Annotated in this window: 187 protein-coding genes, 1 pseudogene and 1 riboswitch (1 of these 189 cut by a window edge); of the genes and pseudogenes, 103 read left to right on the forward strand and 85 right to left on the reverse strand. The window is 73.0% G+C overall.

Features of this window, described 5'->3' with window-relative positions; translation table 11 throughout:
• On the forward strand, nucleotides 1-841 hold an 841-nt coding region (locus OO63_RS01585), incomplete at its 5' end, for a nucleotide disphospho-sugar-binding domain-containing protein (protein ID WP_030361745.1).
• A gap of 473 nt (nucleotides 842-1,314) precedes the next feature.
• Here the strand turns inward: OO63_RS01585 and OO63_RS41225 are convergent.
• Nucleotides 1,315-4,158 carry a class III lanthionine synthetase LanKC N-terminal domain-containing protein gene (locus OO63_RS41225; RefSeq protein WP_051810425.1) on the reverse strand — a complete coding sequence of 948 codons (2,844 nt, stop codon included), beginning with the start codon at nucleotides 4,156-4,158 and terminating at the stop codon, nucleotides 1,315-1,317.
• A 193-nt stretch (nucleotides 4,159-4,351) separates the two neighbouring features.
• Nucleotides 4,352-5,047, reverse strand: a complete 696-nt coding sequence (locus tag OO63_RS41945; RefSeq protein WP_030361744.1) for a GNAT family N-acetyltransferase — start codon at nucleotides 5,045-5,047, stop codon at nucleotides 4,352-4,354.
• A gap of 229 nt (nucleotides 5,048-5,276) precedes the next feature.
• Here OO63_RS41945 and OO63_RS01600 point away from each other — a divergent pair, with 229 nt between their 5' ends.
• Nucleotides 5,277-6,056: a TylF/MycF family methyltransferase gene (locus OO63_RS01600; protein WP_234311357.1), complete on the forward strand. Its 780-nt coding sequence runs from the start codon at nucleotides 5,277-5,279 to the stop codon at nucleotides 6,054-6,056.
• A 20-nt stretch (nucleotides 6,057-6,076) separates the two neighbouring features.
• Here the strand turns inward: OO63_RS01600 and OO63_RS01605 are convergent, their stop codons facing one another.
• The 5 genes from OO63_RS01605 to OO63_RS01625 are packed head-to-tail and all read right to left on the reverse strand — an operon-like array spanning nucleotide 6,077 to nucleotide 12,683.
• Nucleotides 6,077-7,846, reverse strand: a complete 1,770-nt coding sequence (locus OO63_RS01605; RefSeq protein WP_051810426.1) for a fatty acyl-AMP ligase — start codon at nucleotides 7,844-7,846, stop codon at nucleotides 6,077-6,079.
• Nucleotides 7,843-9,729, reverse strand: a complete 1,887-nt coding sequence (locus OO63_RS01610) for an ABC transporter transmembrane domain-containing protein (protein WP_078618760.1) — start codon at nucleotides 9,727-9,729, stop codon at nucleotides 7,843-7,845. The genes OO63_RS01605 and OO63_RS01610 overlap by 4 nt, the downstream gene beginning before the upstream one ends.
• Nucleotides 9,710-11,245: an aromatic amino acid ammonia-lyase gene (locus OO63_RS01615; protein WP_033263697.1), complete on the reverse strand. Its 1,536-nt coding sequence runs from the start codon at nucleotides 11,243-11,245 to the stop codon at nucleotides 9,710-9,712. The genes OO63_RS01610 and OO63_RS01615 overlap by 20 nt, the downstream gene beginning before the upstream one ends.
• On the reverse strand, nucleotides 11,242-12,402 hold the full coding sequence (locus OO63_RS01620; protein ID WP_030361739.1) for a class I adenylate-forming enzyme family protein: 1,161 nt from the start codon (nucleotides 12,400-12,402) through the stop codon (nucleotides 11,242-11,244). The genes OO63_RS01615 and OO63_RS01620 overlap by 4 nt, the downstream gene beginning before the upstream one ends.
• A 17-nt stretch (nucleotides 12,403-12,419) precedes the next feature.
• A complete protein-coding gene (locus OO63_RS01625; protein WP_078618763.1) occupies nucleotides 12,420-12,683 on the reverse strand; it encodes an acyl carrier protein in 264 nt (87 codons plus the stop codon).
• A gap of 754 nt (nucleotides 12,684-13,437) precedes the next feature.
• On the opposite strand from OO63_RS01625, the gene OO63_RS01630 reads away from it, so the two are divergent.
• From OO63_RS01630 to OO63_RS01655, 6 genes are all read left to right on the forward strand, one after another.
• Nucleotides 13,438-14,175 carry an LmbU family transcriptional regulator gene (locus OO63_RS01630; protein WP_234311356.1) on the forward strand — a complete coding sequence of 246 codons (738 nt, stop codon included), beginning with the start codon at nucleotides 13,438-13,440 and terminating at the stop codon, nucleotides 14,173-14,175.
• 40 nt (nucleotides 14,176-14,215) lie between these two features.
• Complete coding sequence (locus tag OO63_RS01635) at nucleotides 14,216-15,325, forward strand: DegT/DnrJ/EryC1/StrS family aminotransferase (protein ID WP_030361736.1); 1,110 nt, start codon at nucleotides 14,216-14,218, stop codon at nucleotides 15,323-15,325.
• 137 nt (nucleotides 15,326-15,462) lie between these two features.
• Complete coding sequence (locus OO63_RS46515; protein WP_033263714.1) at nucleotides 15,463-16,821, forward strand: NDP-hexose 2,3-dehydratase family protein; 1,359 nt, start codon at nucleotides 15,463-15,465, stop codon at nucleotides 16,819-16,821.
• Between the two features lie 53 nt (nucleotides 16,822-16,874).
• Entirely contained in the window at nucleotides 16,875-17,522 is a 648-nt protein-coding gene (locus tag OO63_RS01645) for a dTDP-4-dehydrorhamnose 3,5-epimerase family protein (protein ID WP_051810429.1), read from the forward strand.
• Nucleotides 17,523-17,700: 178 nt separating this feature from the next.
• Entirely contained in the window at nucleotides 17,701-18,990 is a 1,290-nt protein-coding gene (locus OO63_RS01650) for an NAD-dependent epimerase/dehydratase family protein (protein ID WP_106983470.1), read from the forward strand.
• Nucleotides 18,991-19,187: 197 nt separating this feature from the next.
• Nucleotides 19,188-19,433 (forward strand): chaplin, encoded by a 246-nt coding sequence (locus tag OO63_RS01655; protein ID WP_030361733.1) that lies wholly within the window; start codon nucleotides 19,188-19,190, stop codon nucleotides 19,431-19,433.
• A gap of 92 nt (nucleotides 19,434-19,525) precedes the next feature.
• Here the strand turns inward: OO63_RS01655 and fabG are convergent, their stop codons facing one another.
• Together fabG and OO63_RS01665 are read right to left on the reverse strand one after the other, a co-directional pair.
• Nucleotides 19,526-20,230, reverse strand: a complete 705-nt coding sequence (fabG, locus tag OO63_RS01660) for a 3-oxoacyl-ACP reductase FabG (protein WP_030361732.1) — start codon at nucleotides 20,228-20,230, stop codon at nucleotides 19,526-19,528.
• Between the two features lie 50 nt (nucleotides 20,231-20,280).
• Nucleotides 20,281-21,084 carry a TetR/AcrR family transcriptional regulator gene (locus OO63_RS01665; protein WP_033263698.1) on the reverse strand — a complete coding sequence of 268 codons (804 nt, stop codon included), beginning with the start codon at nucleotides 21,082-21,084 and terminating at the stop codon, nucleotides 20,281-20,283.
• Between the two features lie 148 nt (nucleotides 21,085-21,232).
• On the opposite strand from OO63_RS01665, the gene OO63_RS01670 reads away from it, so the two are divergent.
• Both OO63_RS01670 and OO63_RS01675 read left to right on the forward strand, forming a co-directional pair.
• Entirely contained in the window at nucleotides 21,233-23,002 is a 1,770-nt protein-coding gene (locus OO63_RS01670) for an MFS transporter (protein ID WP_037631099.1), read from the forward strand.
• Between the two features lie 237 nt (nucleotides 23,003-23,239).
• Nucleotides 23,240-23,611, forward strand: coding sequence for an STAS domain-containing protein (locus OO63_RS01675; protein WP_051810430.1), 372 nt, complete (start codon nucleotides 23,240-23,242; stop codon nucleotides 23,609-23,611).
• 65 nt (nucleotides 23,612-23,676) lie between these two features.
• Here the strand turns inward: OO63_RS01675 and OO63_RS01680 are convergent, their stop codons facing one another.
• Nucleotides 23,677-24,072, reverse strand: coding sequence for a DUF5997 family protein (locus OO63_RS01680; protein WP_030361728.1), 396 nt, complete (start codon nucleotides 24,070-24,072; stop codon nucleotides 23,677-23,679).
• A gap of 58 nt (nucleotides 24,073-24,130) precedes the next feature.
• Between OO63_RS01680 and OO63_RS01685 the strand changes: the two genes are divergently transcribed.
• Nucleotides 24,131-24,982: a LysR substrate-binding domain-containing protein gene (locus OO63_RS01685; protein WP_030361727.1), complete on the forward strand. Its 852-nt coding sequence runs from the start codon at nucleotides 24,131-24,133 to the stop codon at nucleotides 24,980-24,982.
• 181 nt (nucleotides 24,983-25,163) lie between these two features.
• Nucleotides 25,164-26,573 (forward strand): M20/M25/M40 family metallo-hydrolase, encoded by a 1,410-nt coding sequence (locus OO63_RS01690; protein WP_030361726.1) that lies wholly within the window; start codon nucleotides 25,164-25,166, stop codon nucleotides 26,571-26,573.
• Here OO63_RS01690 and OO63_RS01695 read toward each other — a convergent pair.
• A complete protein-coding gene (locus OO63_RS01695; protein WP_063750343.1) occupies nucleotides 26,471-27,415 on the reverse strand; it encodes a helix-turn-helix transcriptional regulator in 945 nt (314 codons plus the stop codon). The genes OO63_RS01690 and OO63_RS01695 overlap by 103 nt on opposite strands.
• Before the next feature lie 315 nt (nucleotides 27,416-27,730).
• Here OO63_RS01695 and OO63_RS01700 point away from each other — a divergent pair, with 315 nt between their 5' ends.
• Nucleotides 27,731-28,519, forward strand: a complete 789-nt coding sequence (locus OO63_RS01700; RefSeq protein WP_030361724.1) for an SDR family oxidoreductase — start codon at nucleotides 27,731-27,733, stop codon at nucleotides 28,517-28,519.
• 61 nt (nucleotides 28,520-28,580) lie between these two features.
• Here OO63_RS01700 and OO63_RS01705 read toward each other — a convergent pair whose 3' ends face one another.
• Nucleotides 28,581-29,837 carry an MFS transporter gene (locus OO63_RS01705; RefSeq protein ID WP_169786591.1) on the reverse strand — a complete coding sequence of 419 codons (1,257 nt, stop codon included), beginning with the start codon at nucleotides 29,835-29,837 and terminating at the stop codon, nucleotides 28,581-28,583.
• 455 nt (nucleotides 29,838-30,292) lie between these two features.
• Here OO63_RS01705 and OO63_RS01710 point away from each other — a divergent pair, with 455 nt between their 5' ends.
• The 11 genes from OO63_RS01710 to OO63_RS01760 all read left to right on the forward strand — a co-directional run bounded on the left by OO63_RS01710 (nucleotide 30,293) and on the right by OO63_RS01760 (nucleotide 47,593).
• The gene (locus OO63_RS01710; protein WP_267885487.1) at nucleotides 30,293-31,624 is read left to right on the forward strand and encodes a condensation domain-containing protein; all 1,332 of its coding nucleotides are present in this window, start codon (nucleotides 30,293-30,295) and stop codon (nucleotides 31,622-31,624) included.
• Nucleotides 31,625-31,886: 262 nt separating this feature from the next.
• On the forward strand, nucleotides 31,887-32,840 hold the full coding sequence (locus OO63_RS01715; protein WP_051810431.1) for a fatty acid desaturase family protein: 954 nt from the start codon (nucleotides 31,887-31,889) through the stop codon (nucleotides 32,838-32,840).
• A gap of 43 nt (nucleotides 32,841-32,883) precedes the next feature.
• Nucleotides 32,884-33,540, forward strand: coding sequence for a GNAT family N-acetyltransferase (locus tag OO63_RS01720; protein ID WP_030361721.1), 657 nt, complete (start codon nucleotides 32,884-32,886; stop codon nucleotides 33,538-33,540).
• Nucleotides 33,512-35,266, forward strand: a complete 1,755-nt coding sequence (locus OO63_RS41955) for an aspartate aminotransferase family protein (RefSeq protein ID WP_051810432.1) — start codon at nucleotides 33,512-33,514, stop codon at nucleotides 35,264-35,266. Before OO63_RS01720 ends, OO63_RS41955 begins: the two co-directional genes overlap by 29 nt.
• Before the next feature lie 2 nt (nucleotides 35,267-35,268).
• The gene (locus OO63_RS01730) at nucleotides 35,269-36,765 is read left to right on the forward strand and encodes an AMP-binding protein (protein WP_030361719.1); all 1,497 of its coding nucleotides are present in this window, start codon (nucleotides 35,269-35,271) and stop codon (nucleotides 36,763-36,765) included.
• Nucleotides 36,765-37,814 carry an amidohydrolase family protein gene (locus OO63_RS01735; protein WP_051810433.1) on the forward strand — a complete coding sequence of 350 codons (1,050 nt, stop codon included), beginning with the start codon at nucleotides 36,765-36,767 and terminating at the stop codon, nucleotides 37,812-37,814. The genes OO63_RS01730 and OO63_RS01735 overlap by 1 nt, the downstream gene beginning before the upstream one ends.
• Nucleotides 37,811-38,059 (forward strand): hypothetical protein, encoded by a 249-nt coding sequence (locus OO63_RS01740; RefSeq protein ID WP_030361717.1) that lies wholly within the window; start codon nucleotides 37,811-37,813, stop codon nucleotides 38,057-38,059. The genes OO63_RS01735 and OO63_RS01740 overlap by 4 nt, the downstream gene beginning before the upstream one ends.
• Nucleotides 38,056-38,994, forward strand: coding sequence for an amidohydrolase family protein (locus OO63_RS01745; RefSeq protein WP_051810434.1), 939 nt, complete (start codon nucleotides 38,056-38,058; stop codon nucleotides 38,992-38,994). Before OO63_RS01740 ends, OO63_RS01745 begins: the two co-directional genes overlap by 4 nt.
• A 175-nt stretch (nucleotides 38,995-39,169) precedes the next feature.
• Nucleotides 39,170-45,610, forward strand: coding sequence for a non-ribosomal peptide synthetase (locus OO63_RS46240; RefSeq protein ID WP_051810435.1), 6,441 nt, complete (start codon nucleotides 39,170-39,172; stop codon nucleotides 45,608-45,610).
• Complete coding sequence (locus OO63_RS01755) at nucleotides 45,607-46,626, forward strand: thiamine pyrophosphate-dependent dehydrogenase E1 component subunit alpha (RefSeq protein ID WP_234311355.1); 1,020 nt, start codon at nucleotides 45,607-45,609, stop codon at nucleotides 46,624-46,626. The genes OO63_RS46240 and OO63_RS01755 overlap by 4 nt, the downstream gene beginning before the upstream one ends.
• Nucleotides 46,619-47,593 (forward strand): alpha-ketoacid dehydrogenase subunit beta, encoded by a 975-nt coding sequence (locus OO63_RS01760; RefSeq protein WP_030361713.1) that lies wholly within the window; start codon nucleotides 46,619-46,621, stop codon nucleotides 47,591-47,593. The genes OO63_RS01755 and OO63_RS01760 overlap by 8 nt, the downstream gene beginning before the upstream one ends.
• Before the next feature lie 58 nt (nucleotides 47,594-47,651).
• Here OO63_RS01760 and OO63_RS01765 read toward each other — a convergent pair whose 3' ends face one another.
• Nucleotides 47,652-48,236, reverse strand: a complete 585-nt coding sequence (locus tag OO63_RS01765; RefSeq protein WP_030361712.1) for a TetR/AcrR family transcriptional regulator — start codon at nucleotides 48,234-48,236, stop codon at nucleotides 47,652-47,654.
• Between the two features lie 389 nt (nucleotides 48,237-48,625).
• Between OO63_RS01765 and OO63_RS01770 the strand changes: the two genes are divergently transcribed.
• The 4 genes from OO63_RS01770 to OO63_RS01785 are packed head-to-tail and all read left to right on the forward strand — an operon-like array spanning nucleotide 48,626 to nucleotide 53,466.
• Nucleotides 48,626-49,207, forward strand: coding sequence for a (2Fe-2S)-binding protein (locus OO63_RS01770; protein ID WP_030361711.1), 582 nt, complete (start codon nucleotides 48,626-48,628; stop codon nucleotides 49,205-49,207).
• Complete coding sequence (locus OO63_RS01775) at nucleotides 49,204-50,205, forward strand: FAD binding domain-containing protein (RefSeq protein ID WP_030361710.1); 1,002 nt, start codon at nucleotides 49,204-49,206, stop codon at nucleotides 50,203-50,205. Before OO63_RS01770 ends, OO63_RS01775 begins: the two co-directional genes overlap by 4 nt.
• The gene (locus tag OO63_RS01780) at nucleotides 50,202-52,349 is read left to right on the forward strand and encodes a xanthine dehydrogenase family protein molybdopterin-binding subunit (RefSeq protein WP_030361709.1); all 2,148 of its coding nucleotides are present in this window, start codon (nucleotides 50,202-50,204) and stop codon (nucleotides 52,347-52,349) included. The genes OO63_RS01775 and OO63_RS01780 overlap by 4 nt, the downstream gene beginning before the upstream one ends.
• Nucleotides 52,342-53,466 carry an XdhC family protein gene (locus tag OO63_RS01785; RefSeq protein ID WP_030361708.1) on the forward strand — a complete coding sequence of 375 codons (1,125 nt, stop codon included), beginning with the start codon at nucleotides 52,342-52,344 and terminating at the stop codon, nucleotides 53,464-53,466. The genes OO63_RS01780 and OO63_RS01785 overlap by 8 nt, the downstream gene beginning before the upstream one ends.
• Nucleotides 53,467-53,510: 44 nt before the next feature.
• On the opposite strand, the gene OO63_RS01790 is transcribed toward OO63_RS01785, so the two are convergent.
• Nucleotides 53,511-56,048 (reverse strand): polysaccharide lyase family 8 super-sandwich domain-containing protein, encoded by a 2,538-nt coding sequence (locus OO63_RS01790; RefSeq protein WP_030361707.1) that lies wholly within the window; start codon nucleotides 56,046-56,048, stop codon nucleotides 53,511-53,513.
• 296 nt (nucleotides 56,049-56,344) lie between these two features.
• Between OO63_RS01790 and OO63_RS01795 the strand changes: the two genes are divergently transcribed.
• On the forward strand, nucleotides 56,345-59,359 hold the full coding sequence (locus tag OO63_RS01795; RefSeq protein WP_051810436.1) for an NACHT domain-containing protein: 3,015 nt from the start codon (nucleotides 56,345-56,347) through the stop codon (nucleotides 59,357-59,359).
• A 111-nt stretch (nucleotides 59,360-59,470) separates the two neighbouring features.
• On the opposite strand, the gene OO63_RS01800 is transcribed toward OO63_RS01795, so the two are convergent.
• The 8 genes from OO63_RS01800 to OO63_RS01835 form a co-directional block, all read right to left on the reverse strand.
• A complete protein-coding gene (locus tag OO63_RS01800; RefSeq protein ID WP_030361705.1) occupies nucleotides 59,471-60,241 on the reverse strand; it encodes an amino acid ABC transporter ATP-binding protein in 771 nt (256 codons plus the stop codon).
• Nucleotides 60,238-60,552, reverse strand: coding sequence for a hypothetical protein (locus tag OO63_RS46520; RefSeq protein WP_030361704.1), 315 nt, complete (start codon nucleotides 60,550-60,552; stop codon nucleotides 60,238-60,240). The genes OO63_RS01800 and OO63_RS46520 overlap by 4 nt, the downstream gene beginning before the upstream one ends.
• Entirely contained in the window at nucleotides 60,549-61,052 is a 504-nt protein-coding gene (locus OO63_RS01810) for a GNAT family N-acetyltransferase (RefSeq protein ID WP_030361703.1), read from the reverse strand. Before OO63_RS01810 ends, OO63_RS46520 begins: the two co-directional genes overlap by 4 nt.
• Nucleotides 61,049-62,200 (reverse strand): LLM class flavin-dependent oxidoreductase, encoded by a 1,152-nt coding sequence (locus OO63_RS01815; RefSeq protein ID WP_030361702.1) that lies wholly within the window; start codon nucleotides 62,198-62,200, stop codon nucleotides 61,049-61,051. The genes OO63_RS01810 and OO63_RS01815 overlap by 4 nt, the downstream gene beginning before the upstream one ends.
• A 356-nt stretch (nucleotides 62,201-62,556) precedes the next feature.
• Nucleotides 62,557-63,264 carry a response regulator gene (locus OO63_RS01820; RefSeq protein WP_030361701.1) on the reverse strand — a complete coding sequence of 236 codons (708 nt, stop codon included), beginning with the start codon at nucleotides 63,262-63,264 and terminating at the stop codon, nucleotides 62,557-62,559.
• A complete protein-coding gene (locus OO63_RS01825; RefSeq protein ID WP_051810437.1) occupies nucleotides 63,261-64,490 on the reverse strand; it encodes a sensor histidine kinase in 1,230 nt (409 codons plus the stop codon). Before OO63_RS01825 ends, OO63_RS01820 begins: the two co-directional genes overlap by 4 nt.
• 145 nt (nucleotides 64,491-64,635) lie before the next feature.
• Nucleotides 64,636-66,840, reverse strand: coding sequence for an MMPL family transporter (locus OO63_RS01830; protein ID WP_030361699.1), 2,205 nt, complete (start codon nucleotides 66,838-66,840; stop codon nucleotides 64,636-64,638).
• A 267-nt stretch (nucleotides 66,841-67,107) separates the two neighbouring features.
• On the reverse strand, nucleotides 67,108-68,355 hold the full coding sequence (locus OO63_RS01835; protein WP_234311354.1) for an FAD-dependent monooxygenase: 1,248 nt from the start codon (nucleotides 68,353-68,355) through the stop codon (nucleotides 67,108-67,110).
• A gap of 79 nt (nucleotides 68,356-68,434) precedes the next feature.
• On the opposite strand from OO63_RS01835, the gene OO63_RS01840 reads away from it, so the two are divergent.
• Nucleotides 68,435-69,028: a TetR/AcrR family transcriptional regulator C-terminal domain-containing protein gene (locus tag OO63_RS01840; RefSeq protein WP_051810438.1), complete on the forward strand. Its 594-nt coding sequence runs from the start codon at nucleotides 68,435-68,437 to the stop codon at nucleotides 69,026-69,028.
• Nucleotides 69,029-69,221: 193 nt separating this feature from the next.
• On the opposite strand, the gene OO63_RS01845 is transcribed toward OO63_RS01840, so the two are convergent.
• Nucleotides 69,222-70,292 (reverse strand): chitinase, encoded by a 1,071-nt coding sequence (locus tag OO63_RS01845; RefSeq protein ID WP_030361696.1) that lies wholly within the window; start codon nucleotides 70,290-70,292, stop codon nucleotides 69,222-69,224.
• Nucleotides 70,293-70,367: 75 nt separating this feature from the next.
• The gene (locus OO63_RS01850; RefSeq protein ID WP_033263699.1) at nucleotides 70,368-71,300 is read right to left on the reverse strand and encodes an MBL fold metallo-hydrolase; all 933 of its coding nucleotides are present in this window, start codon (nucleotides 71,298-71,300) and stop codon (nucleotides 70,368-70,370) included.
• A 316-nt stretch (nucleotides 71,301-71,616) separates the two neighbouring features.
• Here OO63_RS01850 and OO63_RS47675 point away from each other — a divergent pair, with 316 nt between their 5' ends.
• The 11 genes from OO63_RS47675 (at nucleotide 71,617) to OO63_RS01905 (ending at nucleotide 84,383) form a co-directional block, all read left to right on the forward strand.
• Nucleotides 71,617-71,748 carry a hypothetical protein gene (locus OO63_RS47675; protein ID WP_397622171.1) on the forward strand — a complete coding sequence of 44 codons (132 nt, stop codon included), beginning with the start codon at nucleotides 71,617-71,619 and terminating at the stop codon, nucleotides 71,746-71,748.
• A complete protein-coding gene (locus OO63_RS01860) occupies nucleotides 71,735-73,237 on the forward strand; it encodes an Asp-tRNA(Asn)/Glu-tRNA(Gln) amidotransferase GatCAB subunit A (RefSeq protein ID WP_078618776.1) in 1,503 nt (500 codons plus the stop codon). The genes OO63_RS47675 and OO63_RS01860 overlap by 14 nt, the downstream gene beginning before the upstream one ends.
• 15 nt (nucleotides 73,238-73,252) lie before the next feature.
• Nucleotides 73,253-73,825 (forward strand): TetR/AcrR family transcriptional regulator, encoded by a 573-nt coding sequence (locus OO63_RS01865; RefSeq protein WP_030361692.1) that lies wholly within the window; start codon nucleotides 73,253-73,255, stop codon nucleotides 73,823-73,825.
• Between the two features lie 244 nt (nucleotides 73,826-74,069).
• A complete protein-coding gene (tsaD, locus tag OO63_RS01870) occupies nucleotides 74,070-75,134 on the forward strand; it encodes a tRNA (adenosine(37)-N6)-threonylcarbamoyltransferase complex transferase subunit TsaD (RefSeq protein ID WP_030361691.1) in 1,065 nt (354 codons plus the stop codon).
• Complete coding sequence (locus OO63_RS01875; protein WP_030361690.1) at nucleotides 75,134-75,709, forward strand: GNAT family N-acetyltransferase; 576 nt, start codon at nucleotides 75,134-75,136, stop codon at nucleotides 75,707-75,709. The genes tsaD and OO63_RS01875 overlap by 1 nt, the downstream gene beginning before the upstream one ends.
• A gap of 53 nt (nucleotides 75,710-75,762) precedes the next feature.
• On the forward strand, nucleotides 75,763-78,423 hold the full coding sequence (gene alaS, locus OO63_RS01880) for an alanine--tRNA ligase (RefSeq protein WP_030361689.1): 2,661 nt from the start codon (nucleotides 75,763-75,765) through the stop codon (nucleotides 78,421-78,423).
• Nucleotides 78,424-78,506: 83 nt separating this feature from the next.
• Nucleotides 78,507-78,684, forward strand: a riboswitch (cobalamin riboswitch).
• A gap of 213 nt (nucleotides 78,685-78,897) precedes the next feature.
• On the forward strand, nucleotides 78,898-80,397 hold the full coding sequence (locus OO63_RS01885; protein WP_030361688.1) for a CoA-acylating methylmalonate-semialdehyde dehydrogenase: 1,500 nt from the start codon (nucleotides 78,898-78,900) through the stop codon (nucleotides 80,395-80,397).
• Between the two features lie 5 nt (nucleotides 80,398-80,402).
• A complete protein-coding gene (locus OO63_RS01890; RefSeq protein WP_030361687.1) occupies nucleotides 80,403-81,551 on the forward strand; it encodes an acyl-CoA dehydrogenase family protein in 1,149 nt (382 codons plus the stop codon).
• The gene (locus OO63_RS01895) at nucleotides 81,548-82,645 is read left to right on the forward strand and encodes an enoyl-CoA hydratase/isomerase family protein (protein WP_030361686.1); all 1,098 of its coding nucleotides are present in this window, start codon (nucleotides 81,548-81,550) and stop codon (nucleotides 82,643-82,645) included. The genes OO63_RS01890 and OO63_RS01895 overlap by 4 nt, the downstream gene beginning before the upstream one ends.
• The gene (gene mmsB, locus OO63_RS01900; protein WP_030361685.1) at nucleotides 82,642-83,571 is read left to right on the forward strand and encodes a 3-hydroxyisobutyrate dehydrogenase; all 930 of its coding nucleotides are present in this window, start codon (nucleotides 82,642-82,644) and stop codon (nucleotides 83,569-83,571) included. Before OO63_RS01895 ends, mmsB (OO63_RS01900) begins: the two co-directional genes overlap by 4 nt.
• Entirely contained in the window at nucleotides 83,568-84,383 is an 816-nt protein-coding gene (locus OO63_RS01905) for an enoyl-CoA hydratase (RefSeq protein ID WP_030361684.1), read from the forward strand. The genes mmsB (OO63_RS01900) and OO63_RS01905 overlap by 4 nt, the downstream gene beginning before the upstream one ends.
• A 66-nt stretch (nucleotides 84,384-84,449) precedes the next feature.
• Here the strand turns inward: OO63_RS01905 and OO63_RS01910 are convergent, their stop codons facing one another.
• Nucleotides 84,450-87,458, reverse strand: coding sequence for a protein kinase domain-containing protein (locus OO63_RS01910; RefSeq protein ID WP_031192208.1), 3,009 nt, complete (start codon nucleotides 87,456-87,458; stop codon nucleotides 84,450-84,452).
• A gap of 260 nt (nucleotides 87,459-87,718) precedes the next feature.
• Between OO63_RS01910 and OO63_RS01915 the strand changes: the two genes are divergently transcribed.
• Nucleotides 87,719-90,454 (forward strand): discoidin domain-containing protein, encoded by a 2,736-nt coding sequence (locus OO63_RS01915; protein WP_030356971.1) that lies wholly within the window; start codon nucleotides 87,719-87,721, stop codon nucleotides 90,452-90,454.
• 166 nt (nucleotides 90,455-90,620) lie between these two features.
• Nucleotides 90,621-90,839 carry a hypothetical protein gene (locus OO63_RS01920; RefSeq protein WP_030356970.1) on the forward strand — a complete coding sequence of 73 codons (219 nt, stop codon included), beginning with the start codon at nucleotides 90,621-90,623 and terminating at the stop codon, nucleotides 90,837-90,839.
• Between the two features lie 33 nt (nucleotides 90,840-90,872).
• Here the strand turns inward: OO63_RS01920 and OO63_RS01925 are convergent, their stop codons facing one another.
• The 4 genes from OO63_RS01925 to OO63_RS01940 form a co-directional block, all read right to left on the reverse strand.
• Nucleotides 90,873-91,256 (reverse strand): hypothetical protein, encoded by a 384-nt coding sequence (locus tag OO63_RS01925; RefSeq protein ID WP_030356969.1) that lies wholly within the window; start codon nucleotides 91,254-91,256, stop codon nucleotides 90,873-90,875.
• A 58-nt stretch (nucleotides 91,257-91,314) separates the two neighbouring features.
• The gene (locus OO63_RS01930) at nucleotides 91,315-91,563 is read right to left on the reverse strand and encodes a hypothetical protein (protein ID WP_030356968.1); all 249 of its coding nucleotides are present in this window, start codon (nucleotides 91,561-91,563) and stop codon (nucleotides 91,315-91,317) included.
• Nucleotides 91,564-91,783: 220 nt separating this feature from the next.
• The gene (locus OO63_RS01935) at nucleotides 91,784-92,488 is read right to left on the reverse strand and encodes an HAD family hydrolase (protein WP_030356967.1); all 705 of its coding nucleotides are present in this window, start codon (nucleotides 92,486-92,488) and stop codon (nucleotides 91,784-91,786) included.
• Nucleotides 92,489-92,527: 39 nt separating this feature from the next.
• Nucleotides 92,528-93,007 carry an Lrp/AsnC family transcriptional regulator gene (locus OO63_RS01940; protein ID WP_030356966.1) on the reverse strand — a complete coding sequence of 160 codons (480 nt, stop codon included), beginning with the start codon at nucleotides 93,005-93,007 and terminating at the stop codon, nucleotides 92,528-92,530.
• A 246-nt stretch (nucleotides 93,008-93,253) separates the two neighbouring features.
• Here OO63_RS01940 and OO63_RS01945 point away from each other — a divergent pair, with 246 nt between their 5' ends.
• The 3 genes from OO63_RS01945 to OO63_RS01955 all read left to right on the forward strand — a co-directional run bounded on the left by OO63_RS01945 (nucleotide 93,254) and on the right by OO63_RS01955 (nucleotide 96,951).
• A complete protein-coding gene (locus OO63_RS01945; RefSeq protein WP_030356965.1) occupies nucleotides 93,254-93,949 on the forward strand; it encodes a L,D-transpeptidase family protein in 696 nt (231 codons plus the stop codon).
• Nucleotides 93,950-94,260: 311 nt separating this feature from the next.
• Nucleotides 94,261-95,769 carry an FUSC family protein gene (locus OO63_RS01950; protein ID WP_030356964.1) on the forward strand — a complete coding sequence of 503 codons (1,509 nt, stop codon included), beginning with the start codon at nucleotides 94,261-94,263 and terminating at the stop codon, nucleotides 95,767-95,769.
• Nucleotides 95,770-95,859: 90 nt separating this feature from the next.
• Nucleotides 95,860-96,951, forward strand: coding sequence for a lactonase family protein (locus tag OO63_RS01955; protein ID WP_051810440.1), 1,092 nt, complete (start codon nucleotides 95,860-95,862; stop codon nucleotides 96,949-96,951).
• A gap of 135 nt (nucleotides 96,952-97,086) precedes the next feature.
• Here the strand turns inward: OO63_RS01955 and OO63_RS01960 are convergent, their stop codons facing one another.
• From OO63_RS01960 to OO63_RS02000, 9 genes are all read right to left on the reverse strand, one after another.
• Nucleotides 97,087-98,031, reverse strand: a complete 945-nt coding sequence (locus OO63_RS01960) for a sirohydrochlorin chelatase (RefSeq protein ID WP_078618778.1) — start codon at nucleotides 98,029-98,031, stop codon at nucleotides 97,087-97,089.
• 322 nt (nucleotides 98,032-98,353) lie between these two features.
• The gene (locus tag OO63_RS01965) at nucleotides 98,354-99,328 is read right to left on the reverse strand and encodes an N-acetylglucosamine kinase (protein WP_030356961.1); all 975 of its coding nucleotides are present in this window, start codon (nucleotides 99,326-99,328) and stop codon (nucleotides 98,354-98,356) included.
• Nucleotides 99,325-100,002, reverse strand: coding sequence for a uracil-DNA glycosylase (locus tag OO63_RS01970; protein WP_030356960.1), 678 nt, complete (start codon nucleotides 100,000-100,002; stop codon nucleotides 99,325-99,327). Before OO63_RS01970 ends, OO63_RS01965 begins: the two co-directional genes overlap by 4 nt.
• Before the next feature lie 149 nt (nucleotides 100,003-100,151).
• The gene (locus OO63_RS01975) at nucleotides 100,152-101,237 is read right to left on the reverse strand and encodes a WD40/YVTN/BNR-like repeat-containing protein (RefSeq protein ID WP_030356959.1); all 1,086 of its coding nucleotides are present in this window, start codon (nucleotides 101,235-101,237) and stop codon (nucleotides 100,152-100,154) included.
• A gap of 165 nt (nucleotides 101,238-101,402) precedes the next feature.
• Entirely contained in the window at nucleotides 101,403-102,344 is a 942-nt protein-coding gene (gene mmuM / locus OO63_RS01980) for a homocysteine S-methyltransferase (protein WP_030356958.1), read from the reverse strand.
• Nucleotides 102,341-104,494 carry an ABC transporter ATP-binding protein gene (locus OO63_RS01985; protein WP_051810441.1) on the reverse strand — a complete coding sequence of 718 codons (2,154 nt, stop codon included), beginning with the start codon at nucleotides 104,492-104,494 and terminating at the stop codon, nucleotides 102,341-102,343. The genes mmuM and OO63_RS01985 overlap by 4 nt, the downstream gene beginning before the upstream one ends.
• Before the next feature lie 14 nt (nucleotides 104,495-104,508).
• Nucleotides 104,509-105,414 (reverse strand): ABC transporter permease, encoded by a 906-nt coding sequence (locus OO63_RS01990; protein ID WP_030356956.1) that lies wholly within the window; start codon nucleotides 105,412-105,414, stop codon nucleotides 104,509-104,511.
• Nucleotides 105,411-106,361: an ABC transporter permease gene (locus OO63_RS01995; RefSeq protein ID WP_030356955.1), complete on the reverse strand. Its 951-nt coding sequence runs from the start codon at nucleotides 106,359-106,361 to the stop codon at nucleotides 105,411-105,413. Before OO63_RS01995 ends, OO63_RS01990 begins: the two co-directional genes overlap by 4 nt.
• A complete protein-coding gene (locus OO63_RS02000) occupies nucleotides 106,358-108,196 on the reverse strand; it encodes a peptide ABC transporter substrate-binding protein (protein ID WP_030356954.1) in 1,839 nt (612 codons plus the stop codon). Before OO63_RS02000 ends, OO63_RS01995 begins: the two co-directional genes overlap by 4 nt.
• Before the next feature lie 226 nt (nucleotides 108,197-108,422).
• Between OO63_RS02000 and OO63_RS02005 the strand changes: the two genes are divergently transcribed.
• The 8 genes from OO63_RS02005 to OO63_RS02040 all read left to right on the forward strand — a co-directional run bounded on the left by OO63_RS02005 (nucleotide 108,423) and on the right by OO63_RS02040 (nucleotide 118,204).
• Nucleotides 108,423-109,679: an ROK family transcriptional regulator gene (locus tag OO63_RS02005; RefSeq protein WP_234311055.1), complete on the forward strand. Its 1,257-nt coding sequence runs from the start codon at nucleotides 108,423-108,425 to the stop codon at nucleotides 109,677-109,679.
• Entirely contained in the window at nucleotides 109,676-111,310 is a 1,635-nt protein-coding gene (locus OO63_RS02010) for a M81 family metallopeptidase (RefSeq protein ID WP_030356952.1), read from the forward strand. Before OO63_RS02005 ends, OO63_RS02010 begins: the two co-directional genes overlap by 4 nt.
• A 31-nt stretch (nucleotides 111,311-111,341) precedes the next feature.
• Nucleotides 111,342-112,160, forward strand: a complete 819-nt coding sequence (locus OO63_RS02015) for a transporter substrate-binding domain-containing protein (RefSeq protein ID WP_030356951.1) — start codon at nucleotides 111,342-111,344, stop codon at nucleotides 112,158-112,160.
• Between the two features lie 68 nt (nucleotides 112,161-112,228).
• The gene (locus OO63_RS41960) at nucleotides 112,229-112,789 is read left to right on the forward strand and encodes a hypothetical protein (protein WP_158798883.1); all 561 of its coding nucleotides are present in this window, start codon (nucleotides 112,229-112,231) and stop codon (nucleotides 112,787-112,789) included.
• A gap of 142 nt (nucleotides 112,790-112,931) precedes the next feature.
• On the forward strand, nucleotides 112,932-114,095 hold the full coding sequence (locus OO63_RS02025) for a serine hydrolase domain-containing protein (protein ID WP_030356949.1): 1,164 nt from the start codon (nucleotides 112,932-112,934) through the stop codon (nucleotides 114,093-114,095).
• Nucleotides 114,096-114,225: 130 nt separating this feature from the next.
• The gene (locus OO63_RS02030) at nucleotides 114,226-115,728 is read left to right on the forward strand and encodes a hypothetical protein (protein ID WP_030356948.1); all 1,503 of its coding nucleotides are present in this window, start codon (nucleotides 114,226-114,228) and stop codon (nucleotides 115,726-115,728) included.
• Between the two features lie 69 nt (nucleotides 115,729-115,797).
• A complete protein-coding gene (locus tag OO63_RS02035) occupies nucleotides 115,798-116,856 on the forward strand; it encodes a caspase family protein (protein ID WP_030356947.1) in 1,059 nt (352 codons plus the stop codon).
• On the forward strand, nucleotides 116,843-118,204 hold the full coding sequence (locus tag OO63_RS02040) for a hypothetical protein (protein WP_157853926.1): 1,362 nt from the start codon (nucleotides 116,843-116,845) through the stop codon (nucleotides 118,202-118,204). Before OO63_RS02035 ends, OO63_RS02040 begins: the two co-directional genes overlap by 14 nt.
• Before the next feature lie 365 nt (nucleotides 118,205-118,569).
• On the opposite strand, the gene OO63_RS02045 is transcribed toward OO63_RS02040, so the two are convergent.
• The 3 genes from OO63_RS02045 to OO63_RS02055 form a co-directional block, all read right to left on the reverse strand.
• Entirely contained in the window at nucleotides 118,570-119,541 is a 972-nt protein-coding gene (locus tag OO63_RS02045) for an AfsR/SARP family transcriptional regulator (protein WP_051810443.1), read from the reverse strand.
• A 211-nt stretch (nucleotides 119,542-119,752) separates the two neighbouring features.
• On the reverse strand, nucleotides 119,753-122,593 hold the full coding sequence (locus tag OO63_RS02050) for a helix-turn-helix transcriptional regulator (RefSeq protein ID WP_051810444.1): 2,841 nt from the start codon (nucleotides 122,591-122,593) through the stop codon (nucleotides 119,753-119,755).
• Nucleotides 122,594-122,773: 180 nt separating this feature from the next.
• Nucleotides 122,774-123,007, reverse strand: coding sequence for a hypothetical protein (locus OO63_RS02055; protein WP_030356944.1), 234 nt, complete (start codon nucleotides 123,005-123,007; stop codon nucleotides 122,774-122,776).
• 414 nt (nucleotides 123,008-123,421) lie between these two features.
• On the opposite strand from OO63_RS02055, the gene OO63_RS02060 reads away from it, so the two are divergent.
• Nucleotides 123,422-126,649, forward strand: a complete 3,228-nt coding sequence (locus OO63_RS02060; RefSeq protein WP_030356943.1) for an amidohydrolase family protein — start codon at nucleotides 123,422-123,424, stop codon at nucleotides 126,647-126,649.
• A 104-nt stretch (nucleotides 126,650-126,753) separates the two neighbouring features.
• Here OO63_RS02060 and OO63_RS02065 read toward each other — a convergent pair whose 3' ends face one another.
• A complete protein-coding gene (locus tag OO63_RS02065; protein WP_030356942.1) occupies nucleotides 126,754-127,836 on the reverse strand; it encodes an NADH:flavin oxidoreductase/NADH oxidase in 1,083 nt (360 codons plus the stop codon).
• Between the two features lie 199 nt (nucleotides 127,837-128,035).
• On the opposite strand from OO63_RS02065, the gene OO63_RS02070 reads away from it, so the two are divergent.
• Nucleotides 128,036-128,389, forward strand: a complete 354-nt coding sequence (locus OO63_RS02070) for an ArsR/SmtB family transcription factor (protein ID WP_030356941.1) — start codon at nucleotides 128,036-128,038, stop codon at nucleotides 128,387-128,389.
• Between the two features lie 53 nt (nucleotides 128,390-128,442).
• Here the strand turns inward: OO63_RS02070 and OO63_RS02075 are convergent, their stop codons facing one another.
• Nucleotides 128,443-129,822, reverse strand: a complete 1,380-nt coding sequence (locus tag OO63_RS02075) for an FAD-dependent oxidoreductase (protein ID WP_033263701.1) — start codon at nucleotides 129,820-129,822, stop codon at nucleotides 128,443-128,445.
• 777 nt (nucleotides 129,823-130,599) lie between these two features.
• On the opposite strand from OO63_RS02075, the gene OO63_RS41965 reads away from it, so the two are divergent.
• The gene (locus OO63_RS41965; protein ID WP_157853927.1) at nucleotides 130,600-131,139 is read left to right on the forward strand and encodes a DUF6214 family protein; all 540 of its coding nucleotides are present in this window, start codon (nucleotides 130,600-130,602) and stop codon (nucleotides 131,137-131,139) included.
• A 55-nt stretch (nucleotides 131,140-131,194) separates the two neighbouring features.
• Here OO63_RS41965 and OO63_RS02085 read toward each other — a convergent pair whose 3' ends face one another.
• Nucleotides 131,195-131,950, reverse strand: a complete 756-nt coding sequence (locus OO63_RS02085) for a DUF305 domain-containing protein (RefSeq protein ID WP_106983282.1) — start codon at nucleotides 131,948-131,950, stop codon at nucleotides 131,195-131,197.
• A 156-nt stretch (nucleotides 131,951-132,106) separates the two neighbouring features.
• Between OO63_RS02085 and OO63_RS02090 the strand changes: the two genes are divergently transcribed.
• A complete protein-coding gene (locus tag OO63_RS02090; RefSeq protein ID WP_030356937.1) occupies nucleotides 132,107-133,618 on the forward strand; it encodes an LVIVD repeat-containing protein in 1,512 nt (503 codons plus the stop codon).
• 114 nt (nucleotides 133,619-133,732) lie between these two features.
• Here OO63_RS02090 and OO63_RS02095 read toward each other — a convergent pair whose 3' ends face one another.
• Nucleotides 133,733-134,026, reverse strand: coding sequence for a DUF1330 domain-containing protein (locus tag OO63_RS02095; protein WP_030356936.1), 294 nt, complete (start codon nucleotides 134,024-134,026; stop codon nucleotides 133,733-133,735).
• 122 nt (nucleotides 134,027-134,148) lie between these two features.
• Here OO63_RS02095 and OO63_RS02100 point away from each other — a divergent pair, with 122 nt between their 5' ends.
• Nucleotides 134,149-135,159, forward strand: a complete 1,011-nt coding sequence (locus OO63_RS02100; RefSeq protein WP_030356935.1) for a GlxA family transcriptional regulator — start codon at nucleotides 134,149-134,151, stop codon at nucleotides 135,157-135,159.
• 125 nt (nucleotides 135,160-135,284) lie between these two features.
• On the opposite strand, the gene OO63_RS02105 is transcribed toward OO63_RS02100, so the two are convergent.
• Complete coding sequence (locus OO63_RS02105) at nucleotides 135,285-138,074, reverse strand: hypothetical protein (RefSeq protein ID WP_030356934.1); 2,790 nt, start codon at nucleotides 138,072-138,074, stop codon at nucleotides 135,285-135,287.
• Nucleotides 138,075-138,195: 121 nt separating this feature from the next.
• Between OO63_RS02105 and OO63_RS41970 the strand changes: the two genes are divergently transcribed.
• Both OO63_RS41970 and OO63_RS02115 read left to right on the forward strand, forming a co-directional pair.
• Entirely contained in the window at nucleotides 138,196-140,382 is a 2,187-nt protein-coding gene (locus tag OO63_RS41970) for a sensor histidine kinase (RefSeq protein ID WP_051834855.1), read from the forward strand.
• A complete protein-coding gene (locus tag OO63_RS02115; protein ID WP_030356932.1) occupies nucleotides 140,379-141,056 on the forward strand; it encodes a response regulator in 678 nt (225 codons plus the stop codon). Before OO63_RS41970 ends, OO63_RS02115 begins: the two co-directional genes overlap by 4 nt.
• A 185-nt stretch (nucleotides 141,057-141,241) precedes the next feature.
• Here OO63_RS02115 and OO63_RS02120 read toward each other — a convergent pair whose 3' ends face one another.
• Both OO63_RS02120 and OO63_RS02125 read right to left on the reverse strand, forming a co-directional pair.
• Nucleotides 141,242-142,807 (reverse strand): alkaline phosphatase D family protein, encoded by a 1,566-nt coding sequence (locus tag OO63_RS02120; RefSeq protein ID WP_030356931.1) that lies wholly within the window; start codon nucleotides 142,805-142,807, stop codon nucleotides 141,242-141,244.
• Nucleotides 142,807-143,382: a hypothetical protein gene (locus OO63_RS02125; protein ID WP_030356930.1), complete on the reverse strand. Its 576-nt coding sequence runs from the start codon at nucleotides 143,380-143,382 to the stop codon at nucleotides 142,807-142,809. Before OO63_RS02125 ends, OO63_RS02120 begins: the two co-directional genes overlap by 1 nt.
• A 191-nt stretch (nucleotides 143,383-143,573) precedes the next feature.
• Between OO63_RS02125 and OO63_RS02130 the strand changes: the two genes are divergently transcribed.
• From OO63_RS02130 to OO63_RS02145, 4 genes are all read left to right on the forward strand, one after another.
• Entirely contained in the window at nucleotides 143,574-144,368 is a 795-nt protein-coding gene (locus tag OO63_RS02130; RefSeq protein ID WP_030356929.1) for an SAM-dependent methyltransferase, read from the forward strand.
• Between the two features lie 228 nt (nucleotides 144,369-144,596).
• On the forward strand, nucleotides 144,597-146,492 hold the full coding sequence (locus tag OO63_RS02135; RefSeq protein ID WP_030356928.1) for a protein-arginine deiminase domain-containing protein: 1,896 nt from the start codon (nucleotides 144,597-144,599) through the stop codon (nucleotides 146,490-146,492).
• Nucleotides 146,493-146,679: 187 nt separating this feature from the next.
• The gene (locus OO63_RS02140; protein WP_030356927.1) at nucleotides 146,680-147,327 is read left to right on the forward strand and encodes an ATP-dependent Clp protease proteolytic subunit; all 648 of its coding nucleotides are present in this window, start codon (nucleotides 146,680-146,682) and stop codon (nucleotides 147,325-147,327) included.
• Nucleotides 147,328-147,371: 44 nt separating this feature from the next.
• A complete protein-coding gene (locus OO63_RS02145) occupies nucleotides 147,372-147,977 on the forward strand; it encodes a ClpP family protease (RefSeq protein WP_030356926.1) in 606 nt (201 codons plus the stop codon).
• On the opposite strand, the gene OO63_RS02150 is transcribed toward OO63_RS02145, so the two are convergent.
• Nucleotides 147,949-148,815, reverse strand: coding sequence for an NUDIX hydrolase (locus OO63_RS02150; RefSeq protein ID WP_051810447.1), 867 nt, complete (start codon nucleotides 148,813-148,815; stop codon nucleotides 147,949-147,951). The two genes, OO63_RS02145 and OO63_RS02150, sit on opposite strands and share 29 nt — an antisense overlap.
• Nucleotides 148,816-148,821: 6 nt before the next feature.
• Nucleotides 148,822-149,346, reverse strand: coding sequence for a helix-turn-helix domain-containing protein (locus OO63_RS02155; protein ID WP_397622180.1), 525 nt, complete (start codon nucleotides 149,344-149,346; stop codon nucleotides 148,822-148,824).
• A gap of 494 nt (nucleotides 149,347-149,840) precedes the next feature.
• Here OO63_RS02155 and OO63_RS02160 point away from each other — a divergent pair, with 494 nt between their 5' ends.
• Both OO63_RS02160 and secD read left to right on the forward strand, forming a co-directional pair.
• Complete coding sequence (locus OO63_RS02160; protein WP_030356923.1) at nucleotides 149,841-150,272, forward strand: hypothetical protein; 432 nt, start codon at nucleotides 149,841-149,843, stop codon at nucleotides 150,270-150,272.
• Between the two features lie 250 nt (nucleotides 150,273-150,522).
• Complete coding sequence (gene secD, locus OO63_RS02165) at nucleotides 150,523-152,886, forward strand: protein translocase subunit SecD (RefSeq protein ID WP_030356922.1); 2,364 nt, start codon at nucleotides 150,523-150,525, stop codon at nucleotides 152,884-152,886.
• 150 nt (nucleotides 152,887-153,036) lie between these two features.
• Here the strand turns inward: secD and OO63_RS02170 are convergent, their stop codons facing one another.
• Entirely contained in the window at nucleotides 153,037-153,936 is a 900-nt protein-coding gene (locus OO63_RS02170; RefSeq protein ID WP_030356921.1) for an endonuclease/exonuclease/phosphatase family protein, read from the reverse strand.
• Nucleotides 153,937-154,166: 230 nt separating this feature from the next.
• Here OO63_RS02170 and OO63_RS02175 point away from each other — a divergent pair, with 230 nt between their 5' ends.
• Nucleotides 154,167-155,174, forward strand: coding sequence for an ArsR/SmtB family transcription factor (locus OO63_RS02175; RefSeq protein ID WP_051810448.1), 1,008 nt, complete (start codon nucleotides 154,167-154,169; stop codon nucleotides 155,172-155,174).
• A 124-nt stretch (nucleotides 155,175-155,298) separates the two neighbouring features.
• Here OO63_RS02175 and OO63_RS02180 read toward each other — a convergent pair whose 3' ends face one another.
• Nucleotides 155,299-156,630, reverse strand: coding sequence for a M64 family metallopeptidase (locus OO63_RS02180; protein WP_030356919.1), 1,332 nt, complete (start codon nucleotides 156,628-156,630; stop codon nucleotides 155,299-155,301).
• Between the two features lie 309 nt (nucleotides 156,631-156,939).
• Here OO63_RS02180 and OO63_RS02185 point away from each other — a divergent pair, with 309 nt between their 5' ends.
• Complete coding sequence (locus OO63_RS02185; protein WP_030356918.1) at nucleotides 156,940-158,322, forward strand: helix-turn-helix domain-containing protein; 1,383 nt, start codon at nucleotides 156,940-156,942, stop codon at nucleotides 158,320-158,322.
• 12 nt (nucleotides 158,323-158,334) lie between these two features.
• On the opposite strand, the gene OO63_RS02190 is transcribed toward OO63_RS02185, so the two are convergent.
• From OO63_RS02190 to OO63_RS02200, 3 genes are all read right to left on the reverse strand, one after another.
• Nucleotides 158,335-158,628, reverse strand: a complete 294-nt coding sequence (locus OO63_RS02190) for a hypothetical protein (protein WP_087887074.1) — start codon at nucleotides 158,626-158,628, stop codon at nucleotides 158,335-158,337.
• Between the two features lie 53 nt (nucleotides 158,629-158,681).
• Complete coding sequence (locus OO63_RS02195; RefSeq protein WP_030356916.1) at nucleotides 158,682-159,482, reverse strand: SAM-dependent methyltransferase; 801 nt, start codon at nucleotides 159,480-159,482, stop codon at nucleotides 158,682-158,684.
• Between the two features lie 142 nt (nucleotides 159,483-159,624).
• Nucleotides 159,625-160,473: a GntR family transcriptional regulator gene (locus tag OO63_RS02200; RefSeq protein ID WP_030356915.1), complete on the reverse strand. Its 849-nt coding sequence runs from the start codon at nucleotides 160,471-160,473 to the stop codon at nucleotides 159,625-159,627.
• Nucleotides 160,474-160,895: 422 nt separating this feature from the next.
• Here OO63_RS02200 and OO63_RS02205 point away from each other — a divergent pair.
• Nucleotides 160,896-161,699, forward strand: a pseudogene (locus OO63_RS02205) (glycoside hydrolase family 16 protein); the annotation flags it as partial.
• Between the two features lie 314 nt (nucleotides 161,700-162,013).
• A complete protein-coding gene (locus tag OO63_RS02210; RefSeq protein WP_030356913.1) occupies nucleotides 162,014-163,042 on the forward strand; it encodes a cation diffusion facilitator family transporter in 1,029 nt (342 codons plus the stop codon).
• 23 nt (nucleotides 163,043-163,065) lie between these two features.
• Here OO63_RS02210 and OO63_RS02215 read toward each other — a convergent pair whose 3' ends face one another.
• Together OO63_RS02215 and OO63_RS02220 are read right to left on the reverse strand one after the other, a co-directional pair.
• Nucleotides 163,066-163,689 carry a histidine phosphatase family protein gene (locus OO63_RS02215; protein ID WP_030356912.1) on the reverse strand — a complete coding sequence of 208 codons (624 nt, stop codon included), beginning with the start codon at nucleotides 163,687-163,689 and terminating at the stop codon, nucleotides 163,066-163,068.
• A 44-nt stretch (nucleotides 163,690-163,733) separates the two neighbouring features.
• Nucleotides 163,734-164,390, reverse strand: coding sequence for a LysE family transporter (locus OO63_RS02220; protein ID WP_033263702.1), 657 nt, complete (start codon nucleotides 164,388-164,390; stop codon nucleotides 163,734-163,736).
• Between the two features lie 449 nt (nucleotides 164,391-164,839).
• On the opposite strand from OO63_RS02220, the gene OO63_RS02225 reads away from it, so the two are divergent.
• The 7 genes from OO63_RS02225 to OO63_RS02255 all read left to right on the forward strand — a co-directional run bounded on the left by OO63_RS02225 (nucleotide 164,840) and on the right by OO63_RS02255 (nucleotide 175,017).
• A complete protein-coding gene (locus OO63_RS02225) occupies nucleotides 164,840-166,192 on the forward strand; it encodes an ABC transporter substrate-binding protein (RefSeq protein WP_030356910.1) in 1,353 nt (450 codons plus the stop codon).
• Nucleotides 166,189-167,169, forward strand: coding sequence for a carbohydrate ABC transporter permease (locus tag OO63_RS02230; RefSeq protein WP_030356909.1), 981 nt, complete (start codon nucleotides 166,189-166,191; stop codon nucleotides 167,167-167,169). The genes OO63_RS02225 and OO63_RS02230 overlap by 4 nt, the downstream gene beginning before the upstream one ends.
• Before the next feature lie 13 nt (nucleotides 167,170-167,182).
• Nucleotides 167,183-167,995 (forward strand): carbohydrate ABC transporter permease, encoded by an 813-nt coding sequence (locus OO63_RS02235; RefSeq protein ID WP_030356908.1) that lies wholly within the window; start codon nucleotides 167,183-167,185, stop codon nucleotides 167,993-167,995.
• A gap of 53 nt (nucleotides 167,996-168,048) precedes the next feature.
• The gene (locus tag OO63_RS02240) at nucleotides 168,049-171,231 is read left to right on the forward strand and encodes a glycoside hydrolase family 38 N-terminal domain-containing protein (protein WP_030356907.1); all 3,183 of its coding nucleotides are present in this window, start codon (nucleotides 168,049-168,051) and stop codon (nucleotides 171,229-171,231) included.
• A 74-nt stretch (nucleotides 171,232-171,305) separates the two neighbouring features.
• Nucleotides 171,306-173,048 (forward strand): class I mannose-6-phosphate isomerase, encoded by a 1,743-nt coding sequence (locus OO63_RS02245; RefSeq protein ID WP_030356906.1) that lies wholly within the window; start codon nucleotides 171,306-171,308, stop codon nucleotides 173,046-173,048.
• The gene (locus OO63_RS02250; protein WP_078618782.1) at nucleotides 173,048-174,076 is read left to right on the forward strand and encodes an ROK family protein; all 1,029 of its coding nucleotides are present in this window, start codon (nucleotides 173,048-173,050) and stop codon (nucleotides 174,074-174,076) included. The genes OO63_RS02245 and OO63_RS02250 overlap by 1 nt, the downstream gene beginning before the upstream one ends.
• A complete protein-coding gene (locus tag OO63_RS02255; protein ID WP_030356904.1) occupies nucleotides 173,995-175,017 on the forward strand; it encodes a LacI family DNA-binding transcriptional regulator in 1,023 nt (340 codons plus the stop codon). The genes OO63_RS02250 and OO63_RS02255 overlap by 82 nt, the downstream gene beginning before the upstream one ends.
• Nucleotides 175,018-175,074: 57 nt before the next feature.
• Here OO63_RS02255 and OO63_RS02260 read toward each other — a convergent pair whose 3' ends face one another.
• Nucleotides 175,075-175,767, reverse strand: a complete 693-nt coding sequence (locus OO63_RS02260) for a B3/B4 domain-containing protein (RefSeq protein WP_030356903.1) — start codon at nucleotides 175,765-175,767, stop codon at nucleotides 175,075-175,077.
• Between the two features lie 87 nt (nucleotides 175,768-175,854).
• The gene (locus OO63_RS02265) at nucleotides 175,855-176,454 is read right to left on the reverse strand and encodes a LysE family translocator (protein WP_030356902.1); all 600 of its coding nucleotides are present in this window, start codon (nucleotides 176,452-176,454) and stop codon (nucleotides 175,855-175,857) included.
• Nucleotides 176,455-176,482: 28 nt separating this feature from the next.
• Here OO63_RS02265 and pdxR point away from each other — a divergent pair, with 28 nt between their 5' ends.
• The gene (gene pdxR, locus OO63_RS02270) at nucleotides 176,483-178,102 is read left to right on the forward strand and encodes a MocR-like pyridoxine biosynthesis transcription factor PdxR (protein WP_030356901.1); all 1,620 of its coding nucleotides are present in this window, start codon (nucleotides 176,483-176,485) and stop codon (nucleotides 178,100-178,102) included.
• A gap of 141 nt (nucleotides 178,103-178,243) precedes the next feature.
• A complete protein-coding gene (locus OO63_RS02275; protein ID WP_030356900.1) occupies nucleotides 178,244-178,900 on the forward strand; it encodes a GntR family transcriptional regulator in 657 nt (218 codons plus the stop codon).
• A gap of 2 nt (nucleotides 178,901-178,902) precedes the next feature.
• On the opposite strand, the gene OO63_RS02280 is transcribed toward OO63_RS02275, so the two are convergent.
• A complete protein-coding gene (locus OO63_RS02280) occupies nucleotides 178,903-179,388 on the reverse strand; it encodes a MarR family winged helix-turn-helix transcriptional regulator (RefSeq protein ID WP_030356899.1) in 486 nt (161 codons plus the stop codon).
• Nucleotides 179,389-179,496: 108 nt separating this feature from the next.
• Between OO63_RS02280 and OO63_RS02285 the strand changes: the two genes are divergently transcribed.
• Complete coding sequence (locus tag OO63_RS02285; RefSeq protein WP_051810477.1) at nucleotides 179,497-180,285, forward strand: dienelactone hydrolase family protein; 789 nt, start codon at nucleotides 179,497-179,499, stop codon at nucleotides 180,283-180,285.
• Here OO63_RS02285 and mmsB (OO63_RS02290) read toward each other — a convergent pair.
• The 6 genes from mmsB (OO63_RS02290) to OO63_RS02315 all read right to left on the reverse strand — a co-directional run bounded on the left by mmsB (OO63_RS02290) (nucleotide 180,282) and on the right by OO63_RS02315 (nucleotide 187,638).
• A complete protein-coding gene (mmsB, locus tag OO63_RS02290) occupies nucleotides 180,282-181,511 on the reverse strand; it encodes a multiple monosaccharide ABC transporter permease (RefSeq protein WP_030356897.1) in 1,230 nt (409 codons plus the stop codon). The two genes, OO63_RS02285 and mmsB (OO63_RS02290), sit on opposite strands and share 4 nt — an antisense overlap.
• A gap of 8 nt (nucleotides 181,512-181,519) precedes the next feature.
• Entirely contained in the window at nucleotides 181,520-183,124 is a 1,605-nt protein-coding gene (gene mmsA / locus OO63_RS02295; protein ID WP_428835921.1) for a multiple monosaccharide ABC transporter ATP-binding protein, read from the reverse strand.
• Nucleotides 183,121-184,224, reverse strand: a complete 1,104-nt coding sequence (gene chvE, locus OO63_RS02300; RefSeq protein WP_030356895.1) for a multiple monosaccharide ABC transporter substrate-binding protein — start codon at nucleotides 184,222-184,224, stop codon at nucleotides 183,121-183,123. The genes mmsA and chvE overlap by 4 nt, the downstream gene beginning before the upstream one ends.
• 3 nt (nucleotides 184,225-184,227) lie before the next feature.
• On the reverse strand, nucleotides 184,228-185,196 hold the full coding sequence (locus OO63_RS02305) for a hypothetical protein (RefSeq protein WP_030356894.1): 969 nt from the start codon (nucleotides 185,194-185,196) through the stop codon (nucleotides 184,228-184,230).
• A 205-nt stretch (nucleotides 185,197-185,401) separates the two neighbouring features.
• Entirely contained in the window at nucleotides 185,402-186,394 is a 993-nt protein-coding gene (locus OO63_RS02310; protein ID WP_030356893.1) for a zinc-dependent alcohol dehydrogenase, read from the reverse strand.
• 89 nt (nucleotides 186,395-186,483) lie between these two features.
• Entirely contained in the window at nucleotides 186,484-187,638 is a 1,155-nt protein-coding gene (locus OO63_RS02315; RefSeq protein ID WP_030356892.1) for a mandelate racemase/muconate lactonizing enzyme family protein, read from the reverse strand.
• A 217-nt stretch (nucleotides 187,639-187,855) separates the two neighbouring features.
• On the opposite strand from OO63_RS02315, the gene OO63_RS02320 reads away from it, so the two are divergent.
• Complete coding sequence (locus OO63_RS02320; RefSeq protein WP_030356891.1) at nucleotides 187,856-188,632, forward strand: IclR family transcriptional regulator; 777 nt, start codon at nucleotides 187,856-187,858, stop codon at nucleotides 188,630-188,632.
• Between the two features lie 15 nt (nucleotides 188,633-188,647).
• Here the strand turns inward: OO63_RS02320 and OO63_RS02325 are convergent, their stop codons facing one another.
• On the reverse strand, nucleotides 188,648-189,079 hold the full coding sequence (locus OO63_RS02325) for a MarR family winged helix-turn-helix transcriptional regulator (protein WP_030356890.1): 432 nt from the start codon (nucleotides 189,077-189,079) through the stop codon (nucleotides 188,648-188,650).
• Nucleotides 189,080-189,193: 114 nt separating this feature from the next.
• Between OO63_RS02325 and OO63_RS02330 the strand changes: the two genes are divergently transcribed.
• Nucleotides 189,194-190,681, forward strand: a complete 1,488-nt coding sequence (locus tag OO63_RS02330) for an MFS transporter (RefSeq protein WP_030356889.1) — start codon at nucleotides 189,194-189,196, stop codon at nucleotides 190,679-190,681.
• Between the two features lie 43 nt (nucleotides 190,682-190,724).
• Here OO63_RS02330 and OO63_RS02335 read toward each other — a convergent pair whose 3' ends face one another.
• Nucleotides 190,725-191,612, reverse strand: a complete 888-nt coding sequence (locus OO63_RS02335) for an NAD(P)-dependent oxidoreductase (protein WP_030356888.1) — start codon at nucleotides 191,610-191,612, stop codon at nucleotides 190,725-190,727.
• 208 nt (nucleotides 191,613-191,820) lie between these two features.
• Between OO63_RS02335 and OO63_RS02340 the strand changes: the two genes are divergently transcribed.
• Entirely contained in the window at nucleotides 191,821-192,381 is a 561-nt protein-coding gene (locus OO63_RS02340; RefSeq protein WP_030356887.1) for a TetR/AcrR family transcriptional regulator, read from the forward strand.
• Between the two features lie 50 nt (nucleotides 192,382-192,431).
• Here OO63_RS02340 and OO63_RS02345 read toward each other — a convergent pair whose 3' ends face one another.
• Complete coding sequence (locus OO63_RS02345; protein ID WP_030356886.1) at nucleotides 192,432-193,652, reverse strand: MAB_1171c family putative transporter; 1,221 nt, start codon at nucleotides 193,650-193,652, stop codon at nucleotides 192,432-192,434.
• On the reverse strand, nucleotides 193,652-194,284 hold the full coding sequence (locus tag OO63_RS02350) for a hypothetical protein (protein WP_030356885.1): 633 nt from the start codon (nucleotides 194,282-194,284) through the stop codon (nucleotides 193,652-193,654). Before OO63_RS02350 ends, OO63_RS02345 begins: the two co-directional genes overlap by 1 nt.
• A gap of 451 nt (nucleotides 194,285-194,735) precedes the next feature.
• On the opposite strand from OO63_RS02350, the gene OO63_RS02355 reads away from it, so the two are divergent.
• The 4 genes from OO63_RS02355 (at nucleotide 194,736) to OO63_RS02370 (ending at nucleotide 198,863) form a co-directional block, all read left to right on the forward strand.
• Nucleotides 194,736-195,419 (forward strand): helix-turn-helix domain-containing protein, encoded by a 684-nt coding sequence (locus OO63_RS02355; protein WP_030356884.1) that lies wholly within the window; start codon nucleotides 194,736-194,738, stop codon nucleotides 195,417-195,419.
• A gap of 683 nt (nucleotides 195,420-196,102) precedes the next feature.
• Nucleotides 196,103-196,555: an NUDIX domain-containing protein gene (locus OO63_RS02360; protein WP_030356883.1), complete on the forward strand. Its 453-nt coding sequence runs from the start codon at nucleotides 196,103-196,105 to the stop codon at nucleotides 196,553-196,555.
• Between the two features lie 416 nt (nucleotides 196,556-196,971).
• Nucleotides 196,972-197,943 (forward strand): helix-turn-helix transcriptional regulator, encoded by a 972-nt coding sequence (locus tag OO63_RS02365; protein WP_030356882.1) that lies wholly within the window; start codon nucleotides 196,972-196,974, stop codon nucleotides 197,941-197,943.
• 38 nt (nucleotides 197,944-197,981) lie between these two features.
• Nucleotides 197,982-198,863 (forward strand): dioxygenase family protein, encoded by an 882-nt coding sequence (locus OO63_RS02370; protein ID WP_078618787.1) that lies wholly within the window; start codon nucleotides 197,982-197,984, stop codon nucleotides 198,861-198,863.
• A gap of 102 nt (nucleotides 198,864-198,965) precedes the next feature.
• On the opposite strand, the gene OO63_RS02375 is transcribed toward OO63_RS02370, so the two are convergent.
• Complete coding sequence (locus OO63_RS02375; protein ID WP_030356880.1) at nucleotides 198,966-199,940, reverse strand: MsnO8 family LLM class oxidoreductase; 975 nt, start codon at nucleotides 199,938-199,940, stop codon at nucleotides 198,966-198,968.
• 236 nt (nucleotides 199,941-200,176) lie between these two features.
• Here OO63_RS02375 and OO63_RS02380 point away from each other — a divergent pair, with 236 nt between their 5' ends.
• Nucleotides 200,177-201,082 carry a glycoside hydrolase family 16 protein gene (locus OO63_RS02380; RefSeq protein WP_030356879.1) on the forward strand — a complete coding sequence of 302 codons (906 nt, stop codon included), beginning with the start codon at nucleotides 200,177-200,179 and terminating at the stop codon, nucleotides 201,080-201,082.
• Between the two features lie 66 nt (nucleotides 201,083-201,148).
• On the opposite strand, the gene OO63_RS02385 is transcribed toward OO63_RS02380, so the two are convergent.
• Together OO63_RS02385 and OO63_RS46530 are read right to left on the reverse strand one after the other, a co-directional pair.
• Entirely contained in the window at nucleotides 201,149-201,376 is a 228-nt protein-coding gene (locus OO63_RS02385) for a hypothetical protein (protein ID WP_030356878.1), read from the reverse strand.
• A 540-nt stretch (nucleotides 201,377-201,916) separates the two neighbouring features.
• A complete protein-coding gene (locus OO63_RS46530; RefSeq protein ID WP_063750345.1) occupies nucleotides 201,917-202,345 on the reverse strand; it encodes a luciferase domain-containing protein in 429 nt (142 codons plus the stop codon).
• Between the two features lie 396 nt (nucleotides 202,346-202,741).
• Between OO63_RS46530 and OO63_RS02395 the strand changes: the two genes are divergently transcribed.
• Nucleotides 202,742-204,205: a PepSY-associated TM helix domain-containing protein gene (locus OO63_RS02395; protein ID WP_030356876.1), complete on the forward strand. Its 1,464-nt coding sequence runs from the start codon at nucleotides 202,742-202,744 to the stop codon at nucleotides 204,203-204,205.
• A gap of 85 nt (nucleotides 204,206-204,290) precedes the next feature.
• On the opposite strand, the gene OO63_RS02400 is transcribed toward OO63_RS02395, so the two are convergent.
• Nucleotides 204,291-205,037 carry a chitinase gene (locus tag OO63_RS02400; protein WP_030356875.1) on the reverse strand — a complete coding sequence of 249 codons (747 nt, stop codon included), beginning with the start codon at nucleotides 205,035-205,037 and terminating at the stop codon, nucleotides 204,291-204,293.
• Nucleotides 205,038-205,453: 416 nt separating this feature from the next.
• Complete coding sequence (locus OO63_RS02405; protein ID WP_030356874.1) at nucleotides 205,454-206,215, reverse strand: hypothetical protein; 762 nt, start codon at nucleotides 206,213-206,215, stop codon at nucleotides 205,454-205,456.
• A 459-nt stretch (nucleotides 206,216-206,674) separates the two neighbouring features.
• On the opposite strand from OO63_RS02405, the gene OO63_RS02410 reads away from it, so the two are divergent.
• The 7 genes from OO63_RS02410 to OO63_RS02440 all read left to right on the forward strand — a co-directional run bounded on the left by OO63_RS02410 (nucleotide 206,675) and on the right by OO63_RS02440 (nucleotide 213,949).
• On the forward strand, nucleotides 206,675-208,297 hold the full coding sequence (locus OO63_RS02410; protein WP_199819446.1) for a PP2C family protein-serine/threonine phosphatase: 1,623 nt from the start codon (nucleotides 206,675-206,677) through the stop codon (nucleotides 208,295-208,297).
• A 224-nt stretch (nucleotides 208,298-208,521) separates the two neighbouring features.
• Nucleotides 208,522-208,992 (forward strand): hypothetical protein, encoded by a 471-nt coding sequence (locus OO63_RS02415; protein ID WP_030356872.1) that lies wholly within the window; start codon nucleotides 208,522-208,524, stop codon nucleotides 208,990-208,992.
• Nucleotides 208,993-209,123: 131 nt separating this feature from the next.
• Nucleotides 209,124-209,474 (forward strand): STAS domain-containing protein, encoded by a 351-nt coding sequence (locus OO63_RS02420; protein ID WP_033263704.1) that lies wholly within the window; start codon nucleotides 209,124-209,126, stop codon nucleotides 209,472-209,474.
• Entirely contained in the window at nucleotides 209,471-209,962 is a 492-nt protein-coding gene (locus OO63_RS41975; protein ID WP_087888055.1) for an ATP-binding protein, read from the forward strand. Before OO63_RS02420 ends, OO63_RS41975 begins: the two co-directional genes overlap by 4 nt.
• Before the next feature lie 136 nt (nucleotides 209,963-210,098).
• Nucleotides 210,099-211,223: a cobalamin B12-binding domain-containing protein gene (locus OO63_RS02430; RefSeq protein ID WP_030356869.1), complete on the forward strand. Its 1,125-nt coding sequence runs from the start codon at nucleotides 210,099-210,101 to the stop codon at nucleotides 211,221-211,223.
• Nucleotides 211,224-211,464: 241 nt separating this feature from the next.
• Entirely contained in the window at nucleotides 211,465-212,937 is a 1,473-nt protein-coding gene (locus OO63_RS02435) for a hypothetical protein (protein WP_033263705.1), read from the forward strand.
• A 133-nt stretch (nucleotides 212,938-213,070) separates the two neighbouring features.
• Complete coding sequence (locus tag OO63_RS02440) at nucleotides 213,071-213,949, forward strand: RNA polymerase sigma factor SigF (protein WP_051810450.1); 879 nt, start codon at nucleotides 213,071-213,073, stop codon at nucleotides 213,947-213,949.
• 188 nt (nucleotides 213,950-214,137) lie between these two features.
• Here OO63_RS02440 and OO63_RS02445 read toward each other — a convergent pair whose 3' ends face one another.
• From OO63_RS02445 to OO63_RS02455, 3 genes are all read right to left on the reverse strand, one after another.
• Nucleotides 214,138-214,593 carry a VOC family protein gene (locus tag OO63_RS02445; RefSeq protein ID WP_030356866.1) on the reverse strand — a complete coding sequence of 152 codons (456 nt, stop codon included), beginning with the start codon at nucleotides 214,591-214,593 and terminating at the stop codon, nucleotides 214,138-214,140.
• A 31-nt stretch (nucleotides 214,594-214,624) separates the two neighbouring features.
• Nucleotides 214,625-215,038, reverse strand: a complete 414-nt coding sequence (locus tag OO63_RS02450; RefSeq protein ID WP_125262656.1) for an ATP-binding protein — start codon at nucleotides 215,036-215,038, stop codon at nucleotides 214,625-214,627.
• A gap of 155 nt (nucleotides 215,039-215,193) precedes the next feature.
• A complete protein-coding gene (locus OO63_RS02455; protein WP_234311052.1) occupies nucleotides 215,194-215,685 on the reverse strand; it encodes a MarR family winged helix-turn-helix transcriptional regulator in 492 nt (163 codons plus the stop codon).
• Nucleotides 215,686-215,808: 123 nt separating this feature from the next.
• Here OO63_RS02455 and gap point away from each other — a divergent pair, with 123 nt between their 5' ends.
• The gene (gene gap, locus OO63_RS02460) at nucleotides 215,809-216,813 is read left to right on the forward strand and encodes a type I glyceraldehyde-3-phosphate dehydrogenase (RefSeq protein ID WP_030356863.1); all 1,005 of its coding nucleotides are present in this window, start codon (nucleotides 215,809-215,811) and stop codon (nucleotides 216,811-216,813) included.
• Nucleotides 216,814-216,906: 93 nt separating this feature from the next.
• Here gap and OO63_RS02465 read toward each other — a convergent pair whose 3' ends face one another.
• Both OO63_RS02465 and OO63_RS45255 read right to left on the reverse strand, forming a co-directional pair.
• Nucleotides 216,907-217,434: a hypothetical protein gene (locus tag OO63_RS02465; protein WP_051810452.1), complete on the reverse strand. Its 528-nt coding sequence runs from the start codon at nucleotides 217,432-217,434 to the stop codon at nucleotides 216,907-216,909.
• 218 nt (nucleotides 217,435-217,652) lie between these two features.
• Nucleotides 217,653-218,651, reverse strand: a complete 999-nt coding sequence (locus OO63_RS45255) for a CAP domain-containing protein (RefSeq protein WP_051810453.1) — start codon at nucleotides 218,649-218,651, stop codon at nucleotides 217,653-217,655.
• A gap of 478 nt (nucleotides 218,652-219,129) precedes the next feature.
• On the opposite strand from OO63_RS45255, the gene OO63_RS02475 reads away from it, so the two are divergent.
• Both OO63_RS02475 and OO63_RS02480 read left to right on the forward strand, forming a co-directional pair.
• A complete protein-coding gene (locus OO63_RS02475) occupies nucleotides 219,130-220,539 on the forward strand; it encodes a S41 family peptidase (RefSeq protein ID WP_234311051.1) in 1,410 nt (469 codons plus the stop codon).
• A gap of 407 nt (nucleotides 220,540-220,946) precedes the next feature.
• The gene (locus OO63_RS02480; RefSeq protein ID WP_030356859.1) at nucleotides 220,947-221,465 is read left to right on the forward strand and encodes a GNAT family N-acetyltransferase; all 519 of its coding nucleotides are present in this window, start codon (nucleotides 220,947-220,949) and stop codon (nucleotides 221,463-221,465) included.
• Between the two features lie 117 nt (nucleotides 221,466-221,582).
• On the opposite strand, the gene OO63_RS02485 is transcribed toward OO63_RS02480, so the two are convergent.
• Nucleotides 221,583-223,145, reverse strand: coding sequence for an MFS transporter (locus OO63_RS02485; RefSeq protein ID WP_199819445.1), 1,563 nt, complete (start codon nucleotides 223,143-223,145; stop codon nucleotides 221,583-221,585).
• Here OO63_RS02485 and OO63_RS45850 point away from each other — a divergent pair.
• The 3 genes from OO63_RS45850 (at nucleotide 223,138) to OO63_RS02500 (ending at nucleotide 227,566) form a co-directional block, all read left to right on the forward strand.
• Nucleotides 223,138-223,398: a hypothetical protein gene (locus tag OO63_RS45850; RefSeq protein ID WP_169786590.1), complete on the forward strand. Its 261-nt coding sequence runs from the start codon at nucleotides 223,138-223,140 to the stop codon at nucleotides 223,396-223,398. The two genes, OO63_RS02485 and OO63_RS45850, sit on opposite strands and share 8 nt — an antisense overlap.
• 114 nt (nucleotides 223,399-223,512) lie before the next feature.
• Nucleotides 223,513-226,920, forward strand: a complete 3,408-nt coding sequence (locus OO63_RS02495; RefSeq protein WP_051810455.1) for an AfsR/SARP family transcriptional regulator — start codon at nucleotides 223,513-223,515, stop codon at nucleotides 226,918-226,920.
• A 106-nt stretch (nucleotides 226,921-227,026) separates the two neighbouring features.
• Nucleotides 227,027-227,566, forward strand: a complete 540-nt coding sequence (locus OO63_RS02500; protein ID WP_030356856.1) for a calcium-binding protein — start codon at nucleotides 227,027-227,029, stop codon at nucleotides 227,564-227,566.
• A gap of 55 nt (nucleotides 227,567-227,621) precedes the next feature.
• Here the strand turns inward: OO63_RS02500 and OO63_RS02505 are convergent, their stop codons facing one another.
• The 4 genes in view from OO63_RS02505 to OO63_RS02520 are tightly spaced (at most 18 nt apart) and all read right to left on the reverse strand, a layout consistent with a single transcriptional unit that may run on beyond the window.
• Nucleotides 227,622-228,860 carry an MFS transporter gene (locus OO63_RS02505; RefSeq protein ID WP_030356855.1) on the reverse strand — a complete coding sequence of 413 codons (1,239 nt, stop codon included), beginning with the start codon at nucleotides 228,858-228,860 and terminating at the stop codon, nucleotides 227,622-227,624.
• Between the two features lie 8 nt (nucleotides 228,861-228,868).
• Nucleotides 228,869-229,432, reverse strand: coding sequence for a GNAT family N-acetyltransferase (locus OO63_RS02510; protein WP_030356854.1), 564 nt, complete (start codon nucleotides 229,430-229,432; stop codon nucleotides 228,869-228,871).
• The gene (locus OO63_RS02515) at nucleotides 229,429-230,643 is read right to left on the reverse strand and encodes a type III PLP-dependent enzyme (protein WP_030356853.1); all 1,215 of its coding nucleotides are present in this window, start codon (nucleotides 230,641-230,643) and stop codon (nucleotides 229,429-229,431) included. The genes OO63_RS02510 and OO63_RS02515 overlap by 4 nt, the downstream gene beginning before the upstream one ends.
• An 18-nt stretch (nucleotides 230,644-230,661) precedes the next feature.
• A protein-coding gene (locus tag OO63_RS02520) for a DUF6271 family protein (protein ID WP_030356852.1) crosses the window boundary here: on the reverse strand, nucleotides 230,662-230,686 show its 3' portion. 1,286 nt of this gene lie beyond the right edge of the window; the window shows 25 of its 1,311 coding nt (coding positions 1,287-1,311); the start codon falls outside the window, past its right edge; the stop codon is at nucleotides 230,662-230,664.

Genomic DNA, 230,686 nt, shown 5'->3' on the forward strand with positions numbered 1-230,686 from the left:
TGCGGCGCATGGGCGGTTGACGTGGGGGGTGGATTTCTTCGGGCGGGTGCGGGAGCAGTTCGTCCGCCTCGCGGGCGAGGCGGGGGAGCCGGTGGGCGGCGCGGGGGATCCGCTCGGCGCCTGGCTCGGGGCCCTCGCGGGGCGGTACGGAGTGGAGTTCGACGAGGAGTTGACGACAGGTCAGTTCACCGTGGACCAGCTGCCCGAGGCGTTCCGCCTGGAGACCGGCATCGAATATCTGCCGATGCGGTTCGGCGTCTACAACGGGGTGTCGGTGGTGCCGCGGTGGTTGTGGGAGGTGCCGGTGCGGCCTCGGGTGGGGTTCACGCTGGGGTTGAGTGCGGTGGAGCGGCTTGCCGGGTACGCGGTGTCGGTGGTGGAGATCCTCAAGGCCCTGGCCGCCCTCGACGTGGAGGTGGTCGCCGCGCTGCCGGGCGCGGCGGAGATCCGCGAGGAACTGGGCGCGGTGGGGGACCGGGTGCGGGTGGAGGAGTTCGTGCCGTTGGCAGCCCTTGCTCCCACCTGTGCGGTGATGGTTCATCACGGCGGGTTCGGCACGATCGGTACGACCTCGCTGCACGCCGTCCCCCAACTCGCCGTCGCCGAGGAGATCGACGCCCCGATCCTCGCCAGGGGCCTGGCCGCGTACGGCGCCGGAGTCGACCTCCCGGTGGCGGAGGCGACCGGCGAACGCGTCGCCCACGAAGTGCGGCGGCTGCTCACGGAATCCTCCTTCACCGAAGGGGCACGGCGGCTGCGCGCCGACATGAGGGCCATGCCGAGCGCCGCCGACGTCGTCCCCGAACTGGTCCGGATCGCCGAACGGCACCGGGGCCGCTGAGCACCGGACGCGCGGGACGACGCCAGAGCCACGCGTGCGGACGGACAGAGACGTGGCGAAGAGAGTGAGTGGGGGGTCCCTGGGCTCAGGGACCCCCCACCGCCGGCTCAGTCGGCCCGGCTGGCGGCCGCGGTGGACTGCCGCTGCGGCCCTCTCGCTCTCATCGCCTCGTCAGCGGGTCAGCAGTCCACACTGCCGGTGCTGCCGAGCAGCTCGTCGTCGAGGGTCGACGTCTCCAGCTCCTGAAGCTCCAGAACGTTCATGCGATGTCACCTCCTCCCCAGCGCTCGCTGCGGTACCGGCGGCGGTCGGCCGCCGAAGTCAGTGGTGCGACGCGGTCGGCGGTCGCCGTGGACCGCCGCTGCGGTTCTCTCGTCGTGCTGTGACAGCGGGTCAGCAGTCCACGCTGCCGGTGCTGCCGAGCAGCTCGTCGTCGAGGGTCGACGTCTCCAGCTCCTGAAGCTCCAGAACGTTCATGCGGTGTCACCTCCAACCGGCCGATCGCAGGGCATCCGGCGGCGGTCGTCCGCCGGGAGTCCGTGGTCAGCCCCGGCCGCCGCCCGCCCGGCGCGGCCCAGGAACGGCAGCGGGGGTGGCCCGCCGCCCGTGACGTACGACAGGGCCGCGAGGACGCCCGCGTTGCCCGTCGCCAGGTCCATGGAGAGACGCAGGCCGCTGTGGCCAGGGAACGCCACCTCGCCGCGGTGGGCGAGGGCGTGCCAGTGGAGGCTGCCGAGGTGCTCGGCCACCGGGTCCACGCCGCCCTCGGCGCCCTCGGAGGCGATGTCCGGCAGGTGCCGCCGCAGCGCGTGCGCCGCCGTGAGGAGCCCGGCCCGCCCGATGAACAGCTGGCTCTCGACCGTGAGCGGTGAGCGCGCGGCGAGCGCGAGCGCGGGCAGCGTCTCGGCGATGCGCGGGTCGTCCGTGTGGTCGGTGAGCAGGTCGGCGACGAGGCCGATGCCGACCGACCCGGTCTCCAGGTACGGCAGGGAGCGGAAGCCGCCGTCGACGTGCAGCACGCCTTCCTCGCGCAGGACGCACAGGTCCAGGTCCCGGTGCACGGCCCGCACCGCGTGCCGCAGATACGCGTCCTCGCCCGTGGCCTCGTACATCCGCAGCAGGAACAGGCCGACGCCGGACCAGCCGCGCAGCAGCCCGCCGTGGGTGCCGGGCTCGCCCCGGGCGCGGTCGATGCCGTGCGGGCGGACGTCGTCCAGCGCGTCGACGGCGCGCGCGGCCAGCTCCCGGGCCTCCTTGAGCCAGGCGTGCCCCGTGTCGTCGCCGACGAAGTGCAGCAGGTTGAGGCCGACGCCCGCGAGGCCGCCGTACAGGCTGACGTCGGTCATCTCCTCGACACCGGCGCGGGCACGGTCGATGAGCTCCCGGGCGGCGGCGTGGTGGCCGAGGTGGTCCAGGACGTGGGCGACGCCGTGCGCGCCGTCGTGGAAGCCGGGCTGGACATGGTCGGCGCGTGCCGCCCGCAGCAGCCAGTCCTCGTAGGCGGGTTCGCGCTCCCCGCCCGCCACGGACAGCGCCCACAGGACCCCCGCGGCGCCGTGCGCGAAGCCGCCGGGGGCCTCGTTGAACTGCCGGGGGTCGCCGGGGAAGAGCCGGTCGTCGCGGTCCGGGGTCGCGGACGCGTGCAAGGCGCGGGCCAGGGAGGCGCGGACGGCCGCCCAGTCCACGGGCGAGGTGTCGAGGCGTACGTCGGTGACGGCACCGACCGGCGATGAGGTGCTGGGGCGTGCGGCCTGTCCCGTGGCGGCCCGTGGCTGCTCGGCGGGTTGCCGGGACTGCGTGTCGGGTGCCTCGGCCAGGTCCGCTGCGAGCGTCGCGGCGACGTCATCCGGCAGGCCGAAGCGCTGAGCCGCCGCGGCCGCGAGGCGCGCGCCCTTCTCCGGGCAGACGCCGAGCGACGTGACGAGCGGCAGGTACAGCCACAGCCGCAGCACCGCCAGGGCGTGTTCGTCGACTGCCGTGCCGGTCTTGCGGCGGGCGGCGAAGCCGGGGTACCCGAGCGTCGGGCGGGTGTTCTCGGACGTGGGGAAGGCCATCTCGAAGTCGACGAGGCGGACCTGCGGGGCCGCGTCGCGCGGTGCCGGGCCCCCGCCGGGAGTCGGACTACCGTTGGGTGTGGGGCTTCCGTCGGCTGTCGCTCGCTCGCCGGGCACGGTGTCCTCTCCGGGACTGAACGCGTCCTCCGCGACCAGCACGTTCCCCGGGTGCAGATCCCCGAAGACGATCCCCTCGGCGTGCACGCGCCGGACCAGGGCGGCCACCTCGGCGTGCAGGGCCTCCGCGCGCCGGGCGTAGTCGCGCAGCCCGCCGGGCGTGCACGCGTTCCAGTTGACCAGCGGGTGGTGGCGCACCATCCAGCGCTGCAGCGGGATGCCGTCCAGGTGCTCCATGGCGAGCATGGAGTGGCCGCCGAAGTCGAACAGCTCGTACGCACGCGGCACGCCGGGGACGTCGGCTAGCCGGTCGAGGACGCGCTTCTCGTGCGCGAGCCGCGCCGTGGCGTCGAGGCCCGCGCCGTCCCTGCCGGTGTGCGGCCGGGCCTCCTTGAGGACCACGGGACTGTCGTCGTCCCGGCGCGTCGCGGCGTACACACCCCCTGCGTTGGAGAAGTGCAGGGCCTCCTTGACCCGGTAGCCGAACGCGCCGCTCGCGGCGGTGCGCCGCTCGATGTGCGGGCGCAGGACGTCTGGGACCGGCACGCCCTCGGGCAGCGCGAACGTGGGCCGCCTGAGGTCGGGCACGAGGCGTCCGTCGGCGTCGGTGAGGGCGAGGACGTGCGCGCCGTCGTCGGTCCAGCACCACCGTTCGCGGAAGGCGCCGTAGCGGAAGTGCACGGGGCCCTCGCCCCAGCGGCAGTCGGTGAGGATGTACGGTCCGTCGCTGCCCGCGAGGCGTTCGTCAAGATCGCGTGCGCAGTCCGCGAACTCCGCCTCGTCGCGCGGGTAGACGGCGATGAACTTGCCGCCGGCCGGGCGGGGCGCGTACTTGGAGTTCATGGCGTCGAGCAGGGACCGGCTGCGCAGGTGTTTGAAGGACACGCGGGCCCGCAGACAGTGGTCGGCGACGATCTCGAGGACCTGCTGGGCGTTGTCGTGGGTCGCGGAGACGTGGATCTTCCAGCCCTGGTCCACGGTGTGGGGACGCTGGGGCTGGTACATGTCCCAGATGCGGGCGGCCCGGTGCCGCCAGCCGTCGGGCAGCGGGGTGAACCGCGACGGCGCCAGGTGCTCCTCGGTGGCGGCCCGCGCCGGGGTCTCGAAGAACACCGGGTCCACCAGTGTGTAGATCGACCAGTCCACTGACACGAGGCACCTCCAGCGGAATTCCTGGAATGGGTCGGCCGTGCGTTCGACGGCCGTCGTGGTGATCGCCTCGTGGAGGTTTCGATCGCTAGTCGCTAGTCAGTAGTTGGTGGGGAGTGCGGGGAAAAGAGTGTGGCGAAGAAGAAGTGGTGAATCGGGTACGGGGGAAAGGCCGACGCGCGCGTCGCGGCTATCGCGTGAACGGGCTCAGCGCGGTGTCCGGGCCCCGTCCGAGATATGCGGCGAGTGTCCGGCGGGCAGCCGCCTTCGGTTCGCTCGCCGTGTCGAACCAGGCGTCCTGGCCGGGCTTCTGCTCCCATTCCCCTCTGACGAACAGTGCTTCGTATTCATGGCGGAGCATGGACCACATGGCCACGTCGTGATATTCGCCTTTGAAGAACTTGCGTTCCCTGAGGACTCCTTCGAGGACGAAGAACCGGGTGCGCATCACCATCTGAAGCATCGGTTCGTTGAACAGGCCCACCCAGAACTGGAGTCGGTGCGCGCCCAGGTCCTCGAAGATGTGCTCCACGACGAGGCCGAAGCCCTCGGCGCCATAGCCCCGCGACCACAGGTCGCTGCTGCCGATGGCGCCGCTGATCTCGAAGGTCGTGTCCCGTTGGCCGCCGACGCGGTGGAACTTCACCATGCCCACGCGCTCCCCGTCCAGGGACCGCATCGTGCAGAAGCGCGAGCCCGACGCGGCGTCGGCGCGCAGCGTGTCCACCGTGACCCGCTCGGACACGTCGCCGGTGAGGGCGGCGACATCCCCGTCGGGGCTGAGCCATTTCGCGAATTGGCCGTAGTCGTCGGCGGTCGCATATCCGAGCTCGACGCGGCGTCCGACGCGAATGGCCTCGCTGGTCTTCGGCGTCTCGATGGTCATGAACTCCTGCTTTCCCGGTGAGTGCGGCCATCGTTGCCCGGGGCCGGTCCCGCGTCAACCATTCACGCGGATTCCGCTTCCACCCCCCGCGGTGCAGGCGCAGTTCATGAGTGGTCGCTCTGTATTCCGTCTCGCCGGCGGGACACACTGGTGCCACACTTCTGTGGAATCTCGGCCCGGGAGCGACAAGCCGGAAGCGACACGTTGGCAGCGACAAGGGGGAACGCCTGTGCTCACACATTCCCGCGACCTGTATCTGGATCTGATGAAGAAGGTCGTCACCAACACCATCTACCAGGACAGCGCGCACGGCTGGGTGCGGAACAAGGATTTCGACGCCGGCCTTCCGAGCATCGAATACGACGACGAACTCCGCGCCGGTGGCCGGGACATCCCACGCGTCGCGCACACGATGATCGGCGGCAAACGCCTCGACAACGTGCACGCGTGCGTCGAACAGGTCCTCTCCGACGACATCCCCGGCGACCTCATCGAGACGGGGGTCTGGCGGGGCGGCGCCACGATCTTCATGCGCGCGGTGCTCAAGGCGTACGACATCAAGGACCGCACGGTGTGGGTCGCCGACTCCTTCGAGGGCATCCCGAAGGGCGACCCGGTGCGGTACCCGGGCGACGACCTGGCGCCGCTGTACCGCTTCAACGATGTCTTCGGTGTCTCGCAGGCGACCGTGGAGGAGAACTTCCGCCGCTACGGACTCCTCGACGACCAAGTGCGCTTCCTGCCCGGCTACTTCCGCGACACGCTGCCCGACGCCCCGGTGGAGAGCCTGGCCGTGCTCCGCATGGACGGCGACCTGTTCGAGTCCACGATGGACGCGCTGGTGCACCTCTACCCCAAGCTGTCCGTCGGCGGCTATGTGATCGTCGACGACTACCGCGCCCTGCCCCCGTGCCGGGTCGCCGTCTACCAGTACCGCAGGGAGCACGGCATCACCGACCCCATCGAGGAGATCGACGGGGTCGGTGTGTTCTGGCGACGTACACGCTGACGGGGGGAGGGGGCCGCCCGTCAGGTCGGGCGCGGCGGGGGCGCGTAGGCTCCCGCCGCGTACCGCTGACGGCACAGGCCCCGCTGGATCTTGCCGCTGGTGGTGCGCGGCAGCGTCCCCCTGCGGACCACCACCGTGGCGTGGACCGCGAGCCCGTGCTGGCGGCTCACTGTCTGCCGGATGCGTTCCGTCAGGGCGTCGCGGTCGGGCTCGGGCAGGGCCGTCATCGCCGCGTCGGCCTCCATCAGGACGATGAGCCGCTCCGTCGGGTCGCCCTCGACGCCGATCGCCGTCGCCGCCACCGGCGCCACCGACTCGACGGTGGCCTCGATGTCCTCCGGGTAGTGGTTGCGGCCCCGCACGATGATGACGTCGTCCATGCGGCCGACCACATAGAGCCCGCCGTCGTGCACAAAGCCCCAGTCGCCCGTCCGCAGCCACCCGTCGGCGTACACGCGCGCCGTCCGCTCCGGCGCCCGCCAGTACCCGTCCGTGCGATTGGGGCCGCCCACCCAGACCTCGCCGACCCGGCCCGTGGTCTCCTGGCCGGTCGCCGGGTCCGCGATCCGCACCCGCACCCCGGGCACCGGCGTGCCGTTGCTCACCAGGTGCACCGAGTCCGGCCCGTCCGGAACCGGCCGCACCTCGCCCGCCGTGAGGGCCGCGCGGTCGAAGTGGGCGCCGACCGCTCCGGTCCCGTTGGGCGTCATCGTCACGGACAGCGTGGCCTCCGCGAGGCCGTAGCACGGCACCGGCGACCGGGGGTCGAGGCCCGCGTCGGCGAACGCCGCCACGAACGCCGCCACCGACCGCGCGTGCACGGGCTCCCCGCCGATGGCGAGCGCCCGCAGACCGCTGAGGTCCAGCGACGCCACCTCCTCGGCGGTGACGCGCCGCACGCAGTGGGTCAGGCCGAAGTTGGGCGTGACCGTCCAGTCGGCGCGGTAGTCCGACAGGGCGCGCAGCCAGCGGTAGGGGCGGTGCAGGAAGCCCATCGGGCTGAGGTGCACCATGTGCATCCCGGCGCTCAGCGGGCTCGCGATGGCGCAGACGAGCCCCATGTCGTGGAACAGCGGCACCCAGGACACGGCCGTCGTCGCCGGCATGAAGCGCGAACGCATTTGGTACGCCGCCGCCGACAGGTTCGCGTGGGTGACCCGCACCCCCGCGGGCGCCCCCGTGGAGCCCGACGTGTACTGCAGGTACGCCACGTCGTCGGGAGCCGCGGGCGGGCGCCGCCACTTCGACGCCCGGTGCACGGGCACCTCGTCGACGTGCAGCACGGGCCCCTGCTGCCACCCCGTGCTGCTGAGCGCGGTGCGCACCGCGGGCCGCACCTGCGATGTCGTCAGGACACAGCCCGGCGTGCTGTCCCGAAGGACCGAACGCAGCCGCGTCTGGCTGCGGAACAGCTCCGGCGCGTACAGGGGCACTGCGATCACGCCCGCGTACAGACAGCCGAGGAAGGCGACCACGTAGTGCTCGTCGTGCGGGCACAGGATCGCGACCCGGGCCCGGGGCGGACACGCCGCCTGGAGCTCGGCCGCGACGGCCCGGGCCCGCTCGTCGAGTTCGCGGTACGTCAGCGTGACGACGGTGTCCGTGCGCCGGGCCCCGCCCCGCACCCGGCGGTCGCCGAGCACGGTCACGGCGGGCGCGTCGCCGCGCTCGGCCGCCAGGCGGCGCACCGTGTCGGCCAGATACTCCAGGCCGACCGGCTCCGGCCCGAGCGTCGACAGGGTGAAGCCCGTGATCGGCGTGTGCGCGGTACGGGGTGCCTCGGTGCTCATGGGCGCTCTCCCAGGGTGTCGCCGATACGGGCGGCGGACGCTTCGAGCTCGCTGACGGGCAGCAGCATCTGCGTCGCGGCGAGCTCGCGGTACAGCGCGTCCTCGCTCAGCAGCTCCTCGTGCGTGCCGACGGCCCGGATGCGGCCGCCGTCCATCACGACGATCCGGTCGGCCATGCTCACGGTGGACAGGCGGTGCGCGACCACCACGACGGTGGTCTCGGCCGTGATGCCGGTGATGACCTCCCGCAGGGCGTTCTCGTTGCGGGCGTCGAGCTGCGAGGTGACCTCGTCGAGCAGCAGCAGCCGCGGCCGGCGCAGCAGCGCGCGGGCCACGGCGACCCGCTGGCGCTCACCGCCGGACAGCTTGGTGCCGCGGTGGCCGACCTCGGTGTCGAGGCCGTGCGGGAGGCGCGCGACGAGCTCGCCGAGGCGGGCCTGGTCGACGACGCGGCGCAGCTCGTCCTCCTCGACGTACGGCATCCCGATGCACAGGTTGTCGCGGATCGTCCCGGCGAGCACGGGGGCGTCCTGCTCCACGTAGCCGATGGCGGCGCGCAGCTCGCCGAGGTCGAGTTCGTGGACGTCACGGCCGTCCAGGCGCACGGTGCCGCTCTGCGGCTCGTAGAACCGCTCGATCAGCGAGAACACCGTGGACTTGCCCGCACCGGAGGGACCCACGAACGCGGTCATCCCGGCCGCGGGGATCTCGAAGCTGACGCCGTGGTGCACCACGGGCCCGTCGCCGGGGTAGCGGAAGACGACGTCGTGGAACGAGAGCGACGCGGGCGCGGGCGCGCGGCCCGAGGGCGCCGGGGCCGGGCGCGGCGCGCTCTCCGGCTCGGTGCGCAGCCGCAGCAGCTCGCTGACGCGGGACATCGCCGCGGCCACCACGTTGAACCGGATCATCGCGGTGACCAGCGCGCCAAGGGGCGGCACCAGGTAGAAGAGATAGAGCAGGAACGCGATCAGGCTGCCGAGGCTCATCGCGCCGGACGCCACCCGGGCGCCGCCGACGCCGAGGACGGCGAGGAACGCCACCTGGATCGTCACGGTGATGAACGCGCCGACGAGCGAGTCGAGCCGGGCCACCTTCAGGCTGTGCCGCCAGGCACGGCGCGCGCCGCGCTCGGCGATCTCGGCCTCGCTGTTCTCCGCGCCGGACGCCTTGATGGTGCGGAAGGTGCCGAGCGCCCGCTCCAGGGCGGTGCTCAGCTCGGCCACGCCCTCCTGGGCGCGGCGCGCGGCGCTCTCCAGCTGCGGCAGGCCGGTGGCGACGAGGATGCCGCCGAGCAGCACCACGGCCAGCGTGGTGAGCAGCAGCACCCAGTCCATGACGCCCATCAGGACGAGGATCGCGACGAGCATCACCGAGCCGTTGACGGTCTCCACGATCGCGGTCGTGACGGCGCTGCGCATCAGCGTGGTGTCGGCCGTGGCCCGCGACATCAGGTCGCCCGGCGGGATCTTGTCCGTCTCGGAGACCCGCAGCCACAGCACCCGCCGGATCACCTCGCGGCGGGTGCTGAGGACGACGGACTCGGAGACCCGCATCAGGATGAACGTGCCGATCGCGCCGACCACCGCCGACACCAGCACGAGAGCCGTCAGCGCGATCAGCGCGGCCATGACGGGGGAGCGCGACTCCAGGTTCTCCACCACGGACTTGGCGATCACGGGCTGGATCAGGCCGGAGAAGCCGCCGAGCAGCGAAAGGCCGCCGCCGAGCAGGATGAGCCTGCGCTGGGGCCGCAGATAGCGGAGCATGTCCCGCCACGCGTCGGGGCGCAGAATGGCCGGACGGCCGGACTCCGCGCGCTCCTCGGGCTCCCGCTCGTGCGGCGGGTCGGTCTCGCGCGCGGTGTCAGGCGCCGTACCCAGCATCTGCGCTCTCCTCCTCGCGTTCGATGAGCTCCGTCGCGAGGCGCGCGAGGACGTCGCGGGCACCGCGCACCTCGGGCGCGAGCGGCCGGTCGGCTGCCAACGCGGGCGAGACGCGGTCCAGTTCGGCCCATACGCCCGGGGATTCCTCGCTCTTCCCGGTCAGCGCCGCGTACTGCGTCACCGCGACGGCGAGCGAGCCCACGACCAGCCACGCCTGCTCGACGGCGTCGCTCACGGCGTTCGCGCCGTTCAGGGCCATCGGCACATGGTCCTGGTTGAGGCCGTTGCTGGGCAGCGCCGTCAGGCCCGCGGGGTAGACGAGCTGACGGATACGGGAGACGAACGAGGTGGCGCTCAGCTGCACCCCGGCGAGCCCGCTGCCGCGCCCCGGCACCGGGGTGAGCATGGGCGGCTTGCCGCCGTTGGTCTCCGGCAGGCACAGCAGGGCGAGTTGGCGCTCGGCGAGGAACGCGATCTGCTGGAGGCACAGGCCGATCTGGTCGGACGCGAGGCCCACCGGCATGGCGTGGAAGTTGCCCGCGTGCAGGAACTCGCCTTCGTAGTAGACCGGGTTGTCCGTACAGCCCACCGCCTCGCGGACCAGGATGTCCTCGAGGACGGACAGCTGGTCGACGACCGCGCCGATCACCTGCGGCGCGCAGCGCAGGCTGTACGGCTCCTGCAACGGGCGCGCCGGATCGCGGCGGTGGTCCGGCGGCAGGTCCTCCCTGATCCACCGGGCGGCGACCAACTGCCCCGCCTGGCCCCGCGCGTGACCGACTCCGGGGTGGTACGCCTGCGGGCTCGCGCCGAGCAGCGTCACGGCGCGCGCGGTGAGCGCGGCGACCGCGCGGGACAGGCGCAGCACCTCCCGGTGGTTGAGCAGGGTGACGGCGAGGCTCACGCTGGTGCCGTTGACGAACGAAAGGGCCTGCCGGGCCCGCCAGGTCACCGGGCGCGCGCCGAGCGCGGCCAGGGCCTCGGCCGACGGCCGCACCCGCCATTGCCCCGAGCCGTCGCGCAGCCACGCCTCGCCCTCCCCCGCAAGGGCGAGCGCCGCGTGCGCGAGGGGCTGCAGGTCACCGCTCGCGCTGACCGTGCCGTCGCGCGGGATCACCGGAGTGAAGCCCTGGTTCCACAACTCGGCGACCCGGTCCCAGAATTCGGGCGACACCGCCGAGTGGCCGAGCCGCATGCTGTTGAGCCGGATCCACAGCACCAGGCGACACACCTCGGGGGACAGCGGCTGCCCCTGCCCGCTGCCGAGGTGCGCGATGAGCCCGCTGCCCTGGTCGGTGTCGGACGTGGCGGCCGCGTACTCGACCAGCGGGCCGAAGCCCCGCGTGACCCCGTACACCTGCTCCTGGTCGGCGAGGGCGCGGGCGAGCCGGTCGACTCCGGCCCGCATCCGCTCGGCCTCCAGCGCGCTGCACGGGCGCACCCGGGCGTCGGGGCGGGCCTGGCGCACGATGTCCGCCAGGCGTTCCTTGGGCGACTCGGCTACGTCTGTGATCATGTCGCGGCTCCTGCGTCAGCGGGGCGGGTGGGGTGGATCCGGCGCGGCAGGCCGGCCGGGGAGCGGTCGATGCGGTCGACGACGTGCACGTGGCGGGGCTGGACGGTGAGGTCGTGGCCCGCGATGAGCGCGCGCACCCGGGCCCGGTCGAGTGGGCGGCCGGGCGGCGGTACGACGTACAGCTCCAGGTGCTCGCCGCTGAGTTCGTCGGCGACGGGCAGGCAGGCCAGGTCCGCGCAGTCGACGACCGCGCGCAGCGCACGCTCGACGGCGCCGAGGCTCACCCGACGCCCGTTGATCTTCACGAGGCCGCCGCGCCGGCCACTGAAGCGGAACCGGCGTGCCCCACAGGGCCGTACGAGGTCGTCGGTCTGCCAGGTGGGGAGCGGGGCGAGGCCGGGGCGGGCGGCGAGACGGGGGCTGCGGACCGTCAGGGGGACGTCCGCGTCGGCGTCCGGGGTGCCGACGCCGTCGTCGGGGGCGTGGGGGTCGTCAGGGTCGGGGACGAACTCCACGTCGTCGAACAGGTCCCAGGGCGGGTCGTCGGGACCCCACTCCCGCCACGCGATGCCGCCCGTCTCCGTGGACCCGAACACCTCCCGCACCGACACCCGCCCGGGGCCCGCCTCCTGGACGAAGTCCTGCGCGGCCGACGGCAGCATCGCAGTGCTGTGGAGCACGGCGACGTGCTCGCGGGCCTCGATCCACGCGCGCTTGCGGCGCAGTGCCGAGAACGACCAGGGCACCGCGACGACCGCCCACCGGCCCACGGGGGACGGGGGCAGCGCGCCGAAGAAGTGCGGGCGGTACCAGACGGGGAGGCGGAGTCTGGCCGGGACGAGCAGGGTCGCGAGCGCCCCGTACACATGCCGGGGCGGCGCGAACGACAGGACGGCTTCCGGGCGTTCGGGCCCAAGGAGCGCGGCCAGCATGCCCGCCTCCTCCCACAGCTGGTCGCGGGTGCGCCGCCAGCACTCGCTGGGGCCGGTCGAGCCGGACGTGTGGAAGTCCAGGGTCGGGGGCAGTGTCCGGCGCACCAGATCCCCGGCGTCCTCGCCGAGCAGGTCCCAACGGACCAGCCAGGGGCGCTCGTTGACGCCGGGAGCGGCGGGGCCCGCGGTCAGGAGTGCGTGCGGGGTCAGCTCGGGATGGCTCACCAGGTCACCTCGTGTCGTCACTGACTGTGTTCAACCCGTTCCCGCACCAGGTCGACGAGATCCTGCACCGTGGTGATCGTGGCCAGCTCCTCGTCGGGTATCTCATCACCCGCCTGCCGCTGGAGCGTGAAAGCGATCTCCACCATGGAGAGGGAATCGATCCCGAGATCGTCCACCAAGGACTTACCGGGCTCCACCTCTTCGGCCGGAATTCCGGCTACTTCTTCCACCGCTTCGGCGACGAATCGAAGTGCGGCGCTCTGGTTCATGAGTGCGTCCATGGCTATCTCCTATTTCATCGATGCGGGAACGGTCAATGCACTCCTGTCCCGATCTCATTGGAAAATGTCGGGAAACGGCTCGTCGTGCCCGGTCAGAAGTGTCGTGGCGGAAATAGCGGCGGGTTGTTGTCCACTTGTGGTCCAGGGGCGTGCGCCGGTAAGAACACGGGAGTTGTGGGGTCATGACGGCGGCATCACCACGCGTCCGCGCCGTGCCTCCCGCCGACCGTCCCGCCGGCGGGACGCCGTGCCGCGTCCCGGACCGACCCTGCCCACCGCCGCCGGGACCGGCCCCCCGACGCCCGGCCCCGCGCATCCGGAAGCGGCCTGCCCGCGCGGTCCGGCCGCTTCCGGGCCGACCACCCGCGTTGCGAAAAGCGCAGGCGCTCCCGGACCCGCCGCATGACACGGCGGCGCGCCGAAACCACGGGAATCAGACGGCGCCGGAAGGCGATCAACCGCATGCTCCGGTGCGGGATCACCATCGGCCCATCCGGAACAACCGGCCATTCATTCCCCTGGACACCGCGCCGTGACCTGCCGCAGACTGCCGGAGTCTCGGGACGACTCGAGGCAGGTGAGAGTACAGCACGCTCACACGGAGGATGTCTTGCCAAGCAAGAGGCACGGGGGAATACCTCCCGGCGTGAGGCCGCTACCGCACTCGATTCCTACGGCGATTCCCAACCAGATTTCCCATCAGATTCCCAGAACCATTGCGGGAGGGCTGCCCAGAGACCACAATCCATCGAACGTGCAGGACCGTAAATACGGATCGCAGTTGCATGTGAACGCGTCCGTGGTCGCCCGGCGCACCTCGCTCGACCTGCCGGTCGACCTCCCGCTGGACCGCTGGCGCAGCCTCGGCACGCACATCGCCGTCATCGCGGAATCGTCCAGCTGGTGGCTGGGGGACTGGCTCATCTACGGCCAGGCCCACTACCCGGACCGCTACAAGATCGCCCTCGCCGACACGTCCCTGAGCTACCAGACGCTGCGGAACTACGCCTGGGTCGCGGGCCGGTTCGGCGTGGCACGACGGCGCGGCCGACTCAGTTTCCAGCACCACGCCGAGGTGGCGGGTCTGGAGGAGCGGGCCCAGGACCACTGGCTCGAACAGGCCGAACGGCACGGCTGGTCCCGCAACGAACTGCGCCGCCACATCAGGGAGAGCCTGCGCGCACCCGAAAGCAGACCGTCGGCGGAGGCGACGACGCGGCCGGGACAGAGCGAGAAGCAGGCAGCCATCCGCTTCAAGATCACGACAGAGCGGCGCATCCGCTGGCAGAAGGCCGCGGCCAACCAGGGCCAGGCGCTCGCCGAGTGGATCGTCGCCGTACTCGACCGCTGCGCGCCCGCGACGGTGCGCCCCGCCGACGGCGCCACCGCCGACCTCCCGCACCACCCGGTCCTCGCCGGGCGCGCGCTGGAGGAGTGCGGCGCCGCCCGCGCGCGGTGCGGGCCACTGGAGCCCGCGGCGCCGCAGCCGTAGCGCGACCAGCCGACCCCGAGCGAACCGAGGACCAGTGACCATGGGCATCAAGGTCTGGAACTACCTTGCGGAGTACGACGCCGAGCGCGCCGACATCCTCGACGCCGTCGACACCGTCTTCCGCTCCGGACAGCTGATCCTCGGTCAGCGCGTCGGGGACTTCGAGCACGCGTTCGCGGACTACCACGGAGTACCGCACTGCGCCGGTGTCGACAACGGCACCAACGCTCTCGTCCTCGCGCTGCGCGCGCTCGGGGTCGGCCGCGGCGACGAGGTGATCACCGTCGCCAACACGGCGGCGCCCACTGTCGTCGCCATCGACGCCGTGGGCGCGACGCCCGTGTTCGTCGATGTGCACCCCGAGACGTATCTGATGGACGTGGACCGCGTACCGGACGTCATCACCGAGCGCACCAAGTGCCTCCTTCCGGTGCACCTCTACGGCCAGTGCGTCGACCTGGCGGCGCTGACCGAGCACGCGGCCGCGTACGGGCTCGCCGTCCTGGAGGACTGCGCGCAGGCGCACGGCGCCCGGCGGCACGGCAAGCTCGCGGGAACGACCGGGGACGCCGCCGCGTTCTCCTTCTACCCGACCAAGGTCCTCGGCGCCTACGGCGACGCCGGGGCCGTCATCACCTCCACGCCCGCCGTCGACGCGGCGCTGCGCAGGCTGCGCTACTACGGCATGGAGGACCGCTACTTCGTCGAGGCCACCCCCGGCCACAACAGCCGCCTCGACGAGGTCCACGCCGAGATCCTGCGCCGCAAGCTGTCCCGGCTCGACGACTACCTGGCCGCGCGCCGCGCGATCGCCGCCCGCTACGCCGAAGGCCTGGCCGGCACGGACCTCGTGCTGCCCGCCCTGGCCGAAGGCAACGACCACGTGTACTACCTGTACGTCGTGCGCCACCCCCAGCGCGAGCGGATCATCGCCGAGCTGGCCGCGCGGGACATCACGCTCAACGTCAGCTACCGCTGGCCCGTCCACACGATGAAGGGCTTCGCCCACCTCGGCCATCGCCGGGGCGACCTGCCCGTCACCGAGCAGGCCGCCGACGAGATCTTCTCGCTGCCCATGTACCCGTCGCTGACCAAGGCCGAGCAGGACCTGGTCGTGGAGGCGCTGCGGGACGTGCTCGCCGCGCTCTAGCGGTCCGGATCTCCGGCCCATCCGGATCTCCGGCCCATCCGGATCTCCGGCATATCCGGATCTCCAGCCCGTCCGGATCTCCAGCCGTCCGAAGCCGTCCGAAGCCGTCCGAAGCCGCCCATGGGGGAGGTGCCGTCATCGTCACGTCACGTCAGGCCGCCGCGCGGACCGTCGCGGTCGACCCGGCTGCCCAACTGGCGGACCTGGACGCCGCGTTCGCCGCATGGTGGGCCGAACGGCGCGGCGCGGCCCGGCTGTCCGTCGTCCCCGTCCCCTTCCGAGAGCTGCCGCAGTGGTCGTTCACGCGGGACGGCGACCTCGTGCACGACAGCGGCCGCTTCTTCACGGTCTCCGGGATGCGCGTGCGCGGCCCCGAGGGTCCGGGCCGCGACCAGCCGGTGATCGTACAGCCGGAGATCGGCGTGCTCGGCCTGCTGATCAAGGACCTGGACGGCGAACCGCACGTGCTGCTCCAGGCCAAGGCCGAGCCGGGCAACATCGATGGCATCCAGCTCTCGCCCACCGTCCAGGCGACCCGCAGCAACTACACCCGGGTGCACCGGGGCGGCGCGACCCGCCACCTGGAGCACTTCACCGGACCCGGGCGCGGCCGTGTCCTCGTCGACTCCCTCCAGTCCGAACAGGGCGCGTGGTTCTGGCGCAAGCACAACCGGAACATGGTCGTGGAGCCGGTCGGGGAGGTCGCCGAGCACCCCGACTTCCGCTGGATCGCGCTGCGTACGGTGCGGCGGCTGCTGCGCGTGGACCATCTGGTGAACATGGACACGCGTTCCGTACTGGGGTGTCTGCCCCCGGGACCTGTGCCCGCCGGACCTGTTCCTCCCCCTGGCTCCGCGCCCGCCGCGCCCGCGCTCACCAGCTGGCTCATCGACGCCAAGCAGCACTGCCTCTTGGACGCCCGGCCCATCCCGCTAGCGGACGTCGGCGGCTGGACGCGTACGGAGACGGAGATCGCCGACGTCCACGAGCGGTCGTTCCGCATCATCGCGGTCCGGGTCGAGGCGGGCACCCGCGAGGTACGGCAGTGGGCGCAGCCGCTGCTCGCACCCCGGCGGCCGGGCCTCGCGGTGTTCCTGTGCCGCCGCACCGGGGGAGTGCCGCGGGTCCTGGTCAGGGCGCGCACCGAGCCGGGCCTCGGCGACTTCGTCGAGCTGGGCCCCACCGTCCAGTGGTCCGACGGCACCGGTCCCGCCGTGCCGGAGGAGGCAGGGCCGTTCGACGGCTCGGCACTGACCGACGATCCGGCGTGCGTACGGTTCGACGCGGAGCTGTCCGAGGAGGGCGGCCGCTTCCACCGGGCGGCGACGCGCTACCGGATCATCGAGGCGGATTCGGGGCTGTCGGCCGATGGCTCCCAACTCCCCGACGACTACCGCTGGCTGACGCCTCATCAACTCCACGCGCTGGTCGCTCGCGGCCACCACGTCAACGTCCAGGCACGCAGCCTCCTCGCCTGCCTGGCGTCCCTCCCGTGAACACCCTGTGCCCCCGCGGAACCTCGCGAACCCCGTCGAAAGGATAAGGTGCCGTGCGGACAAGCGAGTTGGGCGTACGCGGCGCGTACGCGTTCACCCCCACCGTCTTCCCCGACGAACGCGGCCTGTTCGTCGCTCCCTACCAGCGGCCCGCGTACACCCACGCCGTCGGCGGCCCGCTGTTCCCCGTGGCGCAGACCGGTCACAGCCGCTCCCGACGCGGGGTCGTCCGCGGCGTCCACTACACCCGCACCCCGCCCGGCATGGCCACGTACGTGCACTGCGCCCGTGGCAGCGCGCTCGACCTGGTCGTCGACCTGCGTGTCGGCTCGCCCACGTTCGGCCGCTGGGACTGCCTGGTCCTGGATGCGGAGACGTTCCGTGCCGTGCACCTGCCGGTCGGCGTGGGCCACGCCTTCCAGGCCCTCGAGGACGACACGGTGATGGAGTACCTGCTCTCCGGCGGCTACGCGGCCGACGACGAGAAGGTGGTCTCGGTGACCGACCCCGCCCTCGCCCTGCCCCTCCGCGATGACCTGCCACGCCTCCTGTCCCCCCGCGACCAGACCGCCCCCACCCTCGCGGCGGCCCGACGAGCGGGCCTGCTGCCGGACTACGACACGTGCCTGCGCCTCGACGCCCGCCTGCGGGAGGCGGCGCTCGCGGGGGTGGGGGCGCGTGAGGGGGAGCGCCATGGGTGAGGGGGCTGGCGGGGGCGCCTTGGGCGGGGGCTGGGGTGGTGGTGCGTCCGGCCGCACTGGAGGCTTCGGTGGGACCAGTGCTTCCGGTGGTACGAGCAGTGAGCTCGGCGGCGCTGGTGGAGCTGGTGCATCCTGCGGGGTCGGCGTCGGTGGGGCCGTCGCGATTGGGGCTGGCGGGTTGCCCGGTGAGACGGTCACGGGCGGGTCCGGCGGCACCGGCACGGGCGGGTCCGCCGGGACCGGCACCGGCACTCGAAGTTCTACTGGCACCGGTCCCGGCACTCGAAGCTCTGCCGGGACCGGCACCGGCACTCGGTGCTCCGCCGGGACCGGCACCGGAACCGGCAGCTCCGCCGACACCGGCACCTCCTGGGGTCTCGTCCGCGACCGCGCGTCCGATGGCGCGGCCCCGCCCCGCGTCGCCGTCCTCGGCGCCTCCGGCTTCCTCGGCTCCGCCGTCGCCGCGATGCTCGCGCGCCGGCACCTGCGCCTGCGCCTGGTGGCCCGGCGCCCCAGCGCGGTCCCGGCCGGTGCGGTGGCCGACGTCGAGGTGTGCGAAGCCGATCTCACCGACACCGCGAGCCTGGCCGCCGTCGTCGGTGACGTCGACGCGATCGTCCACCTGGTGTGCCACCGGTCCGGCGCGCGCGCCTGGCGCACCGACGACGACCCGCTGGGGGAGTGGGTGAACGTCGGCATGGTGCACGCACTCGTCGACATCCTGCGCGCGGCCCCAGGAACGCGGCGACCGGCGTGCGTCTTCGCCGGGTCGGCGAGCCAGGTGGGGCTGACCGCGCGGGACCGCGTCGACGGCACCGAGGAGGACCACCCGGCCAGCGGCTACGACCGCCACAAGTCCCTGGCCGAACGCGCGCTCCTCGATGCCACCCGCGAGGGCGTGCTGCGCGCGGTGTCCCTGAGGCTGCCGACGGTCTACGGCGAGAGCCGCACGCCGACCGCCGCCGACGGTGGCGTGGTGACGGCCATGGCCCGGCGCGCCCTGGCCGGGGAGCCCTTGACGGTGTGGCGGGACGGCACGATCGGCCGGGACCTGCTGCACGTGGACGACGCGGCCCGCGCCCTCGTGACCGGCCTGGACCGCGTCGGCGAACTCGCCGGACGGCACTGGGTGGTGGGAACCGGCCGCATGACCACGCTCGGCGACCTCTTCCGCACGGTCGCCCGACTCACCGCCGACACCACCGGCCGCCCCCCGGTCCCGGTCGTCACGGTCGAGCCCCCGGACCACGCGACCCCGGTCGACTTCCACAGCTTCACCGTCGACGCGACCGCCTTCCACCGGGCCACCGCCTGGGCGCCTCGGGTACCGCTGCATGTGGGGTTGTCCCGGACGGTGTCCGCGTTGGCGCGGGGCGGAGGGACGGGGGAGGACGGGCCGAGCCTGCTGAGCGGGGCCGACGGGGCCGAGAGCCGGGGCGGGTCGGACAAGGCGGGCAGGTCGGGCTGAGCGGTCCGGCGGGTCGCACGGCCAGATCGACGACCGGAGCGCAACGGACGGCACCCTGCGGCCGCGCCGCCTGCGACTCCGGTCCGGTCGACGCCTCGTCAGACGTCGCTCATTCCATCGGGCTACCAGGACTTTCTCCCCCACCGCAGCGCGGTGAGGCTCGGGGAGAACGTTTCCTTCGCACCAGGAGGTACCCCATGCGCACTCGCGTGCTCCTCGCCTCGGCCGCGTTTGCCGTGACCACTCTGTTCGGCGGCGCCGCATCGGCCGCGGCCGATGCGGATCCAAACGGTACGGTGGAGAACTCGCCCGGCGTACTCAGCGGCAATCTCGTCCAGGTGCCGGTCGACATCCCGGTGAATCTCTGCGGCAACACGGTGAACGTCGTGGGCGTGCTCAACCCGGCCACGGGCAACGGGTGCGTGGACGGCTCCGGACACTGACGGGCCCTGGCCGGACGCTCTCCTGCCCTGCCCTGCCGGGCGGGGGCGCGGGGCAGAGGTGGGCAGGGGGCGGTCGAGTCCAGGACGCCCCCTCAGTGCCCCATCCCCAACCCCCCGTCCACCGGCACCACGGCCCCCGTGATGTACCCGGCGTCCGGCCCCGCGAGGAACGCCACCACCGACGCCACCTCGTCCACCGTGCCGACGCGGCCCAGCGGCACGCCCTCCGTCATGGCGGTGAGCCGGGCCTCGGGCAGGGACGCCGTCATGTCGGTGTCGATGAGGCCGGCCGCGACGACGTTCACCGTGATGTTCCGGGGCGCGAGCTCCCTGGCGAGGGAGCGGCCGAAGCCGATGAGGCCCGCCTTGGAGGCGGCGTAGTTGGTCTGGCCCGCCGTGCCGAGCAGTGCGGAGACCGAGGAGATCAGGACGACGCGGCCCCGGCGCGCCCTCATCATGGGGCGGACGGCGCGCTTGGCGACGCGATAGGCCCCGCCCAGGTTCGTGTCGAGCACGGCGGCGAAGTCGTCCTCGGCCATCACCGCGAGCAGCCGGTCACGGGTGATGCCCGCGTTCGCGACGAGGACCTCCACCGCGCCCTGCTCCGCCTCGACCTCCTTGAACGCGCGGTCCACCTGCTCCGGGTCCGTCACATCGCACCGCACCCCGAACAGCCCCTCGGGCGGCGGGCCCGAGCGGAACGTGACCGCCACCCGGTCGCCGCCCGCGGCAAGACGGCGGGCGACCGCGAGCCCGATCCCCCGGTTGCCTCCCGTGACCAGAACCGAACGTTCCATCGCTTCCTCCCCCGTATCGCGTGGACTTGCCCTGTCCGGCCCGCCGCGGCCTACGCCGAGCGGCGGAGCACCAACTGCTCGATCCCGTCCAGGAGCCGCTCGAGGCCGAACTCGAACGGAGCTCCGGAGTACGGCGTGCCGCCCGCCGCCAGCGCCCGGCTCAGGGCCGGATAGTCGTCGAAGTCCACGAGCCGCCCGAGGACCTGGTCGCGCTCCCGCGTGTCCTCGGACTCGGACTCGGCCGCGGCCTCGGTGGCGGCCTCGGTGGCGGTGCCGGACGCAGCGGTCGGTCCGGCGCCGGACGCAGGGCGATCGGCCCCCGGCCTCCGCAGCCGCCCGAGGCCCCGCACATACGCGTCCACCGTCTCGATCGCCGACAGCTTCTCCGGCTCGCTGAGCCCCGTGCCGTCGAAGATCCGCAGCGCCGAGTCGAGCCAGCGCAGCATGTTCGGGCCCGGCACCTGCTCGGCCGTGCCCAGCTCGAGGACCCAGGGGTGGCGGCGGATCTCCCGCCAGTCGTCGTGCGCGAGAGCCGTGAGCTTGGCGCGCCAGTCGCCGGGCCACTCGTGCGGCAGGGTCCGGCCGATCGCCACGGCGTCGAGCATCAGGGCCTCCAGCTCGGCCCGCCCCGGAACGTACGTGTACAGCGAGGCGACGCCGACGCCGAGCCGCGCGGCGACGCGGCGCAGCGACATGGCGGCGGGGCCCTCCCGCTCGGCCACCTCGATCGCGGCCTCGACGATGCGGTCCAGGGTCAGCCCGCGCGCCGGTCCGCGGGAGCCGCGCGTGTCGCGCCCCCAGAGCAGCGCGAGCGCGCGCTCCAGCGGGGTCGATGCGGTCAGCGGATCCGTCACCGTGCGGCACCCTCCGGCTCGGACGCCGCCACGAGCGGCGCACCTTTTGCGATCACCACGAAACTCAGTATACCGTTCGGAGTTAACCGAACAGTGCTCGGAGATGCGGCAGAGTCAGGCTGCGTCGGTCGGAGGTTGGGGCGGAGACATGATCGGAGACATTCCCGCGGCGGCCACGAAGAGCCCGCGGGCGCCCCGGCGGCGCGAGGAGCGGACGCTGCACGCCGCCGCGTTCACCAACGGCCCGAACGAGCTCTTCGACTTCATCCTGCCCCTCTGGGCGGGCGCGGCCCTCGGCCTGAGCGCCACCGAGGTCGGCATCCTGATGGCCGTCGAGATGGCCCTCTCCGTGATCGCCCGGCCGATCGCCGGCGTGCTGTCCGACCTCTTCGAGCGCCGGTACGTCGCCGCGACGGGCGCGGTCCTGTACGCGGCCTCCGCCGCCGGCTACGCCCTCGCGCAGAACGCGGCCGCCGCCTATGCCGCCGCGGCGGTCGGCGGAGTGGGCGGCGCCCTGCTGTGGGTCGCCGTCCGCGCCATCATCAGCGAACGCCTCGCGGAGGACTCCGCGGTCTTCCCACGGCTCCTCGCCTCGCAGGAGACCGGCTCCTGGGTGGCCTTCGTCGCGGGCATGGTGCTGATCGGCGAGATCGGTTTCGACGGGGTCTTCTGGGCCTGCGCGGGGGCCTGTCTGCTCGCCGCCGCGCTGCTGCTCTCCGCGCCCCGCAGGCAGGATCCGGCGGCCGTGCGGGGCGGGGGAGCGGGCGGTGCTCCGGGGACGACCGGGCCGCAGGGCGCGGCGGCCCCGGAGGGGGCGAAGGGCGCGGCGGGCTCGGCCATCGCCGGGCTCGGTGCCGTCGGGCGCAGGCTCCGCCCCATGCTGCTCGCGGTGGTCGTGACGATGACGGCCGAGGCGGCGATCTCGCTGCTGCTCCTGATGCACCTCCAGCGCGAGTTCGACCTCGAGGTGATCCAGGTCGCCTACGTCTTCCTGCCTGGCGCCATCGCCATGAGCGTCGCCGCCGAGCGCCTGCACAGCTATGTGGTCCGCTTCGGCCGCACCCGCATCCTGATGTGCGCGTCGTTCGCCAGCGCCGCCTTCGCGGCCGGACTCGCCTGGGCGCCGAACCCCGTCGTCATCGCCGCGCTGTGGATCCTCAGCGGGCTCGCCTGGGCCGCGGTCATCCCCATCCAGCAGGCCGTCATCGCGGAGGCGTCGGGCGAGCACACGGGCCGGGGCATGGGCGTGTACGAGTCCGCCAACCTGCTCGGCGCGCTGATCGGCGCCCTCACCGCGGGCATGCTGTACGACGGCGCCGACTGGACCGTCGCCTGCCTCAGCGCGGCCGCCCTGATCCTGGCCGGAGCCGTCGTCGTACCGCGCGCGGTACGGAGCCTGGGCGTCGCCGACGTACCCCCGCCGCCGCCCGCGCCGGAAGCCGAAGCCGGGCGCGCGCCCGAGACCGGACCCGAGCCCGAGACCGGACCCGAGCCGGAGACCGCGTCCGCGCCGGAGGCGCGAGCGAGGCCCGGGGCGGGCCCGGCCGACGGCACGACGCCGCACCCGAAGAGCTCCCTCACCAAGGACTCCGCCGCGAAGAGCTCCGCCGCGAAGAGTGCGCCCGCGAAGGAGGAGCCGCCGAGGACCCGGGAGCAGCTGCTGCGGGAACTGGGGCGGCACGCGGCCGTGTTCACCGTCGTGCAGGTGCTCCTGATGCTCGTGGGGCTCTCGTGGCTGCGCGATCTGGTCACCCAGGACACCGTCGACGTGCTGCTCCACGGCGGCGGCCAGGAGTCGGGCTTCGCCCGGGTCGTCGAGGACGGCGGCAAGATCTGGGTGTTCGTCCTCGTCGGGCACGCGCTGTGGACCGGTGCGAAATGCCTGGCCATGGCGGTGGGCCGGGGCGGACGCGACTGACCGCGCGGCTCTCGCCCGCACCGCCGGTGCCGGGTGCGGGCATCGGCACGTGTCAGCGGTAATCAGCCAACTCTTGTTTAATGCAGGGCAGTTGCATTATTCTCCGCCCGTCGGGTATGCCAAGGGCAAGAACGTGCCACCCCTGTCCCCGGTGGCGACAGCTCATCGCTCAGACCCCGCCGGTGGATCGCGAAGACTCACCCCGGAGCCGCACTCACGGTGCCATGAGGGGGAACGATGCTCAAGGACCACGCCGAGTTCGGCCTCCGCGCCGAGGTCCGGCAGGAGCGGCTGGTCGTCGTGTTCTGGGGTGAGCTGGACATCCTCGCGGACGAGGTTCTCGCCGCCCCGCTCACGCGACTGGCACGGGAGAACCGCCGTGACCTGGTCCTTGACCTGCGGGCGGTGTCGTTCCTCGACTGCGGGGGGCTGACGCTGCTGTGCCGCGCTCGGGACGGGGCACAGCGGCGTCAGGCGGGGGTCGTCCTTGTCGTCGACAACCCGTTCTTCCGCAAGATCCTTCGGCTGGCCGGACTCGCCGACACGTTCGAGATCACCGGGGATCTGGAGAGCGCGCTCACCGCGGGCGCGGAAGGTTCACCGGTGTGACGCCGGGCCTGGTTCCCACGGCCCGGCCCCGGGCTCTTGGCCCGCGGACCGGCTGAGCTCGCGGCTCAGCCCTGGCCCTTCTCGCCGTTCTCGCGCTGCTTCTCCTTCAGACGCGCCGCTTCCTTGCGGACGTCGGCCTGCGTGCCGCGCTCCCGGCGCAGCCAGTCGGGGTTCTCCGTCTTGAGGGCGTCGATCTGCTCCGTGGTGAGCGCTTCGGTGACGCCGCCGCGGGCGAGGCCCGAGATGGAGACGCCGAGCTTCGCCGCGACCACCGGACGCGGGTGCGGGCCGGTGCGGCGGAGGTCCTGCAGCCACTGGGGCGGGTCGGCCTGCAGTGCGTTGAGCTCGGCCCGCGAGATCACGCCCTCCTGGAACTCGGCGGGGGTGGCCTCGAGGTACACACCCAGCTTCTTCGCCGCGGTCGCGGGCTTCATCGTCTGGGTGCTCTGGTGCGACGTCATGGTCACCAGGGTATCGAGCGCCTGAGCGACCTCTGACCACGCCGGGTAGCCTGGCGGGGTGACAGGCTCGGAAGTAACCCCTTCGTTCCGGCTCGCCTATGTCCCGGGGGTGACACCCACAAAGTGGGTGCGTGTCTGGAACGAGCGGCTGCCCGACGTCCCCTTGACCCTCGTGCCCGTGGCGCCCGCCGACGCCGACGCGACGCTGCGGGACGGCACCGCCGACGCCGGCCTGGTGCGGCTGCCCGTCGACCGGACGGTCCTCAGCGCCATCCCCCTCTACACGGAGACGACCGTGGTCGTCGTCCCCAAGGACCACGTCGTGACGGCCGCCGACGAGGTGGGCACCGAGGACCTGGCCGACGAGATCGTGCTGCACCCCGAGGACGACACCCTCGACTGGCAGGGCCTGCCCGGCCGCCCCGCGCTGGAGCGCCCCGCCACCACGGCCGACGCGATCGAACTGGTCGCGGCGGGCATCGGCGTGCTCCTCGTACCGCAGTCGCTCGCCCGCCTGCACCACCGCAAGGACCTCACCTACCGGCCGGTCACCGACGCGCCCCAGTCCAGCGTCGTCCTGTCGTGGCCGGAGGACGCCACCACCGACCTGGTGGAGGAGTTCATCGGCATCATCCGCGGCAGGACCGTCAACAGCACCCGTGGCCGCCGGGCCCCGGCCGCGCAGGCGAAGGCCCAGAGCGCGGAGAAGGACGGCGCGCGCCGCAAGAGCGGGACGGGCAGGGCCGGGGGCAAGCAGGGATCCGGTACGTCGACGGCGGGCAAGGGCGCGGCGCGCAAGGCGTCGGCGGGCAAGCCCACCGGGGGCAAGGCCACCGCGGGCAAAAACCCGCGGCGCGGCACCGGCGGCTCCCAGGGCGCGAAGCGCGGGAAGCCCCGCCGCCGCTCGTAGCGGTCGCCCGCGGGGCTGCGTGGCCGTCCGGCCCCGGACCGCCCACGGAGCCGTACCCAACCCGCGTACGCGCCCTGACCGCACCCCCGTACGCGCCATAGTCGCCCCGGACCGCCCCACCCGTCCCCGTCCGTCCCCACGCCCCCTTGCGGCCCTTTGTGGTGTCCATGACTATGGCCGCATGGCGGAGCAGAGCGGCACGTCCCGGCGCAGTGTTCTCGCGGTGGCCGCGGCCGCCACCACGGCCGGCGCCGTCGGCCTTCAGGCGGGCCCCGCGGCGGCGCGCGACGGCGACGGACGGAGCCGTACCGCGCAGGAGCCGTCGCGTGAACTCAGGGCGCTGCTGCGGGAGATCGACCACCGCCGCATCGAGGCGACCGTGCGGCGGCTCGCCGCGTTCGGCACCCGGCACACGCTCTCCGCGCAGGACGACCCCGAGCGCGGCATCGGCGCGGCACGGGACTGGATCCTCGCCGAGATGCGGCGCCACGCGGGTGCGGCGGGCGGCCGGATGCGCGTGGAGCTCCAGTCGTACGTCCAGGAGCCGGGCCCGCGCATCCCGGAGCCGACGCGCATCACCAACGTCGTGGCCACGCTGCGCGGTTCGGCGTCACCGGACCGGCTGTACGTCGTGTCGGGGCACTACGACTCGCGGGCGAGCGACGTCATGGACTTCACCAGCGACGCGCCCGGCGCCGACGACGACGCCTCCGGGGTCGCGGTGGTGATGGAGCTGGCGCGGGTCATGGCGCGCCGGAGGCTCGGCGCGACCGTCGTGTTCGCGGCCGTCGCGGGCGAGGAGCAGGGCCTGTTCGGCGCGGCGCACATGGCGGAGCAGTACAAGCTCCGGAAGGCCGACGTGCAGGGGATGTTCACCAACGACATCGTCGGCAGCCCCACCGCCGACGACGGCACCCGCGACCCGCGCACGATCCGCCTCTTCGCGGAGGGTGTGCCCTCGTCCGAGACCCCCGAGGAGGCCGCGGTGCGGCGCTCGGTGGGCGGCGAGAACGACTCGCCCTCGCGCCAACTCGCCCGCTTCGTACGCGACGTCGCCGACAACGACGCGACCGGCATGAAGGTCCGCGTCGTCTACCGCCGCGACCGCTATCTGCGCGGCGGCGACCACATCCCCTTCCTCGAACGCGCCTACCCCGCGGTCCGGTTCACCGAGCCCGCCGAGGACTACGCCCACCAGCACCAGGACGTCCGCGTGGAGGACGGCAAGCAGTACGGGGACCTGCCGGAGTTCTGCGACTTCCCCTACATCGCGCGCGTCGCCCGCGTGAACGCCGCCGCCCTGTGGAGCCTCGCCCAGGCCCCCGGCACCCCGCGCGGCGCGAAGATCCTCACCGCCGCGCTCACCAACGACACCGAACTCGTGTGGGAGCGGGGCCCGGAGAAGGACCTCGCGAGGTACGAGGTCGTCTGGCGCGAGACGACCGCGTCCGACTGGACCCATGTGATCGACGTCGGCGACGCCACCCGTCACACGGTCGACCTGTCCAAGGACAACGTCTTCTTCGGCGTCCGCGCGGTCGGCCGCTCCGGCCTGCGCAGCCCCGTGGCGTTCCCCTCGCCGCAGCGCTGATCCCTGCCGCGCGCGGAGAGCAGGGCGAGCGCGGCGCGGGACGGTGTGCCCTCGTCGGCCGCGTACGTGACCAGCGCCTGGTCGGGCGCGTCGGGTAGGCGCAGCGTCTCGCGGCGCAGGGTCAGCTCACCGGCCGCCGGGTGGCGCAGCCGCTCCACGCCGTGGGAGTGCTCGCGCACCAGCTGCTCGGCCCACAGCGCGCTGAACTCGTCGCTGCGCACGGAGAGTTCGCCGAGCAGGTCGCAGAGGCGGTCGTCGCACGGGTGGCGGCCCAGGTCCATGCGCAGCGCGGCGACGGTGTCGCGGGCGGTCTCCTGCCACGCCTCCTGGTCCGGGTAGCGGCTCCGCACGCCCGGGTCGAGGAAGTGCAGCCACGCCACGTTGCGCTGCTCGGCGGGCAGCGCGTCGAAGTCGGTGAACAGCGCGCGGGCCGGGCCGTTCGAGCCGAGGATGTCCAGGCGCCGGCCGACGACGTACGCGGGCACGCCGTCGAGTGCGCCGAGCAGCACCTTGACGCCCGCCCTGACCGGCTGCGGGGCGGGCGGTGTGGACGCGGGGTGGCGCAGGGCGCGGGTGAGGTGGCCCAGGTGCGCGCGCTCGGCGTCGTCGAGCCGCAGGGCCCGGGCGACCGCGTCGAGGACAGCGTCGGAGACGTTGTGGGTCCTGCCCTGTTCGAGCCGTACGTAGTAGTCGACGCTGACCCCGGCGAGCTCCGCCAACTCCTCGCGGCGCAGGCCCGGCACCCGCCGCCGTCCGCCGAACGGCCGCGCCCCGGCGTCCTCCGGCCGCAGCCGGGCGCGGCGGGAGCGGAGGAAGGCGGCGAGTTCGGTGCGGAAGTCCATGGATCAATTGTCCGGCACGGGGTTGCTCCGCCCGGAGCCAGGGTTCCCCGCCCCGGGGCGCCGCCGGACGGGACAGGGCAAGGCACGGGAGAGCAGGGCAAGGCACGGGAGCGCAGGGCAGGGGAGAGCAGGGCAACGCACGGGAGGGCACGGCAGGGGAGGGCCGGTACCGCACCGCGAAGGTGGTTCTGCCAGACCCAGGGTCGAGCCGGGCCCTGGGTAGGCAGCTGGATCTCCCGCAGGGTTGTTCCCGAGGCCGTACCCCGCGGCCACCGCGGCAACGCGGTCCACCCCCGCACACGCCGGGAGACCACCATGACCCTCACCACCGCCCAGGCCACGTCCCTCGCCCGCCCCCTCACCGGCCGGGTGGCCGTCGTGACCGGTGCCTCCAGCGGCATCGGCGAGGCCACCGCGCAGGTGCTCGCCGCCCAGGGCGCGCGGGTCGCCCTGCTGGCGCGGCGCGGCGAGCGGCTCGCCGCACATGTGGCACGGATCGAGGAGGCGGGCGGCAGCGCGCTAGCCCTCCCGACGGATGTGACCGACCCGGCGTCCCTGGCGGCGGCCGCCGCCGACGTCCGCTCCCGGCTCGGCCGCGTCGACCTCCTCGTCAACAACGCGGGCCTCGCCCTGCCCGACCAGCTCGACGGGTCCACGGGGAACTGGCAGCGCATGATCGACGTGAACGTCACCGGGGCCTTCGCCGTCGTCGAGACGTTCGTCCCCGACCTGCTCGCCGCCGCCGCCGAACGGGGCCACGCCGACCTCGTCAACATCTCCTCCGCCGCCGCCCAGAGCGTCCTGCCGGGCTTCGCCGGATACGCCGCCGGCAAGGCCGCGTTCAGCCACCTCTCCCGCAATCTGCGCGCCCGCCTGAACCCCGCCGATGTACGCGTCACGAACATCGAACCCGGCACCGTCGACACCGAACTCCGCGACCACATCGACGACCCCGCGATCAGCGCCGCCGTCCAGGACGCCGTCGGGTCCATCGAGGGCATCCCCTCCGGGACCGACGTCGCCGAGCTCATCGCCTTCGCCGTCGGCCGCCCCCGCCACGTGAACCTGCCGCACCTGTCCGTGTTGCCGACGCGCGAGGTCTAGGGCCTGTCCGACGGGTTGGCGCGGGGCCCGGACCTCGCCGGGTCGGGCCCCGCGCGCCGGATCAGCGCTCGGAGTAGACGTCCTCGTCGGCCGGGGCCGTGCGCGGGGCGTCCGACCACGCCTTCGTGCGGCCCACGGACAGGAACTGTTCCTCCAGGAGCAGGACCAGGGCGGCCACCGTCATCAGGCCGCCCACCAGGAACGTGCCGCGCACGCCGATGACCGGCAGGAGCAGGCCGCCGGCCAGGGCGCCCGCGGCCACGCCGGTGTTGAACGCGGCGCCGTTCGCCGCGATGGCGGTCTCCGTGCGGCCGGGCGCGAAGTGCATGACCTGGCTCTGGGTGGCCATGAAGACCGGCCCGAGGGAGGCGCCGAGGAGCACCATCATGATCACGGCGACGGTCTTCGAGCCGCCCGCCGCGTACAGGCCGAGGAGCCCCACCGCCTGCGTGGTCACCGGGATGGTGAGCGTGGCGCGGGGGAAGCGGTCCAGGAGGCGGCCGTAGACCGTGACGGACACGATGCCGGTCACACCGAGGACGAGCAGCAGTGTGCTGACCCTGGACTCGGTGAACCCGCTCTCGTCCACGAGGAACTTCGAGATGTACGTGTAGCCCGCGAAGACGCCCGTGACCGTCAGGCCGGTCACGGCGAGGACGACGGCGAAGCGGCGGGTGTCGGGGGCGACGCCGCGCACCGCGTGGCTCTCCTCCGGGGGCGTGGACGGCAGGGCCGTCAGGATGAGGACGAGCGGCGGGATGGCGAGCGCGCCGACCACCAGGAACGGCACCTGCCAACTGGTGTGCTGGCCGAGCCAGGTGCCGCCGGGCACCCCGAGGACGAGGGCCGCCGAACCGCCCACCGACAGCGCGCCGATGACCCGGCCGCGCACGTGCGGCGGGAAGAGCCCGACCGCGACCGGCCCCATCACCGCCCAGAACAGTGCCTGCGCCACCGCCGTCACCAACCGGCAGACCAGCAGCACCCAGTACGAGGAGACCACCGCCGCGACCACGCTCGCCAGGAAGAGCCCGGCGAGCAGGAGGCACAGCACCAGACGGCGCGGCACGGACCGGGTGAGCTGGGCGATCGGCACGGAGACGACGGCGACGGTCAGGCCGTACCCCGACACCAGGAGTCCGACGGCGGCCAGGGAGACGTCCATGTCCTCCGACATCAGCTTCAGGACGCCGATGGGCAGGTTCTCGGTCGTGTTGAAGGCGAACGCGCCCAGCATGAGCGCGGCCACCACGGCCACGCCGCGTCGGTTCCCGGCCCAGCCGGTGCCGGGTGGGGTAGCTGTTCGGTCCGTCGCCATCCATCCTCCACGTTCACGGTGCGTACACGAGCGTTCGAAACTGCCGGTTCTTGCTTCAACGGGCTGTAGGCAAAGGGAGTTTCCGGGGGGCGCCCCGATGATCGTGGAGGCAGCCGCAGTCCTGCGTAAACCCTGGTCGTCAAGGTGTGGCTCATATGCGTCGAGTTGGCCGAGTCCAATAGTCGTCGCTTTGCGTGATTACGGCTTCGGTAACAGAGCCGGTGGCCATTGCATTCAGTGACATTGGCACATGCCCCCTGATTGGGTATGGACGTTCGATCAAGTGACGGGTAGGCTACCGTTCGTTGTCCTGGGCCCCCACCGATCCCCCCACCACTTCCCGGACTTCGAAACTGTTCCCCACCAATGGGTACGCGCGACCGATACATGGTGTCCGTGACGTCTGTGCGATGTGGCGTCGATTTAAGCAAGTGTCCTCTTGAGGAGGGTGAACGTTGCTTAATCGCGAGAGAACAGAACGACCGCTCCTTGCTCCGCAGTTGCGCACATGGATGGCTCAAGCGGAAGATCTTGCCAACCCTGTCTACTGTATTTGCGACTATCTCGACATTCGCGGGCGCATTGCTCCGGAACTGATGGTGCTGGCACATGAACAGGTCGAGCGCGAGGCCGATGCATTGCGTCTCGTGATTGTCCCGACAGGCGGCGAAGAAGGCGGATATCACCAATTCCTGAGAGCCGATCCCGCCCCGCTCGACGTCATCGACGTGAGCACCGGGTCCGACCCGGAGGCGGCGGCCAGGGAATGGATGGAGAAGGACGCCCAAAGGCCCGTCGACCCACAGCTGCTGTGCCGCGCGGCGCTCCTGAAAATCGCCGACGACCACTTTGTCCTGTACCGACGCGTGCATCACGCGGTCGTCGACGGATACAGCCTCGCGCTCATCTTCAATCGCACCGCCGCGGTCTACACGGCACTCGCGGGCGGGCTTCCCGCCGACGAGGGAGCGTTCCCCGCGTTCACGCGCCTCACGGACGCCGAGGCCGGCTACCGCGAGAGCAAGAGCTTCGCCCGCGACCGCGCCCACTGGCTGGACAGGACGGCCGACCGCCCCGCCCCGGTCAGCCTCTCCGGTCGCAGCGGCCCGCTCGCCGTCGGCCGCCGCCGCACCGCCGAACTCACCCCGGACCGGGTCGGCCGCCTCGAAGCCGCCGCCGACCGACTCGGCGTGACCTGGTCGGACCTCGCCGTCAGCACCATCACCGCGTACCTGGCCCTCGCCACCGGCGCCCGTGAACTCCAGCTCGGACTGCCCACCGGCGGACGCCTGAGCCCCCAGGTGCGCAACGTTCCCGGCATGACGATGAACATCCTGCCGCTGCGCCTCGACGCCGACGCGGCCCTGCCCCTGCGCGAGTTCGCCCGGCGCGTGTCGCGGGAGGTGCGGCAGGTCCTGCTGCACTCCCGCTACCCCACCGCGGAGATCTCCCGGGAAGCCGTCGCACGGGGCGGCGGGGCACGGCTGTGGGGGCCGATGGTCAACGTCATGAAATTCGACTACAGACTGGATTTCGCGGGAGCCACCGCGTCGATGCGCACCATGTCGATTCCCCTCACGATCGACATGACCGTGTACTTCTTCCAGACCGCGGCCGACGGAACGACGGAAGTCATTCTCGACGTCCACCCCGAACTCTTCAGCCCGCGGGAAACGGACACGCACATGGACGGAATCCTGGCCCTGCTCGACGCGATCGAGAAGGCCGATCCGCATACCCCCGTGCGCGACCTGACCAACGCACCGGTGCCCGAGGTGGCCGGCTGACCGCCGCACCCTGAACGGAGCGGCACCCCCAGCGGCATCCACCGAGCGGCATTCGGCCCGTCCAGATGCCGTCGCGATGCCGCGCCGTACCACGCCCGGAAACACGGGCGGACCCCTACGGGCAGCGCATGTCCAGCACGCCCCGTTATCGAACTGGCCCCGTCCGGTCGCCGCACGACGGTCAGTCGCGCCGTCATGCCGGAAACCGCGCGCGGGGACGCACAGCCACCGGGAAAGCTACTGGGAAATCGAGGGAACAACGATGGATCTGACAGCGGGTGACGCCGTCGACCCGGCCACGCGGAATCCCCAGGAGGCCACCGAACTCAGAGCATCCCTGAAACACCTGCGCACCGAACCCCGAGGCTGGGTGTTCTCCCTCAAATTCGCCCTCTGCGTGGCGCTGACCGTCCTCGGCGTGGTGATCGTGCTGCAGCCGGTCCTGTGGTGCCGCGTCGTCGGAGTCGTCCTCATCGGCTGCATGCTCGCGCACGCCGCGGAACTCCAGCACGAGACGCTGCACAATCTCGCGTACCGAAGTCGAAAAGCGAACACCGTCACCGGAATCATCCTCGGACTTCCGATGCTGATCTCGTTCGCCGCGTACAAGGCGGCGCACATGCGCCACCATCGCGATCTCGGCACACCGGAGAACCGTGAGTTCTTCGACTACGGCGATCAGTACGGGTCCAAGGAACGCTCCAGGTTCGGCACGTTCGTCGACTGGACCGTGCGTTTCACGATGGTCCACCACTACGCGCTGTTCGTGGTGAATCTCGGGCGGTCCCTGCTTGGCCGGGAATTCGAGGGCGAGAGCGTCCGCGTATCACGCAGGATACGCCGGGACCACTTCCTTGCCCTCGGCGCGCTCCTGGCCTTCACAGGCCTTTCCCTGGCGCTGGGTTCGGCGGTCGTGCTGTGGGTATGGCTGATCCCGCTGGTGCTGGTGGCGGGGCCCGTGCACGCCTTCATCGAACTGCCCGAGCACTTCGGCTGCGAGGTCCTGAACCGCGATCCGTTCGCCAATACGAGGACGATCCGCTCCAATCGCGTCCTGACGTGGTTCACGAACGGCAACAATTACCACGTCGAGCACCATCTGATGCCGAATCTCCCGCTGGAGCGACTTCCCGACCTGCACGGCGAGGTGAAGGACCGCATTCGCTATTTCAACCGCGGCTATATCGAGTACTTCGGAAAGCTGCTCCGCAAGTGAGCCACCGGGCGAGCCAACGCAACACGGGTGAGAGGAGCAGTGGATGAACGTGACCTTCAAAGTGGCGCGCACCGAGGCCGACATGGCCGACGTGCTGCGACTCCGGGACGCCGTCTACGTCGGGGACCAGGGCCGACTCGCCGACGCGGCCGACACCGCCGCGACCTTCGACCGGTTCGACGCCCACGCCGAATACATCCTGGGATACGTCGAGGGCCAGGCCGCGGGCACCGTCAAGGTCGTGCCGGACTCCGCCGCCGGACTGCCGTGCGACGACACCGTGGACATCTCGGCGCTGCGCGTCGGCAACAGGCTCGTGGAATTCGGGCACTTGATGACGCTGCCGTCGATGCGCCACCGCGAGATCGGCATGGCGCTCATGCGCGAAGCCGTGATCCACAGCGCCAGGAAACACGACATGACGCACATCCTCGGCGACTTCTTCGTGGACGACTCCGAAGGGCTGCGGGGCTTCTACAAGGAAATCGGCTTCTTCGCCCTGCACGAACCCTATGAGGACACCCGGTTCAAGGGCGCCCCGCTCAGCCTCGTCGCGGCGCTCGACGTCACCGAGGCGGTCAGCAGGGCACGCACACCGGAAGGCCGGAAGAGCCGACTGCTCCAGTACTTCTTCGGCGACTACGACAGCTATGTGAGCGAGGAGGTGACGGATGCGGACACGGCGCCAGCGGCTGGCTGAGACCAAAGCCGCCCACAACCACCCGGCCTACGCGAAAATGGCGTTCGTCATGGGCTGCGGAGTCCAGGGCAAAGGGACGGGAAGCCGCGTTCTGGACGACGACGGGGGAACGCCCTATCTCGCCCTCTTCGACCAGTACGGCAACCAGTCCTTCGGCTACTCCCACCCGCGCATCGTCGCCGCCGTGCGCGACCAGCTCGACACCGGCGTCCTGAACAGCACGAAGATCATGTTCGAGGAGGTGCAGATCCGGCTCTCCGAGCGCCTCGCGGAGGCCACCGGACAGCTCCTGCCCTACTCGTACCTGGCCAACGGCGGCGGCGAGACCATCGACAACGCCCTCAAGCTGGCCCGCGCCGCGACCGGCCGCCCCGGCGTCATCAGCGCCCGCGGCTGCTTCCACGGCAAGACCTTCGCCACGCTCAGCGCCTCCGACCGCCCCGAACACCGGGAGCTGCTCGGCCCGTTCATGCCGCACTTCCGCCAGGTCGGCTTCGGTGACCTGGACGAGCTCGCCGCGGCGCTCGACGACACCGTCGCCGCCGTCCTCCTGGAGCCCGTCCAGGCCGAGGCCGGAGTGATCGTGCCGCCGCCCGGATACCTCCAGGAGGTGCGCAGGCTCTGCACACAGGCCGGGGCGCTGCTCGTCCTGGACGAGATGCAGACGGCGTTCGGCCGCTGCGGCACGTTCTTCGCGTACGAGCAGTTCGGCGTCACCCCCGACCTGGTGTGCGTGGGCAAGGCGTTCGGCGGCGGCCTGCTTCCGCTGTCGGCCGTGCTCGGCACCAAGGAGGTGTGGGAGGTCCTGCGGGTCCTGCCCTCGACCTTCGGGTCCAGCCTGGGTGGCAATCCGCTGTCGTGCCGCGTCGGCCTGGAGTCCATCGCCATCGCCTCCGAGGAGGCGTTCCTGACCGGCGTCAAGGAACGCGCCCGCACCATCGACGAACGCCTGAACGCCGCCGCCGAGCGCCATCCCGGCATCGTCACCGAACACCGCGGCCTCGGCATGATGCACGGCCTGGAGTTCACCGACGGCGCGACGGCGGGACTCGTCCTCGGCCGGCTCCTCGAAGAGGGCGTGACGTCCACGTACTCCCTCTACCACCCGAACGTCCTGCGGGTGCAGCCGCCCATGGTGATCTCCGAGGACGACCTCGACCACGGCCTGTCCGTGCTCGAAGGGATCCTGGCGGAGGCCGACGCCCACCGGAGCGGCACCGCGGCCGGCGGCCCCCAGGCGGCCGAACTCTCCCCGGTGACACGGACCGTACGGCTGCCGCACCCGCCCGGGCGCGTCCTGGACCTCCTGCACGCCCGCCCCCGCGTGCTCGACCCGTTCGCCGCCGACACCGGCCGCAGGGCGGGCGAGGGCCCTGTCGCGGAGTTCGCCGGGCGGCTCGGGGACGACGCCGTGGTCTGGGCGGACCACACCCGACTCCGCGCCGACGGCGTGCTGCTCCGCGCCGAGCCGGACTGGCTGTGGCACACCCTCGAACGCCGGGTGACCGTCACGGACGACGACGGCGGCAGCCGAGTCGACGTCCACGTGGCCTGGGACACCGACAGCGGAGCGTACGAGGACATGCTGGGCGGCCGGATCGGCTTCCTGGCGGGCACGAGGCTGGACGAGCTGATCACCGCGCTGACAACGGAACTCGACGCACAGGCGCACGCACCCGGCGAGGCGCAACCGACCACCCCAGGAAGGAAGTCGGCCGACACGTGAGCATGAACCTCGCGGGCCTCTTGGACCGCTCCACCCACCACACCACCGCCCGCGTCGTCGACATCGACATCGCCGGCAAGCGGCGCGAGCTGACCCAGAGCGAGCTGACCGCGCTCGCCCGCACCCGGGCCGACCAGCTCACGGCGGCCGGCGTGCGCCCCGGCCACGTGATCGGCATCCGCGCGGGCAACAGCATCGACTGGCTCGCCTGGGACCTGGCCGCCCTCGCCACCGGCGCGCGGCTCAAGGCGTTCGGCGACACCACCGAGATCGACGACCCGCGCGCGTTTATCGCCGAGCACCGCCTCGCCCTGCTCATCGCGGACGAGCCCGTGCCCGCCGACACGCCTGCCGTCGTCCGCCCCGGCGGCGCCCCCGCGCCGGGCTCGGCGGCCCCCGACGCCGTGGTCATCGACGTCGACGACATCCACAGCCTGGTCTACTCCTCGGGCACCTCCGGGCGGCTCAAGGGCGTGGAGATCAGCGCCAAGGGCACCGAGTACGTCATCAACCGCTTCATCGACGCCTTCGGCATGACCGGGCGCGACCGGCACCTGATCTTCCTTCCGCTGGCCAACAACCAGCAGCGCCTTTCGGTCTACCTCTGCCTGTGGCTGGGCGCCGACCTCGTGCTCGCGCCCTACCAGCGGGTCTTCCAGGCCGTCCGCAAGGAGGGCCCGACCTTTCTGATCGGGCCGCCGGTCTTCTACGACACCGCGCTCCAGCTGTACACGAAGTCCGGCGGCGACGCCTCGCTCGGCGACTTCCTGGGCGGCCGCATCCGCTTCATGATCACCGGCATGGCGCCGATCCGGCGCGAGACCCTGGACGGGTACTGGAGCCGCGACGTGCCGCTCCTGGAGGCCTACGGCCTGACCGAGACCGGCATGGTCGCCTGGAACACCCCCGACCGCCACCGCGTCGGCACCGTCGGGCAGTTGATGGACCCGGAGTCCGTGACGTTCCTCGACGACGGCGAGGTGATCATCACCCGGGACGCGCCGCTCGGGCGCGGCTACTTCGACACCGACGGCGACCCGTCCGCCGAGGGCATCTTCCGGGCCGACGGCTCCATCCTCACCGGCGACTACGGCCGCCTGGACGAGGACGGGTTCCTCACCCTGATCGGGCGCAAGAAGGACGTCATCGTGCTCGGCAGCGGGCGCAAGGTGCACCCCGCCGAGATCGAGTCGGCCTTCGCGGACGTCGAGGGCGTGGCCGAGATCGTCGTCGTACCGACACCGCAGTCCAACCGGCTCGGCGCCCTGCTCACCCTGTCGGACCCCGCCGACACCGGGCTGCGCGCCCGCATCCAGAAGCGGATCGAAGAGGTCAACGCGGGTCTCGACGCCCACGAGCGGGTGATGTCCCTGGTCTTCTCGGACACGCCGCTGCGGGCCGACCCGACCTTCATGACGGCCAACATGAAGCTCAGCCGGGCGCGCGCGGCCGAGCACTTCGCCGAACGCCTCGCGGGCGGCGCCGGAGCGGGGGCCTGATGGCGCCGCCGACCGCGGACGGCCCCGGGCCGGGCCCCGGCGGCCCCGCCGGGCACCGGATCGTCGACGCGCAGGTCCAGCTCGGCAGCCAACTCGCCATCCCGCGGGCGTTCCTGGAGTACCAGGCGGCCAACGCGCACCACCGCATGACCGCGTACGGCCACAGCGTGCGGCCCGAGCGGATGCTGGACCGGGTCCTCTCGGTGCACCAGGACGACGACGCGGACCGGCTCGTCGCCGAGCTGGACGAGGCCGGCGTCGACGAGGCCTTCCTCGTGGTCCCCGACTACTCGCACGTGGCCCGGTGCGCCCTGAACCAGGCCGAGCTCGCCGGTCATCTGGACCGGGTGAACCGGCGTCATCCGGGGCGGTTCCGGGTCTTCTGGGGCGTCGACCCGCGCGGCGGCAAGGACGGCGTCGACCTGTTCGAGCGGTGCGTCGGCGACTACGGCTTCGCCGGGCTCAAGCTGTACCCGCTGTGCGGCTACTCGCCGAGCGACCGCCGTCTGTACCCGTACTTCGAGCTGTGCGAGGAGCGCGGCCTGCCCGTGCTCAGCCACACGGGTCCCGGCTGGGGCCAGCTCGACTTCGAGTACGGGATGCCGCTGCTGGTCGACGAGGCCGCACGGGACTTCCCCCGGGTGAACTTCATCCTGGGGCACGGTGGGGTCACGCACGTCGACGAGTCGACCTATCTGTGCGCCCACCGGCCCAATGTGCACCTGGACATCAGCCAGTTCCACTCCGTCCTCGCGGCGGACGGGTGGCAGGCCCATCTGAACCGGCTGTTCCGCCTCGGCATCAGCCACAAGATCCTCTTCGGCACCTGCTGGCCGTCGTACCGGCTCTCCGAGTCGCTGCCCGGCCTGGTCGCCGCCTTCGCCAAGGGGCAGCCCGCGGTGGCGGGGATCAAGGAGGCCGACCGAAGAATGATCATGGGCGGAAACAGCCTGCGCCTGGTCGGGGCCGCACGGACCGAAAGCAAGGCCGCCCTCGGCGGCGAAAGCACCACGACGGACACCAACACGGACCGAGGAGGCCGGGCATGAGCGCGGACACGGCGGAGCTGGAGAAACTGCTGGTCGAGTGGGTGGAGCGGTGGATCGAGGGGGAGTCCGACATGGCGATCGGCGCCAGGACCAACCTCAGCCACACCGGTCTGCTCGACTCCATGGCCATCGTCGGCCTCATCTCGTACCTGGAGGAACAGGCGGACACCGAGTTCGACTTCGCCACCTACGACCCGATGAAGGGCGTCAGCATCCAGGGCCTCATCAAGCACTGCGTCGGATGACCGGGGTCTTCGACGGCCACTGCCACGTGGCGTCGAGCCGCTTCATCCCGCGGGCCTTCGTCGAGGACGTGGCGAGCAACGTCCAGTGCAGGCTCGGCTCGATGGGCGTCGCCCCGAGACCGGGGCGCGTCGCCGACGGGCTCGCCGCGCAGCACGAGGACCACCTCGCCGACGGGCTCGTCGCGGAGATGGACGCAGCCGGGGTCGAGCGCGCCGTGCTGCTCGTGCCCGACTTCGGCCTGCGGATGGCGGGGACGGCCGAGCCCGAGGAGGCGGCGCGGCTGCACCACGAGATCCGGCTGCGCCACCCGGGCCGCTTCTGGGTCTACATCGGCGTGGACCCCCGGCGCGGGCCCGCGGGCGTGGCCGCCTTCGAGGCCATGGTCGACGCCTACGGCCTCGACGGGGTGAAGCTGTACCCGCCGTGCGGCTACTCGCCGTCGGACCCGGGCCTGTACCCGTACTACGAGATCTGCGCGGCCCGGGCCCTGCCGGTGTTCGTGCACACCGGGCCCACCGCCCGCAGCCTCGACTACGGACCGGCGCACCCGATGCGGATCGACCGGGCGGCCAGGGACTTCCCGACCGTCCCGTTCGTCCTCGGCCACGGCGGCCTCACCCACGTCGAGACCTGCGCCTACCTCGCGGCGTACCGGCCCAACGTGTACGTGGACACCGGCGGGTTCGCGAGCGGCCCGAGCCTGCCGCACTGGCCCGGGCACCTCAACGAGTTGTTCCGGCTCGGCGTCAACCACAAGATCATCTTCGGCACGGACTGGCCGCTCGGTCGTCTGAACGGCGGTCTGAAGGGGCTGATCAGCGAGGTCGTCGACGGCCCGACCGTGTTCGCCGGGGTGTCGAGGACGGACCGGAACCTGCTGCTGCGCGAGAACCTGCTGCGCGTCCTGGCGCCGGGGAGCCGTCCGGCGGGCTGAGGCGCCGGGGCATCGGCGGACGGGCCGGGTGCGGGCCGGACGGCCCCGGCGAGCGGGCCGGATGCGGACCCGACGGCACCGGCGAGCGGGCGGGGCCCGCGGCACACACACGGCACGAGCACGGTCACGAACGGCACAACGCGACAGCGTCGGCGAGCGACCAAGGGGCTTGGCAATGGCAATTACCGGATCGGACAGTGCGTACACCGGCGCGGACCGTGCCCTCACCGGATCGGACCGCGCCCTCGCCGAGGCGGACCGCGGCCCCACCGACCACCGCGGCACGCGCCCAGGACCACCCCCGGGCGCCCCCGCGCCGGGCCAGGCCGCCGCCCTCACGGACCTGTTCGAGGCGCGGGTGATCCGCCACCCCGACCGCGTCGCCCTCACCCTGGGCGACGACCACCTCGACTACGCCACCCTCAACGCCCGCGCCAACCGCCTCGCGCACGCCCTGCTGGCCCGCGGCGCAGGACCCGAACGCCTCGTCGCGCTCGCCCTGCCGCGCTCGGTGGACGCCGTCGTCGCGATCCTCGCCGTCCTGAAGTCGGGCGCCGGCTATCTCCCGCTCGACCTGGACCACCCGCCGGATCGCGTCGAGGGGACCCTGGCCGACGCCCGCCCCGTGCTGCTCCTCAGCCAGGACCCGATGGACGTCCGCGCCGAGATCCCCCGGCTCGTGCTCTCGGCCCGCGGCACCGTCGAGGAACTCGCCGTACGGCCCGACACCGACCCCACCGAAAGCGACCGCCTCGGGCCCGTCACACCCGCGACCACCGCGTACGTGATCTACACCTCCGGGTCCACCGGGCGCCCCAAAGGCGTGGTCGTCTCGCACGACAACGTCGTGCGCCTGTTCACCGAGACGGCCGCCGACTTCCGGTTCGACGAGCACGACGTGTGGAGCCTGTTCCACTCCTACGCCTTCGACGTGTCGGTGTGGGAGATCTGGGGCGCCCTGCTGCACGGCGGCCGCCTCGTGGTCGTGCCGTACGAGACGAGCCGGGCGCCGGAGCGCTTCCGCGCGCTGCTCGCCGCCGAGCGCGTCACCGTCCTCAGCCAGACGCCCTCCGCCTTCCACCCGCTGATGGAGGCCGACCGCGAGGGCGCCGCGCACGGCGGCGAACTCGCCCTGCGCCTGGTGGTGTTCGCGGGCGAGGCCCTCGACTTCGGCAAGCTGGCGCCCTGGTACGCCCGCCACCGGGACGACGCCCCCGTGCTCGTGAACATGTACGGCATCACCGAGACGACCGTCCACACCACCCTCACGCGGCTCACCGCCGCCGACGCCGCCCCGCACGCCCCGAGCCGCGTCGGCGCCGGCATCCGGGACCTGTCCCTGTACGTCCTCGACGAGACCCTGCGGCCGTGCGCGCCGGGCGTGGCGGGGGAGTTGTACGTCGCCGGGCCCGGCGTCACCCGCGGCTATCTGGGCCGTCCGGGCCTGACGGCGGGGCGCTTCCTCGCCGACCCGTTCGGCCCGCCCGGCGGCCGGATGTACCGCAGCGGGGACGTGGTGCGGAGCGACGAGCACGGCGTCCTTGAGTTCGTCGGCCGCGCCGACCAGCAGATCAAGATCAGGGGCTTCCGGATCGAACCCGGCGAGATCGAGGCCGCACTCGGCGCGCACCCCGCCGCCCGGCAGGCCGCCGTCGTCGCCCGCGAGGACCGACCGGGCGACCGGCGCCTGGTCGCCTACGTCGTACCGGAGTTCCGCCAGGAGCCCGACGCGGCCACGGCCGACGGCACCGCGGCCCGGCAAGTGGGCGACTGGGAGAAAGTGTTCGACGCCCAGTACGCCGGGGCCGGGGTCGGGGCCGGAGCCGCGCGTCCCGCGCTCGGCGAGAACTTCGCCAGCTGGTTCGACAGCTACACCGACCGACGGCCCATCGCGCCGGACCACATGCGCGAGTGGCGCGACACCACCGTCCGCCGCATCCGGGAACTGCGCCCGCGCCGCGTCCTGGAGATCGGCGTCGGCACCGGCCTGCTCCTCTCCCGGCTCGCACCGGACTGCGCGGAGTACGTCGGCACGGACGTGTCGGCGCGCGCGATCGACGAGCTGACCCGCGAGGTCGCCGCCCGCCCCGGGCTCGCCGGCCGGGTACGGCTGCGGCACCAGGCCGCGCACGACTTCAGCGGCCTGCCCCGCGGCCACTTCGACACCGTCGTCATCAACTCCGTGCTCCAGTACTTCCCCAGCGCGGGCTACCTCCTCGACGTCCTCGCCAAGGCCCTGGAGCACACCGCCCCCGGCGGCGCCGTCTTCGTCGGTGACGTCCGCGACCTGCGGGCCCTGCGCTCCTTCGGCACCGCCGTGCAACTGCGCCGTGCCGCCCCCGACGCCGAGCGCGCCGACGTGCGGCACGCCGTCGAGCGGGCCCTGGTGCGCGAGGAGGAACTGCTGCTCGCGCCCGACTTCTTCCACGCCTTCGCGGCCCGCGAGGAATCCGTCGGCGCGGTGGACATCCAGGTGCGCCGCGGCACCCGGCACAACGAGATGACCCGGTACCGCTACGACGTCGTCCTGCACCGGACGCCCGCGGCGACGGCACCCGGCAGCGGGACCCGGCTCGGCTTCGGCGACACCCTCGCCGAAGGTCCGGACGCCGAAGCGATCGGCGCGCACCTGGAACGGCACGCCCCCGAGCGGCTGCGCGTCCTCGGCGTCCCCAACCGCCGCACCGCCCAGGAGACCGCAGCGGCCCGCGCCTTCGACAACGGCGCCGCCGTCGCCGACGCCCACCGCCTCCTCGCCCAGGAGCCCCACGGCGTCGACCCCGAGGAGCTGTACCTGCTCGGGGAGCGCCTTGGCTACCGCGTCGCGGTCACTTTGGCGGCGACGGCGGTGGACGCGGTGGACGCGGTGTTCGTGCGGCGCGGGGACAGCGACGGCGCCGTCCTGGAGGCGTACGAGCCCGACGGCACCCCCGGCGACCCGCTGGCGTACGCCACCAGCCCGGTGGCCGCACGCCGCGGCGGCCAGCTCACCGCCGCCCTGCGCGAGCACCTGCGGGAGCGGCTGCCCGACTACATGCTGCCGTCGGCCCTCGTGCTCCTCGAACGGCTGCCGCTGACCGTCAACGGCAAGCTGGACCGCGCGGCGCTGCCCGCGCCCGTCGTCGAGGCACAGTCGGCGCGGGCCGCGCGCACCGAGCGCGAGGAGGTGCTGTGCGCCCTGTTCGCGGAGATCCTCGGCGTCGAGGGCATCGGCATCGACGACGACTTCTTCGCGCTCGGCGGGCATTCGCTGCTCGCCACCCGCCTGACCGCCCGGGTACGGACCCGCCTCGGCGCCGAACTGACCATCCGCGCCCTCTTCGAGCACCCCACGGTCGCCGGACTCGCCGCGCACCTGGACGCGCTCGGGACACCTGGAACCTCCGACACCGCCGGTGCCCCCGACGCCCGCCCCGTCCTGCGCCCGGCCGAGCGCCCCGACCCGCTCCCGCTGTCCTTCGCCCAGCGCCGCCTGTGGTTCCTGCACCGCCTCGAAGGCATGAGCCGCGCCTACAACGTCCCCTGGACCCTGCGGTTCAGCGGCGACCTGGACATCCCCGCGCTGCGCGCCGCCGTCGCCGACCTCGTCGCCCGGCACGAGTCCCTGCGCACCGTCTTCCCCGAGCACGACGGCGAGCCCCGCCAGCACATCCTGCCGCCGGAGCGCGCCCGGCCGCCCCTGCCGGTGACCCGCACGACCGAGGCGGAGCTGCCGGGCGCCCTGGCCACGGCGAGCGGCCACCACTTCGACCTTGCGGCCGACATCCCCGTGCGCACCCACCTCTTCCAGGTCGGCGCGCGCGAGCACGTGCTGCTGCTCCTGGTGCACCACATCGCCTGCGACGGCTGGTCGTTCGCGCCGCTGACGGAGGATCTGACGGCGGCGTACGAGGCGCGCCGCGTGGCGTCCGCCGAGGGACACGGCCACGACAGTCCGGCCCTCGCCCCCGCCGTCCAGTACGCCGACTACGGCCTCTGGCAGCGCGACCTCCTCGGCGATCCCGACGACCCGGCGAGCCCTCTGGCCCACCAACTCGCCTACTGGCGGCGCCAGCTCGCCGACCTGCCCGAGCAGGTCGACCTGCCCTTCGCGCGCCCGCGCCCCGCCACCCCCGGCTACGGCGGCGAGACGCTCTCCGTCGCCTGGGACGCCGAGTTGCACCGGCGGCTGTCCGCGCTCGCCCAGGAGACCGGGACCAGCCTGTTCATGGTGCTCCAGGCCGGGCTCGCGGCGCTGCTCACCCGGCTCGGCGCCGGGACCGACATCCCCGTCGGCTCACCGATCGCGGGCCGCACCGACCAGAGCCTCGACCGCTCCGTCGGCTTCTTCGTCAACACCCTCGTCATCCGCAACGACACCTCGGGCAACCCCGCCTTCCGTGACCTGCTCCACCGCGTCCGGGACGTGTCCCTGAGCGCGTACGAGCACCAGGACGTGCCCTTCGAGTACCTGGTCGACGACCTCAACCCGCCGCGCGCCATCGGCAGGCACCCGCTGTTCCAGGTGTCCCTGGTGGTGCAGAACGCCCCGGCGCCGCGCCTCGACGTCCCCGGCCTGGAGATCGCCACCGACCTCCTGCACCCGGGCTCGGCCCGCTTCGACCTCCTCCTCAACATCGAGGAACGCTTCACCGAGGACGGCAGCCCCGCGGGTCTGACCGGGTTCTTCGAGTACAGCACCGACCTGTTCGACCCCGGGGGCGTGGACGCCGTCGCGACCCGTCTCGCCCGGCTCCTGCACGCGGCCGCCGACGACCCGCACCTGCCGATCGGCCGCCTCGACCTGCTCAGCGCCAAGGAGCGGCGGCTCCTCCTGGAGGAGTGGAACGACACCGCACGGCCCGTCCCGCCGCTCACGGCGGTCGACCTCTTCGAGCAGCAGGTGACGCGCACCCCGGACGCCCCGGCCGTCGTCTTCGGCGAAGAGCGGCTCACGTACGCGGAGTTGAACACGCGCGCCAACCGGCTCGCGCACCGGCTCATCGCCGAGGGCACCGGGCCCGAGCAGATCGTGGCCCTCGCCCTGCCCCGCTCCGCAGAGCTGATCGTCGCCCTCGTCGCCGTCCTGAAGACCGGCGCCGCCTATCTGCCGGTCGACCCGCGTCACCCCGCCGACCGCATCGCCTTCATGCTCCAGGACGCCGCGCCCGCCTGCGTCGTCACCGCCCCCGACGTGGGCTGCGCGCTTCCCGCGGACGTGCCCCGCGTGCACGTGGACGTGGACACAGACACCGACGTGCCCGCCACGGACCCGCGCGACAGCGACAGGACGGGCCCCCTCACCCCCGCCAACGGCGCCTACGTCCTCTACACGTCCGGGTCCACCGGCCGCCCCAAGGGAGTGCTCGTCCCGCACGCCAACGTCGTGGACCTGGTGCTGTGGGGCCGCGAGGCCCTGGGCACCGAACGTCTCGCCCACGCCCTGGCCGCCACGCCGCTGACCTTCGACGTCTCCGTCTTCGAGATCTTCGGACCGCTGCTCTCCGGCGGCGTCATCGAGGTCGTCGCCGACGTCCTCTCCCTCGGCGAGCGCGCGGGCGGGCGGTGGCACGGCACCCTCGTCTGCGCCGTCCCCTCGGCCCTCGAAGAGCTCCTGAGCCACCACGACGTGGACCTGGGCGCGGACGTGGTGGCCCTCGGCGGCGAGGCCCTGCCCGCGCACACCCTGGCGGAGATCCGGACCGCCGTGCCGGGCGCGCGGATCGTCAACGTCTACGGCCCGACCGAGGCCACCGTCTACACCACCGCGTGGTTCTCCGACGCCGACCCGGCCGACCCGGAGGCACCACCCATCGGCCGCCCCGTCCGCAACACCCGCACCTACGTCCTCGACGCGCACCTCCAGCTCGTACCGACCGGCGTGACAGGCGAGTTGTACGTCGCCGGGGCCGGGCTCGCCCGCGGCTATCTGCACCGGCCCGGGCTCACCGCCGAGCGGTTCGTGCCCGACCCCTTCGGTGGGCCGGGGGAGCGGATGTACCGCACCGGCGACCTCGCCCGGCGCCGCGCCGACGGGAACCTGGAGTACCTGGGGCGCGCCGACCACCAGGTGAAGATCCGCGGCTTCCGGATCGAGCCGGGCGAGGTCGAGTCCGCCCTGGTGGCCCACCCCGGCATCGCGCGGGCCGCGGTCGTCGTGCGCGAGGACCGGCCGGGGGACCGGCGCCTGGTCGCGTACTGCGTGCCGGACGGAGCCGGGCAACGCGTCCCGGAAGGCACCGAGTTGCGGGACCGGCTCGCGCGGACCCTGCCCGAGTACATGGTGCCCTCCGTCTTCGTGCCGGTGCCGCGGCTGCCGCTCAGCCCCAACGGCAAGCTGGACCGGCGTGCCCTGCCCGCCCCGGACGAGGGGGCCGGGCGGCCGGCCGGGCGGGGGCCGCGTACCGCGACCGAGTCGGCGCTGTGCGCGCTGTTCGCCGACGCCCTCGGCGTACCGGACGTCGGCGTCGACGACAACTTCTTCGACCTCGGCGGGCACTCCCTGCTCGCCGTGAAGCTCGTGTCCCGCATCCGCGCCGCGCTGGACACGCCCCTCGGGATCCGCGCGGTCTTCGAGGCACCCACCGTCGCCGCGCTCGCCCTCAGGGTGAGCCACCACGGAGTTGAAGGGAAGTGAGTGACAGCATGCCGAAACCCTCGGCGGACACCGGCGGGTCCCGTCCGGACGCGGTGGCGCTCTACCGCACGATGCGAATGATCCGCCGCTTCGAGGAACGCTGCATCGCGCTGGTGAAGGCGGGCGAGATCGTCGGCGGCATCCACCCCTACATCGGCCAGGAGGCCGTGGCCGCCGGGGTGTGCGCGGCACTGCGCCCCGACGACGTCATCACCAGCACCCACCGGGGCCACGGCCACGTCCTGGCCAAGGGCGCCGACCTGAACCGCATGACGGCCGAGCTGATGGGCCGTACGACGGGCCTGAACAAGGGGCGCGGCGGCTCCATGCACGCCGCTGACGTCGGCCTCGGCATCCTCGGCGCGAACGGCATCGTCGGCGCGGGCGCCCCGATCGCGACGGGTGCCGCGTGGGCGGCGGCGCGCGCGGGCGCCGACCGGGTCGCCGTCAGCTTCTTCGGCGACGGAGCGGTCAGCCAAGGGGTCGTCCTGGAGTCCCTGAACCTGGCGTCGCTGTGGCGGCTCCCGGTCCTGTTCGTGTGCGAGAACAACGGCTACTCCTCGACGGCCACCGTGGCGGACATGGTCGCGGGCACGATCGTGGGGCGCGCCGTCGCCTTCGGGATTCCCGCCGAGACGGTCGACGGCATGGACGCCGAGGCCGTGGCGGCCGTCGCGCGGAAGCACGCCGAGCGGGCCAGGGCGGGCGGGGGACCGGCGTTCCTGGAGTGCGCCACCTATCGGTTCGACGCCCACCACACCTGGGAGCACCGGTCGTTCGTGCGCTACCGCACCCCGGAGCAGGTCGACGAGGGGCGCCGCCGCGACCCCGTGCGGATCCAGGGCGAGCGGATCCCCGATGCCGAGCGCGCCCGCGTCGACGACGAGGTGGAGGCCGCACTCGAAGAGGCGGTGCGGTTCGCGCTCGACAGCCCGAAGCCGGACCCGGCCGACGCACTCGACCATCTGTACGCGACGGGCCTGCGGCCCCGGGCGGGAGTGAGCACCCATGCCTAAGCTCGGCTATCTGACCGCGCTCACCCGTGCCCTGGGTGACGAGCTGGAGCGGGACCCCGGCGTCTGCGTGTTCGGCGAGGACATCCGGGTGGGCGTCGCCAACGTCACCAAGGGCCTTGTGCAGCGCTTCGGCCCGGAGCGGATCGTCGACACCCCGCTGTCGGAGCAGGCGTTCACCAGCTTCGCCACCGGCGCGGCCCTGTCCGGGCACCGTCCCGTCATCGAGTTCCAGATCCCGTCGCTGATGTTCCTGGTCTTCGAGCAGATCGCCAACCAGGCGCACAAGTTCTCGCTCATGACGGGCGGCCAGGTGAAGGTGCCGGTCACCTATCTGGTGCCAGGATCCGGCTCCCGCACCGGCTGGGCGGGCCAGCACTCCGACCAGCCGTACAGCCTGTTCGCGCACGTGGGCCTGAAGACCGTGGTGCCGTCGGGCCCCGCGGACGCCTATGGCCTGATGGTGTCGGCGATCCGTGACGACGATCCGGTCGTGGTGCTCACTCCGGCGGCCTCGTCGATGACCTTCGAGAGCGTGAACCTCGCCGAGCTCGCGCCCCTGCCGCTCGGTGTGGGCCATGTGGTGCGGCCGGGGGCGGACGTCACGGTGGTCGCGGTCGGCCAGTTCGTGGGGCAGGCCGTGGAGGTGGCGGAGGAACTGGCCGACGAGGTGTCGGTGGAGGTGTTCGACCCGCGCACGGTGTACCCGTTCGACTGGCAGGGCCTGGCCGCGTCCGTACGGCGCACGGGCCGCCTCGTCGTCATCGACGACTCCAACCGCTTCTGCGGGCTCGGCGCCGAGGTCGTCGCCGTGGCCGCCGAGGAGATGCGCCTGCTCGCACCGCCGCGCCGGATCACACGGCCCGACGGCGCCGTGCTGCCGTTCGCCCTGGAGCTGGACCGCGCGGCCCAGCCGCACCGCGACCAGCTGGTGACGGCCATTCAGCAGGTGTGCAAGGAGGGGCGCTAGCGGGGGACAGGGAGGCCGACGGCCTGAGGGCGGGCGGGCGCAGGCCGGTGGGGAGCCGCTAGCGTTCCCCGCCCGGTGCGCCCGCCCGCAGGCCGTCCATGACGAGGTCGAGCAGGCGCCCGGCCCGCCGCTGCCACTCCTGGTGCGGGTCGATCTGCCACAGCCCGGCGATGGCGAGCAGGAAGTCGTCGGGGGTGACGCCCGAACGGATCGTGCCCGCTTCCTCGTTGGCGTCGAGCAGGAGCGTGATGGCCGCCGTCAGCGGGCCGTGCGCCACGCTGATCAGGGTGCCGTGGCTGGTGGTCGCCACCCGCATCGCGTCGGCGAGGCCCACCTTGGTCATCGCGTACCGGGCGAGGTGGTCCATCCACTCCCGCAGCGCGCACTCCGGCGTCCTGGTCTCCAGGAGGCGGGCCGCCGCGTCGGCCACCTGCCGTACCTCGTTCCGGTAGACCTCCAGGACGAGTGCCTCGCGGCTCGGGAAATGGCGGTAGAACGTCCCCTGTCCGACGCCGGCCTTCTTGGCGATCGCGCTCAGCGGGGCGTCGCCGGACCGCGTCAGCTCCTCGAGCGCGACGGCCAGAATGCGCTCGCGGTTGCGCTGCGCGTCCGAGCGCAGGGGTGTCTCGCGCTTCTCCCGCACTCGTCGTCCTCCAGTCGGTCGGGGGCGCGCGTCCCGCGCCGGGCAAGGAACGGCCTTGCTAAGCGGACAGGTGTCCGCTAAATTTCCCGGGGTAACGGACAGCTGTCCGTTTGAGTCCACTCCACCATAGCGTCAGGTGTGGCCGGATGCAGACGGCCGGTGACACCTGCCCCCGTCAGCGCTCGGAATCCGTACCAGGACGCCTGCCCTGAAGACCTGAGGAGACGCCGCAGCACGCGGCGCCCACCCCTCCGTCTCAGCCCGGCCGCCTCCCTACGCCCACGTCAGTTTCCGGACACCGCTCACCCCCGAAGCTCCCCTTCCCGCGCCGGCCCAGCACTCCGGCGTCCCTCGCGCACCGCACCAGCAATCGCGAAAGAAGGCCGACCATGGCTCCACCGACGCCCGGCGCCACCACGACGTCCAGCGGCATCACCCTGAACGTCAACGGCGAGAAGCACACCCTTCCCGTCGACCACCGCACCACCCTGCTCGACGCGCTGCGCGAGCGCCTCGACCTGACCGGCACCAAGAAGGGCTGCGACCAGGGCCAGTGCGGTGCCTGCACGGTCCTCGTCGACGGCCGCCGCAGCCTGTCCTGTCTGCAGCTCGCGGTCGCCGCCGACGGCCGCGAGATCACCACCATCGAGGGCGTCGCCGACGGCGACCGGCTGCACCCGGTCCAGCAGGCCTTCCTCGACCTCGACGGCTACCAGTGCGGCTACTGCACACCGGGCCAGATCTGCTCCGCCATCGCGGTCATCGAGGAGCACGCGGCGGGCTGGCCGAGCGCCGCCACCGCCGACGTCGGGGCCGAGGCGGCGCCGCCGCTCGACCCGGACGAGATCCGCGAACGCATGAGCGGCAACCTCTGCCGCTGCGGCGCGTACGTGTCCATCGTGCGGGCGGTCGCCCGCGCCGCCGAGGAGATGCAGGCTGACGACGCGGCGGTCAAGGAGGCGGCGGCATGAGGGAGTTCGGATACGAGCGCGCCCACGACGTCGCCGGAGCGGTCGCCCTGCTCGGCGCCGACCCCGAGGCCCGCTACCTGGGCGGTGGTACCAACCTCGTCGACCTGATGAAGTCCGGCGTCGAACGCCCCGCGCTCCTCGTCGACGTACGCGAACTGCCCCTCGACGGCATCGAGGTGACCGCCGACGGCGGCCTGCGCGTCGGCGCGACCGTCACCAACAGCGACCTCGCCGCACACCCCGAGGTCCGCCGCCGCTACCCCGCGCTCACCCAGGCCGTCCTCGCGGGCGCCTCCGGGCAGCTGCGCAACATGGCCACCGTCGGCGGGAACCTGCTCCAGCGCACCCGCTGCGGCTACTTCACCGACACGGCCAGGTCCTGCAACAAGCGTGTGCCCGGCAGCGGTTGCTCCGCCCACGACGGCGAGCACCACAACCACGCGATCCTCGGCGCCTCCGCTCACTGCGTCGCCACCCACCCCTCCGACATGGCGGTGGCCCTCGCGGCCTTCGACGCGGTCATCTCGTACGAGACCGCCGACGGACCCGGCGAGACGCCCCTCGCGGACTTCTACCTGCCCGTCGGCGACACCCCGCACCGCGAGACCGCGCTGCCGCCCGGCGCCCTGATCACCGGCATCACCCTGCCGCCCGCCCCTGTCGCCGCCCACTCGCGCTACCGCAAGGTCCGCGAGCGCGCCTCGTACGCCTTCGCGATCGGCTCGATCGCCGCCGCGCTCGATGTCGAGGACGGCGTCGTACGCGACGTGCGGCTCGCCTATGGGGCGGTCGCGTCGCGGCCGTGGCGCGCGCGGGCGGCCGAGGCTGCCCTCACCGGCGGACCGGCCACCGCCACCGCCTTCGCGGCCGCCGCGGACGCCGAACTGGCCGCCGCCGAGCCCCTGTCCGACAACGGCTACAAGGTGCCGCTCCTGCGCAACCTCACCGTGGCCCTGCTGAGCGAGCTGACCGAAGCGACCGAGGGGGCCGCCCGATGACCACCGCCACCGGAACGACCCGGGGCAAGGGCGCCGTCGGCGCCGCGCGCACCCGCATCGAGGGCCTCGCCAAGGTCACCGGGGAGGCCCGCTACTCGGGCGAGGTGCCCTACGCCGAACTCGCCCACGGCTGGATCGTCGTGTCCACCGTCGCCCGCGGCCGCGTCCGCTCCGTCGGCGAGGAAGCCGTCCTGCGGATGCCCGGCGTGCTCGCCGTCCTCCACCACGGCAACGCGCCCCGGCTGAAGGAGAACTTCGTCGGACAGTTCGGGCCCGACCCCGCCGCCGAGATCCTCCAGAGGGACCGGGTGCCGCACATCGGCTGGCCGGTGGCGTTCGTCGTCGCCGAGACCTCCGAACAGGCCAGGGAGGCCGCCGAGGCGCTGGTCGTCGAGTACGACACCGAGCCGCACGACGTCGACTTCCACGCCGACCACCCCGCGCGCTACACGCCGGAGGCCAGCGCCATGGGCCCCGCGGTCACCGAGAAGGGCGACCTGGACGCCGAACTCGCCGCGTCCGCCGTGCTCGTGGACGAGCGCTACAGCACCCCCGAACAGCACCACAACGCCATGGAGCCGCACGCGGCGATGGCCCGCTGGGACAACGGCCGCCTGGAGATCGTCGACTCCAGCCAGGGCACGTTCGCGACGGCGGGCGAGATCGCCGCGCTGTTCCAGCTCGACCCGGCGTCGGTGCGGGTGCGCTCCGAGCACATCGGCGGCGGCTTCGGCTCCAAGGCCATGGCCCGCGCCCACAACGTGCTCGCCGTGATGGCGACCACCGTCATCGGCCGCCCCGTGCGCGTCGTCATGACCCGCCGTCAGATGTTCTCCCTCATCGGCTACCGCAGCCCCACCACCCAGCGCGTCAGGCTCGGCGCCGACGCCGACGGGCGGCTGCGCGCCTTCGACCACGACGGGGTCTCGGTCACCTCGACCCTGACCGAGTTCGTCGAGGCCAGCAGCGCCTTCGGCCGCGCCCTGTACGACGCCGACGCGCACCGCACCGCCAACCACGTCGTGCCGCTCGACGTGCCCACGCCGACGTTCATGCGCGCGCCGGGCGAGGCACCCGGGTCGTTCGCCCTGGAGTCCGCGTTCGACGAGCTGGCCGAGAAGTGCGGCCTGGACCCGATCGAGCTGCGCGCCCGCAACGAACCCACCGTCGGGCCCGTCACCGGCCTGCCTTTCGAGGACAACGACCTGCTCGCCTGCTTCCACGAGGGCGCCCGCCGCTTCGGCTGGGCCGACCGCGACCCGCGCCCCGGCGTGCGCCGCGAAGGCCGCTGGCTCATCGGCACGGGCACGGCGGGAGCCACCTTCCCGGCCGGCGCCGCCCCGTCGACCGCCGCGGTCACCGCCGAGGCGGACGACACCTTCACCGTGCGGGTCAACGCCGCCGACGTCGGCACGGGCGCCCGTACCGCGCTCGTCCAGGTGGCCGCCGACGCCCTCGACGTGCCGGTCGAGCGGGTCCGGGTGCGGATCGGCGACAGCGACCTCGGCCAGGCCTGGCTGTCCGGCGGCTCCATGGGGACGCGCTCGTGGTCCTGGGCCGTTCTGGCCGCCGTCACCGAGCTGCGCGAACGCCTCGCGCTCGGCGCGGACATCCCGCCGGAGGGCATCACCGTGCGCTCCGACACCACCGAAGCCATCGGCGCGCAGGCCCAGCTCGAACGGCACTCCTACGGCGCCCAGTTCGCCGAGGTCGCCGTCGACGTCGGCACCGGCGAGGTACGGGTGCGCCGCATGCTCGGCATCTTCGCCGCCGGACGCATCGTCAACCCCCTCACCGCCCGCAGCCAGCTGGTCGGCGGCATGATCTGGGGCCTGTCCATGGCGCTGCACGAGGAGGCCGTCAGGGACCGCGCGTCGGGCGGCCTCGCCAACGGCGACCTCGCGGGCTACCACTTCGCCGCCAACGCCGACGTGCCCGTCATCGAGGCGGACTGGATCGGCGAACCCGCCCCCGGCGACCCGGTCGGCATCAAGGGCATCGGCGAGATCGGCATCGTCGGCGGCGCCGCGGCCATCGCCAACGCGGTCTGGCACGCCACCGGCGTCCGCCACCGCGCGCTGCCGATCCGCCCCGACCGCGTGCTGAGCGCGGGCACCGGGCCCGAGGGGCGGACCGGTGCTTGACATCGCCGACGAGCTGCGCCGGTGGGTCGCGCAGGGCCGGGAGTTCGCCGTGGCCACCGTCGTGGCCGTCGGTGGCAGCGCGCCCCGGCCGCCCGGCGCCGCCCTCGCCGTCGACCGCGAGGGCACCGTCATCGGCTCGGTGTCCGGCGGCTGCGTCGAAGGTGCCGTCTACGACCTGTGCGCCCAGGCACTCGACGACGGCCACAGCGTCCTCGAACGCTTCGGGTACAGCGACGACGACGCCTTCGCCGTCGGCCTGACCTGCGGCGGCGTCATCGACATCCTCATCACCCCGGTCGGCGTCGATGCCCCGGGCCGCCCCGTCCACGCGGCCGCCCTCGCGGCGGCCGCCGACGGGGAGACCGCGGCGCTCGTCCGGATCGCCCGCGGTCCGGACGACCTGCGGGGCCGCGCGCTCCTCGTACGGCCCGACGGCACGTACGAGGGCGGGCTCGGCGGTGACCTGCGCCTGGACCGCACCGCGGCCGCCGAGGCGCGGGCGCTGCTCGACGCGGGCCGGACCGGGACCGTGGAGATGTCCGAGGACGGCGCGCACTGTCCCGGCGGGCTCACCCTGCTCGTCGAGTCGAGCGTGCCGCCGCCGCGCATGATCGTGTTCGGGGCGGTGGACTTCGCGGCGGCGCTGGTGCGGGCGGGCAAGTTCCTCGGCTACCACGTGACGCTGTGCGACGCCCGGTCCGTCTTCGCCACGGCCGGGCGCTTCCCCGAGGCCGACGAGATCGTCGTCGACTGGCCGCACCGGTTCCTGGAGCGCACCGACACCGACGCGCGCACCGTGCTGTGCGTGCTCACGCACGACGCGAAGTTCGACGTGCCGGTCCTGGTGGACGCCCTGCGGATGCCCGTCGCCTTCGTCGGCGCGATGGGCTCGCGCCGCACCCACGAGGACCGCAACGCCCGGCTGCGCGAGGCCGGGGTCACCGAGGACGAGCTGGCCCGGCTGCACTCGCCCATCGGGCTCGACCTCGGCGCGCGCACGCCGGAGGAGACGGCGCTGTCCATCGCGGCGGAGATCGTCGCCGCGCGGCGCGGCGGAACGGGGGTGCCGCTGCGCGGGGCGCACACGCCGATCCACCACGACACGGTGGCCGCGTAGGGCGGAGGCAGGGTTCGCGCCCGGCCTGATCCACAAGAAACGCCTTAGTGCGGCCCGCGCAACGTCACCGTGAAACTCCGCCCGTACGCGTGGTGCGTGGTGACGTCGATCCGGGTGCCCCCGGACACCGACCGCACCCGGACCCCCTCGTCCGCCGTCACCGGCCGCAGCCGTCGCCCCCGCAGCAGCACGCTGACCGTGTCCCGCCGCATGGTCGGGTCGGACACGGCGACGGACGTGAGGGCGGAGTCCGGGGAGCGGCGGACGAGGAGGGACGACGGGCCGTCGACGCGCACCGCTTCGACCTCGTGACGGCCCGGGGCGAAGGAGTTGAGGGCTGTGAGGCCGAGCCCGCGGTGCGCAACGGCCTGTACGCGACGGGAGTTGGCGAGGACACGCAGCGGCCCCTTCGCGTACGACCGCATCCTGGACGCGTCCGCGTGCGGCACCAGCGCGTAGGCCAGGCGGACCGGGCGCGCCCCGGCCGCCTGGTCCACCGACACGCCGAGGACCTGCCGGGTCACCGCCGTGTCCGGGTTCGCGGTGCGCACGACGCGGCGGCTGCGCGTCACCCGGTCCAGGGCGACCCGCACCGGCGGCGCGTCGAGGAAGAGATAGCCGACGGCGGTGCCCTGCGTGGCGTTGGCGTACCGCAGCCAGCGCAGCTCCGCCGTGCCCGGGCCGGACCAGGGCCGCCCGTCGTCGCGTACCCCGGTGAGGGTCACCGCGTCGTCCGGCGCCGCGATCCGCGCGTCGACGGCCGTCGTCACCGCGCGCCCGGCCGGATCCCCGACCCCCGCCGCGAGGACGACGATCTCGTCGTCGAACAGGAACCACGACTTGGTGGCGGCCGCGTTGCGGTGCACCACGAAGTCGTCCGGCAGCACCTCCCGGTCCTGGAAGGCGACATCGCTGGACTGCACCATCCCGGCCGCGCCGTACGCCCCGAGGACCGCGCCGCCGGAGTGCGCGTGGGTGCCACGCGGGAAGTAGACGTACTTGTTCTGCGACTCCGACGAGGACGTGAAGTTCAATGGGTGGCCGGGGTTGTCGTAGTAGGGCTTGCCGTACAACTCCGGTACCGTGCGCCGCTGTTCGGCCGGGGCGGTGACGCCCGCGAGGGCGTACGGCGACACCGTGGTGAAGTAGTCCACGCCGTACGCCCGGGTCTGGTCCTGCCCCGACAGATAGAGGTAGTGCGCGCCCTCGCCCTGGAACCAGGGCATGAGGTTCTCGCCGTTCATGTACTCGTACTTGCTGATCCGCGCCGAGCTGCGGGACAGCGCGAAGGCGTAGCCCGGTCTGCGGTGCACGGTCTTGTCCATCGCGTTGAAGGCGACGCTGCGCGCGGCCGGATTGAGGTCGGCCGCGGGGACGGAGGCGTCGGCGAGGATGTCGGCGTACCGGACGACGCTGACCGGTGAGACGAAGCGGGCGGGGTCGAGCGTGGCGCGGGACGTCTCGCGGATGTGCTTGACATAGCCCTTCAGGGCCCTGGCCATGGCGCCCTCGGCGAGCGAGGACAGGTCGACGGCGGCCTCGACGACGACGGCGACGTCCGTGTAGCCGGAGTCGGTCCGCGACACCGCGCGCCCCTTGACGATCTCCATCATCCAGCCCTCGAAGATCAGCGGCGCGAACCCGTTCCGCACCCACCCGTGCACCACCGGCACCAGCTCCTCGCCGTGCGCGAAGCCCGTGCCGTCGAGAATCTTCAGCGTCTGCACGACCCGCGTAAGCAGCCCCTTGCCGTAGGAGCCGGTGTACGCGACGGAGGCGTGCTGGATGAAGGAGCCGTCGGCGTAATAGCCGTCTGTGACACCGTGGTTGAGCTGGTACGGGTCGATGGTGGCGAACACCGTCAGCTGGTCGGTGAGGGCCTTGCGGATGCGGGCGGTGTCGTCGAGGAGCGCCCCTTGCAGGACGCGGTTGGTGGTGATGTCCGCGAGGTTCGCGCCGGTGTGGAAGCGCGAGTCGAGGTTCACGTCGCCGTCCTTGCCGTTGCGCAGATAGGCGTCCATGGAGGCGACATAGGTGCGCACGAGATCCGGGCGCTGGGCGAGCACCTCGTCGTACAGCAGGACCAGGGTCTTGCTGACCTGCTGGGAGATGCCGATCTCCCAGTTGAACCAGTTTCCGTAGTAGCCCTTCGACTGATCGCCGTAGTACCGCTCGTGGAGCCACACCAGGCCGTCGACGACGCGCCGCCGCGCGGCCGTGTCCCCATAGAGGCCGCCGCCGTGGACACGGGTCGCGAGGGCGATCTCGTACAGCCACCGGTAGGCGGTATGCAGGTTCGCGTCGTCCGTGCCGAGGGCCAGACCGGCGAACAGCTCGCCCGTGCTCGCGTCGTCCATCGCCTTTAGGTTCGTCCGCGCCACCCTGTCGACGGCGGCGAGCTTCGCGGCGGTCTCTGGCCGTGCGTTGGACTCCGTCGTCCCGGCGAACACCGCGACGGTGTTGGCGCGGAGCCGGGCCGCCCCCTCGGCAGCGGCGGCCGCGCTCACCGGACCCACCGGAACCACGGCGAGCAGCCCTGCCGCCGACAGCGCGGAGAGCAGACGTCTGCGGGTGATGTCCATCGGGTTCCTCCGCCCGTGAGGTGGCGCTCCGGCGGGCCGGAGTCAAGCAGATGCCCCGACCGGCAACAAGAGGGCTCGCTCGGTCGCTCCGCCCGGGGGCGCAGACTCCGCCGATCCATGGGAACGGGGCCCTGGCCGCCCCACTGATCCACCGGGAACCGGGGTCCTGGCTGCTCCATTCGTGTCAGGCTGATCCCGAAGACCGCGCACCACACACTCGGGGGGACTGCTTGACGCCGCGCAGGTTGCTGTCGTTCGGGGATGCGCTGAAGCTTCTGGGCGGGGATCCGCCCGCTGTGGCGGCTCTCGACCGCGCCCTTGGCGGCGCGCTGAATCTGGCGACCGGCGGCCTCAGCGGCGGCGTCCTCGGCATGTTCGACGCCCGGGGGCGCGTGCTCGGCCTCGGGCGCGACGCCTGGCGCGGTCTCGGAGAGCGCCTCGGGAACGCCGACGGCAGGGTGGAGCGCGCCGCCGTCCTGGAGGCGGCCCACACGGTGATCGTCGTGCTCGCCTTCTTCGACGCCTTGGAGAACGTCGAACTGCCCTTCTCCCTGGACGAGGTGGCGCTCACCCGTCGTGAGCAGATGCTGTTGGCCGGTGGCCGCTTCCCCTCGGGCGACGGCTTCACGCAGGACGCGGCGCAGGTCGACGCGCCCCGCCCCGCGCCGCACCTGCCCTACGAGCGGCACGTCGGCGAACTCCACGCCTGGTACGAGCACTTGGCGATGCGGATGGCGGACTTCCTGCGTGGGCTTGCCGTGTGGGAAGGCCTCGACGAGGCCGACCGCGAAGAGGCCGCCCGCACCCTGCACGTCGCGGTGCCGGGGATCGCCGTGCGGATCTATGAGTCGCTGTACGCGCGGCTCGCACTCGAAGCACCGGAGTTCGGCTTCTGGTCCGGTCAGATGGAGCACCAGGCCACTCGCGCCGAACTGCGCAGAGCCCTCGTCGGCCTGGAGCAGGCACTCGCCGAGAGCGCCGACCTACGCCATCGGCCTGTGGACGTCGCGGGCGCCCTCGCCCGGGCACACCAGTCCGCCCTCGGACAGCGGATCCTCGACGCCCAGGAGGCCCCCGAGGGAATCCTGGTGCCGACCTTGGCCCAGGCCTACCTCGACCCGGACTTCCGGGTGCGGGCCGTCGACGGACAGGGCAGCCCGGCCGACGAGGAGTGGTGGGCGCGCGCCCCGGTCCGGCAGGACCTCACCGAGTACCTGGCCGGGGCGCTCACGTCGGAGGGCCTGACGACCGCCCCGCTGCTCGTGCTCGGCCAGCCCGGCGCGGGCAAGTCCGTGCTCATGCGGATCCTCGCGGCCCGGCTGCCCGCGGCGGGATTCCTGCCGGTCCGGGTCGCGCTGCGCGACGTGCGCGCGGACGACGAGGTCCAGGACCAGATCGAGCAGGCGATCCGCGAGGCCACCGGGGAGCGGGCCACCTGGCCCGACCTGGTGCGCTCGGCGGGCACGGCGGTGCCGGTCGTCCTGCTCGACGGCTTCGACGAACTCCTGCAGACCACCGGGGTGCACCAGAACGACTTCCTGGTGCGCGTGGCCCGGTTCCAGGAACGCGAGGCCGAGCAGGGGCGCCCGGTCCTCGCCGTGGTCACGAGCCGCACCGCGGTCGCCGACCGGGCGCGCTATCCGCAGGGCACCGTCGCCCTGCGTCTCGAACCCTTCCAGCAGGCGCACATCCAGCTCTGGATCGAGCAGTGGAACCTCACCAACGCCATGAACTTCCAGGCCATGGGCCTGCCACCGCTCACCTGGGACGCCGTCGCCCCGCACCGCGCCCTCGCCGGACAGCCGCTGCTCCTCACCATGCTCGCCCTCTACCAGGCCGCCGGGAACGACCTGCGCGGCGAGGACGACCGCCCCCTGGACGAGGCCGACCTCTACGAGGCGCTGCTCGGCTCCTTCGCCCGCCGCGAGGTGACCAAGGACAGCCGAATCTCCGACGACGAGGTGGAACGGCGCGTCGAGGAGGAGCTGGAACAGCTGTCCCTGGTGGCCTTCGCGATCCTGAACCGGAGGCGCCAGTGGGTGTCGACGGCCGAGCTCGACGAGGACCTGGCCGCGCTCGTCGGCCGGGCCCCGACCCAGCCCTCCGGGCTCCGCGCGCCGCTCGGGCAGGCCGAGGCAGCCTTCGGGCGCTTCTTCTTCGTGCAGCGCGCGCAGTCGATCAGGGACGGCCGGACCCTGTCCACGTACGAGTTCCTGCACGCGACGTTCGGGGAGTACCTGGCGGTCCGCCTCGCCGTACGGCTCGTGTCCGGCCTGCTCGACCACCGCCCCGTCCTCTCGACGGGCCGTGAGCCGCTCAACGACGACCTGATGTTCGCCCTGCTCTCCTTCGCGCCGCTCTTCTCCCGGCAGATGCTGCGGTTCGCCCGTGCCCGCGTCGAACGGCTCCCGGACGCGGAGCGGGCGGCTCTCGGCCCCCTGGTCGTACGGGCCATGGGGGAGCGGGAGCTGCGTGCCGAGCAGCCGTACCCCACGTATCTCCCGCGACGCATCCGGGTCGCTTCACGGCACGGCATATACAGCGCCAATCTGGTCGTGCTCGCCCTGCTGCTGACCGGAGGCACCACGGCCGGCGCGCTGTTTCCGTCCGGGGGCGACGCGGGCAGCTCGTGGCACCGGCACGCGCTGTTGTGGCGGTCCGCCCTCAACGAGGCGGAGTGGACCGACCTCGCGGTCTCGCTGCGGCTGCGGCGCACCCGGCAGGGGCGGGAGCGTGACATCGAAGTGGCCGTCCAACGCGGTGAGTTGGAAGCGCCGGACCAGGTGGACGCCTACTGGCTGTACCGGGCGCCGTGGGAGGAGGGGCACACCGTCTGGCACCGCACGTACTGGAACGAGATCTGGCACAAGATGGATGTCTCCGCGGGGACGAACGACGGTGTCGTGCTCCAGGCCCTGCGGCCGCTGTTCGAGTCGCTGGGGCCGCTGGTGACCACGTTCAGCGGCGACAGGACCCGGCTCGCGACCTCCACCGCGCACGATGTGCTCCGGCTGTGGCTGACGGGTGAGTCGGAGCTGACCGTCGAGGAGATCGTGGAGCTGTACGGCAGGATCGGTGCGGCTCTGCCCGTACTGGCCTCGTCGGACGCGGTGACCCGGCGTCTCGTGCCCATCCTGAAGGCGCTGCTGGACCGGGACCTGCCTCGGCTCGGACCGGACGAGACCATGTCCGTCCTCTTGCAGTTGCTGGCCGATCCCGCTGGGGTGTTCGCCGTGCGGATCAGCGATCACCTCAGGACCCGTCACCCCCAACTCCGCAACGGGTTGGTCCACAGGTTCGACGGTTCATGAACTCCTCGGCAGCCCCCGCGGGGTTCACCTCCGAGGCGGGCACAGCCTCGTCAGGACCTCGGGGACTTCCGGGGCCTACAGGACCCACAGCACCCACAGCACCCACAGGCCCTACAGGACCTTGGACAGGAACGCCTGAGTGCGTTCGTGGCGCGGGTGGTCCAGGACGTCGCCGGGCGGGCCCTGTTCGACGATCACCCCGTCGTCCATGAAGACCACCGTGTCGGCGACCTCGCGGGCGAACCCGATCTCGTGCGTGACGACGATCATCGTGGTGCCGGCCCGGGCGACGTCCTTGATGACGTCGAGGACCTCCCCGACCAGCTCCGGATCGAGAGCGGACGTCGGCTCGTCGAAGAGAAGGACCCGGGGTTCGAGGGCGAGCGCGCGGGCGATGGCGACCCGCTGCTGCTGGCCGCCGGACAGCTGCCGCGGAAAGGCGTCCGCCTTGTCCGCGAGCCCCACCCGGGCGAGCAGCGCCTCGGCCCGCTCCTTGGCCTCGGCGCGCGGCCTGCGCAGCGCGGAGACGGGGGCCTCGGTGATGTTCTCCAGGACCGTGAGGTGCGGGAACAGGTTGAAGTTCTGGAAGACGAAGCCGATGCGGGTGCGCTGGCGCAGGACCTCCCGCTCTGTGAGCTCGTACAGCTTGTCGCCGCGCCGCCGGTAGCCGACCAGTTCCCCGTCGATGCTGACCGAGCCGCGGTTCAGCTTCTCCAGGTGGTTGATGGCGCGCAGGAGCGTGGACTTGCCGGAGCCGGACGGGCCGATGACCACCGTGACCTCACCGGCGCGCACCTTCAGGTCGATGCCGCGCAGCACCTCGTGGGTGCCGAAGTTCTTGTGGACGCCGCGGATGTCCACCATCACGGGGTTCGTGCTCATCGGTTCTCCCGGTGGGGCTGGAGGGATGTGAGAGTCGCGCGTTGCTTAAGGGGCGTGAGGGCGTGGGCGAACGCGCGGGCGCGTTGCAGGGGTGTGGGCGGGGGAGTGCGGTCGGCGCCGCGCGCGAAGCGCCGCTCCACGTAGTACTGGGCGACGGAGAGCAGCGTGGTCAGGACGACGTACCAGGCGGCCGAAGGGGCGGGCGGTTCGTCGGTACGCGGCCGGGCCCCGGCACCCGGCTTCTGCCCGGCGTCCGGAGCCGGTGCGGCTCCTGGCTCCCGTCCGGCACCCGGCTCGACCTCGACACTCATGGCCGCCCCAGTTGCTTCTCGAACGGCAGCGGCCCGATGGACTCCGGATCGGCCCCGGTGTCGAAGAGGGGCGTGTACCCGGTGGCCAGATACAGCTCGCGGGCCTCGGGCTGGCGTGGCCCGGTGGTGAGGTAGGCGCGCCGGTAGCCGCGCGCCGCTGCCTCGCGCTCCAGCTCCGCCACGACCCGCCGCGCCAGACCTTGCCTGCGGTACGCGGAGTGCGTCCAGATGCGCTTGAACTCGGCGGTGCCCGGGGCCTCGTGGCGCCGGAAGGCACCCCCGGCCACCGCCTCGCCGCCGGCCACGAGCAGCAGGAGCGCGCCGTGGGGCGGCGCGAACTCCCCCGCCGGGTAACGCAGCAGCTCGGCGTGCGCGTCCTTGCCGTAGCGGGCGGCGTACTCGTCGCCCAGCTCGCGCAGCATCGGCCGCACCAGCGGATCGCCCACGGCGGCGCGCACCACCGTCAGGCCCGGGTGCGCGGGCTCGGCGACCGACGTCATCCGGCCACCGCCAGACCGCTGAGCGTGCGCTCCAGCGTGTGCGGCCCGCGCTCGGCCCGCTCCCGGTCGCGCTTCGCGACCTCCTCGCGGACGATCGGGATGACGTACCGGCCGAAGTCGATCGCGTCGTCGAGCAGGTCGTAGCCGCGGGCGGACAGGATGTCCACGCCCAGGTCGTAGTAGTCGAGCAGCGCCTGCGCGACGGTCTCCGGGGTGCCGACCAGGGCGTTGGAGTTGCCCGCGCCGCCGGTGGCCGCGGCGGTCGGCGTCCACAGGGCGCGATCGAAGCGCTCGCCCTGCTCGGCGATGGCGATGAGGCGCTGGGAGCCGGTGTTCTCGGGGGATTCGGCGGAGCGGCGGCGAGTGAAGGACTGCCCGCCCGCGCGGCGCTCGCGGATCGCGCCGACCGTGCGGTGCGCCTTCTCCCAGGCCAGCTCCTCCGTCGGCGCGATGATGGGCCGGAACGCGACCTGGATCCGCGGCAGGTCCGCGCGTCCCGCGGCGCGGGCGGCCCGGCCGACCTCCTCGATCTGCTCCGCGGTCTGCGCCAGCGGCTCGCCCCACAGGCAGTAGACGTCCGCTTCGGCTCCGCCCGCCGCGTACGCGGCGGGAGACGAGCCGCCGAACGAGACGCCGGGGTGCGGCTCCTGAACGGGGAACACGTCGCTGACGAAGTCGTTGAACCGGTAGTGCTCGCCCTCGTGGTCGAAGGCCTCCCGCCGCGTCCAGACCTTCTTGACGATCTCGATGTACTCGCGGGTGCGGGCGTAGCGCTCGTCCTTGGTGAGCGTGTCACCCTCGCGACGCTGCTCGTGGTCGCTGCCGCCGGTGATGAAGTGGACGGTGAGCCGCCCGTCGCTGATCTGGTCGAGCGTCGCGAATGTCCGTGCGGCGTACGTCGGGTACGACACGTTGGGCCGGTGCGCGAGCAGGATCTGCAGCGAGCCGACCTTCGCCGCCAGATACCCGGCAGCGGCCGCGGGTATCGGCGAGCCGGATCCGTACGCGAACAGGACCCGGTCCCAGCCGTGGTCCTCGTGCGCCCGGGCGAGCCGCAGGGTGTACTCCTTGTCGAAGGAGACACCGGAGCGCGGCGTCGTCTCCGAGCCGTCGTTGGTCGCGGCGATGCCGAGGAACTCCACGGGCATGACAGGGCCTTTCGTACGCGGATGAGCGGCCGCGGCCGTGTGGGGAACGACCGGGCACGGTGCGGTGGCGGAAACGCGGTGGGGCGGAAGAGCGCGCGGAGACGGGACGAGAAGGGCCGCTCAGACGGCCGACTGCCGGGTCAGGAAGAGGGACACGCGGCCGACCACACCCGACAGAAGTCGATGTGGCCGCGTGAGACCAGCGGCAGTGAGGGGAACATGCGAACAGTTGAGCACCGGACTTTCGGCCTCGTCAACGGCGCGGGGGCGCCACCGGGGCCCTGCCACACGGTGTTCACACGGCCGTAGCAGCCTCAAGCACGACAGCTGTTCGGCCGTCGCGGTCGCTGTGTACGTCAGGGACCGTGCCCGCTGCGGGGACGTGCGGGGGGCGGCTGCGGCATGCGGGCGAAGCCGGTCCGGTAGGCGAGGGCCACGAGCTGGGCTCGGTGGTGGGCACCGAGCTTGTGCATGATGCGCTGGACGAAGGTGCGGACGGTCATCGGGCTGACGCACAGGCGCTCGGCGATCTCGTCGTTGGTGAGCCCTTCTGCCGCGCAGAGCAGGACTTCCTGCTCGCGGGGGGTGAGCTGGTCCATCTCGCGTGGAGTGGCCTGGGGGCGGTCGGGACCGGAGGCGGCGAGGTAGCGGGTGACGACGGCGTGGGTGGCCAGCGGGGAGAGCACCATGTCGCCGGCCGCGACGGTGCGGATGGCGGCGAGGAACTCGGCGGGTTGGACGCCTTTGCCGAGGAAGCCGCTGACGCCCGCGCGCAGGGCCCGGGTGATGTAGTCGTCGGTTTCGAAGGTGGTCAGGATGAGGACGCGGCTGCCGTGGAGCTGGGGATCGGCGGTGATCTGCGCGGCGGCGGAGAGGCCGTCCTGATGTGGCATGCGGATGTCCATGACCACGACGTCCGGTGCGGTGGAGCGGGCCAGTCGTACGGCCTGGTCGCCGTCGGCTGCCGTGGCGACGACTTCGAGGTCGTCGGTGGCGTCGATGAGGACCTGGAAGGTCGCGGTGAGGAGTGCCTGGTCGTCGGCGAGGAGCACGCGGATGGTCACGGGGTGTCCTTGTCGTGGGCGGCCGGGCGGCCGGGCGGCGAGTACGCGAGGGTGGGAAGCTCGGCCGTCACCTCGAACCCGGTGTCGTCGCGGGGGTGGGCGTGCAGGTGTCCGCCGACTGCGTGGGCCCGCTCGCGCATGCCGATGAGGCCGTATCCGGCGGTGTCGCGGATCTGTACGGGCGGGCCGTCGTCGGTGACCGTCAGGGTCAGCAGGCTGTCGGTGTAGTGAAGGTGGACGGCGGCCGTGGTGGTCAGCGCGTGTTTCGAGACGTTGGTGAGTGCCTCTTGCGTGATGCGGTACGCGGTGAGGTCGACGCCGGGTGACAACGGCCCCGCGGCGCCGTCCTGGGTGAGGGTGACGGTGAGGCCGACCTGGCCGAACGAGGCGATCAGTTCCGGTAGTCGCGTCAGACCGGGGGCGGGCTCGGCCGGAGGGCCGTGGGGCTCGTCGCGTTCACGCAGCAGGCCCACGGTCGCTCTCAGTTCGCCCAGTGCCGAGTTGAGGGTGGCGGTGAGGTTGTGCATGACCTGCTGTGCCTTGTCGGGCCGGCCGGCCAGCAGGTAGTCGGCGGTGGCGGCCTGGGCATGGGCGAGCGTGATGTGGTGGGCCACGACGTCGTGCAATTCGCGGGCGATGCGGATCCGTTCGGCGCCGACGCGCCGGCGGGCCTCTTCCTCGCGGGTGTGTTCGGCCATCTCCGCGCGTGCTTCCACCGCGGTGACGTAGTCGCGGCGGCTGCGCAGGGAGTCGGCCACGGCCGGGGGGACGAGGGTGAAGGCGGCCAGTCCCACCTGCTCGGGCCTCAGCTGCGGGTTGCCCGGCGGCCACAGGGCGGAGGCGGCGAGCAGGGCCAGGGCGGCGGTGGCGGTGTAGCGGGCGGCGGTGCGGCTGTCGGTTCGCCAGGCCAGTGATGCGAGCGCCGCCATCACGGGGCCGGTGAGGTTGGAGCCGAACTCGTAGCCGAAGGAGGGGGCCATGGCGCCGAGGACGGCGGTGCACGCGGTCGTGGTGATCACGGTCAGGCGCGGGCGGTTGCGGTGCGGCAGCAGCGCCGCGCAGGCCAGGACGGCAACGCAGGCGACGGCAGGCGGCGGCCAGCGCACGATGCGGGGCGGCTGCGCCATGGTGGTGGAGAGCACCGCGAGGGCGCACAGGGCGGCCGCCGTCGCGGCGTCGAAAGCTCTGGGGTGACGGCGGGCCCACGGCCGGATGTCGGCGATCACGCGTCCTCCTTCACGGGTGTGCTCGGTCTTCACGGGTGTGCTCGGCGGTCGTCGGCTGTGGACGATGCGGGGCGGGCGGGCCCTCGCGCATGCGAGGACGCCCCGGAGGCCCGCGGGTTGGCGGGCGCCCCGGGGCGGCGGTGGGTCAGGCGTTCACCGATTCATCCCGTGACGAGGGCGCCACCGGGGCGGGGTGCTCGGCCGCGAGGGTGCGAGCGAGTTTCTCGCCTTCGATGTCCAGGTCGGGCAGCAGCCGGTCCAGCCACTTGGGCAGCCGCCACGCTGTCTGCCCCAGGAGCGCGAGGGCGGCCGGGACGATGGTCATGCGTACGACGAACGCGTCGAAGAGGACGGCGGCGGCCAGCCCCAGACCGAGCATCTTGATCATGGAGTCGGTCATGCCGATGAATCCGGCGAAGACGGCGATCATGATGACGGCGGCGGCCACGACGACGCGGGCGCTGTGCCGGAAGCCGGTGACGATGGCCTGTGCGGGCGCTTCGCCGTGGACGTGGGCTTCGCGGATGCGGGTCACGAGGAAGACCTCGTAGTCCATGGCCAGGCCGAAGACCACGCCGATCAGGAAGATCGGCATCATGCTCATCACCGGTCCGGTCTGGGCGACGCCGAGCAGGTCGGCGAGCCAGCCCCACTGGAAGACCGCGACGATCACGCCGAAGGCGGCGGCGACCGAGAGCAGGAAGCCGAGGGCTGCCTTGAGCGGAACGAGGATCGAACGGAAGACGATCATCAGGAGCAGAACTGCGAGTCCCACCACCACGGCGAGGTAGGGGATGAGGGCGGCGGTGACCTTGTTCGAGACGTCGATGTTCATCGCGGTCTGACCGGTCACCAGCATGGCGGCGCCAGAGGTCGTCTTGAGGTCGGCGGCCTCGGAGCGGATCGTCTTGACGAGGTCCTTCGTCGCTTCGGCGCTCGGGCCGGTGCTGGGCACAGCGGCGATGGTCGCGGTGTCGCCGGCCTTGTTGAAGGTGGCCGGTGAGACGTCCACGACGCCTTCAGTGCCGGTCAGGGCCGTGCGGGCCTGGGCGGCGACGGCCTTCGCGTCGTCGGCGCCCTTGGCGTCGACGACGATGGTCAGGGGCCCGTTGAAGCCGGGGCCGAAGCCGTCGGCGAGCGCGTCGTAGGCACGGCGCTGAGTGGTCGAAGTGGGCTGCGCCTCGTCACCGGGCAGGCTGAGCTGGAGATCCAGCGCCGGGAGGGCGACGACGCCGAGGCCCGCCACGGACAGCAGCAGCGTCGCCACAGGCCGGCGGATGACGAAACGAGCCCACCGGCTGCCCGCGGGCTCCTTCGCGCGTACGGCGGTGGTGGTGCTGCGGCGCTGGGCGCGCGGCAGGACGGCCTGGGGGAAGAAGCCGAGCAGTGCGGGCAGCAGCGTCAGGGCGACGAGCACGGCGATGACGACGGTTCCGGCGGCGGCGAGCCCCATGTCCGTCAGCATCGGCACGCCCGCCACGGACAGCCCGGCCAGTGCGATGACGACGGTGGCGCCGGCGAAGACGACTGCGGATCCGGCGGTGCCCACCGCCCGGCCGGCGGCCTCCTGCGGCGCGTGCCCCGCGGTCCGCTCGGCGCGGTAGCGGGAGACGATGAACAGGGCGTAGTCGATGCCCACGGCCAGGCCCAGCATCAGGGCCAGGGTGATCGTCGTGGTGGACATGCCCGCCGCGACGATGGCGCAGACTCCGGCGCCGAGGCCGATGAGGGCGGTGACCAGAGGAAGTCCGGCGGCGACCATCGCGCGGAAGGTGATGAACAGCACGAGCGCGGCGACCGCGATGCCGATCAGTTCGGTGACGCCGCCGAGTTCAGGGCCGCCGTCGACGGCCGAGCCTCCGACTTCCACGGTCAGCCCCGCTGCGCGGCCGTCATCGACGGCGTCCATGAGCGCGGCGGACGTGGTCTCGCTCAGGGCGTCGCTGGAGACGGTGTAGGTGACGGTCGCGAACGCGGTGGTCGCGTCCTTGCTGACGGATTCGGGTGTGAAGGGACTCGAAGTGTCCTTCACCTGGGAGCCGCGCGCGATGGTGTCGACTACCTTCTCGACAGCCGCCCGGTTCTCGCGGGCGGTCACTTTCTGCCCGTCAGGCGCGGCGAAGACGACGCGTGCGTCCGCGCCCTCCGCATTGTCACCGGGGAAGCGCTCGTCGAGCAGGTCGAACGCCTTCTGAGACTCGGTGCCCGGCATGGAGAACCCGTCCTCTTCGGCGGCCGGGGCACTGAGAGCGGCGAAGGAGCACGCCGCCAGGATCGCCACCCACAGGAGAGCGACATAGCGGCGCTGCCGGAAGGACAACCGGCCGAGCCGATAGAGCAAGGAAGCCATGACAAGGCACTCCAGTCGAAGAAGAGAGGGATGGTGCCGCGGCCATGCCGTGCACCCCCGGGCGCAGACGGTCCGCAGCTTCGTCCCCATCGTTGGCAACGTGGGCCGCGACGTCGTCCCGCAGCTGCGGACACCCGCCCGTACTGCAGCTGCAGTACCGACGCGGCAAAGACCCATCCCCGAGGGGCACGACACCTGGCCATCCCACCCGCTGACCGGTCCGCGTCACCTCGTGAGCCCGCGCCCCGAGCGCAGCACGGGTGGCGCTCAGGCGGCGTGAGCGTCGGCGTAGGCCGGTAGCTGCCAGTCGCCGCCGCGGTCCTCCTTGGAGAACCGCGCGACAAGGGCGGGGATGTGGAAGAAGGAGGCCAGCGCGGTGACGTTCTGGAAGGCGCTGATGGCGTGCTTGTTCATGGGCATGCCCACGCGCAGGACGCGGGGACTGACCTCGCCCTGGATCTCGTCGACGAAGGGCCGCAGGACGCGCTCGTATGTCGCCAGCGCGGTCGGCAAGTCGTCCGCGTTCCGGTTGATCTCCCCGGCCAGGACATAGGCGCCGACCAGTCCGCCGGAGATCCCCATGCCGCTGTAGGGGGACGCGCAGTGCGCGGCGTCCCCGGCCAGGACCACCCGGCCCTTGGACCAGCTGTCGATGCGCACCTGGGCGATCTCCTGGGAGTAGAAGAACGGGCTGTCCTTCATGCCCTCGATGAACCGGTCGGTCTGCCAGCCGGCGTCCCGGAACCGCTCGGCCCACCACTTCTGCTGCTGCTCGACGGGAGCGCGGTGGATCGCGGACGCTTCCGCCGACTCCTCGCGCATCACGAAGTACACCTGGGTCTCGGTCGCGTTGTGGCTGCGCCGCATGATCTGCCGGCCGCCCGGGACCATGTAGGTGTCGCGGATGTCGGTGTCGGAGGCGATGCGCGGCACGAACCAGTACGCCATGTGGATGCCCACGCGCCAGTACGGGTCGAAGCCCTCCGGCAGCAGGGCCCGCCGGATGCGTGAACCCTGCCCGTCGGCGCCGATCAGCAGGTCGTACTCGCCGGAGGTCCCGTCCGAGAAGTGCGCGGTGACCCGGTCCGCGTCCTGGTCGAAGCCGTCGACGCTCTTGCCGAAGACGTACTCGGTGTCGTTCGTGGTCGCTTCGTGCAGGATGCGGACCAAGTCGCCGCGCATGATCTCGTACGCGGAGGTCAGGGTCTGACGTCCCTTGCCGGAGGTGTTCGCCATGATCGTCGCCTTCGGCCTGCCTCGGGCGTCGACGAAGGCGACGCCCGCCTCGTCCACCAGCCGGCTGCGCACGGCCTCCAGCAGGCCCATGCGCTCGACTGCCTCGACGCCCTGTCCGCGCAGGTCGACCTGTGCTCCCGAGGCGCGCAGCGCCGGGAAGCGCTCGACGACCGTCGTCCGGTGACCGCCACGGGTGAGCCAGAAGGCCAGCGCCTGCCCGGTGACGCCGCCGCCGGCGACGAGGATCCGCAGCGAACGCCTCACGATCTTGGTTGTCACGTCCGACCACCCCAGAATCTATCGGTGATTGATTCCTTTCACAGTCTTCTATCAGCGATAGAATGTCAACGTGACCAAGATGAACCGTGAGACCGTCGTCGCGGAGGCGCTGGATCTGCTGGACGACGTCGGCCTGGATACGGTCAGCACCAGGCGGCTGGCCAAGAGGCTCGGCGTCGAGCAGCCGTCGCTCTACTACCACTTCCGGACCAAGAAGGATCTCCTTGCGGCCATGGCGGCGGCGGCCATGGCCCCGCACGCCAACGCGCGGCTGCCGTCCGCCGAGGACGACTGGCGCGCGTGGTTCCTGGAGAACTCCCGCAGCTTCCGGCGCACGCTGCTGATGCGCCGTGACGGTGCCCGGCTGCACGCCGGCAGCACTCCGACCGGCGACCTCGACCGGATCCGCCGCAAGATGGCCTTCCTGGTCTCCTCCGGCGTGCCCGAGCGGGAGGCGCAGATGGCGATGCTGGCAGCCGGCCGCTACACGGTCGGCTGCGTCCTGGAGGAGCAGGCGGAAACAGATTCGCCGGACGCCGACGACCTGCCGGACGACGTCCCCGTACTCGATCACGAGACGGCATTCGAGGCGGGCCTCGCCCTCATCCTCAGCGGCCTGGAACAGCACACCGCGGCATCCGGCCGGGCCTCCGCCGCACCGCCGCCGAGCTGACGACCGGCTGCAGGGCGGGACGGGTCAGGAGAGCGCCCTCCGGGGGTGCGCGCAGCCCGCAGCACATGGCGCAGACGGACCAAGCCCACCGCCGGGCGCCCGCACACGCGACCGGCGGCCGGGAGCCCTGCCCCGACCGCCGGTCGACCTGCCGATCACGCTCGACCCACCGGTCACGCTCGACCGGCGACCCTCAACGCCCTTGCAGCGCCTTCACGTTGTCCCCGAAGGTCCACCCCTTCGACCCGTCCCAGTTGATCGACCAGGTCATCAGGCCCTTGAGGGCGCCGTTGTAGTTCCGCCAGGCCTGGCTCACCAGACCGGGCGACATGTGGCCGCCGCCCGCGCCCGGCTGGGCGGGCAGTCCCGGCACCTGCTTGTCGTAGGGCACCTTGATGGTCGTGCCCTGGATGACCAGGCCCTTGTTGAGGCAGTCCGTCTGCGCGACGAAGCCCTGGACGGTGCCCGCGGAGTAGGAGTCGCCGGAGCAGCCGTACATGCTGCCGTTGTAGTACTGCATGTTGAGCCACCACAGGCGGCCGTTGTCCGCGTACTTCTTGACGATCGGCAGGTACGCGCCCCAGATGGACCCGTACACCACGCTGCCGCCGGTGACGTAGGCCGTCTCCGGGGCCATCGTCAGGCCGAAGTTGGACGGCATCTGGGCGAGGACGCCGTCGATGATGCGGATGAGGTTGGACTGGGACGGCGACAGCTGGTTGATGTTCCCGCTGCCGACCAGGCCCGTCTCGATGTCGATGTCGATCCCGTCGAAGTTGTACTTCTTCAGGATCGGCACGATCGTCTCGACGAAGCGGTCCGCGACCTTGCTGGAGCTGAGGTCGATCCCGGCCGTCGCGCCGCCGATGGACATCAGGATCGTGACGCCGTCGGCCTTGGCCTGGCACATCTCGGCGGGCGTCGCCACCTTCACGGTGGCGTCCATGCCGTCCTCCCACAGCACGGTGCCGTCGGAACGGATCACCGGGAACGCGGCGTTGATGACGTTGTAGCCGTGGGCGCCGATGCGGGAGTCGGTGATCGGGGTCCAGCCGAACGGCGGGTGCACGCCGTTCGACGCGCCGTCCCAGTTCTCCCAGTACCCCTGGAGCACCTTGCCCGCGGGTTTGGACTTCACCGCGCAGGTGTCCGCCTGCGGTGCTCTGGGCGCACTGGGCGCGTCCGGCGCCGCGGCGGCCGGCAGCTGCGCCGCGAAGGCCAGCGCGATGGCCGCTCCCAACAGACGTACCGACCGACCGATCATGGCGTGCTCCCTCGGGGAGGCCTTGCTGCGGATGGGACGTGATGCGGCAGACGGTAAGTAGGTATAGACCTTTCGTCAATAGGTCTGGGCCAATACGGAGTTGAAGCGGAAGGACGAGTTCGGGGTCGGCGCGTGGCCCCGGGTGGTGACCCGCCCCGCCGTCGGTGCGGCGAAGTGGCTGCCGAGCAGCAGGGTGTCGGTGTCCGCCACCGACGCGAGCAGCGCGCGCCGGGTGCGCTCGGCGAGGGCGGGGTCGATGTCCACGCAGGAGCCGATGTCGGGCCGGGTCAGCTGGACGGGGTGGTGCACGGCGTCACCGGTGATGAGGGCGGTGCGGTCGTCGCCGCGCAGTTCGACGGCGACGTGGCCGGGGGTGTGTCCGGGGGTGGGCAGGAGGCGCAGGCCCGGGGCGACCTCGACCCGGCCCGTCGAGATGTCGACCAGGTCGAGCAGGCCCGCGTCCCGGATCGGGTGGACGGAGTCGCGGAACATCTGGCGCCGGGGCGCCTCCATGTCCGCGGCGGCCCAGTGGCTCCACTCCGTACGGGTGGTGAGGTAGCGGGCGTTGGGGAAGGTCGGCACCCAACTCCCGTCGGCCAGGCGGGTGTTCCAGCCGACGTGGTCGGCGTGCAGGTGGGTGAGGATGACCAGGTCCACGGATTCGGGCGCGAACCCGGCGCGCGTCAGGCGGTCCAGGTAGTCCGTGTCGAGGTCGTGCCAGGCCGGGTTGGCGCGTTCCTTGCCGTTGCCGATGCCCGTGTCGACGAGGACGCGGCGGCCGCCGAGGGTGATCGCGAAGCTGTGGCTGCTGAGGCGGAGCGTGCCCGCTTCGTCGGCGAAGTCCGGACGCAGCCACGGGGTGCCGGCGACGACGTCCGGGGTGGCGGCGGGCAGCAGCCAGGGGCCCGTCCCGGGCGGGAGCGCCACCTCGTCGACGCGGTGGGCGGTGATGCCGCCGAGGTTCCAGGTGGCGGGGGTCGAGGGGGGCGGCGGGGACAGCGGAGGCATGGCGGGCCTTTCGCGTGGGCGGTGAATCGCTAAAAGCAATCCCTTTGCGTTAAGTGACGTTAGGCGCTACGGTCCACTAACGCAAGTGATTAGCTTTTACGGCGCCGTGCCTGTGCGGCGCCCGGAAGGGCCCGCCCCGCACACGGAGGAACCCATGCCCCCCGAAGCCCCCGCATCTGAGGCTCCAGCGTCTGAAGCCCCAGCGCCTGAAGCCCCAGCGCCCGAGGCCCCCGAGCCCGCAGACCTCACCCCCCAGGAAGCCGCCCAATGGGCCCGCCGCGCCGGACTCCCCCTGGGGAGCGAGCGCCTGGACGCCGTGACGGCCACCGCGAACCACATCCAGGCCGTCGTCGCCACCCTGCGCGAACTGGACTTCGGCGACGTGCCGCCCGCCTCCGCCCGCACCGCGGAACTGATGGACCCGGAGGTGTCCGATGCGACCGTTTGAGCTGACCCTCGCCGACGCGGCGGCGGCCGTCCGCGCGAAGGAACTGTCCCCCGTCGAACTCACCGAGTCCGTCCTGGGGCGCGCCCGGGCCGTCGAGGGCCGACTGAACGCCTTCGTGGGCCTGCGGGCGGACGAGGCGAGGCGCGCGGCCGCGACGGCGGAGGCCGAGATCGCCGCCGGGCGATACCGAGGCCCGCTGCACGGCGTCCCGCTGGGACTCAAGGACCTCATCGACGTCAAGGGGCAGCCCACGACCGCGAGTTCGGCCGTGCGGGACGGCCACGTCGCCGCCGATGACAGCACCGTCGCCGCCCGCCTCGCGGACGCGGGCGCCGTCCTGCTCGGCAAGACCCACACCCACGAGTTCGCCTACGGCCTGACGACCCCGCAGACCCGCAACGCCTGGGACGTGGACCGTGTCGCGGGCGGATCGAGCGGCGGCTCCGCCGTCGCCGTCGCGTCCGGCGCGGTCACCTTCGCCATCGGCACCGACACCGGCGGCTCGATCCGGGTCCCCGCCGCCCTCAACGGCGTCGTGGGACTCAAGCCGACGTACGGCCTGGTGCCCCGGCACGGCGTGACCTCGCTGTCGTGGTCCCTGGACCACGTCGGCCCCCTCACCCGCACCGTCGACGACGCCGCCCTCGTCCTCGCCGCCCTGACCGGCCACGACCCGCGCGACCCGGCGCGCGTCCCGGCGCCCCGCGAGTCGCATCCCCCGTACGGCGAGGGCGACTTGACCGGACTGCGCGTGGGCGTCCCGCGCACCTACTACTTCGACCGTGTCGCCCCCGACGTCGAGTCCGCCGTGCGCGCCGCCGTCGACCGGCTGCGCGACCTCGGGGCCGAACTCGTCGACGTGGACATCCCCATGACCCGCTACGTCCAGGCGGTCCAGTGGGGCCTGATGGTCCCCGAGGCCACCGCGTACCACGAGGGGACGCTCCGCGCGACGCCCGAGCTGTACGCGCCCGACGTGCGTGTCCTCCTTGAGGCGGGCGAACTCCTGCTCGCCGGGGACTACGTGCGCGCCCAGCGCGCCCGCACCCTGATGCGGCGGGCCTGGGCACGGCTCCTCGCCGAGGTCGACGTCGTCGTCGCGCCCTCCGTGCCGCTGACCGCCGCACCCGTGGGGCAGCAATCCGTGCAGTGGGCCGACGGTTCCGTGGAGAGCGTGTCCGACAGCTACGTACGCCTGTCCGCGCCCGCGAACATCACGGGCGTCCCCGCGCTGACCGTGCCCGTCGGACAGGGCGAGGGCGGCCTGCCCGTCGGCATGCAGGTGATCGGCCGGCCGCTGGGGGAGGGGGCGGTGCTGCGGGTCGGGCGCGCGTACGAGGCGACGCGGGCGGACGCGGGGCGGCTCGCGCCGGACGGGGGTGCCGGTGCGGCGGAGGGGGCTGTCGTCGCGGCGGGCGGGGGCGCTCGCGGGCCGGTGCCGAAGCCCGCGGGTCCCACGCCGCCCGTCACCGTAGAAGCGAGAAATTAGCGTTAAGGTGACGCGATGAGCCCCAAGCCCATGGCCCGCCCCGGCGGCCGCAGTGCCCGCGTGCAGGCGTCCGTGCACGCCGCCGTCCGTGACCTCGAGGCCGAGCGGGGCCGCGAGGCGCTGACCGTGCCGCTGGTCGCCGCGCGGGCCGGGGTCACCCCGTCGACGATCTACCGCCGCTGGGGCGACCTCCAGGAACTCCTGTCGGACGTGGCCGTCGAGCGGCTGCGCCCCGACACGGAGCCCGCCGACCACGGCTCCCTGCGCGCCGACCTCGCGGCCTGGGCCGAGCAGTTCCTCGACGAGATGTCGTCCACCGCGGGCCGCGCCTATATCCGGGACGCCCTCCTCGGTGACCCGGACGGCGGCAACGCGGGCCAGTGCTCCGCCTACGCCGCCGCCCAGGTCGACCTCGTCCTCGACCGCGCCCGCGCGCGCGGCGAGGAGGGGATCCCGGCGCGCGAGACGGTCATGGACCACGTCGTCGCGCCGGTCATGTACCGCATCCTGTTCCGGCCCGATGGCCTGTCGACGGCCTACGCGCGCCACCTGGTGGAAACGGCCCTCGACCGACGCGCCCGGGACTGAGGGCCCGAGAGCGGCCCGGAGCCTTATTGCACATCGGTTGCAACTACTATTCATAGGCAGTAGGTGCCGATGAGTGGCGGGCGTGAGCCCGATGGAAGGCGGGGCGAGGGCGGATGCGAGACGGAAGCCGAGTGCGGTCGGCGGCGGGGGAGCCGGTGCCGGTGTCGCCGCCGGGGTCGAGGCAGGGGCCGCCGCCGCTGTCGGCGCCGAGGTCCGGCACGACGCCGACGTCGGGAGACCCCTCATGACCGCCTCCCCGATCGTGCTCGGCATCGAGTCCTCCTGCGACGAGACCGGCGCGGGACTCGTCCGGGACGGGCGCCTGCTCGGGCACGCCATCGCGTCGAGCATGGACGAGCACGCCCGCTACGGCGGCGTCGTCCCCGAGATCGCCGCCCGCGCCCACGTGCACGCGCTGACCCCCGTCGTCCGCCGCGCCCTGGACACGGCGGGCCTCGGCCTCGGCGACATCGGCGCGGTCGCCGTGACCACGGGCCCCGGCCTCTCCGGCGCCCTCCAGGTCGGCCTCGCCGGGGCGAAGTCCCTCGCCTACGCCCTGGACGTACCGCTGTACGGAGTGCACCACCTCGCCGGGCACGTCGCCGCCGACACCCTGGAGCACGGCCCGCTGCCCGACCCCTGCGTCGTCCTGATCGTCTCCGGCGGCCACACCTCGCTCCTGCTCGTCCGGGACCTGGCCCGCGACCCGATCGCCCACCTCGGCGACACCCTGGACGACGCGGCGGGCGAGTGCTTCGACAAGGTCGCCCGTGTCTTCGGGCTGCCCTACCCGGGCGGGCCCGCCGTCGACCGGGCGGCACGCGACGGCTCGGCGCGGGCCGTGGCCTTCCCGCGCCCCTTGACAGGCCCCGGCGACGACCCGTACGCCTTCTCCTTCTCCGGCCTCAAGACCGCCGCCGCGCGCTGGGCCGAGGGCCACGCGGACGGCGAACTGCCGGTCGCCGACGGCGCCGCCGCGCTCCAGGAGGCCATCGCCGACGTCCTGACCCGCAAGGCGGTCGCGGCCTGCGCCGCACACGGCGTGGACACCCTCGTCGTGGTCGGCGGTGTCGCCGCCAACTCCCGGGTGCGGGCCCTCGCCGAGGAGCGCTGCCGGGAGGCCGGGATCACCCTGCGCGTCCCGCCGCTCGGCCTGTGCACCGACAACGGCGCGATGATCGCCGCCGTCGGGGACCTGCTGGTGCGCGCGGGCGCCGAACCGGCTCCCCTGGACGTGTCGATCGACCCGTCGGCACCGCTGGAGTCCGCGGCGCTGCACCCCACGGCGAGGATCGCGAGGGCCGCCTGATGGCCGACGTCCTGGTCCGCCGCCTGTCGGCCCCCGACCTGCTCACCCACCGCGGGGGCATCCGGCAGGTCTACGCCGAGGCCTTCGCCGAGCCGCCGTGGCACGCCGACCCCGCGGAGGCGGACGTCTACCTGGAACGCCTCGCGGGCGACACCGGCCGCCCCGGCTTCACCGGCGCGGTGGCCCTCGACGGCGACCGCGTGCTCGGCTTCGCCACCGCCTGGACGTCCGAGACCCCACTGCCCGCCACGCGCTCCTACCCGCGCGTCAGCGCCGCCCTCGGTGCCGAGCGCACCGCCGCGTGGCTGTGCGGCGGCCTGGAGGTCGACGAACTCGCCGTCACGCCCGGCGCGCACGGCCGCGGCCTCGGCCGTACGCTCCTCGAAGCGGTCACGCGCGACGCGCCCGCCGGGCGCTGCTGGCTGCTCACGTCCGTCAAGGCCGACGCGACCGTCCGCTTCTACGAACGGCTCGGCTGGCGACAGGTCACCCACCCCGCGCCGAACGGATACGGCACGGCCGTCTTCCTCGGCCCGCGCCACCCCGCGCGCCCCGACACCTTCCCGCCCCCGTAGCCCCCGACAACCCACCGTCTCTGTAGCCCCTTGAGCCCCGCCCGGAGCACCCCTTGCGCACCGCCGACATCCGCACCCGCTTCCTGGACTTCTTCGCCGAACGCGGCCACACGGTCGTCCCCAGCGCCCCGCTGCCGACGCCCGACCCGACGCTGCTCTTCGTCAACGCGGGCATGGTGCCGTTCAAGCCCTACCTCACCGGCGAGGTGGCACCGCCGTGGCCGCGCGCGACCAGCGTGCAGAAGTGCGTGCGCACCCTCGACATCGAGGAGGTCGGCAAGACCACGCGGCACGGCTCCTTCTTCCAGATGAACGGCAACTTCTCCTTCGGCGACTACTTCAAGGAAGAGGCCATCACCTTCGCCTGGGACCTGAGCACCCGCTCCGTCGCGGACGGCGGCTACGGTCTGGACCCGGCGAGGATCTGGGTGACCGTGCACCACTCCGACGACGAGTCGCGCGGCCTGTGGCGGCGCGTCGCCGACCTGCCCGACGAGCGGATCGTGGCACGCGGCGACGAGGACAACTTCTGGTCCATGGGCGTACCCGGACCGTGCGGCCCCTGCTCGGAGCTGTACTACGACCGTGGCCCCGCGCTCGGCCGCGCGGGCGGCCCGGCCGTCGACGAGGACCGGTACATGGAGTTCTGGAACCTCGTCTTCATGCAGTACGAACGCGGGGAGGGCACCGGCAAGTCCGGCTACCCGATCCTCGGCGAACTGCCTCGCCGCAACATCGACACCGGCATGGGCCTGGAGCGCATGGCCACCTTGCTCCAAGGTGTCGACAACCTCTACGAGATCGACGAGACCCGCCCCGTCCTGGACCGCGCCGCCGAACTCGCAGGCGTGCGCTACGGCGCCGACGCCACCGACGACGTCCGCCTGCGTGTCGTCGCCGACCACGTCCGCACCGCCCTCATGCTCCTCACCGACGGCACCGCCCCCGGCAACGAGGGCCGCGGCTACGTGCTGCGCCGCATCCTGCGCCGCGCGGTCCGCTCCATGCGTCAACTCGGTTACGAGGACCCGGCGTTGACGCAGCTCCTCGCCGTCGCCCGGGACTGCATGGCCCCGAGCTACCCCGACGTCGCCGAGGCCTACGACCGCGTCGCCGACCAGGCAGCGGGGGAGGAGGACGCCTTCCGCGCCACCCTCAAGCAGGGCACGACCGTCCTGGACACGGCCGTCACCAAGGCCAAGGCGGAGGGCGCGCGCCAACTGCCGGGCGCCCAGGCCTTCCTGCTGCACGACACGTACGGCTTCCCCATCGACCTCACCCTGGAGATGGCCGCCGAGCAGGGCGTGGAGGTCGACCGCGAGGGCTTCACGGCGCTCATGCGCGAGCAGCGCGAGCGGGCCCGCGCGGACGCCCGCGCCCGCAAGTCCGGCGGAGCGGTGGACACATCGGCCCTGCGCGCCGTCCTCACCGAGCACGGCCCGACGGACTGGCGCGCCTGGGACACCCTGACCACCGAGTCCCGCGTCCTCGCCCTCCTCGGCCCCGCGGGCCCCGTGCCCGTGGCCCGCGACGGCGAGATCGTCACCGCCGTCCTGGACCGCACGCCGTTCTACGCCGAGTCCGGCGGCCAGGACAGCGACGCGGGACAGCTCTCGGGCGCCTCCGTGGAGGCCGACGTGCTCGACGTGCAGCGCCCGCTGCCCGGACTCGTCGCGCACCAGGTCCGCGTCACCGCGGGCGAACTGGCCGTCGGCGACGCCGTGCACGCCGCCGTCGACCCCGAGTGGCGCCTCGGCGCCCGCCAGGCCCACTCCGGCACCCACGTCCTGCACGCCGCCCTGCGCGAGGTCCTCGGCCCCACCGCCCTGCAGTCCGGCTCCTACAATCGCCCCGGTTATCTGCGCCTGGACTTCCCCTGGCGCGGCGGGCTCTCCGCCACCGTCCGCAGCGAGGTCGAGGAGGCCGCCAACCGCGCGCTCCGCCGTGACCTGCCCGTCGGCGTGCGCTGGATGACGCTGCCCGAGGCCAAGGAGCTCGGCGCGCTCGCCCTGTTCGACGAGACGTACGGCGAGCAGGTGCGGGTCGTCGAGATCGGCGGCGCCTGGTCGCGCGAGCTGTGCGGCGGCACGCACGTCGAGCACGCCGCGCAGGTCGGTGTCGTCGCGTTGACCGCCGAGTCGTCCGTCGGCGCGGGCATGCGGCGTCTGGAGGCCGCCGTCGGGATCGAGGGGTTCGCCCATCTGGCGCGCGAGCGCGACCTCGTCGCCCGCATCGCCGAGCAGGTGCAGGCACCGCGCGCCGAACTGCCCGAACGCATCGCCGGACTCCTCGACCGGCTCAAGGCCGCCGACCGGGAGAACCAGCGGCTGCGGCAGGCGGCCCTCGCCGTCCGCGCGGGCGAACTGGCGGACCGGGCGGTCGACGTGGCGGGCGCGAACGTCGTCACCGCCACCGTGGACGGCGACGCCGGGGCCGCCCGCACCCTTGCCCTGGACGTCCGAGGGCGGCTGCCCGGTGAGCGCCCGGGCGTGGCCGCCGTGGCGCTCACCGCCGACAAGCCCGTGCTCGTCGTCGCCGTGAACAAGGCCGGGCGTGCGGCGGGACTGTCCGCGTCCGCGCTGGTCAAGCGGCTGCTCGGCGGGCGGGGTGGGGGCTCGGACGAGGTGGCGCAGGGCGGCGGGGCGAGTGCGGCCGACCTCGCGTCCGCGCTGGCGGGTCTTGCCGGGGTCGTACGCGCCGAACTGGGGGCGTGACACTCCGCTAGGAGCCGGATAGGGGGTTCCCACGGCAAGTGGGAACCCGTCCGCTGTGGACTTACTAGGAAGTCCAAGTATATGTTCGTGACGAAGCCCGCGGTGCAGGGAAGCCGGTGTGAATCCGGCGCGGTCCCGCCACTGTGACCGGGGAGTGCGTTCTCGCGTGAGACAACGCCACTGACGGAGAAGTCCGTCGGGAAGGCGGAGAACGGGCGCTGATCCGGGAGTCAGGATACCGGCCGTGGGGTGTTCCGTGTTGTCCACGAGGATGGAGCAGACACGCATGGCCCCGGTGCGCACCCACGACCCTGGTGATCCGGCGATGCGAGCGACAACCCCCGCTGTCTGACGGCCCTTTGGCCGTTCGCGTCCCTCTGTCCGACCGTCACTCCGGCATGCCCGCGCACGCCGCCGACGGCCGGCCGGGCGCGCCCGTCCTCGGATCCCCACCTGACGAAAGAGCAGGCTCCCATGGTCCGTGAACTGACCCACTTCATCGGCGGCAAGCACATCCCGGGAACTTCGGGCGCGCAGGCCGACGTGTACGACCCGAACACCGGCGAGATACAGGCCCGCGTCCCGCTCGCGAACCGCGCGGAGACCGAGGCCGCCATCGCCGACGCGGCCGAGGCGCAGCGCGAGTGGGGCGAGTGGAACCCGCAGCGCCGCGCCCGCGTCCTGATGCGGTTCCTGCGGATCGTCGAGGGCGAACGCGAGTCGCTGGCCCGCCTCTTGTCGGCCGAGCACGGCAAGACCGTCGCCGACGCGCACGGCGACCTGCAGCGCGGCCTCGAGGTCGTGGAGTTCGCCGCGGGCATCCCGCACCTGCTCAAGGGCGAGTTCACCGACAACGCCGGAACCGGCATCGACGTGCACTCGCTGCGCCGCCCCATCGGCGTCGTCGCCGGCATCACGCCGTTCAACTTCCCCGCGATGATCCCTCTGTGGAAGGCCGCGCCCGCCATCGCCTGCGGCAACTCCTTCATCCTCAAGCCCTCCGAGCGCGACCCGTCCGTCCCGCTGCGCCTCGCCGAGCTCTTCCTGGAGGCGGGCCTGCCGCCGGGCGTCCTGAACGTCGTCAACGGCGGCAAGGAAACCGTCGACACCCTCCTGGAGGACCCCCGCGTCGAGGCCCTCGGCTTCGTCGGCTCCACGCCGATCGCCGCGCACATCTACGCCACCGCCGCCGCCCACGGCAAGCGCGCCCAGTGCTTCGGCGGCGCCAAGAACCACATGATCGTGATGCCGGACGCGGACCTCGACCAGGCCGTGGACGCTCTGATCGGCGCCGGCTACGGCTCCGCGGGCGAGCGCTGCATGGCGATCTCCGTGGCCGTGCCCGTCGGCGAGTCCACCGCCGACGCCCTGGTGGCCCGCCTCAAGGACCGCATCGGCGCGCTGCGCATCGGCCGCTCCGACGACCCCGAGGCCGACTTCGGCCCCCTCGTCAGCCGCGACGCCCTCGACCGCGTCCGCTCCTACGTCGACCTCGGCGTCGAAGAGGGCGCCGAACTCGTGGTCGATGGCCGTGACTTCACCCTCCCCGGGCACGAGGGCGGCTTCTTCGCGGGCGCCTCGCTCTTCGACCGCGTCACCCCGGACATGCGGATCTACCAGGAGGAGATCTTCGGCCCGGTCCTGTCCGTGGTCCGCGCCGCCGACTACGAAGAGGCGCTGCGGCTGCCCAGCGAGCACCCCTACGGCAACGGCGTCGCGCTCTTCACCCGCGACGGCGACACCGCACGCGACTTCACCCGCCGCGTCGACACCGGCATGGTCGGCGTCAACGTCCCCATCCCGGTCCCCGTCGCGTACCACACCTTCGGCGGCTGGAAGCGCTCCGGCTTCGGCGACCTCAACCAGCACGGTCCTGACTCCATCCGCTTCTACACCCGCACCAAGACCGTCACCTCGCGCTGGCCCTCCGGGGCCAAGGAAGGCGCGAGCTTCACCATCCCGACGATGCGGTGACCGCCATGACCAGCTCACTGCTCACCGAGGACCAGCTCGCCATCGTCGAGACCACCCTCGACTTCGCCCAGGAACACCTCGCCCCGCACGCCCTCGCCTGGGACCAGGAGAAGCACTTCCCGGTGGAGGTGCTGCGCAAGGCCGCCGACCTCGGCCTCGGCGGGATGTACGTCGCCGAGGACGTGGGCGGCTCCGGGCTCACCCGCGCCGACGGCGTCCTCGTCTTCGAGGCCCTCGCCTCCGGCTGCCCGTCCATCGCGGGCTACCTCTCCATCCACAACATGGTCGCCTGGATGATCGACCGGTACGGCGACGAGGCCCAGCGCGCCCGCTGGCTCGGGTCGCTCACGTCCATGGACTGGCTCGGCAGCTACTGCCTCACCGAGCCCGGCGCGGGCTCCGACGCCGCCGCGCTCAGCACCCGCGCCGAACGCGACGGCGACGCCTATGTCCTGACCGGCGTCAAGCAGTTCATCTCCGGCGCCGGCGCCGCGCACGTGTACATCGTGATGGCCCGCACCGGCGACAGCGGCCCCGGCGGCGTCTCCGCGTTCGTCGTCGAGCGCGACGACCCCGGCCTGTCCTTCGGCCCGAACGAGCAGAAGATGGGCTGGAACGCCCAGCCCACCCGGCAGGTGATCCTCGACGGGGTGCGGCTGTCCGCCGACCGGCTGCTCGGTGGCGAGGGCAACGGCTTCCGCATCGCCATGAACGGCCTCAACGGCGGCCGCCTCGGCATCGCCGCCTGCTCCCTCGGCGGCGCCCGCAGCGCCCTCGACCGCAGCCTCGGCTACCTCGCCGACCGCGAGGCGTTCGGGGCCAGGCTCCTGGACGCGCAGGCGCTCCAGTTCAAGCTCGCCGACATGGCGACCGAGCTGACCGCGGCCCGCGCCCTGGTCCGCCAGGCCGCCCAGGCCCTCGACGCGGGCGACCCGCAGGCACCCCAACTGTGCGCCATGGCCAAGCAGTTCGCCACCGACACCGGCCACTCGGTCGCCGACCGCGCCCTGCAACTGCACGGCGGCTACGGCTACCTGACCGAGTACGGCATCGAGAAGCTCGTGCGCGACCTGCGCGTCCACCGCATCCTGGAAGGAACCAACGAGATCATGCGCCTGATCGTCGCCCGCGGCCTGACGGGGGCGCTGCGATGACGCCCACCGCCGCCGCGGACCCGGCGCCCGCCGACGACTCCGTACTGCTGCGCACCGAAGGCCGCGCCGCCTACATCGTCCTCAACCGGCCCCGCGCCCTGAACGCCCTCACCCACGCCATGGTCCGCCGCATCGACCAGGCCCTCGCCGCCTGGGAGCACGACCCGGCCGTGGAGACCGTCGTGCTCACCGGCGCCGGAGAGCGCGGCCTGTGCGCGGGCGGCGACATCCGCGCCATCTACGACGACGCCCGCACCGGCGGCAGCGCCTCCGCGGACTTCTGGCGCGACGAGTACCACCTCAACGCCCGCATCGCGCGCTACCCGAAGCCGTACGTCGCCGTGATGGACGGCATCGTCATGGGCGGCGGCGTCGGCGTCTCCGCGCACGGCGGCGTCCGCGTCGTCACCGAGCGCTCCCGGATCGCCATGCCCGAGACGGGCATCGGCTTCGTCCCCGACGTCGGCGGCACCTATCTGCTCGGCCTCGCGCCCGGCGAACTCGGCACCCATCTGGCCCTGACAGGACAGCAGCTGGGCGCCCGCGACGCGCTCCTGTGCGGGCTCGCCGACCACTTCGTCCCCTCCGACCAGCTGCCGCGCCTCGTCGCGGACCTCGCCTCCGATCCGGTGCGCGAGGTCCTCGCCCGGTACGTCGCCGAGGCGCCGCCCGGCGTCCTCGGCGAGCAGCGCGCGTGGATCGACGCCTGCTACACGGCGCACGGCGTCGAGGAGATCGTCGACCGGCTGCAGAACCACGGCGCGCAGGCCGCCAAGGAGGCCGCTGAGACCCTGCACACCAAGTCGCCGACCGCCCTGAAGGTCACGCTCTCCTCGCTGCGCCGGGCCCGGCAGCTCGGCCCGCTGGAGCGGGTCCTCGAGCAGGAGTACCGGGTGTCGTGCGCGGCCCTCGCCTCCGCCGACCTCGTGGAGGGCATCCGCGCCCAGGTCGTCGACAAGGACCGCGACCCCCGCTGGTCCCCGGCCGGCCTCGCCGACGTCACCGACGACGACGTGGCCCGCTACTTCGCCCCGCTCGGCGCGCGCGAACTCGCCCTCGCCGCCGACCGCTCCCCGCAGGAGGTGCCCTGGTGAGCCCCGTCATCGCCTTCGTCGGCCTCGGCCACATGGGCGGCCCGATGGCCGCCAACCTCGTCAAGGCCGGACACCGGGTCGTCGGCCACGACCTGGTCCCGGACGCCGTGGACGCCGCCGTCGCCGCGGGCGTCGAGGCCGCCCCCTCGGCCGTGGCGGCGGCCGCCGACGCGGACGTCGTGGTCACCATGCTGCCCGCGGGCCGCCACGTCCTCGCCCTCTACCAGGACGAGGGACTGCTCGCCGCCGCCCGGCCCGGCACCCTCTTCGTCGACTGCTCCACGATCGACGTCGCCGACGCGCGGGCCGCCCACGAAGCGGCCGTGGCCGCCGGACACCTCGCCGTGGACGCCCCCGTCTCCGGCGGCGTCATGGGCGCGGAGGCGGGCACGCTCACGTTCATGGTCGGCGGTGACGAGGCCGCGTTCGCGCGGGCCGAGCCGCTGCTCGCCGCGATGGGCAAGAAGGCCGTGCACTGCGGCGCGGCGGGCGCCGGACAGGCCGCGAAGATCTGCAACAACATGATCCTCGGCGTCTCCATGATCGCCGTCAGTGAGGCCTTCGTCCTCGGCGAGAGCCTCGGCCTCTCCCATCAGGCGCTGTACGACGTGGCGTCCACCGCGTCCGGCCAGTGCTGGGCGCTGAGCGTCAACTGCCCCGTGCCGGGACCGGTCCCGGGCTCGCCCGCCAACCGCGACTACCTCCCGGGCTTCGCCGCACCCCTCATGGCCAAGGACCTCGGCCTCGCCGCGAACGCCGTGCGCGCGGGCGGCGTCGACGCCGAACTGGGCCTGCGCGCCGCCGAGCTGTACGCCGCCTTCGCCGAGGGCGGGGGAGCGGCGGAGGACTTCTCCGGGATCGTCCGGGCCATCAGAGAGCGCTCCGGACCGCAACTCGCCGACGACCAGAGGAACCAGCGATCATGACCGACCCCACGGCCACCACGGACTCCACGGCCACCACGGACTCGTACGAGACGATCCTCGTGGAGCGCAAGGGCAGGGTGGCCATCCTCACCCTCAACCGCCCCAAGGCCCTGAACGCCCTGAACCTCCAGGTCATGCGGGAGGTCGTCGCCGCGGCCGAGGCTCTCGACCGGGACCCGGAGGTCGGCTGCATCGTCCTCACCGGCTCCGCGAAGGCGTTCGCCGCGGGCGCCGACATCAAGGAGATGAGCCCGCAGAACTACCTGGACATGTACCTGAGCGACTGGTTCACGGCCTGGGACCGACTCGGCCAGGTGCGCACCCCGACGCTCGCCGCCGTCTCCGGTTACGCCCTCGGCGGCGGCTGCGAGCTGGCCATGCTCTGCGACATCCTGCTCGCCGCCGACACGGCGGTCTTCGGCCAGCCGGAGATCAAGCTGGGCGTCATCCCCGGCATCGGCGGCTCGCAGCGCCTGACCCGCGCCGTCGGCAAGGCCAAGGCCATGGAGCTGTGTCTGACCGGCCGCACCATGGACGCGGAGGAGGCCGAGCGCGCCGGGCTCGTCTCCCGGGTCGTCCCCGCCGACGACCTGCTCGGCGAGGCGCTGAGCGTCGCCGAGACGGTGGCGGGGATGTCGCTGCCGGTCGCCATGATGGCCAAGGAGTCGGTCAACCGCTCCTTCGAGACGACCCTCACCGAAGGCGTCCGCTTCGAACGGCGCCTCTTCCACGCGGTGTTCGCGACGGCGGACCAGAAGGAGGGCATGACCGCGTTCACGGAGAAGCGCAAGCCGCACTTCACCCACCGGTAGACCATCGGCAGGACTGCCGCCGGAGCGGCGCCCGGTCCAGGGCGCCGCGTCCGTGGCCGCCGCCGCTCAGCGCACGTACGCGTTGAGCGGCGACACTCCGTCGAGGTCGACCTGGAGCCCGTGCAGCGCCTTGGAGTACAGGTACGTGCGCATCGGCACGTACACGGGCACCGCCGCTGCCTGCTCCATCACCCGGCGGTCCACCGTCGACCACAGCTCGCCCGCGTCGCGCAGCGACCCCGCCGAACCGGCCGCGTCGATCGCCGAGTCGACGCCGGAGTTCTTCAGGCGCGAGTAGTTCGACGACGTGGGGTAGCTGTACTTGCCGTCGAAGTACTCCGGCAGGGTCGCGGAGCCGACGGGCAGACCGGCGCCCACGGGCAGCCGGAACAGGTCGTACTTCCCCGTGCCCGCGTTCTTGTAGTAGTCCGTCGTGTCGTCCTTCTGCAACTTGACCTGGAATCCGGCCCGGTCGAGTGCCGCCTTGATCACCTGGGCCCGCTCGGCGTCCGTCGCGTCCGCGTGCCCGAGGGTGAGCCTGAAGCCGCTCTCGTCCGCGTCCTTGAGCAGCGCACGGGCCTTCGCCGGGTCGCCGTGCTCCCCGGCCCCGTACAGGTCGAAGGGGCGGGCGCCGCGGACACCGGGCGGCAGCAGGTTGTGATGGACCGTGCCGTCCTCGCCGCTGGCCGCGAGGACGTCCCCCGCAGGCAGGGCCGTGGCGATGGCCTTGCGGACCTTGACGTCCTTCACCCGGCGGGTGTTGATCTGGTACGCGTGGATGAAGGCCGACGGCGCGGACAGACGCCCCGCGCCGCCGGCGTTCTTGCCGAGCCCGTCCTTGCCGAGCGAACCGGTGAACGACATCACCGCTTCGCTCGAACCGGCGCTCACCGTACGGGACTTGATGTCCTCGACGGACAGCCCGCCCTCGATGCGGTACGTGTCCGGGTAGGCGGTCCGCAGCGGGTCGCTGTCCGCCTTCCACTCGGAGTTGCGGGTCAGGACGACGTCCTTCGCGCCGGTGAACGTGCTCACCTCGTACGGCCCGGTGGACGGCACCGTCGGCGAGCCCGTGGAGGTGTCCTTCACCCGGTCGGGCACCGGCGCGCCGGAGGGGCCCGCGAGCGCGACATTGAAGTCCGGCCGGGCGCTCTCCAGATGGAAGACGACCGTGCGGTCGTCGGGTGTCTCGATCGTGCCCGGCGGCAGGGTGCGGTCGCCGCTGCCGCCGTCCGCAGCCTTGGGGCCGAGCAGCCAGCTGCGCAGGGTCCGGTCGCCGATGGCGAACGACGGGTCGAGCGTGCGCTGGACGGCGTTCACGAAGTCCTTGGCGAGGACCGGCGTGCCGTCGTTGTACGTGAGGCCGGGCTTGAGCGTGAAGGTCCAGGTCCGGCCGCCCGACGAGGCCCGGCCGCCGTCGGTGGCCAGGTCGCCGACGAGCTTGACCCTGCCGTCGGGCAGCGTCTTGAGGCCGGTCAGGCTGCGGTGGACCAGGCGGGAGACGAGCCGGTCGGTGCCCGACCACATCTTGCCGGGGTCGACGGTGGTGAGGTCGGCGGGTTCGAGGACGGTGACCTTGCCGCCCTTGCGGGCCTCCGCGACGGCGGGCGCAGGGCCCTCGGAGTCGTCCGCCGTGCCCAGGACCAGCGTCTCGGTCTTGGCCCGCTCGGCCACCGTGCTGCCCTTCGGGCCGGGCTTGGGGCGGTCCGACGTGCCCCCGGACGTCCCCTTCCCCGAGTCGTCCTTGGTGCCGCCGAACGGGTCGGTGACGGTGAGCGTCACGACGAGCGCGGCGACGGCCACGGCCGCGCCGCCCGGGACCCACCAGGTGCGCCACCACGGCCGCCCGGCGGGTACCTGGCCGTGGTGGGCGACCGGGGCGGGCCACAGCGGGGGCGGGGCGGTCGGTCTGGGCGGCGGGAGGGGGTAGGAGGTGGGGACGGGCTGCGGTCCGGAGTCGGCTGGGTGCCCGGCCTGCGCCAGGGGCGCCTGGGCCGACGGCGGTGGGCCGAAGGGCGACGGGGCGGCGGGCGCCGGGTGGGCGGGAGCGGGTGGGGTGGGTGCCGAGGCCGGTGGGGTCGGGGTGCCGGGGTTCGGTGTGCCTGGTGTGCCTGGTGTGGCGGCGCCGGGGCTCGGTGTGCCGGGAGTCGCGGGGGCATGGTTCGGCGTGCCCGTGGCGGGAGCGGCGGAAGCCGGTGCGGCCGGTGCGGCCTTCGTCAGACCGACGGACGCCTCCTTGGCCCGTGCCTCAAGCTCGCTCCGTGTCCCCTCGGCGTCCGGCCGGTCGGCGGGCGCCTTCGCCAGCATCCGGCCCACCAGGTCGTCCCAGGCGGGCGAGAGGCCCGGGCGCCGCAGGGAGGGCCGGTCCGGGGTCTCGTACACGTGACAGTGCATCAGCGCGGCCGCCGACGGGGCGTCGAACGGCGGGGCGCCGGTGAGCATTTCGTGCACCATGCAGCCCAGCGAGTACACATCGGTGCGCCCGTCGGTCTCGCCGTGGGCGAACCGCTCCGGGGCCATGTAGTGCAGCGTGCCGATGGGCGAGTCGGAGGTGCGGGTGAGATAGCCGCCGGCCCCCGTCGCCGCGTCCAGGAACTTGGCGATGCCGAAGTCGAGGACCTTCACGGTGCCCTCGTCGGTGACCATCACGTTGGCGGGCTTGATGTCCCGGTGCACGATGCCGGCCCGGTGCGCCACCGCGAGCGCCCGGCACACCTGTGCGGCGATGTCCGCGACCCGCTGCGGCGAGAGCCCCTTGCCGTTCCTGAGCAGCTCGGTGACCGTACGGCCGTTCAGGAGCGGCATCACCAGATACGGACTGTCGCCCTCCGAACCGTGGTCGAAGACCGGCACGATGTACGTGCTGTCGAGCGCCGCCGCGGCCCGCGCCTCCCGCACGAACAGCGCCAGCATGCGCTCGCGGTCCGGCGCCGACGTGTCCTGCGGCAGGCCGAGCAGCTTGACGGCCACCTCCCGGTCGAGCCGGGCGTCCCGGGCCCGCCAGACTGCCCCCATGCCGCCCGCGCCTATGCGTTCCGTGAGCGTGTACCGCCCGTCAAGGACTGCGCCGCGCATCCCCTGCTCCACCCCACCCACCCCGTAGAAACACGCCCGCTGCGGGCGGCAAGGTCAATTTACCCGTGCCGTGGAGAAGTTGGAGAGGTGTTGTGCCGCGGGCCCCGCCGTCATCGGCGATCCGCGCGGCAGATCTGCTGCGCGTGGCGTGTTTCCCACACTCCGTGTTCAGGACTTGATGTGTTGTGCCGAAGTTATTGACGTGACTCGTTCATGAAATTTATGGTCCGTGGACCCTCACCTCACCATGACGGAGAACAATGACGTACTCCCTGGTATCGCGGCCGAACGCCGCCAGACTGTCCGCGGCACTGCTCGCCGGAGTGCTCGTCGCAGCGGTCCCGCCGACGGCCCCCTCCCGCGCCGAGGCCACCCCCGCCACCACCACCGACTGCCGCCAGGGCGACGGCTGGACGCTCGACTCCACCCGCGTCGACCCGAAGGACAACCACCACGCCTTCGTCGGCAACGGCTACCTGGGACAGCGCGTGCCGCCCAACGGCGCGGGCTACACGGACACGGACGCCAAGACGGGCTGGCCCCTGTTCACGCCGCGCTACGACGGCTCCTTCGTGTCCGGCCTGTACGCGCACAACAAGCAGACCGCCCAGAACCGCCAGGCCGTCGCCGCGCTCCCCACCTGGACCCCGCTCACCGTCACCACCGGCGGCGAGGGCTCCGACACCTTCAACTCTTCGACGACGCCCGGCCGCATCTCCGCCTACCGGCAGAGCCTCAGCATGCACTGCGGCCTCGTCACCACCACCCTCACCTGGACGGCGGCGGACGGCCGCCGCACCGACCTCAGCTACGAGGTGCTCGCCGACCGTGCCAACCCGCACGTGGGCGCCGTACGGATGAAGATGCGCCCGCACTGGAGCGGCGAGGCGACCGTCACCGACGTCCTCGACGGCCGCGGCGCGCGCCGCGTGCAGCAGACCGGCGGTGGCGACCGCACCGGCGACCGGCGGCACGGGGGTTCCGGGCCGACCATGGACGTCGCCTTCCGCACCGACGGCACCAAGGTCAAGGGCGCCGTCGCCTCCACGCTGCGCACCGGACACGGCGTGCACGACGCCCGGGAGCGCCGGGCGGGCCGTGCGGCGAAGCTGACGAACCGGCAGTCCCTCACCCTGCCCGTCCGCAGCGGACAGTCGTACGAGCTCACCAAGTTCGTGGGCGTCGACACCGCGCTGACCTCACGTGCCCCGCGCCAGGATGCCACCGCCGCTTCACGCCGCGCCGCCGAACGCGGCTGGGACGCCCTGCTGCGCTCCCACACCGCCGCCTGGGCACGCCTGTGGCGCAGCGACATCGAGGTGGCCGGGCGGCAGCGCGAACTACAGACGTGGGTGCGTTCCGCGCAGTACGGACTCCTGTCGAGCACGCGCGAGGGAGCGGCCAACAGCATCGCCCCGGCCGGACTGACCAGCGACAACTACGCGGGACTCGTCTTCTGGGACGCCGAGACGTGGATGTACCCGGGGCTCCTCGCCACCCGCCCCGACCTCGCCAAGTCCGTCGTCGACTACCGCTACCGCACCCGTGCCGGAGCCCGCGACAACGCCCGTAAGTTCGGCTACGACGGCCTCTTCTACCCCTGGAACAGCGGCAGTTCGGGCAACCTGGCCAAGGAGTGCCACAGCGTGGACCCGCCGCACTGCCGCACGCAGGTCCACCTCCAGTCCGACATCTCCCTGGCGACCTGGCAGTACTACCTGGCCACGAAGGACACGCAGTGGCTGCGGACGCGCGGCTGGCCCGTCCTGAAGGGCATCGCCGAGTTCTGGGCGGGCCGCGTCCACCGCAACACCGACGGCAGCTACTCCATCAAGGACACCGCGGGACCCGACGAGTACAGCAACGGCGTCGACGACGCGGTGTTCACCAACGCGGGCGCCGCCACCGCCCTGCGCCACGCCACCCGCGCCGCCAAGCTCCTCGGCGAGCAGGCCCCCACGAAGTGGACGTCGATCGCCGACCGGATCCGCATCCCGTACGACAAGGAACGCAAGGTCTTCGAGCAGTACGACGGCTACAAGGGCAGCAAGATCAAGCAGGCCGACACGGTGCTCCTGATGTACCCGCTGGAGTGGCCCATGGCCGACGGCGCCGCGGCCGCCACGCTCGACTACTACGCGCAGCGCACCGACCCGGACGGCCCAGCCATGACGGACTCGGTGCACGCCATCGACGCCGCCGGGATCGGCGAGCCGGGCTGCTCCACGTACACCTATCTGGAGCGTTCCATCAAGCCGTTCGTGCGCGGCCCGTTCGCGCAGTTCTCGGAGGCACGCGGCGACAAGGCGGGCGCGGAGGACCCGCTGGCGGGCTCGCCTGCGCACGACTTCCTCACCGGCAAGGGCGGCTTCCTGCAGATCTTCACCAACGGCCTGACCGGCATGCGGATGCGGGAGGACCGGCTGCGCCTGGACCCGATGCTGCCCCCGCAGCTCGCCGAGGGCGTCACCCTGCGCGGGCTGACCTGGCAGGGCCGTACGTACGACGTCGAACTCGGCGCCCACCACACCACGGTGCGGCTCACCTCCGGCGCGCCGATGACCCTCGACACCCCGCAGGGCAAGCAGGTCGTCAGCGAGGGCGCCCCCGTCGTCCTCAAGACCCGCCGCCCCGACCTCACGCCCACGGGCAACGCGGCCCGCTGCACGCCCGCCAAGGCGTCGTCGGAGGAGCCCGGCATGTACGCGGGCGCCGCCGTCGACGGCAACACGGCCACCGCCTGGGTCCCGGCCGAGAAGACCGGCGCCCTGACCGCGGACCTCGGCGAGCCGGTGCGCGTCGCGAAGGTCACGCCGACGTGGACCTCCGTCAAGCCCGCGTCGTACGACATCGAGGTCTCCTTGGACGGCCACCACTGGCACGCCGTGGACGAGACGTCGGACAAGGCGCGGCTCGCGCGATATGTGCGGGTGACGGTGCGCGGTGCGGCGCAGGTCAAGGAGCACCCGGGCATCACGGAGCTGACGGTGGGCTAGCCGGTCCTGTCCCTCGTACGTGCAGCGCGCACGGCGTCCGTGCCGCCGACGCTCGTACGAGGGACACCCTGCATGGCGGCGGGCCGGTGCGGGCAGCCATGTCGGCGCTCAGGATCTTCGGGACCCGTCCCGAAGATCCAACACCGAAGAGAAGCAAGGTGGTTCCATGCGCCGTTCCGTCGTCCTCGTAGCCGGAGCTTTCGCCGCGATGACCGCGCTCGCCACACCGGCCGTCGCCGTCACGACAGCACCCGCCGCCGCGGTGGCGAGCCCGGCGCCGGCGAGCCCGCTGCCGCCGCTGCCCGCCCCGGAGTCCTTGATCACGGAGGGCATCAGCATCGAGGGCCCGCTGATCAACAACCTGGGACTGCCGCACCTCGTGTGACGACAGGCGCGAACCGCCCCGGCCCGCGGCGGCCTAGCGGTTCGCCAGGCACAGATGAACGTCCTTCTCCTGGTCTCCGAAGGCCGCGCCCTCGCCGCTCACGGCGAACACGGAGGCCAGGAAGGCCCGCAGTTGATCGACCGCCAGATAGCCGCCCTGGACGTCGGCGGACACCGGCCGCGTCAGCGTGCCCGCCGCACCCGACGGGACCGCTCTGCCGGCGCCCGAGATGGCGAAGGTCTCCGTCCAGACCGTCGCTCCGCCGCCCGCGCCCGGGGGCGACACGGCGGCCCCGTCGGCCGCCGCGTCCTGCGGGAAGGCGGTCCGCAGGACGTCGAAGACCGCCGCCGCGTCCTGCGCGGAGCAGTCACTGAGTTCCACCGTGACCTGCGCCGAGGACAGCCCCGTTCCGTTCACTGCCGATCACCCATTTCTCGTTGCTCACGTGTGTCCGTGTGGTCGTTGCCGGACTGCCCTAGCCCGTGGGCTCGTCCGGCACAGGCCGGTCGGGTCCGGGGCCGTGTGCGTGCGGGGCGCCGCGCCTGCCCGTGCCCGCCTCGTCGGTGTCGGGCACGTCGTCGTCCGCGTCGGGGGCGTTGCCGGTCCGTGCCGCGTCGTCGTCCGGGTCCCAGCGGTCCTCCTCGTCCGAGGCCTGCTGGTCGGGCAGGTCGCGCGGCACCGGCGGGCCGTCCTCGCCGGCCGACGGGGGATTCTGCTCGCTCACGGTCGTGCCTCCGTTCCTCGTGGTGTTCCCTCTGATCCGGCGGGTCCCGGCTGGTCCCGCTGGTCCGTCCGGATCCTTCTGGACGTGCGTTCGCAGGTACCCGTGGCGGTCGTGACAACACCTCGTACTGATCACCGTGTACCGACTCCGGCGATCCGGCCACACGGCAGCGCCGCGACACCCACCCGGCCGCCCAGACGTGTGTGCGAGCTGATGGCCGTCAGGCGGTCGACGTCCCCGGTGCTCCCGAAGCCAGCCAGTCAAGCGCGGCCCGCGCCGTGAACTCCTCCTGACCGCCGCGCAGCAGCAGATCCGCCGCCGCGAACGCCGGGTCGTCGGCCTGCGCCGCGACATACGGGATCGCGACGCACCGCATGCCCGCGGCCCGCGCGGCGAGCGCGCCCGGAGCGGCGTCCTCCAGGACCACGCAGTCGGCGGGCTCCGCGCCGAGGAGCGCGGCGGCCGCGAGGAACACGTCGGGTGCGGGCTTGCCGTGGTCGACCTCGTCCGCCGAGACGAGTGTCTTGAGGTGGGCGTCCAGACCGGTGCCCGCGAGGATCGCCTCGATGGCGGCGCGCGAGGACCCCGACGCCACCGCCATCGGCACCCCGGCGTCGGACAGCCGCTCCACGAACTCCCGCATCTGCGGGTACACACGGGTGGAGGCGCGGGCCAGCTCCAGATAGCGGTGGTTCTTCTCCGCGATCAGGTCGGCGAGCGGCGCGGTCAGGCCGTACCGCTCCCGCCAGTCGGCGAGGGTCTCGCGGGTGGAGATGCCGACGTACCTCTCGTGGTCGGCCCAGGTGAAGCCGGTGACGCCGTGGGCGGCGAGAAGCTGACGGCCCGCTTCGAAATAGTTCGGCTCGCTGTCCACGAGGGTGCCGTCGAGATCGAAGATGACCGAGGTGTGGTTCAGGGCGCTCATGCACCCCAGCATGCCAACTGTCCCGGCACTGCCATCCGGCTACCTCTCCGCGGCCGCCCGGCCCACCGACTCCACCAGCGGCAGCAGCCGGTGCGGCACGCGCTCGCGCAGCGCCATCTCCGTCCGCGTACGCACCACGCCCGGCAGCTGGATCAGACGCTGGACGACGTCCTCCAGGTGGCCGTTGTCCCGCGCCACCACCCGGGTCAGCAGATCGCCGCCGCCCGTCATCGAGAACGCCTCGATGATCTCCGGCACGGCCGCGAGCGCGTCCCCGACCTCGTCGAGGCGCCCCTGGGTGACCTCGATGTGCACGAAGGCGAGCACCGGGTGGCCGAGCGCGGCGGGGGAGAGCTTCGGGCCGGTGCCGGTGATGACGCCCTCGCGTTCGAGCCGGTCCAGGCGGGCCTGGAGGGTGCCGCGCGCGACGCCGAGGACGCGCGCGTACTCCCGCACGCTCGTGCGCGGCTGCTCCAGGAGGAGCCGCAGGATGCGGGTGTCGAGTTCGTCGACGGCCATGGTGCGGGTCTCCCGGGTGCGCGAGTCGATCACCGCGACCGTACCAATGGCACGGCGGAACCCGCGAGGCGCCGGCCGTCGGCCCGCCGGGGCGCGCGGCGCGGATCCGTGCGCGGTGCCGTCGCGCTGTTACGCACCTGTTTCACTTCCCCCTGCAACGAGTCGGCCCCGTCCGCGGTCTAGCTGTCGTAAAACGCGCAACGCACACGTATGGCGCGTACGAAGACGAACGAGGAGTGGACCGCAGTGGGGGACATACACAGACGAGCCGTCGTCGCCCTGGGGATCACCGCGCTGGTGGCCCCGCTCACGGTGGCCCTGGGGAGCACCACCGCACAGGCCGCGACGTGCTCGGCGCAGGCCGGGCCGTACCAGAAGCAGGTCGAGAAGTTCCTGGGCCGCTCGGTGGACGGCAGGCAGTCGAGCGCCGACTGCAAGGCCATCAAGGCCTTCCAGACCAAGCACGGCATCAGCCCCAACGCCGGTTACGCGGGCTCCGTGACCTGGGGCGTCATGAGCCTGATGAACAAGCAGAAGGCCGCGGGCAGCAACCCGAACAAGGCGGGCAAGTGCCCGGTCAACAAGGGCCGCATCGCCTGCGTCGACCTGACCCGGCAGCTCAGCTGGATCCAGGACGGCAAGACCCTCAAGTACGGGCCGGTGCCGGTGCGCACGGGACGCAACGGCCACGAGACCCGCACCGGCCTGAAGAAGGTCTACTGGCGGGACATCGACCACATTTCGAGCATTTACCACGTGCCGATGCCCTACAGCCAGTTCTTCGACGGCGGCCAGGCCTTCCACTCGGTCGGCATCAGCGTCTGGTCCCCGCCCGGCTCGCACGGCTGCGTGAACATGACCAAGAAGGACGCCACCAAGTACTGGAACATGCTGCGCAAGGGCGACGACGTCTTCGTCTACGGCCGCAAGCCCGGCACCTGAGAGCGCCTCGGCACCTGAGAGCACCGCGGCACGTGAAGCCCGCAGGCGGCGTCGGTGTGGCCCGTTGGCCCGCCGACGCACCGCCCTGCGGGCCTCCGGCTGGGCCAATGGCCCAGTGCTGAGCGTCCCGGTTGAGCCACCGGGCTCCCGAATGGTGAGATGGATCCGTCGATGGCGCTGCGGGATTCCGCGGCGCCTTCTTCATGTCATTCATGTCGCGCGCGATTCCCGTCCTGCGGATCGCGAGACGCGCCGGGTCCGCCGTGGCCGCGCGCCGCGACCGCCGGGACCGTCGAGGGGTGGGCAAAGCTGTGCTGAGGTCGATGTTCGTGGCACCGGATCCGGGGCGGCTGAGGCTGCGCTTCGCGACCCGGGCCGTCCTCGGCATCTCCCTTGCGGTCACCCTCTGCGCCCTCGTCGGGCACACGCTCGTCGCGGCCATCATCGCCGGTCTCGCCGCACTGCTCGCGCTGTTCACCGTCACCGACACGACGGTGCGCGGCCAGGCCGTCACCACCGCGCTGCTGCCCGCCGTGGGCTTCCCCGTCCTCGCCCTCGCCGCTCTCCTGCACGACTACCCCGTGCTGCGCGACCTCGCGTTCCTGGCCGTCATGGGCGCCGGGGTGTACGCGCGCCGTTGGGGGCCGCGCGGCCACTCGCTCGGCGTCTTCGCGTTCATGACCTTCTTCGCGGCCCAGTTCCTGCACACCGAGCTGCCGCAACTGCCCTCCCTGTACGAGGCCATCGGCATCGCCCTGCTCGCCTCGTCCACGGTCCGCTTCGGCCTGTGGTGCTACGAACGACGGCTGCCGCCCGCCACGGTGCCGGCCCTCGCCGCGCGCCGGGGCCTCGCGCGCGCCACCACCCGCCAGGCCGTCCAGGCCACCCTCGGCGGCGGCGTCGCCCTCGTCATCGGGCACGCGCTGTCCGGGGACCGCTGGTACTGGGCGATCGGCGCCACCTGGTGGATCTTCGTGAACACGGTGTCGCGGGGCGAGACGCTGGTCCGCGGCTTCCGCCGGGTGCTCGGCACGCTGATCGGCATCGCCGTGGGCGTCGTCGTCGTGCTGCCGCTGCACGGCGCCCTCGTGCCGACCGCCGTGATCGTCGCCGTCTGCGTCTTCGGGATCTTCTACACGGCCGCCGTCTCGTACACCTGGATGATGCTGGCCGTGACCGTGATGGCGGGCGGCCTCTACGGCCTGCTCGGCGTCCTCGACCCGGGGCTGCTCGCCCTGCGCCTCCTGGAGACCGGGGCCGGTGCGCTCGGCGCGGTGCTCGCCGTCCTGCTCGTCCTGCCGGTCACCACCCACGCCACGACCAACGCCTGGATCGAGCGCGCCGTCCGCACCGTGCACGCCTGCACCCGGGAGGCCGCGGCCCGCCTGTCGGGCTCCACGACGGCCGACCCGGCCCCGCACATCGCCGACCTCGAAGTGATCCTCGGCCGGGTGCGGCTCTCGCTCGCCCCGCTGGTGCACCCCCTCAGCCCGCTGCGTGCCCGGCGCGTCCGCGCACGTCAGGTCATCGCGCTCCTGGACGAGTGCGCCGACCAGGTCCGCAGCCTCACGGCCATCGCAACCGACCCGGTGGCCTCCTGCGACGACCGGCTCGCCGCCGCCTGCGCGCGGGTCGAGGCCGCCGTCGAGGCGCTGATCGCCTCGGAGGAAGCGCTCACGGCCCCCGCCGCCCCCGCCGCCGTCAAGCACGCCGGGGCCCTCGAACCGGCCCTCGCGCATCTGCACGGCCTGGAGCGGGCACTGCTCGAACTCGCTACGCCGGTGCGCAGCTCGCCGCGCACGCCGCTGATCGGGGCCTGAGCGCCTGAGCGCCTGAGGGTCTGACGGCCTGAGAGGCCTGGCGGCGGTCCATTCGCCCCACTGGTCCAGACCAGCTGCTAGCGTCGCCCCATGGGCGCCGCCCCGGCGCGGGGCCCAGGGGCGAGCCGAGAGGGGCAGACAGTGGGCGGCGGGCAGGCACGGCGGGCGTACATCGGATCCTTCACGCAGGGGGGAGGTCCTGGCATCGTCACCGCGACGGTCGACGCCGACACCGGCGCGCCGACCGTGCTCGGCGTGACGGACGCCGTGCCCGACCCCTCGTACCTGGCGCTGTCGCCGGACGGTGCCACGCTCTACGCCGTGAGCGAGACCCCCGACGGCGCCGTCGCCGCCTTCCGCACGGCCGGGGACGCCGTCCGGCCGGTCGGCGCGCCCGTGCCCGTGCGGGGCGCGGGCCCCACCCACCTCGCCGTCCAGGACGGACACGTGCACACCGCCAACTACGGCTCCGGCAGCGTCACCAGCGTGCCCGTGGCCGCCGACGGAAGCCTCGCCCCCGCCCCGGCGGGCGTCCTGGAGCACAAGGGCTCGGGGCCCGACCCGGCCCGCCAGGAGGGCCCGCACGCCCACCAGGTCCTGCCCGACCCCGGCGGCCGCTGGCTGCTGAGCGTCGACCTCGGCACCGACTCCGTGCGGGTCTGCGAGCCGGGCCCGACCGGCCTCACCGTGCGCCACGAGGTCGCGCTGCGCCCCGGCACCGGGCCGCGCCACCTCGCCTTCCACCCCGGCGGCCGCGTCGCCTACGTCCTGAACGAACTCACGCCGACCCTCACCGTGTGCTCCTGGAACCCCGCCGACGGCACCCTCGACCCGCTCGCCGAGACCCCCGTGCTGCCCGCCGAGCCCGACGGTGACGCCTACCCCTCCGAGGTCGTCGTCGCGCCCGACGGCCGCTTCCTGTGGACCGCGACCCGCGGCGTGGACGTCATCTCCGTGTTCGCGCTCGACGCCGAGGGCACCGGCGCCCGTCTGACGGCCTCCGTGGCCTGCGGTGGCTCCTGGCCCCGTGACCTGGCCATTGACCCCTCAGGGCGCTTTCTGTACGCCGCCAACGAGCACTCCGGGGACGTCACCTGGTTCACCCTGGACGCCGAGACGGGCCTGCCGAGCCGCGCCGGTGCGATCGACGTGCCCGCGGCGAGCTGCGTCGTCTTCGGCTGAGCCGCCTGCATCGGCCGAGCCACCGGGGCCGCCGGTGGTCCAGACACTCGCCGTACGCGAAGGGGCCCGCCCCCGAACTCGGGGGCGGGCCCATCGACGTCGTGTCGTGCGGGTGGTGCTGTCGCGTACCGCGTGTCAGTGCACCGGCGCGCCCGACGGCTGCTGCGGGGTGATGCCCAGCGCCGTCGTGTACTTGGACAGGGCCAGCTTGCCGATCGCCGGGTACGCGCCGAGCGGCTCGGCGACGGCGCATCCCGCCTCCTTGGCGGCCGCGTCCAGGAGGCTCGCGTCGACCTCCGGGCCGATCAGGTACGGGGCGAGGGCCAGCTGGGCCGAGCCGGAGCCGCGCAGCTGCTCCGTGATCGCCGCGACCGAGCCCTCCTCGTCCAGGGCGGCGGCCATCACCGGCACCGCGAGGCGCGCCGCGAGCAGCATGCCGGTGATCCCGGCGGCCTGCACGGCCTCCTCGCCGCCGACCGTGGCGAGGACGATGCCGTCCGCCGCGGTCGCGACCGTGAACAGCCGGGCCCGGTCGGCGCGGGCCAGGCCCGCCTCGGAGAGCCGCACGTGCAGGCCCTCGGCGAGCAGCGGGTGCGGGCCGAGGACGTCGGTCAGCTCGGCGGCGGCGCGGCTGTCCATGACGGCCTGGCGGACGCGGCGCATCAGCGCGTTGTCGGGGCCCGCGAGCAGGGGCACCACGACGGCGACGGGACCTTCGGGGCGGCGGGCGTCCTCGACGCCGGCGGCCAGCGCCTGCTCGTAGCGGGCGGTGCGCTCGGCGGCGGTGTGCGCGAGCACGGCCTGCAGCGTGGGGAACTCGGCCGACGGGCCGGCGTCGGCGTCCGTCCCGTCGACGTAACCGATCCTGGCGTCGAGACCGGGCAGCTCGGAGCGCGCGATCGAGACGACTTCCTCGGCGATGCCGCGGGTGGCGGCGCTGGGGACGCCCGGCACGGCGAGGACGAGCGCGGGGGCGCCCTCGGGAGCCGCGACGGGCTCCGGGCGGCGGTGCCGGCCCGGCTGACGGGGGCGCGGCATTCGTACGGGCAGGCCGGATGCGGGCCCAGTGGGGGAGCTCATGGCGCCGCATGCTACTGGCTTTGGGGGTTTCCCTGTTCGGGGAGGGTGCGGCTCAGTGGTATTAGTCCGCTTTGTCGGGTGAGTTGGGGGACGTGAGGCGCCAGGAGGGCTTGGGGACCGTGTGCAGAGTGCGGGGATTGCGTGGAGAGGACTTCCCGTACGCTGTCCGGCCCGTCGAACAGGGGGTGTCGGTGGTCTTGTGCCGTCCCGGACGCGTGACTGCGCGACGTACGCGCCGCGTTACGGCGCGTACGAACGCGTGCGGGACGGCGGCGGCGTCACTCCGCGACGTACAAGGTGTCACTCCGCGACGCTCAAGGTGTCACTCCGCGACGTACAACAGGTGCGGGTCGCGAGGGAGCTTGAGGGTGTCCGCCGCGAGGCCGGCCGCTATCCGGACGGCACCGTCGAGGGGGTCGCCCGCGGCGGCGACCCGGCGGGCGTGCGGGAGACGCTCCGTCAGTTGTGCCTCCAGCGGGTCGAGGAGCACGTCCCCGAGCTTCAGCAGGCCGCCGGTCAGGGCGACTTCGCAGGCCCCGTCCGGCGGACAGGCCGCAGCTGCCGTGTCCGCGATGTGCCCGCCCGCCTCCCGCAGCACCCGCACCGCCACCGGATCGCCGTCCGCCGCGCACCGCCCCACCTCGGGCGCGAACGCGGCGAGCACGGCCGTGCGGTCCGGGCGCGGATACAGCTGCCCCGGCAGCCCCGACAGCGGGCGGCCGAACATCTCCTCCGCCCGGGCGCGCAGCGCCGCCGAACCGCCCCGGCGCCCGTCGAAGTCCCGCATCGCCGCCTCGAGCCCGGCACGGCCGATCCACGCGCCGCCGCCGCAGTCGCCGAGCAGATGCCCCCAGCCGTCGGTCCGCCGCCACGCCGTGAGGTCCGTGCCGATGCCGATGAGGCCGGTGCCCGCGGCGACGACGGCCCCGGGCCGCTGGCCGAGCGCGCCCGCGTACGCGGTGACGGCGTCGGCGGCGAGGGCCACGCGCCGCACCCCGAACAACTCCGCGAGCGCCGACGGCAGGCGGTCCCGCAGGTCGTCGCCGAGCGTCGCCATCCCCGCGGCCCCGACGGCGACCGCGACGAGCCGCCCGCCGCCCACATCGGCCAGCAACTGCCGCACCATCGGCTCCAGTTGCTCCCGCATGTGCGCGGCGTCGACGCCGCGCGGGCCGGTCCGCACCGGCTCCGCCGAGCGCACCGGAGCCGGGGCGCGCAGCCCGTCCGGGACACCCAGGGCGGCCCGCAGCCCCGAGCCGCCGGAGTCGACGCCCAGCACGACCGGGAGCCCGGTCACGGCAGCCGCCAGTCCACCGGCTGCGCGCCCTGCCGCTCCAGGAGGTCGTTGGCGCGGCTGAACGGCCGCGAACCGAAGAAGCCGCGGTCCGCCGACATCGGTGAGGGGTGCGAGGACTCCACCGACGGCAACTGGCCGAGCAGCGGCCGCAGATTGCGGGCGTCCCGGCCCCAGAGGATCGACACCAGCGGACGGCCGCGCGCGGCGAGCGCCCGGATCGCCTGCTCGGTGACTTCCTCCCAGCCCTTGCCGCGGTGCGCGGCGGGCTTGCGCGGGGCCGTCGTCAGCGCCCTGTTGAGCAGCAGCACGCCCTGCTGCGTCCAGGGCGTCAGGTCGCCGTTGGACGGCTGGGGCAGGCCCAGGTCGCTGTGCAGTTCACGGTAGATGTTGATGAGGCTGCCGGGCAGCGGTCTGACGTCGGGTGCCACCGAGAAGGACAGGCCCACCGCGTGCCCGGGCGTGGGGTAGGGATCCTGGCCGACGATCAGGACGCGCACCTCGTCGAACGGCTGCTGGAAGGCGCGCAGCACATTCGGTCCCGAGGGGAGGTACGTGCGTCCCGCGGCGATCTCGGCGCGCAGGAAGTCCCCCATGGAGGCGATCTGTTCGGCCACCGGCTCCAGGGCCTTGGCCCAGCCGGCTTCGACGATTTCATGCAAGGGTCGTGGTGCCACGGAGCGTCACTCTACTGCCGTACACGCGGCGGCGATCAACCGATGGCCGAAGCTCGCGGAGCAGCCGACCGTCACCTCGTGGGCGGGGCCCGCCGCAGCCCGGTCGGCGGAGGCCACCGCGGCTCGACCGGCATGGGCTGCGGCCCGGGTCACCCGACGACCGCCGCGCGGACGCACAGCACGTCCGGCAGGTGCGAGGCCAGCTCCTGCCAGGAGTCCCCGTCGTCCGCGGACGCGTACACCTCGCCGTTGCGGTTGCCGAAGTACAGGCCCGCCGGGTCGGCGCCGTCGGTGCACATGGCGTCCCGAAGGACCACGCCGAAGTGGTCGCCCTGCGGCAGGCCCGCGCTCAGCGGCTCCCAGCTCTTGCCCGCGTCCGCCGTGCGGTAGACACGACAGCGCCGGTCGGCCGGGACCCGGTCCGCGTCCGCGGTGATCGGGAAGACGTACGCCGTGTCGCCGCGGTGCGGGTGGGCGACCGCCGCGAAGCCGAAGTCGGAGGGCAGGCCCTCGCCGATGTCCGTCCAGTGGACGCCGCCGTCGTCGCTGCGATACACCCCCCAGTGGTTCTGCAGATACAGCCGGTCCGGGTCGGCGGCGTCCTTGGCGACCTTGTGCACGCACTGGCCGAACTCCGGGTTCGGGTCGGGCAGGAACACCGCCGACACCCCGGAGTTGGACGGCTGCCAGCTCGCGCCGCCGTCCTCGGTGCGGAACACGCCCGCCGTGGACACCGCGACGGTCACGGCGGCCGGGTCACGGGCGTCGGTGAGGATCGTGTGCAGGCCCTCGCCGCCGCCTCCCGGCTGCCACTGCGAGCGGGACGGATGCTCCCACAGGGGCCTGACAAGATCGAAGGACTCGCCCCTGTCCTCGGAGCGGTAGAGCGCGGCCGGTTCCGTGCCCGCGTACACCACGTCCGGCTCGGCCGCCGCCGGGTGCAGCTGCCACACCCGCTCCAGGGAGGCCCCGGTGTCCTTGGGGAACTTGACGGCGGCCTTCTTCGGCTCGGTCCACGTGCGCCCGAGGTCGTCGGAGTGGAACACCGAAGGCCCCCAGTGGGCGCTGTCGCCGCCGACGAGCAGGCGTGGGTTCGGTGTGCGGGTGTCGATCGCGATCGAGTAGATCGCCTGGGCGTTGAAGTAGGGAGCCTCGTCGAACTGCCATGTGCCGTGCGTGCGGCGCCCGACGAACAGGCCCTTGCGCGTACCAACGGTGAGCAGGACGTCAGCCATGACTGACACCTTTCGGACGGCGTTGTCTCAGGTACCGCTCAGTCTGCACCCCACCACTGACAATGACGCCTCGACGCGTTTCTCCGCAGGTCAGAGTGTGGGTCGGGACGACGGGGCGGGTGCGCGAACGATCGTTCGCGAGCTGCCTGAGCGAGCACCGCGCCCTCAGCCGCGCAGTTCCTCAGCCACCTTCGCGATCGCCTCCGGACCCACCCGGCAGCACCCCCCGACGAGCCGCGCCCCCGCGTCGCGCCAGGCGCTCGCCTGCCGGGGCGCGAACCGGGTCGGGCCCTGCCAGGTGCGGCTCGCCGCGTCCCAGGACTCGCCCGAGTTGGGGTAGACCACGACCGGCTTGCCCGTCACGCGGGCGGCCAGCGGGACGGCGGTGTCCGCGTCGCGCGGGTCGCAGCAGTTGACGCCCACCGCGATGACCTCGTCGGCGTCCGCCGCCAGCGCGAAGGCCTCGGCGAGGGGCTGTCCGGCGCGGGTGCGGTCGCCGGTGACGGTGAACGACAGCCACGCGGGCACGCCGAGGCCCCGTACGGCGCGCAGCAGGGCACGGGCCTCGTCGAGGTCGGGGACGGTCTCCAGGGCGAGGACGTCGGGCGCCGCGTCGGAGAGCACCTCCAGGCGGGGGCGGTGGAAGCGCTCCAGGTCGGCGACGCCCAGGCCGTAGCGGCCGCGGTACTCCGAGCCGTCGGCGAGCATCGCGCCGTAGGGGCCCGCCGACGCCGCCACCCACAGGGGGCGCTCCGCCGCGGTGAGCGCCGCCGCCTCGCGCGCGAGGGTGACGCTCAGACGCAGCAGCTCGGCGGTGCTGACCGCGTCGATGCCGTGCCGCGCGAAGCCCTCGAACGTGGCCTGGTAGCTCGCCGTGGTCACGACGTCGGCGCCCGCCTCGTAGTACGCCCGGTGCGCCGCCCGCACCGCGTCGGGCCGTTCCGCGAGCAGCCGCGCCGACCACAGGTCGTCGGACAGGTCGTGGCCCGCGGCCTGAAGCTGGTTGGACAGGCCGCCGTCGAGAACCAGCGGCCCCCGTGCCAGTGCCGCGGCCAGGGCGGAGCCGCCGTTCCCGGGGTCCGCCCGTGTACTCGCCACCTCGTTCATACCGCCGACGCTAGCCGAGTCGCGGCCAGGGGGAAGTGGCACGCGACCTGATGCCCCGCCCCGTTCGGTGTGCTGACCGGTGGTTCCGTGCTCGCGCAGACCTCCTCGGCGAACGGACAGCGGGTGCGGAAGCGGCAGCCGGACGGGGGCTTCGCCGCGGACGGCGTCTCACCGCGCAGCGGCTCGCGGTCCCCGCCGGACGCGGCGGCCGGGTCGGGCACGTTCACCGTGTCGAGGAGGCCGCGCGTATAGGGGTGCAGCGGGTGGGCGTACACCTGCTCGGCCGGGCCCGACTCCACGAGTCTGCCGAGGTACATGACGCCCACGGTGTCGGCGAGGTGGCGGATGACGGCCAGGTCGTGGGAGATGAACAGATACGTCAGACCGCGCTCGCGCTGGAGCTCCCGCATGAGGTTGAGGATCTGCGCCTGCACCGACACGTCGAGCGCCGACACCGGTTCGTCCGCCACGACCAGGTCCGGTGAGAGCGTCAACGCCCGTGCCAGGCCGAGGCGTTGGCGTTGGCCGCCGGAGAACTCGTGCGGGTAGCGGTGCACGGCGCCGCGCGGCAGGCCCACGGCGTCGAGGAGTTCGGCCGTGAGGCGCTCCTGGTCGGCTCGGGTGCCGACGCCCTGGATGACCAGTGGCTCGCGCAGGATCTCACCGACCCGCATCCGCGGGTCCATTGCCGCCGTCGAGTCCTGGAACATCAGCTGGATGCGGCGCCGGTGCGCGCGGCGCTCCGCACGGGAGAGCCCGGACAGGTCGCGGCCGTCGAAGCGGACCGTGCCCCCCGTCGGCTCCTCCAGGCCCGCCACGATCCGGCCCAGCGTCGTCTTGCCGCACCCGGACTCGCCGACCAGGCCGTACGTCTCGCCCCTGCGGACGCTCAGCGAGACCCCGCCGACCGCGCTCACCGTGCCCCGGCGCCGCGCGAACGGGCCGCCGGTGAGCGGGAACTCCTTGACCAGCGCGTCGAGTTCGAGCAGCACGTCGCCGGGCTCGGTGGCCGCGGCGGGCGGCGGCGTCACGACCTGTTCGGCGGGCGCGTCGCCGTACGGCACGGGGTGGAAGCAGGCGAAGCGGTGGCCCGCCCCGGGCCGCTCGGTGTCCTCCTCCGCCGCGCCTGCGAGAGCCTCGGCGAGCGGACGCGCCCCCGACTCCGCCCCCGGCTCCGGTGCCGGTTCCGTGGACAGCGCAAGCTCCGGCTCCCGCTCCCGGCACTTCTCCGTGGCGAACGAGCAGCGCGGCGCGAACCGGCACCCCGTCGGCCGCACCGTGAGGCTCGGCGGCAGCCCGGGAATGGTGTGCAGTTCGGTGCCGCGGTCCGCGGCCCGCTCCGGGAGCGCCGCGAACAGGGCTTCCGTGTAGCGGTGGCGGGGGCGTGCGAACAGGCCGCGTACGTCGGACTGTTCGGCGACCTTGCCCGCGTACATCACCGCGACGCGGTCGACACGGTTGGCGATGACGCCCAGGTCGTGCGTGACGAGGATCATCGCCATGCCGAGGGTCTCGCGCAGGGTGTCGATGAGTTCCAGGATCTGGTGCTGCGTCGTGACGTCGAGCGCCGTCGTCGGCTCGTCGGCGATGAGGAGCTTCGGCTCGCACACCAGGGCCATGGCGATGGCGACGCGCTGGCGCATGCCGCCCGACAGCTGGTGCGGGTAGGACTTCATGCGCTCGGCGGGCTGCGGCATGCCGACGAGCCGCAGCATCTCCTCGGCCCGCGCCCACGCCTCCTTCCTGCCGATGCCCGCCCGGTGCAGGAGCAGCGGCTCGGCCACTTGCGCGCCGATGGTCATCGTGGGGTTCAGCGAGGTCAGCGGGTCTTGGAAGACCATGCCGACGGTGTTCCCGCGGACGTCCTGAAGGGTCGGCGCGGACGCCGCCGCCAGGTCCTGCCCGTCGAAGAGGATCCGGCCGCCGGTGACGGCGCCGCCCGGCGGCAGGAGCCCGAGGACGCTCAGGGCGGTCATGGTCTTGCCGCAGCCCGACTCGCCCACGATGCCGAGGGCCTCGCCCGGCGCGAGCTCCAGGCTGACGCCGTCGAGGGCGTGCACGGTGCGGTCGCGCGAGGCGATGTCGACGCGCAGGTCGTCGATGCGGAGCAGGGGCGCGGGGGCGCCGCCCGGCTCTTCCATGTCATCCATGTTGGCGAGTTCCTTTACTTGCGCAGCCGTACTTCGAACGCGTCCCGCAGCCCGTCGCCGATGAAGTTGAACGCGGCGACGACCAGCACGATCGCGATGCCCGGCGGGAAGATCAGCCACCAGTAGCCGTTCTGCGTGTACGTGATGCCGGCCGACAGCATCGAGCCCCAGTCGGCCGACGGCGGCGGGATGGAGAGTCCGAGGAACGCCAGATAGCTGACGTAGAGGATGGCGTCGGCGATCTGGAAGGTGCAGTTCACGATGACGGTGCCGATCGCGTTCGGCACGATGTGCTTGAAGACGGCCCGCGCGCCCCCGCCGCCCATCATCCGCATCGCCTGGACGTACTCGCGGTTGCGCAGCGAGAGGGCCTCGCCCCGCACGAGCCGTGCCGGGGACAGCCAGGCGACGGCCGCGATGATGAGGATGAGGACGCCCTTGCTCGGCGTGATGATCGCGGCGACCACGACGAGCAGGAACATCGCGGGGATCGCGAGCGCCGCGTCCGTGATCCGCATCATGGCGGCGTCCACCCAGCCGCCGAAGTAGCCGGAGACGGCGCCGTACACGGTCCCGAAGAGGGTGGCGAGCAGGCCTGCCGCGAGGCCGATCTCCAGGGACGTCTGGCCCGCGACCATGAGGCGGCCGACCATGTCGTAGCCGAGGTCGGTGGTGCCGAGGAGGTGGCCTTCGGTGCCGGGGGAGAGGTTCGCCTGCGACAGGTCGGTGTGGGTCTGCTCGGTGTCGTACAGGAGCGGGCCGAGATAGCTGAAGGCGAGGAGCAGGGCGAGCAGGACCACGCCGGTCAGGGCGAGCTTGTTGCCGGTGAAGACCTGGAGGGTGCGGCGGGCCAGCGAGGGGGTGGCCTGCGCGGCCTCCTCGTGCCCGGGCGCGGTGTGCGGGGCCGTCGTGGTGGTCATGCCACGCTCCGTATCCGGGGGTCGAGGACGGCGTAGAGGATGTCCGTGAGGAGCGAGCCGAGGACGGTGGCGATGCCGACGACGAGCGTCACGCCGAGCAGCACGGGGAAGTCCGAGCCCTGGGCCGCGTTCCAGAACAGCAGCCCCATGCCCGGGTAGTTGAACATCGACTCGACGACGAGGGCGCCGCTGAACAGCGTCGGCAGATACAGGCCGAGCAGCGTCGCGAGCGGGATGAGCGCGTTGCGCAGGACGTGCCGGACCAGGATGCGGCGGCTCGACTGGCCCTTGGCCATGGCGGTGCGGACGTACTCCTCGGTGAGGTTGTCCAGGACCGCCGAGCGCATGTAGCGGCTGAACATCGCCACGATGCCGAACGCCATCGTCACCACCGGCAGGACCAGGCCCGTGAAGTCACCGAGGAGTTCGCCGACCGACTCGCCCTGCGGCGCCTCCGCCGGGAAGACCGGGAAGACCTGCGCGAACAGGATGATCATGATGAGGCCGAGGAAGAACACCGGAGTCGCGTACAGCAGGAACGCGAGCCCGGTGAGCGCGTAGTCCGAGGCCTTGCCGCGCCGGACCGCCTGCAGCAGCCCGAGCGGCACCGCGATGACGACGGCCAGCGCGGTCGAGAGGACCGTCAGGAGCAGCGTCTTCGGCAGCCGCTGCTTGAGCAGCTCGAAGACCGGCGAGTTGAGTCTGTACGAGTCCCCGAGGTCCCCGGTGAACAGCCGCTTCAGGTACATGAAGTACTGCGTCGGCAGCGAACGGTCGTACCCTTGCTGGTGGTTGAACTGCTCGATCTGCTGCGGGGTGCCCTTGGGGCCGAGGATCGCGCGGGCGGGGCCGCCGGGCAGCATGTGCAGGAGCACGAAGACGATGATCGAGACCAGGAAGAGGACGACGAGCGCCTGCAGGAAGCGCTTGACCAGAAAGCCGGTCACTTGTCGGCTCCCTTCTTCTTCACGTAGTACCAGTCCTGCGGCGCGAACGTGACCGTCGGGTTCTGCTCGATGCCCCGCAGGTCGTTGCGGATCACCGAGACCTGGTAGGCGGGGTTGGGCATCCACATCACCGGCAGCTGGTCGGCCAGGTACTCGCCGTACTCGTGCACGGCCTTCATGTCGGGGGAGTACTGCACGGCGCGGATGATGCGGTCGGCCTTCTTGTCGCTGTAGTTGCCGAAGTTCGCCGAGGCGCCGGTCGAGAACAGCTGCTCGCCGCTCGGGTTGAGGGGGTAGTACCAGCTGCCCGCGGTGCCGAAGAAGGACATGTCCCAGTCGCAGCCGGGGTCCTTCGCCGTGCACGGGACGGAGTTGCCGAGCACCGAGTTCAGCGGCTGCTGGCGGACCGTCAGATCGATGCCGGCCTTGGAGAGCGAGGACTTGAGCTCCTGCATCATGTTCGTGGTCTCCGTGGAGCCCGACTGGGAGAGCAGCGTCAGCTCCAGGGGGTCGTTCTCCTCGATGCCCGCGCCGCATTCGTCGGCGCCGGTGCCGGGGCGCTCGCACCGTGCGGTGCCGTCGTCGACGCGCCAGCCGTGGGACGTGAGCAGGGACTTGGCCTTCGCCACGGAGAACGGATAGCGGTCGCGCTCCATCGCCTTCGACAGGTACTGGCTCTTCGGTGTGACCGGCACCGGGCCGAGCGTCGGCGTCGCGCTGCCCTGCCAGATGACGTCGCTCATCGCCTTCTGGTCGACGAGGTGCTGCATGGCGCGGCGGATGTAGAGCTGGCGCATCAGCGGACCGGCGTGGGTGGAGTTGAAGTTGTAGACGATGTACGTCGCCGCCCAGCCCTCCCACGGATCGACGCGGTAGCCCTTGTCCTCGAACTTCCCCTTCTGAGCCATGACCGACGGCGGGATGTAGCCGTAGTCGACACCGCCCGAACGCAGCACGTTGTACTCGGAGTCGGCGGTGGTGAAGGGTTTGAAGACGACCTTGTCCAGGTGCGGGCGCTGGGACCTCGGCCCGGTGAACTTCTCGTTCGGGACGATGGTGACCTGGCCGCTGTCGCGCCAGCCCGCCAGCTTCCAGGGCCCGTTGACCGTCTTCCACAGCGGGTCGGAGCCGTACGAACCGAGGCTCTTGGCGTGCCGGGTGAGCCGGGTGAAGACGGCCTTGGCGCCCTTCTTCGTCCGGTCGAAGTCACCGACGGGGCCGCCGTCGGCCTGCGCGCCCCAGGCGTGCTGGGGCAGCGCCCGCATCAGCGTCAGCTGGTTGGCGGTGAACCAGTCCGGGTTGTACGCCCGGGTCAGGCGCAGCCGCACCGTGTGGTCGTCGAGCGTCTCGAAGCGCTTGACGTTGTCGGGCATCGTGCCGACCGAGTAGCTGCCCCAGTTCGCCTTGTTGGCCTTGAGCAGGTTGAACCAGAACTCCAGGTCCCGGGCGGTGACCGGCTTGCCGTCGGACCACTGCACGCCCTTGCGCAGCGGCACGGTCACCGTCTTGTTGCCGTCGGAGTACGTCGGCTTCAGGCCGAGCGTGCTCGGTCCGTGCGTGGTGAGACCGCCCTTGTCCTTGTCGAGGACGGCGTCGTACACCGGCATGAACAGCAGGAACTGGATGCCCGCGTTGTACGAGGCGCCATAGCCCGGCGGGCCGATCGGGAAGATCCAGTTGGGGGTCGCGTTGGGCGGCAGGGCCATGGTGGCGGTGCCGCCCTCGACCGGGACGCCGCCGGTCGGGCCCATGTCGACGCGGCCGCCCTCACGGGTGCACCCCGTGAGGAGCGCGAGCACGAGGCCCGCGGCTGCGGCTGCCTTGAGTGAGCGCATGGTGGTGGGCCTCCAGGAACTGCCGGGACCGATCCGTACACGTGAGCGGTAGGGAGGCCCGAACGCTAGGCCTGTGAGGAAAAGCAAGTCAAGAGCTTCGTTCGGCAAAGAATGCGTAAGTTGGGGAGTTGGGAGCGACTTTCTTGGAAGGTCTGGTCAACTTCGTTCGTGGCGACCTAGTGTTCGGCTGGTACTCGAAGCAACTCGTCGAACGAACGGGGTCGGTATGGCCAGCAACGCACACGGCGAACCCGGATCGGCGCAGCACATCGTGCGGCTGGTCTCGTCGGGCGCGGCCGCCTCCAGGGCCGACCTGGTGCGGGAGCTGGGACTCGCGCCGTCCACCGTGTCGCTGCGCGTCCAGGAACTCGTCACCGCCGGAGTGCTCACCGAGTCCGGCGAGGGCGCCTCGCGCGGCGGGCGCCGCCCCCGGCTCCTGCGGGTGCGCGCCCAGGGCGGCATCGCGCTCGCCGCCGACCTCGGCAGCCACCACGCCCGCCTCGGCGCGGTCGACCTCGACGGCACCGTCCGCGACACCGCCGACCTGCCGCACGACATCACCGCGGGACCCGAGTCGGCCGTGGACTGGCTGTGCGAACGCGTCACCGAACTCGCCGCGCGGGAGAAGGAGGCGGGCCGCACCGTCCGCGCCCTCGGCGTCGCCTTCCCCGGCCCCGTCCGCCCCGGCGAGGGCCGCGTCCTCAGCCCGTCCCGCATGCCCGGCTGGCACCGCTACCCGCTGCGCGAGGTCCTCGCCGACCGCATCGGCCTGCCCGTGTCCGTCGAGAACGACGCCACGATGATGGCCGTCGGCGAGCACGCCGTGGCCCGCCCCGACCTCGACCACATGGTCGTCGTCAAGGCGGGCCGGGGCATCGGCAGCGGCGTCATCGCCTCGGGCCGTCCGCACGACGGCGCGAACGGCGCGGCCGGGGACATCAGCCACGTCCGCGTCGAGGAGGCCGGCGACCGGCCGTGCAGCTGCGGGAACATCGGCTGCCTGGAGACCGTCGCGAGCGGCGCCGCCCTGATCCGCGAACTCGCCCGCCAGGGCGTGGAGGTGGCGACCACGGGCGAGCTGCTGCGGCTCGTCGCGGACGGCGACCCGCTGGCGACCACCCTGGTGCGCACCGCGGGCCGCCACATCGGCGCGGTGCTCTCCGTCGTCGTGAACTTCTTCAACCCGCAGGCCGTGGCGCTCGGCGGGGTCCTCGCCACCGCCGAGCCGCTGGTCGCCGCCGTCCGGGGCGTGCTGTACGAGCGCTGCCTGCCCGTGTGCACCGCCGACCTGGAGATCACCACGACGGTGACGGGTCCGGACGCGGGCTTGCTCGGCGCGGGCCTCACCGCCCTGCGCCGCCACCTGCGGACGGGCCCCGCGGACACCGCGGCCGGTGCCCCCGCCACGGACCAGGAACCGCCCGGCACCTCCACCCAGGAGCCCCCCGCCCCCGCCGACCAGGAAGAGAGCGCACCCGCATGACCACCACCCCGGCCGCCCCCGCGACCGCCCCGGCCGTCACCCACCGCCGCCTGCGGGTCGGCATCGGCGGTATCGGCATCGAGTCCTCCACGTTCTGCCCGCACCGCTCCACCGCCGACGACTTCCGCCAGACCCGCGGCCGCGAACTCCTCGACCGCTACACCTGGACCCAGGCGGACTCCGACCTCGCGGACCTCGTGGAGTGGGTGCCGCTGCTGCACGCGACCGCGCTCCCGGGCGGCCCCGTGGAGGCCGAGTCGTATCTGACCCTCAAGGACGAACTGGTCACCCGCATCCGTGAGGCGGGCCCCCTCGACGGGCTGGTCTACGACATCCACGGCGCCATGAGCGTCGTCGGCCTCAGCGACGCCGAGGCCGACCTGACCGAAGCCGTCCGCGCGGCCCTCGACGCCGTCGGCACCCCCGACAGCACCCCGAACGACACCCGTCGCCCCATGATCTCCACCGCCATGGACCTGCACGGCAACGTCTCGCACCGCTTCGCCGCACCCGTCGACCTGCTCACCGCGCACCGCCTCGCCCCGCACGAGGACGCCTGGGAGACCCGCGAGCGCGCGGCCCGCAACCTGGTGCGCTGTCTGCGCGAGGGCAGCCGCCCGCACCGCGCGTGGGTGCAGGTGCCCGTCCTGCTCCCCGGCGAGAAGACCAGCACCCGCCTGGAGCCCGCCAAGTCCCTGTACGCCTCGCTCGCCGACATCGAGCGGCTTCCCGGCATCCTCGACGCCGCGCTGTGGGTCGGCTACGCCTGGGCGGACGAGCCGCGCTGCCAGGCCGCGATCGTCGTCACCGGCGACGACGCCGAACGCGCCGCCACCGAGGCCGCACGGCTGGCCCGGCGCTACTGGGACGCCCGGCGCGACTTCGTCTTCGTCGGCCCGACCGGCAGCGCCGAGGAGTGCATCGGGCAGGCCGTGGCCTCGACGAAGCGGCCGTTCCTCATCAGCGACTCCGGTGACAACCCGACGGCGGGCGGCGCGGGCGACCTCGCGTACATGCTCGGCAAGCTCCTGGAGAACGACGCGATCCGCTCCGGCGAGGTCACCGCCGTGCACCCGGGCATCACCGATCCGGTCGCCGTCGCCCGCTGCTTCGAGGCGGGCGTGGGCGCACAGGTGTCGCTCTCCGTCGGCGGCAAGGTCGACGCGGGCCACGGCGGACCGTACGAACTCACCGGTACCGTCGAGGCGTTGCAGCGCGCCACCGACCAGAAGGACCGGGCCGAGGGCGGCGCCTACGACCGGGGCGTGGACATGGCGGCGGTGCGGGTCGGCGGACTCACCCTGATCCTGGTCGAGCGCCGCAAGCCCTTCCACACGCTCGCCGACTTCACGGGCCCGGCCGAGGGCGGCCTCGGCATCGACCCGCGCACGTACGACCTGGTCGTCGTGAAGATCGGCTACCTGGAGCCGGAGCTGTACGACATGGCGGCCGACTGGCTGCTCGCGCTCACCCCGGGCGGTGTCGACCAGGACCTTCAGCGGCTCGGCCACCACCGCGTGGAGCGGCCGATGTACCCCTTCGACGACGTCGCGGCCGACACGTACGAAGATGGCGCGGGCCCCGACCTGACGGCGGCCCTGCTGCCGCCGCTCACCCCGCACCGTGCCTGACGCCGACCGACGCCCGAGAGGAACCGCCCCCATGAAGCGTGCCGCCACCCTGTCCGCCCTCGTCTGCCTGCTCGCCGTCACCGCCGCCGCACCCGCGGCACCCGAGGCGGGCCGCGGTCATCACCCCGCGCCCGGCAAGGGCACCCTCCTCGACTCCGTGCCGAGGAAGGGCGTCCTGCGGGTGTGCACGACCGGCGACTACCGCCCCTTCACACACCGCGAGGCCGACGGGACCTACAGCGGCATCGACATCAAGATGGCCCAGGACCTCGCCAAGTCCCTCGACGCCAAGCCGAAGTTCGTCGCCACGACCTGGAAGGAGATCGCGGACGACGTCGCGGACGGGCGCTGCGACATCGCCGTCGGCGGCGTCTCCATCACACTGCCGCGCGCCCGCAAGGTCGCCTTCAGCGAACCGACCCGTGAGGACGGCAAGACGCCGATCGTGCGCTGCGCCGACAAGGCCCGCTTCGGGGACGGCGCGCTCGCCGACATCGACAAGCCGGGCACCAAGGTCGTCGTGAACCCCGGCGGCACCAACGAGGAGTTCGCCCGCGCGCACATCAAGCGGGCCTCCCTCGTCGTGCACCCGGACAACTCCACGATCTTCAAGGAGATCATCGACGGCCGCGCGGACGTGATGATGACCGACGCCGGCGAGACCCGCTACCAGGCGAAGATCCACCCCGAGCTGTGCTCGCTCCACCCCGACAAGCCCTTCACGTTCTCCGAGAAGGCCTACGCCGTGCCGCGCGCGGACGCGCAATTCCTGGAGTACGTCGACCAGTTCGTGCACCTCGCGACGCACGACGGGACCTACGCGGCGTACGAGGCGGAGTGGATGAAGTGAGGTGAGGTGAGGGGGGTGTGAGCGCGCGCGGTTGATACGATCCCGGCTCCGACTCCGGGGGGAAACGGGTGTTGACAGGAGAGGGGCGGCCCGACGACGGGGCCGCCGGGCAGGGCGGCGACGGCTCGGCCGACGGCGGCGGGCCGTCCGGCGAGCGGATGCGGCACCTCGCCGAGGAGGTCAGGCAGATCGCGGCCGAGGCCCGCATCGGCGCACGGCGGGCTCAGCGGCGCAGCAAGCTGTGGAACGCCACCTACATCTGCCTCGGCTTCCCGGCCGCGGTGCTCGCGGGAATCTCCGGCGCCGCGGGACTCGCCTCGCCCGGGGCGCGGGTGCCCGCGGCGATCCTCGCGCTGCTCTCCGCGGGCTTCTCGGCCGGGTCGACGTTCCTGCGCGCCGACGCGCGGCAGATGGCGAACCTGCGGCGCAGGTATGCCTGGCAGAACCTGGAGACCCGGGCCCGCCTGATCCTCGCGCACGAGGCGTACGAGGGGGTCGAGGAGCTGCACACCGCGCTGGTGGCTCTCCTGGAGATGCGGGCGGCCATCCCCTCCAGTGCCCTGGTCCTCGCCGAGGCCGTCCCGCCGCCGCTCCCGGTCCCGGCCGCGCCCACACCGCCGGGGCCGTAGGCGGCCTCCGCCGGGGCGGCAGGCCCACGGTCCCGTAATTCGCTGGAGATGGGTGGTGGGGGCACGTACCGTGTGCCGGTCATCGCTCGCCGGAGGTCTGCGCCGCCGTGCGAGCCCAGCGTCACCAGAAAGCAGTGGGACAGTGGAACACAACGGGTGGGCCGACGAACGGTTCGGGGCGGTCGCGGACGTCTTCGCGGCGAACTTCGCCGAGTTCGACGAACTCGGGGCGGCCGTCACCGTGTTCGTCGACGGCCGCGAGGTCGTGAACCTGTGGGGCGGCGTCGCCGACGAGCGGACCGGCCTGGCCTGGCGGCAGGACACCGTCGTGCCCGTCTTCTCCTGCGCCAAGGGCATCGTCAGCGTCTGCGCCCACCTGCTCGCACAGCAGGGGCGCCTCGACCTGGACGCCCCGGTGGCCACGTACTGGCCGGAGTTCGCCCGCGGCGGCAAGGAGTCGATCACCACGCGCATGGTGCTCGGCCACCGCGCCGGACTCCCCGTCCTCGACGCCTCCCCGGACTTCGCCGAGATCACCGCGTGGGCACCGGTCGTGCGCGCCATCGAGGAGCAGGAACCGCTGTGGGCGCCCGGTGAGACGTACGAGTACCACGCCCACGTCTTCGGCTTCCTCCTCGGCGAGGTCATCCGGCGCCTCACCGGCCTCACCCCCGGCGCCTACTTCCGCGAGGCCGTCGCCGACGACCTGGGCCTGCGCACCTGGATCGGCCTGCCGGAGCGCGAACTCGGCTCCCTGGCCCGGCTCGTCGAGGCGCCGGGCAGGCCCTCGATGCCCGGCCCCGACCACATCCTCACCCGCATGGTCACGATGAACGGCGCCTTCGTCTTCCCCGGCGTGGACGCCCCGCACGGCTGGAACGACCCGGCGCTCCTCGGCGCGGAGATCCCCGGCGCGGGCGCGGTCTCCTCGGCGCACGGCCTCGCCGCGCTGTACGCCGCCGCCGCGACCGGCGTCGACGGATCCGAGCGGCTGCTCAGCCACGAGACCGTCACCGACGCCGTGCGCGAGCAGTCCGGCGGCACTTCGTGGCTCGGCCTGGACATGGGGGTCCGCTGGGGCTCGGGCTTCCTCCTCGACGCTCCCGCGTTCCGCCCCACCCTGGGGCCGCGCAGCTTCGCCAACGACGGCGCCGGCGGCCAGTTCGCCTTCGGTGACGACGAGTTCGGGGTCGGCTTCGCGTACGTGGCCAACAAGATGATCGGGCACGGCGACGCGCGCGCGGGCCGCCTCGTCGCGGCCGTACGGGAGTGCCTGGGGGAGCGCACCCCGGCCGCCTTGGGGTAATCCCTGGGACCGCCCCCGAGGACGCGCCGGGCCGGGCCGTCCTACGGTGGCTGCGCCAGGAGCGGCAGGAGTCGGGGGACTTCCGCGACGGGGGGCTCCTGGTGAGCGGCTACCGGCCGGAGGTCCGGACATGCACCCATCCCGCAGGCGCTGCGTACACAGCGGGACGAGCGGACGGCTCGCCACCACCACGACGGACGACATCGACGCGCTGGTGGCGAGCCTCAAGGACCGCCCGCGTGTGGTCCTGCACTTCCACGGCGGGCTCGTCGACGACGCGCTCGGGTTCGCCACCGCCGAGCGGCTCACACCGGTGTACGAGGCGGCGGGCGCCGAGCCCGTGTTCTTCGTCTGGAGCAGCGGCCTCCTGGAGATCCTCCAGGGCAACCTGCCGCAGATCCTCGGCGAGGGCGTCTTCCAGACGCTCCTGAACCGCGTGACCCGCTACGCCGCCGGAGCCGTCTTCCAGCGCCCGGGCCGCCGCGCCGCGGGCCCGCTCGCCGCCCCGCCCGCCCGGGCCGTGGCCGCCGAACTCGCCCTGCTGCGCACCGGCCAGGAGCCCTACGCCCGCCTGACCCCGCCCGCCGCCGTGCCGCCGCTCGGCGAGGCCGAACGCGTCCTCATCACCGCCGAACTGTCGGCGGACACCGAACTCGCCGACCGCAACCGGGAAATCGTGGGCTCGGTCCTGCGGTCGGCACCCACGACGACCGCCGCGCGCGACATCAACGGGGGGCGCGCGGCGGTCGCCACACTCATGTCGCCGGAGACGGTGGCCGAGCTCGCCGCGGACACCGCCGACGGCGGCAACCGGCGCGCCCTGGTCACCTCCGCGCTCCTCGTGCGCAAGACGGTGCGCGTCATCGCCGCCGTCGTGGGCCGCTTCCGGCTGCGCACCGACCACGGCCTGTACCCGACCGTCGTCGAGGAGATCCTGCGGGAGTTCTACGTCGCCAACGTGGGCGCCGCCGTCTGGGACGCCATGAAGCGGCAGACGGCCGACACGTTCGCGGAGTCCGACGAGACCCGCGCGGGCCGCTACTTCCTGGACCGCTTCAGCCAGCTCCTCGCCTCCGGCAGCCGCCCCAAGGTCACCGTCGTCGGCCACAGCGCGGGCGCCGTCTTCATCGGCAACCTGCTCACCGACCTCGCCCGCAGGCGCGCCGACGCCGACGACCCGCTGCCCGCCGACTTCCGCGTCCGCGACGTCGTCCTCCTCGCGCCCGCCTGCACCGTCACCCAGCTCGCGCCGGTCGTGCGGCTGCGCCGCGAACTCTTCGACCGGCTGCGGATGTTCACGATGACCGACCCCGCCGAGCGCGCCGACCACCTGGTGCCGCTCCTCTACCCGAGGTCGCTCCTGTACTTCATCTCCGGCGTCCTGGAGCGCGGGCCCGCCCGGCAGTCGGCCGTCGCGCCCATCGCCGGCATGCAGCGCTGGTACACCGCCGACGGCGCCTTCGGCGGGCAGGACTCCGAGGACCTGCGGGCCTACTTCGCGGCGGACCCGCGGCGCACCGTGTGGTCGCCCGTGGCGGGGGAGCCGGGGCTGAGCTCCAGTGCCCGTACGCACGGCGCGTTCGACGACGACCCCGAGGTCCTGGCCAGCCTCGCGCGGATGCTCGCCGACTGACGGGGGCGCCCGCGTCCGCGCGGGTTCACACGCACGGGTGCACACACGGGTTCACAAGGGGGAAGCCCGATGAACGACCTGCACTACGCCGTGATCGTCGGCATCAACCGCTATCCGGCGATTACCGATCTGAGCGGCGCGCGCGGCGACGCGGCACGGTTCAGGGACTGGCTCCTGGACTCGGCCGGAGGCGACGTACCCGAAGGGAACGTCGCGCTCGTCACGGCCACCGAACGCGACGAGCGCGAAGCCGACGTGATGAGCGCCGTCCCGACCCGGGAGAACGTCAACCGCGCCCTGTACCGGACCCACTGCGCGGTCCGCGCCGCCGTCGCGGACGGCGGCGACTGGGCCGACACCCGGCTGTACGTGTTCCTCGCCGGGCACGGCATCGCCCCGTTCGGCGGCGACGCCGCGCTGCTCATGGCCAACGCCGCGATCGACCTCCTCGGCAACCACATCGCCGTACGCCCGTATCTGTCGTGGTACGAATCGGCGTCGCCGTTCCACGAGATCGTGTTCTTCGCCGACTGCTGCCGCACCCGCTTCGGCGGCGTCACCGCGTTCGGCCCTCCCTTCACGGACACCACCGAGGCCCCCGACAAGGTCGAGTGCTTCGTCGGCTACGGCTCGGCCCTCGGCGACCCCGCCTACGAACAGCTCTCGCCCGACCCCGACCAGTCGCGCGGCCACTTCACCAGCGCGCTCCTGGAGGGCCTGCGCGGAGCCGGCGGCGGCACCGTCACCGCCGAGGGCGAGGTGACGTCGGACAGCCTCGCGCACTACGTACGCCGCCACGTCCTCGACCGCACGGCCGGGGAACTCGTCCCGCAGGAGGCCAGGTTCCTGCGGGAGACCAGCACCCCGATCGTCTTCGGCAGAGGGCTCGGCGGGGTCGGTTCGTACCCCGTGACGCTGCGCTTCCCGCCGGGCTTCAGGGGCGGCGTCGAGCTGCGCGGCCGGGGCTTCGACGAGCCGCGCAGGCTCGACATCGACGGGGCGGACCACGTGGCGTCCCTGGTGCCGGGGCTCTACAAAGTCGTCGCGGACAGCCTGACCGCGCCGGAGTTCACGGACGGCGGGTTCTTCGAGGTAGTGACCGGGGGTGGCAGCGTTGTCCAGTTCTGACAAGCCGCGTACGGCGCGGGCGGAGGGGCGCCCGGAGGTGCCGTTCGTCGTCATCCCCGACACCCCGTCGGTGCTCGTCACCGTGACCGACGAGGCCATGACCGAGGTCGCCCACGGCATGGGCACCATCGAGACGACCGTCGCCCCCGGCATCTACCGCATCGAACAGCGCTTCGCGGGCGCCGTGGCCGTTCAGCTCGTCGAGGTCGGCACCACCGCCTTCACCGCCCGCCTCCCGCTGCCCCGCATCCCCGCCCCGGCCCCCGTCGAACGCACCGCCACCACGCGGGCCGCCCATCGCGACGCCACCCTGCGCTGGAGCACGGAATCCACGCACAGGCGGAGCCGGCCCAGCCTGATGGTGCTGCTGCGCAACCTGCGCCCCGGCTGGCGCTTCGACCCTCGCGCCCTGGAGATCACCGACGGGAGCGGCACGGCCGTGGACGGCGGCGAGGCGGGCTGGCGGGCCGACCCGCCGCAGGGCTGGGCCGCCTGGAGCGGCGGCCTCGCGCCCGGGGGCTACCGGCTGCGGCTGCGCGAACCGGGCGGCGAGGGGCTGCCTCTCGCCCAGGCCCTGTGGGTGTCGGAGGGCTGGACGACCCTCGTCTTCGTCGGCAACGGTCCCCACGGGCCGCAGCCGCAGCACGCCACGGTGGAGATGGTCCCGCTCGGCACCGGCTGGCGTCCGGCCGACGAGGCCCTGAACCTCGCCCGCGAGGCCGCCCTCTCCGGGCTGCGCCAGGGCATCGACCTGACGTCGGACCGGCAGCTGTTCCCGATGCTGGAGTCGGGGCACGTCGACCCGTTCCTCGGCATCCTCGGCGCCCACGCGATGCTCCTCGACCGGGCGCCCGACCTGCGCCGTCTGGACGAGGTCGTCCGGCGCCTCGCCCCGCACGTCCCGGGACACCCCGATCTCGCCGCGCTCAGCACCCTGTTCGACGGGGCGGCCCCACGGGTCTCGTCGCCGCCGATGCTGGCCGCGTCCTGCCAACTCCTCATCCGGGCCGACGGCGCCGACCCCGGAGTGATCAAGGACGGTTCGACGGCGGAGAGCGTCGCCGAGCACCTGGTCGGGCGCGGGGTCTGGACGACGTGGCTGGAGGAGGACCGGCGGCCCGGTGCCGCGGCGCGCGGCGGCCTCGGAACGCCTGCCGCCAGGCCCGCGGTGACCGACCCGGTGGGCCGTGTCCAGGCGTACGTGCGCGAGATCGCGGCCCTCGCCCACAAGCCCGTCGAGGAGGTCCTGCGGGACGTCCCGCGCGACGAGCTGTGCCGCAGGACGGGGTTGCCGCACCGGCCGGTGGAGCGGGCCATCGAGCGGCTGCGGGGGTCGGGGGAGGGCTGAGCGGGGCAGGGCCGGGGGAGGAGCGGAGGGGCCGGGCGGCTCGGGGGAGCCCGGCCCCTCCGGCAGGTGTGCAGGGGTGCGGGCCGCGAGGGTGCGCGCGGAGGCAGGTGCCCCACGGGCCCGCCGCATCGCGGGCGACCGTGGAAGTTGGGCACCCCGTCCAGGGCATGAGCGACCACCCAGGTGGTGGCCGTGACGGCCGGCGCGTCGCTCAACCAGGGGAGATCCCCCTTCTCCCCGCATCCTGGACGGGGCACGTCCCATCGTGGCGGCCGGGGCGTCACCGCGGCGTCACAGGATCCGTGGGTACCGTGTCCGGCGTTCTCCCGCGCCGTCGGACACGGTCCCGCCGGAGCGTCCCACCCTCACACCAGGGCGTGCCGCAGCATCGACGAGAACTGGCCCGAAGGCTCCACGCCCAGTTCCCTCAGCAGGAGTTCGCGGAACGTCTCGTACTGTCGCACCGCCTCCGTGAGGTTGTGCTCCGCGAGGTGCACGGACACGACCGCTCGGTGGGCGCTCTCGCGCAGCGGGTCGACGCGGGTGCTCTCCAGGGCGGCCTCCAGGGCGGGCGCGTACAGGCGGCGGGCGACGAGCCGCGCCGACAGCGCCTCCAGGGCGTGCAGCCGCAGCTGATGCAGCCGCTCGCGCTCGAAGGCGACCCAGTCCTGCTGCCAGCCGGGCAGCAACTCGCGCCCGCAGAGCAGTACTTGGTAAGCCGTCCGCAGGCGTTCCCGCGCCGCCGACAGCGCGTCCCCGGACAGCGCGTGATGGGCGGCCGCCGTCAGGTCCTGGACGTCCACGCGCACCCGGCGGCTGAGCGAGAGCACCCCGTCACGGGTGTCCGTGAGGGCCGAACCCGTGCCGTTGAGCCGCCACATGGCGGTGCGCAGGCTGGCGCGGGCCCGCGCCTCGGTGACGTCGGGCCAGAGCGTACCGGCGAGCGCCGAACGGCTCGCCGCCCCGCACAGCGCGAGCCGCGCGAGCACCTGCTGGCCGCTCGCGGGCACTTCGAGGGGTTCGCTGCCCCGGCCGCCGAGCGAGCCTGGGTCGTCCGGGCACGCCAGGGAGGAGTGGGCGAGGAAGTCCGGGCATGCGTGGGCGGCGCCTCCAGGGCCTCCGGGACCTCCGGGGCCTCCGGGGCCCGCCGCGCCACCAGCGCCGACGGCGACGCGGCCGCCGCCCACCCCCGCCCCGTCGAAGTCCCCGTCCCCGCACCCGGATTCCCCATCGCGGCCGGACCCCCCGCTCTCCTTCGTGAGGAGGAATCCCCCGAGCAGCCGCAGCCGCAGTGTCGGCCGCTCCTCCCCGGCCGCCCCGTACCTGATGGAAACCATCGGGCCACCTCCAGTGGGCTCCCGCGTTCGCCCTGCCCTACCGGCTCGACCGTACGAGCGGGGCGCGCGGCGCGCCTCCGGGACCGTGCCGGGGATTACCCCGGTTCCCCTCCCGCCGAGTCAGCCCGCCGGACCAAGCCGCCCCGCCAGTCCGTCGGACCAAGCCGCCGCACCAGTCCGCCGGACCAAGCCGCCGAACCGCCCCACCGACTCACCCTGCCGACGGCGACGACTGTGGCGCGAGCCGCCGCACCAGGCCGACCCGTGAGGTGATCCCGAGCTTCGCGTAGGTGTGGCCGAGGTGGTACTCGATGGTCTTGACGCTCAGGGCGAGCGCCGTGGCGATCTGACGGTTCGTGAGGCCCTGGGCGGCGAGGCGTGCCACGGCGAGCTCCTGCGGGGTGAGCGTCCCGTCCAGGGTGTCGGCGGCGGCGTCCCGCTCCGGCCCGTCCGCCGGGAGGTGGGGCGCCGCTCGCCCGCAGGCGTTCAACTCCCGGAGGCACAACGCCCGGTAGGGCACCGCACCGAGCGCCGTCATCGTCGTGTACGCGGCCTGCAACTGCGCGATGGCCAGGGACCTGCGGCCGATCCTGCGCAGGAACGACCCGTGGTCCAGCTCCACCCGCGCCCGCCCGAACGGCACCGGGACCTGCGCCGCGTGGTCCTGTGCCCGTGCGAACGCCGCCTGCGCGCGCTTGGGGTCGCGGCGGGCGGCGGCCAGATTGCCCCGGGCCCGCGCCGCCGCGGCGAGCGACGCGTGCCGGCCGCGTGCCCGCGCCCGGTCCTCGAACGGGCCGAGCACCGCCTCCGCTTCGTCGAACTCGCCGAGCTGGACCAGCGCGTCGCCGAGCAGCGGCTGCCAGTCGACCACGCCCGGCTCGTTCACGCCGTCCTGCTCGGCGAATCGGAGCAGCGGCCGCAGCGCGTCCACGACCTCCTGCGGCTCGCCGCGCGCGTCCGCGAGGTGCCCCCGCGCGCACACCGCGTACGCGTACGCGACGGGCGTCTCGGCGCCCCCCGGCACGTCGAGTGCGGTCCGCAGATGGTCGGACGCGCGCTCCCAGGCGCCGCGTGCGGCCAGGATCTGCGCGGAGACGCCGTGCGTGACGGGCTTCAGCCACGACTGGTCGGTGTCGTCGGCGATCGACGCGGACGACTCGGCGTGGATCAGCGCCTCGTCCCAGGCGCCGAGCCGGTGCAGGGTCTGGGCGAGCGCGGACGCCGAGAGCAGCCGCAACGGCACGGTCGTCGTACGGCAGTTGGCGACGGCCCCGAGCAGGTCCTGGCGCGCCCCCGGGAGATCGTCCGACCACAGCCTCAACTGGCCGCGCGCGAGCAGCAGATCGATGCTCTTCAGCGGCACGATCATGGGGTCGGGCAGGTCCGCAGCGAGCGCGATGCCCTCCTTCGCGCGACCGCTGAGGCCCAGGGCGATCAGGTGGTTGAAGCGCAGCATGCGGCTCGGCCCCTGCGCGGTGGACAGGCGCTGCGCCCGCTCGGCCCACCGCGCGGCCACCGCGGCGCGCCCGCACATCACGGCCGCGTAGCTCAACTGCTCGGCGGCACGCGCCGCGAGGGACGGTTCCCGCTCGCGGTCGCAACTCTCCCAGGCGTCGGCGAGCAGCGTCCTCGCCGCCTCCGTGCGCCCCTGTACGCGCGCCACATAGCCGCGTACGTAGCCGCGCAGCGCCGGATCCGCCCCGTCGGGCACGCCGTTGGCCAGCTCGGCGGCCTCCTGCACCCGGCCGTCGAGCAGCAGCGCCTCGACGGCCTCGACGGTGAGGCGGTCCCGCTCGCGGGGGCTCGTCGCGACGCGCGCGGCGTGCCGCAAGTGCGTGCCCGCGACGGCCCATTGGCCGGTCGCGGCCTCACGGCGCGCGCAGGTCGCGAGGGCGTCGGCGAGCTGTTCGTCGGGTCCGGTCGAGGCGAGGACGCGGTGGCGCAGCCTGGTGTACTCGTCGTCGACAAGATCCGCGGCCCGGGTGTGCAGGGCGGCGCGCTGGGCGGGCCCGATGTCCTGGTAGACCGCCGCGTGCACCAGTGGGTGCGGGAAGGCGACCTCGGGGGCCACTCCGGCGGGGGTCTCGCGCAACAGGCCCGTCTTGACCGCCCGTTCGAGCGCGGGCAGCGGCTGGGCGACCCGCGCGAGCCGGGCGGCGGTGCGCAACCGGCAGGACAGTCCGAGCACGCTCACCGCCTGCACCAGGCGCTGGGTGGCGGCCCCGCAGTCGGCGAGGTTGGCGAGCACCAGCATCGCGTACGACCGGGGCGCGGGCAGCGGCGTCGCCACGTCGAGCAGGACCTCGGGCGGCACCTGGCCGAGCAGCGCGCGGGCGTGCAGCGGGTTGCCGTGCGTGTGGGAGTGCAGCCGCCGTGACGCGGAGTGCGGGAGGCGCGCGGAGCCCAGGCGCACGCTGAGCGCGGCCAGCTCGCCGGGGCTGAGGCCGGGCAGGGCGAGGCGGCGGGTGGGGGTGTCGGTGAGCAGGCGGCGCAGCCCGTCCGGCAGTTCGGGCACCTGTGGGTCGCGGAGCGCGACGATCGCGAGGACCCGGTCGTGGCGCAGCCGCCGCAGCGCGAAGGTGAGCGCGTTCAGGGACTCGGGGTCCGCCCAGTGCGCGTCGTCCACCACCAGGACCACGGGCCCCTTGCCCTGCACCTCGCTCAGCAGGTCCAACAGGCCGAACCCGGCGGCGAGCGGCGGCAGGTTGGCGTGCAGGGACTGCGGTACGCGGACGAGTCCGGCCAGGGTCTCCGGCACCGGCAGCGGGCTCTGCCCGACGAGCTGGGCGAGCACTCCGCACGGCAGCGCGCTCTCGTTCTCCTCACCGCTCGCGTGCAGCACACAGGTGCCGTGCACCGAGTCGAGGAACCGGCGCACCAGCGCCGTCTTGCCGATGCCGCCGGGCCCTTCGAGCAGCACGAGCCGCGGCGAGCCCGCGCAGACGTCGGCGAAGTCCTGCTGGAGCGCGGCCAGTTCACGGGTGCGGCCGCAGAACGCGTCGCCGGGCGGCGGGGCGTGGAAGAGGTCGTGCGCTGTGTCCTCGGTCGTCATCACCGCCCCCGCGCATCGGCACCGGCCGCGGGTGACCTGAAGGAGACAGTGACCCGTGCCGGGCGCATGGCCAGGACACCACGATGGTGGGCGACCGGTGTTCCGCACAAGGCGAATTCCGACTTCTGTGGACGAGGACCAGCCGAGTGCGGCCGTCCGGTGCGCTCGTGCGGCGGTCCCCTACAGCGCGGTCAGCCCGCCACCCGGCGGCTCCTGGCGCGGCGTGGTCCACCCGGCGTCCGGCGACTCCTGGTGCGGCGGTCCCTCCCGGCCCGCGCCCTCCGGCAGCGGCGGTTCGAGCAGAGCGAGGAGTTCGAGCCAGCCGTGGAAGGGCCGCGGACTCCCGCAGCTCTCGGCGGCGACACTCCCGCAGACGCCGTCGTGCTCGCGGTACACCTCGATGACATAGCGCACAACGCCTCCCGGGGACCGGCCCAGGGCGTGAGCCGTGACGCATGGCGACGCCGCCCAGAGTAGAAGCGGCCCGGCGGGCGCCGCGTCGGTGCGGCACCTAGGGAAATCCCTAGGGGGACACGGGAGTTGCGCCCACAGACGTACGGGGTGCGGGGTGCGGGGTGCGAGCCAGGAACACGGTGCGCCGCGCAACCCGCCGCACCACCGCCTTCCACTTGGCGGAACAGCCGGAACAGCTGGAACAGACGCTGGTGGTCCGCTCGGAACACGGGACGCCGGACAGCGTCCGGACAGCGCTCAGACTGGTCCGGACACGTCGGCCGACGCCACCCCTGCCCGCCACCTCAGTGACACCCGTGACGCCCCGCGCAGGCGGTGTTGCTCAGCGCAGCGAGGTGCGCGAGTGTTCCTGGCATGGATCGCGACAGGAACCACACCCCCCTTCCTCCTCCTCGTTCCTTTCAACTGTCACGCCGTGAACTGCTCGTCGCCGCGGGCGTGGCCGGAGCCGCCGGCGCCGTCGGGGTGGCCGGTGCCGGGCCCGCCGCGGCGCGGGAAGCCGCCGAGGTTCCGCTGTCGTTCACGCGGGCCACCAACGGCTCGGCGACGCTCTCGCCCACCGGGGACCGGATCGTCGCCGAGGTGCAGCACGTCCTGTGGGCACAGGCGCGCGGCGGGGGCAAGGCGGAGCAGCTCACCCCGCCCGGCCTGGAACCCAACCGGCCGGTGTACGCGCCGGACGGCGAACTCATCGCGTTCTGCGCCTTCCAGGGCGGCGGCTTCCACATCTGGACCATGCGCCCCGACGGCTCTGAGGTCGAGCAGCGCACCGAGGGCCCCTGGGACGACCGCGGCCCCGCCTGGTCGCCCGACGGCACCCGGCTCGCCTTCGCCTCCGAGCGCGGCGGCGACCCGGTCGCGGGCAGCCCGTACCGCATCCACGTCCTCGACCTGCGCAGCGGCGAGCTGTCCCGGGTCACCGGGGTGCCCGGGCAGGACGGCCCGCTGCAGGACGGCCCCTGGGAGGACTTCGACCCCGCCTGGTCGCCCGACGGGAAGCGGATCCTGTTCGTCCGGGCGAAAGGGGTCACCACGGCCACCGGCCTCGCCCTGGAGGCACGGACCGTCGCCGCCGTCCCGGCCAACGGCGAAGGCCCGGTCGTCGTGGAGCACACGGAGACCGAGGCCGCCCAGGTCATGACGCCCGCCCCGAGCCCGGACGGCCGCCGCCTCGCCTATCTGCGCACCACCCCGGCGCCCGCCGCTTCGTGCGCGCTCGTCGTCGACGGCAAGCGTGTGGACGTCAGCGGCGACATCGCGCCCGTACCGCCGCGCTGGACGAAGGACGGCCGGCTGCTCCTGACCGTCGACGGCCGCTTCGCCCTCGTACGCCCCGAGGAACCGGGCAGGGCGGAGGCGATCGCGTTCGACGGAGTGCTGCGCGTGGACCGGCCGCGCTACCGGGTCAAGGAGTACGACCTCGGGCTCGCGGACGAGCGGGTGCGGCCCGTGCGGGGTGTCCATCTGCCCGCGCTCTCGCCGGACGGCCAGAAGATCGCCTTCGCGGCTCTCAATTCGCTGTGGCTCGCGGACGCGAAGGGCGGCAAGGCGCCGAAACGGCTGCGGCGCGCTGAGCCCACGCGCTATCTCCTCGGGCCGACGTGGGCGCGCGACGGGCGCTCCCTGGTGTACGCCGACGACCGGGACGGACTCCTCGGCGTCTACCGGCGGGACCTCGCCACCGGCAAGGAGACCGCCCTTGCCACGGGCGGCCGCGTGCACCCGGCGCTCTCGCCCGACGGCAAGCGGCTCGCCTGCCTCGACATGACCGGCAGACTCGTCGTGCGCGACCTGGACACGGGCACCGAGCGCGTCCTCGCCGACCCGCTCGGCGGCGGCGGAATTCCCGGACGGCCGAGCTGGTCACCGGACGGCCGCCTGCTCGCCCTGTGCGACCGCAACCGCCTGAACCTCCGCTTCCGTGAGGGCTACAACCTCATCCGCGTAGTTGATGCGGCCGATGCCGCCACCGGCGACGCCCGGCTGCACGCGGTGGCGCCCCACACGTCCGTCGCCGACCGGTACGACTCCGGGCCCGTCTGGTCCCCGGACGGTCGCTGGATGGCGGTGATCGTCGAGTCGGCGCTGTGTGTGCTGCCCGTCGCCCCCGACGGCAGCCCGCGCGGTGAGCTGCGCACCCTCACTACCGAACCGGCCGACCACCCCACCTGGTCGGGCGACTCCAGGACGCTCCTGTACCTGTCGGGCGCCAAGCTGCGCCTCATCGGCGTCGACGGCGGCCACGCCCGCACCGTGCGCGTCCCGCTCGACCAGCGCAGACCCGCGCCCGCCGACACCGTCGTGCACGCCGGACGGCTGTGGGACGGCACCGGCGACACGGTCCGGGAGGACGTCGACATCGTCGTACGCGGCGGACGCGTCGCCGCCGTCGAACCGCACCGCGCCTCCCGCGGGGGCACCCTCCGGCGCGTCGACGCCTCGGACCGCACCGTCCTGCCGGGCCTGTGGGACACCCACACCCACCCCTGGCAGAGCACCTACGGCGGCCGCCAGACCGCCGGTCAGCTCACGTACGGGATCACCACGGCCGTCTCCCTCGGCGGCTTCGCCCACGAACAGGCACGCCTGCGCGAAGCGGTCGCCACCGGACAGCTTGCCGGGCCCCGCCTGCTGACCACCGGCGAACTCCTCGACGGCGGGCGCGTCGCGTACAGCATGGGCCGCGCCCACCGCACCCGCGCGGGCCTGCGCCGCTCCCTGGAACGGGCCGCGCAGCTCGACTGGGACTTCGTCAAGACCTATGTGCGGGCGCCGAGCTGGGTGATGGAGGAGGCCGCGCGCTTCGCGCACGAACGCCTGGGCGTGCGCTCGGGCAGCCACTTCCTGTCGCCCGGCATCCAGTCGGGACAGGACCTGACGACCCATCTGCAGGCCACACAGCGCGCCGAGTTCGGGCACGCCACCACGGCGTCGGGGCGCGCCTACGACGACGTCACGGAGATCTACAGCGCACGGGGAGCCCGGTTCGCGATGATCGCGACGCCGTTCACCTCGGCACCGCTCCTGGGCGCCGACCCCGGCCTCGCCGACGACCCCCGGGTCACCGCCGTGATGGCGCCGTGGGACGCGGCGGCGGTCGTCAAGGGCGCGGGCACCCCGCCGACGGCCGCCCAGCTGGCCACGCTGCGCCGGGAGACCGACATCTACCGGCGCATCCTCGCCGCCGGCGGCCTCGTGGCCCTCGGCACCGACCAGCCCCTCGTCCCGGTCGGCCTGTCCCTGCACCTGGGCCTGCGCGCCCTGCACCGCGGCGGCCTCTCCCCGGTCGAGGCGCTGCGCACCGTGACGGTGCTGCCCGCGCGGCTCTTCGGCGTCGCGGACGACCTCGGGACCGTCGAGGCGGGCAAGGTGGCCGATCTGACGGTCGTGGACGGTGACCCATTCACGGACTTCACGTCGCTGGTGCGGACCGTGGCGGTGCTGCGCGGCGGGGTTCCGTACGAGACCGACGACCTGGTGTCCGCCTTCCCGAAGGCGACCCGGCACGCCCACGAAGGTCCCGACTGGCTGAAGGTGGGACGCCTGATGCGGCGGGACGGCTGCTGCGACCCCGGCGCGTGAGCCTCAGGCCGTGAGCCGGGACCACGAACGACGCCCGGCGCGGGGTGAGTACCACCGCGCGCCGGGCGTCGTTCGCGTGCGGCTGCCCCGCACCGGGCGACAGCTCAGACGGACCGCAGGTACTGCTGCGGCACCCGCACCTCGGCACCGAGCTCACGCGCCGCCTGCCGCGCCCACGACGGGCTGCGCAGCAGCTCACGGCCGAGCAGGACCGCGTCCGCCTCGCCGTTGGCGACGATCTTCTCGGCCTGCTCGACATCGGTGATCAGGCCGACCGCGGCTACCGGAAGCCCCGTCTCCGCGCGGACCCGGGCCGCGAACGGCACCTGGTAGCCGGGCCCGACCGGGATCTTGACGCCCGCGGCGTTGCCGCCGGTGGACACGTCGAGCAGATCGACGCCGTGTTCCTTCAGGAGCGCGGCGAAGCGCACGGTGTCGTCCGCCGTCCAGCCGCCCTCGTCCAGCCAGTCGGTCGCGGAAATGCGGAAGAACAGCGGCTTGTCCTCGGGCCACACGGCGCGGATGGCGTCCACGACCTCCAGGGCGAAGCGTGCCCGGTTCTCGAACGAACCGCCGTAGGCGTCGGTGCGCCGGTTGGAGTGCGGCGAGAGGAACTCGCCGATCAGATAGCCGTGCGCGCCGTGCACCTCGGCGACCTCGAACCCGGCGTCCAGGGCGCGCTGCGCCGCTTCCGCGAACTGCCGTGCCACGTCGTGGATCTGATCGACGGTCAGCTCCGTCGGTACGGTGTGCCGCTCGTCGTACGCCACCGGGCTCGGCCCCACCGGCTGCCAGCCCTCCGCCGATCCGGGCGCGAGGGGCGCGCCGCCCCGCCACGGCCGGTCGGTCGACGCCTTGCGGCCCGCGTGCGCCAGCTGGATGCCGGGGGCGGTGCCGTGCTCCTTGAGGAAGCCGGTGATGCGGCGGAACGCCTCGACCTGTGTGTCGTTCCAGATGCCGAGGTCGGCCGGGGAGATCCGGCCCTCGGGGCTCACGCCGGTCGCCTCGACCAGGATCAGGCCGGTGCCGCCGGTGGCGCGCGCCGCGTAGTGCGCGAAGTGCCAGTCGGTCGGCACGCCCGCCTCCGGACCCGCCGCCACCGCGGAGTACTGACACATCGGCGCCATCCACACGCGGTTCGGGATGGTCAGCGATCGCAGGGTGTAGGGCTCGAACAGCGCGCTCACGGCGGCCTCCAGTAGTGACGGCGGCGGTACGGAAGGGGGCGCCCGCGGCTTGTGCCGCCGGGGGCGCGCCTCCTGCTCGTACGATAGCCATCGTAGTACGGCATCTGTCAAACTACGATGAGTCTCGTACAACTCGTACACTGGAGGCGTCCGCACCGCACACGGGCGCCCCCGGCCGCCCAGGGAGAGTGGAGCCGTCATGACGACCGCCGTACCGAGCGCCCGCGTGCTCGCCCACCCGGCGCGTGAGGAGATCCGTCTCGAAGGCGTGCTGCACGCGCTGTCGGATCCCTTGCGCATGCTCATCGTGCGGGAGCTGGCCGCCGGCGCGGAGGCGGGCCTGACGTGCTCGCACTTCGACCTGCCCGTCACCAAGTCCACGTCCACGCATCACTTCCGGGTGCTGCGCGAGGCCGGCGTCATCCAGCAGAACTACCGGGGCACGGCGAAGCTGAACGCGCTGCGCAGGGACGATCTGGACGCGCTGTTCCCCGGGCTTCTCGACAGCGTCCTCGCTGCGGCGGCCCGGCAGGCGGAGCGGCTCGGCGGCTGACCTCCCGGGTGGCGGGTCCCGGCGCCCGGCCGGGCGCCGGGGTGCGCGTCGGCTCAGTCCGCCCGGCCGGGCGGTGTGCCGCGCGCCGCCGAGAGCAGCCCCGGCCAGTCCGGGATCTTCACCGACCCGCGCCCGAGCGAACGCCCAAGCTCCGCCTCCGCCCGCTCGATCGCCAGCCATCCGGGCCACTCGACCGGCTCGGCCCCCGCGGCACGCAGCTCCGCCGCCGGATCGCCCGGCACGGTCCGCGCGAGGAGGGCCGGGGCGTCGTCGAGCAGGGACAGTGCCGTCTCCTTGGCGCAGGGGCGGTTGGTGCCGATGACGCCCGTGGGGCCGCGCTTGATCCAGCCCGCCACGTACTCACCGGGGGAGACCGCCCCGTCGCGAAGCACCCGCCCCGCCGCGTGCGGCACCGTGCCGGTCCCCTCGTCGAACGGCAGCCCCGCCAGCGGCACCCCCCGATAGCCGACGGACCGCAGCACGAGCTGGCCCGCGATGTCCTCGTACGTCCCCGACCCCGTCACCCCGCCGCGCCCGTCCGGCAGCGTCCGCTCGAACCGCACCCCGCCGACCCGGCCGTCCGCGTCGAGCACGGCCACCGGCCGCAGGAAGAACCGCAGCCGGATCCGCCGCGCGGCCGCCTGCTCGGGCCGCCCGGCCGCCCAGCCGCGCATCACCTCGACGTTGCGCCGGTTCGCGGCGGGCAGGCCCGATGGATCCTCGTACGCCGGGTCGAGCGCCAACTCGGCCGGATCCACGACGACTTCGGTGTCCGGGAGCGAGCCGAGCTCCCGCAGCTCCTTCGTGGTGAACCGCGCCTGCGACGGACCGCGCCGCCCCACCATGTGCACCTCGCGCACCGGACTGTCGGCGAGGACGCCGAGCGCCTCCTGCGGAATGTCGGTCGGCATCAGTTCGGCGGCGCCGCGCGCCAGCATCCGCGCGACGTCCACCGCCACGTTCCCGACGCCGATGACCACGGCTGACTCGACCCCGCGCACGAAGCGGTCGGGCGGCCCCGCGCCGTTGACCGTCACATCCGGGTGGGCGCTGTACCAGGAGACGAACTCGGTGGCCGAGCAGCTGCCGGGCAGGTCCTCGCCGGGCACGCCCAGGTGCCGGTCGGTGGCCGCGCCCACGCAGTAGACCACCGCGTGGTACATGCCGAGCAGCCGCGCGGGGGACAGCGCGCGGGGCCCGATCTCGACGCCCCCGAAGAACCGCACCCGCTCGTGCTCCAGGACCGTACGCAGGTTGTTCTGGAGGGACTTGATCTTCTCGTGGTCCGGTGCCACGCCGTAGCGCACCAGACCGTACGGGCAGGGCAACCGGTCGAGCACATCGACCCGCACGTCCGGCACGCGGTCTTGCTGCACCAGACTCTGCGCGGTGTAGACCCCGCTCGGACCCGATCCCACGACGGCGACCTGCACGGTGGCGCTCCTTCCGCGAGGGTGTCCCCGGGACGCCTTGCGGCCGGCTGCTGCCCGCCTGGCATCAGCATCGCACCCCTGTGCGTCCAGGGGGAGATGTGCCGCGACGCGCGGAGGCGGGCGCGGCGGAGCCCGCGTGCCGTGTGCCGCTGTCAGGGTGCCGCGCCCGCCGCCCTCGCGCGCGCCGTTCATGGCGGAATGTGACAGTACGGCTACCGTGCGACTGTGCAGAAAGGTTCATATCGCAACGAGGATGATCATTTCCGATCGGGTGGCGGGGCGGGGGAGCTGCGGAGGGTGGGGCCCACGGGTCTTACGGGGCTAACGGGTCTTGCGGGTCTTGCGGGTCTTACAGGTCTTGCGGGGGCGACCGGGGTGGCCGGGTCGGCCGGGGCCGGGTGGCCGGGTGAGGAGGCCCTGGTCGAGGTGTCGTCGTGGGCGGGAGTGGATGGGGGCGCCGGTGAGGGGCCTGCTGGCGAGGGCGCATGGGTGGATGTGGGGGTGGGCGCGCGGGAGGGGTGGGGCGTCCCGTCGGCGGGGGGTCCGGATGACTGGGCGGTGCGTGGGGTGGACGGCCCCAGCTGGCCGATGGGGTGGGCGAGGGACGGGGGTGAGGGGTGGCTCGGGGCGGGAGGAACAGAGGGAGGGATGGGCATCGGTCAACCGGCGGGCCCGGTAGGGGAGTTCGCCCCGCCCGTTGGCCAGGGTCACGAGTTCGGCGAGGCAGGCGCGGGTTCCCCCGCGGGTGTGGGGGAGGGGGTGCCGCGGGACGGCGGGATGCCGTCGCTCTTCCATGTGCACCTTGCCTTCGGCGGTGACGGCGGTGACGGCGGTGCGGGGACGGAAGGCGGTGGCATCGGCGATCGCGGTGTCGAGGGCGGGTGCTGCCCCGACGCGCCCCGGGGCGCCGACGTCCTCGCGGTCGTCTCGGACGGCCGGATCGCCATCGAGGAAGTGCGCGCCAGACCCCCGCTTCCCCTGCACGACCTCGCGGCGCTCGCCGCGCGGATCGAGGGCCCCCTCAACGACGCCTTCCGTGGCCTGGCCGACCGGCACGGAGCCGCCGACGCGCCCTGCCGTAACGGCGGCGCCCCCGCCCAAGAGCCGCCCGGCGCGCGCCGGGGCCGCAGGTCGGCACGGCGCGGCAGCGCCGTGCGGAACGTGGCGGCGGAGGCCTACCGCGGGGCCCTTGAGGGCGGCGAGGACCCGGTGCTCGCCGTGATGCGGGCGACGGGGCACAGCCGCCGCAAGTCGCTGCGGCTCATCGCGGGGGCGCGGGAGGCGGGGCTCCTGGTGTCGCGTCACCACCGCCGCTAGTCCGTGCCCGGGGGAGGTGCCCCCGGGCCTCCGGTCGTGCGCGCCGGTGTGCCGCTCACCCCATCCCGCGCATCCGGTTGATCTCACTCGTCTGCTGCGCCACCACGTCGTTGGCCATCTCCTCGACGAGCAGATTGTTGCCCTGGGAGAGCGCGTCGGTGGCCATCGTCACCGCGCCGGTGTGGTGGGTGATCATCAGCTTCAGGAACAGCTGGTCGAAGGCCTCGCCCTTGGCGGCGCGCAACTGCTTGAGCTGGGCCGCGGTCGCCATTCCCGGCATGCCCGCGTGGTCGCCGTGACCGTCATGTCCGGGCTTCGGGGACGTCGCCCCCGGCTTGCCCTTCTTGGCGTGGGCCTTCAACCACCGCTCCATGGCGCCGATTTCCGGCTTCTGGGCGGCGGTGATGCGGTCGGCGAGACGCTTCACCTTGGTGGACTTCGCCCGCTCGGGGACGAGTCGGGTCATTTCGAGGGCCTGGCTGTGGTGCGGGATCATCTTCTCGACGTACTCGAAGTCGGCCGAGTTCGGGCTGTCGTCGTCGGTTCTCTTCTTCGCGGCGTCCTCGGCGGAGAGCGTCGCCGCCGTCTCGCCCGGCTTGCCGGGAGCGATGACCGAAGGCCCGGTCGAGGACGGGGACTTGGCCGTGCTCCTGGAGTCGGATTCCGAGCCGGAGTCGCAGGCGCCGAGCACGAGGGCGGCGGCCGTGAGCAGTCCGGTCGCGGCCAGGGCGCGCCTGAGGGGCGCGGCGTTCGCGGCGGACGTACGGGCGGCGGACGTACGACGGTGGGGCACGGCGACCTCCTGTGGCACGTGGGGCGGTGGGGTACGTCCTAGCACGCCGATGGGCATGAGCGATCAAACGTGCTCATTACGGCTGCGTTCCATCTGTTGATTTGTACATGAGGAGCACGATACTGCGGGTGTCCGTGAACCGTTCGCCCCCGAACGGGCACAAGGGAGGACACAGTGACCCTGTTGAACGAGCCCAGAACGCGCCGCAGACGACTGGGAGTTGCCGCGGCCGCGGCCGGGCTGCTGGCCGCTCTGCTGACCGCGGCGCCCGCCGGGGCGACCCCGGACCCGGGTGACACCCCCAAGGCCCCCAAGAAGGTGTCGAAGAGCGACGCCGAGGACACCAGGAAGGCGATATCCGACGGCGAGATCCCGGCGCCGGACGAGATCGTCCACTCCGACAACATCGAGCACCTGGCGAACATCCCCAAGGACGCGCTGCCCGGGACCAACTCGGACCTCGCCTTCCAGGGCAAGTACGCCTTCGCGGGCAACTACGACGGCTTCCGCGTCTTCGACATCAGCAACCCGAAGAAGCCGAAGACGGTCGCTCAGGTCCTCTGTCCCGGGTCGCAGAACGACGTGTCGGTCTCCGGCGACCTGCTGTTCCTGTCGACGGACTCCTCGCGCAGCGACAGCTCCTGCTCCAGCACGACGCAGCCCGCCACGGAGAAGTCGTCCTGGGAGGGCATGAAGGTCTTCGACATCAGCGACAAGCGGAACCCGCGCTACGTCGCCGCCGTCGAGACCGCCTGCGGCTCGCACACCCACACGCTGGTCCCCGAGCGCCGCAACGTCTACGTGTACGTCTCCTCGTACGCCCCGAGCGCGTCGTTCCCCGACTGCCAGCCGCCGCACGACGGCATCTCCGTCATCAAGGTGCCGCGCAAGGCCCCGCACAAGGCCGAGGTCGTCGGCTTCCCCGTGCTGTTCCCGGGCGAGGGCCCGGACGGCGGCGGCAACCCGGGCGGGCCCACCAACCCGGGCGTCTCCAAGACCACCGGCTGCCACGACATCACGGTCCTGCCCTCCAAGGACCTGGCGGCGGGTGCCTGCATGGGTGACGGCATCCTGTTCTCCATCAAGGATCCCGAACGCCCGAAGGTGATCGACCGCGTCCAGGACAACGTGAACTTCGCGTTCTGGCACTCGGCGACCTTCAACCAGCGCGCCGACAAGGTCGTGTTCACCGACGAGCTGGGCGGTGGCGGAGGCGCCACCTGCAACGCCGAGACCGGTCCGAACCGCGGTGCCGACGGCATCTACGAGATCAAGGGCCGGGGCGACAAGCGCAAGCTCGCCTTCAAGAGCTACTTCAAGATCCCGCGCCACCAGGCCGACACCGAGAACTGCGTCGCCCACAACGCCTCGCTGATCCCCGTCAAGGGCAAGGACCTCATGGTCCAGGCCTGGTACCAGGGCGGCATCTCCGTCTGGGACTTCACCCGCTCGACCAAGCCCAAGGAGATCGCCTACTTCGAGCGCGGTCCCCTCTCCGCCGACCAGCTCGTCGGCGGCGGCTCCTGGTCGGCCTACTACTACAACGGCCACATCTACTCGAACGACATGGTCAAGGGCTTCGACGTACTGAAGCTCAACGACAAGCGCACCAAGCCCGCCGAGCGGGTCCGGCTGCGTGAGCTGAACGTGCAGACGCAGCCGGACTACTTCGGCTGGAACGACTGACCGACGCGCGGGGCAGCACTGCCCGGGGGCCGTCCGGCGGATGCCGGGCGGCCCCTTTCGCTCTCCGTGGCGAGGTGCGGGTGGCGGAGGCCCGGCGATGGCTTGGCCCGCTGGTCAGTCGACGCCTTCGACGATGCGGAAGTCGCGCTCGAAGCCGTCGGGGAGGGCCGTCAGCGCCTTCTGGTATGCCTCGCTCTCGTAGACCGCGACCGCCTGTTCGAAGCCGTCGAACTCGATCAGAACGACGCGTTCGTTGATTCCGGCCTCGTGGGCGACGACTCGACCGAAATTGGACAGGACGCGCCCGCCGCCGTCCCGGACAGCCAGACCCGCCAGCTCGTTGTAGTCGGTCAGCCCCTCAGGGTCGGACACGGCGGGGTAGACACTGACCCAGTAGCCCTTGGCCATGGAAACCTCCTGTGCTCGGCCGGACACGCCCGACGTCGAATCGACACTCGGATCTCTCGATCCTTGCCGTTCGGGCCGGCCTCGACCATGGCAGAAAGGTCAGCCTCCGATACATTCTCGCCATGCCCGCCCACCATGCCGCCCCCGGCACTCCCGGCGCCCACAAGGTGGTCGTCCTCGTGGTCGACGGGGTCTACCCCTTCGAACTCGGCATCCCTCACCACGTCCTGGGCTCCGCCGGTGGCCGCTACGAGGTCGTGACTGCGGGCGTGGACGGAAAGCCCGTGCGCACCGTCTCGGACCTGACCGTCACACCCGGGCGCGGCCCCGAGGCCCTGGCCGAGGCGGACACCGTGATCATCCCTGGTTACGCCCTCACTCGGGCCCCGACCGCCGCCACGGACTCCAAGGCCCTGGACGCGCTTTCCAGGGTCCGGCCCGGCACCCGTCTGGTGTCGATCTGCAGCGGTGCCTTCCTGCTGGCCGGCACCGGACTCCTCGACGGGCGTCGGGCCACCACCCACTGGGCGCTCAGCGACCACTTCCGGGAACGGTTCCCCCGGGTCGAGCTCGACGCCGGAGTTCTTTTCGTCGACCACGGTGACGTGTTGACCTCGGCGGGGGCGGCCAGCGGCTTCGACGTGTGCCTGCATCTGCTGCGCCAGGACCACGGCACCGAGGTCGCCAACCAGGCCGCCCGCTTCTGCGTCGTGCCGCCGTACCGGGACGGCGGGCAGGCACAGTACATCGAGCGGCCACTGCCGCCGACGGGTGCGACCGGCACCGGGCCGACCCGCGACTGGGCCTTGCGGCGGCTCGAACTGCCGCTGTCGCTGGACGAGTTGGCGGCGCACGCGGCGATGAGCACCCGTACTTTCGCCCGGCGCTTCAAGGAGGAGACCGGTCTGAGCCCCGGCCGCTGGCTGACCTCGCAGCGGCTGCGGCGGGCCCGGCACCTGCTGGAGTCCAGCGATCTGCCGGTGGAACGCGTCGCCCACGAGGTCGGCTTCGCCACCGCCACCTCGCTGCGGCGGCACCTCGCGGCGGAGGCGGGCGTCGCCCCGTCGGCGTATCGCCGCACCTTCCGTGCCCCGGATCCGGCCGCCGACGACGCGGGCTCCCTGCCCGCCTAGCCGCGGGGAGCCGAATGTGAGGACCGGTACCTTCGCGGTGTTCAGGGCGTGGAGCGTGAAGGTGTACGGGTGCGAGGAGCCACCCGGGCACGGGCCGAAGCGCCGGCGGGAGTTGGCGCCGCTGCTCATGGCAGCACCCGCACCCTGACCGATCGCACCACCGGAGCATGCGCGTAATTGAACGCGCGGATCAGGAACGTGTGCCGCCCCGCCCGCAGTCGAGCCGTCGCCGTCAGTCCCCCGCTGTCCGCGTCGAAGCGGTGCGCGATGCGCTCGCCGTCCACCTCCACGCTGATCCGCTCCGCGTCGACGCCCGACACCGCGTCCGCGATGCGCGCCGTGAGCCGCACGGACGGGCCGGTGACCGTGGCGCCGTCCTTCGGCGTGACCTTGTCGATCACCGGGGTGAGGGCGGGCTGCCTGCCCGGCCGCTGGTGGGGCCGGTCCCGGCGGCGCTGGACGCGGGCCACGGACGGCGGCACGGCCGCACCGTCCAGGTCGGCCTCGAAGACGAGAGGGAGATCGACACCGGGGCGCACCTTCGGACCCGCCGTGACCGTGAAGTCCACGCCGACCCGCTCTCCGGGCGGCACCCGCACCCGCTCCTGACGCGGCGTCACCGCCCAGCCGCCGAAGGCCCGCCCGGACACTGTCACGGTCCGGGCGGCGGTGTGGAAGTTGTAGACGTCGACCGTCATGCGCGTGGACGCGCCGAGCCGGTAGCCCAGCGGCGGCTCCGCGTCCCCGTCCTCCTTGTGGGGCGCGGCGTTCGCGGCCGTGTACCGCTGGCTGAGGACGATGTGCTCGGCGGCGGACAGCGGTCGGGCCCGGGTGCGGTCGTCGCCCGCCGGGGGCCTCGGGCGGCGGGGCGGAGGCGCGTCGGTCACCAGGTAGAGGGGGTCGCGGGACGCGGCGACACGGACCGTGCCGTGAGCTGACCGGACCGGGGTGCCGCGCGCGGCGCCCATGATGTCGTACACGCGCGTCGCACCGTCCGGCACGGGCACGGCCACGTCCCGGGGCCTCGGCGCGCACACCACCGTGACCGTGCGCCCGGCCCCGTCCCCGAACACGAACCCGGCCGCGTGCGCCAGCAACTCCTCCAGCAGACCTACGTAGTTGGCCTCCCCGAGGAGCCCCGTCAGGGCCGCGTACGCGCTGAACGCGGGCAGCGGCTGGAAGTCGCGGCTGAGCAGCGCGAACGACACGCCCTCGTCGGTGCACGGCGGCCCGCAGAACCAGAACTGCCGCTCCGTGCCCGCCGCCAGGCTCTCCACCGTCGACAGGACGAGATAGCGGGCCTGGGTGCGCTGCGCCGCGTACGCGAGGTCCGTTCCTGGCTCGGCCGGCAGGAACGCGCCGGACTCCGTCATCCACAGCGGCGTCGTCGCCCCGAACCGCTCCCGCAGCTCCGCCTGGTCCTCCGCCGACGACGGGAAGTCCGGGTCGGTGTCGTCCAGCGCCGGATAGCCGTGGAAGCTCCACACGTCCGCGTACCGCACCACGTCGTTGTGCAGCATCAGCTCCTGGAACACGCCCCCGGCCGCAATGCCCGGAAGGACCACCGGCGGCCCGTCCTGCTGGTCCGTCATGCCCAGCGCCGCCGCCTTCACGAACGCGGCGTGCTGGTCGCCCGTGCTCGCGGTGTCGTCCACGTCCGGCTCGTTGGACAGCTGGAGCGCGTCGGACACGACCCGCTTGCCGCGGCCCGCCAGGTGCGCGCCGTAGCGGTAGGCGTGCCGCAGGTCGGCGGGCAGCGGCATGGACGTCGGCGTCAACGCCCAGTCCGGCGGGGGCGAGACGACCTCGAGGACCTTCAGACCCCGCTTCTGGAACGCCTCGACGACCGCCTCGTGCAGGCCGCTGTCGAACGGCCCGTCCGGCTCGCGCTGGGCGGCCGGCCAGGCGCTGCCGTCGCGCACGTACCGCACGCCCATCGACTCCATGGCCGTCGCGAGGGCGGGCAGGAGGGCAGGCGGGACCAGGGCGTGCGTGAAGACGTTCACGCCGAAGCGGTTCGCCGGGCCGCGCGGAGCGCGCCGCGCGGGCAGGTGCGCGAAACAGCCGGTGACGGTGTCCTCGGGGGCCGTCGTCAGCGCCGCGACGGCACGGTAGTTGCCGGGCGGCAGCGCGGGGAGCGCGGCGTGGGCCGTCCCGGCGCCGGGCGGGACCGGGACGCGTCCGGACGCCACCTGACGGGAGTAGTAGTCGAGGACGCGGTACGTCACGGTCAGCGCGCGCGGCGCCGCGCCGTTCAGGCCGAAGCGGAGCTCCGCCGGGGCGTTCCCGCGCCAGTGCCCGAGGTTGTTCGCCGGGCCCCGCAGCCGCACCGAGCGCAGCGCGACCGGTACGGGCGTGAGCGTGAACTCGTCGAGCAGGAACCGGTATCCGTTGTAGTCGTCGAGGACCGTGGGCCCGTCGACCGTGAACGTGAGGGTGTTGACGCCGCGCCGCAGTTCCACGTCGCCGAGGGCGAGGCGCGACAGGTCGCCCCACGCTTTCGGGGACTCGTACCAGTAGGGCTGCGAACGCGTCACCGCCCACGACGCCCCGCCGTTCAGGGCGAGCCGGAAGTACGAGCCGGTCCCCTCGGTGTGCGGCTGCTCCACCGGGACCGTCGCGACGGCCTCGATCCGGTACGGCCCCGCGGTCGGGACGTCCACGGTGTACGTGGCGTACCAACCGCGCGGCGGTGGCGGGGGCTCGGCCGTGGCCAGGGCGAGAAGCGCGCCGCCCGACGCTCTCGGGTCCCGGGCCGTGGGGATGCTGGAGCGGGTCGGGGACTCGCCCCGCACGGTGATCACAGGGGCGCCCCGGTCGCGGCCGGGCGCCGTCCTCGCCGCTGCGTCCTTCGCGGTCAGGGCGAGCCCCGCGGCGAGACCTCCGGCGACGGCTGTACGTCGGTCGATGCTCATGCCTCAAGCACACCGTGGCGCGGGCGCGCGGACGTCCTGCCTGGGCAGGGAGTGGGCCCCGGCCGACCGGCCCAGGTCGCCTCCACCCGTGGGTGGAGAAAGGCGCCGGTAGGGTCGGAGTGTGGGACGGGGAGCGGTACGCGGATGGCCGGGGGCCGCCGACGCGGCGGTGCCCGCCGTGCTGCTCATGGGGCATGTGCTGGCGCTCGTGCTCTCGGGGGTCCTGACCGGATCCGACGGTGGTGGCGATGGTGGTGCTGCCGGTGAGGTGGTCCCGCAGGTGCTTGTCGGGGTGTTCGCCCTGGGGGTGGCCGCCGTCTCGCTGGTGTGGCGCAGGGTGGCGCCGCTGCCGGTCTTCGGTGTGGCGCTGCTCGCCGACGGGTCGGCGGAGGCACTGCTGCCGCGGGCGGCGCTGACGCCCGCGCTGCCCTGCGCGCTGTGGGTCGCCCTGTTCTCCCTGGCCGCACACGGCTCCGCGCGGCGCGTACTCGGAGCCGCCGCCCTCGCCACCGCCGTGCTCCCCCTGCACGGGATCCCCGTGCCCGGCACCGGCGAGGGAGCGGAAGACGACACCGGAGCCGACACAGGAACCGACACAGGAACCGACACCGGAGCCGACACCGGATTCGGTGCGGGACTCGACACCCCGGGCCCGCTGCTCGACAGCCTCGTCGCGGGCGCCCTGCTGCACCTCCTGATCGTGCTGTGCGGCACCCTCCGCAGGCACCGCACCGCCCGTCGCGCGCAGGTCCTCACCCGCCTCGCCGCCGTGGAGCGCGAACGCCGTGCGGCGGCGCACGCCGAACGCGAACGCCTCGCCCGCGACCTCCACGACGCCGCCGGACACCACCTCACCGCCGTCGCCGTCCAGAGCGCCGCCGCCCTCCGCCTCGCCGGCACCCGCCCCGAACTGGCCGCCGAAGCCCTGACCTCGGCCGCCGCCACCGGCCGTGACGTCCTCGCCTCGCTGGGCAGGATCGTCGCGGTCGTGGGCGACGGCACGGACGCGTCCGGCGCGCCCCACGAGTCCGTCCCCGACCTGTGCGCGGGCCTGGAACACCTCGGCCTCCCCGTCACCCGCACCACCGAGGGCCGCCCCCGCCCGCTGCCGGGCGACATCTCCGTGGCCGCGTACCGCATCGTCCAGGAGTCCCTGACGAACGCGATGCGGTACGCGGCCGGGGCGCCCGTCGCGGTCTGCCTGCGGTACGGCGCCGGGGAGCTGACGGTCACGGTGGTCAACGAGAGGCCGACGGCCGGGCCGGCGGCGGACGGCGGGGCGCCGTCGGGCACCGGGCGAGGGCTCGCGGGGATGCGGGAGCGGGTCCATGGGGTGGGTGGAGTGCTGAGCGCCGGGCCGACAAGCGCCGGTGGATGGGGAGTTGAGGCGACCTTGCCGGTCCCGGGCGCCCGGCCCCGGGTGCGAGCCATGGTCATGGACGCGGTGCTGTACGTCCTCTGCGCCGCGCTGCCGCTCCTGCTGTCGTGCGTCGGCCCCGCCCCGCTTCTTTCCGGCCCGACCCTGCCCGAACTGGCCGTCCTCGCCGGTCTGTTGAGCGTGCACGCGGCCCCGCTGCTCCTGCGGCGGCGGGCACCGGTCACGGCCCTCGCGGCCATGCTGACGACGACCCTCGGCTGGTCGGCGGCGGCCGCCTTCGGGCCGCTCGACTCCGACTGGCTGGGGCCGCTCGCCCTGGCGTGGACGGCGGAACTGGCCGCACTGCACGCGGTCGCCGCGTACGGTCCGCCCCGCGTGACCTGGCCCGCCCCCGTCGCCGTCGGTGTGGTCGGCGGTGTCGCGGTCGGGCTCGCCGTGGCGGGCGATCCGGGGGAGTCGGCAGGCCCCGGCGCGGTCGCACTGCTCGCCGCCCTCGGCCTCGCCGCGGTGCCCTGGCTGCTGCCCGTCTGGGCGCTCGGCCTGCTCACCCGGGCCCGGCGTGGCGAGGGCGGCCCCTGGGAGCGGCGGGTCCTTGACCGGGTCGCGGCGCGGGTCGGCGAGGCGGTGGCGGGGGAGCGGCGGCGGGTCGCCGCGGGCCTGCACGCCGCGGTCGTGGGGCACACCGTGGCGCTGGTACGGCACGCGGAGGCGGGTCTCGGCGGGGCCGTGGCCGTGCGGACGGCGCTGACCGAGGTCACGGGCGGGGCGCGCGCGGCGCTCGCGGGGCTGCGGGAGCTTCTGGACGCGCTGGACGAACCGGACGCTCCGGCTCCCACCGGACCCGCGTGTGAGTCCGCGCCGACGCCCGTGTCTGTGCCTGACCCCATGCCGACCACCCGCACCCCCACCACGAAGGAAGCAGCCACATGACCGTCCGAGTGCTCGTCGTGGACGACCAGTCCGTGGTCCGCGCCGGATTCGCGGCCGTCATCGACGCCGAACCCGACCTGACCGTGGTCGGCCAGGCGGCGGACGGCGGCGAGGCGCTGGAACTCGCCCGTGTCAGCCGCCCGGACGTGGTCCTGATGGACATCCGCATGCCGGGCATGGACGGGCTGACCGCGACCCGCCTGCTGACCTCGGCGGAGCCGTCCACACGGGTCCTGGTGCTCACCACGTTCCGCCGTGACGAGTACGTCTTCACCGCCCTGCGCGGCGGCGCGTCCGGATTCCTCCTGAAGGACTGCGAACCCCAGGAACTGGTCGACGCCATCCGCACGGTCGCCGCCGGCGAGGCGCTCCTCGCCCCCGAGGTCACTCGCCGCCTCATCGACGCCTTCGCCACCGGAACGGTCGGCCCGAGGGCCCGCCCCGACGGGCGGCTCGACGTCCTCACCGGGCGCGAGCGGGACGTCCTGCGGGAGGTGGCCCGCGGCCTCAGCAACCCCGAGATCGCGGCGGCCCTCGGCATCGGCCGCTCCACGGTCAAGACGCACATGAACGCCCTGCTGGCCAAGCTGTCGCTGCGGGACCGCGCGCAAGCGATCATCTTCGCGTACGAGATCGGCCTCGTCGGCCCTGGGGACCCCCAAGTCCCCTCCTGACCCGGATGCGAGCATGTGGGACCGCCGCATCCATGAGGAAACGGGGAGAGGGGCGCAGTGGCGCAGCAGCTCATGTCGTACCGGGTGAGCTACCGGCACGGCACACCGTGGCCCGCACCTTCCGCGTCGACGGCCGTCCGGCCGGTTCGGGGTCCGAACCGGCCGGACGGAGCGGCACGGCTCCGCTAGTCCCTGCGGTACTGCGCGGGCGAGTTCTTCGTGCCCTCGTCCTCGTACGATCCGGCCTTGCCCCGGTCCACATGGAACGTCGTGAGCGTGCTGACGGGCGAGCGCGGATCGCGGCGGTCGCCGATGACCCGCATGTGGGCGCTGAACCGCTCCGGCGTGACCTCGTACACGTCGTAGCCGTACCGGTTGCCCTCGAAGTACTTCAGATGCGGATTGGCCTTGCCCATCAGCGGGCCGTTGGTCGCGTTCCAGTTCGCGTCGTACGCGCCCGAGGTCACCGAGTGCGCGGTGAACTCCGTGCCCACCAGCGGGGATTCGGGCTCGTCGAAGTCCGTGCGGATGTCGTCGACGAACGCCGAGTGCCAGTCGCCGGTGATGACGACGAGGTCCTCCAGGCCGCTCTTGTGCACGTGCCCGAGGACCTCCTTCCGCTCGGCGAGGAAGCCGTCCCACTGATCGGTGAACATGTACGAGCCGCCGGGCCGTCCCCGGAGCTGGCTCAGCATGATCGAGTTGGCCCAGACGTGCCAGGTGTCGGGGGCGCGGTCGACGGTCTTCTTCAGCCACGCCTTCTGCTCGGCGCCGAGGATCGTGCCGTCGGGCAGGTTCTGCGCCGAGCGGTACGAGCGCAGGTCGAGGACGGAGAGTTCGAGCAGGTCGCCCCAGCGGCGCACGCGGTGGATCTCCGGGTCGGGCAGCGCGGAACCGCCGAAGGAGTCGCGGTGCGGCATGTGCTCGAACCACGCCTGGTACGCGGCCGCGCGGCGCCGCATGAACGGAGCGCCGCCCCCGGTGCCGCTGTAGTCGTTGACCACCTCGTGGTCGTCCCAGGTGAGGAACCACGGATGGGCCGCGTGCGCCTCGCGCAGCGATTTGTCGCCCTTGTAGAGAGCGTGCCGTTTGCGGTAGTCGGCGAGGGTGAGGATCTCCGGGCCGTCGTGGTCGCGCACATGCTTCTCGGGTACGCCGCCGACCTGGCCGTGCTCGTAGATGTAGTCGCCGAGGTGGACGACGAAGTCGACCTTCTCGCGGGCGATCCCGCGGTGCGCGGCGTAGAAGCCGTCGTGGAACGCCTGACAGTTCGCGGCCGCGAAGGTCACCTTGGAGACACGGCCGCGGGGCGCCGTCTTCGTACGCCCGACGCGGCTGGTCCTGCCGAGCGCCTTGAACGCGTACCAGTAGTGCCGCCCGGGCGCGAGGCCGCCGACCGGCACGTGCACGCTGTGGCCGAGCGTCGCGGACGCGGGCGCGGTGCCGCGGGCCACGACGCGGCGCAGCCCCGGGTCCTTGGCGACGACCCAGTCGACCTCGACGACCTCGGGCAGTTTCTGTTCCGCGGCGAGGGGTTCGGGCGCGAGTCTGGTCCACAGGAGCACCGAGTGGGGCTGCGGATCACCGGAGGCCACGCCGAGCGTGAAGGGCGCGCGGTCGTACTCGGCGCCCAGGTTCTCGGCCGCCTCGCGCGCCTGCGCGGGGGTCAGGCCCGAGGCCAGCGGCCAGGCGAGGCTGAGCGCGCCGGCGGCCGCGGCGGACTTGAGCAGGTCACGGCGGTTGACGGTCATCAGCGGCCTCCGGCGGGCTTCAGGGTGAGGGAAACGGCGTCCGCGTAGCCGTCGTTGGACGTGCCGCCGCCGCTGCGGGTGAAGACGAGCAGGACCCGCGCGGAGCGGGCGGTGGGCGGCACCGCCGCCTCGGCCGTGCGCTCCAGGAGCCCCGTGCGGCCCGCGCGGTCGGCCGCGCCGACCGGACCGAGGACGCTGAGGGCGACCGGAGTGCCCTTGGCGTCGCGGAACTCCACGGACAGGCGCGCCCCGTCCTCCTGCGTCGCGTAGCCGCCTAGCCACGCCGTCACGGTGTAGCGCACCTTGCCCGCGTCGACGGCGCGCCGCCCCGTCGGGCCGCTCCGGGGCAGCGAGACGTCCTGGACCAGCGTGGTCCGCGGGCTGTTCCCGCCCGCGAAGAAGCGACTGCCGCGCCGGGCGGGCCCGGGGTCCGTCGGCGTCGGGTAGCCCCCGCCGAGGCTGTAGGCGATGAGCGCCGGGGCTCCCTGGGCGACCTTCCAGCCGCGGACCGTCGTGACGGGGTCGGCCGTGCCGCCCGTCCCGCTCTCCGCGTCGCCGTTGACGACGAGATTCACGCACGCCTCCTGTTGATCGGTGAGTTGAGCGCGGTCAGCCCACCAGCCCCGCATGAACCAGGAGAAGCGTTTCGGCGAATTCTGTTACCAGCACCACTCCGACGCCGTGGCCCCCTCCGTTCCCGTGACGCCGCGACCACAGCGGGCTAGGTTGAGTGGCCGCAGGAGCCGACCGACCAGGGGGATTCGCCATGTCGTACGACGTGTCGCTCATCAACAGCAACGTGCCGCACTCGGCGCGCATCTGGAACTACTGGCTGGGCGGCAAGGACTGCTACGAGGTCGACCGTCAGGTCGGCGACGAGATCCGGGCGGCCAACCCGGAGATCACCGAGATCGCCCGCGCCCAGCGCGCCTTCCTGGCGCGCGCGGTGACGTACCTCGTCGCCGAGGCCGGGATCCGGCAGTTCCTGGACGTCGGCACCGGTCTGCCCACGGCGGACAACACCCACGAGGTCGCCCAGCGGACCGCCCCCGAGTGCCGGATCGTCTACGTCGACCACGACCCGATCGTCCTCGCCCACGCCGCGGCCCTGCTCACCAGCGCCCCCGACGGCGCGACCGACTACATCCAGGCCGACCTGCGCGACCCCGGCACCATCCTGGAACGCGCCGCCGCCACCCTCGACTTCACACAGCCGATCGCGCTGATGCTGCTCGGCATCACCGCCCACCTCACCGACGACTCCGCGTACGAGGTCGTGGCCCGCCTCACCGACGCCCTGCCGTCCGGCAGCCACCTCGTCCTGTGCGACGACACCGAGGTGATCCGGCCCGAGCAGATGCGCCGGATGATCGAGCAGTGGAACGAGGCGGGCGACAACCCGCGGGTCAACCGCAGCCCCGAGGAACTCGCCCGTTTCTTCGACGGCCTCGACTTCGTCGAGCCCGGCCTGGTCTCCGTGTCCCGGTGGCGCCCGGCGCCCGGGGGGTCCGAGCCGCCCGCGGAGGTCGACGACTTCGGCGGCGTCGCCCGCAAGCCCTGACCCGGGCACCGCCGCACGCTCGACACCGTCGCGGACTCGCGCACCGTCGGCGCCCCGAACACCGGCGGACGGCAATTTTCATCTCTTCCTCCCGCGCATCAACCTCTCGCGCCCGAGACGACTCTTCCTTGGCAACGGCCCTCGCCATGACCAACTGACCAGAGGGCCAGAACAAGGAGGGGAACTGTGCGCACGCACAGATGGAGAAACGCCGCCCTTGCCACCGGCATGGCCTCGGTGCTCGCCGCCACCGGAGCGACCGCCATGGCCGAGACGGGCAGCGCCCCGGCCACGCCCCAGGTACCCGACCTGCGCGCCGACGTGAACCGTGACGGCCGCGTCGACGTCGAGGGCACCACCGACTCGGCCGGTGAGAACACCTGGACGGCGACCCGGGGCGCCGTCGTCCTGCCGAACGTCGACGACGACGCCAAGCGCTGCCCCGTCAAGGACGCGCAGGGCCGGCCCCTGACGGACGCCAAGCTGGCCCGCTGCAACGACGCCTCGGACACCAAGGTCAACGGCGCGCGCGACGCCGCCGACCTGGCCCGGCTGAAGACCGTGCTGCTGCCCAAGACCCCGGCCGGCAGCCACGGCACGGCCAAGACGGTCGGCGCCGGCGCCAAGAAGTCCCGCCTCTTCGTCAAGCGCGACGGCCGCTGGACCCTGCTGCGGCCCACCGACAAGCTCACCACCAAGGAGCTGCGCGACGGCGTCGAGCTGGGCGTCGAGGCGACCGACGTGGTGCGCGACGCGGCGAAGTGGAACGGGGACGTGAAGGTCCGCTTCACCGTCACCGGCGGTGGCACGTCCCGCTCCGACGACGTCGTGCTGCGCACCGCCCCCGTCCTCACCCACCACCACCTGCAGCGCACCCAGGAAGTCCTCGTCACCGAGGTGCAGGGCCAGGGCCCCTACAGCCGTGCCCAGCAGAAGTTCGTCAAGGACCTCGCCAAGAAGGTGAAGGACGCCGGGATAGCCAAGCCCATGACGAAGTTCACCAAGTACGCCGACCCGTGGGCGCAGGACTTCGTCGAGCCGGCCTACGCGAGCGTGCCGGGCCCCGGCGGCAAGCAGCACACCATGCGCGTCCTCATCCGCTCCGCGCAGCCCGACCGGGACGCCGGGCGCGAGCTGTTCGAGAAGATGCGCGGACCGGACGTCGGCGTGGTGCAGGTCAACGGGGTGCGCGAGAGCGAGGAGTGGACGCTCAACTCCATGGGCAACCTGGAGACCATTCCGCCGTACACCCTGAACGGCAAGAGCTACCCCGCCGGACGCATCATCCAGGGCTACCGCGCCGACTCCGGCTCCAAGCCCGCCAAGGCGATGCGCACGTTCCTGAAGTCGCAGGGCGTGCAGGCGCCGCTGCTGCTCGACACGTCCTGGCTGACCGTCGGCCACGTGGACGAGTTCGTCCAGTTCCTGCCCGCCGATACCCCGCGCGGCTGGCGCATCGGTGTCGCCGACCCGGCCATGGGTGTGGAACTGCTCGCCAAGGCCAAGCGGGAGGGCCACGGCGCCAAGAAGATGTTCTCCGTGCCGCGTTCCCCCGACGTCCCGGCGCCCAAGGAGACCATCGACAAGGTCCTCGCCTCGTCGAAGTTCCACGCCGACAACAAGCTGGCGGCCGAGCGCATCAAGGCGAACCTCGACATCCTCAAGCGCGAGACCGGCATCACCGACGACGAGATCGTCAAGGTGCCCGGCCTGTTCACGCGCGACGGGGACGAGGGCAGCGCCCTCAGCGACAGCCGCAAGCTGCGCCGCATGGGCCCCGACCGGCTGCAGAAGTTCAACCAGCTGCGCGGCGCCGACGAGCAGAAGGAGCGCGGCGGCGCCGACGCCCCCCAGGCCCCCACGCGGACGCACAGCGCGTATGTGCCGGGTGCCGTCAACGGCGTCCTGCTGAGCCCGACGAGCTACCTGGCGCCCCAGCAGTGGGGTCCCGTCATCGGCGGCCGCGACATCTTCACCGACGCCGTGACCTCCGTGTACGCCAAGGCGGGCTTCAAGACGACCTACATCGACGACTGGTACACGTACCACCTCGGCATGGGTGAGGTGCACTGCGGCACCAACACGCTGCGCGACGCCACCGCGCCGTGGTGGCCCAAGGCGTAGGGCCGTTCTCCGCGGGACCGGCGCGCCACCACGGGCGCCGGTCCCGCTCTGCTCCCGGAGAATCCGTACCACGCGCCGGTCCCGCCTCTGCCGTCGGCGAATCTGCCGACGGCCGAGAAAGCGGCCGGTCCTCCTCGTCCCGATCCACAGTGGTCCCACCGACCGCACCACGACGAGGAGGCCCGAGATGACACCGCCGCACACCGACTGGCCCGCGCACCCGCGTGCCGAGGACGGGGACACCCCCGCCACCCGCTTCGACGACCAGCTGGCCGCGCAACTCCTCGGCCAGCGCATCGTGTTCCTCGGCACCCAGGTCGACGAGGTCTCCGCGAACCGGGTCTGCGCCCAGCTCCTGCTCCTTTCCGCCGAGGATCCGCGCACCGACATCAGCCTGTACATCAACAGCCCCGGCGGCGGCGTGCACGCCGGGCTCGCCATCTACGACACGATGCAGCTGATCCCCAACGACGTCTCCACCCTCGCCATGGGCTTCGCCGCCAGCATGGGCCAGTTCCTGCTGACCGTCGGCACCCCCGGCAAGCGGCACGCGCTGCCGAACGCGCGCATCATGATGCACCAGCCCTCGGCAGGCGTCGGCGGGACCACCGCCGACATCGCGATCCAGGCGGAGAACCTGGAGTTCACCAAGCGAACCATGGAGCGGATCACCGCGGAGCACACCGGGCAGTCCCCGGAGACCATCGCCCGCGACGGCGACCGCGACCGCTGGTTCACGGCCGAACAGGCCAAGGAGTACGGCATGGTCGACCACGTCGTGACGTCGCTCGCCGACGTCCGCCCGGCGGCCTCGAAGCGACGGATGGGGCTGTGACCATGAACCACTCCACGAGGCACCCGGGCCCGCACCCGATGACCATGAGCCAGTACACGATCCCGACCGTCGTCGAACGCACCCCGCAGGGCGAGCGCGCGTACGACGTCTACAGCCGGCTCCTGTCCGAGCGCATCATCTTCCTCGGCACCGAGATCGACGACGGCGTCGCCAACGTCGTCATCGCCCAGCTCCTGCACCTGGAGTCGGCCGCGCCGGAGCACGAGATCGCGCTCTACATCAACTCGCCCGGCGGCTCCGTCACTTCCCTGATGGCGATCTACGACACCATGACGTTCGTCGGCGCGCCGATCTCGACGTTCTGCGTCGGCCAGGCCGCCTCCACCGCGGCCGTGCTGCTCGCGGGCGGCGACCCCGGGCGGCGGTTCGTCCTGGAGCACGCCCGGGTGCTGCTCGGCCAGCCCGCGAGCGGCGGACAGCAGGGCACCGTCTCGGACCTGAGCCTGCACGCCAAGGAGATGGTGCGGATCCGCGCCCAGGTGGAGGAGGTCCTCGCCCGCCACACCCACCACGACGTGGCGACGCTGCGCGCGGACACCGACCGGGACAAGGTGTTCACCGCCCACGAGGCGGTCGCCTACGGCCTCGCCGACGAGGTCGTCAGCCGCCGCCGGGCGGTGGCGGCCTGAGCGGTGTGGGACCGGGCCGTGCGGGACCGGGCGACGGTGCGGGACCGGGCCGTGCGGCGTCGGGTCGTGCGGGGTCGGGCTGTGCCGCCCCCGCGTACCGGGCGACGACCGGCTCCAGATAGTCGGCGTGGTCGGCACCCGGCCCGGTCAGCTCCGCCAGCTCGGCCCAGGAGCCGACGAGCGCGATCCGGTCCAGCTCCGGCTCGCGACCCCGGGCCGTCTCGGCGGCGACCCGGTACGCGAAACGCTCGCGCAGCAGCGCGGCAGGGCGCGGCGGGGCGAGGAACAGGACGCCGACGCTGCCGTGCGTCCCGCGCGTCACGAGCCACAGCCGGAGCTCCCCGGGCGCCGACTCGATGCCGGTCTCCTCGGCCAGCTCCCGGGCGGCGTGCCCGCGCACCGCGGCCAGGTCGAGTACCTGGCCGTCGCCGGGCGGCTCCACGGAACCGCCCGGCAGCAGCCAGCGGCCGGGCGTGGACGTCGAACGCCCCATCCGGCCGACGAGCAGGCGGCCGTCGCAGGTCGGCTGCGCGACGTCGGCGAAGAGCCCGGGCAGGCGCGCGGTGGCACCGGGGACCCACCGCAGCACATAGCGCCGGTACGTCGTCCTCGCCCAGGTGAGGACGACGCCGTGCGGCCCGTCCCGGGTCAGGCCCGCGCACGCCGCCACCGGCCCGTCGAAGAGACTCGGGTTGGCCCGGACCTTCTCGTCCCAGACGCGGTCCATGGCGAGCCGCTCCCACGGCGGCGGCTCGGGCGCGGGGGCCTCCACCAGGCGGAGCCGCCGTACGTCCAGGAGTTCGACGCCGGGCGGGGGAGGCGTCGGACCAGCCGACACCCCGGCCTAGGCGGCGAGCCGGAGCTGGGCCTGGTGCGATCCCTGGTCCGTGGTGCCGTGGGGCGCCGCGAGCGGGGTGGTGACGATGGACACCGCGCGCTGCTGGGGTGCCGTGGCCGGGCGCTGGGCGGCCGTCGCGGCCCGCTGGTCCCGGGAGCGCGGGCGGCGGGCGGCGGCGAGCAGTTCGCCGTGGGCCAGCGCGAGGAGGTCGGCGAGGTCGAGGCCCAGTGCGGCGGCGGCCGCGGCGAGCACTTCGGAGGACGCCTCCTTGCGGCCGCGCTCCACCTCGGAGAGGTAGGGCACCGAGATCCGGGCCGCGTCGGCGACGTCCTTCAGGGTGCGCTCCTGGGCGCGGCGTTCGCGGCGCAGGAGATTTCCGACGAGGTGGCGCCACAGGGGCTCTCTGGGGGCGGGGCCGGGGGCGGTGGGCACGGTGCCGGGTGCGGGCGCGGCGGCCGGGGCGGTGGCTCCCGGCGCTGTGGCCTCCGTGTCCCGGGCCTGGCGCGTGGGGCGCGCGGGCCGCAGGGGGATGACGCGGGCGGCGGCCCGGCCCGCCCGGTGCGGAGGGCTCGTGGGATTCGTCGGGTTCGTCGCGTGGCTGCTCACGGCTTCAGGTTAGGAGCGGTGTTCCCGTCGTGGTCGGCGTTCTGCCGATGGCGTAGCGCGTTCTGCCGAGGGCGAAGTCCGGTGCGGGCGCAGCGTGTGGCCGAGCCGGACAAGGGGACATGTCCGTCCGCCGCACTCCGGAGCGCGCAGCCGGGAACCTAATCAATTGCCCCGCGCGTTGAAGCGGTTGGCGCCCCGCGCGCCGACCGCACACCGATCTCGCCCCGACCTCGCACCGACCAGTCACCGACTCCACGTACCAAGGACCGACCGCACCGACTCCACGCGCGCCCGACTCCACGCACCGACCGCTCGCGGACGCCCACCTCGCCCGCGGGCCCACCGCCCGCCCACCTCGCGCACACCGACCACCGCCGACCCACCGCCGCCCCGGCACCGACTCGACCAGGAGGCCCCGCGTGCCGTATCGCACCCGGTCGGCCAGGCTGGCCGCGTCGCTTCTCTCGGCCGTCGTCGCCGTCCTGGCGTTCGCCGTGCCGTCCCGCGCCGCGAGCGCGGCCACCGGGCCCGCCGTCCAGGCCTGGACGGCCGCGGCCCAGTCGGGCGGTCCGCACTCCACCAACTCCCCGGGCCAGCAACGCCCCAGGGCGCACGGCCCGTACGCCTCGTCCGGCCAGGACACCCCGCGCGCCGTCCACGCGACCGTCGCGCACCTCCACCAGGCCCACGTCCCGCACCCGCCGTACTTCGGCGCCACCGGTGCCATTGCCGACCGCGCGCCGCTGCGGGCCCTCGGCGGACCGGACGCACGGCCGAGCACCTCCACACCGCCCCCGCGGTTCGCGGACGCGGCGCCCGAGCCGCGCGGACCCCCGTCCCGACAGAGCTGACGACACCTCACCGGACGCCGCCCGACAGGCCGGACCCGCCGGGGCGCGAGCCCGCCCCGCGCCCGGACCGGTCCCGGGGCCGTCCCCCTTCGTCATGCCCTCCTCGTGAACCTCACGGGCCCGTGGATCCCACGCACCCGTGAACGACGCGAGCTCATGGACCTCACGGACCCATGGACCGCCCGGACCGACCGGCCTCACCGCCCCCTGGCCCCGGCCCCACGGGTCCCCGTGGATGTGGAGAACTCCCATGCCCCGCGCACCCATGTGGCGGGCGATCGTCGCACTCGTCGCCGTCGCCGCCTCGCTGTACCTCGCCCTCACCCAGTCACCACGCCTCGGCCTCGACCTCAGAGGCGGCACGCAGATCGTCCTGCAGACCAAGGACTCACCCACCGTCGAAGCCGACGCCGACGCCACCCGCAGGGCCCTGGAGGTCCTGCGGCAGCGCGTCGACGCACTCGGCGTGTCCGAGCCGAGCCTCGCGCAGGCCGGGGACCGGCGGATCGTCGTCGAACTTCCGGGGGTGCGCGACCCCCGCGAGGCCTCCGAGGTGATCGGCCGCACCGCGCAGCTGACCGTGCACCCGGTGACCGGCGAGACCGACCGGAAGGGATCCGGCGGGACCGCCGCCGACGGCTCCCGCACCCTGCCCGACCCCGACCGGCCCGGCGGCCACCTCGTGCTCGGCCCGACCGCGCTCACCGGCGAGGGCGTCAAGAACGCCGAGGCGGTCTTCGACCAGCAGTCCATGAACGGCTGGCAGGTCACGCTCGACTTCCGCGGCAAGGCGAGCGGCGACTGGGCGCGCGTCACCGGCGAGGCCGCGTGCGCGCCGCAGGGCGCGCCCGAACGGCGTGTCGCCATCGTCCTCGACGGGAAGGTCATCTCGGCGCCCGGCGTGAACGCGGACGTCCGCTGCGGGGCCGGCATCACCGGCGGCAGCACCCAGATCACCGGCGGGTTCGACGAGGACGAGGCCAAGGACCTGGCCGCGCTCGTCAAGGGCGGCGCCCTGCCGGTGCCCGTCGACGTCGTCGAACAGCGCACCGTCGGCCCCACGCTCGGCGCCGAGGCCATCGCCGCGAGCACCCAGGCCGCCCTCATCGGCCTCGCCCTGACCGCCCTGTTCATCACGTTCGTCTACCGGCTCCTCGGCGCGCTCGCCACCGTGGCGCTCGCCCTGTACGGACTCATGTCGTACGCGGCCCTGCTCGCGATCGGCGCCACGCTGACGCTGCCGGGGCTCGCCGGGTTCGTGCTGGCGATCGGCATGGCGGTCGACGCGAACGTGCTGGTCTTCGAACGCGCCCGGGAGGAGTACCTCGGCGCCCGCGCCACCAACCCGGACGCCCGTGGCCGGGGCGCGGGGGCCAGAAGCCTCCCCAAGGCCCTGCACACCGGCTTCACCAAGGCCTGGAGCGCCGTGATCGACTCCAACGTGACGACGCTGCTCGCCGCGGGCCTCCTTTTCACCTTCGCCACCGGCCCGGTGAAGGGCTTCGGCGTGACGCTGTCCATCGGTGTCCTGGTGTCGATGGTGTCGGCGTTCGTCGTCACGCGGGTGCTCGCCGAGACCGCCGTGCGCCGCGGCTTCGTGCGGCGCCGCCCACGCCTCACCGGCCTCGCCACCACGGGCCGGCTGCGTACCCTCCTCGCCCGCCGCGAGCCGCAGATCGTGCGCCACCGGCGCCGCTGGCTCGGCGCGAGCTCCCTGCTCGTCGTCGTCGCCGTCGCGGGCATCGCGCTGCGCGGCCTCGACCTGGGCGTCGAGTTCACCGGCGGGCGCCTCGTCGAGTACAGCACCAGCAAGCAGGTCGACGCCGACACCGCCCGCAAGGCCGTCGCCGACGCCGGGTTTCCGCGCGCGGTGGTGCAGGAGTCCGGCTCGGACGACATCACCGTACGCACCGGCGAACTCAGCGACGCCGAACAGGAGAAGATCAGGGAGGCGCTGGCCGAGAAGGGCGGCGGGCAGGCCACCGTCGAACGCGACGAGCGCATCGGCCCGAGCCTCGGCGACGAGCTGCGCCAGAAGGCACTCGTCGCGCTCGGCATCGCCGTGGCCGCCCAACTCATCTATCTCACCGTCCGGTTCCGCTGGACGTTCGCGTCGGCGGCCGTCGCCGCGATGGTCCACGACGTGCTGCTTGTGGTCGGCCTGTTCGCGTGGCTCGGCAAGACCGTCGACAGCGTCTTCCTCGCGGCCGTGCTCACCGTGATCGGCTACTCCGTCAACGACACGGTGGTCGTCTTCGACCGCATCCGTGAGGCCCGCCGCCGCGACCCCCGCGCCGACCTGGCCAGAACAGCCAACACCGCCGTGATCCGCACGCTCCCGCGCACGGTCAACACCGGCATGGGCGCCCTGTTCGTCCTGGCCGCTCTCGCGGTCCTCGGCGGCGACTCCCTCGCCGACTTCTCGGTGGCCCTGATCGCCGGCGTCATCGTGGGCGTGGCGTCGACGGTGTCCGTGGCGGTTCCGGTCGCGGTGTCGCTGGAGCAGCGCAACCCGGCCGCACCGCGCGGGAGTTCGACGCCGCAGAAGCGGGACCGGCCCGCCAGTCCGCTGGAGGCCCGGCGCCGACAGCGCGGAACGGGCGCGGTGGTCTGATCTTTCGGCGGGAAGCCGTGGCGCGGGTCCCCCCTGCCCACGCCACGGCTCCGTCCTCGACCGCCGGACGGGCTGATTCCGCACAGCCTGTCCGGCGACGAGGCGTCCGGTGTCGCCTCCCCTCCGCAGGGCGGCACCGGAGAGCGGTGATCAGCCCTCGGAGCAGGGGACCCGCGGGCCCGCGGCGGTGGTGACGTCGCTGATGAGGACCCGGTGATCCCCGTTCACCGGCCCCAGCATGCAGTTCCGGGAGTTGATGCCTCGGTGGAGGATGTAGTCGAACTTCAACTTCACGTGCTCATTGACAAGCGTCGGATTGCACTTGAGGTCGGGGTTGCCGCCATTCCATCGGCAGAACGGATCCACGTCCTGGAACGGGGCGTCCCAGATCGGCCGCATTTCCTTGAACGACGGCTGGGCGTTGAGGTCGCCACCGATCACTACCCTCCCGTGTCCGCGTGCGGCGCCCAGAAGTTCCTTGATCTGCTCGACCCTCAACCCGCTCTGGGAGCCCCCGTTGCTGAGATGGGTGTTGAACACCTGGACCCGCTGCCCCGCCAGTCGCGTGGTGAAGGTTTGATAGGAGCGCTTCTCGCCCCATTCATCGTGCCGGTACTCCTTGTGGCGGTAGCCCTGGAACGGAGTGCCCTTGGCGTACAGCACGGAATTGCCCACGGGACTCACCCCCTCACAGCCGGGGTTGTTGGCCCCCGGCCCGTGGCGGAATGCGTACTCCATGCCGTCTGCCTTGAGCAGCCTCACGGCCTTGCGCACCTCCGTCCTGCACGACTCCTGCAGGACGACCACGCGTGGCTTGAAGCGCTTGATGTGCCGGGCGAGATCCTCGGGCGTGCCGAGTTTTTGACCGTTGGAGTTCCACGACATGATGCGGTTCGGCACCACGCGCGTCGACGCTTCGGAGGCGGCCTTGCCGGAATCCGTGCGCGCGGAACCGGCCTGCGCGGGCGTGACGGCTCCCGCGGTCGCCAGCAAGGCGATCAGCCCGGCGTTCGCGGCGAGGACGGCCCTGCCGCGGCTCGATCTGGTCATTGTTCCCCCTGTCGTAGTGGTGTTTGGGGCCGCGACCACTGTCGGCAGCTGTCCTGCAACGAACCTTGGAAGAACGTTGAAGGAGCAGCTGGGAGCCGGTGCGAGGTCTCCGGTCAGGGGCCGGGGGCCCGGGCACCGCGGTGGCGCGTCACCAGATTCGGTGGGAGGGGTTCGAGAGTCGACTCGTTTCGGGCTGGTCCGAAACGATGGCGATGGAGAGACTCTCGCGGGTGACCTTGCGGATCCACTTCACGGCGGATGACCTCATCCGCACGCGCATGGCCTCCGGAGTCCGTCCGCTCCTGGAGCTCTCGATCGGCATCCGGTTGCTTCAGGAGACGACGCATCCGGTGCGCTTCGACGCCTGGCGGCAGCGGGCCGCCGCACGCATGCATCCTCGCGCAGGAGTCCTGTTCGCCTTCATCCCCGCCCTGGGTGCGACACCACAGTTCCTGGACCTCAACGGGCCGGACGTCCTCGACGACTTGGAGAAGCTGCGTTCGACCCCGGCGCGACAGGTCACGGCTGAGCTGGAACTCTGGGGCTCCGGACAACGCAGCACCCCGAGGGCGGTACGGCAGCTGCGGGAGTCTCCGCGGCTGATCCGGCACCTGGCCGACGCCGTGGAGTACGCGCACCAGCAGTTCGTCGCTCCCTACTGGCCCCGGATCGAGCAAGCGCACGGCGCCGACCGGGCCCTGCGGCTGCAGCAGCTTGCAGATCACGGTGTCGAGCGTCTGCTCAGGGACCTCAACCCGCGCTACATCACGTGGAAGCCACCCGTGCTGCACATGACCACGGCCTCGGGCCGGGACGGCGACGTCGCCCTCGGCGGCCGTGGTCTGCTCCTCATCCCCACGGTCTTCGGGTCCCACTTCCCCGCATTCGACCACCCCGACGACGGGCAGCCCTGGATCACTTTTCCGATCCGGGACGGCTTCCGGTCCACGCTGGCGCCCGTCGCCCTCACCGCGGGCGCGCTGGCCGAGGTGCCGACGTCCCTGCGCGCCCTGCTGGGGCGCACCCGCGCCACCGTGCTCTGCGTGATGGCCGAGCACTCCGGCTGCACCACCGGTCAGCTGGCGGCTCATGCCCGCATCTCTCCGGCCAGCGCCAGCGAACACGCGAGCGTCCTGCGCAACGCGGGCCTGGCCGCCCTCACGCGCCAGGGCAAGCGGGCACTGCACACCCTCAGCCCCGCCGGCCGTACCCTCCTCGACTCCGCCGTGAAGGCCTGACACGCTCGGCGGATGCCGCCTGCGCACGGCAGCGGGCCGGTGCCCCTGTGCCCCGTGAGGCGCTGGTCACCGGCCCGTGCGGCCGACGGGAATGCCGTCGGTCAGCGGTGCACGCGGCAGCGCCTCAGCGCGCCACCCGCCACGTCACCGACCCCTTGAGGAGCTTGCGCAGCTCCGGGGCGCGGACCGCGCGGGTCGGGTCCGTGGCTCGCACGGTGACCTTGTGGGCGCGGCCGTCGGCGGGGACGCCCAGGGCCTTCGGTGTGATGGAGCGGGCGTCGACGCCCTTCTTGACGGAGCGTCCGTCGACGGACCAGCGCAGCTGTACGCCCTTGGCGGCGAGGACCTTGACGCGCTGGGAGCGGCGGACCTCCTTGTCCGTGGGCGTGACCGCGGACACGGTCGAGCCGTGCCGGTGGAAGCCCGCGATCATGGCCTCACGTCCGGGTGAGTTGAACTCCCGGCCGAGGGTGCGCATGATCGAGTTGTCCGTCGGGCGGTACAGGCCGCGCGGGTAGTAGCCGCCGCCCTCGTACGCGCCGACGGTGCCTCCGTCGGGCGAGGACTGGCCGATCCAGCGGTACCACTTCTTCTTCTGCGCGGTGAGCTGGGCGGCGGTCAGCTTGCTGATGTTCGACTCCCACGGCTCGGCGCCCGTGTACGTGCCGTACTCCTCGTACACGTACTCGTCCGCGAGCTTGCCCAGCGAGTGCCCCGTCTCGTGCACGACGACCTGCGAGGACTGCTCGTTGTCGGAGGAGGCGGTGGCGATGCCGTCGTAACCGGACGGCGAGGTGATGTCGTTGTAGCCCGCACCGCCGTACTTGGTGGAGTTCGACAGCACGATGACCAGGTCGGGATCGGCTGCCTTGCTCGCGTACGCCTCCACCTTGTTGGTGTCGACACACAGCAGCCGCTCGATGCCGTCGCAGTAGAAGGCCGAGCCGAGGGCGGTGTCCTTGCGGACGTCGCTCGTGGGGTCGCCCGAGACGCCCGACTGCCGCGAGTGGGCGTCCACGGCCCACACGTTGAAGAGGTTCTTGTACGAGGCGTACGGCTCGACGGCCGAGACCTCCGCCCACTTCGTGCGCACGTCGGCGTGGAAGTCCTCCTGCTGGGACGCCGTGTAGCCGTCGCCGATGAAGACGACGTCGGCCTTGGAGCCGACCGGGCCGTTCTGCACGATCGGGACGACGGTGCCGTCGTCCGCTGCGGCCTTGCGCTCCTTGGCGGTGAGCGGGTCGGGGGCCGGCACCTCGGTGTGCCGGGGGTGGCCGGCCGGGCCGGTGAAGTACTCCACGTGCTGGGTGGAGTCGGCGCCACTCTGGTGGGAGGGCGCGTCGGGTTCCGCGGTCGCGCCGGCCGTCGCGGCGAGGGTCGCCGCCAGGGCGATCCCGGCGGCCGTGGCGATCTTGAGCGGCGTACGTCTGGCTATGCCGGACTTGCGTCTGCGCATGGTGGGGGTCCTTCCGAAGTCCGCCGTGTAAGTGGCGAGTTAAAGCCGTTTAAGGCGTCGCTCAACGTAGGGGCTTCGGGGGCGTCAGGCAATGGTGAGGCACAAGATGCGTATGAGACAGGTCAGTTCACGCCAGGGGTGGAGAGGCCGGGAGCGTCGCGAGCGGTGTCCCGCGCGACCGGAACGCCCGCTCAGCGGACAACGGTTCCTGATGGCCGTACCCTTGACAGATACCTGAATTCCCTCCGGCATCTATGCACGGCCGCCGTCATCGACTTAGCTCAGGGCCTGACCTATGGAAGGGGAGAGGTGGCGGAGAACAGTCCCGAGGCCGCCCGGTCCGACGAAGCCGTCGAAATCGGCCGCCGCGTGCTGAGGCTGCGTACCGAACAAGGCCTCACACAGCGCCAGGTGGCCGAACCCGCGTACACGGCCGCGTACGTCTCCACGCTGGAGTCGGGCAAGGTGCGCCCCTCGGAGGCAGCCCTGCGACACCTCGCCGGACGACTCGGCGTCGGCTACGAAGAGCTGGTCACAGGCCGCCCCGCCCGCCTGGCCACGGACCTGCGGCTGCGCCTGACCGACGCCCGGCGCGCCCTGGCCACCGGCGCCCCGGAGGACGCGGCGGCGCTGTTCCGCGCCCTGCGCGAGGAGGCCGTGGCGTACGGCCTGGCCGAGGAACAGGCCGCGGCCCTGCAAGGGCTCGGCGACTGCCTGCTCGAATCCGGTGAACTCACCGACGCCCGCGACTGCTTCGCCGCCGCCGAGCGCCTCCTCGCCGACCAGCCGCTGCCCGTGCGCGTCCCCGCCATCCGCGGCCGGGCCACCGCGCACCTCCTGACCGGTGAACTGCGCTACTCCTGCTACCTGCTGGAAACCACCCTCGACGAACTCAACGCCTCAGGCCTGCACGACCCCGACGCCCTGCTGCTCCTCTACACGGCGTCCATCGCGCCCTACATGGACATGGGCGCGCACGCCCGCGCCGCGCACGCCGCCGAACTCGCCCTCGCGCTCGCCCCGAGCGTCAGCGACCCGGCCCTCGTCGCCCACATGCACCGCGGCGTCGCCCGCACCCTCATCGCCGAGGGCCGCACCGCGGAGGCCGACGCGTCCCTCGCCAAGGCCCAGGAGCTCTACCGACACCTGCACATCCGCACCGAACTCGCCCACTGCCACTGGATGCGCGGCTACGTCCACGCCCAGGACGGCGACCTCGAGAGCGCCGAGAGCGAGCTGCGCACGGCCCGCGACATGCTCGCGTCGAAGCGCGCCGCCCTGTTCACCGTGCAGGTCGAGGTCGAACTCGCGGACGTGCTGCGGCGGCGCGGCAAGGCCGGCGAGGCGGAGGCGCTGCTGCGGCCCCTGCTCACCTCCGGCGAGGACGTGGGTGCTCTCGGCGCCGAGCGCGGCGCCGTGCACGCGGGCGGCGCTCACCGGCTGCTCGGCCTGATCGCGGAGGAGCGCGGCGACACCGACAGCGCCGAGGAGCACTACTGCGCCGCCCTCTCCCTCCTGGAACGCTCCAGCGCGGCGGGCGACCTGGCCGACCTGTGCCGCCTCCTGGGCGACCTGCTGCGCCGCACCGGCCGCGTCGAGGCGGCCCTCGACGCCTACCGCACCGGCCTCGGCCACCGCGCGGCCCCCGGCACCACGACCCTCGGCCCGGCCCCGGCGACGCCCCCGATGTGACGCCCGGCCGCCTCAGCCGCCCTGCTCGCCTGCCGCCCGATACTCCCGGTCGTCCACCGGCGCGTCCGGGAGCTGCGCCTCCAGGGATTCCCGGTAGCGAACGCAGCCGCGCAGGAAACGCGGCCACGGGGGCACGGCCACGGCGGGCTCGACCCGCTCCGGCAGCAGGTCCCACAGCTGCGGGTGGTGCCAGCACAGATCGTGCCCTGAGCTGTCGCGATGCCTGCGGACGGCCGCCCGGAGGCTCCGCACCTCGGCTTCCAGCTCGTCGCGGGTGAGGTCGCGCAGGTCCTCGTCCAGGTCCATGGCCGCACCATAGGGGGTGGTGCGACCGCCGTACACGACCCGCACCGCGGACATCACCCGCGCGCTGCCCCGGGGACGCGGGCCACACCCACGTAGAAGCCGCTCGGCTCGCGCTGCGGCGCGGGCTCGTCCTTGAACCACTCGGTGGCGGTCACCAGGCCGGGCTCGACCAGGTCCAGGCCGTCGAAGAAGCGCTCGACCTCGGCGCGCTCACGCATGCGCAGCGGCACCCGCCCCTCCTTGTAGGCGGTCGAGACGGACTCCTTGAGCTGCGGGTGCTCGTCCGCGGTGCCGTGCGAGAACATCAGGTGACTGCCGGGCGGCAGGGCGTCGATGAGCGTGCGCGTGAGTCCGTACGGATCCTCGTCGTCCATGATGAAGTGCATCAGCGCGATCAGGGAGAGCGCGACGGGCCTGTCGAAGTCCAGGAAGCCGCGGGCGTGTTCGAGGATCGCGCCCGGCTCGCGGACGTCGGCCTGGATGTAGGTGGTGGCGCCCTCGGGCGTGCTGACGAGCAGGGCCTCGGCGTGCCGCAGCACGATCGGGTCGTTGTCGGCGTACGCGACGCGGGCGGCGGGCGTGATCGCCTGCACGATCTGGTGCAGGTTCGGCTCCGTCGGGATGCCGGTGCCGATGTCCAGGAACTGGTCGACGCCTTCGCTGGCCAGCCAGGCCGCGGCGCGCTGCATGAAGGCACGGTTCCGCCGCGCGTTCTGCCGCGCCTGCGGCGGCAGCTTCTGCGCCAGCTCCTGGTCGACCAGGTAGTTGTCCTTGCCTCCGAGCAGCCAGTCGTAGACCCGCGCCGGATGCGGCTTGCTGGTGTCGATCACGTGGGGTTCGGATGCTGCCGTCATACGTGACTCCAGTGCGGGTGGGGCCGTCAGGGGCCGCGGCGCGGATGATCAGGATTATGCCAGCGCACGGGCGGTGGTACGACGGGGGTTCGGGCGTCGAACGGGCGCGTGAGCGAGGGGCGGGGCGGCGGCGAGGCCGGGGTCACGGCTGTTCGGGCGTGTCCTGTACGGCGCCCAGGGTCGAGGCGGCCAGGGGGTCGCCCTCGGTGAAGTCGCCGGGCGGGATGCCGGGGTGGTGGCCGCCGGGCGCGGTGTCGGGCGGGGCCGTGGGGTCGAGGGTCAGGCGCGAGACGATGCGGTAGCGGTCGCCCCGGTAGAGGGAGTGGACGTACTCCACCGGCTGGTCGGCCGCGTCCGTGGTGAGGCGTTCGAACAGCAGGGCCGGGGACAGCTCGGGCACGTCCAGGAGGCGCGCCTCGGAGCGGGTGACGACGGTCGGTTCGATCGTCTGCGTCGCCTCGTGCACCCGTACGCCGTGCCGCTCGCGCAGGTGCGCGTACAGGTCGCCCGCCTCCAGCTCGCGCGCGGTGAGACCCGGCACCAGATCCGCCTTGAGGTGCAGGTGCTCGACAGCCATCGGCGTGCCGTCGACGAGCCGCAACCGCGCCACGTACACGATCCGCCCGGCCGGTGACATCCGCAGCCTGCGGCCCACGCGGGCGCCGGCCGGGACGGTGGTGAACTCCAGGAGGCGGCTCGACCAGGCGCCCGTCGCCTGCGGCACCGACAGGGTCGCGCGGCCCGAGACCAGCTCCTGGGTGATCTTCTCCGGGGCGACGAACATGCCGCGGCCGTGCTCCCGTACGAGCAGGCCCGCCGCGACGAGCTCGTCGACCGCGGCCCGCAGTGTCGGCCGGGACACGCCGAGGCGGGCGCACAGGGTGCGCTCGGAGGGGATGCCGTCGCCGGCCTGCCGGGACTCGATGAGTTCCAGGACGAAGTCGCGCACACGCTCCCGCTTGAGCACCGTCCCCGGTGCGTCGGTCTCCATGGCGTCCTCCGTCACCTCGCTGGTCAGGTGAAGTGTAGCCATGGGATCGGTGTACGGAACCTGTCAACTCAGTAGGGGAGTGGGCGAGTTGGGGCCGCAGCGGGCTCGCGCGTCCAGGGTTGACGGGGCCCTGGTGCCGTGCCACCTTCGTTCACCGGCAAGAGGTCAACTGACCAGTTGCCCAACTGGTCAGTTCGAGGGTTGTCGGACCGGCACGCCGACCCGACCGGTTTCCCCCCACCTGTTCCGGAGAGGAACGCCCCGCCATGACCCAGCACTTGACGCCCGCCCCTGCCCGGCGCCCACGTCGCCGTGCCGCCGCCGCCCTGGCCTGCGCGCTCGGCTGCGCCGCCCTCGCCGTCCTGCCCGCCGCCGCGTCCGCCGCCGACTCGACGCGGGCCGACTCGCGCGCCACGGCCGACGCGGTCCTGTTCGACGACTTCTCCTACACCGCCCACGACGACCCGCGTGTCTCCGCGCACGGCTGGAGCGTCCGTGGCAACTCCAGCGGCCCCGGCGTGCCCGGCGCCTCCTGGGTGCCGCGGAACATCACGTTCTCGTCGGCCGGCGGCGGCACCGTCATGGACCTGGAGACGAAGACCGCGGGCACCGCCGCGAGCACCGAGCAGACCGAGATCCTCACGCGCTCGCCCAAGTTCAGGAACGGCACCTACGCGGCCCGCGTGAAGTTCAGCGATGCCCCCGCGTCCGGCCCCGACGGCGATCGCGTCGTGCAGACGTTCTTCACCATCAACGACCTCAAGGCCCCGATGGCGGACGACTACTCCGAGTACGACTTCGAGTACCTGCCCAACGGCGGCTGGGGCGAGCCCGGCAACATCCTCTACACGACGTCCTGGGAGACCTACGATCCGGACCCCTGGCAGGCCGTCAACCAGCACACCGAGCGCCGCGAGAGCTTCGCGGGCTGGCACGACCTGGTCCTCACCATCGACGACCGCGCCATCACGTACTACGTCGACGGCCGGCACTTCGCCACCCACGACGCCGCGTACCTGCCCGAGCGCCCCATGTCGATCAACTTCAACCAGTGGCTGATCGACCTCGCGGGCCAGCCCGCCACCCAGCTCCGCTCCTACCACCAGCAGGTCGACTACGTCCTGCACGTCAAGGACCAGGTCCTCACCCCGGCACAGACGACCCAGCGGGTCGCGGCGTACCGGGACGCGGGCACGGCGTTCCAGGACACGGTGCCGACGCCGTAGCGCACACACCGGCTCCGCCCGGTGCGCACCGGGCGGAGCCCGCCCACGACACCTCCGCCACGTCGAACGGGGCGTGGCCGGATCGACAGTCGCCCGCAGCTTTTTCCGGGGGTGTGTCAGGCAGGGGAAATGGGCTGAGGGTCAACGGCGTTAATCAGCCGTTGTCGTGACGGTGAATTCCGCCGATTCGCGGAGCCCTCGACGCCCCTATTCCCGGCATTGAAAACGGTCACCGATGCAGCCTTTGCGGACTTCGCGGATCTGCGCTTGACTGCCGTGCGTCGGACGCCGAGACCAGCCGGGGGGACCTTCCTGTGGGGCACGCTCACACGCACCACGACGGGCACGATCACCAGGCAGGAGGCCATGGCGGGCACAGCCACGGCGTCTCCGCCGACGCCGACAGGCGCTGGCTTTCGCTGGCCCTCGTATTGATTGGCGTTTTCATTTCGGTGGAGACGGCGATCGCTTTCATCTCGGGCTCGCTCGCGCTCCTGTCCGACGCCGTCCACATGCTCACGGACGCTTTCTCCATCATCCTCGCCCTGGTCGCGATGCGGCTGGCCGCGCGGCCCGCGAAGGGCACGTACACATTCGGGCTCAAGCGCGTCGAGATACTCTCCGCGCAGGCCAACGGCCTCACCCTGCTGCTCGCCGCGGTGTGGCTCGCGTACGAGGCCGTCGTGCGGCTCCTGCACCCGCCGGAGGTCACCGGCTGGATGGTCCTCGCCACCGCGCTCACCGGCGTCGCCGTGAACCTCGCGGCGACCTGGTGCCTGTCCAAGGCCAACCGGTCCTCGCTGAACGTCGAGGGCGCGTACCAGCACATCCTGAACGACCTGTTCGCGTTCATCGGGACCGCCATCGCCGGTGTCGTCGTCATGACCACCGGCTTCGCCCGCGCCGACACCATCGCCACGCTGTTCGTCGTCGTCCTCATGGTCAAGGCGGGCTGCGGACTCCTTCGCGACTCCGGCCGCATCCTGCTCGAAGCGGCGCCCGCCGGTCTCGACCCCGACGCCATCGGCGACCGGCTCGCCGCCGCGCCCGCGGTGGCGGAGGTCCACGACCTGCACATCTGGACCATCACCTCCGGTGAACCCGCCCTGTCCGCCCACGTCCTGGTCCACCCGGGCGGCGACTGCCACGCCGTGCGCCGCGACCTCGACCAGGTCCTCGCCGAGTCGTACGGCCTCACCCACACCACGCTCCAGATCGACCACGAGGACGACGCCCCGCACCCCGCCGCCGCGTCGGCGTCCCCGGCCACCGTGGGCGCGCCGACGCCGCACTGTGCCAACGGCCACGGCCCCGCACACCGGCGCGAACCGCACGCCCACTGAGGGCCGAGGGGCGCCCGGCCTGCTCAGACGTGCAGTTCGGGCGGCAGGCCGGTCCAGCGGAGCTCGGGCGGCAGATGCCCGGTGTCGTTGTAGAGGAGCAGGGACGCCGGGCGGCCGGGCGCGTAACGGATCACGGTGAGGCCCGCGTTGGTGTGGTTGAGGCCGAGCCAGCGCCACGGGGGCGCGTCGAGCGCGGCGCGCACCAGCCAGCCGATGAGGAAGTTGTGGGTGACCACCAGCTCGTGGCGGGGCGTGTCGCCCTCGACGGGTCCGGTGAACCGGTCGAGGGCCGCCTGCGCGAGGGCGGGGCCTCCTTCCCGCTCGTCCGCGGGGAAGGCGGCGAGCCGGTCGAGCACGGCGGCCGCCGATTCCCGCGGCAACTCGTCCCGGGCCGGCACGTGCGGGACGTAGTCCCCGGCGGCGTCGGACAACGTGACGTGGACGCCGGGGAGTTGGGCGCGGACGAGGCCCGCCGTCTGCGTGGCGCGCGGCAAGGGGCCGTGGGTGATCTCCGCCAGCGGGGTGTCGCGCAGGCGCTCGCCGAGGAGGACGGCCTGGCGGCGGCCGCGGTCGGTCAGTTCGGACTCGTCCGGGGACGCCTCGCCGTGCCGGGCGAGATAGAGGTAGCGGGCGGCGGTCGCGGTCATCGAGGTGCTCCAGGGGCGGTGGGCGAAGGCGGCTTCGGCGGGGGTCACGGGGCCGCGACCAGCAGGTGCACGGCCAGGGCGACGACAAGGGAGCTGGACGCGAGCGCCGTGCCGAGGCGGCCGCGGCGCCCCGTGAGGGCCCGGCCGACCAGTGCGCCGCCCCCGGCGAGCAGCAGTTGCCAGCTCGCGGACGCGGCGAACGCGGCGAGGGTGAACACGGCCTGGCCCAGGCGGTCCGGCGCCGCGTCGGTCTGGCTGCCGACGACGAGCGCGGCGAAGTAGATCACGGTCATGGGGTTGAGCAGCGTGAGCGCGAGGAGGCTCGTGTACGCCCGTGCGGGTGTCACCGGCTGCTCGTCGTTCCGCCCGGCCGTGTGCGGCTGTCGGTACGTGGCGAGGGCTCGCGCGGCCGAGCGCAGCGCCAGGGCGATGAGGACGCCCGCGGAGACCCAGCGCAGGGGGCCGATGAGCGGGAGGACGACGGGGGCAGCGGCGGCACCCGCGACCGTGGCGACCAGCGCGTACACGCCGTCGGCCGTGGCCACCCCGAGCGCCGCGCAGACGCCGGTCCGCAGCGAGGTGCGGGCGGTCAGCGCCATCAGGTGGGCCGCGACCGCGCCCACCGGGACGGCGATGCCGTACCCGGCGAGGAGGCCCGCGACCAGATGCCCGGTCACCGTCGGGGAGGCGTCGGTCCCCACGGTCGGCCGGACTGCTGCTGCCGCGCCACCGGACGACCGACGGAGGCGGACAGCAGCGGGGCGGCGGTGGGCGTGCTCAGGGGCACGCGCGGGATGAACGGCATGGGGCGATCGTGCGGCGCGGGCCGCCGCCCGGGCAACCGAATTTGTGCGGCCGCCACGGCCAGGTGCGGGGCGGCCGACCGCCCCGCACCCAGTGGGTGTGTCGGTGGCGTGTACCCGGTGGGTGTGTCAGTGGCGTGTACCCAGTGGGTGTGTCAGAGGCGTGTCCGACGGGCCCGACGTGCCTCGCCGCGCCGCGCCGCGCTCCGGCGCGCCCTGGCGCGATCCCGCCCGCTTTTCCCGCGCTCCCTTGACATCCGCCCGCGCCGCCGCGACGCTCCATCTCGCTCGTGTTAACGCTAACACCGGGCCGGGACACACCCGGGAAAGCACCTGGGGGGCCACCCATGTCAGGCCGCACGCCCAGCACGCCCAGCGCAGCGAGTTCACCTGGTACGCCGAGCACGTCCGCCACGCCCACCGTCACGCGCCGCACCCTCCTCACCGCGACCGCCGCGTCCGCCGCCGCGATCGGCCCTCTCGCCACCGCCTGCGGCACCGCGTCGGGCCAGCCCGCGGGGAAGGTCGCCGTGTTCGGGGACAGCGCGGCCTGGTCGGCGCCGATGGCCGCGGCGGGGGCGGCCATGAAATCGGTCGCGGGGCTGCGGCTCGTCCCGGAGGTCAACCCGTCGCTCGAGGCGTTCGAGCAGGTGGTGAAGTCCTCGCTGCGGACGAGGAAGACCCCGGACCTGCTCAAGTACTGGTCCGGCTACCGGCTCCAGGACCTGGCCCGCACCGGCGGCATCGCCGACCTGACCGACCAGTGGGACACCGCTGTCGGCCGGGGCTGGGCCGACCGGTCCCTGCGGGCGGCGTTCACCCACCGCGGCCGGGTGTACGGGCTGCCGATGAACCTCGCGTACTGGGTGTTCTTCTACAACCCCGAGGTGTTCGCCGAGCACGGCCTGAAGCCCCCGGCGACCTGGGCCGACTTCCTCGCCGCCGCCGACCGCCTGCACAGGAACGAGGTCACCCCGCTGCACGGCACGGCCGACGGCCGCTGGCCCTCGTTCATCTGGTTCCAGGAGATCCTCAGCCGCCAGGACCCCCAGTTCTACGACGACTTGATGAACGGCCGCGGGAAGTACACCGACCCGCGCGCCGAGCGCGCGTTGCGCACGATCGCCGGTTTCTTCGACAAGGACTGGTTCACGCCGATGGACATGAACCACGTCGACGCCGCCGCGGCCGTCGTGCACGGCAAGGTCGGCATGGTGCCGTGCGGCACCTGGCTCGGCTCGATGCTGACCGCCGGGGGCGGCAAGCCCGGCAAGAACTACGGGGCGTTCGTGCTGCCCATGGCGGAGCCCTCGGCCCGGCCCGCCGTCATCTTCGAGTCCAGCGCCCTGGTCGCCACCGTCAAGGGCCCCGACCGCGCCGAGGCGTGGAAGGCCACCAGGAACTGGCTGCACCCCGCCGTCCTGAAGGCGTTCTCGCACGCCCTCCAGGACGGCTGCCCCAACCCGCGGGTGCCCGCCGCCAACCCCGTCATCGCCTCGCTGGCCAAGAGGGTGCGCGGCGAACGGCTGCGGCTGCTCAACCGGTTCTGGGAGCAGGGCCCGCCCGAGCTGGTCGAGGCAACCGTCGACGACCTCGCGGGCTTCCTCCTGAACCCGTCCTCGTACCGGAAGGTGCTGCGCACCATGCAGGACCGCGCCGACGAGGCCTGGAAGGTGTGGCGGGAGGCGGCGCGGACATGACCGACACCACCACCCCCGCGCCCGCCGCGGCGACGGCGGCCAAGGCGCACCGCGCCCGCCGCCGGATCCCCACCCGCACGCCCCACCAGGCCGTCCGCCCCGGCGCCCGCCGCGGCGGACCCCTGGCCGCGCTGCCGTGGGCGCTGCCCGCCTCCGCCTTCGTCGGCGTCCTGCTGGTGTACCCGTTCTTCCGCAGCGTGTACGGCAGCTTCTTCGAGGACAACGGGTTCACGAGCAGCTACACCGGCATCGACAACTACACCCGGCTCGCCGACGACCCCATCTTCGGGCGGTCGCTGCTCAACACCCTGATGTGGGTGGCGGGGACGTTGCTCCTGCCGGTGCTCCTCGGCCTGCTGATCGCGGTCGCCACGCACCGGAGCCGGTTCGGGGGCGTCGCGCAGCTCGTCATCGTGCTGCCGTTCGCGATCTCGGCCGCCGCGACGGCCGTGCTGTGGAACTTCATGCTGACGTCCGACGGCGCCGTCAACCAGTTCCTGCGCGGGGTCGGCCTCGACTCCTGGGCGCAGACCTGGCTCCTGGAGTGGCCGCAGAACACGCTCGCCCTGATCGTCGCGTCCACCTGGCAGGCGACCGGCATCAACGTCGTGCTGTTCGCCATCGGCCTGCGCGCCAATCCCCGGGACACCGTCGAGGCCGCGCAGCTGGACGGGGCGAGCGGCTGGCGGATGTTCCGGTACATCACACTTCCGCAGCTGAGGGCGGTGACCGTCGTGGTCGTGGGCATGGCCGTGGTGAACAGCCTCAAGGCGTTCGACATGATCTGGATCCTCACCAAGGGCGGCCCCTCGCGGTCCTCGGAGACCCTCGCCCTCACCATGTACCGCGAGGCCTTCCGGCTCTTCCACGTGGGCTACGGCTCGGCGATCGCCCTGGTCCTCTCCGTGATCGTCGTCGCCTCGTCCTGGGCGTACCTGCGCCGTCAGATGCCCGACACCGGCTGGGCGAAGGCCTGAGGAGGGGGCGGCCGTGGGGCGCGTCGTACGTCATCTCTTCGTCACCGGCTGTGTGGTGCTGTGGCTGGTCCCGCTGTACCTGCTCGTCGTCAACGCGCTGACGCCCGCCGCCGAGTACGAGGGCAGGCCCGACTGGACCTTCCAGGGCTTCGACTTCGTCGACAACGCCCGGACCGCCTGGACCGAGGCCGGCATCGGGGACAGCTTCCAGGCCTCGCTCCTGTACTCCGTGGTGTGCGGTCTTCTCGCCGTGCTCGTCGCCGCGATGGCGGCCTTCGCCGTCGTCGTCCTGCCCGTCCCCAGGCCCGCGTTCTGGTTCTGGCTGATCTACTCCGGGACGCTGTTCCCGCTCCAGATCTTCCTCGCGCCGCTCTTCGGCCTGTACGCCGACGCCAACCTGTACGACACCAGGCTCGGCCTGATGCTCGTGTACGTGGCCTGGGCGATCCCCTTCGCCTTCTTCCTGATTCGCAATCAGATGACCACGATGCCGCCGGAGTTGACGGAGGCCGCGCTGATCGACGGGGCGTCCTTCGGGCGGATCTTCTGGCAGATCCACGTGCCGCTGATGCGGGCGGGCCTCGGCGCCGCCTTCATCTTCCAGTTCACCGCCGTCTGGAACGATCTGCTGCTCGGCATCACCCTCAGCCGCAGCGCCGACGTCCAGCCCGTCATGGCCGCCCTCACCACCCTCAACAACGCCTACTCCTCCGCGGGCCCGCCCGTGATCCTCGCGGGCGCGCTGATCGTGTCCGCGCCCACCCTGCTGCTTTTCCTGGTGTTCCGCGGCCTGTTCCTGCGCGGCATCACCGCCTCCGCCCGCTGATCCACCGCTGTCCGACCCCGATTGCCCCGCCGACCGCCCCGGGAGAGATCCGTATGACGACACGGGCCCTGGTCCGCACCACCGACTGGGACAACGACCGCATCCGCGCGAGCCTGCGCGCTTCCGTGGTCAGCGCCGAGGGAGAGCTGAACGGCCGCGTGCTGAGGCTCACCGAGGAGCCCCTGATGCGGCGCGCAGCCGACGGGACCCTGCTGCAGTCACTGCGCGTCGAACCCGTCAACGGGGCGTCCGTGCCAGGCGAGTTGGAGGTGCGCACGGAGTCGGGCACCGCGCTGCGCGCCGAGCGCGTCCCCGGGCCCGGCCACGCCGTGCGGCTGCTGCTGCCCGCCGTCACCGCGCCCACCCGCGTCACCGTCGCCCTGCCCGGCGGCGCCGAGGGCATCGGCGTACCCCTGACACCGCAGCGCCAGTGGACCATCCACCTGGTGCACCACTCCCACCTCGACATCGGGTACACCGACCCGCAGGGACTCGTCCTGAACGAGCACCTGTCGTTCCTCGACTCCTGCCTGGAGCTGACGCGGACCACCGACGACTGGCCCGCCGAGTCACGGTTCCGCTGGTGCGTCGAGTCGCTGTGGTCGTTCAAGCAGTGGGCGCGGTCCCGCCCCGCCGAGCAGGTCGACGAGCTGATACGCCGGGTGGGGGAGGGGCGCATCGAGCTGACGGCGCTGCCGTTCAACCTGCACACCGAGACCTGCTCCACGGACGAGCTGCACGAACTCCTGCGCCTGGCCCACGACATCCGCGACCGCTACGGCGTGCGCTTCACCTCCGCGATGCAGACCGACGTGCCCGGCGCGGTGGTGGGCCTCGTCGACGCGCTCGCCGGGGCGGGCGTCAGCTATCTGTCCGTCGCCCACAACTGGGCGGGCCGCTCGGTGCCGCACCTGGTCGGCGGCGAGAAGCTGCCCCGCCTCTTCCGCTGGCGTGCGCCCAGCGGCAACAGCGTCCTGGTGTGGATGACCGACACCCCGCACGGGCTCGCCTACATGGAAGGCCCGCTGCTCGGCTTCGACACCGCCTACGCGGACGTCGACGACCTGCTACCCGCCTACCTGACCTCCCTGGCGAGCCACCCCTACCCCTACCGCGGCGGCATCTTCGGCTGGGCCATGGACCAGCAGGACATCAAGCGCGAGCCCTACCCCTGGGACGTCCTGCACCTGCGCGTCCAGGGCAAGTTCGGCGACAACGCGCCGCCGCGCCGCGTCATCGCCGACACGGTGAGGCGGTGGAACGAGACCTGGGCCCACCCGCGCCTGCGGCTCTCCCGCAACGAGGACTTCTTCCTGGACGCCGAGGCCAGGCTCGGCGACGAGATCGCCACCTTCGAGGGCGACTGGACCGACTGGTGGGTCGACGGGGTGGGCGCGGGGGCACAGCCCCTGTCCCTGGCCCGCACCGCCCAGTCCGTGGTCGCCGACGCCCAGACCGTCGGCGCGTTCGCGTCCCTCCTCGACGCCACGGGGGCCGAGGACGACACGCGGGACGCCGCCGGGGTCTACGAAGCGGTGTCGCTCTTCGACGAGCACACCTGGGGCGCCGGCGACCCGTGGACCCACGGCGACGAGGGCGGCCACAGCGGCGAGCAGCAGTGGCACTGGAAGTACGGGCAGGCGCTGCGCGCCCACGACGACGGCACCTCGCTGCTGCACCGGGCGAGCGCCCGGCTCGGCCAGCGGCTCGCCGCCGCGCCGGGCGCCCTCGCCACGTACCACGTCGTCAACACCTGCTCCTGGCCGCGCACGGACGTCGTACGGATCTTCCTGCCGGAGAGCAGCGTGCCGCTGGCCCACGCTGTGGCCGTTCGGGACGGCCGCAGCGGCCGGCGGCTCGCGCACGAGGAGGAGGCGCAGACCAACGAGGACCACCGGGACGCCGGGCGGTTCCTCGTGGTGCGGATCGACGAGGTGCCGCCCGCCGGTTCCGTGCGCGTCGAGATCACCGCCGCCGACACCGACGCGCACGACGCCCCCGCGAACGCCGCCGCCAAGGCGGCCACCGGCTGGAACCCCACGGGCGCCGCCGAACGCGAGAACCCCGCCGACACCGCGGCGCAGGCCCTCGCCCACCCCGACCCGACGCTCCTGGAGAACGAACACCTCGCCGTCCGCGTCGACCTCGCGCACGCCTGCGTCGCCTCGGTCATCGACAAGTCGACCGGCCGCGAACTCGTCCGCACCGACCCCGTCGTCGGCTTCAACGGCTACTTCCACGACAGCTACACCACCGCCGGGGGCTTCAACCACAACTCCAGCCGCACCACCGCGTCCGACCGCCTGGAACACCTCGGCACACGGGCCGTCGCCCCGCCCGCCGCGCTGATCGCCCGACGCTCCACGGTGACCGCCGAGACCCTCACGTACGAGACCCGCCCGGCGGGCGCCAACCGGCTGCGCACCACGCTGACCCTGCCGCGCGGCGTGCCGCGGCTCGACATCGAGAACCGCCTCGACAAGGACCACACCCTGGGCAAGGAGAGCGCCTACTTCGCGTTCCCCTTCGCCCTCGACGACCCGGTGGTCCGCATGGAGGCGTCCGGCGGCGTCACCGGCACCGGCCTTCCGGTGGTGCCGGGATCCGCGCGCCACATGCGGGCCGTGCGCCGCTGGGTGACCCTCGCCGACGACGGGTGCGCGGTCGCCTGGTCCTCGCAGGACGCGCCGCTCGTCCAGTTCGGCAACGTCGCGCTGCCGTACGCGCCGTTCCCGAGGACGATGGGCCACGACGAGCCCGCCACCGTCTTCTCCTGGATCCACAACAACCTGTGGGACACCAACTTCCCAAGCGGGCAGGGCTTCGAGTTCACCTTCCGCTACAGCCTCGCGTGCGCGCCCACCGCCGACGGGCTCGGGCCGCGCACCGCCGCGGCGTTCAGCCGCCCGCTGCGCGCGGTCCGGGCCCGGGGACGGGTCGCCTCCGGCGCGGCGACGCACGCCTTCGCCGAGGTGGACGACCCGCGGGTGCGTCTCGTGGGCATGACGGTGCCGCGGCCCGGTGAGGTGCTGCTGCGCCTGCAGTCGTTCGCGAACGAGGCGGTGGACTGCCGTGTCCTGACCCGCTTCCCGGTGGCCGCCGCGTACCGGGCGGACTACCTCGGCACGAAGGGCGCCGCACTCGGCGCCGTGGACCGTGCGGACGGCGCGGGCGCCGTGACGACGCTCGCCGTCCCGCCCCTCGCCACGGCTGCCCTGCTCCTCGTACGTCCCTGAACCCCGAAGTACCCCCCTGCTCCGCCGAACCTTCGCACGAAGCACCGCAGGAACGACCGCACGAAGGAGAACGCGTGTACCGGCTCGACCCGCGTTACGGCCCGGCGCCGGGGGCCGTGATGGCCGCCGGATGGCGTGCCGTGGCCGCACACCTGCCCGAGGGCCCGTCGACGGTCGCCGTCGACGGGCCGCCGTCCGTCGACTTCCCCCGGCTCGTCGCCCGCCTCACCGCCGAACTCGCCGCCACCGGCGTGCGCGTGGCCACCCTCGACGTGACCGCGCACCACGCCCCGCCCGACGAGGTGCGCCGCCGCACCGACGACGGCACCGGCGACCCTTACTACCGCGCCCTCGCCGACAACCCCCTGACCGACCTCTTCGACGCCCTGCCCTGGCCGGATCCGCCCACCGACGGCCTGCTGCTCGTGCACGGGCCCGGCGCCGCCCTCGTCCCGCACGACCGGCTCTGGTACGCGGACGTGCCCAAGCGGCACGCGGAGGCCGCCGTCGCCGCGGGCCACGGCCACCACCTCGGGCTCCCCGGCGAACCTGGCGACCTCAGACGCCTCTTCTACATCGACTGGCCCATGCTCGACCGCCACCGCGACACCCTCGCCCCGCGCGTGGACGCCTGGCTCGACACGCAGGACCCGGAGCACCCCGTGTATCTCGACGGGCCCGGCCTGCGCGCGACGCTCCGTGCCCTGGCCCGGCGCCCCGTGCGCACCCGCCCGTACTTCAACTCGACGCCGTGGGGCGGACACTGGGCCCAGCGCGTCCTCGGCTTCGACCTCGGCGCCCGCAACACCGCCCTCGGCTACGAACTCATCGCGCCCGAGGCGGGCGTCGTCGTCGGCACCGGCCCCGCCCTCCAGGCCGAGATCCCCTTCCAGCTCCTGTGTGTCCTGCACCCCCACCAACTGCTCGGACCCGACGTGCACGCCCGCTTCGGCACGTCCTTCCCGATCCGCTTCGACTACCTGGACACCGTCGACGGCGGGAACCTGTCCGTGCACTGCCACCCCCGCGAGCGGTACATGCGTGAACGGTTCGGCTGGCCCTACACCCAGCACGAGACGTACTACGTGACCCATGGCGGCCCCGGCGGCCGTGTCTTCCTCGGGCTGCGCGAGGACGCCGACGTCGAGCTGTTCCGCAAGGAGATCGAGGAAGCCGCCCAGGACGGCGTGCCGATGAACCCCGAGGACCACATCCTGACCTTCCCCGCCGAACAGGGCCGCCTCTTCATGATCCCCGCGGGCACCCCGCACGCCGGCGGCGCCGGGAACGTCGTCCTGGAGATCAGCGCCACCCCCTACCTCTACAGCCTGCGCTTCTACGACTGGCTGCGCCCCGATGCCGACGGCAACCCCCGCCAACTCCCCTACGAGCACGGCCTCGCGAACCTCGACACCGACCGCCGCGGCGATTCCGTCGCCCGCGACCTCGTCCAGGAACCCCGCAGGCTGCGCTCCGGCGACGGCTGGCACGAGGACGTCATCGGCGCACTCCCGGAGATGTTCTACGAAGTACGGCGGTACGCCCTGGACGCGGGCGCCGTCGCCGACGACGACACCGCGGGCCGCTTCCACGTCCTGAACGTCGTGGCGGGCGAGGGCGTGGAGATCCGGACGGCGGCGGGCGACCTGCACCCGCTCGCGTACGCGGAGACGCTCACCGTGCCCGCGGCCGTCGGCGCGTACCGGATCAAGGCGTGCGGCGGGGCGGCGCAGGTGGTGAAGGCGCTGGTGCGCCCCCTTGCGGCGGCGGGCCGTGCGGGCCGCCCGGGCCCGTCGGGCCGGGACGCGGGCCGCTGATGCGGGCCGTCCTGGAGATCGGCGGCAGCCATGTGACCGCCGCCCTCGTCGACCCCGGGCGGGCCCGCGTGCTGCGCCGGGCGCACCGTGACCTCGACCCGTGCGGCACGGCCGAGCACGTCCTCGGCACGGTGGTGCGCTGCGCCACCCAGGTCGACGCGCCCGCCGCCGCGCTGTGGGGCGTCGCCGTGCCAGGGCCCTTCGACTACGACAAGGGCATCGCGCGCTTCGAGGGCGTGGGCAAGTTCGACGACCTGTACGGCGTCGACGTGGGGTCGGTGCTGCTCGACGGCGTGTGGCCGCGCCCCCGCGGCGCCGTGTTCCTCAACGACGCCCACGCCTTCGCCCTCGGCGAGTGGTCGGCCGGGGCGGCGCGCGGGCACCGGCGCTGCGTGGGCGTCACCCTCGGCACGGGCGTGGGCTCGGCGTTCCTCGTGGACGGGCGGGTGGTCCACGAAGGGCCGGGGGTGCCGCCGCTCGGCCGCATCGACCTGGTGACCGCGCACGGGCGGCCCCTGGAGGAGTCGGTGTCGCGCCGGGCCCTCCTCGCCCGCTACGGCGACCGCCGCGCGGAGCCGCACGACATCGCCGCGCGGGCCCGCGCGGGCGAGGCGCGCGCGGGCCGCGTCCTGCACGAGGCGCTCACCACGCTCGGCACCGTACTCGCCCCGTACGTGAGGGACTTCGGGGCCACGGCACTCGTGGTGGGCGGGGGCCTCTCCCGGTCCTGGGACCTCGTCGGGCCCGCGCTGCGCGGCGCGTTGGGGGACACGCCGGTCACCGTCGGCGCGGGCGCGCTGGGTGCGGACGCGGGGCTCGTGGGGGCCGGGTGTACGCGGAGACGGGGTGAGGGCGAGGCGGCGGGGGTACGGAAGGACCGAGCCGTCGGGGCACGTGCGGAGCGCGCCGCCAAAGGCCCGGCAGGAACGAGAGGAACGCGTGCCCTATGCCCGCACCACGAGATTCCGGGGCCGGGCAGCCCCCCACTCTCCGCGACGTCGCCGAGCGCGCCGGGGTCAGCGCGATGACGGCCTCCCGGGTCCTGCGCGACGACCCGCGCGTGCTGCCCGCGACCCGCGACCGCGTCCGCGCGGCGGCGGCCGCCCTCGGCTACCGGCCCAACGAGGTCGCCCGCAGCCTCCGCCTCGGCCGCGGCACGGGCCTGGTCGGCCTGGTCGTCACCAACCTCGCCAACCCCTTCTACTCGCGCCTCGCCCTCGGCGTCGACTCCGTCGTCGCGGCCGACGGCCTGAAGACGGTCATCGGCAACACAGGACAGGACCTGGACGGCGAACGGGACCTGGTGGCCGACCTGGTGGCCCGGCGCGTCGACGGCATCATCGCCGTGCCCGCGGGCTCCGAACAGGGCCACCTCGCCGCGGCGGCCGCCGAGGGCGTCCCCGTGGTCCTCGCCAGCCGCCCGCCCGAGGGCTTCGACGCCGACTGCGTCCTCGTCGACGACTTCGGCGGCGCCCGCGCGGCGACCGCCCGCCTGCTGGCCCGCGGCCACCGGCGCGTGGGCTTCCTCGGCTCACCGCCCGCCGTGTACACGGGCACCGAGCGGCTGCGCGGCTACCACGCCGCCCTCGCGGACGCCGGCCTGCCCACCCGCGCCGGCCTCGTCCGCCAGGGCCAGACCGAACCGGCCGAGGCGGAGCGCGCCGCCGCCGAACTCCTCGCCCTGCCCGAGCCGCCGACCGCGCTGTTCTGCTCCAACAACCGCAACACCATAGGGGCCTTCCGGGCCCTGCGGGCCACCGGCGCGGACACCGCCCTCGCGGGCTTCGACGACTTCGAACTCGCCGATGCGCTGGGTCTGCCGCTCACCCTCGTCACGTACGACAGCGACGAGCTGGGGTGCGCGGCGGGGCGCCTCCTCATGGAGCGGATACGGGAGCGCAAGGGCGGGGGAGCGGGCGCGTACCGGCGCCTGGTGCTGCCCACCGGCCTGGTCGAGTACGGGAGGTGAGAGGGCGGTTACGGGGTCGGAGAGGGTGGTCGCGGGAGTCGGGAGGGCGGTCGGGCCTCAGCACGCGAAGCGCCGCGCCGACCGGGAAAGCACCGCCGACGTGGTCTCGACGCCCCAGACCGCGCGCAGCTCCGCCGTGAGGGCGTCCATCAGCTTCGCCACGTCCGCCGGGGCCGACTCGTGCAGCGCCTCCACGATGATCAGGACGTCCGACGTGGTGTCACGGACCGCCGAGTAGCCGCTCTGCCGGTTGGTCCAGCGCCTGGCGTGGGCCCGCCGGGCGTCGTCGGCGAAGATCACCTCGCGGGGGTCGGGGTGCTCCTCGGCACCGCCGAACGTCTCGTAGACCTCGTCGCCGTCGGCGTACCGGACTTCGAGGTCACCGCAGATGAGGGGCAGGTCGAAGACGCCGACCGGGATGCCGTACGCGATGGACGCGGCGTTGCACAGGTCGATCAGGGGGTGGATGCGGGGCAGGGAGCCCTCCTTGCGGAAGCGACGCAGGAGGGATTCGGACGCGCAGCGGTACTGCGTCGGCTTGAGGCCCATCGCGGCGAAGGCGCGCCGCCAGGCCTGCACCTCGGGCAGACCGCTCTCCTGGGTACCGGTGAGCCGCTCGGCCGCCGCCGCGCCGAACGCGGCGACGGGCCGGTCGACCGACACGTCGGCGGTGATGCCCCGAGCGAGGATCACCCCGGGGACCAGCTGGGGGAAGTCCTGCCAGAGGTCGCTCGCATGCTGGAAGTGCACGGTGTTTCCGTTCGGGAAGGAGGCGGGAGGGGCGAGAGGAGGCGGGAGGGGCGAGAGGGGGCGAGAGGGGGGCGAGTCGGGGGCGTGTCAGAGGAAGGCGAGCTTGAGGCCGAGCGCAGCGAACGCGGTCGCGAAGACGCGCCGCACCCACGCCATGACCCGGGGCCGCCCGATCACGTGGTCGCGCACCGCAGCGGCGAACACCCCGTACAGAGCGAACACCACGAGCGTCACCAGCATGAAGACGGCGCTGAGTTCGGCCATGCGCAGGAACGTGTGGGGCTCGTTCTCGTCGACGAACTGCGGCAGGAAGGCGAAGAAGAACACGGTGAGCTTCGGGTTGAGGAGGTTGAGCAGCACGGCCGACGTGATGACGTCGGAGACGGAGTGCGGCGCCCCGTCCCGCTCGGCCGCGAGGTCGCTCCTGTCGCGCAGCGTCCGCCACGCCATGAAGAGCAGATACGCCACACCCAGGTACTTGAGCGTCTGGAACGCCAGGGCGCTGGTGTGCAGCACCGCGGCGACACCCGTGAGCGCGGCCAGCATGTGCGGCACGATCCCGACGGTGCACGCCACGGCCGCGACGAGACCGGCCCGGGTGCCCCGGGAGAGACCGGCCGCGACGGTGAACAGCACGCCGGTGCCGGGCGTCACGGTCAGGACGAACGTGGTGAGCAGGAACTCCATGGCTTGACTCTGCCGCCACAATGGATCCATGAACAGGTCCAATGGATCTCCCTCAGACTGGTCCATAACGCGGTCCGGCGCGACCCTGGCCGCCTCCGACTTCCTGCAGCTGAACCCGGCCGACGCACCCCGGGGCGGGATGTCGGACTGGCTGGCCCGGCAGATCCGGCGGGCCGTGGCCGAGGGCCTGCTGCCGCCCGGGAGCAGGCTGCCCGCCACCCGCGTCCTCGCCGACGAGCTGGGCGTCTCGCGGGGCGTGGTGACCGAGGCGTACCGGCGGCTCACGGAGGACGGGCACGTCGAGGGGCGGGGGCGGGCCGGGACCGTGGTCCTGGCGGCGCCGCTGGTTCGCCCGCCGGAGGACGGCCTCGTGGAGCGGGAGCACGGAGGGCGCGGACAGGCGGGGCGTGGCCCGGTGGGGCATCGGGCGGAGGGGCGTGGGACGGGGGAGCGGCGGGCCGCCGCGCGCCGGGCCGCCGCGCGCCGGGCGGAGGAGGGTGGCAGCACGTCGGAGGAGCGCGCCCTGTTCGGCGATCCCCTCGACACCGGCGTCTTCGACGCGCTGCGTGCCGCGCCCGCCCGCGTCGACCTCTCGCCCGGCCTGCCGGACCTCGCCGCGTTCCCCCGCGCGGCCTGGCTGCGCGCCGAGCGTGCGGTGCTCGCCGGACTCGTACCGGCCGACTTCGGCTACGGCGACCCGCGCGGCACCCCGGCGCTGCGCCGCGCCGTCGCCCGCTGGCTCGCCCTGAACCGGGGGATCGCCGCCGACCCGGACGAGGTCCTGATCGTCGCGGGCACCGCCCAGGCGCTCGGCCTGCTCGCCCTGGTGCTCAAGGACGAGGGCGTCACGCGCGTGGCCCTGGAGGACCCCAGCTCCCTCGGCATCCGGCAGCACCTGCGCAACTCCGGCCTCGCGTCGCCGCCCGTGCCCGTGGACGAGCGGGGCGTCCGCGTCGACGCGCTGCGCGCCACCGGGGCCCGCGTCGCGCTGCTCACCCCCGCCCACCAGTTCCCGACCGGAGTCGTCCTCGACGGCGTCCGGCGCCGTGAACTCGCGGACTGGGCCCGGGACGGCGGCCTGATCATCGAGGACGACTACGACGCCGAGCACCGCTACGACCGCCCGCCCGTGCCCGCGCTGCGCTCCACCCTCGCCGACCACGTCGCGTACGCGGGCAGCGTCTCCAAGCTCCTCGCGCCCGCCCTGCGCGTGGGCTGGCTGCTCGCCCCGCGCCGCTACCGGGACGCCCTGGTCGACGCCAAGCGCTTCGCCGACCTCGGCAACGCGGCCCTGCCCCAACTGGTCCTCGCCCACCTCATGGAGTCCGGTGAGCTGGAGCGCCACCTGCGGTTCCTGCGCCGACGCCATCGAGGCCGCCGGGACGCCATGATCGCGGCGCTCGCGGACCGGCTGCCCGGAGCCGTCGTGCACGGCGCCGCCGCTGGCCTGCACCTGACGGTCACTCTGGAGCCCGGCTGCGACGACGTCGCCCTGGCCGCGGCCGCCCTGGAGCGCGGCGTCAAGGTGCAGCCCCTGTCCTGGCACGCGCAGCGACCGGGGCGCCCGGGCCTGGTCCTCGGCTACGCGGCGAGCACACCGTCGGACATCCGGGAGGGAGTCTCCGCTCTCGGGGACCTGCTCCGGTGAGGGCGACGACCTCTCTTTAGCGGGAGGCGTTGACGAACCGTCACCCCGCTTCTACCGTCGACGCGTCCCGTCGTACGTCATATATGAGACGCCGTGCGTGAGAGCCGAGAGGCCGGTATGGCATCCGTCCGAGAGGCAGGTATGACCACCGTGCCCGTCCCGATCCCCTCCCGCACCCAGTTCGTGCAGGAGGCGATCAAACACCGCATTCTCACCGGGCAGTTGACGCCGGGGCAGCCCCTGGTGGAGACCGAGCTCGCCGAGTCGTTCGGAGTGTCCAAGACGCCGGTGCGCGAGGCGCTCAAGACCCTGGCCGGGACCGGGCTCGTCGTGATGAACCAGTACAAGGGCGTCACGGTGCGCACGGTGGACGCGGACATGGCCCGTGAGGTCTACGACGTGCGGCTGCTCCTCGAACCGGAGGCCCTGCGGCGCACGGTGCGCGCCGGGGCGTCCCTGGACGCCGCGGGCGAGGCGCTGGCCCGCGCCGACGCGGCCGCAGACGCCGCCGAACGCTCCCTGGCCAACCGGGAGTTCCACCGCGCCCTGTATCTGCCGTGCGGCAACCCGCTGCTCGGGCGGATGCTCGACGAGGTCCGTGACCAGGCCGCGCTGGTGTCGGCCGTCGCCTGGGCCGCGGCGCCGTCCTGGCGGCGGGAGGCCACCGAGCACCGCGAGATCCTCCGGCTCGCCCTGGCGGGCGACGCCGAGGGCGCGGCGAACGCCCTGCACGCGCACATCGCGTCGTTCGTGGAGCGGGCCTTCCCCCGGGACGGGGCGGACGACGCGCTGCGGTGACGTCAGGACGCCCTGGTGTGGTGGTCGAGGAGGCGGGTGAGCAGCCGCGTGAACTGCGCGCGTTCGTACGGGCTCAGAGGTGCGAGCAGTTCGTCGTGGAGGGTGTCCAGGACCTGGTCCAGGCGGCGCAGTTGGCGGCGGCCACGGTCGGAGATGGTGATGAGGTTGCGGCGCCGGTCGTCGGGGTCGGGCGTCCGCTCGACGAGGTCGCGCCCGGCCAGTTCGTTGAGGACGCCGACCATGTCGCTGCGGTAGATGCCGGTGCGCCGGCTCAGGGTCGCCTGGCTGCCGGGGCCGAGATCCTGGAGTGAGGCGAGCACGGCGTAGTGCCACTTGCGGGCGTCGGCCCGGGCCGCGAGGCCTTCGTTGATCAGCCGGTCCGACCGCACGGTCAGCTGTGACAGGAGTCGGCTGGTCCGGCGGCGCAGCCGGTCGGGCGTCCTGAGCGCGCCGTCGTCGGGCATGTCGGTGGCTTCGGCTGCGGTCATGGCGCCTCTCGTCATTGCGTTAGTCCGACTAACGATATACGTTCACTCGCGCCGACATCGTTAGTGCGACTAACGCCGGTCGGCGCATCCAAGGAAGGAAGATCCGCCATTCCCACCAAGACGCTCCAGATACCCACCCCTGACGGCTCGGCCGACGCGTTCGCCGCGTTCCCCGACGACGGCGAGCGGCACCCGGGGGTGCTGGTGTACTCGGATGCCTTCGGGCTGCGGCCCGTCCTGAAGGAGATGGCCCGCGAGCTGGCGGGCCACGGCTACTACGTGCTCGTCCCGAACCTCTACCACCGTCACGGCCCGGCCCCGGTCGTCGAACTCCCCGACCACATCGACGATGAGGCCAGGCCCGCGGTCATCGCCCGGCTCATGCCCCTGCTGGAAGCCCATACCGCCGAGCGGGCCGAGCGCGACGCCGACGCCTGGCTCACCTTCCTCACCGCACAGCCCGAGGTCGGCGCCGGACCAGTCGCCGTGACCGGCTACTGCATCGGCACCCTCTTCGCGCTGCGCACCGCCGCGGCCCACCCCGACCGCGTGGCCGCCGTCGCCGGGTTCCACCCCGGCCACGTCGTCACGGACACGCCCGACAGCCCGCACCGCCTCGTCCCCGGGCTCACCGCCGAGGTCCACCTGGGCCTGGCCGACGACCTGCCGCCCGAGGCCGTCAGGGAGCTCGACAAGTCCCTGGAGGCCGCGGGCGCCCGCCACACCGCCGAGGTCTACCCCGGCACCGTCCACGGCTTCACCATGGCCGACACGGACGCCTTCGACCCCGACGGGCTGCGGCGCCACTGGGACCGGTTGCTGCCCCTCCTCGACCGCGCGGTGCGGGGGCGGTGGGCGACGCGGGGAGCACGGCCGCCAGGTCCCGGCCGGACCTAGCGGCCGATCTTCCGCTTGTTCCAGACGTCGAACCCGACCGCCGCGAGCAGCACGAGCCCCTTGATCACCTGCTGGTAGTCCGTGCCGATGCCGACCAGCGACATGCCGTTGTTGAGGACGCCGAGGACCAGGCCGCCGATGACGGCGCCCATCACGGTGCCGACACCGCCGCTCATCGAGGCGCCGCCGATGAACGCCGCCGCGATCGCCTCCAGTTCGAAGTTCAGGCCCGCCTGCGGGGTGCCCGCGTTGAGCCGGGCCGCGTACACACAGCCCGCGAGCGCCGCGAGGACGCCCATGTTCACGAACACCAGGAAGGTGACGCGCTGGTCCTTGACGCCGGACAGCTTGGCCGCGGCCTTGTTGCCGCCGAGCGCGTACACATGACGGCCGACCACCGCGTTGCGCATCACGTAGCCGAGCAGGATGAGCAGGCCGCACATGACGAGCATGACGACCGGCACGCCGTGGAAGCTGGCGAGTGTCAGGGTGAAGGCGGTGACGGCGGCCGTCAGAGCCACGCACTTGGCCACCCACAGGCCCGTCGGCAGCGGATCGAGGTCGTACGCCGACTGCCGCTTGCGGCCCCGCCACTCGCGCAGGAGCAGCAGGACGACCGCGGCGAGACCCAGCACGAGCGTGGGGTTGTGGTACTGGGTGTAGGGGCCCATCTCCGGGATGAAGCCCTTGGCGAGGTTCTGGAAGCCGTCGGGGAACGGCGCGAGCGACTGGCCCTCCAGGACGATCTGGGTGAGCCCCCGGAACGCCAGCATCCCGGCGAGGGTGACGATGAACGACGGAATGCCGAGGTAGGCGATGAAGAAGCCCTGCCAGGCCCCGGCGACGGCCCCGATCAGCAGGCACAGGACCAGGGCGAGCACCCACGGCATGTCGTGCTTGACCATCATCACCGCCGCCATGGCGCCGACGAAGGCGACCAGCGAGCCGACGGACAGGTCGATGTGGCCCGCGATGATGACGATCATCATGCCGATGGCCAGGATGAGGATGTAGCCGTTCTGCTGGATCAGGTTGGAGACGTTGTTGGGGAGCAGCAGCGTGCCGTCCGTCCAGATCTGGAAGAGGACGACGATGAAGGCGAGCGCCACGAGCATGCCGTACTGGCGCATGTTCGCGCGGGCGCTCTCCAGGAGCAGCTCACGGGCCGAGCGGGACGGGGACGGGGCCGCCGCGGAGTCCCGGGGCGGGGTGGTCGTGGTGGTCATGGCGGGCCTCAGCCTCTGTCCTTGGTCATATGGCGCATCAGCACTTCCTGGGTGGCCTCGCCGCGCGGGACCTCGCCGGTCAGGCGGCCCTCGGCCATGGTGTAGATCCGGTCGCACATGCCGAGCAGCTCGGGCAGTTCGGAGGAGATGAGCAGCACGGCCTTGCCGCGGGCGGCGAGCTGGTCGACGACGGTGTAGATCTCGTACTTCGCGCCGACGTCGATGCCGCGCGTCGGCTCGTCGAGGATCAGCACCTTGGGGTCGGCGTGGATCCACTTGCTCAGGACGACCTTCTGCTGGTTGCCGCCCGAGAGCCGGCCCACCTGCTCGAGGACGGTGGGCGCCTTGATGTTCATGGTGGCGCGGTAGCGCTCGGCGACGGCCCGCTCGTGGTGCTCGTCGACGAAGCCGCGTCCGCCGGGGCCCGGTGGGCGCATCCCGGGCAGCGAGGCCAGGGAGACGTTGCGGTTGATGCTGTCGATGAGGTTCAGGCCGTAGTGCTTGCGGTCCTCGGTGACGTACGCGATCCCGGCCGCCACCGCGCGCGGCACGGTCCTCGTCACCGCCTCGCGCCCGTCGACGGCGACGCTGCCCGAGACGTAGATCCCGTACGAGCGCCCGAAGACGGACATGGCCAGCTCGGTGCGGCCCGCGCCCATCAGGCCCGCGATGCCGACGATCTCGCCGTGCCGCACGGTCAGCGACACGTCGTCGACGACCTTGCGCTGGTGGTCGACCGGATGGCGCACCGTCCAGCCGCGCACCTCCAGGGCGATGTCGCGATGCCCCTCGAAGGGCGTGCGGTCGGGGAAGCGGTGGTCGAGGTCGCGGCCGACCATGCCGCGGATGATGCGGTCCTCCGAGAGCCGGGGCTCGGCGGCGGGGGAGTCGCGGACGGTGAGGGTCTCGATGGTCCGGCCGTCGCGAAGGACGGTCACCACGTCCGCGATGCGGCGGATCTCGCCCAGCTTGTGGGAGATGACGATGCAGGCGATGCCCTGCCCGCGCAGCTCCAGGATCAGGTCGAGGAGCTGCGCGCTGTCCTCGTCGTTGAGCGCGGCCGTCGGCTCGTCGAGGATGAGCAGCCGCACCTCCTTGGCCAGGGCCTTGGCGATCTCCACCAGTTGCTGCTTGCCGACGCCGAGGTCGGCGACGGGCGTCCGTGGCCTGTCGCGCAGGCCGACGCGTCGCAGGAGGCGGGCCGCCTCGCGCAGGGTGGCGTCCCAGTCGATCAGGCCGCGTGCCGTGGTCCGTTCGTTGCCGAGGAAGAGGTTCTCGGCGATCGACAGATACGGCACCAGGGCCAGCTCCTGGTGGATGATGACGATCCCGCGCCGCTCGGCGGCCCGGATGTCCTTCAAGGCCACCGGCTCGCCCTCGAAGCGGACCTCGCCGTCGTAACTGCCGTGCGGGTGCACGCCGCTGAGGACCTTCATGAGCGTCGACTTGCCCGCGCCGTTCTCGCCGCAGATCGCGTGGATCTCCCCGGGACGCACGGTCAGGTTCACGTCGGAGAGCGCGGTGACACCGGGGAACGTCTTCGTGATGGCGCGCATCTCCAGTACGGGACCGCCCGCCCCGGCGCTCCCGCGACCGTCGGCCGTCCCGCTCACCGCAGCTGTCCGGCCGTGAAGTACCCCTCGCGCACCAGCAGGTCGGTGTTCTTCCGGTCGACGCTGACGGGCTTGAGGAGGAAGGCGGGCACGGTCTTCTCGCCGTTGTCGTAGTCCGTGGTGTTGTTGACCTTGGGCTTCCTGCCGTTCAGGACCGCGTCGCCCATCCGCACGGCCTGCGCGGCGAGCTTGCGGGTGTCCTTGAAGACGGTCTGGGTCTGCTCGCCGCGGACGATGGACTTCACCGACGCCAGTTCCGCGTCCTGCCCGGTCACGACCGGCAGGTCCTTCCCGGAGTAGCCCGCGCTCTTGAGGGCGGAGATGACACCGATGGAGATGCCGTCGTACGGGGAGAGGACCGCGTCGACCTTGCGGTCGCCGTAGTTCTTGCTGATCAGGTCGTCCATGCGCTTCTGCGCGGTGCCGCCGTCCCAGCGCAGCGTGGTGGCCTGGCTCATCCTCTGCTGCCCGCTGCGGACGACGAGTTGCCCGCTGTCGAGATAGGGCCTCAGCACCTTCATGGCGCCGTTCCAGAAGTACTTGGTGTTGTTGTCGTCCGGGGAGCCCGCGAACAGCTCGACGTTGAACTCCTGGTCCGCGCCCTTCTCCGGCTCGCCGAGGCCGAGGCGGTCGACGAGGTACCGCCCCTGCAGCTCGCCGACGCGCTCGTTGTCGAACGAGGCGTAGTAGTCGACGTTCGCGGTGCCGAGGATGAGCCGGTCGTACGAGATCACGCGGATGCCCGCGTCGTGGGCCCGGTCCAGGACGTCGGTGAGCGCCGAGCCGTCGATCGCGGCGACCACGAGGAGCCGGTGCCCCTTGGCGATCATGTTCTCGAGCTGGGCGACCTGGTTCTCGACCTTGTCGTCGCCGTACTGCAGGTCGGTCTCGTACCCGGCCTTCTTGAACTGCTCGGCCATGTTCCTGCCGTCGGCGATCCAGCGCTCCGAGGCCTTGGTGGGCATGGCGAGGCCGATGGTGCCGCCCTTGCCGTCGTCGGGTCGGTAGCGGCTGCCGCCCCTGGCCTCCTGGCCGCAGGCGGTGAGGCTGACGGCGAGCAGCACGGCGCTCGCGGAGGTGAGGAGGGTGCGGGTGCGCACGGGTCAGCTCCCTTCGGGGACGGGGAAGCGGCTCAGCTCGCCGGGCAGCCGGGAGCCGGGCGGCGACATGCCGTCGGCCGCGCCGTGCCGGGCGAGCAGGTCGAGGACGAGCCGGCCCCGCCGGACCCGCTCGCGGGCGGTGGCGAGGGTGTGCTCGCGCAGATGGGCGCCGTAGGGGTAGATGCCGGACGACTTGCTGAGCCCGAACTTGAGGTAGAGCGGGGCGCCGCGCCGGATCAGCTCGGCCGTCTCGTACATGCGGACATAGCCGCCGAGGTCGTCGGGCGCCTCGATGTACATGTCCATCGGGGCCCGGCTGATCCGCCGGATCTCGGTGAGGTGGTCCGCGGTCAGGTCGGAGGGCACATTGAGGGAGTCGGCGCCCAGGCGCTCGTACACGGCGTACGAGGCGGGGTTGACCGGCCCCGTGAGCGCGGACAGCTTCAGCGTGGTGTCGACGGGCAGGTGGCCCGCGACCCGCAGCCGGTGCAGCGTCCACAGCACGCCCTCGTCGGCGACCAGCAGACAGCGCACCCCCAGCTCGGCGGCGCGCAGGGCGTCCTCGACGCACCCGGCGAGCGCGTCGTGGCCGCGGGCGCGCGGCCCGGCGCCGCCGGAGTCGGTGCGGGTGGAGCCGCCTATGTCCCAGGTGCCGCGCGGTCCGGTGAACAGGCACAGCTCGATGTCCCGCTCGGCGCACGCGTCGACCATCTCGGTGATCTCGTCGTCGGTGAGCATCCACACGCCGCTGCCCTGGCTGATGCGGTGCACGGGCACGTCGTGCCGCGCGCTCTCCTTGAGCACGGCGGCCAGCGCCTCCGGGCCCTCGACGGACGGGACTTCGGTGCGCCAGGTGCCGCCGTCGGGGAAGGTGTGCGGCGAGGCGTCGGCCGGGTCGCTGCGGGGCGGGGCGTGGCCGATGCGGACGAGTGCGTCGGCGCCGGGTCGCCGGGGGGTGGGGTGGGCGTGCATGGAACTCCTCCTTGCTGTTCGAAATTTCGGACATTGGTCGGATGCGTGGGCGGGAAAGAAAGTCTGTCCGGTGCTTGAGGACGGGCCCGCAGGATGTGCGGGCGGCAAAGAAAGCCCGTCCGGTGTTTGAGGACGAGCCCGCAGGGCGATCGAGGGCGCGCGGGCCGACGGCAAGCACGACGTCCCGCGAGCCGATCGCCGCCACCTAGGGACGCAAGAGCACCTTCCCCACTGCCGAATCGCCGGACCCGACCAGCGCGACGGCCGCGGCGAAGCGCTCCAGCGGGAACTCGTGCGTGATGAGCGGCGCCGGGTCGAGCAGCCCGATCCCGAACGCGCGCACCGCGTCCGACCAGGCCGCCGACGGCGCCCCGAAGACCGAGCGCAGCTCCAGCTGGCTCAGGGAAAGATGCACCGGGTCGATCCCCGTCGCACCCGGGGCGAACATCCCCGTGAGCACGACCCGGCCACCCCGGCGCGCGAGCAGGCACGAGGAGGCGGCGGTGGACGGCGCCCCCGCGGTCTCTACCACCAGGTCGAAGCGGCCGTGGAGCGCGGCCGCCTCGTCCGGTGCGAGGGACGCGCTCGCGCCGAACGCGCGGGCCTGCTCCCCGCGCCCGGCCCGCGGATCGACGACGACCAGCTCGGCGGGGCTCGACGCGGCGAGCAACTGCACCGCGAGCAGCCCCAGGGTGCCCGCGCCGACCACCGCGACGCGCTCCCCGGGCCGCGGCCGCCCGGCCCGCACCGCCGCGGCGATCACGGCGGCCGGTTCGAGCAGCGCCGCGGCCCGCAGGTCGGCGTCGTCCGCCAGCGGGTGCAACAGCCGCGCGGGCACGGTCAGATGGTCGGCGAACGCGCCCGGCTCGGTGAACCCGGTCTCGGCGTACCCGCCGGCGCACAGGCTGGTCTCGCCGCTCCGGCAGCGCTCGCACACCCCGCACGCCCGGAACCCCTCGGCGACGGCCTTGCGGCCCACGAGCCCCGCGGCCACACCCGGGCCGACCGCCTCGACCGTCCCGGCCCACTCATGGCCCGGGACGACGGGATAGCGGACGTACGCGGCGTCCCGGTGGCCGTCGTACACCTCCCGGTCGCTTCCGCAGATCCCGGCGGCGGCGACCCGGACCAGCACCTCGCCGGGGCCGGGCACGGGCACCTCGCCGCGGACCAGGCGGTGCGCGCCCGGCCGCGTCACGACGACCGAACGGCTGGGGCCCGCCGGGGGAGTGCCCGTGGTGGCGTCGGGCGCGGCGGCCTCGGCGTGCCCCGCCGCGCACGGGCCGCTCACTTCGGCGACCTCCGCTCCCAGCCCTCGGCCCACAGGTCGAACCGGGCCCGCTGCTGCGGGAACGCGGCGGCCGCGTCCGGGTCGAACTCCACCCCGAGGCCGGGCGCGTGGGAGAGCGCGAAGCAGCCCGTCTCCGGGTCGACCTCGGGCGCGCCCCGCACCACCTTCTTGATCTCCGCGTCGGCGAAGTCGTTGAAGTGCTCCAGGACCTTGAAGTTCGGGGTGCAGGCGGCGAGTTGGAGGGACGCGGCGGTGAGCACCGAACCGCCGACGTTGTGCGGGGCCACCAGTGTGTAGTGGGTATCGGCGGTCGCGGCGAGCTTGCGGGTCTCCAGGATGCCGCCGATGTGGCCGAGGTCGGGCTGGATGATGTCGGCGGCCTGGGACTCGAACAGCTCCCGGAACTCGATCCGGTCGTGGATCCGCTCACCCGTCGCGATCGGCGTCTCCACCTTGTCCGCGACCTTCTTCAGGGCCTTGAGGTTCTCCGGCGGCACCGGCTCCTCCAGCCAGGCGGGCCGGAACGGCGCGAGCTCCCGGGCCAGGCGCACGGCGGTGGCCGGGCTGAACCGGCCGTGCATCTCCAGCATCAGCTCGACGTCCGGGCCGATCGCGTCCCGCACGGCCTCGATCAGCGACACCGCGTAGGCGCTCCGCTCGTGGTCGAGCTCGAAGTGCCCGGTCCCGAACGGGTCGATCTTCAGGGCGCGGTAGCCGCGCGCCACCACCTCCTCCGCCGCCTTGTGGTACGCCTCCGGGGTGCGCTCGGTGGTGTACCAGCCGTTCGCGTACGCCTTGACCCGGTCGGTGACCCTGCCCCCGAGCAGCTGCCACACCGGGACGCCGAGCGCCTTGCCCTTGATGTCCCAGCAGGCCGTCTCGACGACGGCGATGCCGGACATCACGATCTCCCCGGCCCGCCCGTAGTCGCCGTACTTCATGCGACGCACGAGGTCCTCGACCGCGAACGGGTCGGAACCGGCGATGTGGTTCGCCTCCGCCTCGCGCAGATAGCCGACGAGCGCGTCGGTGCGGCCGAGCATGCGGGTCTCGCCGACCCCGGTGAGACCCTCGTCCGTGCGGACGACCACATAGGTCAGATTGCGCCAGGGCGTCCCGACGACATGAGTGCTGATTCCCGTGATGCGCACGGCAGTTGACCCCTGCTCTCCATCGAGGCTGTTCGAGATTTCGTCACTCGTTCGAAATGGTGGCGCGACCGTATTGAGGTCACACGGAGGGTGTCAATGGGTCGCGCGCCGCTCGATTCCGCCGGATCATTGCCCGGTGAACTGGGGTGTGGCTAGCCTGTGTTCGTGACACCGGTCAGTGGCCGGGGTTTCGAACAACAAGGGGTGGGTGAGGGGCATGGGACGACTCGTTCCCGCGGTGACCAGGGCGCTGGATGTGCTCGAACTGTTCCTGGAGGGCGACGGGACGCTCTCGGCGCCGGACATCACCCGCAAGCTCCAACTGCCGCGCACGACCGTGCACGAGCTGGTCACCACGCTCGCGGCCCGCTCCTACCTGGTGTCGCTGCCGGACCAGCCGGGCCGCTACCGCCTCGGCGTGCGCGCCTATCAGCTCGGCAGCCGGTACGCGGAGCAGCTCGACCTCGCGGCCGAGGGGCAGCAGGTCGCCCGGGAGGTCGCCGAGACCTGCGACGAGACGGTGCACGTCGCGATCCTGGAGGACCTGGACGTCATCTACATCGCCAAGGTCGACTCCACCCACGCCGTCCGCATGGTCTCCGCGGCCGGCCGCAGGCTCCCCGCGCACTGCACCTCCGTCGGCAAGATGCTGCTCGCCTCACTGCCGCCCGAGGAGCTCGCGCTGCGCATGGAGGAGGAGGGCGAACTCGCCGCGATGACCCACCAGAGCATCACCGACCCCGAAGCGCTGCACGCCGCCCTCGCCGACATCCGCGCGCGGGGCATCGCCACCGAACACCGCGAGTCCAACCCGGACGTCAGCTGCGTCGCCGCCCCCGTCCACGACAGCACGGGCCGCGTCGTCGCCGCCCTCTCCATCTCGGTCCCCATGATCCGCTGGACCGAGACCCGCGAACCGGAACTCGCCGCCCTGGCCGCGAAGGGAGCGGCGGACCTGTCGTCCCGGCTGGGGCACAGGGGCGGGAGGCGCTGAGCCCCAAGACGCGCCCTAGTCCTGCTTGGCCGTGAAGACGCGGCCCAGCAGGGCGTGCAGCGTCGCCCGGTCCTCGTCGTCCAGTGCGTCGAGTCCCGCTGTCGTCGTGTGCATGTTGGCGCGGATCGTGTCGATGGTCTGCTCGCCCTCGGGAGTGAGGACGACGTTCTTGACGCGGCGGTCGCCGGGGCTCGGCTCGCGGCGGACCAAGGAACGCTTCTCGAGGCGGTCCACGATGCCCGTCATGTTGGAGGCGTCGCAGGCCAGCGTCTCGGCGAGCACGCGCATCGCGGCGGGGCCGCGGCGCAGCACGGTGAGCGTCTTTGCCTGGCTCGCCGTGAGGTTCTCACGGGCGGCCGCAGCCGTGAAATCGCCGTAGTAGGCGCCTAGCGACACCGAGAGCAGCTCCATGAGCTGGCCCGTGCCGACGCGCGGGTGTCCTGGCATGTGATCCACCTTACGCCCAGAAACTTGACCATCTCAAATATTGATGTCTACCGTAAAGGCATTACTTGAAGTTCTCAAGCTTCTAGGTTCTTAAGTAGTTGGGAAAGAGTTTCCGTGTCTCACGCACAGCACACGGCCCCCGCACGGGCTTCCGGGCAGACCGCGGTCGTCCTGGTGCTCGGGCTCGCCGCCATGGTCGTCTCGATGATGCAGACGCTGGTCGTCCCGATCCTCGGGATCATCCAGAGCGAGCTGGACGCCACCACCGCCAACGTCAGCTGGGTGACCACGGCCACGCTCCTGTCCGCCGCCGTCTTCACGCCCCTCCTCGGCCGCTTCGGCGACATGCACGGCAAGAAGCCGACCCTGGTCGGCGTGCTGCTCGTGATGATCGCGGGCTCCGTGCTCGCCGCCACCACGACCTCGCTGACCTGGCTCATCGTCGGCCGCGTGATGCAGGGCGCGGCGACCGCGATCTTCCCGCTTGCCCTGTCCGTGCTGCGTGAGGAGATCAAGCCGGAGAAGCTCCACGGCGCGATGGCCCTGGTCAGCGGCACGCTCGCGTTCGGCAGCGGCCTCGCCCTCGTCGGCGCCGGCCTGCTCACCCAGGGCTCCGACCCCGACTACCACCGGGTCTTCTGGCTCGCGGTCGTCCTCGCCGTGGTGGCCCTCGTCGGCGTGCTGTTCGTCGTGCCCGCCTCGCGCTCCAAGACAGGCGGCCGCACCGACTGGCTCGGCGCGCTCACCCTGGCCGCCCTCCTGGTCCTGCTGCTCCTGCCGATCTCGCAGGGCCACGAGTGGGGCTGGACGTCCGGCCGCGTGCTCGGCAGCTTCGCCGCCGCTGTCGTGATGGCGGGTGTGTGGGTCCTCACCGAGAAGAAGGTGAAGGAGCCGATGGTGGACATGGAGATGTTCACGCACCGCCCCGTCCTCTTCACCAACCTGGCGGGTCTGCTGCTCGGCTTCGCGATGTTCGCCCAGTTCATCGGCGTCTCGTACCTGGTGCAGATGCCCGAGCAACTGGCCGGCTACGGCTTCGGCGCCTCCGTCCTCGACGCCTCGGTCGTCTACCTCCTGCCGACCACCCTGGTCTCGCTGGTGGGCGCCCAGTTCGGCGGCGTCCTGGTCCGCCGGATCGGGGCCCGCGTCACGCTGGCCATCGGCGCCGCCTTCGGCGTGATCGGCTTCGCCTGGCTGACCCTGGCGCACGGCACCACCGCCTCGGTGATCGGCGCGGGCATGGTCGTCGGCCTGGCGATCAGCTTCGGGTACGCCGCCATGCCGGCGCTCATCGTCGCCAGCGTCCCGGCCCACCAGACGGGCATCGCCAACGGCATCAACTCCATCTCCCGCTCGGTCGGCAGCGCCATCGCGAGCGCCACGATCACCTCGCTGCTCGCGTCGAAGACCATCGAGCTCCCCGCCGGGATGCCCGCGCTGCCGGAGGAGAGCCAGTTCACGCTGAGCTTCGCCATCGCCGGAGCGGCCTTCGTCCTGGTCGCGGCGGTTTCCCTGCTCGGGCTCAAGGCGGCACACGCGCCGCGTACACCCGTGCTGCGGAAGATGGCGGAGTCGGAGACTCCCGAGCGCGCCGGGGTCTGAACCCCCTGCACCACCCGGATCGCAACGGGCGCGGGCGCCCCCGCTACCCCGCCGCGCCGAGCGCCTCCGTGCGGGCCTCGATCGCCCGCAGTACCGCGATCATGTCCTCGCCGCCGTGCCCAAGGGCCACCGTGTCGGTGAACAGCGAGTGGCAGACGTCGAGCAGCGGCGAGGCCACGCCGGAGGACCGCGCCGCGTCCGCGACAAGGCGGTTGTTCATGAGGACGTCCAGCGCCGCCGCCTGCACGCCGAAGTCCCGCGCGAGCAGCTTGGGCGCCTTCATCCGCGAGACGCCGCTCGCCATCGGCCCGGCGTCGAGCACGTCGAGGAACAGCTTCGTGTCCAGGCCCTGGCGCTCCGCGAAGTGGAACGACTCCGAGAGCCCCGTGACCGTGGTGATCAGGAACAGGTTCACCGCCAGCTTCATCAGCAGCGCGCCCGGCACCTGACCGCACAGGAACGTCTCCCGGCACATCGGCGCGACGAACGGCCGCACCTCGGCCACGTCCCGCTCCGCGCCCGCCAGCATCGCCACGAGGAGCCCCGCCTCCGCGGGCTCCCGCGACCCCGACACGGGCGCCTCCACATACCGCCCGCCCGCCGCCCGCACCTCGGCGCCGAGCGCGCGCGAGTACTCCGGCGAGGTCGTCCCCATGTGCACGACCGTGTGCCCCGCGACCCGGGCGCCGAACGCGGGCGTGTCCCGGCCGAGCGTCGCGTCGATCGCGGCGCTGTTGGCCAGCATCAGGATGACGACGGGGGCCTTCGCGAACACCTCGTCCACGTCCACTGCCACCCGCGCCCCGGCCTCGCGCAGCGGTGCGCACCGGGCGGCGGTGCGGTTCCAGACGATCGACTCCGCCCCGGACCGCGCCAGCTGGAGCGCCATGGGCTGCCCCATGACACCGAGACCGATGAACCCCACGTCCATCCCGAACTCCCGTCCCCGAACGCCGAGACCGCGCGGCCGAGGTCGTCGGCCGGGCCGTCTATGACGGCTGTCATAGTAGCGGGGGAAGTACGGTGCGGCACAGAAGAGTTCGTGCGGCGAGCGGATCATCGCGTACGAGGTGACGCGGCGAGGTGGAGGCGACAGCGTGACGGCGGGTGAGGCGTCCGGGCGGGGGCCGCGTGAGCGCATGGTGTTCAGCGCGGCCCAGCTGCTGCGCCGGGGAGGCGTCGGCGCCACCGGCATGCGGGACGTGGTGGAGCACGCGCGGGCGCCGCGCGGCTCGCTCCAGCACTACTTCCCCGGCGGCAAGGAACAACTGGTCAACGAGGCCGTCCAGTGGGCGGGTCGGTACGCGGCGCGGCGCGTCGCGCGGTTCGTTGCGGCGCTGCCCGAGCCGACGCCGAGCGGGCTGTTCGCCGCGATGGTGCACCAGTGGACGGACGAGCTCGCGACGGCGGGCGAGACATCGGGCTGCCCCGTCGCCGCGGCCGTCGTGGACCGCGCCGGCGCGTGCGAGTCCACCCGGAAGGCCACCGCAACGGCGTTCGCCACCTGGACCGGCCCGGTCGCCGAAGCGCTCGCCGATATGGGCGTGCCGCCCGCCCGCGCCGAAGCACTCGCCACGCTCATGATCAGCGCGGTCGAGGGCGCCCTCCTGATCGCCCGCGCCGAAGGGGACGTACGCGCCCTGACGACGGTGGTACGGGAGCTCGGCCCGCTCCTGGACGGGGCAGTCGTCCGGGACTGACCCGCCCCGCCGTACCCGCGCCGTGCCTCCAGGTCCGCCGCGCCCCCGCCCTACCCCCGCGCCTCCGGAGCCGCCGCCATCCGCCGCGCGTGTACCAGCGCCTCGAGCACCACTGGATGGCTGAGGTGGCGCGCGACCAGGACCAGATGGTCGCGTTCCGCGGCGGCGGGCACGTCCTCCCCGGGCAGCGCCGCGAGCAGCATGTCGGTGTCGGTGGGAGGCAGTCCGCGGCCGCGCGCCTCGGCGGCGTACAGGAGGGTCGCCGCCGCCTGCGCCGCCACGACGTCGAAGCCGACGAACCCGCGCCGCACCAGCTGGTCCACGGCCCGGGCGGGCGCGCTGCTCATCCAGGGGCTGAGGCTGCGGGCGCCGTCGCGGATCTCGACGAGCCTGCGGGACAGGGCGATCCGGGTGTCCCAGCCGCTCCAGAGGAGGCCGGGGGCGAGGACGAGTTGGGGGTCGGCGCGCACGACGGTCTGCCACAGCGGGCGCAGGGCCTGGTAGTCGCGCCGCTCCCGCCTGCGCGCGGTGACCGAGAGACGGACCAGGCTGTAGTTGGCGACGAGGCCCCTGGCGGCGGTGGCCAGCCATGCGGCCTCGGCGAAGCCGTCGAGGCGCAGGCCACCCGCCGCGCCGGCCATCGCCGTCAGGACGCAGAGGACGTGGAGCATGTCCAGGGCTACGGCCAGTGCGAACTCACGGGCGCACCGCCGCAGTCCGGGAGTGAGCGGGGGGCCGAGAGAGGTCAGCAGCCTGCGGCAGCGCCGCACGGTGCTCGTGACGACGGCGGTCAGCATGGCGAAGTACACGAGGTGGAACGCCACGGCGTCCGGGCTGCGCACATAGTCCGGGGCGAAGAGCAGGGGACGTGCCTCGCCGCTCGGTTCGGCCCGGGCGTAGAGCACTGCCATCGCGACGACCGTGGCCGCGTAGAACGGGGCCCAGGCGAGGACCGTGCGCCGCGGCGTGCCGCCCGTCCGGCGCTCGGGATGCCACAACACCGCCATCAGTTGGGTGTGGCCGATGTACAGCAGCCCCGCGGTGTTCACGAGCAGGGCGGACAGATGAGGCGCTCCGAACGCGGTGTCGACGGCGCGGTACACGGCGGGCGTGGCGAGCAGGAGGATGACGCTCGCGAGGACCAAGGACGAGGCGGAGACCTTGCGCAGGGCCGCCGGTTCGCGCCGGGCGGCCAGCGCCTTGCCGGTGCCCAGGAACAGGGTGACGGCGGCGGCGGCCGGACCGACCGCCGTCAGGGTCGCCTGCCACATCACGGATCGGAGCGCCGGCCGGCGAAGGAGGCGAACGGCGTGGTGTGGCCGTCGTCGTCATCGAGGGCCAGCATCAGCATGCCTACGGTCGCGAACACCTCCGCCGACCACTCCTCGTCCTCCTCGTAGCCGGTGCGCAGTTGCACGGGCCGCGTCAGCACCTCCCGGACCACGTCGGCGGGCAGCGAGGGCATTTGCTCGGCGACGACGTGCGGTTCGATGAGGTCGCAGGCCGTGACGGCGTGCGCGTCGACGTCCGCGGGGCTGGAGCTGAGCACGTGGTACAGCTCGTGCAACAGGACGTGCAGGCCCTGCCGCTCGCTGGTGTTGGCGGTGATGACGATGGTGTCCTCGGTCTCACCCTGGACGCAGAACCCGCTGATGTGCGAGGGCAGGGGCAGCCGCTGGACGACGATGGCCCGGCCGCGCTCGTGGGCGACGGTGTCGAGGAGCGTCTGCAGCCCCTGGCCGGGCCGCAGACCGAGGTCGTCGTGGATGATGCGGATGGCCCGTCGGCGTGCCCTCGCCCAGGCACAGTGCTTGCGCACGGCGGAGCGGACGCGGTGCGAGACGTCGGCGACGCGCGCCCGGCCGGTGTGACACCACACGGCGGGGGCGCCGACGGTCGGCACGGGTCAGCTCTCCCGGCTCGGTTCGGTGGCGGGCAGGGCGCGCCCGACGCCCGGTGGTGGCACGGCTCTTCGGGCCGGTCGAGCCCGTCGCACCGTCGCCGCTCTTCGTTCCGGTTCCGCGAGACACGGGACCTGTGCCCGTGCGCTGGCGCCCTTCATAGGCCGTTCACGCTCCCCGCTCCCTACGTGACGGGCCTGTGCCCGTTGACCTGCGCAGGGACAGTATCAGGCTGGTGACGTAACGGTTCGGCGAAACCGTGTGTCAGCCAACGGACGGCGAGAGTCCGGAATTTGGACCGAGGCGCTGGTCGGGCGGCGATTCCCGTCACCGGGCCGAACACCGTACGGTCCGGGCACGTGTCAACAATTGAAGACGACGCTGGCCGGGGATGGTTGAGGCGGCTACTCTCAGGGCGTCCCAACGAGTTCCGTGGCCCATGGAGACCTTCAGGTGAACGCAGCCGACCACCAACCGGCGCCCGGACACGACATCGCCCGTCTCCTCGCCGACGTGGACGCCTACGCCCTGCGTCTCGGCACCTCGCGCGGCCGCCTGCTGGACGTCGTGCTCATCTCCCGCGCGACCGGCATCGAGCCGGAGCGGGTGCGGGCCCTGCTCGCCGGTGAACTCCCCGAGGAGGAGCCCCGCGAGAAGAACGCGCGGGAGGGCTTCCGCAAGGCGCTGTTCCAGCAGCGCCTGCGCTTCCTGCAGCGGACCCGGCTCAAGGAGACCCCCGCGGGCAAGGAGCCCTACGGTCTCAGGGAGATCTCGCGGGCGACCGGCATCTCGGCGCAGCACGTGTCGAACCTCCTCAACGGCGAGCGCGGCGCGAACCACGACCACGCGGCGCGTCTAGAGCTCTTCTTCCGGGCGCCGGAGGGTTTCTGCTCCCGCACCGAGGGCGCCGCGCTGATCGCGTACCTGCGCCGGATGGTCAACGAGGACCTGCCGAAACTCGCCACGCACGCGGTCCTGCAGGAGCTAGGCGCGCGTTCGGTGGCCCTGCGCAGCACGGCGGACGGCGCCCAGATCGACACGCTGAGGGACCTGCTTCCGGCCCTGGACGAACTGGTCAAGGTGATTCAGGGACGCCGGGCCGGCGGTGGTCCCGAGGGTGGCGGCGGGCGTCCGTAGCGCGGGTGCGCTACGCGCGTTGTGGTGCATTGAGGACGCCTCGGCGGTGCGTTCGCGGGTTCATTTGAGGCGCACGCCCATGACATGCGTCGTTCTCAATCGTTGACACCGCCTGTGATAGTGCATCAGGATCTGTCTCACGCCAGGGCCGGGGGCAGGCCGGTTCTGACGGGGAAGGAAGCCTGCCCGGATGTTCCATTCGTCCGCATGACCTTGTTTCGGGGTTCCCGCGTGGGGGCGGGGGAAGCCCGACGACGAGTCATCGGTCCTGCTCATGCCCCGATCGGCCTTCGTGCCGCGTCGCCGTACGCTGGGTGCCCGCCCAACTGCGTCGTCGTTGTCGGGGATTGGTCGGCCCCTGCGAATGGAACGAGCGTTTCGTCAGGTGATGCCAGGACCGTCGTGGCCCGTACCGGGGCCGCGGTGGGGCGGGGAGGAGCGATCAACAGGTGACGACACCAATCGGCACCCTCAGCTCCTTGGTGGTGCGGCCCAAGGAAAGGCAGCGGTCAAGGTCCCGAACGGGACGAAGGGAGCCCCTGCCCGGGGGAGCCCGCCGCTGCAGGGAGCGAGCGACGCCCGTCCTCGCTCCCGCTGGGCGGGGGTGGGGTCCCTGCTCGCCGAGCCACCTGATCCTGATGAGCCGTGCTCACGCCATGACGGGGCTAATTCAGGAAGATGCCATGGATGCTACTGCTACGTCCCTAGCCGCTTCGGCAGGGGCCATCATCGCCGATGAGCATGGCGATGTACTGATGGTGAACCCGATGTACACGGCCTACTGGAACCTTCCCGGTGGCCATGTCGAAGAGGGGGAGAGCCCGAGCGCCGCCTGCGCCCGGGAGGTCCGTGCGGAGCTCGGCCTGGACGTCGAGATGGGGGACCTGCTCGTGGTCGCCTGGGTCGACTCCGACGGCTTGATGCCTCGCGTGTACTACATCTTCGACGCCGGAGAGGTCACCGCCGAGGAGCGGCGCGCCATCACGCTGCGGGAGGACGGCGCGGCGCAGTACCGCTTCGCGTCCCCGGAGCGGATCGACGCGTCGCTGATACCGCCGTTCGTCAAGCCCATGTGGGAAGCGGCGCTCACTGCCCGCAAGGACAAGCGCCTTGTGTGCATCGAAGTGGAGGTGTGACAGCGTGACCGCTCACGCCGGGTGAGCGGGGTCGGGGGAGAGGACGACAGACGAACGAACGAGAAGCGCGGGAGAGATCCGAGCCGACCGGTCCCTGTCCCGATGCCTCACCCCCCCCGCGCAGGACCAGGAGCCGCCGCCCCGCCCGGGCGGCGGCTCCGCACATGTCCCGGCTCCGCGACACCGAGCAGCGCTCTCTTGACGCTTTCCCGTCGACAGGACGCGCCACTTCGCCGCCGACCGGCGCAACAAGCGCCCTGGGCGCCCAACTTGGCCTGAGAACCGGTGGGTGCGTGCCCCCGGCCATGTCATCGTGGACCATCGAATGGTATGGACCTGACAAGCGTGCCCGGGTCGCGCGCCGGCACGGCGAGCGGCGCGCGGTCGGTGTCCCGGTCGGTGAGGGGAGCCTACGCATGCGCGGGTCGACGGTCTTGCCCGGTACGAGTCAGGAGAACGGCAGCGACCCCGGCGTGGGCGGCCTGCCGATCCACCGCCTCGAGGTGCCGATGCCCAACACGCTGCCCTTCGCCATCGGCACCTTCGACACCATCGGCCCGATGTCCCGGGCCTCCTTCCCGCACCGGCACACCTTCCACGAGATCGTGCTCGTCACCGGCGGCACCGGCAGCCACGTCGTCGACCTGACACGCTTCACCCTCCGGCCGCCCCACCTGTGCTTCATCGCGCCCGGGCAGGTGCACTACTGGGACGGCGTGCGGGGCCTGGAGGGCTGTGTCGTCGTGTTCACCGACGACTTCCTCCTGGAGCACCCCGCCGACCGCGCCCTGCTGCGCCGCCTCGGCCGCCGCCCCTGGCTGGAACTGCCCGAGCGGGACGCGGACTGGGCCGCGCGCCTCGTCGCCGAGATGGACCACGAGTACCGCACCGGCGCCGAGGGCTTCGGCGGCGTCCTGCGCGCCCTCCTGCACATCCTCGTGGTGCGCGCCGGCCGCCTCCCCGCCCCCGGCCGCCCGCACCCGCACGGTGCCCCGGCCCCGGAGGCCGCCCGCCCCGCCCCCGCGGCGGCCCGGTTCGTCGCCCTGGTGAGCACGGCCCGCGCGCTGCCCTGGTCCGTGCGCGACTGCGCCGGACACCTCGGGGTCTCGGTGAGCCACCTCAACGAGGCGGTGAAGGCCGCCATGGGCCGCACCCCGGGCGAGCTGCTCCGCCAGGCCCGGGTGCACGAGGCGAAACGCCTGCTCGCCTGCACTGATCTGACGGTACGTCAGGTAGCGGACCGGGTGGGATTCGGCGACCCCGCGTACTTCTGCCGCTTCTTCCGCCGCGAGACCGGCGCCACTCCCGGCGACTTCCGCCGCGGCGGTGGCGATATTCACCACGACCACCGCATTGCGTCCATCGCCCCGCCCGGGCCCGCCACATAGCTTCTTAGCCGATCCCCACCCCCCACCCAGGAGGAGCGATGGACGGCGACACGCCCACCAACGGGCACGACATCAGCGGCGCCCCGACCGGCGAGCCCACGGACCCGCCCACGCCCGCCCCGCGCCCGGGCCCCAGCCGCAAGACGGTGCTCCGCGCCGCCCTGGCCGCGGGTGTCGCCGCGCCGGTGGCGATGATGGGCGTCCCCGCGCTCGCCCGCACCAGCGCGGGCAGCGGCAAGGCCCCCGAGGTCACCCCGTCCTGCGACGACGGCGACGACCCGACACCACCCCAGACGGAGGGCCCCTACTTCAAACCCAACTCGCCCCGGCGCACCTCGCTCATCGAGCCCGGCACCCAGGGCACCCGGCTCACCGTCACCGGCTATGTGTTCGGCCTGGCCTGCCTGCCGATCCCGCAGGTGCTCCTCGACTTCTGGCAGGCCGACGCCCGCGGCGCCTACGACAACGTGGGCTTCCGGATGCGCGGCCACCAGTTCACCGACGCCCGCGGCGCGTTCACGCTCACCACGATCTTCCCCGGCCTCTACCCCGGCCGCACCCGCCATCTGCACGTGAAGCTGCAGGCGCCGGGACGCCCGGTCCTCACCACCCAGCTGTACTTCCCGAACGAGCCGCGCAACAACACCGACCCGATCTTCGACGCCCGGCTGCTCATGAACGTACGGGACGTCGGCAACACCAAGGAGGCCGACTTCGACTTCGTCCTGCGGGTGCCCCAGACCCCCGGGCCCACCGACCCCCCGACCCAGCCCCCGGGCGGCACCTGGGCCATCGGCACCGGCTACCAGGCCGGCGACCGCGTCACCCACGACGGCCGCGCCTACGTGTGCCTCCAGGGCCACACGGCCCAGCGCGGCTGGGAACCGCCGTCGGCGCCGTCGCTGTGGCGCGCGGTCTGACCGACCCACGCCCGCGCCGAGGGTCCCCTTCAGAGACGTACGAGGTGGGACGTACGAGCGGACGCGGCGCCCCGGGTACATCCGGGTCGCCGCGTCCGTGCGTCAGCCGCGGCGCACGAGGTCGCGTACGAGGGCGAAGGACCGGTGGCGGTCGGGGGTGCTGTGGACGGGGGTGACGGTCATCAGCTCGTCGGCGCCCGTGGCCTCGACGATGCGGGTGAGCGCGGCCTCGACCGTGTCGCGGGTGCCGCGGGCCTGCTGGGCGACGAACGCCCCGAGCGCCTGCTCCTCCTCGGTGGTGAACCGGTGGGCGGCCGCGGCGGCGGGCGTGGGGAACGGCTGGTCGGGGTGGCCCTGGAGGATCGCCGCCTTGATGATGTCCATGGGCCTCGCCAGCTCCGCGGCGCGCTCCTCGGTGTCCGCGCACACCGTCTCGACGCACACCAGGACGCGCGGGGCGTCGCTCCAGCGCGAGGGCCGGAAGGCGTCCCGGTACCGCTTCAGGGCCGCGAGGGTGTTGTCGGGCCGGATGTGGTGCGCGAACGCGATCGGCAGGCCCAGCGAGGCGGCGACCTCGGCGCCCGCGTCGCTGGACGCGAGCAGCCACGGCTCGGGCAGTTCACCGATGCCGACGTCGAGCAGGTGGTCCAGGGTCGCCGCCACGTCGCTGCGGTACTCGTCGTCGGTCGCGGGGTCGGCGCCGCGGCGCAGCGCCCGGGCCGTGGGCTCGTGGAAGGTGCCGGGACCGCGGCCGATGCCGAGGTCGATGCGGTCGGGATGCAGGGTGGCGAGCGTGGCGAACTGCTCCGCGACGGTGATCGGGGCGTGGTTGGGGGCGAGGACGCCGCCGGAGCCGAGCCGGAGGCCGGTCGTGGTGGCGGCGGTGTGGGCGGCGAGGAGCGCCGGCGGGAAGGCGCCGATGGCGAGTGAGTGGTGGTGTTCGGCGAACCACAGCCGGTGGTAGCCGAGCCGGCTCAACTCCTGCGCACTGTGCCGGCAGTTGGCCAGCGCGTCGGCAGGGGTGGTGCCGGCTTCGACGATGGACACCTCTAGGGCGGAGAGCGGAAGATCGATCACCCCGCCAGGATAGGCCGGGTGCCGACCGGGCCTCCGGGGGCCGCCGTGCACGCCCTAGGGCCTGTCCGGTGGGTCTGGCCGCGCGGACTCCCGCGGGACGACGTACGGAACCCCACCACCGCACGCCCCCGCCGACGCCCGCCGCGCTCTGGCCATTTCCCTCCCGCACCGCAAGGATGCGTGGCCCCCGGGCCGCCGCACCGCGCCCGGGGCCGGTCGGGAGGAAGGGCACCGCGATGGGCACACACGCAGCGCCGCGCACCCGCAGACCCACACTGGTCGCCGCCGTGGCCGCCGCACTCCTCGCGGCCCTGCTGGGCATCCCGCGCGCGGACGGGGCACCGCGCTCGGCCGACCACTGCCGCACCACGGGCACCGCACTGCCGCGCGGCGACTGCGGCCCGTTCTGGCAGGTCCTCGCGGAGGACTTCGACGGCGACCGGGTGCCGCTCGGCTCGTTCAGCGACTGCGACCACCACGTCGACACCTCCGCCGCGTACTGCGGCGGCCTGCGCGGCTCGTACCGCGACAACTGGTGGGCGTACCCGACGGGGTGGCGCGACACGGCCAACGACCGGGACCGTTCCGTCGTCGGCGTCTACCACCCCGAGGACACGGTGAGCGTGGGCCCTGCGCAGAACGGCGACGGGCGCATGCGCATCCGGATGTGGCGGCCCGACGACGGCGGGCCCGTGCACGCGGCGGCCGTCGTACCGCGTGCCGTGATGCAGATGAAGTATGGCAAGTACAGCGCGCGCATCAAGGTCACCAAGCTGGCGCCCGGCTACAAGTCGGCGTGGCTGCACTACGGCGGCGGCTGCGAGATGGACCACCCCGAGGGCGAGTGGACGGGCTCCCTGAGCGCCTTCCACCACCCGTGCGGCGGCGGCGAACAGGGCTCGTTCCAGGGTGCCGACGACTGGACAGAGTGGCACACCGTGTCGACGGAGTGGACGCCCGGCCACGTCCGCTTCTTCGTCGACGGCCGTCAGGTGGGCCACGACACCCGGAACGTGCCGGACCGTCCGCTGTCCTGGGTGCTGCAGAACGAGAGCGCGCTGGAGGGTCCGACGGCGGCGCCGGGCAGCAGCGCGCAGCTCGAGGTCACTTGGGTCGCCGCGTACGCGTACGGCTGGAAGTGAGGCGGGTCCGTCCGCGCCGCGCCGTCCCGGGGCGTCGGGCGCGGCGCGGACGGGTGCGGGGGCCGGTCAGTCCCAGCGGTAGCCGTCGCCGAAGTTCAGGGTGTGCTCGAGCACGTCCTCCATCGGGTCGTCGATCTGGCCGGTGTTGATCAGCCCGATGACGGGGCCGTTGTGGGAGCCGCTGTGGTGGGTCTCGTCGGCGTGTGCCGCGCCCGTCGACAGGGCGAACGGCACGGCACACACCGCAGCCACCAGTACTCCGCGTGCGGCCTTGCGCGTCCAACTGCTCTTCACTGCGTGCTCCTTGATCCCTCGCCCTGCCGGGGTCCGCGCACCGCCCGGCGGGGGCGGGCCGACACCCGGGAGAACAGCCGCTGCGGCCGTCTCGCGGTGCTCAACATCGGACCGGGCCACGAGGTCACCGACGATCATACGAACGTGTCGGTCCGACAAGCGCATTGATGGACCGTTGAGCTGGGCGTTCGGCACGGATGGCGTGAAGTCGATGCTCCGTCCGTGCAGGTGGGGAGCGTGCCGGGCCGCAGGAGCGGGAGAGTTTCCCAAACGGCGCGTTGCGGGGGCGTGGGCGAGGACGTCCCGGGTGCGGCGGGGTGATGCGGGGTGCCGCTCGGACGTGCTCGAGGGTGTGGCTGGGGGGCCTGTGCGCCCGTGGCGCCCGGGGGTCCGGGGGTCCGGGGGGCCGGGGCCCGGACATGAGTGTGCGCCCGGGCGGGACGGACCGCCGGGCGCGGTGGACGGCCTGATGTCGGCTCGGCGTGGGCGGTCCGACGATCCGGCGGGTTCCGCGCCGTCGTCGACTGCCCGTGCGGGGCCTCAGTGGCCGTGCGGGATGAGCCGGCCCACCGCCTTCCACGTAGCGAGGATGCCGCGACGTTCGACGTCGGGCGGTCCGGCCGGGGCGGGGACCTTGGCCGCCGGCTGGCGGAACGCGAGCGGTTCCCAGTCGCAGGGAGGGGCGGGGGAGTGGGCGAACGCGCCGCCCCGGCCCGCGCGGTCCGCCGCGGCGAGGTCGTCGTCGTGCGCCTTGAGCCCGACGCTGACGAACGTCAGGAGGAGCGCGACGTCGATGTCGCAGTCGAGGAGCACGGTGATCCACGACGCCCCGGGGCGCACCCGGATCGCGGAGCTGTGGGCCAGCTGCGGGCGCAGCCGGTCGACGGCCGCACGGGTCAGACACACGTCGGCCGCCCCGTCGGAGTGGAAGTGGACGATGTCGTAGCCCGTCGGTCCCGGCGCCCCCACGATCCCGAAGGAACGTCCGACAGCGCACCGAGGAAAGCCACTTACGAGGTTCGGCCACGACTCCAGCTCGGTCATGGCGCGTTGTGCCGCGGTCATAGGTGCCATCGTCGCGTGGATTTCACCCTGCCAACTACCCCTGTTCACGCATCGCTTGATGAGGAACGCGGTTCTCGGCCACCCCATCTCAAATGAAGATCGCGAGGTCACACCACCGCACGGCCCGGCTCGCCGCCTGCGCGAGGGCGCCGTGGCCGAGCGCGCGCGGAGGCCGCCCACGCGTGACGCACGTTACAGAGACTCCCGGGAACTCCCTCACCCGCCCGCTCGACCCTTGGACCGGCCAGGTCACCACCCGACCGGGCCCGCACCACCGTCCGGCACCCAGGAGAGCACGTCATGCCCGCCGCACCCACCGCCCCCGCCCCCGTCGACGGGCCACCGACCCCACCCCCGGACTCCTCCCCGCGCCGCTCGGCCCTGGCCCCGCTCCGGCCGCTCGCCCTGCGCCTGCACTTCTACGCCGGCGTGCTCATCGCGCCGTTCCTGCTGGTGGCCGCGGTGACGGGGCTGCTCTACGCCGGTTCGTACACGGCCGAGAAGATCGTGTACGCCGATGAGCTGACCGTGCCCGTCGGCGACCGGAAGCTGCCGGTGGCGCGGCAGGTCGCCGCGGCCCGCGAGGCCCACCCGCGGGGCGAGGTCAGCGCGGTCCGGCCGGCGGCCGGGGACGGGGAGACCACCCGGGTGCTGCTGTCGGGCGTCCCCGGCGTGGACCCCGAGCGCACCCTCGCCGTGTTCGTGAACCCCTACACGGCCGAGGTGCGCGGCGCCCTTGAGCAGTACGGCTCCAGCGGCGCGCTGCCGCTGCGCACTTGGGTCTCCGAGCTCCACCGCGATCTGCACCTGGGCGAGACGGGCCGCCTCTACAGCGAGATCGCCGCGAGCTGGCTGTGGGTGCTCGCCGGTGGCGGCCTGGTGCTGTGGTTCGGACGGCGCCGGGCCCTGCGCAAGGTGCGGGGCTCGGCGGGCCGCCGCCGCACGCTGACGCTGCACGGAACGGTGGGCGCCTGGACGGCCGCCGGGCTGATCTTCCTGTCGGCGACGGGGCTCACCTGGTCGGCGTACGCGGGACAGAGCATCGGTGACCTGCGCGAGGCTGTCGGGCAGACGACGCCGACGGTGTCGACGAGTCTGGCGTCCGCCGGGGAGTCCGCGGGCGAGGGGGAGCACGCCGAGCACGGCGGGAACGCGTCCGGTAGCACGGGCGGTGCGGGCAGGCCGGGTGCGTCGGACGACGCGAAGGACGTCGGGCTCGACGCCGTGCTCGCGGCGGCCCGTGGCCGGGGGATCTCCGGTCCGGTGGAGGTCGTGCCGCCCGCTGACGCCTCGTCCGCGTACGTCGTCAAGGAGATCCAGCGTGGACTGCCCGGAAAGCAGGACTCGGCCGCGGTCGATCCGGCCACCGGGATGGTCCTCGACGTACTCAGGTTCGACGACTACCCGCTGCTCGCCAAGCTGACGCGGTGGGGGATCGACGCGCACAGCGGCACCCTGTTCGGTCTGGCCAACCAGGTGCTCCTCGGCGCCGTCGCCCTCGGTCTGGTCCTGCTGATCGTGTGGGGCTACCGCATGTGGTGGCAGCGCGGACGGGGCAGCGCCTTCGGCCGCCCGCTGCCGCGCGGCGCCTGGCAGCACGTCCCGGCGTACGTCCTGGTGCCGTTGATGGCCGCGGTCGCGGTGCTCGGCTACTTCGTGCCGCTGCTCGGCATTCCGCTGGTGGCGTTCCTGGCCGTGGACATCGTGCTGGGGGAGATCGCGTACCGGCGCGGGAAGCGCGGTTACGGACCCGCCGACGCCTGAACGCCGACGGCGCGGAGGCGCTGGAGAACGACGTGAAGCGTCGGCGGCCGAAAGGGGCCGCCGACGCTTCGGTGTTCGGGGGTGCTCAGCAGCTCAGGTTGGAGCCGGGGTTGACGCCGAGGACCTGCGTGAAGGCCTTGTACTTGTCGATGCGGCTCTGGACCTGCCCCGGGTTGCCGCCGTTGCACTCCAGGCTGCCGTTGATGGAGCGGATGGTCTCGCCGAATCCGGCGCCGTTGACCATGGCGGCGTGCGGGGTCATCGTGCCGGGGCCGTTCTGGGTGTTCCAGTACCAGAGGCCCGTCTTCCAGGCGACGGCCGCGTCGTTCTGGACCAGGTCGGGGTTGTGCAGCAGATCGATGCCGAGGGCGTCGCCCGCGGCCTTGTAGTTGAAGTTCCAGCTGAGCTGGATGGGGCCGCGGCCGTAGTACTTGTCGTTGCCCGCCGGACAGCCGTAGGGCTGGGTCTTGTCGCAGTAGTGCGGGTAGTTCGCCTGGTTCTGCTCCACGATGTGGACCAGACCGCCGGTCTCGTGGCTGACGTTGGCGAGGAAGGCGGCGGCCTCCTGCTTGCGGACGGTGTCGCTGCCGGTGTTCGTGAAGCCGGGGTACGCGCTGAGCGCCGCCGTGAGGCCGTTGTACGTGTAGAACGGATTCCGGCTCGGGAACATCTGGTTGAACTGGGACTCGCTGACGATGAACGCCGCGGCCGTCTTGCCGGACGAGGACGCGTCGGCCTTGTCCGTCTTGTCGGCCGACGCCGGCGACGCGAACGTCATCAGCGCGGCGGCGGACGCGGTGGCGGTCAGTAGTCCGAGTATGCGAGATCGCATGGCTCACTCCATGGGGGGACGCCGAAGAACGGCGGTGTGAAGTGCGGATGTGGGGTTCGGTCCGCGTGCCGGAGCGCGGGCCGCCGCAGGCCGGACGGTGGGTGTGGGCAGCCAACTGCCCGCCGGACAACGGGATTCCGCTTCGTTGGACTAGACCATACCGATAGTCGTGTCCGCGTCAAGGGTGTGGGCGGTGTGCACATCGGGACTTGTTCGGCGGCTGGCTGCGCGCACGGTCGTCGAGCGTCCCCTGGCTCGGGTGCTTGCGCAGGCCGCGGCTTGTTGCGGGGAGGGGCGCGCTGGGCCTCGGGCCAGTAACTCCCCGTCGGCGCCGTGGCGGAACGCGATCGCCGGGCTCGCGTGGATCCACGCGAGCCCGGCGAAAGACCGAGCGTGCTACTGCCGAGCGATCAGATTCAGCGCACGTCGACGGCGTCGCCGGTGGCCTTCACCGAGGACGTCGTCGTGTTGCCGGCGAAGGTCCAGCGGTAGCTGCCGTCGACGGAGGCCTTGACCGTGGTCTTCAGGTTGCCCTTGTTGTCGGTCTTGACGGCCTTCACCGCGGTGTAGGCCGTGGTGCCCTTCTTCTTGAACTCCAGCTTCGCGGACTGGCCGGTGTAGCCCGCGTACTTGCCGGTCTCCCAGTTGGCGCGGGTCAGGGCGCCGGTGACGGTGAGCGTCTTGCCCTTCTTGATGGGCTCCGGCGAGGCGTTCACCGTGAGCTTGGCCTGGCGCTGGACCTTGAAGGAACCGGCCTTCTCCGCCGAGATGGTGTCGATGTCGTTCGCCGTCACCAGGGCGTCGACGTACCACGTGCCGGCCGGGCTGTTGTTGAAGAAGTCCGTGTCCGGGTCGAGCGTGAACTTCGCCGTGCAGGTCGACGTCGTCGTGCTGTCCGCCACGCACTTCGGGTTGCCCTGCGGCAGGGCGACGCTGGAGCCGCCGCCGAACAGCGTGATGTCGGCGCTCTCGATGCCCGAGTCGTCCGACGCGGTCACGGAGACGGTGAAGGTCTTGCCCGCGGTGGTGCCGAGCACGATCGGGTTGCCGCCGTTCACGACGACCTTGTCGACGGTGACGTCGCCGGACGGCGCGGCCACGGCGCCGGGCGCGGCGAAGCCGACCGCGGCCACAGCCAGAGCCGAGCCGAGCACGGCGACGCGAGTGCGGTGTCGCATGGATCCCCCCACGGGATGATGCCGGGTCAGAAGTGGTGCCCGGCGAGAGATGTGAACGCGATGACAATACGGTCTTCACGGCATCTCCATCATTGTGTTGATCGCCACGCGTGTCGCGTGCAACCTTTCGAGCCGTGGATGGTCAAAACTCGAAGGAATTTTCGGACCGTCGCCCGAAGTGATCATTCCGCCTGGGCGGTGACCGGTGTGTGCGCAGGAGCCCGATCGTGAGGATTGTGCGGAGCGCTCATCTGGAGGATCGTCGGCGTCTGTGACGCGGGAACGTGTGGCCGTGCTCGGGCGGGGGCCGTGCTGTGGCCGGCCCGCGGCGGTGCGCGGACCGAGCGGGACCGTTCGACGACACGGAAGGGGCGCGGTCGTTCAAGGAGCGAAGGGGTATCGCAGGGGTGACGAGAGGGTGAGGGGAACGCGTGCCCACGAGGCACGGCGTTCCGGTACGTGAGGCGAGACACCAGGACCCCGACCGAGCAGCCCGCCGCGCGGGCGGTGAGCGCCGCCCTGCAGTCCGCGCCGTGGCCCCTCCTCCTCGCCGCGGCCGACGGACGCGTCCGGTGGGTCAACTCCGCGGCGACCGCCCTGCTCCCCGGCGTCGGCGCGGGCACCTCCCTCGCGCGGCACGCCCCGCCCTGGCTCGCCGACGCGCACGCCCGCCGCGACCGGGAGGCCGCCGGCGCGATCGCCGGGCGTGCCCTGCGGGCCGAGGCCGCCGCGGCGGACGGCGCCGAGGGCGTCCTGTGGTGGCTGCGCGACGACCCCGATGAGCACTCCGCCCCGCACACCGGGAGCGAGCGCGCCCGCTTCCTCGCCGACGTCTCCGACGAGCTGTTCACCCGCCCCAACCCCCAGGAGTGCAGGGGGAGTACGGCCCTGCTCGCCGCGCGGCACCTCGCCGACGCGGCCGTGGTCGTCGGCACGGGCCGGGGCGCGCGCCCGCCCGTGGCCGCCGCCCGTCGCCAGGGTGAGGTCACCCACGGGCGGCTCGCCGGTGACCCCGCCGACGTACCGGGTCTCGCGGAAGCGCTGCAGGGGTTTCCGCCGGTGCCCGCACGCTGGCTGGACCCGGCCGCTGTGCCGCCGTGGCTGCTGGCCGAGGCCTTCGAGGAGTGGGGCACGGGGACGCCGGGCGCGCTCATGGTGACGCCGCTCCCGGGGCGCGGTGCGCCTCTCGGCGCGCTGGTCCTGCTGCGCCGGGCCGGGGCGGAGCCCTTCACCGAGGACGACGAGGCCCTCGCCCGTCTCTTCGCGGCGCGCGCCGCGGCCGCGCTGAACGCCGCGACGCTGCACGCCGAGCAGACGGCCGTCGTCGAACTGCTCGCCCAGGACACGCTGCGGCCCGGGCCGCGCCGCGTCGACGGCGTCGAGTACGCGGTCGGACATCGCCCCGCGGACGGCGAACTCGGCGTCGGCGGCGACTTCGTCGACATCAGCACCGCGGCCGAGGCGGGCGGCGAGACCCACGTCGTCCTCGGCGACGTGTGCGGCAAGGGTCTGGAGGCCGCCGCCCTGACCGGGAGGATCCGCACCACGCTGCGCGCCCTGCACCAGCTAGAACCGGACCACCAGCGGCTGTTGCGCGCCCTGAACGCCGCCCTGTTCGGCGCGGACCACAGCCGCTTCGCGACCCTCGTGCTCGCCTCGGTCCGCCGCCGCGGCAGCGCCGTCACCCTCCGACTGACGAGTGCGGGGCATCCGCCGCCGCTCATCGTGCGGCGCGCCGGGGACGTCCTCGCCGCCCCGACCCACGGCACCCTCATCGGCGCCCTGCCCGAGGTGTTCACGCAGACGTACGAGACGACGCTGCGCCCCGGAGAGTCCTGCCTGCTGTACTCGGACGGCGTCACCGAGGCCAAGGGCGGCCCGCTCGGGACCGAAAGGTTCGGCGAGGAGCGGCTGCGGGCGGCGCTCGTGGAGTGCGCCGGGCATCCGCCGGAGGCGGTCGCCGAGCGGGTGCAGATGCTCGTGGCCGACTGGCTCGGCGGGCGCCGCCACGACGACATCGGCCTGGTGGTCATCGCCGTACCGCGTCGCCGTACCCACCTGGCCGCCGCCCCTGCTCGGTGAGGCGCGTCCCTGCTCGGTGAGGCGCGCCGAACTCCTGGTAACCGTGCGGCCTGTGGCACTGCTGTGACAGGAGGAGTGGCTTCCGCCACAGCTTGCCGGGGGTGCGGCTGGTGGGGTGGGGCTATGCCCACCGTCGCCCCGCTCCCTTCGTCGCCCCCGCAGGACCGGGGAGCGGCAGCCTCGCCGCTTCGGGCGACGCGTCCTCAAGGGAGGCGGTGAGACCCGTGACCGCCGGCTTCGGCGTCCCCGCCCTCTGCGCCGTCGGCGCGCTCATCGCGGCCGTAGGCGTCGCGGCGATGGCGCTCCCCGGCCGGCCCGAGCCTTGGCCGGTGCACCTGCTGCGCCGTGCCGCGGCGATGGCGGCCTGCGCGGCCGCGTCCGTCTACTCCCTGGGGTTCTTCGCCGTGCTGATGGCCGACGTGGCGGTCGGCGACGGCGCGAACTCGGTGCCGGGCCCGGTCTGTCAGGACGGCTTCGACGAGGACACGGTCCGCGGCCTCTCCCACGGCCGTGCCTCCTACCTGCCCCTGGGCTACGACTGCGTCCGCGACGACGGCACGGCGTACTCCAGCAGTCCCGACTACGTGTGGATGAACTGGGCGACGTCGGCCCTCGCGCTGTGCGCCGTGGTGCTCGCCGTGGGCGCGGGCCACGTGGCGCAGGCCCGGGCCCGGCGGGCCGGAGTGACGGCATAGGGCCCCGCGACGTGCTGAAACGTTGCGGCGCGCCAAGCGGAAGAGGCCCTACCGCCAGACATGAATTCGACGGGTCCCCCATGGGGTGATGGCCGGGGTGGGACCGCGCCCGGCGGGTCGAAACTGTCGGAATGCAGTGGACGCATGATGATGCGGCGACCCAGTGCTCGGTCGAGATGCACGCCGACGACAGACGTGGGGTGCGGGTGGTGGCGGTGATCGGAGAGATGGACGTCGAGTACGAGCCGGACATCGAACTCGCCTTGGAGGCAACCCCTTTGACGGTCCGTCTGGTCCTGGACCTGACCCGGCTCGAGTTCGCGGACTCCACGCTCCTGAACATTCTGATCCGCACCCACCGCCGACGCGACCTGCGGATCCTCGGCCCGATACCCCGGCAGCTGCGCGAACTGCTGCGGGTGACGGGCACCCTCGGGCACTTCCCTGTGTGCGGCTCCATCGAGGAGGCGTGCGCGCCATGACCCACTCCCCGGACGTGACCGCGCGCGACGCGGCCCGCGGCGTCACGGCGCCGTGCCCGCTGTGCGACCGGGCGACGGTTCAGGGGGCCTGGCGCCCCACGGCCGGAGACCGTCCCGCGCTCCTCGCGGTCGACGCCGAGGACTGCGGCATCGGCGGGGCACGCAGAGCCGCCCGCGCCTACGCCGCCGTGCGCTGCCCCGCCGTCGACGCCGCCGATGTGGCGCTCGTCGTGTCGGAGCTGTGCACCAACTCCTTCAGACACGCCACGGGTTGGTGGCGGCTGCGCCTGCACGGGCACCGCGACGGCCTGATCGCCGACATCGACGACGCCAGCGAACAGCCGCCCGTGCCGCGCCTCCCCGACACCCACGACGGCACCGGCGGCATGGGCATGCTGCTCGCCGCCACGCTGACGACGACGCTCGACGTGTACGTGTACTCCGGCGGGAAGACCGTACGCGTCACCTGGAAGGCGCCCCGCGACTGACGCGCCGCCCGCCCCGGGTCCCGTACCCGCCCCGCTCCCGGCGCGCCTGCCGATCCACGCCCGGATCCCGCCCCGCCCCCGACAACCGCCCCGCCCCGTCCGGACCCGGCGGCCGGCCACCCCGTTGGAGATCCTGATGACACCCACGGCCACCGCCCCGGAGGAACGGGCCGCCCCCTGGGCTGCCGCGCTCTGGCACGCGGTCATGGCGGGCGACGAGCCCACTGCCGCCGACACCGCCCTTGGGGCACTCGAGGACGGCCTCGACGCTGAATGCGTCCTCCTGGATGTGGTCGGCGCCGTGCAGCGGCGCGTGGGCGAGGAGTGGGCCGTCAACAACCTGACCGTCGCCCAGGAGCACGCCGCCACCGCCATCAACGAACGCGTCATCGCGGCACTTTCACGGATGCTCCGCGAGGCCCCGGCCCCGCATCGGCTCCGCGACACCCCCGCCTCGTACCGGCTCGGTGCCACCCCCGCGCGAGCCCGCATCACCGTCGCCTGCGTGGACGGCGAGTGGCATGCCCTGCCCGCGCGGCTCCTCGCCGAGGTCCTCAGGCTGCGGGGGTGGCGCGTCGACTTCCTGGGCGCGCAGGTCCCCACAGCGCACCTCATCGCCCATCTGCACCGCACCCGCGCCGACGCGGTGGCCTTGTCCGGCTCCCTCGCGACCCGGCTGCCCACCGCTCACGCTGCCATATCCGCCTGCCGGGCCGCCGGAGTGCCGGTGCTCGCGGGCGGCGCCGCCTTCGGGCCCGGCGGGCGCCACGCCGAACTGCTCGGCGCCGACCTCTGGGCCGCGGACGCCCGCACCGCGGCCGTGCGGCTCACCGAGGGCCCGCCGCTCCGGCCGCCCGGCGCCCCGTCCGCCGACGAACCGCTGAAGCACCTCCTCGACCAGGAATACACGCTGATCAGCCGCTCGGCACCCCAACTCGTGCGGGCGACCCTGGCCGGACTGCGCTCCCGCTTCCCCGCCCTCCTCGACTACACCGAAGCCCAGTACCAGCACACCGCCGACGACGTCGCCCAGATCGTCGCCTTCCTCGCCGCCGCCCTGTACGTCGACGACTCCGGCCTGTTCGCCGGCTTCGGGCGCTGGACCGCGGCCATTCTCGCCGCACGCCACGTACCGGTGGAGTCACTGCTGCACGCACTCGACGTCCTCAGGGCCGAGGTGCGCGACTTCCCGCGTACCACCGCGATGCTCGTCGAGGCACACGAGGCGGTGCGGACCTCGCAGGGCGGGGCGGGGGAGTGACGACTGCTGCGGCACCGCCGGCCGTGCGCGGTGGGCGGTACGCGGCCGCCCGGCCATGCGTTCTGGCGCTCGGCATCAGGAAGCCGGCGCCGGGTACCCGACATCTGGCGCCCGGCGCACAAGCAGCCGTCCGCCGCCGTGCTCCGGCCCCACGTCCCTGGCCACGGCGGCCCCGACCGAGCCTGCTGCGCGCACGGCACCCGCCGGCTCGACGGAGACCACCACCGGCTCGGGGGGACGTATGAGCGACTCCGCGCACGACCCGGACACCACCAGCGCCCCCTGGGCGCTCCAGTTCGACGCGGACGGGGGCGAGACGGACAGCGAGCAGGGCGAGCGGGTCGCGGCGTCCGCACGCGCCGCGGGCGTCCGCGATCTCGTGCTCCTCGCGCACACCGCCCACAACGACGCCGAGACGACCACCGACGTCGACGCGCGTTTCCGCGCCCTGTTCACCGAAGGGACAGCGGACGGCGGCGAAGGACCGGCGGGCGACGGCCCGGGCTTCGTGAGCGTGCACTGGCCCGGCATGCGGTTCGGGCCGGAGCCGGGGCTCACCGACGCCACCGAGTCCGCGCTCCGTCGCACGTTCCCCGGCCAGGACCGACTCATCGCGGACCTGCGCTCCCTCGTGGACGAGCGGCCGCGCCAGTTCAGCGCCGTCGACGACGTGGGCATGCTGCTGCGGCGCCTCGTCGAGGAACCCCTGCACGCCCCCGCCGCGGCCTACGCCACCGACATGGGCGACGAACTGCTGCCCCAGTCCGACCCGGCGATGCTGTTCGACAGCACCTCGCACGTCTGCGAAGGTCTCGCCCACGCCCTGGAGCGGGCTCAGGAGGAGGCCGAACGCGCCGAGCAGCGCCCCGAGCGGATCGAGCAGCCGGGACGGGGCCCGGAGGCGCCCACGGTGTCGAAGTCCGGGACGCTGACGGAGGCCGAGACCGCGGGCCCCCGCCCCGCCGACGCCCCCACCGACTGGCTCGCCCGTCCCGACCCGCTGACCCCCAGCGCCCGCCCGTTCGGCTCCGCGGAGTCCGGGCGCGCCCTGGACCGGCTGTGGGACGGGGCGCACCAACTTCTGTGCCAGGTCGTCTCCTACGCCGTCAGGCGGCGCGCCGGAATGATCGGCGAGGGCGGGCTCGCCCCCGCGCTCGGACAGCTCGCCGAGGCGCTGCCGGACACACGGATCCATCTCGTCGGCCACGGCGCCGGGGCGCGGCTCGTCGCGTACGCCGCCCGGGGGCTCAAGGAGGCGACGGGCGGGCCCGCCTCCATGACCCTGCTTCAGGGGGCCCTGTCCCACTTCGCCTTCGCCGCCCACCTGCCGCAGCAGATGCGCGGCGGGGGCGCGCTCGCCGGGGTGGCACGGAGTGTCGCGGGGCCGGTGGTGTGCGCGTACTCGCACCACGACCGGGAGCTCGGCCTGCTGTTCCCGCTGGCCTCCCGCATGATCGGCGAGTCGCCCTCCCTGGTGGGCGCCGACCGGCTGTGGGGCGCGCTCGGCTACGACGGGGTGCAGGGCGTCGACGGCTGCCCCACCCTCACCCTCGCCGACGCGCTCACGGAGGAGGCGCTGCCCAGCTCGGGATACGTCAGCGTCGACGCATCGGCGGTCGTCCGCCGTGGAGTGCCGCCGCAGGGCGCGCACTTCGACGTGTTCCACCCCGAACTCGCCCGCTTGGTCCTGGCCGCGGGCCGGATCGCGAGGTGACGCACAAGAGGGCGCGCGACCCAATTCCGGATCGTGAGGTGTGGGACCGGGAGCGAGGGGCAGACGCGTCTTGAGTCCCCGGTTCGTGACACGGGGTGCCGTCGAGAGAAGGGTGGATCGTGTGGCTGCCGCGATGGGTGCATGCAGGCCGACAGTGTCCGGGATCCGGTCGACAAGGGCCGAGGCCTGCGTGGAGGGAGAACTGCCGCTGATCGAAGCACCGTCGACCGTCGAGCCGCACAACGCACGCGTGCTCTCCCGGCAGTTCTTCGACCGCCTCGCCGTTCTCGAAGAGGGCACGCACGACCACCAGTACGTGCGCAACACGCTGATCGAGATGAACCTCTCGCTGGTGCGCTACGCCGCCTCGCGCTACCGGGGCCGCGGCGACGAGATGGAGGACATCGTCCAGGTCGGCACGATCGGCCTGATCAAGGCCATCGACCGGTTCGACCTGTCGCGCGAGGTGGAGTTCGCCACCTTCGCCGTCCCCTACATCGTCGGTGAGATAAAGCGCTTCTTCCGCGACACCAGCTGGGCCGTGCACGTGCCGCGCCGACTCCAGGAAGCGCGCATCGAACTGGTCAAGGCCACCGAGGAGTTGGCGACCCGGCTGGACCGGGACCCGACCACCGCCGAGCTGGCCGAGCTGATGTCCCTGTCCGAGGAAGAGGTCATCGAGGCCCGCAAGGCCTCCAACGGCTACACCTCCACGTCCCTGAACGCCGCGCTGCTCATGGGCGGCGGCAACGACGACGGGGAGGCGGCCCTCGCCGACTTCATCGGCGAGGAGGACGCCGCGTACGAACTCGTCGAGGACTTCAACAGCCTCGCCCCCCTGATCGGCGAACTGTCCGAGCGGGACCGGGAGATCATCCACATGCGCTTCGTGGAGGAACTCACCCAGGGCGAGATCGGCGACCGCCTCGGCGTCTCCCAGATGCAGGTGTCCCGCCTCCTCAAGCGCATCATCGGCCGCCTGCGCGCGGGCCTGATGCCCGCCGGGGCCTGACCTGGAGACCACCGGGACGACCTGACGCGACCTCGAAGATTGACCCCGCTCAGCCGGGAAACCCGGCCCGTGGCGAGTCCACCGACCGGGCTGCTCCCGGGAGAGTTCGGAAGTGAGCTCCCTGCCTCTGCCCCCGCGGTCGACAGCGGGGGCAGAGGGATGTCCGCCGCCGGGCGCCGGCTCCCGGCTCAGCCCGGAGAACCTTCGTCGATGGCCTGCATCGGGTCACCGCCCGGGTTCCACTTGGCCAGGAACGCCGCCTGACGGCCGAGGTCGACGAGTTCGACGCGGGCGCCGATGCTGTCCACGCGGTGGTAGGCGAACGGGCGGCCGTGCGGGCAGCCGGAGAAGTCCGTCGGCAGGCCCTGGTCCCGCAGGCGTCGCGAGCCTTGCTCGACGTCGCTCGACCAGAAGCCGATGTGGTCGAACCGGGCTCCCGCCGAGGCGTCCCACGGGCTGCCCGCAGGGCCTTCGATCAGCTCGATGAACGGCGGGCCGCCCGTGGTGAAGACGATCCGGAAGTCCCACTCCCCGATCCGGTCCGACGCGGGGGCGCTCCATTCGACCCCGGCCGCCCGTTGGAAGTCGCGCATCGCCCGTTCGATGTCCGGGACCGCGAAGCACACGTGGTAGAAGGCTGTCATACGACCATGATCGGGTATGGGCGCGCGCCGCTCACCGCTCCCCGGCGCGCGGCTGCGGCACCGTCGCCCAGACGTTCTTGCCCCCGGGGCGCCACTCCACCCGCACACCCTCGGTGAGGCCGCGGACCAGGTGGAGGCCGAAGCCGCCGGGGCGGCCCGGGTCCAGGGGGAGAGTGCGGGGTGGCCGGGTACCGGCGTCGTGGACCGAGACGGTGAGGCCCCGGTCATGGTGGCTGAGGCGGAGTCCGGTCACCCCGCGGGCGTGCCGCAGGGCGTTGGTCACCAGCTCGGACACCACGACGAGCACGGCGTCCCGGTGTCTCTCGTCGTCGTAGCCGGCGGCCGCCATGAAGTCCCGTGCCATCGCACGGGCCTGGGCCGCCGACGTCGGCGCGTCCCGCCCCCATTCCCGGCACACCCGCTGCTCCCCTGGGGAGTGCACCACGGCAACCTCCCGTCGTTCTCAGGCTCCTGGACACCGTTCGCTTGCCCGGTTCCGGCGCCCGTACGCGGGTGTCACCCAAGTGGACCGCGCGACTCCGGGACTGGCCGCAGTCCGACCGTGGAGTCGGTGGCGACGGGTTCCCCGAGTCCGCCTCCTCACCGCCGGGCGCGTCCGAGTTCGGCGAGGCGGGTCAGCGCGGGCAGTGCCTCGGTGATGGACTGCCGCTGTTCCGGGGTCAACTGGGCGATCAGGGGGGCCAGATGACGGGTCCGGTCCTCGTGGCGGGACCGGCCGACGCGGCGTCCGGCCTCGGTGATGTGGACGAGGACGGCGCGGCCGTCGCTCGGGTCGGGGTGGCGCTCCACCAGGCCGTCCCGTTCGAGGCGGGTGACGAGCTGGGTGATGCCGGGCTGGCTGACCTGCTCGGTGCGGGCCAGGTCGCTCAGGCGCAGCGGGCCGCCCCCGAAGGCGAGGGTGTCGAGGACCGACAGGGTGGTGAACGACAGCTTCTCCAGGACCGGCAGGCGGATGTAGAAGCGGTTGAAGTTCTCGACCGCGGCGGCGAAGGCCTCCACGTCCAGGCCGCCGTCGGCGCCGTCTCCCTCGCTGTTGCCCAGGGTCCCGCTGTTCTTCATGGTGTCGTCCACTCCAAAAATATATCGCACGCTTAATTAAATTGCTTATGATGTTCTTGTCGGCGCCCCGCGACCTCGTCGAACCATGGCACGACGGGCGCCGTAGGCCTCGTAGCCGCGTGAAGGGACAGCCCCATGACTGTGCGCATAGGCATCAACGGCTTCGGCCGGATCGGCCGCAATGTCTTCCGGGCGGCGGCCGCCCGCGGAGCGGATCTGGAGATCGTCGCCCTGAACGACCTGGGTGACGTGGCCACCATGGCCCATCTGCTCGCGTACGACTCCGTCCTCGGCCGCTACCCCGGCGAGGTCACCTCCGGGCCCGAGGGCATCCGGGTCGGCGACACGACCGTGCGGGTCCTTGCCGAACGCGACCCCGCCGACCTGCCCTGGGGGAAGCTCGGCGCGGACGTGGTCATCGAGTCCACCGGCGTGTTCACCGCGGCGGCGAAGGCGCGGGCGCACGTCGACGGCGGCGCGAGGAAGGTCATCATCGCTGCCCCGGCCGACGGCGAGGACGCGACGATCGTGCTCGGCGTGAACGAGGACACGTACGATCCCGGGCGCCACACCGTCATCTCGAACGCCTCCTGCACCACCAACTGCCTCGCCCTCCTTGCCAAGGTGCTGCACGACACCGTCGGCATCGAAGCCGGAATGATGACCACCGTCCACGCCTACACCCAGGACCAGAACCTCCAGGACGCCCCGCACAAGGACCCGCGCCGGGCCCGTGCCGCGGCCCTCAACATCGTCCCCACCTCCAGCGGCGCGGCCAAGGCCATCGGCCTGGTCCTTCCCGAACTCCAGGGCCGCCTCGACGCGTTCTCGCTGCGGGTGCCCGTCCCCACCGGCTCGGTCACCGACCTGACCGTCACGACCACGCGCGCCACCACGGTCGAGGAGATCAACGCCGCGTACGCCGAGGCCGCCGCGGGCCCGCTCAAGGGACTGCTCGCCGCCACCGACGCCCCGCTCGTCAGCACCGACATCGCGGGCGACCCGGCCTCCTGCGTCTTCGACGCCGGGCTCACGCGCGTCCTCGGCCCGCAGGTGAAGGTGGTCGGCTGGTACGACAACGAGTGGGGGTATGCGAACCGGCTCGTCGACCTGGCGCTCCTCGTGGGCAACGGGCTCTGACCGCAACGGATTCCGTGCCGCGCGAGCGCGCGTCGGGTGGGGCTCCGGCCCGCCGCTGGGGGCAGCGGGCCGGAGCGGTCCATCGGGGGCGGTTCAGTTCCAGGGGTTGGCCGGCTGGTCGTTGATCGCCGTCCAGAAGCGGGTGCCCGCGGGCACCTCGCCCTTGGCCCAGAAGCTCCAGCCACCGGAGCTCTCCAGGTTCGGTCCGTACCGGCCGTCGTGGAACTCGGCCATCCGCCAGCCCGAGCCGAAGGTGTTCGCGCAGACGTTGTCGGCGACGGCGCGGCTGGTCAGACGGGTGCCGCGGATCGGGTTGCTCGCGGCGACGGTGCCGCGGGCCCAACCGGCGTAGAAACCGGGGGTGATGCCCGCGGGCGCGGCGCTGTTGTCGATCTTCAGGCACAGCACCGGAAGGGCCGTGCTGATGTCCGTGTCACCGGTGTACGCGTTGCTGAGCGGGCCGCCGCCCACCTGGACCGTGCCGCTGGGACCGTCGGCCAGCAGCGTCCAGGTCATCGCCTTTCCGTTGTTGTCCGGTGCGGCCGCGGCGGGGCTCGCCGCTCCGGCGGCCACCATCAGGGCGGCGGCGCCGAGGGACAGAGCCAACTTGATCGGGCGCAAGGCTTCTCCTCACGGATGTCACACGAGTTACGTGCCAGGACGGTCACGGATTCTTCACGTCCTTCAGACTTTCTCCAAGAGTGAGAATGCGACATCCCCTGTGTCCGGAACCGGGGCGCAGCGGGCACGGATCGGCGGGCGGTGACCACCACGTGCCGAGGCCTGGAGGTCGCCGCCCGCCGAGCGGGTCCGGTGGTCACACCGGAGAGGTCATCTGCTCACCGCGCGCCGAAGTTCTGCGTCCACCACGGTCCGCCGGAACCCTTCACGACGCCCACCCCCAGCTCCTTGAACGAGCAGTTGAGGATGTTGGCGCGGTGGCCCGAGCTGTTCATCCAGGAGGTCATGACCGACTTGGCGGTCTGCTGGCCGCGGGCGATGTTCTCGCCGTAGGTGCTCCACCGGTAGCCCGCCGCGGTAATGCGCTGGCCCGGGTCGGTGCCGTCGGGGGAGGTGTGCGAGAAGTAGTTGCGCGCCTTCATATCGGCGGAGTGCCGCTGCGCGGCCGTGGCGAGCTTGCTGTTGGTGGTGAGCGGGCGGCAACCGGCCTTCTGGCGTTCGGCGTTGACCAGGTTGAGCACCTGCTGTGCGGTCGAGTCCGAGGCCGAACCCGAGGGGGCCTTGGGTGTCGTCGGTGTCGGGGTCGGGCGGCTCGTTCTCGGGGGCGCCGGGGGCTTCGTCTTCTCGGGCTTCGCCGTCGGGGTCTTCGCGGGCTTCTTCGACGGCTTCGCGGACGTGGACTTCTTCGGCTCCGCGGGCTTCGACGGGGAAGCGGACGTGGACTTCTTCGCCTTCGGCGTGGCGGACGGCGGCTCGCTCGACGGCGTGGGCTCGCCCGTGTCCGTGTCCATGGCGGCCGCGGCCGCGGTCTTCTCGGGGGTGTCGGAGCCGTCCGAGCCCCACTGCATGACGGCGGTCAGCGCCGCGATCGCCGCGATGCCCGCGCCCGCGGCGATGGCCTGCCGACGGCGCCGCGTGGTGCGCCGCTGGCGCAGCTCGGCACGGGAACCCGGGGCGCCGGACGCGGCCGGGGATATCGAGGTGACGTCGTCGGCGAGGTGCGCGTCGGCGCCGTGCGGCGCGGCGTACGGCTGGCCCGGGCCGGTGCCGGGGTCGTACGCGTACGGGTCGGGGTGGTGGGGGTAGGGGCCGCCGGGCGCCGTGGGGTCGGCGGGGTGCGGAGGGGACAGCGGGTCTGACGGATCTTGTGGATTCATGGTGTGGGGGAACGCCTCGGTGTGGTCGGAAGGGGACTGGCAGGGGGAACGAGCGGGTCGGCGTGGCCCGGGGGCGGGGCGCCGGGGTGCGTGCGCGGGAGGAGATCGGTCGGGGCGGTCAGGTGGATGGTGCCCGCCGTCGGCGGCGGTACGAGTGCGGGGCCGGTCGGGACCCGCTCCGTGGGAGCGAGGAGCGCGCCGTGCCGCGGGTACGCGCCGCACGCGCGGGTGGGGTGCGCGAGGCGCCCCCGCCGCAGCGCGGACGGCCTGCTCGGGCTCTGCCGGTCGTGCTGCATGACGCTCCCCTCTCCTGGTTCCTGTGGTGCCTGTGTGGCCGCGCTGATGGGGAGATCCTGCGGGCTGGGGCGGCATAACAGAAAGCGAAGCGATTGCTTTGAGAGCCGGGTCACGTTTCTCGGCTGTGAAGGCCGGGACATGCTCTCGAAAGAGGCGAAACGCCGAAACGGGAGGAATGCATATGCGAAGGGTGACGACGGCTGCGATGGCGGCCCTGACTCTCACCCTGGGGTCGGGCTTCACCGCGGGGGCGGCGACAGCTGTCACACCAGCGAACTCCGCACCGGCGGCGGTTGGGACAGAATCGCCGAAATCCGGAATATGGCGTGTGGATGGTTATGGGGCGGTGTGGTCGATTCGTGACGGCGTGCTCCAGGAGTACGAGACCACGTCCGTGAGCTGCCTCAAGGGCGACGTCGCGAAGCGGACGGGCCCGGGGCGCTACCTCGACGGGAACGGCGTCGGCCTGACCCTGCGCGCGGGGCCCGGCCGGGACCGGGCGATCCTGCACATGGACGGCACCACGGGCCACCAGGAGCTGCGGCGCGTCGGGAAGCTCCCCGCCACCTGCACGGGTCCGGCGCCAGCGGGCCCCGTCGCGACCTTCGACGTCTTCTGGCAGTCGTACGAGGAGAACTACCCGTTCTTCGCCGCCAAGGGCATCGACTGGCACGCGATGCGCGACCGGTACCGCCCCAAGGTGCACGCGGACACGACCCCCGAGGAACTGTTCGCGATCTTCTCCGAGATGCTCGACCCGCTCGAGGACATGCACTCCGGGGTGGGGTACGGCGACCGGTACTTCAACCGGGGCCGGTCCGGCACGGTGCCGCCCAGCGAGGAACTGGACGCCCGGGTCAAGAAGTTCGTCCTCGCACGCGACCTGAAGGACGCCGAGCACGTCCAGGACTTCGCCAAGGGCCGCATCACCTACGCCGACCTGCCGGGCGGCCAGGGCTATCTGCGGATCTCCGGCTTCAGCGGGTACGCGGGCGACGGCGCCCCGTACGCCGCGCAGCTCGCCGAGCTGGACCGGGCGCTGGACGCCGTCTTCACCGAGGACCGCACGCGGAAGCTGCGCGGCCTCGTCATCGACCTGCGGATCAACGGCGGCGGCTCGGACGCGCTGGGCGTGCATCTCGCCGGACGCCTCACCGACACCGGCTACGTCGCGTACTCCAAGCGCGCCCGCAACGACCCCGCCGACCCCACGCGGCACACCCGCCCGCAGCCTGTTCGCGTCACGCCGGCCGCCGCACCCCGCTACACCGGACCCCTCGCCGTCCTCACCGGCGGGTCGACGGTGAGCGCCGGTGAGACGTTCGTCCAGGCCCTGATCGACCGGCCCGGCAAGGCCGTGCGGATCGGGCAGCCCACCCAGGGCGTGTTCTCGGACGTCCTGCCGCGCAGGCTGCCCATCAGCGGCATGGGGACATGGCTGCCGAACGAGGAGTTCCTGACCAGGTCGGGCACCAGCTTCGACGGCCCCGGCATCCCCCCGCACCTGGCCGAACCGGTCTTCACGGAGGAGGAGTTCGAGAAGAACAGGGACTCGGCCTTCGACAAGGCCCTGAAGATCCTGCGGAGTTGACCTGAGGGGATGTCGAGCAGGGGCGGGGCGAAGGGAGGCGCGCCGATCAGGGACGAGGCACGGCTGCTCGCCCTGGAGGTCGACGCGATCCACGGACTCGTACCGGAATTCGGGGGAACCGCCCGCCGTGCGGGACGCGACCGTCCTCGCCGTCTGGGCCTGGTCGCCGCGGGCCCGGCTGCTGGCGCTGGGGCCCGGCGTCGCGCGCCCCGTCCTGGATCTTCCCCGCGCGACTCCCCGCCCCCGGCCCGCTGCCCGTCCTGGTCTCCACCGCCGAGGGCCGGGCGGTCGCCCGGGGCCTGGGTCTCACCCCGCTCGGCTCGATCTGGACCGTGCGCCCGGAGGTCACCCACCCGGCCCCGTAATCCTGTTGAGCCCCGGGCTCACGCCCCCGTACGTTCGGCGGCGTGACGAAATCCGCGACTCCCCGCGACCGGGTCCCCGACCTCCCCACGGAGCTGCCGGACCTGGTGCTCAGGGCACTGACCGCCGAGGACGCCGACGCGTACTACGCGCTCCTGGACCGCAACCGGCAGCACCTGAGCAGACTCGGCGACTACCAGGACGAGAGCCGTGCCACCCCGGCCTGGGTTCGCGCGCATCTGGCCGACAACCCCGCCCCCGATCTGCGCTACGGCATCCGCCTTTGCGACGAACTGATCGGCCGCGTCGACCTCATCGCCGTCGACCCGCCGAACTACGGCACCGGCTACTGGATCGACGAGGCCCACCAGGGCGCGGGCCGCGCCACGGCGGCATGCGCGGCGCTGTACGCACACGCGGCGCGCGAACTCGCGGCGACGGACATCTACGCCGGGGTGACGCACGGGAACGACCGGAGCGTGGCGCTGCTCGGGCGCCTGGGCTTCGAGCGGGCGGCGGAGTTCGCGGACTACACGCGATTCCATCTCGCTCTCCAGCGGTGACGGGGGAGGTGGTCGCGTGACGTTGGGCGGCAATAAGGGCGGTGTGGCGGCAATAAGGGGGTGTGGTGGACGCCGCGCATCCGCCGTCCACCACACCACCCCCTCGCCGGTCCGTCGTCAGCGGCCCTCGCCCACGGCGACCTTCGCCTCCGAAGCACCGCCGGACGTCTCTGCGGCTTCGGCGGCCTCCGGGCCCTCGCCCTCGGCCCCCTCCTCGAACCCCGTCCGTACCTGCCGCAGCAGCACCATCGCCACCACCGCAAGCGCCGCCACGATGGCGCCCGCGACCCCGGCGGCGACGTTCAGGCCGCCGGTGAAGGCCTCCCGCGCGGGTTCGAGAAGTTCCGCGCCGAGTGGGCCGGGGAGTTCGTCGGCCACGGCATCCGCGTTGGCGAGCGTGTCGCGGGCCGCGTGCGCGGCGTCCTCCGGGAGTTCCCTGGGAAGGGTGTCGGCTGTCCCGTCGCGGTAGACGGCCGTGACCATGCTGCCGAGACCGGCGATGCCGAGGGCGATGCCGAACTCCATGCCCGTCTCCGACATCGCCGCCGCCGAACCCGCCTTCTCCTGCGGGGCCGAGCCGACCACCAGATCCGTGCCGAGGGCCATCATGGGGCTGATGCCGGTGTAGACGAGGACGAAGCCGGTCACCAGGAGGGGCAGCCCGCCGCCGCTGTCCACCTGCGTGATCAGGGCGTAGCCGACCACTGAGACGAGCAGGGCGCCCCCGACGACGTACCCGGGACGGATCCGCCGGGCCAGCGCCGGAGTCAGCGACGAGGCGACGATCAGCGCGACCGCGGCGGGCAGCAGCCACAGACCGGCCTCGAGCGGCGAGAGCCCCGCGACCAGCTGCAGGTACTGGGTGATGAAGAGGTAGAGCCCGCCCATCACGCCCAGGCCGAGGAGCAGCACGAGCAGCGCGGCGCTGAACGCCCGGTTCCGGAACAGCCGCAGGTCGAGGAGCGGGTCGGTCAGACGGCGCTGACGGAGCACGAAGAGCACGCCGAAGACCGCGCCGGTCAGCAGCGCCGCGACGGCGAGGGCGTCGACGCCGTGCTCGGCGAGCCGCTTGACGCCGTAGATGCCGGGACCCACCGTCGCCAGGGACAGCACCACGCTGGCCGCGTCGACGCGCCCCGCCGCCGGATCCCGGTACTCCGGGAGCAGCAGCGGCGCGGCCACAAGCAGCACGACCATGACGGGCACGCCGAGCAGGAACACCGAACCCCACCAGAACCACTCCAGGAGCAGGCCCCCGAGGACCGGGCCGACGGCGATGCCCACGGAGAAGCACGTGACCCACACGCTGATGGCCACCCCGCGCTGCCGGGGGTCCTTGAACATGTTGCTGATCAGCGCGAGCGTGGACGGCATCAGCGTGGCGCCCGTGAGGCCGAGCAGCGCCCGGGCGACGATCAGCATCTCGGGGCTGGTGGACCACGCCGCAAGAACCGAGGCGAGGCCGAAGCCCAGGGCCCCGGCCATCAGGAGCCTGCGGCGGCCGATCCGGTCGCCCAGCGTGCCCATCGTGACCAGGAAACCGGCGATCATGAAGCCGTAGATGTCGACCGTCCACAGCAACTGGGTGCTGCTCGGCCCCAGGTCGGCGCTGATGTCGGGCACGGCCAGGTTCAGGACGGTCGCGTCGAGCGCCAACAGGACCGTGGGCAGCGTGAGCACGAAGAGGCCGAGCCACTCCCTCGGCCCCGCTCTGCGCTCCGCCTCTGGTGGGGCATCGGAGGTCGCACGTGGCGTGGGGGGCGCGGGCGTCGCGGTGCTCGTGGACGTCGCGACGGCCGCGGAGGCGGACTCCCTCGCGTCGTCCGTCTTCGCCGTCTTCGCCGTCTTCGCCGTCTTCGGTGTGTTCGGTGTGTCCGACGCGGTCATGGTGCGCCTTTCGCAGGGGGTGGAGGGTGCTCCCTCCCGGGCTTGATCGCCGGGGCGGATGTCAGCTTGCGGCAGGGCACTCACGAACCGCTCTCCGTGCGCTCACCGCGCACTCACGCCCGCCATCCCGCTGGTCACAGCGCTGAGTTACCGTGACGTCATGCGATTCGGGGTGCTCGGACCACTGGCCGTGTGGACGGCGGACGGCGACCCGGTCACCGTGCCAGGACCCAAGACCCGCGCCCTGCTGGCCGCGCTGCTCGCGCACGACGGGCGGCCCGTGTCCGCGGACCGGCTGATCGACGACCTGTGGGGCGAGGAGGACCTGCCCGGCAAGCCCGCGGCGGCCCTGCAGACCAAGGTGTGGCAACTGCGGCGCGCCTTCGAGGACGCCGAGCCCCGCGGCCGTGACCTCCTGGCCCTTCAGGAGAGCGGTTATGTGCTGCGCGCGGAACGGGACAGCGTCGACGCGGGCAGGTTCGGCGCGCTGACGGCCCGCGCGCGAGCCGCCGACGACCCGGCCGTCCGCGCGGGGCTCCTGGCGGACGCCCTCGGGCTCTGGCGCGGTACGGCGTACGCGGGCTTCGCGGACATGCCGTGCGCGCGGCCGGTCGTGGCCCGCCTGGAGGAGGCCCGGCTCACGGCGGTGGAGGAGTACGCGCAGGCGCGCCTCGCACTCGGCGCGTACGGCGACGTGGTCGGGGAACTGGACGCGCTCGTCGCGGAGCATCCGCTGCGGGAGCGGCTGCGCGCGGTGCAGATGCGCGCGCTCCACGGCGCGGGCAGGCCGGGCGACGCGCTGGCCTCGTACCGGGAGCTGAGGGTCCGGCTCGCGGACGAGCTGGGGCTCGACCCCGGCCCCGAACTGGTCGGCCTGCACCAGGCGATCCTGGAGCAGGACCCGGCGCTCGGTGGGCCGGTGGTGCCCGCACAGCCCCTCACTCCCGCACCGCCTCTCACTCCCGCACCGCCTGTCACTCCTGCACTGCCTCCCGCTCCCGGTGCGCCTCCCGCTCCGGGTGCGCCTCCCGCTCCCGGCCCGCCTCCCGCTCCCGGCCCCCGCCCCGACCTGCCCGTGCCCCTCACCGAACTCATCGGCCGCCAGGACGCGTTGACCGAGGTGACGTCCCTGCTCGGCTCGGTACGGCTGCTGACGCTGACCGGGGCGGGCGGGGTGGGCAAGACCCGGCTCGCGCTCGCCGTGGCGGAGCAGGCGGCGGACGACTTCCCCGACGGGGTCCGGCTGGTCGAGCTCGCGCCCCGAGGGCGTACGGAACCGGCGGACGCCCCGCACGCCGTCGCGGAGGCGGTCATGGCCGCGCTCGGCATCCGCGAGGAGACCGCATCCGAAACGGCCGCCCCGGGCAGCCCCGCCGCACCGGCCGACCGGCTCGCCGAAGCGCTCGGCGGCCAACGGCTGCTGCTGGTCCTCGACAACTGCGAGCACGTGGTCGACGCCGTCGCCGACCTGGCCTCCGCACTGCTGCACCGCGCCGCCGGCCTGCGGATCCTCGCCACCAGCCAGGAACCCCTCGGCATCCCCGGCGAGGCGATCTGGGCCGTGCCGCCGCTCGACGTGCCCGACCCCGCACGGGACGCGGACGTCGCGGCCGTGGCCCGCGCAGGCGCCGTGCGGCTCTTCGTCGCCCGGGCCACCGCCGCGGCCCCCGGCTTCCGCCTCGACGCGGACAACGCCCACGACGTCGCGACGGTCTGCCGTCGGCTCGACGGCATCCCGCTGGCCCTCGAACTGGCCGCAACCCGCGTACGGGCGCTCGGCGTACGGGAGTTGGTCGCCCGGCTCGACGACCGGTTCCGGCTGCTCGGCACCGGCCACCGGGGCACCCCGCCCCGACAGCAGACCCTGCGCGCGATGATCGACTGGAGCTGGGAGCTCCTGACCGCGCCCGAACAGACCGTGCTCCGCAGGCTCGCCGCGCACACCGACGGCTGCACGCTGGCGGCGGCCGAGGAGGTGTGCGCGGGTGAAGGCCTGCTCCCCGAGGACGTGTTCGACCTGCTCGCCCGCCTCGTGGACCGCTCACTGGTCGTCGCGGCCGACACCGGCGACGGGCTGCGCTACCGGCTCCTGGAATCCGTCGCGCACTACGGCGCGGCCCGCCTGGAGGAGGCGGGCGAGGCCGGACCCGTACGCCGACGGCACCGCGACCACTACCTCGCGCTCGCCGAACGCGCCGCACCCCACCTGCGCGGCCACGACCAGCGGCGCCGACTGCGGCTCCTGGACGCGGAAGCCGCCAACCTCCGCCGCGCCCTCGACGAGGCCGTGCGCGACGGCGCCGAACAGCACGCGCTGCGCCTGGTGAACGCGCTCGCCTGGTACTGGTTCCTGAGGGGGCGCCTCAGGGAGGCCGTCAGATCCCTCGAAGCCGCACTGGGCACGTCCAGCCGGCACGCGGGAACCGCCGCGCCCCCGGAGCCCGTCGTCTCCGCCCGGGCCCGGGCGCGGGCCTGGCAGGCCGGGTTCGCGGTCCTCGTCGGGGACGGCTCCGACCGCACGGAGTGGAACGGGGGCGCCGTCGAACTCTCCAAGGACATCACGGACCGGCGCGAGGGCGCCCGCGCCCAGTGGTTCCTCGGCTTCGCCCTGTTCGGCGTCGGCGACCAGGCCGCCAGCGAGGAACTGATCCGCCTCGCCCTCGACGGATTCCGCGCCCTCGACGACCGGTGGGGCCTCGCCGCGGCCCTGTGCGTCCGCGCCAACCAGGCCCATGTCCGCGGCGACCTCGGCACTCTTGCGGTCGCCGGGCGGCAGAGCGCGGCCCTCTTCGCCGTACTCGGCGACAGCTGGGGGCAGTTGCTCACCGTCGAACCCCTCGCCGGGCTCGCCCAGATGACCGGCGACTACCCGCGGGCCGCACGGCTGCACGAAGAGGGGCTGCGCATCGCCGAGGACCTCGGCCTGTGGCCCGAGGCCGCCGACCAGCTCTGCGGCCTCGGCAGCACCGCCACCCTCACCGGGGACCACGACGCGGCGCGCGCCTTCCACGAACGGGCCATGCGGATCGCCGCCGAGCACAGCTTCAAGCCGGGCGTCATCCGCGCCGAGACCGGCCTCGCCCTCGGCGCCCGCCGCGCGGGCCGCCTCGACGCCGCCGAGACCCAGCTCCGCCACGTCCTCCGGTGGCAGACCCGCATGTCCTTCGAACCGGGCATCGCACTCGTCCTCGCCGAACTCGGCTTCGTCGCCGAACAGCGCGGCGACGCGGCGGCATCCCTGCGCCTCCACCTGGAGGGCTGGGCCGCGGCCCGCAACACCGGCGACGCACGCGCCCTGGCCTTCGCCCTGGAAGGCCTGGCCGGAGCCCACGCCGCCGACGGCCGCCCGGTGTGCGCCGCCGTCCTCCTCGGCGCGGCCCACACGGCGCGGCAATCGGTCGGCATGCCCCTGCCGCCCGCCGAACGCGGGGACGTCGACCGGATCACCGCGGTGGTACGCGCGTCCCTCGACGAGGAGGCGTACGGGGCGGCGCACCGACGCGGGGCCGCCATGACGCCCGAGGAGGCGGTGGCCGCTTGCCGGTCAAAGGCGCGGGCCGTGGCCTGAGCAGGGCTCGGACCATGTCACCCAAGGGGATGAACGGGCGCCACATGCGGGTGACGTCGGCTTCCGCCCCGGTGACAGCGCCGCAGGTCCGGTCGATGCTCGCGTCATGAGCATCCACTACAGGCGTCCGCGCCGTACGACCTTCCACCGGGTGGCCCGACTCGCAGCCGTGACCGCGCTGCTCGCCTGGCCCACCACCGCCTTCGCGGCCCCCGGCGACACGCTGTCCGCGGCGGAGAACTGCGTCGTCAACGGCCGGCCCCAGTCCGGCCCGGAGATCTACGGAACGACCGGCGACGACAACATCCGGTGCGACCGCCTGGTCTCCGGGGACGTCATCTTCGGCCACGACGGCAACGACACGATCCGGGTCACGTTCAACCATGCCGGCGTCATGAACGGCGGCAACGGGGACGACACCATCAGGCTGGAGGAGGCGAGCATCGGCCTGATCCAGGGCGGCGCGGGCAACGACGACGTCATCGTCGCGGTCAACGACGAGATCGACGGCGCCAAGGGCAGGGTCCACGGCAATCCCGGTGACGACGAGATCCAGGTCCTCCTGAACGAGGGCGAAGTCGACGGGGGCGAAGGCAACGACATCTGCCGCGTCAACGAGGGCAGCGTCCTCAACTGCAACCCGTAGCGGCCCCTTCGCTCGCGGTGGGCCACCCCGTCCCCGAGGCAGCCCACCGCCTCCCTCACGCCTTCGCCTCCACCTCCGCTCCCCGCGCCGCGGCCGCGGGCCACCCGATCCGCGCCGCGCACACCGACACCAGCGACGCCGAGACCGCCACCGCCGCCATGCCCCAGACCAGATTCGTGCCGTGGGCGAGGAAACCGATGAGCGGCGGACCCGCGAGCAGGCCCGTCGTGCCCATCGCGGCGACCAGGGCCAACGCCTCCGAACCCTGCCGTGCCGCGGCCACGTACACGCACGGCGTGACGGCCGCGATGCCGAGGCCCATGCAGGCGAAGCCGATCAGGGCCGGTACGACACCACCGGCGAGAAGGGCGAACGCGAGGCCCGCGGCGGCCAGGAGGCTGCCCACGCGCACGACGCGGCCGTCGCCGAAGCGGGTGCGCCAGCCGTCGGCGAAGAGCCGGGCGAGGACCATCATCACGGAGACCACGGCGATGCCGAGCGGCGCGAGGCGCGCCGACGCGTCGGCGACCTCCTTCATGTAGAGCGCCGACCAGTCGTTCATGGCGCCCTCCGCCACGGTGCCGCACACCATGGCGCCGCCCATCCACAGCGTCACGCGGGCGGGCAGGCTCCAACGGCGCCGGGCCTCCTTCCCCGGCGCGTCGGCGCCCGGTCCGGCGGCCCCGTCGGCGGCCGACTCCGCGGCCGCGTCCGCGGGCTTCTCGTCCGGGAGCAGCGCCGGTTGGGCGAACAGCGTCAACAGCAGGACCAGCACGGTGGCGACACCGAAGTGCAGCGCCACCGACGAACTGAGCGCGCTCATGCCGGAGGCGAGCAGCGCGGCTCCCAGTGAACCGGCGCTGAAGGTCGCGTGCAGCTGCGACATGGCGGTCCGGTCGTGCCGGGCCTCGAGCGCGGCGCCCTGCGCGTTCATGGCGACGTTCAGACAGCCGACGCCCACGCCGTCGGCGCACATGACGACGAGGGCGGCCGGGTAGTTGGGCGCGGCGGCGAGGGCGAGCAGGAGCACGCCGAGGAACAGGGCCGACACCAGCGCGAGGCGCCGCGAGCCCCAGCGCCGGGTGAGCGCGGCGACCAGCGGGAAGGACGCCGCGGCGCCCACACCGCAGGCCATCAGGAGCAGCCCCAGCTCGGCCTCGGACAGGTCGAGCCGGGACTTGAGCGCGGGCAGCCTGGCCGCCCACGTGGCGTACTGGAAGCCCAGGACGCAGAACAGCGCCGCGATGGCCAGTTGTGCGCGCCGGAACTCATCGCGAACGAACGATCTTTGCATCAGCGTCTTCAGCCTCTTCGTCCTTCCGGCACCGCCGCGGACATGTAGACCGCGTCCGTGCCGTAACTGCCCGGGAGCGGGATCTCCCGATGGGCCCGGTACCCCTGCGCCGACCAGAAGGTCTCGCTCCCCGCGACGGCGACCAGGGAGATCTGCTCGTACGTCTGCGACCGCGCGGTCGTCGCCAGGTGCCGCAGGAGCCGCCGGGCGAGCCCGCGCCCCCGGAAGTCCTCGGCGACGACGAGGTCGTGCAGGTGCAGATTGTCGGAGGGGAAGGCGGGGGGAGCGGGGGCCTGGGGGGAGCCGGGGTCGGTGCCGGGCGCGGGCTCCTCCGCCCGCGCCAGGTCCGGCGACTCGAACGGCGGATACGGCAGCGCGAGCAGATACCCCGCGGGCCCCTCCGGGCCGTCGAGCACGAAGCAGGTGCTCGGCGAGGCCCGCGCCCGTGACTCCAGCGCGGCCCGGCCCTCCGAGAGCCCGAGCGGCGCGTACACCTCGGCCTCCAGCGCCGCGATGCCGTCCCAGTCGCCGTCGGCGATGTGCCGAAGCCGGATACGTGCGTCGTGGGTCATCGCGCGCGACCTCCCGCCGAGGTGGCGAGGGGCGCGGCGTCGCCCTCGTCGCGTATCCACGTGTAGGGCAGCGGGCCGAAGCCATTGAAGCCCTGCGTGGTGTAGCTCGCCGCGTACGCGCCGGAGGACAGGATCCACACCGGGTCACCCGACGCGACGCTCCGCGGCACCCGCACGAGGCTGCCCTCGTGGCTGTACGCGTCGTCGCTGTCGCAGGTGGGGCCCGCGACGACCGCCGGGACGTAGTCGCTTCCCCGGTATTCGGGGAACACCAGCGTGTATTGGAGCGCGTCCATCTCGTACAGACCGTTGAACTTGCCGCAGCTGAGGTACAGCCAGTGCTGGCGCTCCCCGCTGACCTGCTCGCGCGCGGACAGGCGCGACACATGGGCGCGGACGGCGCCGTGGTCGGCGACGAGATAGCGGCCCGGCTCGATGACGAAGTCCAGCGGCGTCCCGGTGACGGCCCGCAGGCGCTGCATGCCCTCCCTGATCACGGCGAAGATCTTGTCCAGGGGCGGGTCGAGGGGCCTGCCGAAGCGGTCCCGGTAGCCGAGGGCGGGCAGGCCGCCGCCCAGGTTGATGTGGTCGAGGCGGATGCCGCGCCGCTCCAGGGCCGCGAGCACGTCGGCCATGCGGTCGAACGCGGTGCGCCACGCCTCGGCCGTCATCTGCTGGGAACCGACGTGCACGGACAGGCCCGACGGCGTGAGGCCCGAGGCCCGCGCCATCGAGAGTACCCGCAGGGCGTCGGCGGGGGAGCAGCCGAACTTGTGGCTGAGCCCCCACAGGGCGCCCTCGCCGTCGGTGGCGAGACGGCAGAACACGCGCGAGCCCGGGGCGAGCGCCGCGAGCGCGCGGACGTCCTCCACGCTGTCCGTCGCGAAGTCCCTGATGCCGAGGTCGTACGCCTCGGCGATGTGGCGGTCGGACTTGATGGTGTTGCCGTAGTGGATCCGGTCCGCCGGCGTGCCGGTGGCGAGAGCCTGCGCGATCTCGTGCGGGCTCGCCGCGTCGAACCCGGCGCCCCGCCCCGCGAGGCAGGAGAGCACCTCGTCGACCGGACAGGCCTTCATCGCGAACCGGACGGCGACGCCCGGCAGTTCCCGCACCAGGGAGTCGTGCCGGTCCGCGATGCCGGGGAGGTCGTAGACGATCTGGTCCTCCGTCGCGGCCGCCAGGGCCGCCCGCAGGTTGGTCGTTTCGTACATGGTGAATGCCCTGTTCCGCTACGCGTGCCGTCGGCCGAGGCGT

It is taken from the genome of Streptomyces alboflavus (assembly GCF_000716675.1).
Taxonomy (GTDB): domain Bacteria; phylum Actinomycetota; class Actinomycetes; order Streptomycetales; family Streptomycetaceae; genus Streptomyces; species Streptomyces alboflavus.

What these genes read in the sequence shown, in the direction of transcription:
- OO63_RS01720 (WP_030361721.1), top strand. Translation starts at nt 32,884, where the DNA reads ATGAACGTGACCTTCAAAGTGGCGCGCACCGAGGCCGACATGGCCGAC.
- OO63_RS02335 (WP_030356888.1), bottom strand. Translation starts at nt 191,612, where the DNA reads ATGGACGTGGGGTTCATCGGTCTCGGTGTCATGGGGCAGCCCATGGCG.
- OO63_RS46520 (WP_030361704.1), bottom strand. Translation starts at nt 60,552, where the DNA reads ATGAGTGTCGAGGTCGAGCCGGGTGCCGGACGGGAGCCAGGAGCCGCA.
- OO63_RS02145 (WP_030356926.1), top strand. Translation starts at nt 147,372, where the DNA reads ATGAGCCAGTACACGATCCCGACCGTCGTCGAACGCACCCCGCAGGGC.
- mmuM (WP_030356958.1), bottom strand. Translation starts at nt 102,344, where the DNA reads ATGAACGAGGTGGCGAGTACACGGGCGGACCCCGGGAACGGCGGCTCC.
- OO63_RS02345 (WP_030356886.1), bottom strand. Translation starts at nt 193,652, where the DNA reads ATGTGGCAGGCGACCCTGACGGCGGTCGGTCCGGCCGCCGCCGCCGTC.
- OO63_RS02140 (WP_030356927.1), top strand. Translation starts at nt 146,680, where the DNA reads ATGACACCGCCGCACACCGACTGGCCCGCGCACCCGCGTGCCGAGGAC.
- OO63_RS02045 (WP_051810443.1), bottom strand. Translation starts at nt 119,541, where the DNA reads ATGGTTTCCATCAGGTACGGGGCGGCCGGGGAGGAGCGGCCGACACTG.
- OO63_RS01985 (WP_051810441.1), bottom strand. Translation starts at nt 104,494, where the DNA reads ATGGATGACATGGAAGAGCCGGGCGGCGCCCCCGCGCCCCTGCTCCGC.
- OO63_RS02255 (WP_030356904.1), top strand. Translation starts at nt 173,995, where the DNA reads ATGCCCGCACCACGAGATTCCGGGGCCGGGCAGCCCCCCACTCTCCGC.
- OO63_RS02010 (WP_030356952.1), top strand. Translation starts at nt 109,676, where the DNA reads ATGACCACCACCCCGGCCGCCCCCGCGACCGCCCCGGCCGTCACCCAC.
- mmsB (WP_030356897.1), bottom strand. Translation starts at nt 181,511, where the DNA reads ATGACCACCACGACCACCCCGCCCCGGGACTCCGCGGCGGCCCCGTCC.
- OO63_RS01935 (WP_030356967.1), bottom strand. Translation starts at nt 92,488, where the DNA reads ATGAGCGCCCTGAACCACACCTCGGTCATCTTCGATCTCGACGGCACC.
- OO63_RS41945 (WP_030361744.1), bottom strand. Translation starts at nt 5,047, where the DNA reads ATGACCATCGAGACGCCGAAGACCAGCGAGGCCATTCGCGTCGGACGC.
- OO63_RS02005 (WP_234311055.1), top strand. Translation starts at nt 108,423, where the DNA reads ATGGCCAGCAACGCACACGGCGAACCCGGATCGGCGCAGCACATCGTG.
- OO63_RS02395 (WP_030356876.1), top strand. Translation starts at nt 202,742, where the DNA reads ATGCCCGCCGCACCCACCGCCCCCGCCCCCGTCGACGGGCCACCGACC.
- OO63_RS02440 (WP_051810450.1), top strand. Translation starts at nt 213,071, where the DNA reads ATGGGTGCATGCAGGCCGACAGTGTCCGGGATCCGGTCGACAAGGGCC.
- OO63_RS01700 (WP_030361724.1), top strand. Translation starts at nt 27,731, where the DNA reads ATGACCCTCACCACCGCCCAGGCCACGTCCCTCGCCCGCCCCCTCACC.
- OO63_RS01800 (WP_030361705.1), bottom strand. Translation starts at nt 60,241, where the DNA reads ATGAGCACGAACCCCGTGATGGTGGACATCCGCGGCGTCCACAAGAAC.
- OO63_RS45255 (WP_051810453.1), bottom strand. Translation starts at nt 218,651, where the DNA reads ATGAATCCACAAGATCCGTCAGACCCGCTGTCCCCTCCGCACCCCGCC.
- OO63_RS01860 (WP_078618776.1), top strand. Translation starts at nt 71,735, where the DNA reads ATGCGACCGTTTGAGCTGACCCTCGCCGACGCGGCGGCGGCCGTCCGC.
- OO63_RS02060 (WP_030356943.1), top strand. Translation starts at nt 123,422, where the DNA reads ATGGATCGCGACAGGAACCACACCCCCCTTCCTCCTCCTCGTTCCTTT.
- OO63_RS01670 (WP_037631099.1), top strand. Translation starts at nt 21,233, where the DNA reads ATGATCGGAGACATTCCCGCGGCGGCCACGAAGAGCCCGCGGGCGCCC.
- OO63_RS01875 (WP_030361690.1), top strand. Translation starts at nt 75,134, where the DNA reads ATGGCCGACGTCCTGGTCCGCCGCCTGTCGGCCCCCGACCTGCTCACC.
- OO63_RS02515 (WP_030356853.1), bottom strand. Translation starts at nt 230,643, where the DNA reads ATGTACGAAACGACCAACCTGCGGGCGGCCCTGGCGGCCGCGACGGAG.
- secD (WP_030356922.1), top strand. Translation starts at nt 150,523, where the DNA reads ATGCCCCGCGCACCCATGTGGCGGGCGATCGTCGCACTCGTCGCCGTC.
- OO63_RS41975 (WP_087888055.1), top strand. Translation starts at nt 209,471, where the DNA reads ATGACCCACTCCCCGGACGTGACCGCGCGCGACGCGGCCCGCGGCGTC.
- OO63_RS02180 (WP_030356919.1), bottom strand. Translation starts at nt 156,630, where the DNA reads ATGCGCAGACGCAAGTCCGGCATAGCCAGACGTACGCCGCTCAAGATC.
- OO63_RS01955 (WP_051810440.1), top strand. Translation starts at nt 95,860, where the DNA reads ATGGGCGCCGCCCCGGCGCGGGGCCCAGGGGCGAGCCGAGAGGGGCAG.
- OO63_RS01625 (WP_078618763.1), bottom strand. Translation starts at nt 12,683, where the DNA reads ATGGACGCACTCATGAACCAGAGCGCCGCACTTCGATTCGTCGCCGAA.
- OO63_RS01895 (WP_030361686.1), top strand. Translation starts at nt 81,548, where the DNA reads ATGACGCCCACCGCCGCCGCGGACCCGGCGCCCGCCGACGACTCCGTA.
- OO63_RS01615 (WP_033263697.1), bottom strand. Translation starts at nt 11,245, where the DNA reads ATGATCACAGACGTAGCCGAGTCGCCCAAGGAACGCCTGGCGGACATC.
- OO63_RS02240 (WP_030356907.1), top strand. Translation starts at nt 168,049, where the DNA reads ATGACGACACGGGCCCTGGTCCGCACCACCGACTGGGACAACGACCGC.
- OO63_RS01675 (WP_051810430.1), top strand. Translation starts at nt 23,240, where the DNA reads ATGCTCAAGGACCACGCCGAGTTCGGCCTCCGCGCCGAGGTCCGGCAG.
- fabG (WP_030361732.1), bottom strand. Translation starts at nt 20,230, where the DNA reads ATGGAACGTTCGGTTCTGGTCACGGGAGGCAACCGGGGGATCGGGCTC.
- pdxR (WP_030356901.1), top strand. Translation starts at nt 176,483, where the DNA reads ATGAACAGGTCCAATGGATCTCCCTCAGACTGGTCCATAACGCGGTCC.
- OO63_RS02365 (WP_030356882.1), top strand. Translation starts at nt 196,972, where the DNA reads ATGCGCGGGTCGACGGTCTTGCCCGGTACGAGTCAGGAGAACGGCAGC.
- OO63_RS02115 (WP_030356932.1), top strand. Translation starts at nt 140,379, where the DNA reads ATGACCGTCCGAGTGCTCGTCGTGGACGACCAGTCCGTGGTCCGCGCC.
- OO63_RS02320 (WP_030356891.1), top strand. Translation starts at nt 187,856, where the DNA reads ATGGGACGACTCGTTCCCGCGGTGACCAGGGCGCTGGATGTGCTCGAA.
- OO63_RS01695 (WP_063750343.1), bottom strand. Translation starts at nt 27,415, where the DNA reads ATGGACTTCCGCACCGAACTCGCCGCCTTCCTCCGCTCCCGCCGCGCC.
- OO63_RS02030 (WP_030356948.1), top strand. Translation starts at nt 114,226, where the DNA reads ATGCACCCATCCCGCAGGCGCTGCGTACACAGCGGGACGAGCGGACGG.
- OO63_RS01635 (WP_030361736.1), top strand. Translation starts at nt 14,216, where the DNA reads ATGGGCATCAAGGTCTGGAACTACCTTGCGGAGTACGACGCCGAGCGC.
- OO63_RS01885 (WP_030361688.1), top strand. Translation starts at nt 78,898, where the DNA reads ATGGTCCGTGAACTGACCCACTTCATCGGCGGCAAGCACATCCCGGGA.
- OO63_RS01745 (WP_051810434.1), top strand. Translation starts at nt 38,056, where the DNA reads ATGACCGGGGTCTTCGACGGCCACTGCCACGTGGCGTCGAGCCGCTTC.
- OO63_RS02100 (WP_030356935.1), top strand. Translation starts at nt 134,149, where the DNA reads ATGCCCGCCCACCATGCCGCCCCCGGCACTCCCGGCGCCCACAAGGTG.
- OO63_RS02435 (WP_033263705.1), top strand. Translation starts at nt 211,465, where the DNA reads ATGAGCGACTCCGCGCACGACCCGGACACCACCAGCGCCCCCTGGGCG.
- OO63_RS02495 (WP_051810455.1), top strand. Translation starts at nt 223,513, where the DNA reads ATGCGATTCGGGGTGCTCGGACCACTGGCCGTGTGGACGGCGGACGGC.
- OO63_RS01915 (WP_030356971.1), top strand. Translation starts at nt 87,719, where the DNA reads ATGACGTACTCCCTGGTATCGCGGCCGAACGCCGCCAGACTGTCCGCG.
- OO63_RS02360 (WP_030356883.1), top strand. Translation starts at nt 196,103, where the DNA reads ATGGATGCTACTGCTACGTCCCTAGCCGCTTCGGCAGGGGCCATCATC.
- OO63_RS41965 (WP_157853927.1), top strand. Translation starts at nt 130,600, where the DNA reads ATGCCGTCGCTCTTCCATGTGCACCTTGCCTTCGGCGGTGACGGCGGT.
- OO63_RS02190 (WP_087887074.1), bottom strand. Translation starts at nt 158,628, where the DNA reads ATGGACCTGGACGAGGACCTGCGCGACCTCACCCGCGACGAGCTGGAA.
- OO63_RS41955 (WP_051810432.1), top strand. Translation starts at nt 33,512, where the DNA reads ATGCGGACACGGCGCCAGCGGCTGGCTGAGACCAAAGCCGCCCACAAC.
- tsaD (WP_030361691.1), top strand. Translation starts at nt 74,070, where the DNA reads ATGACCGCCTCCCCGATCGTGCTCGGCATCGAGTCCTCCTGCGACGAG.
- OO63_RS02510 (WP_030356854.1), bottom strand. Translation starts at nt 229,432, where the DNA reads ATGACCCACGACGCACGTATCCGGCTTCGGCACATCGCCGACGGCGAC.
- OO63_RS01960 (WP_078618778.1), bottom strand. Translation starts at nt 98,031, where the DNA reads ATGAGCTCCCCCACTGGGCCCGCATCCGGCCTGCCCGTACGAATGCCG.
- OO63_RS02340 (WP_030356887.1), top strand. Translation starts at nt 191,821, where the DNA reads ATGGTGTTCAGCGCGGCCCAGCTGCTGCGCCGGGGAGGCGTCGGCGCC.
- OO63_RS02500 (WP_030356856.1), top strand. Translation starts at nt 227,027, where the DNA reads ATGAGCATCCACTACAGGCGTCCGCGCCGTACGACCTTCCACCGGGTG.
- OO63_RS01845 (WP_030361696.1), bottom strand. Translation starts at nt 70,292, where the DNA reads ATGATCGGTCGGTCGGTACGTCTGTTGGGAGCGGCCATCGCGCTGGCC.
- OO63_RS02275 (WP_030356900.1), top strand. Translation starts at nt 178,244, where the DNA reads ATGACCACCGTGCCCGTCCCGATCCCCTCCCGCACCCAGTTCGTGCAG.
- OO63_RS02400 (WP_030356875.1), bottom strand. Translation starts at nt 205,037, where the DNA reads ATGCGATCTCGCATACTCGGACTACTGACCGCCACCGCGTCCGCCGCC.
- OO63_RS02130 (WP_030356929.1), top strand. Translation starts at nt 143,574, where the DNA reads ATGTCGTACGACGTGTCGCTCATCAACAGCAACGTGCCGCACTCGGCG.
- OO63_RS02225 (WP_030356910.1), top strand. Translation starts at nt 164,840, where the DNA reads ATGTCAGGCCGCACGCCCAGCACGCCCAGCGCAGCGAGTTCACCTGGT.
- OO63_RS01715 (WP_051810431.1), top strand. Translation starts at nt 31,887, where the DNA reads ATGGATCTGACAGCGGGTGACGCCGTCGACCCGGCCACGCGGAATCCC.
- OO63_RS01760 (WP_030361713.1), top strand. Translation starts at nt 46,619, where the DNA reads ATGCCTAAGCTCGGCTATCTGACCGCGCTCACCCGTGCCCTGGGTGAC.
- OO63_RS02405 (WP_030356874.1), bottom strand. Translation starts at nt 206,215, where the DNA reads ATGCGACACCGCACTCGCGTCGCCGTGCTCGGCTCGGCTCTGGCTGTG.
- OO63_RS01680 (WP_030361728.1), bottom strand. Translation starts at nt 24,072, where the DNA reads ATGACGTCGCACCAGAGCACCCAGACGATGAAGCCCGCGACCGCGGCG.
- OO63_RS02445 (WP_030356866.1), bottom strand. Translation starts at nt 214,593, where the DNA reads ATGACAGCCTTCTACCACGTGTGCTTCGCGGTCCCGGACATCGAACGG.
- OO63_RS02325 (WP_030356890.1), bottom strand. Translation starts at nt 189,079, where the DNA reads ATGCCAGGACACCCGCGCGTCGGCACGGGCCAGCTCATGGAGCTGCTC.
- OO63_RS02070 (WP_030356941.1), top strand. Translation starts at nt 128,036, where the DNA reads ATGACGACCGCCGTACCGAGCGCCCGCGTGCTCGCCCACCCGGCGCGT.
- OO63_RS02200 (WP_030356915.1), bottom strand. Translation starts at nt 160,473, where the DNA reads ATGGAGACCGACGCACCGGGGACGGTGCTCAAGCGGGAGCGTGTGCGC.
- OO63_RS02035 (WP_030356947.1), top strand. Translation starts at nt 115,798, where the DNA reads ATGAACGACCTGCACTACGCCGTGATCGTCGGCATCAACCGCTATCCG.
- OO63_RS01735 (WP_051810433.1), top strand. Translation starts at nt 36,765, where the DNA reads ATGGCGCCGCCGACCGCGGACGGCCCCGGGCCGGGCCCCGGCGGCCCC.
- OO63_RS01890 (WP_030361687.1), top strand. Translation starts at nt 80,403, where the DNA reads ATGACCAGCTCACTGCTCACCGAGGACCAGCTCGCCATCGTCGAGACC.
- OO63_RS02050 (WP_051810444.1), bottom strand. Translation starts at nt 122,593, where the DNA reads ATGACGACCGAGGACACAGCGCACGACCTCTTCCACGCCCCGCCGCCC.
- OO63_RS01975 (WP_030356959.1), bottom strand. Translation starts at nt 101,237, where the DNA reads ATGGCTGACGTCCTGCTCACCGTTGGTACGCGCAAGGGCCTGTTCGTC.
- gap (WP_030356863.1), top strand. Translation starts at nt 215,809, where the DNA reads ATGACTGTGCGCATAGGCATCAACGGCTTCGGCCGGATCGGCCGCAAT.
- OO63_RS02000 (WP_030356954.1), bottom strand. Translation starts at nt 108,196, where the DNA reads ATGCGCTCACTCAAGGCAGCCGCAGCCGCGGGCCTCGTGCTCGCGCTC.
- OO63_RS01990 (WP_030356956.1), bottom strand. Translation starts at nt 105,414, where the DNA reads ATGACCACCACGACGGCCCCGCACACCGCGCCCGGGCACGAGGAGGCC.
- OO63_RS01850 (WP_033263699.1), bottom strand. Translation starts at nt 71,300, where the DNA reads ATGCCTCCGCTGTCCCCGCCGCCCCCCTCGACCCCCGCCACCTGGAAC.
- OO63_RS01910 (WP_031192208.1), bottom strand. Translation starts at nt 87,458, where the DNA reads ATGCGCGGCGCAGTCCTTGACGGGCGGTACACGCTCACGGAACGCATA.
- OO63_RS02370 (WP_078618787.1), top strand. Translation starts at nt 197,982, where the DNA reads ATGGACGGCGACACGCCCACCAACGGGCACGACATCAGCGGCGCCCCG.
- OO63_RS02265 (WP_030356902.1), bottom strand. Translation starts at nt 176,454, where the DNA reads ATGGAGTTCCTGCTCACCACGTTCGTCCTGACCGTGACGCCCGGCACC.
- OO63_RS46240 (WP_051810435.1), top strand. Translation starts at nt 39,170, where the DNA reads ATGGCAATTACCGGATCGGACAGTGCGTACACCGGCGCGGACCGTGCC.
- OO63_RS02250 (WP_078618782.1), top strand. Translation starts at nt 173,048, where the DNA reads ATGCGGGCCGTCCTGGAGATCGGCGGCAGCCATGTGACCGCCGCCCTC.
- OO63_RS01705 (WP_169786591.1), bottom strand. Translation starts at nt 29,837, where the DNA reads ATGGCGACGGACCGAACAGCTACCCCACCCGGCACCGGCTGGGCCGGG.
- OO63_RS02135 (WP_030356928.1), top strand. Translation starts at nt 144,597, where the DNA reads ATGGCCTCGGTGCTCGCCGCCACCGGAGCGACCGCCATGGCCGAGACG.
- OO63_RS02170 (WP_030356921.1), bottom strand. Translation starts at nt 153,936, where the DNA reads ATGACCAGATCGAGCCGCGGCAGGGCCGTCCTCGCCGCGAACGCCGGG.
- OO63_RS01815 (WP_030361702.1), bottom strand. Translation starts at nt 62,200, where the DNA reads ATGCCCGTGGAGTTCCTCGGCATCGCCGCGACCAACGACGGCTCGGAG.
- OO63_RS01775 (WP_030361710.1), top strand. Translation starts at nt 49,204, where the DNA reads ATGAGGGAGTTCGGATACGAGCGCGCCCACGACGTCGCCGGAGCGGTC.
- OO63_RS01780 (WP_030361709.1), top strand. Translation starts at nt 50,202, where the DNA reads ATGACCACCGCCACCGGAACGACCCGGGGCAAGGGCGCCGTCGGCGCC.
- OO63_RS02095 (WP_030356936.1), bottom strand. Translation starts at nt 134,026, where the DNA reads ATGGCCAAGGGCTACTGGGTCAGTGTCTACCCCGCCGTGTCCGACCCT.
- OO63_RS01830 (WP_030361699.1), bottom strand. Translation starts at nt 66,840, where the DNA reads ATGGCTTCCTTGCTCTATCGGCTCGGCCGGTTGTCCTTCCGGCAGCGC.
- OO63_RS01690 (WP_030361726.1), top strand. Translation starts at nt 25,164, where the DNA reads ATGGCGGAGCAGAGCGGCACGTCCCGGCGCAGTGTTCTCGCGGTGGCC.
- OO63_RS02420 (WP_033263704.1), top strand. Translation starts at nt 209,124, where the DNA reads ATGCAGTGGACGCATGATGATGCGGCGACCCAGTGCTCGGTCGAGATG.
- OO63_RS02475 (WP_234311051.1), top strand. Translation starts at nt 219,130, where the DNA reads ATGCGAAGGGTGACGACGGCTGCGATGGCGGCCCTGACTCTCACCCTG.
- OO63_RS01940 (WP_030356966.1), bottom strand. Translation starts at nt 93,007, where the DNA reads ATGGCCGTCGACGAACTCGACACCCGCATCCTGCGGCTCCTCCTGGAG.
- OO63_RS01840 (WP_051810438.1), top strand. Translation starts at nt 68,435, where the DNA reads ATGAACCGTGAGACCGTCGTCGCGGAGGCGCTGGATCTGCTGGACGAC.
- OO63_RS02215 (WP_030356912.1), bottom strand. Translation starts at nt 163,689, where the DNA reads ATGACCGCGACCGCCGCCCGCTACCTCTATCTCGCCCGGCACGGCGAG.
- OO63_RS01770 (WP_030361711.1), top strand. Translation starts at nt 48,626, where the DNA reads ATGGCTCCACCGACGCCCGGCGCCACCACGACGTCCAGCGGCATCACC.
- OO63_RS02105 (WP_030356934.1), bottom strand. Translation starts at nt 138,074, where the DNA reads ATGAGCATCGACCGACGTACAGCCGTCGCCGGAGGTCTCGCCGCGGGG.
- OO63_RS02280 (WP_030356899.1), bottom strand. Translation starts at nt 179,388, where the DNA reads ATGACCGCAGCCGAAGCCACCGACATGCCCGACGACGGCGCGCTCAGG.
- OO63_RS01605 (WP_051810426.1), bottom strand. Translation starts at nt 7,846, where the DNA reads ATGAGCACCGAGGCACCCCGTACCGCGCACACGCCGATCACGGGCTTC.
- OO63_RS01740 (WP_030361717.1), top strand. Translation starts at nt 37,811, where the DNA reads ATGAGCGCGGACACGGCGGAGCTGGAGAAACTGCTGGTCGAGTGGGTG.
- OO63_RS01920 (WP_030356970.1), top strand. Translation starts at nt 90,621, where the DNA reads ATGCGCCGTTCCGTCGTCCTCGTAGCCGGAGCTTTCGCCGCGATGACC.
- OO63_RS01610 (WP_078618760.1), bottom strand. Translation starts at nt 9,729, where the DNA reads ATGCTGGGTACGGCGCCTGACACCGCGCGCGAGACCGACCCGCCGCAC.
- OO63_RS02430 (WP_030356869.1), top strand. Translation starts at nt 210,099, where the DNA reads ATGACACCCACGGCCACCGCCCCGGAGGAACGGGCCGCCCCCTGGGCT.
- OO63_RS01865 (WP_030361692.1), top strand. Translation starts at nt 73,253, where the DNA reads ATGAGCCCCAAGCCCATGGCCCGCCCCGGCGGCCGCAGTGCCCGCGTG.
- OO63_RS01730 (WP_030361719.1), top strand. Translation starts at nt 35,269, where the DNA reads ATGAACCTCGCGGGCCTCTTGGACCGCTCCACCCACCACACCACCGCC.
- OO63_RS02120 (WP_030356931.1), bottom strand. Translation starts at nt 142,807, where the DNA reads ATGACCGTCAACCGCCGTGACCTGCTCAAGTCCGCCGCGGCCGCCGGC.
- OO63_RS01810 (WP_030361703.1), bottom strand. Translation starts at nt 61,052, where the DNA reads ATGACGTCGGTCGCCGAGCCCGCGCACCCGGGCCTGACGGTGGTGCGC.
- OO63_RS02505 (WP_030356855.1), bottom strand. Translation starts at nt 228,860, where the DNA reads ATGCAAAGATCGTTCGTTCGCGATGAGTTCCGGCGCGCACAACTGGCC.
- OO63_RS02015 (WP_030356951.1), top strand. Translation starts at nt 111,342, where the DNA reads ATGAAGCGTGCCGCCACCCTGTCCGCCCTCGTCTGCCTGCTCGCCGTC.
- OO63_RS02230 (WP_030356909.1), top strand. Translation starts at nt 166,189, where the DNA reads ATGACCGACACCACCACCCCCGCGCCCGCCGCGGCGACGGCGGCCAAG.
- OO63_RS02380 (WP_030356879.1), top strand. Translation starts at nt 200,177, where the DNA reads ATGGGCACACACGCAGCGCCGCGCACCCGCAGACCCACACTGGTCGCC.
- OO63_RS01790 (WP_030361707.1), bottom strand. Translation starts at nt 56,048, where the DNA reads ATGGACATCACCCGCAGACGTCTGCTCTCCGCGCTGTCGGCGGCAGGG.
- OO63_RS01905 (WP_030361684.1), top strand. Translation starts at nt 83,568, where the DNA reads ATGACCGACCCCACGGCCACCACGGACTCCACGGCCACCACGGACTCG.
- OO63_RS01655 (WP_030361733.1), top strand. Translation starts at nt 19,188, where the DNA reads ATGCGCACTCGCGTGCTCCTCGCCTCGGCCGCGTTTGCCGTGACCACT.
- OO63_RS02195 (WP_030356916.1), bottom strand. Translation starts at nt 159,482, where the DNA reads ATGACGGCAGCATCCGAACCCCACGTGATCGACACCAGCAAGCCGCAT.
- OO63_RS02305 (WP_030356894.1), bottom strand. Translation starts at nt 185,196, where the DNA reads ATGCACGCCCACCCCACCCCCCGGCGACCCGGCGCCGACGCACTCGTC.